Annotated in this window: 241 protein-coding genes, 2 tRNA genes, 1 other RNA gene and 1 pseudogene; 129 read left to right on the forward strand and 116 right to left on the reverse strand. The window is 63.9% G+C overall.

Annotation, left to right across the window (positions count from 1 at the left end; all coding sequences use genetic code 11):
* Together QZ650_RS09945 and QZ650_RS09950 are read right to left on the reverse strand one after the other, a co-directional pair.
* Nucleotides 1–566 (reverse strand): DUF1616 domain-containing protein (locus QZ650_RS09945; RefSeq protein WP_292522502.1); only part of this gene is annotated, 566 nt, incomplete at its 3' end.
* A gap of 11 nt (nt 567–577) precedes the next feature.
* On the reverse strand, nt 578–1,735 hold the full coding sequence (locus QZ650_RS09950) for a hypothetical protein (RefSeq protein WP_292521985.1): 1,158 nt from the start codon (nt 1,733–1,735) through the stop codon (nt 578–580).
* Nucleotides 1,736–1,821: 86 nt separating this feature from the next.
* Between QZ650_RS09950 and QZ650_RS09955 the strand changes: the two genes are divergently transcribed.
* Nucleotides 1,822–3,759, forward strand: a complete 1,938-nt coding sequence (locus tag QZ650_RS09955; protein ID WP_292521987.1) for a hypothetical protein — start codon at nt 1,822–1,824, stop codon at nt 3,757–3,759.
* A gap of 22 nt (nt 3,760–3,781) precedes the next feature.
* Here QZ650_RS09955 and QZ650_RS09960 read toward each other — a convergent pair whose 3' ends face one another.
* From QZ650_RS09960 to QZ650_RS09975, 4 genes are all read right to left on the reverse strand, one after another.
* On the reverse strand, nt 3,782–4,705 hold the full coding sequence (locus QZ650_RS09960) for a prenyltransferase (protein WP_292521989.1): 924 nt from the start codon (nt 4,703–4,705) through the stop codon (nt 3,782–3,784).
* Nucleotides 4,706–4,790: 85 nt separating this feature from the next.
* A complete protein-coding gene (locus QZ650_RS09965) occupies nt 4,791–5,423 on the reverse strand; it encodes a hypothetical protein (RefSeq protein ID WP_292521991.1) in 633 nt (210 codons plus the stop codon).
* Between the two features lie 77 nt (nt 5,424–5,500).
* Complete coding sequence (locus tag QZ650_RS09970; RefSeq protein WP_292521993.1) at nt 5,501–5,770, reverse strand: DUF1294 domain-containing protein; 270 nt, start codon at nt 5,768–5,770, stop codon at nt 5,501–5,503.
* A gap of 100 nt (nt 5,771–5,870) precedes the next feature.
* Nucleotides 5,871–6,329 carry a hypothetical protein gene (locus QZ650_RS09975; protein WP_292521995.1) on the reverse strand — a complete coding sequence of 153 codons (459 nt, stop codon included), beginning with the start codon at nt 6,327–6,329 and terminating at the stop codon, nt 5,871–5,873.
* Nucleotides 6,330–6,454: 125 nt separating this feature from the next.
* Here QZ650_RS09975 and QZ650_RS09980 point away from each other — a divergent pair, with 125 nt between their 5' ends.
* Entirely contained in the window at nt 6,455–7,396 is a 942-nt protein-coding gene (locus tag QZ650_RS09980; RefSeq protein WP_292521997.1) for a UbiA family prenyltransferase, read from the forward strand.
* A gap of 18 nt (nt 7,397–7,414) precedes the next feature.
* Here the strand turns inward: QZ650_RS09980 and QZ650_RS09985 are convergent, their stop codons facing one another.
* The 3 genes from QZ650_RS09985 to QZ650_RS09995 all read right to left on the reverse strand — a co-directional run bounded on the left by QZ650_RS09985 (nt 7,415) and on the right by QZ650_RS09995 (nt 11,898).
* The gene (locus tag QZ650_RS09985) at nt 7,415–7,738 is read right to left on the reverse strand and encodes a cupredoxin domain-containing protein (protein ID WP_292521999.1); all 324 of its coding nucleotides are present in this window, start codon (nt 7,736–7,738) and stop codon (nt 7,415–7,417) included.
* 149 nt (nt 7,739–7,887) lie between these two features.
* Nucleotides 7,888–9,816 carry a PQQ-dependent sugar dehydrogenase gene (locus tag QZ650_RS09990; protein ID WP_292522001.1) on the reverse strand — a complete coding sequence of 643 codons (1,929 nt, stop codon included), beginning with the start codon at nt 9,814–9,816 and terminating at the stop codon, nt 7,888–7,890.
* A 63-nt stretch (nt 9,817–9,879) separates the two neighbouring features.
* The gene (locus QZ650_RS09995; RefSeq protein WP_292522003.1) at nt 9,880–11,898 is read right to left on the reverse strand and encodes a DUF2298 domain-containing protein; all 2,019 of its coding nucleotides are present in this window, start codon (nt 11,896–11,898) and stop codon (nt 9,880–9,882) included.
* A gap of 92 nt (nt 11,899–11,990) precedes the next feature.
* On the opposite strand from QZ650_RS09995, the gene QZ650_RS10000 reads away from it, so the two are divergent.
* Nucleotides 11,991–12,842: a 4Fe-4S binding protein gene (locus tag QZ650_RS10000; protein WP_292522004.1), complete on the forward strand. Its 852-nt coding sequence runs from the start codon at nt 11,991–11,993 to the stop codon at nt 12,840–12,842.
* A gap of 10 nt (nt 12,843–12,852) precedes the next feature.
* Here the strand turns inward: QZ650_RS10000 and QZ650_RS10005 are convergent, their stop codons facing one another.
* Nucleotides 12,853–13,098 carry a hypothetical protein gene (locus tag QZ650_RS10005; RefSeq protein WP_292522006.1) on the reverse strand — a complete coding sequence of 82 codons (246 nt, stop codon included), beginning with the start codon at nt 13,096–13,098 and terminating at the stop codon, nt 12,853–12,855.
* Nucleotides 13,099–13,206: 108 nt separating this feature from the next.
* Between QZ650_RS10005 and QZ650_RS10010 the strand changes: the two genes are divergently transcribed.
* The gene (locus QZ650_RS10010; protein ID WP_292522008.1) at nt 13,207–13,533 is read left to right on the forward strand and encodes a nucleotidyltransferase family protein; all 327 of its coding nucleotides are present in this window, start codon (nt 13,207–13,209) and stop codon (nt 13,531–13,533) included.
* Between the two features lie 131 nt (nt 13,534–13,664).
* Complete coding sequence (locus tag QZ650_RS10015) at nt 13,665–13,859, forward strand: CxxC-x17-CxxC domain-containing protein (RefSeq protein ID WP_054847721.1); 195 nt, start codon at nt 13,665–13,667, stop codon at nt 13,857–13,859.
* An 89-nt stretch (nt 13,860–13,948) separates the two neighbouring features.
* On the opposite strand, the gene QZ650_RS10020 is transcribed toward QZ650_RS10015, so the two are convergent.
* Genes QZ650_RS10020 through QZ650_RS10035 form a run of 4 tightly spaced genes read right to left on the reverse strand, consistent with a single transcriptional unit; the run spans nt 13,949 to nt 16,447 of the window.
* Complete coding sequence (locus QZ650_RS10020; RefSeq protein WP_292522010.1) at nt 13,949–14,818, reverse strand: ATP-binding protein; 870 nt, start codon at nt 14,816–14,818, stop codon at nt 13,949–13,951.
* On the reverse strand, nt 14,815–15,666 hold the full coding sequence (locus QZ650_RS10025) for an ATP-binding protein (RefSeq protein ID WP_292522013.1): 852 nt from the start codon (nt 15,664–15,666) through the stop codon (nt 14,815–14,817). Before QZ650_RS10025 ends, QZ650_RS10020 begins: the two co-directional genes overlap by 4 nt.
* Entirely contained in the window at nt 15,663–15,995 is a 333-nt protein-coding gene (locus QZ650_RS10030) for a NifB/NifX family molybdenum-iron cluster-binding protein (protein ID WP_292522016.1), read from the reverse strand. Before QZ650_RS10030 ends, QZ650_RS10025 begins: the two co-directional genes overlap by 4 nt.
* A 56-nt stretch (nt 15,996–16,051) precedes the next feature.
* Nucleotides 16,052–16,447, reverse strand: coding sequence for a NifB/NifX family molybdenum-iron cluster-binding protein (locus QZ650_RS10035; protein WP_292522503.1), 396 nt, complete (start codon nt 16,445–16,447; stop codon nt 16,052–16,054).
* 136 nt (nt 16,448–16,583) lie between these two features.
* Between QZ650_RS10035 and QZ650_RS10040 the strand changes: the two genes are divergently transcribed.
* The 5 genes from QZ650_RS10040 (at nt 16,584) to QZ650_RS10060 (ending at nt 22,445) form a co-directional block, all read left to right on the forward strand.
* Nucleotides 16,584–18,983, forward strand: a complete 2,400-nt coding sequence (locus QZ650_RS10040; protein ID WP_292522020.1) for a Lon protease family protein — start codon at nt 16,584–16,586, stop codon at nt 18,981–18,983.
* Nucleotides 18,984–18,988: 5 nt separating this feature from the next.
* Nucleotides 18,989–20,161 (forward strand): cysteine desulfurase NifS, encoded by a 1,173-nt coding sequence (nifS, locus tag QZ650_RS10045; protein WP_292522022.1) that lies wholly within the window; start codon nt 18,989–18,991, stop codon nt 20,159–20,161.
* The gene (locus QZ650_RS10050) at nt 20,162–21,508 is read left to right on the forward strand and encodes a phosphomannomutase/phosphoglucomutase (RefSeq protein ID WP_292522024.1); all 1,347 of its coding nucleotides are present in this window, start codon (nt 20,162–20,164) and stop codon (nt 21,506–21,508) included. It abuts the gene before it with no gap.
* Between the two features lie 153 nt (nt 21,509–21,661).
* Nucleotides 21,662–21,736, forward strand: a tRNA-Ile gene (locus QZ650_RS10055).
* 388 nt (nt 21,737–22,124) lie between these two features.
* Nucleotides 22,125–22,445 carry a nucleotidyltransferase family protein gene (locus QZ650_RS10060; RefSeq protein ID WP_292522026.1) on the forward strand — a complete coding sequence of 107 codons (321 nt, stop codon included), beginning with the start codon at nt 22,125–22,127 and terminating at the stop codon, nt 22,443–22,445.
* A gap of 135 nt (nt 22,446–22,580) precedes the next feature.
* Here the strand turns inward: QZ650_RS10060 and QZ650_RS10065 are convergent, their stop codons facing one another.
* From QZ650_RS10065 to QZ650_RS10085, 5 genes and pseudogenes are all read right to left on the reverse strand, one after another.
* Nucleotides 22,581–22,955: a DUF134 domain-containing protein gene (locus QZ650_RS10065; protein ID WP_292522028.1), complete on the reverse strand. Its 375-nt coding sequence runs from the start codon at nt 22,953–22,955 to the stop codon at nt 22,581–22,583.
* Between the two features lie 63 nt (nt 22,956–23,018).
* The gene (locus QZ650_RS10070; RefSeq protein WP_292522031.1) at nt 23,019–23,210 is read right to left on the reverse strand and encodes a DUF5320 domain-containing protein; all 192 of its coding nucleotides are present in this window, start codon (nt 23,208–23,210) and stop codon (nt 23,019–23,021) included.
* A 72-nt stretch (nt 23,211–23,282) separates the two neighbouring features.
* Nucleotides 23,283–23,426, reverse strand: a complete 144-nt coding sequence (locus QZ650_RS10075; protein ID WP_292522033.1) for a hypothetical protein — start codon at nt 23,424–23,426, stop codon at nt 23,283–23,285.
* Between the two features lie 77 nt (nt 23,427–23,503).
* A pseudogene (locus tag QZ650_RS10080) lies at nt 23,504–23,844 on the reverse strand (HepT-like ribonuclease domain-containing protein).
* Nucleotides 23,804–24,124, reverse strand: coding sequence for a nucleotidyltransferase family protein (locus QZ650_RS10085; RefSeq protein ID WP_292522037.1), 321 nt, complete (start codon nt 24,122–24,124; stop codon nt 23,804–23,806). The pseudogene QZ650_RS10080 and the gene QZ650_RS10085 overlap by 41 nt, the downstream one beginning before the upstream one ends.
* Before the next feature lie 588 nt (nt 24,125–24,712).
* Here QZ650_RS10085 and QZ650_RS10090 point away from each other — a divergent pair.
* The 6 genes from QZ650_RS10090 (at nt 24,713) to QZ650_RS10115 (ending at nt 30,381) form a co-directional block, all read left to right on the forward strand.
* Nucleotides 24,713–26,359 (forward strand): SulP family inorganic anion transporter, encoded by a 1,647-nt coding sequence (locus QZ650_RS10090; RefSeq protein WP_292522039.1) that lies wholly within the window; start codon nt 24,713–24,715, stop codon nt 26,357–26,359.
* Nucleotides 26,360–26,414: 55 nt separating this feature from the next.
* The gene (locus QZ650_RS10095) at nt 26,415–27,437 is read left to right on the forward strand and encodes an AI-2E family transporter (protein ID WP_292522242.1); all 1,023 of its coding nucleotides are present in this window, start codon (nt 26,415–26,417) and stop codon (nt 27,435–27,437) included.
* A gap of 70 nt (nt 27,438–27,507) precedes the next feature.
* Nucleotides 27,508–28,029, forward strand: a complete 522-nt coding sequence (locus QZ650_RS10100; protein ID WP_292522041.1) for a DUF1269 domain-containing protein — start codon at nt 27,508–27,510, stop codon at nt 28,027–28,029.
* A gap of 138 nt (nt 28,030–28,167) precedes the next feature.
* A complete protein-coding gene (locus QZ650_RS10105) occupies nt 28,168–28,767 on the forward strand; it encodes a hypothetical protein (RefSeq protein WP_292522043.1) in 600 nt (199 codons plus the stop codon).
* 261 nt (nt 28,768–29,028) lie between these two features.
* A complete protein-coding gene (locus tag QZ650_RS10110) occupies nt 29,029–29,427 on the forward strand; it encodes an STAS/SEC14 domain-containing protein (RefSeq protein ID WP_292522045.1) in 399 nt (132 codons plus the stop codon).
* Nucleotides 29,428–29,514: 87 nt separating this feature from the next.
* Nucleotides 29,515–30,381, forward strand: a complete 867-nt coding sequence (locus tag QZ650_RS10115; RefSeq protein WP_292522047.1) for a PHP-associated domain-containing protein — start codon at nt 29,515–29,517, stop codon at nt 30,379–30,381.
* 7 nt (nt 30,382–30,388) lie between these two features.
* On the opposite strand, the gene cls is transcribed toward QZ650_RS10115, so the two are convergent.
* On the reverse strand, nt 30,389–31,819 hold the full coding sequence (gene cls, locus QZ650_RS10120; RefSeq protein WP_292522050.1) for a cardiolipin synthase: 1,431 nt from the start codon (nt 31,817–31,819) through the stop codon (nt 30,389–30,391).
* A 148-nt stretch (nt 31,820–31,967) separates the two neighbouring features.
* Here cls and QZ650_RS10125 point away from each other — a divergent pair, with 148 nt between their 5' ends.
* The 4 genes from QZ650_RS10125 to QZ650_RS10140 all read left to right on the forward strand — a co-directional run bounded on the left by QZ650_RS10125 (nt 31,968) and on the right by QZ650_RS10140 (nt 34,701).
* Nucleotides 31,968–32,360, forward strand: coding sequence for an STAS/SEC14 domain-containing protein (locus QZ650_RS10125; protein WP_292522052.1), 393 nt, complete (start codon nt 31,968–31,970; stop codon nt 32,358–32,360).
* A 36-nt stretch (nt 32,361–32,396) separates the two neighbouring features.
* Nucleotides 32,397–33,413, forward strand: coding sequence for a hypothetical protein (locus QZ650_RS10130; RefSeq protein ID WP_292522054.1), 1,017 nt, complete (start codon nt 32,397–32,399; stop codon nt 33,411–33,413).
* Between the two features lie 12 nt (nt 33,414–33,425).
* An RNA gene (gene ffs / locus QZ650_RS10135) (signal recognition particle sRNA) lies at nt 33,426–33,736 on the forward strand.
* An 11-nt stretch (nt 33,737–33,747) separates the two neighbouring features.
* Nucleotides 33,748–34,701 (forward strand): malate dehydrogenase, encoded by a 954-nt coding sequence (locus QZ650_RS10140; RefSeq protein ID WP_292522056.1) that lies wholly within the window; start codon nt 33,748–33,750, stop codon nt 34,699–34,701.
* Between the two features lie 25 nt (nt 34,702–34,726).
* Here QZ650_RS10140 and QZ650_RS10145 read toward each other — a convergent pair whose 3' ends face one another.
* From QZ650_RS10145 to QZ650_RS10155, 3 genes are read right to left on the reverse strand one after another with little or no spacing between them, the layout of a single operon-like run.
* The gene (locus tag QZ650_RS10145; protein WP_292522058.1) at nt 34,727–34,981 is read right to left on the reverse strand and encodes an elongation factor 1-beta; all 255 of its coding nucleotides are present in this window, start codon (nt 34,979–34,981) and stop codon (nt 34,727–34,729) included.
* 3 nt (nt 34,982–34,984) lie between these two features.
* The gene (locus QZ650_RS10150) at nt 34,985–35,149 is read right to left on the reverse strand and encodes a zinc finger domain-containing protein (protein WP_292522060.1); all 165 of its coding nucleotides are present in this window, start codon (nt 35,147–35,149) and stop codon (nt 34,985–34,987) included.
* 45 nt (nt 35,150–35,194) lie between these two features.
* The gene (locus tag QZ650_RS10155) at nt 35,195–35,797 is read right to left on the reverse strand and encodes a uridylate kinase (protein ID WP_292522063.1); all 603 of its coding nucleotides are present in this window, start codon (nt 35,795–35,797) and stop codon (nt 35,195–35,197) included.
* 40 nt (nt 35,798–35,837) lie between these two features.
* Here QZ650_RS10155 and QZ650_RS10160 point away from each other — a divergent pair, with 40 nt between their 5' ends.
* Nucleotides 35,838–37,514 carry a phospholipase D-like domain-containing protein gene (locus tag QZ650_RS10160; RefSeq protein ID WP_292522065.1) on the forward strand — a complete coding sequence of 559 codons (1,677 nt, stop codon included), beginning with the start codon at nt 35,838–35,840 and terminating at the stop codon, nt 37,512–37,514.
* A 4-nt stretch (nt 37,515–37,518) separates the two neighbouring features.
* Here QZ650_RS10160 and QZ650_RS10165 read toward each other — a convergent pair whose 3' ends face one another.
* Together QZ650_RS10165 and QZ650_RS10170 are read right to left on the reverse strand one after the other, a co-directional pair.
* Nucleotides 37,519–37,836, reverse strand: coding sequence for a helix-turn-helix domain-containing protein (locus QZ650_RS10165; protein ID WP_292522068.1), 318 nt, complete (start codon nt 37,834–37,836; stop codon nt 37,519–37,521).
* Complete coding sequence (locus QZ650_RS10170; protein ID WP_048112957.1) at nt 37,833–38,066, reverse strand: winged helix-turn-helix domain-containing protein; 234 nt, start codon at nt 38,064–38,066, stop codon at nt 37,833–37,835. Before QZ650_RS10170 ends, QZ650_RS10165 begins: the two co-directional genes overlap by 4 nt.
* 70 nt (nt 38,067–38,136) lie before the next feature.
* Here QZ650_RS10170 and QZ650_RS10175 point away from each other — a divergent pair, with 70 nt between their 5' ends.
* Nucleotides 38,137–38,502, forward strand: a complete 366-nt coding sequence (locus tag QZ650_RS10175; protein ID WP_292522075.1) for a hypothetical protein — start codon at nt 38,137–38,139, stop codon at nt 38,500–38,502.
* Nucleotide 38,503: 1 nt separating this feature from the next.
* Here the strand turns inward: QZ650_RS10175 and QZ650_RS10180 are convergent, their stop codons facing one another.
* On the reverse strand, nt 38,504–38,716 hold the full coding sequence (locus tag QZ650_RS10180) for a hypothetical protein (protein WP_292522078.1): 213 nt from the start codon (nt 38,714–38,716) through the stop codon (nt 38,504–38,506).
* Nucleotides 38,717–38,869: 153 nt separating this feature from the next.
* On the opposite strand from QZ650_RS10180, the gene codB reads away from it, so the two are divergent.
* On the forward strand, nt 38,870–40,126 hold the full coding sequence (gene codB / locus QZ650_RS10185; protein WP_292522244.1) for a cytosine permease: 1,257 nt from the start codon (nt 38,870–38,872) through the stop codon (nt 40,124–40,126).
* Here the strand turns inward: codB and QZ650_RS10190 are convergent.
* Genes QZ650_RS10190 through QZ650_RS10200 form a run of 3 tightly spaced genes read right to left on the reverse strand, consistent with a single transcriptional unit; the run spans nt 40,119 to nt 42,585 of the window.
* Nucleotides 40,119–40,613, reverse strand: coding sequence for a ferredoxin-thioredoxin reductase catalytic domain-containing protein (locus QZ650_RS10190; RefSeq protein WP_366829997.1), 495 nt, complete (start codon nt 40,611–40,613; stop codon nt 40,119–40,121). The genes codB and QZ650_RS10190 overlap by 8 nt on opposite strands.
* Nucleotides 40,606–40,881, reverse strand: a complete 276-nt coding sequence (locus tag QZ650_RS10195; protein WP_292522248.1) for a glutaredoxin family protein — start codon at nt 40,879–40,881, stop codon at nt 40,606–40,608. Before QZ650_RS10195 ends, QZ650_RS10190 begins: the two co-directional genes overlap by 8 nt.
* A gap of 60 nt (nt 40,882–40,941) precedes the next feature.
* Nucleotides 40,942–42,585 carry an MBL fold metallo-hydrolase gene (locus tag QZ650_RS10200; protein WP_292522081.1) on the reverse strand — a complete coding sequence of 548 codons (1,644 nt, stop codon included), beginning with the start codon at nt 42,583–42,585 and terminating at the stop codon, nt 40,942–40,944.
* Nucleotides 42,586–42,732: 147 nt separating this feature from the next.
* On the opposite strand from QZ650_RS10200, the gene QZ650_RS10205 reads away from it, so the two are divergent.
* Entirely contained in the window at nt 42,733–43,278 is a 546-nt protein-coding gene (locus QZ650_RS10205) for a hypothetical protein (RefSeq protein WP_292522084.1), read from the forward strand.
* A gap of 4 nt (nt 43,279–43,282) precedes the next feature.
* Here the strand turns inward: QZ650_RS10205 and QZ650_RS10210 are convergent, their stop codons facing one another.
* A complete protein-coding gene (locus tag QZ650_RS10210) occupies nt 43,283–44,791 on the reverse strand; it encodes an SLC13 family permease (RefSeq protein WP_292522504.1) in 1,509 nt (502 codons plus the stop codon).
* Between the two features lie 245 nt (nt 44,792–45,036).
* Here QZ650_RS10210 and QZ650_RS10215 point away from each other — a divergent pair, with 245 nt between their 5' ends.
* Entirely contained in the window at nt 45,037–46,056 is a 1,020-nt protein-coding gene (locus QZ650_RS10215; RefSeq protein WP_292522090.1) for a DUF3821 domain-containing protein, read from the forward strand.
* Between the two features lie 6 nt (nt 46,057–46,062).
* On the opposite strand, the gene QZ650_RS10220 is transcribed toward QZ650_RS10215, so the two are convergent.
* From QZ650_RS10220 to QZ650_RS10245, 6 genes are all read right to left on the reverse strand, one after another.
* Nucleotides 46,063–46,368, reverse strand: coding sequence for a HEAT repeat domain-containing protein (locus QZ650_RS10220; RefSeq protein WP_292522093.1), 306 nt, complete (start codon nt 46,366–46,368; stop codon nt 46,063–46,065).
* Nucleotides 46,365–46,727 carry an STAS domain-containing protein gene (locus QZ650_RS10225; RefSeq protein ID WP_292522096.1) on the reverse strand — a complete coding sequence of 121 codons (363 nt, stop codon included), beginning with the start codon at nt 46,725–46,727 and terminating at the stop codon, nt 46,365–46,367. Before QZ650_RS10225 ends, QZ650_RS10220 begins: the two co-directional genes overlap by 4 nt.
* Nucleotides 46,728–46,802: 75 nt before the next feature.
* Complete coding sequence (locus QZ650_RS10230; protein ID WP_292522099.1) at nt 46,803–47,753, reverse strand: DUF333 domain-containing protein; 951 nt, start codon at nt 47,751–47,753, stop codon at nt 46,803–46,805.
* 186 nt (nt 47,754–47,939) lie between these two features.
* Nucleotides 47,940–49,757: a DUF2207 domain-containing protein gene (locus QZ650_RS10235; protein WP_292522102.1), complete on the reverse strand. Its 1,818-nt coding sequence runs from the start codon at nt 49,755–49,757 to the stop codon at nt 47,940–47,942.
* Between the two features lie 12 nt (nt 49,758–49,769).
* Nucleotides 49,770–50,345: a LemA family protein gene (locus QZ650_RS10240; RefSeq protein ID WP_292522105.1), complete on the reverse strand. Its 576-nt coding sequence runs from the start codon at nt 50,343–50,345 to the stop codon at nt 49,770–49,772.
* A gap of 288 nt (nt 50,346–50,633) precedes the next feature.
* On the reverse strand, nt 50,634–52,310 hold the full coding sequence (locus tag QZ650_RS10245) for a PAS domain S-box protein (protein ID WP_292522108.1): 1,677 nt from the start codon (nt 52,308–52,310) through the stop codon (nt 50,634–50,636).
* Nucleotides 52,311–52,795: 485 nt separating this feature from the next.
* On the opposite strand from QZ650_RS10245, the gene QZ650_RS10250 reads away from it, so the two are divergent.
* The 3 genes from QZ650_RS10250 to QZ650_RS10260 are packed head-to-tail and all read left to right on the forward strand — an operon-like array spanning nt 52,796 to nt 54,943.
* Complete coding sequence (locus QZ650_RS10250) at nt 52,796–53,152, forward strand: STAS domain-containing protein (RefSeq protein ID WP_292522111.1); 357 nt, start codon at nt 52,796–52,798, stop codon at nt 53,150–53,152.
* Between the two features lie 13 nt (nt 53,153–53,165).
* Nucleotides 53,166–54,533 (forward strand): SpoIIE family protein phosphatase, encoded by a 1,368-nt coding sequence (locus QZ650_RS10255; RefSeq protein WP_292522113.1) that lies wholly within the window; start codon nt 53,166–53,168, stop codon nt 54,531–54,533.
* A complete protein-coding gene (locus QZ650_RS10260; protein ID WP_292522116.1) occupies nt 54,533–54,943 on the forward strand; it encodes an ATP-binding protein in 411 nt (136 codons plus the stop codon). The genes QZ650_RS10255 and QZ650_RS10260 overlap by 1 nt, the downstream gene beginning before the upstream one ends.
* Here the strand turns inward: QZ650_RS10260 and QZ650_RS10265 are convergent.
* Nucleotides 54,935–55,774: a nucleoside 2-deoxyribosyltransferase gene (locus QZ650_RS10265; RefSeq protein ID WP_292522120.1), complete on the reverse strand. Its 840-nt coding sequence runs from the start codon at nt 55,772–55,774 to the stop codon at nt 54,935–54,937. The genes QZ650_RS10260 and QZ650_RS10265 overlap by 9 nt on opposite strands.
* Before the next feature lie 35 nt (nt 55,775–55,809).
* Between QZ650_RS10265 and QZ650_RS10270 the strand changes: the two genes are divergently transcribed.
* From QZ650_RS10270 to QZ650_RS10280, 3 genes are all read left to right on the forward strand, one after another.
* Nucleotides 55,810–56,301, forward strand: coding sequence for a DUF367 family protein (locus tag QZ650_RS10270; RefSeq protein WP_292522123.1), 492 nt, complete (start codon nt 55,810–55,812; stop codon nt 56,299–56,301).
* A gap of 84 nt (nt 56,302–56,385) precedes the next feature.
* A complete protein-coding gene (locus tag QZ650_RS10275) occupies nt 56,386–58,242 on the forward strand; it encodes a hypothetical protein (protein ID WP_292522126.1) in 1,857 nt (618 codons plus the stop codon).
* Nucleotides 58,239–59,483: a LarC family nickel insertion protein gene (locus tag QZ650_RS10280; RefSeq protein ID WP_292522128.1), complete on the forward strand. Its 1,245-nt coding sequence runs from the start codon at nt 58,239–58,241 to the stop codon at nt 59,481–59,483. Before QZ650_RS10275 ends, QZ650_RS10280 begins: the two co-directional genes overlap by 4 nt.
* 283 nt (nt 59,484–59,766) lie before the next feature.
* Here QZ650_RS10280 and QZ650_RS10285 read toward each other — a convergent pair whose 3' ends face one another.
* Nucleotides 59,767–60,444, reverse strand: a complete 678-nt coding sequence (locus QZ650_RS10285) for a DUF72 domain-containing protein (protein WP_292522131.1) — start codon at nt 60,442–60,444, stop codon at nt 59,767–59,769.
* A gap of 152 nt (nt 60,445–60,596) precedes the next feature.
* On the opposite strand from QZ650_RS10285, the gene QZ650_RS10290 reads away from it, so the two are divergent.
* Nucleotides 60,597–62,255, forward strand: a complete 1,659-nt coding sequence (locus QZ650_RS10290; protein ID WP_292522134.1) for a cache domain-containing protein — start codon at nt 60,597–60,599, stop codon at nt 62,253–62,255.
* Between the two features lie 170 nt (nt 62,256–62,425).
* On the opposite strand, the gene QZ650_RS10295 is transcribed toward QZ650_RS10290, so the two are convergent.
* A complete protein-coding gene (locus tag QZ650_RS10295) occupies nt 62,426–63,163 on the reverse strand; it encodes a methyltransferase domain-containing protein (RefSeq protein ID WP_292522137.1) in 738 nt (245 codons plus the stop codon).
* A gap of 154 nt (nt 63,164–63,317) precedes the next feature.
* On the opposite strand from QZ650_RS10295, the gene QZ650_RS10300 reads away from it, so the two are divergent.
* Nucleotides 63,318–63,968: a hypothetical protein gene (locus tag QZ650_RS10300; RefSeq protein WP_292522140.1), complete on the forward strand. Its 651-nt coding sequence runs from the start codon at nt 63,318–63,320 to the stop codon at nt 63,966–63,968.
* Here the strand turns inward: QZ650_RS10300 and QZ650_RS10305 are convergent.
* The 5 genes from QZ650_RS10305 to QZ650_RS10325 all read right to left on the reverse strand — a co-directional run bounded on the left by QZ650_RS10305 (nt 63,965) and on the right by QZ650_RS10325 (nt 68,836).
* Entirely contained in the window at nt 63,965–64,600 is a 636-nt protein-coding gene (locus QZ650_RS10305; RefSeq protein ID WP_292522142.1) for a hypothetical protein, read from the reverse strand. The two genes, QZ650_RS10300 and QZ650_RS10305, sit on opposite strands and share 4 nt — an antisense overlap.
* 5 nt (nt 64,601–64,605) lie before the next feature.
* Nucleotides 64,606–65,565 (reverse strand): hypothetical protein, encoded by a 960-nt coding sequence (locus QZ650_RS10310; RefSeq protein ID WP_292522146.1) that lies wholly within the window; start codon nt 65,563–65,565, stop codon nt 64,606–64,608.
* A gap of 157 nt (nt 65,566–65,722) precedes the next feature.
* Nucleotides 65,723–66,247 (reverse strand): GNAT family N-acetyltransferase, encoded by a 525-nt coding sequence (locus QZ650_RS10315; protein WP_292522149.1) that lies wholly within the window; start codon nt 66,245–66,247, stop codon nt 65,723–65,725.
* A gap of 44 nt (nt 66,248–66,291) precedes the next feature.
* Nucleotides 66,292–68,487, reverse strand: a complete 2,196-nt coding sequence (glgP, locus tag QZ650_RS10320; RefSeq protein ID WP_292522152.1) for an alpha-glucan family phosphorylase — start codon at nt 68,485–68,487, stop codon at nt 66,292–66,294.
* Nucleotides 68,488–68,557: 70 nt separating this feature from the next.
* Complete coding sequence (locus QZ650_RS10325; protein WP_292522155.1) at nt 68,558–68,836, reverse strand: 2TM domain-containing protein; 279 nt, start codon at nt 68,834–68,836, stop codon at nt 68,558–68,560.
* Between the two features lie 255 nt (nt 68,837–69,091).
* Between QZ650_RS10325 and QZ650_RS10330 the strand changes: the two genes are divergently transcribed.
* From QZ650_RS10330 to QZ650_RS10340, 3 genes are read left to right on the forward strand one after another with little or no spacing between them, the layout of a single operon-like run.
* Complete coding sequence (locus QZ650_RS10330) at nt 69,092–69,817, forward strand: ABC transporter ATP-binding protein (RefSeq protein WP_066957997.1); 726 nt, start codon at nt 69,092–69,094, stop codon at nt 69,815–69,817.
* The gene (locus QZ650_RS10335) at nt 69,804–71,207 is read left to right on the forward strand and encodes a hypothetical protein (protein ID WP_292522158.1); all 1,404 of its coding nucleotides are present in this window, start codon (nt 69,804–69,806) and stop codon (nt 71,205–71,207) included. The genes QZ650_RS10330 and QZ650_RS10335 overlap by 14 nt, the downstream gene beginning before the upstream one ends.
* Before the next feature lie 55 nt (nt 71,208–71,262).
* Nucleotides 71,263–71,640: a hypothetical protein gene (locus tag QZ650_RS10340; RefSeq protein ID WP_066957994.1), complete on the forward strand. Its 378-nt coding sequence runs from the start codon at nt 71,263–71,265 to the stop codon at nt 71,638–71,640.
* On the opposite strand, the gene QZ650_RS10345 is transcribed toward QZ650_RS10340, so the two are convergent.
* The 3 genes from QZ650_RS10345 to QZ650_RS10355 are packed head-to-tail and all read right to left on the reverse strand — an operon-like array spanning nt 71,630 to nt 73,447.
* Nucleotides 71,630–71,998, reverse strand: a complete 369-nt coding sequence (locus QZ650_RS10345; protein ID WP_292522165.1) for a YigZ family protein — start codon at nt 71,996–71,998, stop codon at nt 71,630–71,632. The two genes, QZ650_RS10340 and QZ650_RS10345, sit on opposite strands and share 11 nt — an antisense overlap.
* Nucleotides 71,995–72,504, reverse strand: a complete 510-nt coding sequence (locus QZ650_RS10350; RefSeq protein ID WP_292522168.1) for a dual specificity protein phosphatase — start codon at nt 72,502–72,504, stop codon at nt 71,995–71,997. Before QZ650_RS10350 ends, QZ650_RS10345 begins: the two co-directional genes overlap by 4 nt.
* Nucleotides 72,505–72,520: 16 nt before the next feature.
* Nucleotides 72,521–73,447: an ROK family protein gene (locus tag QZ650_RS10355; protein WP_292522171.1), complete on the reverse strand. Its 927-nt coding sequence runs from the start codon at nt 73,445–73,447 to the stop codon at nt 72,521–72,523.
* Nucleotides 73,448–73,574: 127 nt separating this feature from the next.
* Between QZ650_RS10355 and QZ650_RS10360 the strand changes: the two genes are divergently transcribed.
* Genes QZ650_RS10360 through QZ650_RS10370 form a run of 3 tightly spaced genes read left to right on the forward strand, consistent with a single transcriptional unit; the run spans nt 73,575 to nt 75,965 of the window.
* The gene (locus QZ650_RS10360; protein WP_292522174.1) at nt 73,575–73,817 is read left to right on the forward strand and encodes a FeoA family protein; all 243 of its coding nucleotides are present in this window, start codon (nt 73,575–73,577) and stop codon (nt 73,815–73,817) included.
* Complete coding sequence (locus tag QZ650_RS10365) at nt 73,814–75,529, forward strand: ferrous iron transporter B (RefSeq protein ID WP_292522177.1); 1,716 nt, start codon at nt 73,814–73,816, stop codon at nt 75,527–75,529. The genes QZ650_RS10360 and QZ650_RS10365 overlap by 4 nt, the downstream gene beginning before the upstream one ends.
* A gap of 10 nt (nt 75,530–75,539) precedes the next feature.
* On the forward strand, nt 75,540–75,965 hold the full coding sequence (locus QZ650_RS10370; RefSeq protein WP_292522181.1) for a metal-dependent transcriptional regulator: 426 nt from the start codon (nt 75,540–75,542) through the stop codon (nt 75,963–75,965).
* 7 nt (nt 75,966–75,972) lie between these two features.
* On the opposite strand, the gene QZ650_RS10375 is transcribed toward QZ650_RS10370, so the two are convergent.
* Nucleotides 75,973–76,203 carry a KTSC domain-containing protein gene (locus QZ650_RS10375; RefSeq protein WP_292522185.1) on the reverse strand — a complete coding sequence of 77 codons (231 nt, stop codon included), beginning with the start codon at nt 76,201–76,203 and terminating at the stop codon, nt 75,973–75,975.
* A gap of 68 nt (nt 76,204–76,271) precedes the next feature.
* Nucleotides 76,272–76,484, reverse strand: coding sequence for a KTSC domain-containing protein (locus QZ650_RS10380; RefSeq protein WP_292522188.1), 213 nt, complete (start codon nt 76,482–76,484; stop codon nt 76,272–76,274).
* Nucleotides 76,485–76,637: 153 nt separating this feature from the next.
* On the opposite strand from QZ650_RS10380, the gene QZ650_RS10385 reads away from it, so the two are divergent.
* Nucleotides 76,638–76,925: a DUF5661 family protein gene (locus QZ650_RS10385; protein ID WP_292522191.1), complete on the forward strand. Its 288-nt coding sequence runs from the start codon at nt 76,638–76,640 to the stop codon at nt 76,923–76,925.
* A gap of 5 nt (nt 76,926–76,930) precedes the next feature.
* Here QZ650_RS10385 and QZ650_RS10390 read toward each other — a convergent pair whose 3' ends face one another.
* Nucleotides 76,931–77,278 (reverse strand): hypothetical protein, encoded by a 348-nt coding sequence (locus QZ650_RS10390; RefSeq protein ID WP_292522194.1) that lies wholly within the window; start codon nt 77,276–77,278, stop codon nt 76,931–76,933.
* Between the two features lie 131 nt (nt 77,279–77,409).
* On the opposite strand from QZ650_RS10390, the gene QZ650_RS10395 reads away from it, so the two are divergent.
* Nucleotides 77,410–77,619: a hypothetical protein gene (locus tag QZ650_RS10395; RefSeq protein WP_292522196.1), complete on the forward strand. Its 210-nt coding sequence runs from the start codon at nt 77,410–77,412 to the stop codon at nt 77,617–77,619.
* A gap of 192 nt (nt 77,620–77,811) precedes the next feature.
* On the opposite strand, the gene QZ650_RS10400 is transcribed toward QZ650_RS10395, so the two are convergent.
* Both QZ650_RS10400 and QZ650_RS10405 read right to left on the reverse strand, forming a co-directional pair.
* The gene (locus tag QZ650_RS10400; RefSeq protein ID WP_292522199.1) at nt 77,812–78,399 is read right to left on the reverse strand and encodes a GNAT family N-acetyltransferase; all 588 of its coding nucleotides are present in this window, start codon (nt 78,397–78,399) and stop codon (nt 77,812–77,814) included.
* The gene (locus QZ650_RS10405; RefSeq protein ID WP_292522202.1) at nt 78,396–78,950 is read right to left on the reverse strand and encodes a GNAT family N-acetyltransferase; all 555 of its coding nucleotides are present in this window, start codon (nt 78,948–78,950) and stop codon (nt 78,396–78,398) included. The genes QZ650_RS10400 and QZ650_RS10405 overlap by 4 nt, the downstream gene beginning before the upstream one ends.
* 271 nt (nt 78,951–79,221) lie before the next feature.
* Between QZ650_RS10405 and QZ650_RS10410 the strand changes: the two genes are divergently transcribed.
* Nucleotides 79,222–80,247, forward strand: a complete 1,026-nt coding sequence (locus tag QZ650_RS10410) for a type II glyceraldehyde-3-phosphate dehydrogenase (protein WP_292522205.1) — start codon at nt 79,222–79,224, stop codon at nt 80,245–80,247.
* Between the two features lie 385 nt (nt 80,248–80,632).
* On the opposite strand, the gene QZ650_RS10415 is transcribed toward QZ650_RS10410, so the two are convergent.
* A complete protein-coding gene (locus tag QZ650_RS10415) occupies nt 80,633–81,280 on the reverse strand; it encodes a hypothetical protein (RefSeq protein WP_292522208.1) in 648 nt (215 codons plus the stop codon).
* A 599-nt stretch (nt 81,281–81,879) separates the two neighbouring features.
* On the opposite strand from QZ650_RS10415, the gene QZ650_RS10420 reads away from it, so the two are divergent.
* The 5 genes from QZ650_RS10420 to cgi121 all read left to right on the forward strand — a co-directional run bounded on the left by QZ650_RS10420 (nt 81,880) and on the right by cgi121 (nt 86,920).
* Nucleotides 81,880–82,827, forward strand: a complete 948-nt coding sequence (locus QZ650_RS10420; RefSeq protein WP_292522212.1) for a tyrosine--tRNA ligase — start codon at nt 81,880–81,882, stop codon at nt 82,825–82,827.
* A gap of 7 nt (nt 82,828–82,834) precedes the next feature.
* On the forward strand, nt 82,835–83,629 hold the full coding sequence (locus QZ650_RS10425) for a serine protein kinase RIO (protein WP_292522215.1): 795 nt from the start codon (nt 82,835–82,837) through the stop codon (nt 83,627–83,629).
* A 4-nt stretch (nt 83,630–83,633) separates the two neighbouring features.
* Nucleotides 83,634–84,176 carry a KH domain-containing protein gene (locus QZ650_RS10430; protein ID WP_292522218.1) on the forward strand — a complete coding sequence of 181 codons (543 nt, stop codon included), beginning with the start codon at nt 83,634–83,636 and terminating at the stop codon, nt 84,174–84,176.
* Between the two features lie 82 nt (nt 84,177–84,258).
* Nucleotides 84,259–86,397 (forward strand): ATP-dependent DNA helicase, encoded by a 2,139-nt coding sequence (locus QZ650_RS10435; RefSeq protein WP_292522220.1) that lies wholly within the window; start codon nt 84,259–84,261, stop codon nt 86,395–86,397.
* Nucleotides 86,398–86,404: 7 nt separating this feature from the next.
* Nucleotides 86,405–86,920, forward strand: a complete 516-nt coding sequence (cgi121, locus tag QZ650_RS10440) for a KEOPS complex subunit Cgi121 (RefSeq protein WP_292522222.1) — start codon at nt 86,405–86,407, stop codon at nt 86,918–86,920.
* Here the strand turns inward: cgi121 and QZ650_RS10445 are convergent.
* Nucleotides 86,911–87,408 (reverse strand): molybdenum cofactor biosynthesis protein B, encoded by a 498-nt coding sequence (locus QZ650_RS10445; RefSeq protein ID WP_292522224.1) that lies wholly within the window; start codon nt 87,406–87,408, stop codon nt 86,911–86,913. The two genes, cgi121 and QZ650_RS10445, sit on opposite strands and share 10 nt — an antisense overlap.
* A gap of 1,211 nt (nt 87,409–88,619) precedes the next feature.
* Here QZ650_RS10445 and QZ650_RS10450 point away from each other — a divergent pair.
* From QZ650_RS10450 to QZ650_RS10500, 11 genes are all read left to right on the forward strand, one after another.
* Nucleotides 88,620–89,903, forward strand: a complete 1,284-nt coding sequence (locus QZ650_RS10450) for an ORC1-type DNA replication protein (protein ID WP_292519336.1) — start codon at nt 88,620–88,622, stop codon at nt 89,901–89,903.
* Between the two features lie 4 nt (nt 89,904–89,907).
* The gene (locus QZ650_RS10455) at nt 89,908–90,399 is read left to right on the forward strand and encodes an Lrp/AsnC family transcriptional regulator (RefSeq protein WP_292519334.1); all 492 of its coding nucleotides are present in this window, start codon (nt 89,908–89,910) and stop codon (nt 90,397–90,399) included.
* 11 nt (nt 90,400–90,410) lie between these two features.
* Nucleotides 90,411–91,571, forward strand: coding sequence for an aminotransferase class I/II-fold pyridoxal phosphate-dependent enzyme (locus QZ650_RS10460; RefSeq protein ID WP_292519332.1), 1,161 nt, complete (start codon nt 90,411–90,413; stop codon nt 91,569–91,571).
* Nucleotides 91,572–92,248: 677 nt separating this feature from the next.
* Nucleotides 92,249–93,259: an adenylosuccinate synthetase gene (locus QZ650_RS10465; protein ID WP_292519330.1), complete on the forward strand. Its 1,011-nt coding sequence runs from the start codon at nt 92,249–92,251 to the stop codon at nt 93,257–93,259.
* Nucleotides 93,256–93,441, forward strand: a complete 186-nt coding sequence (locus tag QZ650_RS10470; protein ID WP_292519328.1) for a methytransferase partner Trm112 — start codon at nt 93,256–93,258, stop codon at nt 93,439–93,441. Before QZ650_RS10465 ends, QZ650_RS10470 begins: the two co-directional genes overlap by 4 nt.
* A gap of 8 nt (nt 93,442–93,449) precedes the next feature.
* A complete protein-coding gene (locus QZ650_RS10475; RefSeq protein ID WP_292519326.1) occupies nt 93,450–93,989 on the forward strand; it encodes a hypothetical protein in 540 nt (179 codons plus the stop codon).
* On the forward strand, nt 93,968–94,888 hold the full coding sequence (gene cbiB / locus QZ650_RS10480; protein ID WP_292519323.1) for an adenosylcobinamide-phosphate synthase CbiB: 921 nt from the start codon (nt 93,968–93,970) through the stop codon (nt 94,886–94,888). The genes QZ650_RS10475 and cbiB overlap by 22 nt, the downstream gene beginning before the upstream one ends.
* 5 nt (nt 94,889–94,893) lie before the next feature.
* Complete coding sequence (gene pdxS / locus QZ650_RS10485) at nt 94,894–95,790, forward strand: pyridoxal 5'-phosphate synthase lyase subunit PdxS (protein ID WP_292519321.1); 897 nt, start codon at nt 94,894–94,896, stop codon at nt 95,788–95,790.
* The gene (gene pdxT, locus QZ650_RS10490; protein ID WP_292519319.1) at nt 95,780–96,358 is read left to right on the forward strand and encodes a pyridoxal 5'-phosphate synthase glutaminase subunit PdxT; all 579 of its coding nucleotides are present in this window, start codon (nt 95,780–95,782) and stop codon (nt 96,356–96,358) included. The genes pdxS and pdxT overlap by 11 nt, the downstream gene beginning before the upstream one ends.
* A gap of 117 nt (nt 96,359–96,475) precedes the next feature.
* Nucleotides 96,476–96,610 carry a hypothetical protein gene (locus QZ650_RS10495; RefSeq protein WP_292519317.1) on the forward strand — a complete coding sequence of 45 codons (135 nt, stop codon included), beginning with the start codon at nt 96,476–96,478 and terminating at the stop codon, nt 96,608–96,610.
* Between the two features lie 133 nt (nt 96,611–96,743).
* On the forward strand, nt 96,744–97,163 hold the full coding sequence (locus QZ650_RS10500) for a DUF2703 domain-containing protein (protein WP_292519315.1): 420 nt from the start codon (nt 96,744–96,746) through the stop codon (nt 97,161–97,163).
* 7 nt (nt 97,164–97,170) lie between these two features.
* On the opposite strand, the gene QZ650_RS10505 is transcribed toward QZ650_RS10500, so the two are convergent.
* Nucleotides 97,171–97,863 (reverse strand): nucleoside-triphosphatase, encoded by a 693-nt coding sequence (locus QZ650_RS10505; protein WP_292519313.1) that lies wholly within the window; start codon nt 97,861–97,863, stop codon nt 97,171–97,173.
* Nucleotides 97,864–98,098: 235 nt separating this feature from the next.
* Here QZ650_RS10505 and QZ650_RS10510 point away from each other — a divergent pair, with 235 nt between their 5' ends.
* Nucleotides 98,099–98,584 carry a peptidylprolyl isomerase gene (locus QZ650_RS10510; RefSeq protein WP_292519311.1) on the forward strand — a complete coding sequence of 162 codons (486 nt, stop codon included), beginning with the start codon at nt 98,099–98,101 and terminating at the stop codon, nt 98,582–98,584.
* A gap of 11 nt (nt 98,585–98,595) precedes the next feature.
* Complete coding sequence (locus QZ650_RS10515; RefSeq protein ID WP_292519309.1) at nt 98,596–99,060, forward strand: ribonuclease III domain-containing protein; 465 nt, start codon at nt 98,596–98,598, stop codon at nt 99,058–99,060.
* On the opposite strand, the gene QZ650_RS10520 is transcribed toward QZ650_RS10515, so the two are convergent.
* The 5 genes from QZ650_RS10520 to QZ650_RS10540 all read right to left on the reverse strand — a co-directional run bounded on the left by QZ650_RS10520 (nt 99,044) and on the right by QZ650_RS10540 (nt 107,088).
* Complete coding sequence (locus QZ650_RS10520) at nt 99,044–100,342, reverse strand: OFA family MFS transporter (RefSeq protein WP_292519307.1); 1,299 nt, start codon at nt 100,340–100,342, stop codon at nt 99,044–99,046. The two genes, QZ650_RS10515 and QZ650_RS10520, sit on opposite strands and share 17 nt — an antisense overlap.
* Before the next feature lie 5 nt (nt 100,343–100,347).
* A complete protein-coding gene (gene acs, locus QZ650_RS10525; protein ID WP_292519305.1) occupies nt 100,348–102,237 on the reverse strand; it encodes an acetate--CoA ligase in 1,890 nt (629 codons plus the stop codon).
* Between the two features lie 302 nt (nt 102,238–102,539).
* Complete coding sequence (locus QZ650_RS10530; protein WP_292519303.1) at nt 102,540–103,481, reverse strand: magnesium transporter CorA family protein; 942 nt, start codon at nt 103,479–103,481, stop codon at nt 102,540–102,542.
* A 91-nt stretch (nt 103,482–103,572) separates the two neighbouring features.
* Nucleotides 103,573–105,597, reverse strand: a complete 2,025-nt coding sequence (locus QZ650_RS10535) for a sodium-translocating pyrophosphatase (RefSeq protein WP_292519301.1) — start codon at nt 105,595–105,597, stop codon at nt 103,573–103,575.
* A gap of 87 nt (nt 105,598–105,684) precedes the next feature.
* Nucleotides 105,685–107,088, reverse strand: coding sequence for a DNA-directed DNA polymerase II small subunit (locus QZ650_RS10540; protein WP_292519299.1), 1,404 nt, complete (start codon nt 107,086–107,088; stop codon nt 105,685–105,687).
* 103 nt (nt 107,089–107,191) lie between these two features.
* On the opposite strand from QZ650_RS10540, the gene QZ650_RS10545 reads away from it, so the two are divergent.
* Nucleotides 107,192–107,860, forward strand: a complete 669-nt coding sequence (locus QZ650_RS10545; protein WP_292519297.1) for a signal peptidase I — start codon at nt 107,192–107,194, stop codon at nt 107,858–107,860.
* Between the two features lie 23 nt (nt 107,861–107,883).
* Entirely contained in the window at nt 107,884–108,972 is a 1,089-nt protein-coding gene (gene cofH / locus QZ650_RS10550; RefSeq protein ID WP_292519295.1) for a 5-amino-6-(D-ribitylamino)uracil--L-tyrosine 4-hydroxyphenyl transferase CofH, read from the forward strand.
* 8 nt (nt 108,973–108,980) lie between these two features.
* Here the strand turns inward: cofH (QZ650_RS10550) and QZ650_RS10555 are convergent, their stop codons facing one another.
* Nucleotides 108,981–109,295, reverse strand: coding sequence for a DUF1805 domain-containing protein (locus QZ650_RS10555; RefSeq protein ID WP_292519293.1), 315 nt, complete (start codon nt 109,293–109,295; stop codon nt 108,981–108,983).
* 120 nt (nt 109,296–109,415) lie between these two features.
* Here QZ650_RS10555 and cofH (QZ650_RS10560) point away from each other — a divergent pair, with 120 nt between their 5' ends.
* Nucleotides 109,416–110,510: a 5-amino-6-(D-ribitylamino)uracil--L-tyrosine 4-hydroxyphenyl transferase CofH gene (gene cofH / locus QZ650_RS10560; protein ID WP_292519291.1), complete on the forward strand. Its 1,095-nt coding sequence runs from the start codon at nt 109,416–109,418 to the stop codon at nt 110,508–110,510.
* 126 nt (nt 110,511–110,636) lie between these two features.
* Nucleotides 110,637–110,795 carry a DUF1328 domain-containing protein gene (locus QZ650_RS10565; protein ID WP_248534945.1) on the forward strand — a complete coding sequence of 53 codons (159 nt, stop codon included), beginning with the start codon at nt 110,637–110,639 and terminating at the stop codon, nt 110,793–110,795.
* Between the two features lie 57 nt (nt 110,796–110,852).
* On the opposite strand, the gene QZ650_RS10570 is transcribed toward QZ650_RS10565, so the two are convergent.
* The 3 genes from QZ650_RS10570 to QZ650_RS10580 are packed head-to-tail and all read right to left on the reverse strand — an operon-like array spanning nt 110,853 to nt 112,451.
* Nucleotides 110,853–111,404, reverse strand: coding sequence for a flavodoxin family protein (locus tag QZ650_RS10570; protein ID WP_292519287.1), 552 nt, complete (start codon nt 111,402–111,404; stop codon nt 110,853–110,855).
* Nucleotides 111,401–111,856 carry a DUF123 domain-containing protein gene (locus QZ650_RS10575; RefSeq protein ID WP_292519285.1) on the reverse strand — a complete coding sequence of 152 codons (456 nt, stop codon included), beginning with the start codon at nt 111,854–111,856 and terminating at the stop codon, nt 111,401–111,403. The genes QZ650_RS10570 and QZ650_RS10575 overlap by 4 nt, the downstream gene beginning before the upstream one ends.
* Entirely contained in the window at nt 111,849–112,451 is a 603-nt protein-coding gene (locus QZ650_RS10580; RefSeq protein WP_292519283.1) for an MBL fold metallo-hydrolase, read from the reverse strand. Before QZ650_RS10580 ends, QZ650_RS10575 begins: the two co-directional genes overlap by 8 nt.
* A 25-nt stretch (nt 112,452–112,476) precedes the next feature.
* Between QZ650_RS10580 and thiC the strand changes: the two genes are divergently transcribed.
* A complete protein-coding gene (gene thiC / locus QZ650_RS10585) occupies nt 112,477–113,766 on the forward strand; it encodes a phosphomethylpyrimidine synthase ThiC (protein WP_292519281.1) in 1,290 nt (429 codons plus the stop codon).
* A gap of 23 nt (nt 113,767–113,789) precedes the next feature.
* Here thiC and QZ650_RS10590 read toward each other — a convergent pair whose 3' ends face one another.
* Nucleotides 113,790–114,197 carry an arsenate reductase ArsC gene (locus tag QZ650_RS10590; RefSeq protein WP_292519279.1) on the reverse strand — a complete coding sequence of 136 codons (408 nt, stop codon included), beginning with the start codon at nt 114,195–114,197 and terminating at the stop codon, nt 113,790–113,792.
* Between the two features lie 62 nt (nt 114,198–114,259).
* Nucleotides 114,260–114,652, reverse strand: coding sequence for a 5-(carboxyamino)imidazole ribonucleotide mutase (purE, locus tag QZ650_RS10595; protein WP_292519277.1), 393 nt, complete (start codon nt 114,650–114,652; stop codon nt 114,260–114,262).
* Nucleotides 114,653–114,784: 132 nt separating this feature from the next.
* On the opposite strand from purE, the gene QZ650_RS10600 reads away from it, so the two are divergent.
* Genes QZ650_RS10600 through QZ650_RS10615 form a run of 4 tightly spaced genes read left to right on the forward strand, consistent with a single transcriptional unit; the run spans nt 114,785 to nt 117,966 of the window.
* Nucleotides 114,785–115,915, forward strand: coding sequence for an alanine--glyoxylate aminotransferase family protein (locus QZ650_RS10600; RefSeq protein WP_292519275.1), 1,131 nt, complete (start codon nt 114,785–114,787; stop codon nt 115,913–115,915).
* Nucleotides 115,912–116,373 carry a riboflavin synthase gene (ribC, locus tag QZ650_RS10605; protein ID WP_292519273.1) on the forward strand — a complete coding sequence of 154 codons (462 nt, stop codon included), beginning with the start codon at nt 115,912–115,914 and terminating at the stop codon, nt 116,371–116,373. The genes QZ650_RS10600 and ribC overlap by 4 nt, the downstream gene beginning before the upstream one ends.
* A 58-nt stretch (nt 116,374–116,431) precedes the next feature.
* Entirely contained in the window at nt 116,432–116,839 is a 408-nt protein-coding gene (gene ribH, locus QZ650_RS10610) for a 6,7-dimethyl-8-ribityllumazine synthase (protein WP_292519271.1), read from the forward strand.
* The gene (locus tag QZ650_RS10615; RefSeq protein ID WP_292519268.1) at nt 116,836–117,966 is read left to right on the forward strand and encodes a pyridoxal phosphate-dependent aminotransferase; all 1,131 of its coding nucleotides are present in this window, start codon (nt 116,836–116,838) and stop codon (nt 117,964–117,966) included. The genes ribH and QZ650_RS10615 overlap by 4 nt, the downstream gene beginning before the upstream one ends.
* On the opposite strand, the gene QZ650_RS10620 is transcribed toward QZ650_RS10615, so the two are convergent.
* On the reverse strand, nt 117,963–119,633 hold the full coding sequence (locus tag QZ650_RS10620) for a tetratricopeptide repeat protein (RefSeq protein WP_292519266.1): 1,671 nt from the start codon (nt 119,631–119,633) through the stop codon (nt 117,963–117,965). The two genes, QZ650_RS10615 and QZ650_RS10620, sit on opposite strands and share 4 nt — an antisense overlap.
* Before the next feature lie 180 nt (nt 119,634–119,813).
* On the opposite strand from QZ650_RS10620, the gene radC reads away from it, so the two are divergent.
* The 5 genes from radC (at nt 119,814) to QZ650_RS10645 (ending at nt 124,262) form a co-directional block, all read left to right on the forward strand.
* A complete protein-coding gene (radC, locus tag QZ650_RS10625) occupies nt 119,814–120,482 on the forward strand; it encodes a DNA repair protein RadC (RefSeq protein ID WP_292519264.1) in 669 nt (222 codons plus the stop codon).
* Between the two features lie 170 nt (nt 120,483–120,652).
* Nucleotides 120,653–121,309, forward strand: coding sequence for a Yip1 family protein (locus tag QZ650_RS10630; protein ID WP_292519262.1), 657 nt, complete (start codon nt 120,653–120,655; stop codon nt 121,307–121,309).
* Nucleotides 121,310–122,443, forward strand: coding sequence for a CARDB domain-containing protein (locus tag QZ650_RS10635; protein ID WP_292519260.1), 1,134 nt, complete (start codon nt 121,310–121,312; stop codon nt 122,441–122,443).
* Between the two features lie 5 nt (nt 122,444–122,448).
* Nucleotides 122,449–123,120 (forward strand): ABC transporter ATP-binding protein, encoded by a 672-nt coding sequence (locus QZ650_RS10640; RefSeq protein WP_292519259.1) that lies wholly within the window; start codon nt 122,449–122,451, stop codon nt 123,118–123,120.
* The gene (locus QZ650_RS10645) at nt 123,117–124,262 is read left to right on the forward strand and encodes an ABC transporter permease (protein ID WP_292519257.1); all 1,146 of its coding nucleotides are present in this window, start codon (nt 123,117–123,119) and stop codon (nt 124,260–124,262) included. The genes QZ650_RS10640 and QZ650_RS10645 overlap by 4 nt, the downstream gene beginning before the upstream one ends.
* A gap of 5 nt (nt 124,263–124,267) precedes the next feature.
* Here QZ650_RS10645 and QZ650_RS10650 read toward each other — a convergent pair whose 3' ends face one another.
* The 4 genes from QZ650_RS10650 to QZ650_RS10665 all read right to left on the reverse strand — a co-directional run bounded on the left by QZ650_RS10650 (nt 124,268) and on the right by QZ650_RS10665 (nt 126,399).
* Nucleotides 124,268–124,522 carry a hypothetical protein gene (locus QZ650_RS10650; protein WP_292519255.1) on the reverse strand — a complete coding sequence of 85 codons (255 nt, stop codon included), beginning with the start codon at nt 124,520–124,522 and terminating at the stop codon, nt 124,268–124,270.
* Entirely contained in the window at nt 124,515–125,192 is a 678-nt protein-coding gene (locus QZ650_RS10655) for a DUF2953 domain-containing protein (protein WP_292519252.1), read from the reverse strand. The genes QZ650_RS10650 and QZ650_RS10655 overlap by 8 nt, the downstream gene beginning before the upstream one ends.
* 21 nt (nt 125,193–125,213) lie before the next feature.
* Entirely contained in the window at nt 125,214–125,681 is a 468-nt protein-coding gene (locus QZ650_RS10660) for a spore germination protein GerW family protein (protein WP_292519250.1), read from the reverse strand.
* A gap of 133 nt (nt 125,682–125,814) precedes the next feature.
* On the reverse strand, nt 125,815–126,399 hold the full coding sequence (locus QZ650_RS10665; RefSeq protein ID WP_292519248.1) for a metal-dependent hydrolase: 585 nt from the start codon (nt 126,397–126,399) through the stop codon (nt 125,815–125,817).
* 167 nt (nt 126,400–126,566) lie between these two features.
* Here QZ650_RS10665 and QZ650_RS10670 point away from each other — a divergent pair, with 167 nt between their 5' ends.
* The 3 genes from QZ650_RS10670 to QZ650_RS10680 are packed head-to-tail and all read left to right on the forward strand — an operon-like array spanning nt 126,567 to nt 129,722.
* Nucleotides 126,567–127,925 carry a TrpB-like pyridoxal phosphate-dependent enzyme gene (locus tag QZ650_RS10670; protein WP_292519246.1) on the forward strand — a complete coding sequence of 453 codons (1,359 nt, stop codon included), beginning with the start codon at nt 126,567–126,569 and terminating at the stop codon, nt 127,923–127,925.
* Nucleotides 127,922–129,016, forward strand: a complete 1,095-nt coding sequence (locus QZ650_RS10675; RefSeq protein ID WP_292519244.1) for an ATP-NAD kinase family protein — start codon at nt 127,922–127,924, stop codon at nt 129,014–129,016. The genes QZ650_RS10670 and QZ650_RS10675 overlap by 4 nt, the downstream gene beginning before the upstream one ends.
* 40 nt (nt 129,017–129,056) lie before the next feature.
* On the forward strand, nt 129,057–129,722 hold the full coding sequence (locus tag QZ650_RS10680; protein WP_292519242.1) for a cytochrome c biogenesis protein CcdA: 666 nt from the start codon (nt 129,057–129,059) through the stop codon (nt 129,720–129,722).
* Nucleotides 129,723–129,728: 6 nt separating this feature from the next.
* On the opposite strand, the gene QZ650_RS10685 is transcribed toward QZ650_RS10680, so the two are convergent.
* From QZ650_RS10685 to QZ650_RS10715, 7 genes are all read right to left on the reverse strand, one after another.
* Entirely contained in the window at nt 129,729–130,313 is a 585-nt protein-coding gene (locus QZ650_RS10685; RefSeq protein ID WP_292519240.1) for a hypothetical protein, read from the reverse strand.
* Nucleotide 130,314: 1 nt separating this feature from the next.
* Complete coding sequence (locus QZ650_RS10690; RefSeq protein ID WP_292519238.1) at nt 130,315–130,875, reverse strand: hypothetical protein; 561 nt, start codon at nt 130,873–130,875, stop codon at nt 130,315–130,317.
* A gap of 182 nt (nt 130,876–131,057) precedes the next feature.
* Nucleotides 131,058–131,258, reverse strand: a complete 201-nt coding sequence (locus tag QZ650_RS10695) for a hypothetical protein (RefSeq protein ID WP_066957846.1) — start codon at nt 131,256–131,258, stop codon at nt 131,058–131,060.
* A gap of 15 nt (nt 131,259–131,273) precedes the next feature.
* Nucleotides 131,274–131,819 (reverse strand): Yip1 family protein, encoded by a 546-nt coding sequence (locus QZ650_RS10700; RefSeq protein ID WP_066957845.1) that lies wholly within the window; start codon nt 131,817–131,819, stop codon nt 131,274–131,276.
* 273 nt (nt 131,820–132,092) lie between these two features.
* Complete coding sequence (locus QZ650_RS10705) at nt 132,093–132,584, reverse strand: hypothetical protein (protein WP_143706277.1); 492 nt, start codon at nt 132,582–132,584, stop codon at nt 132,093–132,095.
* Nucleotides 132,585–132,634: 50 nt separating this feature from the next.
* On the reverse strand, nt 132,635–133,231 hold the full coding sequence (locus tag QZ650_RS10710) for a hypothetical protein (RefSeq protein WP_048063700.1): 597 nt from the start codon (nt 133,229–133,231) through the stop codon (nt 132,635–132,637).
* Between the two features lie 257 nt (nt 133,232–133,488).
* Entirely contained in the window at nt 133,489–134,457 is a 969-nt protein-coding gene (locus QZ650_RS10715; RefSeq protein WP_292519230.1) for an ABC transporter permease subunit, read from the reverse strand.
* 371 nt (nt 134,458–134,828) lie between these two features.
* Here QZ650_RS10715 and QZ650_RS10720 point away from each other — a divergent pair, with 371 nt between their 5' ends.
* Entirely contained in the window at nt 134,829–135,521 is a 693-nt protein-coding gene (locus tag QZ650_RS10720; protein WP_292519228.1) for a hypothetical protein, read from the forward strand.
* Nucleotides 135,522–135,622: 101 nt separating this feature from the next.
* Here QZ650_RS10720 and QZ650_RS10725 read toward each other — a convergent pair whose 3' ends face one another.
* The gene (locus tag QZ650_RS10725) at nt 135,623–136,357 is read right to left on the reverse strand and encodes a winged helix-turn-helix transcriptional regulator (protein ID WP_292519226.1); all 735 of its coding nucleotides are present in this window, start codon (nt 136,355–136,357) and stop codon (nt 135,623–135,625) included.
* Nucleotides 136,358–136,397: 40 nt separating this feature from the next.
* Nucleotides 136,398–136,865 carry a hypothetical protein gene (locus QZ650_RS10730; protein ID WP_248534906.1) on the reverse strand — a complete coding sequence of 156 codons (468 nt, stop codon included), beginning with the start codon at nt 136,863–136,865 and terminating at the stop codon, nt 136,398–136,400.
* A 481-nt stretch (nt 136,866–137,346) separates the two neighbouring features.
* On the opposite strand from QZ650_RS10730, the gene QZ650_RS10735 reads away from it, so the two are divergent.
* The 14 genes from QZ650_RS10735 (at nt 137,347) to QZ650_RS10800 (ending at nt 151,747) form a co-directional block, all read left to right on the forward strand.
* Nucleotides 137,347–138,510, forward strand: a complete 1,164-nt coding sequence (locus tag QZ650_RS10735; RefSeq protein WP_292519223.1) for a hypothetical protein — start codon at nt 137,347–137,349, stop codon at nt 138,508–138,510.
* Nucleotides 138,511–138,576: 66 nt separating this feature from the next.
* Entirely contained in the window at nt 138,577–139,704 is a 1,128-nt protein-coding gene (locus tag QZ650_RS10740; protein ID WP_292519221.1) for a hypothetical protein, read from the forward strand.
* A gap of 458 nt (nt 139,705–140,162) precedes the next feature.
* Nucleotides 140,163–141,104: a hypothetical protein gene (locus QZ650_RS10745; protein WP_292519219.1), complete on the forward strand. Its 942-nt coding sequence runs from the start codon at nt 140,163–140,165 to the stop codon at nt 141,102–141,104.
* A gap of 23 nt (nt 141,105–141,127) precedes the next feature.
* A complete protein-coding gene (locus QZ650_RS10750; RefSeq protein ID WP_292519217.1) occupies nt 141,128–141,844 on the forward strand; it encodes a hypothetical protein in 717 nt (238 codons plus the stop codon).
* Nucleotides 141,845–141,859: 15 nt separating this feature from the next.
* Nucleotides 141,860–142,522 carry a hypothetical protein gene (locus QZ650_RS10755; RefSeq protein ID WP_292519215.1) on the forward strand — a complete coding sequence of 221 codons (663 nt, stop codon included), beginning with the start codon at nt 141,860–141,862 and terminating at the stop codon, nt 142,520–142,522.
* A 75-nt stretch (nt 142,523–142,597) separates the two neighbouring features.
* Nucleotides 142,598–143,290 carry a hypothetical protein gene (locus QZ650_RS10760; RefSeq protein WP_209727632.1) on the forward strand — a complete coding sequence of 231 codons (693 nt, stop codon included), beginning with the start codon at nt 142,598–142,600 and terminating at the stop codon, nt 143,288–143,290.
* Between the two features lie 74 nt (nt 143,291–143,364).
* Complete coding sequence (locus tag QZ650_RS10765) at nt 143,365–143,784, forward strand: MarR family transcriptional regulator (protein ID WP_209727633.1); 420 nt, start codon at nt 143,365–143,367, stop codon at nt 143,782–143,784.
* Nucleotides 143,785–143,838: 54 nt separating this feature from the next.
* Nucleotides 143,839–146,220 (forward strand): endopeptidase La, encoded by a 2,382-nt coding sequence (lon, locus tag QZ650_RS10770; protein ID WP_292519211.1) that lies wholly within the window; start codon nt 143,839–143,841, stop codon nt 146,218–146,220.
* A 207-nt stretch (nt 146,221–146,427) separates the two neighbouring features.
* The gene (locus QZ650_RS10775) at nt 146,428–146,829 is read left to right on the forward strand and encodes a hypothetical protein (RefSeq protein WP_066957826.1); all 402 of its coding nucleotides are present in this window, start codon (nt 146,428–146,430) and stop codon (nt 146,827–146,829) included.
* 117 nt (nt 146,830–146,946) lie between these two features.
* On the forward strand, nt 146,947–147,291 hold the full coding sequence (locus QZ650_RS10780; protein WP_292519205.1) for a hypothetical protein: 345 nt from the start codon (nt 146,947–146,949) through the stop codon (nt 147,289–147,291).
* Nucleotides 147,292–148,291: 1,000 nt separating this feature from the next.
* Complete coding sequence (locus QZ650_RS10785; protein WP_292519203.1) at nt 148,292–149,494, forward strand: peptidase S9; 1,203 nt, start codon at nt 148,292–148,294, stop codon at nt 149,492–149,494.
* 340 nt (nt 149,495–149,834) lie between these two features.
* Entirely contained in the window at nt 149,835–150,440 is a 606-nt protein-coding gene (locus QZ650_RS10790) for a hypothetical protein (protein ID WP_292519202.1), read from the forward strand.
* Nucleotides 150,437–151,309: a calcium-dependent protein kinase gene (locus tag QZ650_RS10795; RefSeq protein WP_292519200.1), complete on the forward strand. Its 873-nt coding sequence runs from the start codon at nt 150,437–150,439 to the stop codon at nt 151,307–151,309. Before QZ650_RS10790 ends, QZ650_RS10795 begins: the two co-directional genes overlap by 4 nt.
* A gap of 144 nt (nt 151,310–151,453) precedes the next feature.
* Nucleotides 151,454–151,747 carry a nucleotidyltransferase family protein gene (locus QZ650_RS10800; RefSeq protein WP_292519197.1) on the forward strand — a complete coding sequence of 98 codons (294 nt, stop codon included), beginning with the start codon at nt 151,454–151,456 and terminating at the stop codon, nt 151,745–151,747.
* 170 nt (nt 151,748–151,917) lie between these two features.
* On the opposite strand, the gene QZ650_RS10805 is transcribed toward QZ650_RS10800, so the two are convergent.
* Complete coding sequence (locus QZ650_RS10805) at nt 151,918–152,403, reverse strand: helix-turn-helix domain-containing protein (RefSeq protein WP_292519195.1); 486 nt, start codon at nt 152,401–152,403, stop codon at nt 151,918–151,920.
* Between the two features lie 101 nt (nt 152,404–152,504).
* On the opposite strand from QZ650_RS10805, the gene QZ650_RS10810 reads away from it, so the two are divergent.
* The 9 genes from QZ650_RS10810 to QZ650_RS10850 all read left to right on the forward strand — a co-directional run bounded on the left by QZ650_RS10810 (nt 152,505) and on the right by QZ650_RS10850 (nt 162,178).
* Nucleotides 152,505–153,284, forward strand: coding sequence for an ATP-binding cassette domain-containing protein (locus QZ650_RS10810; protein WP_292519193.1), 780 nt, complete (start codon nt 152,505–152,507; stop codon nt 153,282–153,284).
* A complete protein-coding gene (locus QZ650_RS10815; protein WP_292519190.1) occupies nt 153,281–153,988 on the forward strand; it encodes a GTP-binding protein in 708 nt (235 codons plus the stop codon). The genes QZ650_RS10810 and QZ650_RS10815 overlap by 4 nt, the downstream gene beginning before the upstream one ends.
* 3 nt (nt 153,989–153,991) lie before the next feature.
* Entirely contained in the window at nt 153,992–154,612 is a 621-nt protein-coding gene (locus QZ650_RS10820) for a (Fe-S)-binding protein (RefSeq protein ID WP_292519188.1), read from the forward strand.
* Complete coding sequence (locus tag QZ650_RS10825; protein ID WP_292519186.1) at nt 154,609–155,850, forward strand: methanogenesis marker 16 metalloprotein; 1,242 nt, start codon at nt 154,609–154,611, stop codon at nt 155,848–155,850. The genes QZ650_RS10820 and QZ650_RS10825 overlap by 4 nt, the downstream gene beginning before the upstream one ends.
* A complete protein-coding gene (locus QZ650_RS10830; RefSeq protein WP_292519184.1) occupies nt 155,847–157,136 on the forward strand; it encodes a cysteate synthase in 1,290 nt (429 codons plus the stop codon). Before QZ650_RS10825 ends, QZ650_RS10830 begins: the two co-directional genes overlap by 4 nt.
* Nucleotides 157,129–158,250 carry a sulfopyruvate decarboxylase subunit beta gene (gene comE / locus QZ650_RS10835; protein WP_292519182.1) on the forward strand — a complete coding sequence of 374 codons (1,122 nt, stop codon included), beginning with the start codon at nt 157,129–157,131 and terminating at the stop codon, nt 158,248–158,250. The genes QZ650_RS10830 and comE overlap by 8 nt, the downstream gene beginning before the upstream one ends.
* 1,442 nt (nt 158,251–159,692) lie before the next feature.
* Complete coding sequence (locus QZ650_RS10840; protein ID WP_292519180.1) at nt 159,693–160,472, forward strand: hypothetical protein; 780 nt, start codon at nt 159,693–159,695, stop codon at nt 160,470–160,472.
* Nucleotides 160,473–160,927: 455 nt separating this feature from the next.
* Nucleotides 160,928–161,356, forward strand: a complete 429-nt coding sequence (locus QZ650_RS10845; protein WP_292519178.1) for a hypothetical protein — start codon at nt 160,928–160,930, stop codon at nt 161,354–161,356.
* 39 nt (nt 161,357–161,395) lie between these two features.
* Entirely contained in the window at nt 161,396–162,178 is a 783-nt protein-coding gene (locus QZ650_RS10850) for a winged helix-turn-helix transcriptional regulator (protein ID WP_292519176.1), read from the forward strand.
* Between the two features lie 91 nt (nt 162,179–162,269).
* Here QZ650_RS10850 and QZ650_RS10855 read toward each other — a convergent pair whose 3' ends face one another.
* A complete protein-coding gene (locus QZ650_RS10855; protein ID WP_292519174.1) occupies nt 162,270–162,962 on the reverse strand; it encodes a hypothetical protein in 693 nt (230 codons plus the stop codon).
* Nucleotides 162,963–163,208: 246 nt separating this feature from the next.
* Between QZ650_RS10855 and QZ650_RS10860 the strand changes: the two genes are divergently transcribed.
* The 5 genes from QZ650_RS10860 (at nt 163,209) to QZ650_RS10880 (ending at nt 167,416) form a co-directional block, all read left to right on the forward strand.
* Entirely contained in the window at nt 163,209–163,361 is a 153-nt protein-coding gene (locus tag QZ650_RS10860; protein WP_292519172.1) for a hypothetical protein, read from the forward strand.
* A gap of 64 nt (nt 163,362–163,425) precedes the next feature.
* Nucleotides 163,426–164,178 (forward strand): carotenoid biosynthesis protein, encoded by a 753-nt coding sequence (locus tag QZ650_RS10865; RefSeq protein ID WP_292519170.1) that lies wholly within the window; start codon nt 163,426–163,428, stop codon nt 164,176–164,178.
* Nucleotides 164,179–164,252: 74 nt separating this feature from the next.
* Nucleotides 164,253–165,728, forward strand: coding sequence for an NAD(P)/FAD-dependent oxidoreductase (gene crtI, locus QZ650_RS10870; RefSeq protein ID WP_292519169.1), 1,476 nt, complete (start codon nt 164,253–164,255; stop codon nt 165,726–165,728).
* A 10-nt stretch (nt 165,729–165,738) separates the two neighbouring features.
* Nucleotides 165,739–166,563 (forward strand): phytoene/squalene synthase family protein, encoded by an 825-nt coding sequence (locus QZ650_RS10875; protein ID WP_292519167.1) that lies wholly within the window; start codon nt 165,739–165,741, stop codon nt 166,561–166,563.
* A 1-nt stretch (nt 166,564) separates the two neighbouring features.
* Entirely contained in the window at nt 166,565–167,416 is an 852-nt protein-coding gene (locus QZ650_RS10880) for a prenyltransferase (RefSeq protein ID WP_292519165.1), read from the forward strand.
* Between the two features lie 3 nt (nt 167,417–167,419).
* Here the strand turns inward: QZ650_RS10880 and QZ650_RS10885 are convergent, their stop codons facing one another.
* The 3 genes from QZ650_RS10885 to QZ650_RS10895 form a co-directional block, all read right to left on the reverse strand.
* The gene (locus QZ650_RS10885) at nt 167,420–168,352 is read right to left on the reverse strand and encodes an AEC family transporter (RefSeq protein ID WP_292519163.1); all 933 of its coding nucleotides are present in this window, start codon (nt 168,350–168,352) and stop codon (nt 167,420–167,422) included.
* Nucleotides 168,353–168,479: 127 nt separating this feature from the next.
* A complete protein-coding gene (locus QZ650_RS10890) occupies nt 168,480–168,953 on the reverse strand; it encodes a winged helix-turn-helix domain-containing protein (protein WP_292519161.1) in 474 nt (157 codons plus the stop codon).
* Nucleotides 168,954–169,072: 119 nt separating this feature from the next.
* Nucleotides 169,073–169,900: a hypothetical protein gene (locus QZ650_RS10895; RefSeq protein ID WP_292519159.1), complete on the reverse strand. Its 828-nt coding sequence runs from the start codon at nt 169,898–169,900 to the stop codon at nt 169,073–169,075.
* A 342-nt stretch (nt 169,901–170,242) separates the two neighbouring features.
* Here QZ650_RS10895 and QZ650_RS10900 point away from each other — a divergent pair, with 342 nt between their 5' ends.
* The 9 genes from QZ650_RS10900 (at nt 170,243) to argB (ending at nt 176,970) form a co-directional block, all read left to right on the forward strand.
* Complete coding sequence (locus tag QZ650_RS10900) at nt 170,243–170,674, forward strand: hypothetical protein (protein WP_292519157.1); 432 nt, start codon at nt 170,243–170,245, stop codon at nt 170,672–170,674.
* A 208-nt stretch (nt 170,675–170,882) separates the two neighbouring features.
* Nucleotides 170,883–171,191: a hypothetical protein gene (locus QZ650_RS10905; protein WP_292519155.1), complete on the forward strand. Its 309-nt coding sequence runs from the start codon at nt 170,883–170,885 to the stop codon at nt 171,189–171,191.
* Complete coding sequence (locus tag QZ650_RS10910; RefSeq protein ID WP_292519152.1) at nt 171,188–171,334, forward strand: hypothetical protein; 147 nt, start codon at nt 171,188–171,190, stop codon at nt 171,332–171,334. Before QZ650_RS10905 ends, QZ650_RS10910 begins: the two co-directional genes overlap by 4 nt.
* A 23-nt stretch (nt 171,335–171,357) precedes the next feature.
* A complete protein-coding gene (locus QZ650_RS10915) occupies nt 171,358–172,455 on the forward strand; it encodes a hypothetical protein (RefSeq protein WP_292519151.1) in 1,098 nt (365 codons plus the stop codon).
* Nucleotides 172,456–172,554: 99 nt separating this feature from the next.
* Entirely contained in the window at nt 172,555–173,457 is a 903-nt protein-coding gene (locus QZ650_RS10920) for an ADP-ribosylglycohydrolase family protein (RefSeq protein ID WP_292519149.1), read from the forward strand.
* A gap of 26 nt (nt 173,458–173,483) precedes the next feature.
* Nucleotides 173,484–174,470: an N-acetyl-gamma-glutamyl-phosphate reductase gene (argC, locus tag QZ650_RS10925; RefSeq protein ID WP_292519147.1), complete on the forward strand. Its 987-nt coding sequence runs from the start codon at nt 173,484–173,486 to the stop codon at nt 174,468–174,470.
* Nucleotides 174,471–174,485: 15 nt separating this feature from the next.
* Entirely contained in the window at nt 174,486–174,968 is a 483-nt protein-coding gene (locus QZ650_RS10930) for a CBS domain-containing protein (protein WP_292519358.1), read from the forward strand.
* Nucleotides 174,965–176,104: a bifunctional glutamate N-acetyltransferase/amino-acid acetyltransferase ArgJ gene (argJ, locus tag QZ650_RS10935; protein ID WP_292519146.1), complete on the forward strand. Its 1,140-nt coding sequence runs from the start codon at nt 174,965–174,967 to the stop codon at nt 176,102–176,104. The genes QZ650_RS10930 and argJ overlap by 4 nt, the downstream gene beginning before the upstream one ends.
* Nucleotides 176,101–176,970 carry an acetylglutamate kinase gene (gene argB / locus QZ650_RS10940; RefSeq protein ID WP_292519144.1) on the forward strand — a complete coding sequence of 290 codons (870 nt, stop codon included), beginning with the start codon at nt 176,101–176,103 and terminating at the stop codon, nt 176,968–176,970. Before argJ ends, argB begins: the two co-directional genes overlap by 4 nt.
* Before the next feature lie 8 nt (nt 176,971–176,978).
* Here the strand turns inward: argB and QZ650_RS10945 are convergent, their stop codons facing one another.
* The gene (locus tag QZ650_RS10945; protein ID WP_292519142.1) at nt 176,979–177,263 is read right to left on the reverse strand and encodes a chorismate mutase; all 285 of its coding nucleotides are present in this window, start codon (nt 177,261–177,263) and stop codon (nt 176,979–176,981) included.
* A gap of 97 nt (nt 177,264–177,360) precedes the next feature.
* Between QZ650_RS10945 and QZ650_RS10950 the strand changes: the two genes are divergently transcribed.
* Nucleotides 177,361–177,948 (forward strand): site-2 protease family protein, encoded by a 588-nt coding sequence (locus tag QZ650_RS10950; protein ID WP_292519140.1) that lies wholly within the window; start codon nt 177,361–177,363, stop codon nt 177,946–177,948.
* Between the two features lie 22 nt (nt 177,949–177,970).
* Here QZ650_RS10950 and QZ650_RS10955 read toward each other — a convergent pair whose 3' ends face one another.
* From QZ650_RS10955 to QZ650_RS10995, 9 genes are all read right to left on the reverse strand, one after another.
* Nucleotides 177,971–181,270 carry a PAS domain S-box protein gene (locus QZ650_RS10955; RefSeq protein WP_292519138.1) on the reverse strand — a complete coding sequence of 1,100 codons (3,300 nt, stop codon included), beginning with the start codon at nt 181,268–181,270 and terminating at the stop codon, nt 177,971–177,973.
* A gap of 153 nt (nt 181,271–181,423) precedes the next feature.
* The gene (locus QZ650_RS10960) at nt 181,424–182,050 is read right to left on the reverse strand and encodes a flavodoxin family protein (protein ID WP_292519136.1); all 627 of its coding nucleotides are present in this window, start codon (nt 182,048–182,050) and stop codon (nt 181,424–181,426) included.
* Nucleotides 182,047–182,658, reverse strand: coding sequence for an NAD(P)H-dependent oxidoreductase (locus tag QZ650_RS10965; protein ID WP_292519134.1), 612 nt, complete (start codon nt 182,656–182,658; stop codon nt 182,047–182,049). Before QZ650_RS10965 ends, QZ650_RS10960 begins: the two co-directional genes overlap by 4 nt.
* A gap of 50 nt (nt 182,659–182,708) precedes the next feature.
* Complete coding sequence (locus QZ650_RS10970; RefSeq protein ID WP_292519132.1) at nt 182,709–184,205, reverse strand: BCCT family transporter; 1,497 nt, start codon at nt 184,203–184,205, stop codon at nt 182,709–182,711.
* Nucleotides 184,195–185,025, reverse strand: coding sequence for a universal stress protein (locus QZ650_RS10975; RefSeq protein WP_292519130.1), 831 nt, complete (start codon nt 185,023–185,025; stop codon nt 184,195–184,197). Before QZ650_RS10975 ends, QZ650_RS10970 begins: the two co-directional genes overlap by 11 nt.
* A 200-nt stretch (nt 185,026–185,225) precedes the next feature.
* Nucleotides 185,226–185,870 carry a peroxiredoxin gene (locus tag QZ650_RS10980; protein ID WP_292519129.1) on the reverse strand — a complete coding sequence of 215 codons (645 nt, stop codon included), beginning with the start codon at nt 185,868–185,870 and terminating at the stop codon, nt 185,226–185,228.
* Nucleotides 185,871–185,873: 3 nt separating this feature from the next.
* A complete protein-coding gene (locus tag QZ650_RS10985) occupies nt 185,874–186,224 on the reverse strand; it encodes a carboxymuconolactone decarboxylase family protein (RefSeq protein ID WP_011843019.1) in 351 nt (116 codons plus the stop codon).
* A gap of 5 nt (nt 186,225–186,229) precedes the next feature.
* Nucleotides 186,230–186,355: a desulfoferrodoxin FeS4 iron-binding domain-containing protein gene (locus QZ650_RS10990; RefSeq protein WP_011843020.1), complete on the reverse strand. Its 126-nt coding sequence runs from the start codon at nt 186,353–186,355 to the stop codon at nt 186,230–186,232.
* Between the two features lie 10 nt (nt 186,356–186,365).
* Nucleotides 186,366–186,608: a hypothetical protein gene (locus QZ650_RS10995; RefSeq protein ID WP_067077929.1), complete on the reverse strand. Its 243-nt coding sequence runs from the start codon at nt 186,606–186,608 to the stop codon at nt 186,366–186,368.
* A 99-nt stretch (nt 186,609–186,707) separates the two neighbouring features.
* Between QZ650_RS10995 and QZ650_RS11000 the strand changes: the two genes are divergently transcribed.
* Nucleotides 186,708–187,316, forward strand: coding sequence for a flavodoxin family protein (locus QZ650_RS11000; RefSeq protein WP_292519124.1), 609 nt, complete (start codon nt 186,708–186,710; stop codon nt 187,314–187,316).
* Here QZ650_RS11000 and QZ650_RS11005 read toward each other — a convergent pair.
* On the reverse strand, nt 187,308–188,174 hold the full coding sequence (locus tag QZ650_RS11005; protein ID WP_292519122.1) for a cation diffusion facilitator family transporter: 867 nt from the start codon (nt 188,172–188,174) through the stop codon (nt 187,308–187,310). The two genes, QZ650_RS11000 and QZ650_RS11005, sit on opposite strands and share 9 nt — an antisense overlap.
* Before the next feature lie 86 nt (nt 188,175–188,260).
* On the opposite strand from QZ650_RS11005, the gene QZ650_RS11010 reads away from it, so the two are divergent.
* The 5 genes from QZ650_RS11010 to QZ650_RS11030 all read left to right on the forward strand — a co-directional run bounded on the left by QZ650_RS11010 (nt 188,261) and on the right by QZ650_RS11030 (nt 192,472).
* Nucleotides 188,261–188,761, forward strand: a complete 501-nt coding sequence (locus tag QZ650_RS11010; protein WP_292519120.1) for a rubrerythrin family protein — start codon at nt 188,261–188,263, stop codon at nt 188,759–188,761.
* Nucleotides 188,762–188,830: 69 nt separating this feature from the next.
* A complete protein-coding gene (locus tag QZ650_RS11015; protein WP_292519118.1) occupies nt 188,831–190,015 on the forward strand; it encodes an FAD-dependent oxidoreductase in 1,185 nt (394 codons plus the stop codon).
* Between the two features lie 365 nt (nt 190,016–190,380).
* Nucleotides 190,381–190,662 (forward strand): HgcAB-associated protein HgcC, encoded by a 282-nt coding sequence (gene hgcC / locus QZ650_RS11020; RefSeq protein ID WP_292519356.1) that lies wholly within the window; start codon nt 190,381–190,383, stop codon nt 190,660–190,662.
* Between the two features lie 15 nt (nt 190,663–190,677).
* Nucleotides 190,678–191,529, forward strand: a complete 852-nt coding sequence (locus QZ650_RS11025) for an arsenite methyltransferase (RefSeq protein ID WP_292519116.1) — start codon at nt 190,678–190,680, stop codon at nt 191,527–191,529.
* A gap of 340 nt (nt 191,530–191,869) precedes the next feature.
* Nucleotides 191,870–192,472: a CDP-alcohol phosphatidyltransferase family protein gene (locus QZ650_RS11030; RefSeq protein ID WP_292519114.1), complete on the forward strand. Its 603-nt coding sequence runs from the start codon at nt 191,870–191,872 to the stop codon at nt 192,470–192,472.
* A gap of 83 nt (nt 192,473–192,555) precedes the next feature.
* Here the strand turns inward: QZ650_RS11030 and tfrB are convergent, their stop codons facing one another.
* Both tfrB and tfrA read right to left on the reverse strand, forming a co-directional pair.
* On the reverse strand, nt 192,556–194,019 hold the full coding sequence (tfrB, locus tag QZ650_RS11035) for a fumarate reductase (CoM/CoB) subunit TfrB (RefSeq protein ID WP_292519112.1): 1,464 nt from the start codon (nt 194,017–194,019) through the stop codon (nt 192,556–192,558).
* Nucleotides 194,016–195,647 carry a fumarate reductase (CoM/CoB) subunit TfrA gene (tfrA, locus tag QZ650_RS11040; protein ID WP_292519110.1) on the reverse strand — a complete coding sequence of 544 codons (1,632 nt, stop codon included), beginning with the start codon at nt 195,645–195,647 and terminating at the stop codon, nt 194,016–194,018. Before tfrA ends, tfrB begins: the two co-directional genes overlap by 4 nt.
* A gap of 72 nt (nt 195,648–195,719) precedes the next feature.
* Between tfrA and QZ650_RS11045 the strand changes: the two genes are divergently transcribed.
* Nucleotides 195,720–197,108 carry an aspartate kinase gene (locus tag QZ650_RS11045; protein WP_292519108.1) on the forward strand — a complete coding sequence of 463 codons (1,389 nt, stop codon included), beginning with the start codon at nt 195,720–195,722 and terminating at the stop codon, nt 197,106–197,108.
* Entirely contained in the window at nt 197,101–198,093 is a 993-nt protein-coding gene (gene purM, locus QZ650_RS11050; protein ID WP_292519106.1) for a phosphoribosylformylglycinamidine cyclo-ligase, read from the forward strand. The genes QZ650_RS11045 and purM overlap by 8 nt, the downstream gene beginning before the upstream one ends.
* Nucleotides 198,094–198,390: 297 nt before the next feature.
* Here purM and QZ650_RS11055 read toward each other — a convergent pair whose 3' ends face one another.
* The 4 genes from QZ650_RS11055 to QZ650_RS11070 all read right to left on the reverse strand — a co-directional run bounded on the left by QZ650_RS11055 (nt 198,391) and on the right by QZ650_RS11070 (nt 200,161).
* On the reverse strand, nt 198,391–198,627 hold the full coding sequence (locus QZ650_RS11055; protein ID WP_292519104.1) for a hypothetical protein: 237 nt from the start codon (nt 198,625–198,627) through the stop codon (nt 198,391–198,393).
* A gap of 80 nt (nt 198,628–198,707) precedes the next feature.
* Nucleotides 198,708–199,235 carry a ZPR1 zinc finger domain-containing protein gene (locus QZ650_RS11060; RefSeq protein WP_292519102.1) on the reverse strand — a complete coding sequence of 176 codons (528 nt, stop codon included), beginning with the start codon at nt 199,233–199,235 and terminating at the stop codon, nt 198,708–198,710.
* Nucleotides 199,235–199,612, reverse strand: coding sequence for a cell division protein SepF (gene sepF / locus QZ650_RS11065; protein WP_292519100.1), 378 nt, complete (start codon nt 199,610–199,612; stop codon nt 199,235–199,237). Before sepF ends, QZ650_RS11060 begins: the two co-directional genes overlap by 1 nt.
* A gap of 51 nt (nt 199,613–199,663) precedes the next feature.
* A complete protein-coding gene (locus tag QZ650_RS11070; RefSeq protein WP_292519098.1) occupies nt 199,664–200,161 on the reverse strand; it encodes an RNA-binding protein in 498 nt (165 codons plus the stop codon).
* Between the two features lie 110 nt (nt 200,162–200,271).
* Between QZ650_RS11070 and QZ650_RS11075 the strand changes: the two genes are divergently transcribed.
* The 3 genes from QZ650_RS11075 to purF are packed head-to-tail and all read left to right on the forward strand — an operon-like array spanning nt 200,272 to nt 202,145.
* The gene (locus QZ650_RS11075) at nt 200,272–200,499 is read left to right on the forward strand and encodes an LSM domain-containing protein (RefSeq protein ID WP_292519096.1); all 228 of its coding nucleotides are present in this window, start codon (nt 200,272–200,274) and stop codon (nt 200,497–200,499) included.
* 14 nt (nt 200,500–200,513) lie between these two features.
* On the forward strand, nt 200,514–200,696 hold the full coding sequence (locus QZ650_RS11080) for a 50S ribosomal protein L37e (protein ID WP_292519094.1): 183 nt from the start codon (nt 200,514–200,516) through the stop codon (nt 200,694–200,696).
* Between the two features lie 9 nt (nt 200,697–200,705).
* The gene (gene purF / locus QZ650_RS11085; protein WP_292519092.1) at nt 200,706–202,145 is read left to right on the forward strand and encodes an amidophosphoribosyltransferase; all 1,440 of its coding nucleotides are present in this window, start codon (nt 200,706–200,708) and stop codon (nt 202,143–202,145) included.
* Between the two features lie 342 nt (nt 202,146–202,487).
* On the opposite strand, the gene QZ650_RS11090 is transcribed toward purF, so the two are convergent.
* Nucleotides 202,488–202,562: transfer RNA gene (locus QZ650_RS11090), tRNA-Met, on the reverse strand.
* A gap of 144 nt (nt 202,563–202,706) precedes the next feature.
* Between QZ650_RS11090 and trxA the strand changes: the two genes are divergently transcribed.
* Nucleotides 202,707–203,123, forward strand: coding sequence for a thioredoxin (gene trxA / locus QZ650_RS11095; protein WP_292519090.1), 417 nt, complete (start codon nt 202,707–202,709; stop codon nt 203,121–203,123).
* Here trxA and QZ650_RS11100 read toward each other — a convergent pair.
* The 12 genes from QZ650_RS11100 to QZ650_RS11155 all read right to left on the reverse strand — a co-directional run bounded on the left by QZ650_RS11100 (nt 203,120) and on the right by QZ650_RS11155 (nt 216,919).
* Nucleotides 203,120–203,467, reverse strand: a complete 348-nt coding sequence (locus QZ650_RS11100) for a 4a-hydroxytetrahydrobiopterin dehydratase (RefSeq protein WP_292519088.1) — start codon at nt 203,465–203,467, stop codon at nt 203,120–203,122. The genes trxA and QZ650_RS11100 overlap by 4 nt on opposite strands.
* A 52-nt stretch (nt 203,468–203,519) precedes the next feature.
* Nucleotides 203,520–204,089 (reverse strand): flavodoxin family protein, encoded by a 570-nt coding sequence (locus QZ650_RS11105; RefSeq protein WP_292519086.1) that lies wholly within the window; start codon nt 204,087–204,089, stop codon nt 203,520–203,522.
* Nucleotide 204,090: 1 nt separating this feature from the next.
* Entirely contained in the window at nt 204,091–205,194 is a 1,104-nt protein-coding gene (locus tag QZ650_RS11110) for a DUF362 domain-containing protein (protein WP_292519084.1), read from the reverse strand.
* Nucleotides 205,195–205,255: 61 nt separating this feature from the next.
* A complete protein-coding gene (locus tag QZ650_RS11115; protein ID WP_292519082.1) occupies nt 205,256–205,720 on the reverse strand; it encodes a GNAT family N-acetyltransferase in 465 nt (154 codons plus the stop codon).
* A 13-nt stretch (nt 205,721–205,733) separates the two neighbouring features.
* Entirely contained in the window at nt 205,734–207,143 is a 1,410-nt protein-coding gene (locus QZ650_RS11120; RefSeq protein WP_292519080.1) for a PAS domain S-box protein, read from the reverse strand.
* On the reverse strand, nt 207,133–208,437 hold the full coding sequence (locus QZ650_RS11125; RefSeq protein WP_292519078.1) for a hybrid sensor histidine kinase/response regulator: 1,305 nt from the start codon (nt 208,435–208,437) through the stop codon (nt 207,133–207,135). The genes QZ650_RS11120 and QZ650_RS11125 overlap by 11 nt, the downstream gene beginning before the upstream one ends.
* 21 nt (nt 208,438–208,458) lie before the next feature.
* Complete coding sequence (locus tag QZ650_RS11130) at nt 208,459–210,708, reverse strand: chemotaxis protein CheW (RefSeq protein WP_292519076.1); 2,250 nt, start codon at nt 210,706–210,708, stop codon at nt 208,459–208,461.
* Nucleotides 210,709–210,719: 11 nt separating this feature from the next.
* Nucleotides 210,720–213,080: a Cache 3/Cache 2 fusion domain-containing protein gene (locus QZ650_RS11135; protein ID WP_292522505.1), complete on the reverse strand. Its 2,361-nt coding sequence runs from the start codon at nt 213,078–213,080 to the stop codon at nt 210,720–210,722.
* A gap of 157 nt (nt 213,081–213,237) precedes the next feature.
* Nucleotides 213,238–214,191: a chemotaxis protein CheW gene (locus tag QZ650_RS11140; RefSeq protein WP_292519072.1), complete on the reverse strand. Its 954-nt coding sequence runs from the start codon at nt 214,189–214,191 to the stop codon at nt 213,238–213,240.
* Nucleotides 214,192–214,235: 44 nt separating this feature from the next.
* Nucleotides 214,236–215,123, reverse strand: a complete 888-nt coding sequence (locus QZ650_RS11145; protein ID WP_292519070.1) for a DUF4097 family beta strand repeat-containing protein — start codon at nt 215,121–215,123, stop codon at nt 214,236–214,238.
* Nucleotides 215,124–215,126: 3 nt separating this feature from the next.
* The gene (locus tag QZ650_RS11150) at nt 215,127–215,963 is read right to left on the reverse strand and encodes an ABC transporter permease (protein ID WP_292519068.1); all 837 of its coding nucleotides are present in this window, start codon (nt 215,961–215,963) and stop codon (nt 215,127–215,129) included.
* 5 nt (nt 215,964–215,968) lie between these two features.
* Entirely contained in the window at nt 215,969–216,919 is a 951-nt protein-coding gene (locus QZ650_RS11155) for an ATP-binding cassette domain-containing protein (protein WP_292519066.1), read from the reverse strand.
* Nucleotides 216,920–217,272: 353 nt separating this feature from the next.
* Here QZ650_RS11155 and QZ650_RS11160 point away from each other — a divergent pair, with 353 nt between their 5' ends.
* On the forward strand, nt 217,273–217,770 hold the full coding sequence (locus tag QZ650_RS11160; protein ID WP_292519064.1) for a hypothetical protein: 498 nt from the start codon (nt 217,273–217,275) through the stop codon (nt 217,768–217,770).
* A 74-nt stretch (nt 217,771–217,844) separates the two neighbouring features.
* Here QZ650_RS11160 and QZ650_RS11165 read toward each other — a convergent pair whose 3' ends face one another.
* Nucleotides 217,845–217,988 (reverse strand): hypothetical protein, encoded by a 144-nt coding sequence (locus tag QZ650_RS11165; protein WP_292519062.1) that lies wholly within the window; start codon nt 217,986–217,988, stop codon nt 217,845–217,847.
* Between the last annotated feature and the right edge of the window lie 9 nt (nt 217,989–217,997).

A 217,997-nucleotide genomic window follows, 5' to 3' on the forward strand; every position in this document is an offset into this window, starting at 1 on the left:
CCCTCTTTTGGCACAGCGATGACGTAGGCGGTCGTCGCGAGGGCCGCGACGATCGCGACGACAAGGAGGCTGGAGAGCCCGCGGTCGAGCCAGGACGCCCCGGGGTCGAAGAGCTCCAGGCGGGCCGCGTTGAAGATCTCCCGTGCCGGGACCATAAAGCGCTCGTCCGCCGGGAGGGTGAGGCGCCGGTACCAGGCAATCCCCGTCATCGCGAGGGTGAAGAGGGTGAGCGAGGCAAGGATCGGGTCGAGCCGGATCCCCCAGGGGGTGTAGTTCAGCCCGAGCCCGATGAGGGGGACGACCGCGATCGAGAGCCCGAAGGAGAGGGCAACCCGTTCGATCCCGTCAAGATCCCCCTTTGCAGGGAAGAGGGCAGCAATCAGGGCATAGCCCGGGATGAAGAGGACCATTGCCACGCCAAGAAGGATCCGGAGGGGGCTTGCGTTCAGTACCGGGACATAGACGGCAAGAAGGGTCGCGGCCGTGATGACGGCAATCGCGATGAGGTCGCCGGGACGGTACCCGGCGGCCTCGGCAATCAGGGATCTGGGATCTTCACTCTTCATGAGTTGGCCTGTCAGCCTCTTCTCTTCCAGCCAAACATTAAGATTCCGAATGCAATGACCGGGAGGAGGGGGGCGATCGGGGCCGCGGCCGGAGTCGTCGCCGCGGGCGCGGTCGTCGTTGTGGTCGTGGTCCCGGCGGGGATGGAGGTCGTCGCGGTCGCCGTCGACCCGGCGGCCGGTGCCGCGATGAGGAGCGCGTAGGAGCCCGGCAGGGTGACCGTGGTCGTGATCCGGTTGCCCTCGATCTTCGAGGGGACCGGCGTCCAGGCGCCGTTCTCGTAGCGGGCGAGGGTTGCCGTCGTATCGGCCGACGGGAGGCGGAAGGAGAGAACCGCAGCGGGGTCAAACGTCCGGTCCGCCGGAGTCACGGCGTAGGCGTTCCCGGAGAGGGACCAGCCGGCGGGGGCGGTGCCCTGGACGGTGATGGGAAGGAGCCCGGCGCCCTCAAGATCGGTTCCGGTGAGGGAGGCTTTCCCGTCGGTCGAGGCCGTCGTCGCGGGCCCGGTGGTGGGTTCGGTCGGGAAGAGGCCGCCGGTACCCCCACTGCCGCTGCCCTGGGTGGTGGTGGTCGGGGACGAGATCCCTCCCCCGATCGCGATCGTCCGCGAGAGTTCCTGCCGCCCGTCGACGTAGATGGTGACCGTCGCGGTGCCGTGGGTGATCCCGTCGATCGCGAAGGTGATCTGGCCGTTATCGGGCCCTGTCTTGGTGCCCATCATTGTCAGTTCGGCGGTGATGCTTCCGCTCGTGGGCGCGGCCCGCCCGTCAAGGGTGATCGTGTCATACGTCCCGCTGGAGATGTTGTAGTTCTGGGTTTCTCGGAACTCACCGTTCGCGTCGGCGTCGTTGCTCAGACTGATGGCTCTGCCTGGCATCTGCACGGACAGGCCGGTCCACGCTGTGCCCTTGCTGTAGGCGCTCACCTGGCCCGGGTCAAGGGAGAAGGGAAGGACGAGGTTTTGGGCCGTGAACGCGAACCGCTCGCCGGGAGTCACGTCGAACTCACCGCGGATCCCGAACGAGAACGCAGCGCCGTCAGGAAGGTTCTGCACATCGACGGTGACCGTATCACCGGGGTCGATCGAGGCGGGCGTGATGGTGATCGTCGCCGCTGTTGCGGTGGGAACCAGTAAAGCAAGCACAAGTAGAAGCGCACCGAGTTTGGACATAAGAAACCTCCGTTTTGGTTGAACTACGTATAGGTGACCGTTTCAAATAAAAAGGTTTATGACTCGCGAATAAAAATGCAGACCTCATGTATCAGCGACGGAGTTATCTCCTCCTGGCCCTCACCATCGCTCTCTTCCTCCTCCCGGTGGCAGCCGCTGCCGCCGGAGGCGGAGATACCTACATCACGGTGTCGGGGGACACGAAGGAGTATAAGAACCTGCGCATCGGCGTGGTCGATGCCCTCGACCCGCTTGAAACCAGTACGTCAAACGTGACTCTCAGGAGCACCGAGACGGGTGATCTCAGGTCTATCGAGTACCCGCTCTTCGGGGAGATCACCCGTACGTTCAACCCGGCAAGCGGCACCTACCACGGCGTGCAGGTGACCGTGACAGGGGCCAAGACCATCGCCGGGAGCACCCTCCCGTGCAACTATCAGGTCTACACCAAACCGACACTCCCGAGCTTCACCGTCAAGGTCCCCCCCGGCCGGTGCGGCAACGTCCTCCTGGTCAAAGCCCCGGAGAATCTCCCAGATAACGGGAGCTTCGATGATATCTTCAGGGCCGCGGCGAAAGAGGGATACTTCTTTGCCGAGGACGGGTTATGCTGGACATTAGAGGACGGAAGAGTTCAGGGCAAATTCGGCACGATCGTTGTTGATGAGAACAACCTGACCCGCACGCTGCTTGAGAACAAGTTCGATCTCAGCTGTTTTGAGTTCAACGCAGACAGTTACCTCGAAAGGGGAGCGCCGAAACCCTCCGCCGGGGAGTACCTCATCGCGGCGGTGCAGTACGACGGCGCCACGGACACGATGCACGTCCTTGCCGCCATGCCGGTCACCATCCTCAACGGGAACCAGGCCGTCACCTGGAACGGGGACAACCCCTACTACCAGAGCCAGAACAGGGACGTGAGCGTCTCCTTCACCGGCGCTGACAGGGTCACCTACGCCCTGATCAAGGAGGGCCCGAGGTACGGCCTCTCGATGACGGTCAACACGTCGAAACTTGCAGAAGAACCGATCCCCGTCTCGACTGCAGACCTTGTGGAGATACTGAAGACGATCGCCGGGGAAGCAACCCCGGTCACCTACGCCCTGACCGTGGATGATGTCCCGACCAACGTCGATCCGCACTCCGGCTTCGCCATCGCTGAAGGCTACGGGTGCTCCGGGTATGCAAATGCGTCCTCGGTGACCATTACGACAGCGACCCTCAGGACGCTCAACCCCGGCACATACTCCCTCTACGCCATGGCCCTGAACAACAATAAGGTCATCGCGATCGACCAGACGTCCATCACCATCGCCGCCACGGCACCGACACCGGCTCCCACCGGCGGCGGTGGCGGCGGCGGCGGCCCGAGCGGCCCCACCGAACCGAGCGGCCCGGTCGCCTACGAGGGCACCGGTAGCCTCACGACCGACAGCACCGGCATCGTCACCCAGTCCATCGCAGTCAGCGCCGTAGACGGCGTCGCAACCGTCGTCGTCCCGGCCGGAGTGCAGGCCCTCGACGCCAACGGCAACCCGATCACCGAGATCGGGGTAGAGCCTCTCGCAAGCGACGCAGTCCCGGCAGCCCCGGCCGGTGCCGTCTTCACGTTCGCTGGCTACGCCTACGAGGCAAGCCCCGCCGGCGCCACCTTCGACCCGGCGATCGCCCTGACCATGCAGATCCCCGAGGACGTCTGGAACAACCTCGACCTCACAAGCGAGCAGCCTGTGGTCAAGTGGTACAACGAGGAGACCGGACTCTGGGAGGACGTCCCGACGACCTTCGACGCCGCCACCCGGACCGTGCGGGCAACGGTGACCCACTTCAGCATCTTCGCGCTCTTCACCGAGCCGGTGCCGGAGACGACCACCCCGACCGAGACCCCGACCACCACAACCACGACGACAGCCCCCGGTGGAGAGACACCCACTGAAGGACTGCCGATGACGGTGATCCTCTCGATCTTCGCGGTCGTCGTCATCATCGTCGCAGCCGGATACTTCCTCATGATGCGGAAGTAATCCACCCCAACTTTTTTTTAAATCAGGCCGAAAGGGCCGCAAAGATGAAGTAGAGGGTCACCAGCCCCTGGAAGAGAAAATATCCTGCAATATTTGCCGTGGCGTAGCGAAGAGCGGGCGCCCGTTCGGGGGACCGGTGCAGAAACCCCAGAAGAGCAATCCCGAGCGGGATCAGCGATATCAGCGCCACCGGGCGGAAGTCCACGGGAAAGAACGCCCCCGTCAGGGCAGAGACGACAAGCGCCGCGGTCGCGAGGCTCGCCGCGACAGCAATCAACCCAAACCCGAAGACCCGCCCCTTCCGCACGACGAGGGTCGGTTTCCCCCCGGCGATATCCCCCTCCCGGTCGGGAATCTCGACGCTCACGATGAAGACGAGGCCGTAGAGGCAGAGCGGGACGGCAAACGCAAAGAACGCCATATCGAGCGTTCCCGCCGCGACAAAATAGCCCGCGCCCGGCATCAGGAGGCCGAAGGTGATCATGTTCGCGATCTCGCCGAGTTTATGGTAGGCAAGGGCGATCGGCGGGGCCGTGTAGAACCAGCCAAGCAGGTTCCCGGCGATCCCGAAGACAAGGAAGATGACCGGGTAGGCGTAGACGGTCACAAAGGCGCAGCCGATCAGGACCGAGACCGCCATCAGGGCGACGGCGGCCCCAAACGCGGCGGGTTTCAGGTCCGGGTGCGCCGGAAGGACGCCGCTGCCCCCGGATATCGCCGTCGTCTCGACGAACCGGTCGGCATCGGCATCGAAGTAGTCGTTGCTGTAGTGGACCGAGAGGTGGGCCGCCGCCATCGCCGCATACCCGAAGACGAACTGCGCCGGGGCGAACCGCGCCCCGAGGAGGAAGGCGAGGAGTGCCCCGGCGGTGAACGGGATGAACCCCGAGAGGAGGAAGGGAAGCCGGCCGAGCCGGATGAACTCGCGGATGGCGCGGGTATCCATGGGATTCTCCCGGGGCGGGTGGTATGTATACCTTTGCCCGGGCTGGCCGGGGAGCCCCTGCACCGGCTCTCACGCGGAAGGGGGCCTATATCACGGGATTTCTTACCGGCAGCGGCACCGCGGCCCGCAACGCGTCGGCACCCCCCTCGATGTAGATGAGGCCGAGGACGGCCCGGGCAAGGGTCGCCTTCTCCTCGTCGAGGGGGTGCTGGCCGACCGGAAGACCGATCCGGTCTTCGTAGAGCCCCCATTGGTCGCAGAGCGCGACAAGGTCTTGAGGCTCGAGGTGCGTGCCGGGAGGGGTCTTCACCTGCAGAGTGACGTCGCCGATGATGGCAAGGGCCTGTGCATCGGAGGCGCTCTCGAGCATGGCCAGGTCCCGTGCGGGAGCCGGGAGCGCACCGGCAGAAAGCCGCCCGAAAAACCGTCTCGCGGAATGAGACAGCATGAGGCGGACGAGCCCGTCCGGGTCCCGGAAGGCGTGGCCGGTCTCCTGCTCGATGCGGAGAAGGGTCTGCTGCGTCACCCTGTCGACCCGGGCGACCAGGCAGGAGAGGTCCCGGCTCCACGCTCGTATCCGCCGGAGCCTCCGGCTTCTCCGGGGCGACCGCCGGTGAGCCGGGAGATACTCCGCCCGGTACTCGCAGAGGAGGGCGTCACGGAGCAGGATGAGGGTCTCCCGGACCGGGGGGGAAGGAGGCCCGTAACTGCGTTCCATCTGTCCAGGATTGGCAATTGATTGTATTAACATTGCCGAAATGTAAATGGGAGTGTGTAACCCCATCCCCGGGCCGGCTACGCGAGAGCCAGGGCGAGTGCGGCGGCGAGGTGGAGGCAGAGGAAGAACGGGACGAGCCGGAACTTCCCCTTCTGAGTCTTGTGCCGGAAGAGGTGCATCGCCCCAAAGGCCCCGAACGGCCCGATCAGCGCGAGGGCGAGGAGCCGCCGCTCCGGGGTCCGCCATCCGCTCTTCTCCGCGGACCTCTTGTCGTACAGGTAAGCAACAAACGTAAGAGCGTTCGCCAGGATATAGGCGAACAGAATCGCGCCGGGTATTGTATCCATAGAGTCCTCCGGCCGCCCGGGATCCCCCGATCGGCCAGGTACTCTACGCTCTCCGGCCATTTATCCGGTAAGGGTCTGTGCCGGGGCCGGCCCCATCCCGTCAGGTGGCGTTCGAAGAGATCGCCGTCAGGTTCATCAGGGCGGCATCCTCCGCCGTGATGTTGAAGGGCACGATCACGATCTCACCCCCCGCCGTCTGCTCGACGTCGGGGACCGGGTACTCGAAGACGCCCTCCCTGCCGGCATCCTGGTGCAGGACCGCAAAGAGGGTGTCGGCGGCAACGAACGTGTGGATCGTGACGGTGACATTCGTGTTCACCCCCGACTCGACCGGTGCGTAACCGATGACCCCGCCGGGATGCCCGAAGAGGTTGTTGTGGATCACGAGCCACCCGGTGCCGTTGCTCACGGTCTCATTGACGGTGACGTTCCCGACGACCCCGTCGCTCTCGACAGCCTGGTCCGTCACCGTGATCGAGGCGTTGTCGGTCTGGGCAGAGACAAACCCGATGCAGCAGGCCAGAAGAACCCCTGCGATAGCCAGCCAGTGTATCTTCATGGTATCGACCTCCCCCGTGGGGGAGGGGGCAGGGGTTCCCGGGGCAGATAAAGAGCTGGGTGGGACCCGGCCGCCGGGTGTGCAACGCTTTTTGAACCCGGGCGTGCAACCCCTGACACACCATTATGAGAGAGACCCTTGCCGCGCTTGCCGACCTGACCCGCATCCACTTCTTCTTCGTCTGGCCATTGATCTTCTGTTCCGGGCTCGCCCTCGCGTTCCAGAACTACGGCGGGTTCTCGTGGGAACTGGTCGCCCGGGCGGCGCTCATCGGGCTCCTCGGCTTTCTGGCCGGCCTCGTCCTGAACGACTACGTCGACCGGGAACACGACCGGCGGGACGTCGACGGCGCGCTCACCCGCTACTGGCGGCCGTTCGGAGAGCGGCCGATCGCCGAAGGGAAGATCTCGCCCCGGGGAGCCCTGACCGTCTTCCTCGTCCTCGCCGGGTCGGCGGCCGCGCTTGCCGCGACGCTCCCCGCGCCGCACAATCTCTACGTCCTCGGGATCATGGGCTACTCCTACGCCGTCGAGTACTTCTACCAGACAAAGAAGCGGAACCAGACCCTCCCCATCGCCCAGGTGATCGGGAGGACGGACTTCGCCCTCTTCCCCGTCGCCGGCTACCTGGTGTACGGCAGCCCGGACGTGACCGCGCTCCTCTACTTCCTCTTCTTCTACCCCTGGACCCTCGCCCACCTCGCAGCGAACGATATCGCCGATATCGAGAACGACCGGGCGAGGGGGATGGCGACGATCCCACGTCTGACCTTCGGTCGGACCGGGTCGGCTCCGGAGGACCCGACTCCGATCCTCTACGGCATGAAGGGTGCGGTCATCTGGGTCCTCGGCTTCTCGGCTGCCCACGTCGCGATGGCGCTCGTCTTCGGCCTCACCCTCGGGCCGGTCGCCCTCGCCGGGTTCGGGGTGGGAGCCGTCCTCCTCGGGGCTGCAAACTACCTCATCATCCGGGAGAAAAGCCCGGCCGCCGCGATGCGGGCGCTCCCGCTCATCCACATAGCGGCAGCCGTCTACGCCATAGCGATCATCGCGGCGACCGTTCTCTAAAAGAGGGAGGGATCCTCCCTACTGAACGATGAAATCGCCGTTCATCGAGTGGTGCACATCGCACCGGAAGAAGTAGGTCCCCGGGGTCCCGGGGGCCGTGAAGGTGTAGGTGGCGCGTGCGGGGCCGACGATGATATCGCCGACAGAGATCGCCGTCGCCGCCGAAGCGTCCGTGTAGACCGCGACGTTGTGAGGGACGCCGGGGTCCCGGTTATCGAAGTTCATCGTCACCTGTGAGCCCGCCGGGACCGTGATCGTCTCCGTGTTGAAGGCCATGTTCTCGGCCGCGATATCGACGGTCACGCTCCGGAGAGCCTTTGACCCGGTCACCTCCGGGGTCACGCGCCCACCCCCACGACGGTGGTCGCCATGACTACGGGTATTCGTGCCATGAGCCTCACCGTGCGGCCGGGAATGATAAAGGTTGCCCCGGCCGGCACCGGAGCCGGAGCGTTCCTGCGCTCTCGAAAAGAAGGAGGGGTGGGTCCCCTCTACGTCACGACGAACTCGCCCTCCATCGAGGGATGGACGTCGCACCGGAAGTAGTAGGTCCCGGGCTCCGACGGCGCCGTGAAGGTGTAGGTCACCTCCGTCGGGCCAGTGACGATCTCGCCGATGTAGATCGGTGTTGAGGCCGAAGCGTCCGTGTAGACCGCGACGTTGTGGGGGACACCGGAATCCCGGTTATCGAAGTTCATCGTCACCTCTGCCCCCGCCGGGACCGTGATCGTCTCCGTGTCGAACTCCACGTCCACGGCAGCGATCGCCACGGTCACGCTCTCGCCTCCGGGAGCGGCGGCGGGCGGGGTCGGTGTTGCGGTCGGCGTCGGGGTCGCCGTCATGTTCCCCGGAACGAGTCTCCAGACCCTGCCGGTCATGTTGGATGCGTCCGGACCCCCGTCATCGGTCGTGAGGACGTAGATCTCCGACTCCGCATCCATACCGAACCCCAGGAGGAAGGCATCAATAGTTCCCGCAGGCGTCCCGGTCACGTTGAGTTTCTGCAGGCTCCACATCGCGACGTCCTCGGGGGTGAGGTCCTCCGCGGAGTCGGGGAAGGCCGACGGGTCCCGGCCCTCCGGGGGCGTCGCGGCGAAGAGGGTCGCGTTCCCGATGGCGAAGTTGTTGCTCCAGTGGCCGAGGATGTAGTGCCCCGCAAGGTCCGGAAGCGCCGTGCCGTTGTAGATCCCGCCGCCGACGAAGACGACGCCCAGGTCATGCCCGCCCTCGATGATGGGGCCGATCAGGGGGTCGCCGGAGGAACCGTTCGTCGGGCAGGTTGCCGGCGGGGTGCGGGGGTTCTCGGGGTCGAAGCAGTGGGTCCCCTCCCTGATGCGCCATCCGTAGTTGCCGCCCTTCGTGACGACATCCACCTCTTCAAAGAGGTCCTGGCCGGCATCGGCCACATAGAGGTTGCCTTCGGCGTCAAACGAGAGGAAGGCGGGGTTCCGCAGACCGTAGGCGTAGATCTCGGGCGGGATGCTCGCGTTCGAGACGAACGGGTTGTCCGCCGGGATACCATAGAGGGTGCCCGCCTGCGTCGTCCAGGTCGCGTTCTCCGGCGGCGCCGTCACGTTCCCGGTGACGTTGTCCACGTCGATCCGGAGCACTTTGCCGTAGATCTTCGTGAGATCCTGGGCGTTCCCGATGCCGGGGGTGTGACCGGTCCCGTTGTCGTCCGCCGCGCCGCCGTCCCCGAGCGGCACGTAGAGGTAGCCGTCACGCGGGCTGAAGACAATGCTCCCGCCGTTGTGGTTGAACTGCGGCTTGTCGATCTCCATCAGGATCTTCTCGGAGGTCATGTTGACCCGGTCGGGGTTCGCGGGATCGACCTCGAACTCCACAAGACGGTTCGTGCAGTTCCAGTCTCCGGGGGCTCCCTCACGCAGGGGTGCGCTGTAGAACGCAAAGACCCGCCCGTTCTCCTGGAACTCGGGGTGGAAGGCTATCGAGAGGAGCCCGCGTTCGTCAAACGACGGGTCGATCTCGACCAGACGGTCGCGGACGTCCAGGAACGGCTCCGGAACACGGGTGCCGTTCGCGTCGATGATCGAGACCGTCCCGACCTGGTCGACGACAAAGAGCCTGCCCGAGCCGTCATTGGCGGTCGTGAGCATCACCGGGGCGACGAAGCCTTCGGCCACGGGCTCAAGGCTCACGTCGAGCGTTACGTTCCCGGCAAGCCGGGTGACTGAGGTGTCGTTCTCGAAGATCGCCGCATGCGGTGACCCGGCGTTCGTCAGGTCTCCCGCAGGTGCTGTTGCGTTCGTCGCTCCCGGAGCCGTCAGGGTCTGCGGCATGGCGGGAGTGGCGTTCTCCATGACATCGGTTCCGTCACGTGGATACTCCTGGGCCCCGACGGAGACCGCCAGAGCGAGGAGCACAAGGACGGATACCATGACTACGGCTGCTCGCGTCATGCGCCCATCCTGTCGTCTTGAGTATATAAGGGTTGCCCGTTCCGGCCGGAACAATGGCCAATGCTATGGGCGCGATCCTGCCAACCGCTCATAAATCTGGACCCCACCCTCGTCGTAGATCAGTACGAGTCCCCAATCAGGCAGCCGGATATCGTAGCGTTCGCGCTCGGGCTCCCCGACGTAGAGGAGGGTCGCGTTGTACTTCTCCATGAGCGCGAGGGTCTCCTCCGGGTTCTCGTAGATCGCCCGGATATCCGCCGGGCGTTCGGCGTACCACGCGCCGTTCCCCCGCCAGGTCAGTTCGTGGCTGATCTGGCCGAGGATCGTAGGGATGCCGGAGAACGACGAGATCCTGGAGTAGTAGGTGTAATCGCCGTTCTCGGCCTCCACGACACGGTGGTCGCCGTCGAGCGTCCGGAGGAAATCGACCGCCGCGGCCTCCCCCGGGCGTGTGGCCTCAAGGTAGGCGAACCCGTCGAGGGTGTGGTAGCCCGCGGAGGGATACTCGATCCCGAGGAGGCCGCGACCGATATCGACGTCGAGGGCAACCGGGGCGGCGATGAGGGCGGCGGCCGCTCCGACGGCAAGCCACCGGGAGGCCGGCACCGGGCGGCGGCTCGCAAGCCAGCCGGCGGCGGTAAGGAGGGCGCCGGTCCCGAGCAGGATCCAGGCGTCGAAGTAGAACTTGAATATGGTGTTATACCGGCTATAGTCCCCGCCGAGCATCTCCTCAAGGTAGAAGACTTCGCAGAAGGCGAGGACCGCGAGCCCGGCGATAGAGAGGAGGTCGGCAAACGAGCGCTCCCGCCGGAGGAGGAGGTAGGCGAGCGGGACCAGGACGAGCGCGAGAGCGGCGTAGCCGGTCGCGAGGGCCGGAAGGGCGACGGCGGCGATGACCGGGAGCCGCCGGATATCCCGGGCGACGGCGAGATAGACGATTCCGAGAAACCCGCCCCAGACCCCGAGGAAGGCAAGCGGGTCGGTGGGAGGAAACCCCGTCCCGATCCCGCCGATACCCGCGGGTTCGAGGGCGGGGTAGTAGGGGAGGTAGAGAGCGAAGGCAATCGCGGGGACGGCGATGGCGGCGGCGAGGGTGGAGCGGTCTCGTTCGCGGAGGGTGAGCCCGAGGAGGAAGACCGCGACGGCCGGAGCGTAGACGAGGGCGTCCCAGGAGGAGAGGAGCGGCATCGAGCCGGTGGAGAGGGCGATGAGGAGCGTGAGCGTCCCTCGCCCGCGTGTATCGAGCCCGCCCCACCGCAACCACGCAAACCCGAGGAGGAAGATGAGGAGGAACTGGTTGAACGCGGCCATCTCGAAGGCGTGGACGTTCCCGAGGAAGAGGGAGAAGACCGGGAACTCGAACCGGGCGCCCGCGATGATCCAGTTGGTATCCTGAAACGCAGTATAGAGATCGGCGCCTGAGACGAGGGAGCGGGGAATCGACGGCGGGACAAGGAGGAGGACCGCGAGGGGGAGCCACCGCCAGCGGGGAAGGATGAGGTGTCCAAGAGCGTAGAGCGCAACAAACGACGTGCCGTAGACCGTGGCCGGGATGAGGTTGAAGACGACCTCCGACGGGGTGCCGGTGACGATGGCGAGAGAGCCCATCAGCCAGTGGCCGAGGTAGTAGTAGACGGTGAGGTGCCCGCCCGCGAACCAGGGGTCGAGCGGCGGGACGGTCGGCTCCCGGATCACGCTCGCGAGGAAGGCATGGTTCATGTACTGCTCGCTGAAGTAGCCGATGGGCGGGTTTGTGAACCGGACGGCGAGGGCAAAGAGGAACCCGACCAGGAAGACCGCGTCCCAGGCGGCGAGACTCTGGATCTCCTGGAGGCGGTAGTCGCCTCGCCGGATGCCCGGGATCCCGAGGGCCAGGAAGGCGAGGAGGGCGAGGGCGACCGGGATGCGGAGGAGGCCGCAGTACCAGGTCAGGAGGCCGAAGAGGAGGAGGGAGACCGGGTAGGCCGCCGGGTAGGCATAGGCACCGAGCGCCGGACGGAGGCGGGGCCAGAGGGCCATCTGGAGCCCTTTGAGGAGTCCGGCCCAGAGGAGGACGTCGTATGCCTGCACCAGGAGGTTCACACCCTGCTATCGTGGATGGGGATATATGCGTTTTGCGCTCATCCTCGCGGGGGCAGGGTATAACCGCGATCCCGACGATATCCAGCTGAGATATGATCGACGAGAAGAAGAGGAAACAGCCGGGGATCATCCCCCTCCGGGGGAAGGGGAGGGTCGCCGTCCGGGGGAAGATCCCGGCCGGCGTGATGACCGCGCCGCAGATGGCGGCGGTGGCCCGGATCGCGGAGGAGTTCGGGGACGGCACGGTCGGGCTGACCACCCGGCTCAACGTGGAGATCCCCGGTGTCGACCGGCGGGACGCCGGTGCGGTCGCAGAACGGCTCCGGGAGGCCGGGATCGAGGCCGGGAGTACCGGCGCTGCGCTCCGGTCCGTCGTCGCCTGCAAGGGCACGGTCTGCAGGCACGGGTGCTGCGACACGCAGGGGCTCGCCCGGGCGATCGAGGAGCGCTACGGCGGGTGCAGCCTCCCCTGGAAACTCAAGATCGCCGTCACGGGGTGCGCCAACAACTGCGGAAAGGTGCAGTTAAACGACATCGGGATCATGGGCCGGCGGCTCCCGGCGTTCGGCGCCGGGGAGTGCAACGGCTGCGGTGCGTGCGAGAAGGTCTGCCGGGAGGGGGCGGTCCGGGTCGTCGACGGCGAGGCCCGCCACGCGGAAGAGAACTGTGTCGGCTGCGGCGACTGCATAGCCGTCTGCCCCATGGGGGCGATCGGCGTCGCGGCAAAAGGAGTCCGCCTCTTCCTCGGCGGGAGGTCGGGCCGGGTCCTCCGGGCCGGCGTCGAGGCCGACGGGCTCGTCGGCGAGGACGAGGCTCTGGAGGTTGTCGGGAGGCTGCTCGACTGTTTCCGGGAGAACGGGCTTCCCGGGGAGCGATTCGGGGAGATGATGGAGCGGGTGGGAAGAGACGCGGTCTTTGCCGCCGCGGGGCTCCGGCCGCGGTGAACTCACCTCCTTACTGCGGCGGCAGCGCCTCCGCTCTCGGCCCGCCGTCCCAGTCACCGCACCCGGCGACGACCCGCCACGTCTCCCGAAACCCCTCCTCCTCCAGCCGCACGATCCGGGCGGTCCCGCCGAGGCTCTCCTCGACCTCAAAGAACTCCCGCGCCTTCTGCTCGTTGAACGGCCCGTAGCGCTCGATGCCGCCGCGGTCGCCGAGGACCTCGACCCGGTACTTCAGTCGGGATACGTCCATCATCATTCACCGGACGTGGAATCGCCTGCAGCTCCATAAACCCTGCGGGCACCCCGGCGGAGCAAAGATTTAACGCCCCCTTAGCCCTATTACCTCTCAAAGAAGGTTCTACCAATGCCACGGAGGCCGGAGGAGATACCCCCGCACTGGACCGTGCGATCGATCATCGACACGCTCAAAAGAGCGAAGCCGTACCTTCGGGAACGGTATCGCGTCCGGGAGATCGGGGTCTTTGGCTCGTATGTGCGCAATGAGCAGGGCACGGGGAGCGACCTTGACATCCTGGTCGAGCTCGATGAGCCGATCGGCTGGGACGTCGTAGACCTCAAAGAGGATCTGGAGAGGATCCTCGGTCTCCCTGTAGATCTCGTGTTGAAAGGCGGGATAACCCGGCGGCCGCGGCTCATGCGCGTCGTCGACGCGGAAGCGGTGTATGCCTGAACAGAGGCAAACGAGAGCCCGGGTGCTCCGCGAAATGCGGGGACCGTGTCACGGCAGTCAGGAAGAACCCGGGCCGATACCGTACATTATATACTATACACCCGTATCTCTACAGGCAGTGTTCTATCTGCATGAGCAATCCAATGGATTATAACAGAGGCAACAGAAATTTCGGTGGTCCGAGGAACTTCGGCGGCCCCCGTGAAATGACCAAGACCATTTGTTCCGACTGCGGTAAAGAGTGCGAAGTCCCGTTCAAGCCGACCGAAGGCAGACCCGTCTATTGCCAGGACTGCCTCCCCAAGCACAGAAAACCCCGGTTCTAAACAATAATTAACTCTCTTTTTTCGCGAATCGTTCCACCAGGCAACTGACGATATTTCCCGGGAGCGGAGCGGTTCAAAAATTGGCGGGCTCAGATGAGCCCGAGTTCGGCAAAAAGGTTGTCCCGGAGGGCATAAAGCGCCTCCGCCGCCGGGGAGTCGCCCCGGGTCACGGGCCGGCCGCTCCGGACCGCGGCGACGACCGCCGGGTCGAACGGGATCTTCCCCACCACCCGGATGCCCGCCTTTTCGCAGTAGTCCTCGATCCTGGCGCAGATATCCTCCGCAAGGTCGAACCGGTTGATCGCGACAAAGATCCGGACCTCAAAGCGGCGGGAGACCGTGACGAGCCGTGCGAGATCGTGGAGCGCCGAGACCCCCGGCTCCGTGACGACGAGGATCGCGTCCATCCCGCCGATTGTCGCGATCAGCGGGCAGCCTATCCCCGGCGGGCCGTCGGCGAGGAGGAGGTCGGCGCCGTTCGACCGGGCGAACGCCCGTTTCTTCACCCCGGTGACGAGCAGCCCCGAGTTCCCGGAGCCCGGGAAGAGACGGGCGTGGGCGAGATCGCCCTTCCCGGTGGACGAGACGTAGATCTCGCCGCAGACACGCGGCTCCATCCGGACCGCACCCACCGGGCAGACGTACGTGCAGACGCCGCAGCCCTCGCAGTGCTGGGCATCCACCCTCCAGGCATCGTCGCAGCGCACGATTGCCTCGAACCGGCAATGGTCGGTGCAGATCCCGCAGTCACGGCACCGTTCGGGATCAATCCGGGCCGCCGCAAGCCCCCGGAACTCTTCCGTGCTGATCCGGCAGGGGTCGAGGAGGAGTTCCAGGTTCGCGGCGTCCACGTCGCAGTCGGCGAGGACCTGCGGCACAGCGCTCACGTCCGCGAGCGCCGCCGTCACCATCGTCTTCCCTGTGCCGCCCTTGCCGCTCACGACCGCGAGCCGGATCACGGGCTCACCCCCGCAATCTGCACTATCCCCTCGTAAAGACCGGCGAATCGCTCCTCCCACCCCGAAAGGAGCGAAGCGATGAGCCCGCCCCGGTTCTGGACGGCGGCGATCTCCCGGGAGAACGGGATGGTCATCAGGACGGGAAGCCCGTGGTCGCGGCAGAACCCGGAGATCGCCGCATCCTCACCATCGCTCCGGTTGATGACGACACCGGCGGGGATGCCGAGCCTCTCCACCACCTCCACGGCGAGCCGGAGATCGTGCAGCCCGAACGGCGTCGACTCCGTGACCAGGACGCAGGCATCGCTCCCCTCAAGGGTCTCGATGACCGGGCAGGCGATCCCCGGCGAGGCGTCGTAGAGGGTGAGCGGGTGCCCTTCGCCGAGCATCTTTGCCACCCGGATGACCGCCGGGGCCTGCACCTCCCCCTCGTTCAAGACCCCGCTCACCAGGGTGAGGCGGGGGAGGGGGCGGGAGCACGCCACCCGGCCGACGGTGCGCCGGACCTCCCGGACGGCCCCCTGCGGGCAGACGAGGACGCAGCCCCCGCAGGAGTGGCAGAGGTCCGGGAAGACCAGAACACGGTCTTTGAGGACCGAAAGCGCTCCGAAGTTGCAGAACCTCCCGCACTCACCGCAGAAGGTGCATCGGGTGGGGTCGATCACCGGGACCGGCGTCGTCACCGGCACGTCCACGGCGCCGGCCGGGAAGAAGAGGTGGAGGTTCGGCTCCTCGACGTCGCAGTCGACGAGCACGACGTCGCGGGAGCGGGCGAGCGTGCAGGCGAGGTTCGCCGCCACCGTGCTCTTCCCGGTACCGCCCTTGCCGCTTGCAATCGCGATCTTCATAGCGGCTTCAGGTTCCCCGCGGCGTACTCCGCAAGGGCGTCGGCCACGGTGCCGCTCCCACGGTAGGCGTATGCCCTGATCCCCCCGGCTTCGAGCGCTTTGGCGGCGTTTCCACCGACCTGACCGGTGATGAGGATGGTCGCGCCGTGTTCCGCGAGCATCTGGACCGCCCGGGGACCGACCCCGCCGGCAGCGTCGATGAGGGGGTTTTCAACCGATTCCGACTTCCCCGTCTCCGTATCAACGAAGACGAAACAGGGTGCCCGGCCGAACCGCTGCTCGACCGGGGCATCCGTGCCCGTGGTGCGGGCTGTGATGCTGACAATCATACTGGTTCCTCGGGATAATTCTGACTCATGAGCATGATGCTGGGTTGCGCACCAGTTCAGTGGCTCCCGCCACACTCCCCGCCGTCCTCGTGATGGCAGGAACTCTCGCCCGGCGTGAGGCGGCCGGCGATGTAATCCTGTGCGATGTAGTCGACGTTTCCGCTGATCCCGAGGAGAACCTCGATGCCGTTTCCATGGAAGAGGTCGACGGCCCGCGGCCCCATCCCGCCGGCAATGATCAGGTTGACCCCCTGCTCCGCGAGGAAGACCGGGAGCCTCCCGGGTTCGTGACCAGGGTTCGGGAGGTCGTCTTTGCGGTAGATGATCGAATCCTCCACGTCGAATATCGCATACCCTTCACAGTGCCCGAAGTGCCCGGACACCTGGTTTTTGTCCTGTGCAATCGCAATCCTCATGATCTCACGTCTCCTATCGCTCACACGGAGCCGCATGCAGACATACTACACATATGCGCAAAAGAAAGTAAAACCATCTATCGTACCATTCGGGCGACGCAGTACCGGACCGGGGAACATTTTTTAAGGCGAGCGACATCCTGCGGTGTAGTTGTAAAACCTGGTGAGAGTGATGGTTCAGCCTTTGGATATTGGAGAGTACCGGAACGTCTACGAGCCGGGAAGAGTCGAGTGCGCCAGCACCGGGGAGATGCGGCCGCTCGAAGAGATCATCGGCCAGGAACGGGCGCTCAGGGCGCTGCGGTTCGGGCTTGAGATCCGGGAGCCCGGGTTCAACGTCTACACCGCGGGCGCCCAGGGCACCGGACGGATGACCGCCGTCCGGAGTTTCCTCGACCAGCTCGCGAAGGGCAAACCCCGGGCGAGCGACTGGGTCTACGTCCACAACTTCGAGAACCAGTACGAGCCCAATGCCATCGCCCTCCCGGCGGGGAGAGGGCCCCGGTTCCGGGAGGAGATGAAACGCTTCATCGAGGAGGCCCGGCAGGCGCTTCCCCGGTCGTTCGAGAGCGAGGAGTACGCCAAACGGCGGGACGAGACCCTCCAGTCGCTCCAGGAGAGGAGGACCGATCTCATCGCCCGGATCAACCAGCGCGCTCAGGAAGCGGGGTTCGTCATCCAGATGAGCCCGATCGGCCTGCTGACCATCCCGGTCGTCAACGGGCAGCCGGTCCCCGACGAGGAGTTCATCAACCTCCCCGACGAGGTGCGGACAGAGATCCTGCGGCGGCGGGATGCCCTCAACACCGAACTGCGCAGCGTACTCCGGCAGGTGCAGGACGTCGAACGGCAGGGGGCCGAGGCGGTCAAGAACTTAAACCACGATATCGCCCTCTACGCGATCGGCAACCTCGTCGCCGAACTCAAGGAGAAGTATGCCGACGTCCCGGAGGTCCCCGAGTACATCGATGCCGTCCAGAACGATATCCTCGATAACCTCCAGACCTTTCTCGGGGTCCCCGAACAGCCGGGCGCCCCGCCCCAGTTCCAGGCCTTCATCCGGGAACTCCCATTCCGGAAGTACGACGTGAACGTCGTCGTGGACAACGCCGACGCCGGGGGTGCCCCGGTGATCGTCGAGCAGAACCCCACGTTCCAGAATCTCCTCGGCAAGATCGAGAAGGAGGTCCAGTTCGGTATCTTCACGACCGACTTTACGATGATCCGGCCGGGCTCGCTGCACAAAGCCAACGGCGGCTATCTGGTCATCAACGTCGAAGACCTCCTGAGGGCGCCCCTATCCTGGGACGGGCTCAAGACGGCCTTAAAGACCGGAAAAGCCGTAATCGAGGAGCCGGGGGAGCGGATGGGTTTCATCACGGCAAAGACCATCAAGCCTGAAGCGATCCCCCTCGATATCAAGGTGGCCCTCATCGGGACCCCGATGCTCTACCACCTCCTCTACCAGTATGACCCCGACTTCAAGGAACTCTTCAAGGTCAAGGCCGACTTCGACACCGTGATGGAGCGAAACGACGAGAACGCCGGGAAATACGCCGACTTCATGTGCAACCTCGTCCGGGAGGAGAACCTCCGGCACCTGGACCGGGAGGCGATCGCCCGGGTGATCGAGTACGGGTCACGGCTCGCCGCGGATAAGGAGAAACTCTCGACCCAGTTTGCGGCGGTCGCGGACCTCATCCGGGAGGCGAACTTCTACGCCGCGAGCGACGGGGCGGAGATGATCGAAAAGCAGCATGTCATGAAGGCGATCGAGGAGAAGGTCTACCGCTCGAACCTGATCCAGAAGAAGATCGAGGAGTACATCCAGCGGGAGATCTTCCTCATCGATACCGAGGGCGAGAAGGTCGGCCAGGTGAACGGCCTCTCGGTCATCGGGCTCGGGGACTTCGCCTTCGGCCGGCCGTCGAAGGTGACCGCGAGCATCGGGGTCGGCCGCGAGGGGATCATGGATATTGAGCGGGAAGCGGCGCTCGGCGGACCGATCCACACCAAGGGTGTCCTGATCATCAACGGCTACCTCAACAACAACTACGCGCGGGACAAACCCCTCTCCCTCTCGGCCCGGCTCGTCTTCGAGCAGAGCTACGAGGGGATCGAGGGCGACTCGGCATCGAGCACCGAACTCTACGCCCTCCTCTCGGCGCTCTCGGGCCTCCCCTTGAAACAGTACCTCGCCGTCACGGGCTCCGTGAACCAGAAAGGGGAGGTCCAGGCGATCGGGGGCGTGAACGAGAAACTGGAAGGGTTCTACGAGGTTTGCAAAGCAAAAGGGCTCAACGGGAACCAGGGCGCCCTGATCCCGGCAAGCAACGTCCAGAACCTGATGCTCAAAGAGGAGATCGTCGAGGCGGCGAAGGCCGGGAAGTTCCGGATCTACCCGGTGCGGACGATCGACGAGGGGATCGAGGTCCTGACGGGTGTCCCGGCGGGCAGGCGGCGGGAGGACGGGACCTACGAGGAGGGGACGGTGAACTACCTGGTGGACCGGCAGCTCCGCGAGATGGCGGAGACGATGCGCGGGTTCCAGCCGACGATGGCAGCGAAGTGACCCTGATGGAGAGGCGACGAACGGTCTACATGGACCATGCGGCGACGACGCCGACGCGGCCGGAGGTCGCCCGGGCGATGCTCCCCTACTTCTCGGAGCGGTTCGGGAACCCCTCCTCGCTCTATTCCCTCGCCCGCGAGGCGAAGGAGGCGATCGAGGAGGCACGCCAAAGGGTGGCGGAGGCGATCGGCGCAAACCCCGAGGAGATCTACTTCACGTCCGGGGGGACGGAGGCCGATAACTGGGCGATCAAGGGAGTGGCGGCGGCGAACAAAAAGAAGGGCGACCACATCGTCACCTCCGCGATCGAGCACCACGCCGTCCTCCACCCCTGCCAGGCTCTCGAGAAGCAGGGCTACCGGGTCACCTATCTGCCCGTCGACGAGTTCGGCCGGGTGGACCCGGGCTCGGTCGAGGAGGCGATCGACGACAAGACCATCCTCGTCTCGGTGATGGCCGCAAACAACGAGATCGGGGCGATCCAGCCCGTGGCGGCGATCAGCAAGGTCGCCCGCGACCACAAGATCCCGTTCCATACCGACGCTGTCCAGGCGATCGGGGCCTTCCCGGTGGATGTGGGCGATATGGGAGCCGACCTCCTCGCCCTCTCGGCCCATAAGTTCGGCGGCCCGAAGGGGATCGGAGCGCTCTATATCCGGCGGGGGACCCGGATCGGGACGTTCATGGACGGGGGGGCGCAGGAGCGGGGCCGCCGGGCCGGGACCGAGAACGTTCCCGGCATCGTGGGGCTCGGGAAGGCGATCGAGCTTGCGGTCGCCGAGATGCCGGAGAAGGCCCCCCGGCTCGCCGCAATGCGCGATCGGCTGATCCGGGAGATCCTGGAGGCGATCCCCGATACCCGATTAAACGGCCACCCGACCGAGCGGCTCCCGAACAACGTCAACGTCGCGTTCCGCTACGTCGAGGGCGAGTCGATCCTCCTCATGCTCGACGCGTTCGGGATCGCCGCCTCGACCGGGAGCGCCTGTACTTCGGCGTCGCTTGAGCCCTCGCACGTCCTCACGGCCTGCGGCCTCCCCCCCGAACACGCCCACGGCTCGCTCCGGCTGACCCTCGGGTCGCGGAACACCGAGGAGGACGTGGACTATGTTCTTTCCGTCCTCCCCGGGGTGATCGAGCGCCTGCGGGCGATGTCGCCGCTCCGGGGGGAGGCGTGAATGGCCGGGATCTTCCGGGCCTACGACATCCGGGGGCGCTACCCGGACGAACTCGATGAGGCGACGGCAAAGCGGATCGGGAACGCCTTCGTCCGGCTCCTTGCGGCGGAGCAGGTCGTCGTCGGGCGGGACATGCGCCCCTCGTCGGCGTCGCTCGCCCGGGCGTTCGTCGAGGGCGCGGTCGGGGCCGGGGCGGAGGTTGCCGATATCGGGATGGTGAGCACCCCGCTCCTCAACTATGCCATCGCCGCCGGGGGGTTCGACGGCGGGGCGATGGTGACGGCTTCCCACCTCCCGGGAGAGATGAACGGGTTCAAACTCGCCCGCGAGAACGCCATCCCCCTCTCCGGCGACCGGGACCTGCCGCTCCTGGAGACACGGGTCGGGGAGGAGCCGGCAGCCCGTGCCGGCGGGTCCTGCCGCAGGATCGATATGCTCGAGCCCTATATCGGGAAGGTGGCCGGGTTTCTCCGGGCCCCAAAACCCCTCAAGATCGTCGTGGACGCAGGCAACGGGATGGTCGGGCCGGAGGTCCCCCGGCTCTTCGAGCGGGTGCCGGCATGGCGGCTCGTGCCGATGTACCTGGAGCCCGACGGGCGGTTCCCCCACCACCACGCGAACCCGCTCGACCCGGAGACGACCCGGGACCTCCAGGACCGGGTTGTGGCGGAGGGCGCGGACTTCGGGGTGGCGTTCGACGGCGACGGCGACCGGTGCGGGTTCATCGACGAGCGGGGCGAACGCGTCCGGGAGGACCTGGTGACGGCGCTGATTGCGGAGTTCCTGCTCCTGGAGGTTGCGGGGGCGACGATCCTCTACGACCTGCGGTCGAGCCGGGCGGTCGTCGAGACGATTGAGAAGGCCGGAGGCCGGGCCGTCCGCTCACGGGTGGGCCACGCCTTCATCAAGGCGCTGATGCGGGAAGAGAACGCGCTGTTTGCCGGGGAACTCTCCGGGCACTACTACTACCGGGATATGGGGTTCACCGACAACGGGCTTCTGACGCTGGTCTATATCGCGAACATCCTCGCGGCGAGCGGCCGGACCCTCTCCGAACTCATCCGGCCCCTCGACCGCTACCCCTCGACCGGGGAGATCAACCTCCGGGTGAGCGATACGGCGGCGGTGCTCGCGGTGCTTGCGGCGCGCTACCGGGACGCGGACCTCGACCACCTCGACGGGCTGACGGCGGGTTATTCCGACTGGTGGTTCAATATCCGCCCTTCCCAGACCGAGCCGGTGGTGCGGCTGAACCTGGAGGCGGAAAGAAAGGAGCTCCTGGACGAGAAGGCGCAGGAGGTGCTCGCGGTCATCCGGACGGCCGACCCGGCGGCGCGGGAGGTGTAGGGCGGAAGAATCGCAGGACGGGCGCGGATTGGTGCGCACAACGTATTTAACGTTCAAGGAAGATGTTTATGTGCACCGTGATCTGCACGGATCCCGGGAACGGCACGGGTTACTGTGATTCCGGGATCTCGGCGGGTCAGGACGCTTATTCAGGGGCCCGTAGCTTAGTCCGGTTAGAGCGCTCGGCTCATAACCGAGCGGTCGTGGGTTCGAATCCCTCCGGGCCCATGTTTTTCCAGAATATCATCGTGATGACCGGCCGGGCTCCATTTCTGGACCGCCATCAGATCGAGGCGTATTCGTGCCGCTTCACTGTCGAGCATGAACGCATACCCCTTCCGCCCAGGCTTACACTCTTGCCTGTTTTGACCGGGGGCCGCTCTTTGCTCGCATCTTGTCCGCTGTTATGACGGTTACGGGTCTGCGCTTGCGGAATATGGATTCGTCCGGCATCCACTCAGTCTTTCAAGGGCAGCAGGGTTGATCGGTCCTCCACCAGACCCGAATGAGCCTTCAGGATGTTACGCAGCATCGCCGGCAGAAGATATTTGGCGATGGAGAAGGAAGGAACTATCAGAGACATAAGGCCGCGAGCAGAAAAGAGTGAGGTGCCGCTATGACCACTGCCCCGAAACCGATGAAGAAGACGCCGTCCGTCGTCAGGCTTGAGGAAGTGCTGCCGGTACTCCGGGAGCGGTTCGGCGTGGAAAAGATCGGGGTCTTCGGGTCCACCGCCCGCGGCGAGGAGCGGTCCGACAGTGATGTGGACGTTCTGGTCGAACTCTCGCCGGGCCATCTCACGTTCCGAAACTTCATGGCGCTCGCCGACTTTCTGGAGGAGTTATACGGGCGAAGAGTTGATCTCGTCACCGTCGGAGGACTGGACCCGCTTATCCGGCAGGATGTGGAGAGTGAGGTGGTCTGGTGTGAAGCGTAACTCCGTCTATCTCGCCCACATCCTGCAGGAGATGGAGTTTATCGAGACCAACTTCTCCAACCGGCCCTTCGAGGGTTTGAATCCGGACGCATTCGGTTTTTGAGGAAAAACGCGGAGCCGACGCCCCCATCGCCATCAGGTCGCCGGGCCGGCGGGGGCATCCTCATCCTCGGGACACCCCGCTTCCTCCCGGCGGCCGCACCCGGCGATCCGGATCGTCTTCCCGTGGACCAGGGCGTCCGCGACCTTTGCCCGCGCCTCGTGGAGGTCGCGCCAGAGGGTCTTTCGGGAGACGCCGAGGGCGACGGCGGCCTCCTCCTGCTCGAGCCCCTGGAGGTCGACGAGCCGCAGGGCCTCCACCTCCTCGGGAAGGATGACGACGACCGCATCAGGCCTCCCGCAGAGGGGGCCGAAACAGCGGAACGCCTCCGGATCCCCGATCACCCGGCGGACCCGGGGCCGGCCCCGCCCGCGGCGGCAACGTCCCTCGCCGGGCTCGCTTGCATTCATGCTATCATCCTGGAGAGAGATCCGTCTCGCGTGCAGATAGTGCCTTCGCTCCGGCACCGGCCGTCACCACCGGCCGCGTGCCCGGCCAAAACCGCGGCCGCATCCCCACGGGATACCGCCCCGGCCGACGCCGCGAAGCACCGGTGCGGGGGATTCGCCTTCCGCTCCCGGAGTTAGGGGGGAGACGCACCGGCCACGGCGGCCGCCCGTCATCGGGCCGCGACCGGCCGGTCCGGTTCCATCAAATCCTGGCATGGTTGTATCACCTCAATTATTACACATATGAGTAAAAATATTTGAAAGGATCAGATGCGGCAGAATATTATGTTATCCTTTGTTCATCTGCGCATAGTATTGCCGCGCCTCATTGAGCGAGAGGGTCTCCTCTTTCTCGACTTCTTCCATGTACTGCGCAACCCCACAGTTTTCGAGGAGTTCCTCAATTCTCTCGAAAGTCTCAATGTCGAGCACGACCCTGATCTTTCTGCCATCGTCGGTTACGATGTACTGCCGTTTGATACCAGTCGCCGTGAACTACCCCACCCTGCTCATTCCACTTCCCGGATCATCGTTTTGACCGTATCTTCAAGGGGTCCGAGCCCCGTCTGGATGATATCCCAGAGGATTATCGGTTTCACCGAATAATAAGAGTGGACACCGATATCCCGGAGCCCGGCGAACTTTCGCCACTCAATCTCCGGGGATCTGCGGTGATATCGGCAGGGATCTGCTTCACCGCTTCCCCGATGGTGATAAACCTGAGCACGACGGCATCAAGGCACATGGGATCGCCCGCAAACTCCTCAAACGTCCGGCCCCCTGCATAGGAGCGGATGGAGGCGATGGCATCACGGATATCCTCCAGATAGAGGAGGAGATCCCCAGGCATAGACGACCTCACCCAGGACGGTCTCCCGGATCCGGGGCTTCAGGGTATCGGTGATGACGAGGTCCGTCCTTCGTCCCAGGAGGTCCTCAAGGTAGAGTTTGAGGCCCATAAAGTGATCAAAGGTCTCCTCCCCCTCCCGGAACTCCACCAGGATATCGATGTCGCTTGCCCCGGTGGCCTCGCCACGCACCACAGATCCGAAGATGCCGATACGGGCTACACCGTAGCGCTCCCGGATGGTGTGAAGGTTCTGCTGGATCTGGATGAGTGGATATACCATTATTCTGTGATGCTGCATTTATCCACTTATATCCTCCGGCGCCAGGCAGAAAACGCCCGGATGAACCTTCATACGACATCATGTATCAGAGTATGAACGTCAGTTTGATGCTGCCCGGGTCTGCTCGGGTCAACCCGGCGTCTGCCCAATGGTCTAGCGGTATGACGTCGCCTATTCTGGCGACGTTACAACCAGTTAGACCATGGCGCTCGCATACTAGAATTGCCACATACAAGGTCCAATAGCCTTTCCAGGCCGATCCGGCCGTGTTCCCGGTTTCATGTTAGGCTCGTGCACCCTCGCCTATCCATGGCGGCGTCATAACCAGCTAGACCATATAAACTCACGCCCGAAATTGGCCGTATAAGCGGTCCGATAGTCATTCCATCCAAGTTCTGGCCGGGCCCTCGATCCACGTGCCCACGTCATCTCTCCTCGCCTTACCAGGCGACGTCATAACCAGCTAGACCACGAGCCCATTACGCCCCACCGGGGGCACCAGCCCCACCCACTGAACTATTCGGAATCTCCGAACAGTTGCCCGGCCGGGGGACAACCTATATCCCGCACCCCACCCCCTCCCCGAGCATGCCCGCCGGTGGACTGCAGGTGAAAAGCCTCCCCGCCGACATCGTCGCCGGGACGACCACCGCCCTCGTCGGCATCCCCCAGGTGATGGGGTTCGCCCTCGTCGCCGGGATCAACCCCGTCTACGGCCTCTACACCGCCGCGTTCTCGACGGCGATCGCCGCGTTCCTCACCGGCTCCACCTACCTCAAGGTGATGCTCTCAAACGTCCTCGCGGTCTCGATCTACTCGGTCCTCGCCCCGGTCCCGGAGGCCGACGTCCCCGCCACCCTCTTTGTCCTGACACTCCTCGTCGGCATCTTCCAGCTCGGCTTCGGGCTCATCAAGGCGGGCAGCCTGACCCGGTTCATATCGAACGCCGTCCTCACGGGGTTCGTCACCGGAGCAGCGCTCCTCATCGTCCTCGGCCAGCTCGGCAACCTCACCGGCTACCAGCTCCCGCGGGAGGCGATCCAGATCCTTGCCGTGCCCGACCTCATCCTCCACGCGGGCGAGATCCGGCCCGGGGCGCTCGCGGTCGGCCTCCTCACCATCGCCCTTGCCCTCGTCTTCCGGCGGGTGGAGCGCCTCCGCCCCGTCGCCCTCCTCCTCCCGGTCATCATCGCCACCCTCCTCGTCCGGATCGCGTTCCCAAAGGTCGCGATCGTGGGCAGCATCGCCGCGATCCCCGCCGGCCTCCCGGCCCCCGTCATCCCCGACATCACCCTCGCACCCGGGCTCCTGGTTCCGGCGCTTGCGCTCGCCATCATCGGGCTCGTGATGGCCGTCGGGGTCACGGAGACGACCCCCGAGCCCGACGGGACCGTCGCCGACGTGAACCGGGACTTTGCCGGGCAGGGGGCGACGAACATCCTCGCAAGCTTCCTCCAGTCCGCCCCGGCGGCCGGCTCCCTCTCCGCGACGGCGTTGAACGTCGCCGCGGGGGCAAAGACCCGGGCAGCGAACCTCATATCGGGCGTCATCGTCGGGGCGGTCATCCTCGTCGCCGGGCCGCTCGCGGAACTGATCCCGCTCCCGGCGCTTGCCGGCATCCTGATCCTCATCGGGATAGAACTCATCTACCAGCCCCGCGAGATCACCTGCATCTGGAAGTACTCCCGCCCGGGACGCTGGGGGATGATCGCCACCTTCATCTCCACCCAGGTCCTCCCGCTCCAGTACAGCATCTACATCGGCGTCCTCCTCTCGCTCGCCATCTACCTCGTCACCTCAACCCGGGAGGCGACCGTCGTCCGCCTCGTCCCGGTCGGCGAGTGGATGTTCCGGGAAGAACCGGCGCCCGACCGGCTCCCCGCCGGCGAGATCACCATCCTCTCGATCTCCGGCAGCGTCTACTTCGCCACCCTCCGGGCGATCGAACGGTCGCTCCCGTCCCCGGAGGGGGCCAACGGCGCCGTCGTCATCCTCACCCTCCGGGGGAGGAGCGAGACCGGCATCGGGCTCTTCCGGATGCTGGAGCGCTACGCCCGGAGGGTCCGGGGCCACAACGGCCGGCTCATCCTCGCCGAGGTCGAACCCCGGCTTCTTGCGGGCCTCGAAGAGATCGGAGCAGCCGCGATCATCGGCCACAATAACATATTCCTCGCGACCCCGATCATCGGGGAGTCGCTCCAGGAGGCGATCCGGGCAGGAGAGGCCGGAGCGTGAGAACCCGGCCGGAAAAACTCTTTCTTTTTGGAGCGCCCATATCATTCCCGTGAATATGATCGGCGAGAGCCTCTCCCCTCCTGCCCGGATCGCGATCATAGGCGCCGCGGTCGTCATCGTGCTCGCGGGGGCGAGAGCGGCAACGCCGATCCTCGGCCCGCTCCTCGTTGCCGTCTTCTTTGCGATGATCACCGCGCCCGCCATGGCGTGGCTGACCCGGCGGGGGGTGCCCCCGGTCCTTGCCGCCGGAACCGTGGTCGCGGGGCTCATCGGGATCTTCGCCGGAGCCATCGCCTTCCTCGGCGTGGCCCTCACCGGGTTCGTCCGCTCCCTGCCGCGCTACCAGGCGGCCCTTGAAGCCCAGGCTGCCGTCCTCGCCGGCTACGGCATCGACCCCGGCACCTTCACGATATGGGACTACATCGACCAGGGGTTCGTCATCCAGCAGATCGCCGGGATTGCCCAGCAGGTCGGGGGTATCGCCGTCGACGCCTTCCTGGTCTTCGTCGGGATCGGGTTCCTCCTCCTTGAAGCCCCCCGGCTCACGGCCGGCATCGCCCGGCGCCTGGGGCCCGAGAGCTCCCCCTACCGGCACCTCTCGCAGTCGGGCCGGCTCCTCATCGACTATGTCATCGTCAGGACGAAGGTGAACCTGATCACCGGTGTGGGGACCGGGCTCTTCCTCGCCCTCATCGGGGTCGACTTTGCGCTGCTCTGGGGGTTCATCGCCTTCGTCCTGAGTTACGTCCCCTACATCGGCCTCGTTGCAGCCGCGATCCCGCCCCTCCTCCTCGCCTTCATCGAGTTCGGGCCTGCGGGAGCGATAGCCGTCATCGCCGCCGTCACCCTCATCGACGCCGCCGCCGAGAACCTCGTCCTTCCCCGGATGGCCGGACGGGATCTCGACCTCTCGCCGTTCGTCGTCCTCTTCTCCGTCGTATTCTGGGGGCTCATCCTCGGGGCGGTCGGTGTCTTCCTTGCCATACCCCTGACGATCGCGGTGAAGCTCTTCCTCGAGAGCTGGGAGGAGACCCGGTGGATCGGGGAGCTCCTGGGCAGCGGAGAGCGGCGGGAGTAAGGTCCGGCAGCGCAGGTCTTATATACATTCCACCATATTTCGGCTGCACCTCAATGCAGGGGAGGATGGTATGAGTGACCTGATAGCCATCGCCTACGAAGGCGAGGATACCGCGTTCCGTGTCAGAGACCGACTTGTCAACCTGACAAAGGAGCACATCATAGAACTGGAGGACCTGGTGGTCGTCGTCCACCACCGGGACGGCAAGACCGAGATCAAGCAGGCGACCAACCTGGCCGGCATGGGAGCGCTCTCGGGGGCTTTCTGGGGGCTGCTCATCGGCCTGATCTTCTTCGCCCCGATCTTCGGGCTTGCCATCGGTGCGATCGCCGGCGCACTCGCCGGACGCTTCTCCGACTACGGCATCGACGATAAATTCATCAAAGAAGTCGCCGAGAGCGTCGGGCCGGGCAACTCCGCGGTCTTCGTGCTCGTCAAGAAGATGACCCCGGATAGAGTGGTCGACGCCATCAGGGAGTATGGTGGGCGCGTCGTACGGACGTCGCTCTCGGAAGCGGAGGAGACGAACCTCCGCGACGCCTTCGGCGCCGGCACACCGGCAAAGGCGGAGGTCCCGCCACCCTCTCCGTAAGCGGGAGGGCGGCAACGCCTCATTTTTTGGATGTGCGGCCCGGTTCGAATCTCCCGGATATCCAGGATGCAGGCCTGATCCGCTCGAGGTCGGGAGCCGGGCGGACCGCAGAGGAAGATATGGTGCCCGGGGTGGAAGGTGCGGGAAGTCAGGGTTACCAGGATCGAGCGGGACGGGGGCGTAGAGATCGGGTTTCGGTTCAAATCGCCGGATCAGCTCCTTGACCCGGACGACCCGTCTCCCCTCCCCGCCCGGGAACTCACGGAGTTTGCCGAAGAGTTCATCGCCGGTTATCTGGACGGGTGCAACCTCAAGACGGTCGCCGCCATCACCATCGGGCTCCCGCGGGCATCGCTCTCCCCGGAGGAGGTCGCGCTTCTTCCTGAGACGATACGGCGGCACTTCTCGTTCCGGATAGCCGACCTCGACAACGACAGAAGGGTCTCCCGCCGGGAAGGAAAGATCAGCGCCATCCTCGCCGGTATCAACGCAGGCATCGCGGTTCTGTTCTTCCTGGCCTTCGCCGGGAGCCTCGGCGACCCCGTCGTGGTCCTGCTCACCGGCCTCGTCACGATCTTAAACTGGGTGACGATCTGGGACACCTACGAATACTTCGTCTACGACTACCGGCGCGAGATGCGGAAGCGCCGGATCTACGAAAAACTCGCGAAGATCGATATCCGGGTCGATGACGGCGCGGCAGAAGGTGTTTACGAATCGCCCCATACTCCTCCATGAAGAGACCGGCCGGTTGCTCACCGCCGTCCTCACGCGCCGGTGAAACATCACGCTCCCCTTCCGGGGGTTCTACGAGTGGACGTTCGAGACCATCCTCGATATGATCTTCGTCCTCGTCGGCTCGATCACCGTCGCTCTCACCGGGAACAGCTACCTCTCCCGGTTCCCGGAGGAGGAGAACACAAGATGGTGACCCCCGGAGAGGTCCGGGCCGGGTGACCGCCGGAACCTTTTTCTGATCTACCCCGGAGAGGGGGCGCCATGCTCGAGCGGATGGAGACAGGAGCAGACAGCGTCGTCGGATTCCGGTTTGACGGCGATATGACGGCACAGGACTACACCGGGACGCTCATCCCGGCGCTGGAGGCGGCGGAAGGGAACCAGCCAATCTTCCGGATCCTCTTTGAGATCGTGGACTTTCACGGCTGGAAGGCGCACGGCCACTGGGAGAGCCTCAAGGACTGGCCGGGGATGAGGAAGGTCGACCGGATCGCGATTGTCGGCGGCGAGAGGTGGGAGGAGTGGATGAGCCGTCTCCCGGGACTCTTTGTCGGGTTTACCGGGATCGACGTCCGCTACTTCACGAGCGACCACCTTGATTCCGCCCTCGACTGGCTGCGGGAGCCGATCGTCCTCGAGGGGGCCGCACCGGAGGCGTGATAGGCACCGGTGCCGCCCCTTCCCGGTGACCGGGCAACCCTTTTTCATCCCGGCCAACCTACCGGTGATCGGGCAGATAGCGATCCCATGCACTATTATAAAGACGTCATCTTCCAGAAACCCCTGCCGGAAGAGATCCGGCGGCTCGGGCTCCTCCCGGTGGACCTCCATTTCCACACCCGGCACTCCGACTCGGCCACCCGCGTGCGGGACGCGCTGAAACTCGCGGCCCGGCGGGGCGTCGGGCTTGCGATCACCGATCATAACCAGGCAAGCGGCGTCGCCGAGGCCAAAGGGCAGAAGATCCGCGTCCCCCTCGTCCCGGGGATCGAGGTCAGCGCGAACGACGGCCCGCACATCCTCCTCTACTTCTACTCGGTCTCCGATCTTTTGGACTTTCACCGGCGCCACATCGCGAAGAACCGGAGAGTCGGCCCGTTCACCGCGATACGCCTCGACACCTCCGATATCCTCGACCGCCGGGAAGGCTACTCCTGCATCGCGGTCGAGGCGCATCCCTGCGGTTACGCGTTCCTGAACCGGGGCGTCCAGCGCTGTGTCGCAGGCGCATGCATCGGGGAAGAGGTCTTCTCTCGCCTCGACGCCCTCGAGGTGATCTGCGGCGGGATGGCCCGGTCCCATAACCTGAAGGCCGCCGGGCTCGCCGTCACCCACGATCTCGGGCGAACCGGGGGCACCGACGGCCACCTCCTCCACGAGCTCGGCGGGGTCGTCACCTGCGCCGAGGTCGACACCGCAGAAGAACTCCTGGACGCCATCCGGATGAAAAAAACCGTCGTCATCGGCCGTGAGCGGCCCCTCGTCGAGAAGGCCGTGATGGGGACCGCGGTCCTCCCCCACCACCTCCCCTACGCCGTCCCCATCCTCCAGGCCCGCTGGGAGCAGGGCCTCCCCCGGATCCGGAAGTTCGTCGAGGGCCGGTTGAACCGGTGAGACAGCCTCACCCAAGGGGTGAGAAGAGCCGGGAGACCGACTCCTTCACCCGGACCCGGAGGGACCGCGCCCGGTAGCGCTCGGGGGTGATCTCGGTGGAGACGGCGAGGTCCTCGTTGAAGGCCCGGGCGAGGGCGAGGCCGACGGCCGCGTCGTAAAAGAAGGCGTTCGCCTCGAAGTTCAGCCGGAAACTCCGGATATCCCAGTTCGCGCTCCCGACCGAGCCTGCCTTTCCGTCAACGACGATCGTCTTCGCGTGGAGGAACCCGTCATCGTAGGTGTAGGCCCGGACCCCGGCGTCGAGGAGGTCGCCGATGAATGAGAGGGTCGCCCAGTAGACGAACGGGTGGTCGGGCTTGCAGGGGATCATGATCCGGACGTCGACCCCCGAGAGCGCCGCGAGCCGCAGGGCGTCGGTGACGCTCTCGTCGGGGATGAAGTAGGGCGTCTGGATATAGACCGATTCCCGGGCGGAGTTGATCAGTTTGATGTAACCCTCTTTGATCGGGTTCCACCGGCTGCCCGGGCCGCCGGAGACGATCTGGACGGGAGTCGTCCCGGGGCTGCCCGGGTCGGGGAGGTAGCGGGGCGCCGGCTCCAGGCGCTCGCCGGTCACGTAGTTCCAGTCGAGGAGGAACCGGAGCTGGAGCATCCGGACGGCGTCTCCCGTGATCCGGACAGCGGTGTCCCGCCAGCGGCCGAGCGGGCCTTCCCCGAGGTAGTCGTCTCCGATGTTGAACCCGCCGATGAACCCCACTGTCCCGTCGATGACGACGATCTTTCGGTGGTTGCGGAAGTTAATCCGGTAGATCGCCGGGAAAAAGACCCCGATCTTCCCGCCGGCATCGGTCAGTTCGGAGAACGCCGCCCGCGACCCGCCCCCGGCCCGGGTCCCCATCGCGTCGAAGAGAAGGCGGACCTCGACACCTTCCCGCGCCTTCTCTGCGAGGGCATGGATGACCGCCCGCCCGAGGTCGTCATTGTTGACGATGAAGTACTCCAGGTGGATGTGGTGGCGTGCCATCCGGATCGCGGCGAAAAGCGCATCGAACTTATCCTCGCCCCGTGTGTAGAGATCGACCCGGTTCTTCTCGGTCAGGCATGCCTGACCGCTCCGGAGGAGGAGAACGATCGTCTCGCGAAACTCCTCCGCCTCGGGGGTGGCGAAGCGGTGGCGGGGGTCGGCGAACTCGCGGTCCTGCTCCCCGAACGTCTCCCGCAGGAACCGGCGGTCCTCCTGCTCCATCATGGCGCAGATCCTCCGCCGGGTGTAGTTCTGCCCGAAGAGCAGGTAGAGGACAAACCCGACGGGCGGAAGGAGGAAGAGGACCATCAGCCAGGCCACCGCGGCCGTCGGGCTTCTCCGCTCGAAGAAGACGATCGTGACGGCGAAGATGACGTTCAAGACCAGGATGATGCCAAGCAGGAGCCGTTCCATTCTGCTCATCCCCTTGCCGGGAGAGGGCGGTGCCGTTCGTCTCGCGGGGAAGCATATTCGGGTATCCCCCCCGGAGTGGTGTTGCCGTCCGGCCCATGGGTACCCGGGCGGCATAGCCTTTTTCTCTTTAGAAGTAAAAGGGGCACCCATGCTTGACCGGATGAGAGAGAGTTCAGGACGCGTGATCGGGTTCCGGTTCGACGGAAAACTGAGCGAGAGCGATTATGCTACTCTCCTGATCCCTGAGCTTGAACGAGCGATGGAAGACCACCAGAACGTCCGGGTTCTCTTCAAGATCGAGGGTTTCCGGAGCTGGAGGCCGGGGGAGGGCTGGGATGCCTTCCGGGAGTGGCCCGGGCTCGCGATGGTCGACCGGATCGCCATCGTCGGCGGCGAGAGGTGGCGGGAGTGGATGAACCATCTCCCCGGTCTCTTCGTCGGGTTCTCCGGGATCGATGTCCGTTACTTCCCCGAGAGCCGTCTCAGGGACGCCTGGGGCTGGCTCCGGGAAGGGCTTGTGCTTCCGCCGCGGGCCGCCTGATACACCTATATACCGCGGACCCCAACCCAATCGTGTATGCACTGTCCCGTCTGCGGGCACGACTGCGTCACCGACGCCCCCGCGCTCCTCGCCGCCCTCCCCGGGCGGTTCGCTCCCTGCCCCGACTGCATGGGGCTCGTCTACGATAAAAGGAGCCCGCCGCCCGATATCGATCCGGCCGACCCCTGTCCAACCTGCGGGAAGCGGTTCATCGACGAGGTCTTTGCCGAGACCTACCGGATCATGGCCGAAGAGGGCGACCTTGCCGGGACCGAACCCCTCGCCGCCGTCGGGACGCCGCTCATTCATCCCGGGCATCCCATGCAAAGCCCGCCCTACCTCCCGCCCGGCTCCCTCGTCCTCCTCTCCCGGTCGGTCGGGGAGCGGGCGGCGGCACGCCTGGTCGCGAGCGTCCCGGAGATCCGGGGCGTCGTCCGGACAGACGGCAGGACACCGGGAATCACGGATACCGACGCCGGACCCCTGACGCATACCCTGCTTGCCGGCTGCGACGTTCGGGCCGATATCTTCTCCACCCGCGCGGGACCGGTCGTCGTCTACAAACAGCAGTCGGTCCTGCACATCGAGTTTCCCCGGGACCGCGACGAGAAGATCCTCTCCCTTGAACAAGAGATCGGGCGGCACCGGCCCCGGACCTTCGTCGACGCCTGCTGCGGCGCCGGGACCCTCGGGCTTGCCGCCGCCCGGGCGGGTGTCCCGCGCGTCATCTATAACGACGCCTGGTACGCGGCCGCCTACTGGACCGCCTCCAACCTCCGGGTGAACCGGGAGGCCCTCGGGATCGGGGAAGTCGCGATCCGCCGGACCTACGACGACCTGCGGCGCCGGCCGGTCGCGCGGGACCCCGTCCTCGTCGCCGAGACGGAGGGAGCCGCGGTCTACCAGGGCGATCTCCGGCTGCTCTCGGCCGTCCTCCCACCAAAAATTGACCTTACCGCCCTCGATATCTTCGAGAAGAGGGACGCCGGGAAGGTTGCACGGATCACCCGGGCCTGGGAGGCCTCGGTGGGCGGAGCTATTTTTATCCCATAGACCCTATGGTATACGGGGACTAGCCCGGGTGGCTCGGCGTCACCTGTCACCCGAAACCGCCGTTACGCGGGGGGCGAAGTCCAAGGAAGGCCGCAGCGGCATCCAGGATCCGTTGCGTCCCGACGGAGAAGCCTCGTCCCATGAGGTCGGCGGAAAGGTATCAAAGCCCCGGAGGGGGCGGCGACCTTTTGCCGCGGGTACCGGTTCAGGCCCGGAAGGGAGCAGACTTACCGTGGACGTTCGGCGCCCATGGGGTTGCGGGGTGGAGGAGGGATGCAGCGGTGAATGGTTGTGCGCACGGTCGACCGAGGACGCGTCCCCAACGGCGATCTCCATGGCAAAAGTAACGATTCTTGGGGCTACAGGGAACGTCGGCATGTTTGCGGCCCACACCATCTCCGAGATCCCGTACGTCAGCGATATGCTGCTCGTCGGGAGGCCCGGACGCGAAGATTTTCTCGCGGGCTGCTGCCGTGACCTTTCTGATTCGTTTGCTGCGCGAGGCACCGATATCCGGCTTTCGCACAGTACCAGTCTATCTGACGCAGAAGACTCGGACATCATCATATGTACGGCAGGAGTGCCCCGTCGGCCCGGCCAGGACCGGAACGACCTCGCCTTCGAGAACGCCAAGCTCACCGCAGAGACCGCCGAGACCATCGGTCAATCATCGCCCGATGCCCTCCTCTTCATCATAACAAACCCCGTCGACGTCATGACCGCCGTCGCCCTGAAGTATTCGGGGCTCAAGCCGCGGCAGGTCTTCGGCCTCGGGACGCACCTTGACTCGATGCGCTTAAAATCCCTCATCGCGCGCTACTTCCGGGTCCACGTCAGCGAGGTGCATACCCGTATCATCGGCGAGCACGGCGAGAGCATGGTCCCGCTCTGGTCGGCGACGACGATCGGCGGCATCCGGATCAGCAACCTGCCTACCTTCTCGGGCCTGCCCGTGCAGGAGATGATCGATACCGTCAGGACAAGCGGCCAGGCGATCATCAGGGATAAGGGTGCTACCGTCTACGGACCGGGGGAAGCGATTGGAACCCTTGTCAGGACGATTCTCGGGAACGAGAACAGGATCCTCACCGTCTCCAGTTACATCAAGAGCGAGGTCAACGGGATTGGCGACGTCTGCATCGGCGTGCCCGCCCGCATCAACCGTGACGGCGTCTTTCCGGTTCCGATCAGCCTTGAAGAGGACGAGATCATGGGGTTCGGGAGATCAGTCGCCAAGATCCAGAGGATCACCGCTGAAGTGATGGAGCGGCTGGAAGAGAGCCGGTAGAGCGAAAAAAGGTATGGGAATCCGCCTATACGAGGGTGGATTCGATGATCTCTGCGCTGCCGACGCCTTCAAGGCCCTGGAGCGCTGTCTCGACTTCATCGGGAGCCCCGGCTCTGTCGGGGACGACGATGACGGCTTTCAGTGCCACGAGACCAAAGCCGATCGGCTCTTCCCTGATATCGTCGACCGGGACGGCCGCCTTGATTGCCGCTTTGAGTGCTTCGCGGTCGACGTCGGGGGACTCGGGCATGATCTTCACGATGATGGCTACGTTACCCATGGTTTATGGCCCCTGGAACCCGCACTTCGGGCAGGTATATCCTATGCTCTGCTCCCTGCACCGGTAGCACCTGTTGATCTCGTGCGCGCAGACCGGGCACGGGAACCCGGTTGAGCCTTCCTCGGCCAGTGTGGCGTTGCAGGAGGTACATCGCTCTCTTGCTGTCATTATCAATTCCTCGAAAGTTAACCTATCATATCTCCCTCGCAGCAGTTAAAATCTCGGATCGACGAGAGTCCCGATGACCGGCTCATCCCGGAGGGCTGCACGGACACGGTCGTCGTGCCTGCCGTTCACCACCCGGGCCCGGAGACCGTGATCGAAGACAAACCGGACAAACGCGGGATCGACCTCGTCGGAGATGAGATCGGGGTCCGCGACGCGGGAGAGGAGTCTCCGATGGTGATGGATGCCGTCGACCGACTTTAAGAGGAGGAGATCGAGGGAGAGTTCCTTCGCGACCCAGGCGGCGATGGTGTCGGAGGTGACGTTCCAGGAGTGCGGGAGGGGGTCGGCCCGCCGGAGGGCGCAGTAGGGGAGGAGGACCGTCACTTCCGCCGGAAGCGCGGGTCCGCTGACCGACGGGACCCCGTGCGAGGCGATGTACCACCCAAACTGCTCCATGCCGGCGATCGCCATCCAGTGGCCGGCGGTATCGGAGACGTTGAGGCGCCGGACGAGGTCGGCGAACTTCCCGCCGCCGGGGACGATCAGGACCGGGCGGCCGACCTCCCGAAAGATGCCGAGCAGTGACGCCGTCCGGTCAAAGAGGCTTCCGCCCACCTTGACGACCAGCGGGGGTGCAGGTGAAGTCATATCGCTCTGCTATTAAACCGGGGGATACATAACCCTGCGTATGCGCCGGATCGCCGTGGCCGTCATCCTTCTCTGCCTCCTTGCCGGGACGACCGGCGGGATCCGGATCGTCGAGTTCTGTCCGGACCCCTACCTCCCCGGCGATCTTGACGAGTACCTGGTGATCGAGGGGACGGGGGTGCTCGACGGATACGCCTTCTCGGACGGAGAGGGCGGATTCCGGTTCCCATCGGGGACGCGGATCGACGGGCGGCTGGTGGTCGCGAGGAGCGGGCCGGCCTTCGAGCAGACCCACGGCTACCCGCCCGACTTCGAGATCGAGGGGCGGACCCCGGCCGTCCCGGACGTGATCCCGGGCGGAAACCTCCTGATGGCGAACCGGGCCGACGAACTCCTTATCTACCGGGGGACGACGCTCGTCCAGAAGGTCGCCTGGCCCGCCGACGTCCATCCGCGGGAAGGGCAGATCCACTACCTCGAGGACGGCGCCTGGGACCCGCGCCCGCTCGCCATCGGCCAGTCCCGTTTCGGTCCCGCGACCTACCAGGACGTCGCCGTGACCGCGTTCGTCGCGCCGGACTGCTCGCAGGAGGTCTTTCTTGCGGCCGTCGCGGGCGCAGAGCGCGAGATCCTCGCAAACGTCTACGAGTTCACCGACCCGGACCTCGCGGAGGCGCTCATCAGCGCCCGGGAACGGGGCGTTGCCGTGACCGTCCTCCTCGAGGGCGGTCCGGTCGGCGGCGTCCCGGCCGAAGAGCGGGCGATCGCGGGCGCGCTCAACCGGAGCGGGATCGCCGTCCTCTCGATGGAGACGACCGATGCCGCCCACGCAAAGTACCGCTACGACCACGCGAAGTACATCGTCATCGACGCCGAGACGGTCCTTCTCGGGAGCGAGAACTTCAAGCCCGGCGGCTACCCCGCGCCGGGGCTGCAGGGCAACCGCGGGTGGGGGCTCGTTCTTGAGGATACCGGGCTTGCGGCCTACTTCCGGGAGGTCTTCCTCTTCGATGCCGCAGGCGAAGATATCGTCCCGTTCGAAGGGACGGCGGCCGAACTCAGCACGCCCTGGGCTCCCGCCTACACTGTGGAGTTCGCCCCCTGCCGCGCGGAGGGTGCGCGGGTGACCCCGGTCCTCTCTCCCGACACGAGCGCGCTCATCCTCGAACTGATCGAGGGAGCGGAGGAGAGCATCGTTATCGAGCAGGCCTACATAACAAACGAGACCGGCGACCTCCTCAACCCCTACCTTGCGGCCGCAATCAACGCCTCCCGCCGGGGGGTCGCGGTCAGGGTCCTCCTTGACTCCGTCTGGTTCAACACCGAGGACGATGCCGACAACGACGAGATGGTCGCGGTTATCAACCGGATCGCCGCGGCCGAAGGGCTGCCGCTCGAGGCACGGCTCGCGGACCTTGAGGCGAACAACCTCGCTAAGATCCACAACAAGGGTGTCGTCGTCGACGGCCGCGCGGTCCTCGTCAGCAGCATCAACTGGAACGCCAACTCACCGGCGTTCAACCGGGAAGCGGGCGTGATCGTCGAGCACCCCGAGATCGCGGCCTACTATGCCCGGGTATTCTCGGACGACTGGGACGCTGCAGAAGAGAGGGAGGGGGAGGGTGCCCCGGGACCGGACCGGCTCAAGGCCGTCGCGGCGGCCTGTATCCTCGCCGGACTTCTCGGGCTCTACATCTACCGGCGGCGGCGCACGTAACGCCTCACCGGCGGTCGGGGAGATCGGCCGAGCGGCAGACGTCGCAGATGGTGATCGTCCCTTCGCCCGAGGCGACGGCGGAGACCCAGCGCTCGATGACCCGGTCAAGGTCGTCAGGAAGGTCCTGCCGGGTAAACCCGCGTTTCCGGCTCATGTACTGGGATATTGCGGCCCTGCTGATCCCGAGGCGTTTGGAGACCTCGCTCTGGGTGATCCCGCGCTCGTTCACCAGCCGGTAGACCATCTCGGCGCGCATCCGGGGGAGGAGGAGCCGGGCGAGGTTGTCGCACCGCATGATGTCGCAGGAGAACGGCTCGGTCATTGCGCAGACACCATCTGGGAGTCTTTGTACTCGTAGAGGATCTGCCGGGCATCCCTGAAGTTGAACTTCTCCACGATCATATCGTTATCTTTGAGCCTCTTTAAGGCGTAGCGGACGGTGCGGGGGGCCAGGCTGCTGAGACGGACGAGCTCCTTGTGGGTCAGGGCGCCCCCGTCCTCTAACAGCAGGAGGATCTTTCTCGACGACGGGGGAAGGTTCACATCATCCATGCAGCATAGTTAACGCTGTTAACATATCAAACTGACGGATGTTATAACCCCGTGAGCCCATAAGGTAACTATGCTGGAACGGGAGGAGAAAACAGCCCTTGCGATGCTTGTATGCGTCGTCGGGATCGTGCTTGCCGCGCACCTCCTCTTCGGCGCCGTCGGCCGGCCGCTCGTCGCGGAGCCCTACTCGATAGACGTCCCCGACGGAGCGCTGGTCCTCCTTGAGGGGAGGATCGAGGAGGTCAGAGCGACATCGACCGGCGGGCACCTTATCCTCGACGTCAACGGCACGACCGTCTTTCTGCCGCAGAACGTGGCGGGCGCACTCGAACTCCACGAGAACAGGAGCGTCTCGCTCTACGGGGTGGTGCAGACCTACCGCGGGACGCGGGAGGTGCTGGTCTCCTCCGCCGCGGATATCCAGGTGCACGAGTGAGTTACTTCGTCTTCGTGTAGAAGATATCGGCGCTGTCGCCGTCCCCAAACCGGGGCCGCCCCTGCCGGGGCTTGACGAGGTTCTTCTCTGTTGCGGTACCCGGTCCGGGCTCACGGGAGGCGGCTGCCGGGATATCGTCGGGTCGCTTCTTTCGTCCTCCCTCAACACCAGTCCCTGAAGAGAGGGCTCCGTCATTGATCCGCACGCTCGGCATACAGGAGAATCGTCCCCGGGGTATATGACACCTTGGATCCGTCCTGCCGGGCGATGGTGGCCGTTCCGGGAGAACGGCGTTCACCGGGGGAAGAGATCCGGAAAGGATTAGTCTTTCGCAGCAGAACTATAGTTCATCGCGAAAGCAGCAGTAATCCGGGGAGAGAAGGCCGGTGAGGCGGCGGACCGGAGCGGCACGGAGGACTACCCGCTCTCCGCCGTCCCGCAAGGAGCCCGGCAGGGGTTCTGGCCGATCGCCCTGGTGCTGCTCGGGTTCACGTTCTTCTCCGCAACGATCTGGGGCGGCGCGAGGATCGGGGTTGCGTTCCGGCTCTGGCCCGACCTGGTCCTGATCATCCTCTCCGGGAGTGCGATCCTCGCGCTCTACGTCGCCGGCCTCGGCTACGTCGGCTACAAGAGCGGTCTCTCCACCGTCCTCTCCGCCCGGTTCGCCTTCGGGGATATCGGGAGCCGGTGGTCCGACGCCATCCTCGGGCTCACCCAGATCGGGTGGTATGCCTGGGGGACCGCGACGATCGCGATCGTCCTCGACCGTCTCCTGGATCTCGATGCGGGGCTGCAGGCACCCCTGATGATCGTCTTCGGCCTCGGCTTCTGCCTGACGGCCTGCGTCGGCTGCCGGGGGCTCGCCGCCCTCTCCCGGGTCGCGGTCCCGGCGATGCTCCTCCTCATCACCGTAAGCGGTGCGGTCGCCCTGGAGGACGCAGGAAACGGCCTCCTCGCCCCGGCGGCGGCGGGCACACTCACGCTCCCCGAAGCCCTCACCATCGTCGTCGGGACGTTTGTCTCCGGCGGGACCCAGGTCGCCAACTGGACCCGGTTCTCCGGGTCGGCCCGGGCCGCCGTCGGCTCCACGCTCCTTGCGTTCTTCCTCGGGAACGGGTTGATGATCGCCGCCGGGGCCGTCGGCGCCGCTATCTACGGCCTCTCCGACATCGTCGAGGTCCTGGCGGTCCAGGGTCTCCTCTCCGCCGGCCTCCTGATGCTCTTCTTAAACATCTGGACGACCCAGGATAACACCATCTATAACTTCTCGGTCGCCGGGTGCCACTTCTGCAGGACCGAACGCCGGCGGCTGGTCACCTTCGCCGGCGCCGCCGCCGGGACGGTCCTTGCCCTCTGCGGGATGTACGACTGGCTGATCCCCTACATGACCCTCCTCGGGGTCTTCATCCCCCCGCTCGGCGGGGTGATCATGGCCGACTTCTTCGTCCGCCACCGGGGCCGTTACCCCGCGCTCGGGGAGACGGCCGTCCCCCGGTTCAACCGGCAGGGGCTCGCCGCCTACGCCGCAGGCTCCCTCGCCGCCCTCGTGGTCCCGGGGATCCCCCCGGTGAACGGGATCGTCGCCGCGTTCCTCGTCTACGCCTGCCTCGACCGGCTCACATAAACCGCTCGAACCGGTCGCGGGGGACCCGGCAGATCGGGCAGATCTCGGGCGGCTCGTTCCGGGCACAGAGGTAACCGCAGACCCGGCACCGCCAGACCGGGAACTTCAGGGACTCCGGGACCGCGGCGTATCCCGCCTTCTGCCGCTCGCGCTCCGCCGGCGGCGGCCGCCGTTCCGGGACGGGGTCGGGGATGCGGGCCCCGGCCTGCACGTCGGCGGTGACATAGAGGGCGCAGTAGCAGGCGCCGTAATCGGCGAGATCGGGGTCCCGGTAGTCGCAGGGACAGATGATATCGACATCGTCCTCCCGGTTCCCGGAGGCGAGCCGGCAGGGGCAGGAAATGTAGCCGTAACGCTCCCGGTTCGCGAGCAGACCCCGGACGAGACCGCGGGTGAATTCCGGGTCGGGGTTTAAGTGATAGCCGCCGGCCTCCGCCTCAAGATCGAGGTCGCGCATGAACCGGTCGACGTCCGCCGGTTCAGGCACCGACCGCCTCCCGGATCTCCTGCTCCCGGAACCCCACGACCACCTTTGCGTCGTCGACGACGACCGTGGGAAACGAGAGCCGCGGGTTCCAGCGTTCGACCTCCCGGACCACGCGGTCCCGCTCCTCACCCGTGAGCAGGTCCACGTAGACGTACGAGAACCCGACCCCGAGGTCGGTGAGGAGTTCTTTTGTCCGGGCGCACCAGCCGCAGGTGCTCAGGGCGTAGAGGATCACCCTGCCGCGGTCGACTCCGGGCACGTGCTGCATCGCCATCATGATCACCCTGACTCCGGGTGCCGGGGATAAGTAGTTTGTCCCGGAGCCGGGTCAGGAGGAGGCCGGCCGGAGGAGAAGGAGAAGCCCGGCGCCATCCTCCCGGACCGCGAGCGACGCCCCCGCGAGCCCGAACTTGCGCCGGTAGAACCGGAGCCTTCTCTCCGAGAGAGGGCCGGGGCGCGGGATCAGAAGCCCGACCGCATCCCCCTCCCGCCGGAGGGAGAGCCGGATCTCCCGGGCGCCGCCGGCCGCCATATCCTCAAGGGCCCCGACGACCTCGTCGGCGAACCGTTCCCGGTCGACCAGGACCGGCGGGAGGGAGCCTTCCGTCTCGACAAAGAGGTCGACGCCCTCAAAGAGCGGGAGGTAGGCGAGCCGGGAGGCGAGCTCCGCCTGGTATGCCGCCGGGTCATCGGCCGCCTCGATGAAGGCCGCATCAGAGAACGGCGGGTTCATGACTCCGGCGACCAGGTCGCAAAGCACCGAAGGGAGGTCGGCGGCAGAGAGGCAGGCCGTGTCCCGGTAGTCGAAGATCGTATTCATGAAGTCGGTGAGCAGGCGGTCGGCCCGGCGGAGAAGCGACGCATCGACGACGTGGTTGAGCCGGTCGCCCACGAAATGGGCCTCGACCCGCTGGATAACCTGGACCGCCTTGAGGACGAACTGGACCTCGAGTTTCTTCCCCGCCTGGAACTCATCGGCGAACCGGGAGAACTCTGCCAGGAACTCGTCGATCCGGTCGGACTCGAGGAGTTCCAGGTAGCGCCGGGCCTCGTCAGCCTCGCCGAGGTCTTCGAGGCGGTAGGCGAGGGCGTAGAGCCTTCCTGCGATCACCGCAAAGACCCGGTTGGCCTCCAGGAGGAGGTCGACGGCGTGTTCCAGGGAGTCATCGAGCCGCGCCAGGTTGAAGGTGCCGACACCCGCCATCCTCGCCGCCTCCCCCTCGAGCCGGTCGAGGAGCGCCGGCATCGCCGCGGCCGGGATGCACCGGCCGTGGCCGGGACAGCAGAGGCTCACGGGTTCGTGGGCGAGGATCCACCGGACCCTTCCTATGGACGCAAGCAGGGCCGCCTGGGACCAGCCAGATATCCCGGCAATCCCGGGGTTCGTCGAGAAGAGGAAGTCGCCGATGAAGAGGTACTCCCCGAGCCGGATGCAGATGCTGTCGGGCGAGTGCCCCGGGGTGTGGTAGACCGAGAGGCCGTCCCCGGACCGGAGAGTGACCTCCTGGCGGTAAAGGGCGGTGCCGTCGTCCATCTCCAGGGACTCGCGGTCGTGGGCGGTGAGGAGGGGGAGATTGACCGGGAGCGGCTCGACCTCCCACCCAAAGAGTTCGGCAATCGTCAGGACAGCGTCGCCGGCCTCGAGCGCCCGGGCGCCCTCCGTCTCCACGGCGACGGTGAGGTCCGGGAGGGACCGGAACCGCCGGTTTCGGGCAGCCTGGCAGCAATGGTCGATGTGGCAGTGGGTGAGAAAGAGGGTGACCGGGCGCGGGGCCTCCCGGAGGCTCTCCTCGATGATCGCCATGATCCGGTCCATCTGGCCGGGTTCGGCCCCGGTATCGATGAGCAGGATATCTCCGGGTGTCCGGATTATGTAGGCGTTCGAGCAGGTGACGTCCGGTTTTCGGAGGAAGGGGTAGATCTCGGCGCCGGCGGTCCCCGGAACCGGCTGCCACTGTTGGTCCTCAAGCATTCTCTGCACCAGGGAGCATTTGATAGACCAGTGTTGCATCAGGGAGAAGAAAAATGGTTTCTCCGGGAACGGGATCGTCCGGCCGGACGGCCGGGTTCGGATACCCTTATCTCACCGCGGGAGAAGGGGGGGTGCGGTGAGAAGAGGATGAACACCAGAAGGCTTGCCGGAATCACGATCGCTCTCGTGCTTGCGGCATGGATCTGCGGCACCGCCGCCGCGCAGGAGATGACCATCAACGAGATCAGCGACGTCTCCGCCGGGGAACTCCTCACGATCAGCGGGACGACGAACATCGCCGCGGGGGACCGTCTGCTTGTCACGGTGGCAGCGATCGGGTTTGAGCCGACGAACGCATCCGCGCCGGGCGGGGTTGAAGGCACGTCGGGAACGGTCATCATCCAGGAAGGGAACGCCACCGCGAACACCTGGTCGTTCGAGGTCGACACAACCGGGTTCGAACCCGGTGAGTACCTCGTGGCCGTCGAGTGGGTCGAGGGTGAGGCCACCACAAGCACCACGTTCAACGTCACAGAGGCGGGGCCCGCCGCCCCGACAGCGACCGTGACGACCCCGGCGGCAACTGCGACCACACCGCCGGCCGAGGAGCCGAGCCCGACCGCGGCAGGGCCGGCCATACCGCTCGCGGTAATCCTCGCGGCGATAGCGGGCGGTTACCTGAAGAAAAGGTAGGGGATCAGAGCGCCCAGGCAGGAAGATCGAGGGGAACGCCAATCGCCCAGAGGACGAGGGTGAAGAGGAAGACCGTCCAGAGCACGACCCCGATGATATCGAGCGCCCAGCCGGACCGCAGAAGGTCTTTTGCGCTGATGTAGCCGCTCCCGTAGGCGACGGCGTTCGGGGGGGTGGCGACCGGGAACATGAATGCCATCGAGGCGCAGACCGCAGCGGTCATCATCAGGATGGCGGGGTTGATCTCCACACTGATGGCCGTGACCGCCATGATCGGCATCATGATGGCGGCCATGGCGGTGTTCGAGGAGACTTCCGTCGCAAGTGAGACCCCCAGAGCCACCACGAGGACCAGGAGAACGATCGGGAGCCCGTGGATGAGGGTGAGGGACTCGACGATCGTCGCGGCAAGCCCGCTCTGGATGAATCCGTTCGAGAGGGCGATCCCGCCGCCGAAGAGGAGGAGGATACCCCAGGGGATCTTCACCGCCCACTCCCAGTCCATCGTAAAGATGCCTTCTTTGCGGTTGACCGGGAGGACGAAGAGGAGGAGCGCCCCGAAGATCGCGATGGTGGAGTCCTTGATCCCGGGGAAGATCATATCAAGGCCCGGGATGATGAACCCACCGATATCCTTCGTCTGGGCAAATATCCAGCCAAGAGCGGTCAGCGCGAAGACGATGAGTGTCCACCGTTCACCCGTCGAGATCGAACCGAGTTTCTCAAGTTCCTCGCGGATGAGCTCCTTTGCGCTCGGGAGAGTTGCCATCATCCGGCGGTAGGGGACCTGAGTGAGCCAGAGCCACGCAAGGAGGATGAATACGGCGGCGAACGGGACACCGAACTTCATCCAGGTGAAGAAGTCAACGGTGGGCGCATCAGGAAAGATGGTCGCGAGCTGGGAGACAAAGATCCCGTTCGGGGGCGTCCCGATGATCGTGGCGATCCCCCCGATGCTCGCCGCGTAGGGGATGGAGATGATCAGGCACCGGGCGAGAGCCTGCTCTTTTTCGTCGAGGTTCTCAAGCGCGTGATCGGTCCCGGGCAGGACCGTCAGGATGATCGCGACCGCGATCGGGATCATCATCATCGCTGTGGCGGTGTTCGAGATCCACATCGAGAGGAATGCGGTGGCAACCATGAACCCGAGCACCAGGCGGCGCGGGCTTGTCCCCACGATCCGGATGATGTGGAGCGCGATCCGCCGGTGCAGGCCCCAGCGCTGCATCGACATCGCAATGATAAATCCACCGAGGAAGAGGAAGATTACTTCGTTGCCGTAAGACTCCGCCACTTTCACCGGGGAGAGGATCCCGAGCGCAGGGAAGAGGACCAGCGGGAGCAGCGCGGTCGCCTCAAGGGGGATGACACCGGTGACCCAGAGGAGAACCATAAGGACGGTGACTGCAGCAACGGCCTTCGCCTCAGGCGCAAGGAGGCCGGGATCGACAGGGATCGCCAGGATCGCGAAGAAAACTAATATTGATACAACGATAAAGGCGACCTTATTCATCATCAGAAATTGGAGAATGGATTATTTAAGCATAAGGAAACGAATTGGAACGATTTGTAGGGAATGTATGATAAACCGCGCTGCCATCACCCCCGGGGAGATTGTTACTCAATCCCGGCAGCCCCAAGGGATCGGGGAGCCAGCCGCACCCGGTGCGCCCGGCCACGGAGGCGATCCCGGGCGCGGAATAGAGGCAGTACCCCATCGCGCCAACCTATATCAGTAAAATCAGCACACGGGATAGTATGACACCAGAGTGGATTCCCAGGCGAGGCCTCACCATCCTCCTCGCCGTCTGCCTGCTTGCCCTCTGTGTGGGGCAGGTCGGCGCCCGTGGTCCGACGATCAGCGATATCCAGCCCTACGACACGATCTTCGTCTACGAAGAGGGGCTGAACCTCTCGCAGCTCCGCGACCCGGCCACAGGGAGCCCCATCACGGCGCTCCAGAAGCACCAGGACGACAACCCCGACCGGGGGGTCACGAGGAGCATCCCGGTCCCTGACGACACCGACTTCGACCTGCAGGAGTTCCTGGTGCGGGGGGACTACGGCCCCTACTACGCCTTCAACCCAACAGACGGCGAGACGGCGCTCGTCTTCATCCGTGAGCCCGAGATCTTCCTGGATGTGGTGCTCGCAAACCCCAACCACAACGAACCCCTGACCGGGCTCACGGTCTCCCCGAACACCCGGGTAGCCTTCCGGGTAGTCTGCCCCGATGTCGGAGCCTTCTATCGGGCGGACAGCGTCTCACCGGCGACGATCGACCTCATCCTCACCACACCGGGCGGCGCGGAGACGACCCGGATCGGCGAGTTCAACTTCGCGGGGTTGAACGTCAGTTCGACCCGGTTCTACACCGACGACCCCGGCAGGCCCGGGGCAGTTCGGCTCGGCGATATCGGTGAGCCGGGAACCTACTCCGTCCGGGCCGTATGGCGAACACCGGCGGGGTTCGACGCAAACGCTCCTGACTCCGATCCGGTGACGTTCACCGTCGCCAACCGTGTCGGGGTCGATGCCACACCGACGCCGACACCGACGCCCACCGTGACCATGACGCCCGCCCCGACGACCGCGGTCCCGACGACCCCGCCCACGACCGCACCGACGCCGGCGGAGACGGCCACACCGGCCCCGACCGCGACCGAGACGACGGCCCCGGCAACCACCGCTCCCACGCCGACCGCAACGCCGCTCCCGGCTGCAGCGGCCGCCGCGGCGCTCGGCCTCGCCGTTCTCGTCATCGGCAGGCGCCGGTAAGAACCGTCAGCAGAACCGGCAGCCGCAGCCCCCGGCCCCATCCCGGATCCGGCGGAGGGCATCGGCCGCCCATTTCACCACACCGGGATCGGGGTCATCGAGCGCCCGCATAAGCGCCGGGACGGCTCCCGCGTCCCCGATCATCCCGAGGGTGTACGCCGCCCACATACGGAGGCGGGGGTCGGGGTCATCGAGCGCGGCTGAAAGCCCCGGAAGGGTGGCCGGCCCCCGGGCGGCGAGGGTCTTCGCGGCCGCCATCCGGTCGGCGCTCCCGCCGTCGCGGAGAACCCCGATCAACTCGTCTTCCGTCACGGCGACTCGTTCTCCTGCTTCTCCTGCTCAGACGCGGCCAGGATCTCGTCCAGGCCCACGTAGATCGGGAAGACCTCGTGGACGCCCGCGAGGAGGAAGACCTGGTAGATCTCGGGGGAGAGGGAGCAGAGCGCTATCTCGCCGTCTTTCTGCCGCAAGTCGCGGAACTTGCCGAGGAGCACCCGAAGACCGCTGCTGCTCATGTAGACCGCTTTCTCCAGGTTCACGAGCACCCGCCGCCCGCCCCGGGCCAGCACCCCGGAGAGCGCTGTATCCAGGCGTTCTGCCGATTCGGCATCAATTCTCCCGTCCACCGATACGATGGCCGTATCGTCCCGTTCGCTGACCGTAACGTCCATGATCCTTCTATGGCGCGGGAGGGAAAAAGCCGCTCGTTTTGCACCGTGGCAAAACGCCTTTTGAAAAAAGGATGATTAGTGGGTCTGCCGGTAGTAGTCCCAGGCATCGACTGCGGTGCCGTTTGCAAATATGCAGACACCGTACTCGCTGCCGTCGGGGTTCGTCCGGGTCTCGTAGGTGTGGCCCTGCTCGATGCACCAGACGGCGGCCGGGTCGGCGATCCCGACGCCTCCGCCGCACGAGGAGCAGGCCCACGGGACGGCGATGATCTCGACCGGCGTCCCCCACTGCTGGAAGGTTACGGTATCGCGGGCGATCTTGCCGGCGAAGGCAAGAAGCATCCCGTCGACCCGGTAGGTCTCGTTCAGGTTGAGCGGGAGGTACCGCTCACCGTCATCGGCGACGATCCCGTAAAATCCACCCTCGAGGTCGACGTAGGTGACCGTCCCGGTCTCTGCGACGTAGGTTGCGTTCCCCGCCCCATCGACGGCGAGGATCTCGACCGGGGTGCCCCACTGCTGGATGGTCAGGGTCTCCTCCTGCACCGCGGCAACGAACGTCACGTTCGCTCCGTCAACCTGCCAGGTCTCGTTCAGGTTCCCGGGGAGAAACTGCCGGCCGTCATCGGTGACGAGCCCATAAAACCCACCTTCAAGGTCGATGTAGGTGACCGTGGCGTTCGCCGCAACCGTGCGGCGGGTATCGCCCTTCTCGATATTGACGATCTCGACCGGTGTTCCCCACTGCTGGATGGTCACCGTCTCGCTGGCGATATCGGCGGTGAACGTCACCCGAAGACCGTCTTCCCGGTACTCCGCCGGGAGATCGGCGGGGAGGTAGCGCTCGCCGTCGTCGGCAACGATCCCATAAAACCCGCCCTCGAGATCGACGTACGTGACTGTCCCGTTCCCGGCGATGCGGTCGGTCGGCTCCTCCTCTCCCCCGGCAGCCATGCACCCGCAGGCGATGATGGCCCCGATGAGCGTGAGAAAGATGACCGGATAGCTCGGATGTGCTCGCGTCATAGGCATCAACAACAGACTATTCTCCCGCCGCAGGTAAGTAGGTTACCTTAACTACGAACGGATTCGGACCTATCCGCCCGGCGCGGCCGTATCCTGGCCGGGAAGATTGGGAGAGAGCACCATGCCGGCGGATGGAACGGCCGGGCTTGAGAGTAACGGAAAAAAGGGATGCGGGTGCAGGGAGCGTCAGCGTCCCCCGACGCCGCCGCCGCCAAAGCCGCCACCGCCGCCGAAGGATCCGCCGCCACCGAAACCGCCGCCACCACCCGAGGAGGGCGGTGAGTAGAGGACGATCGGGGCAAAGATCACCGGCATGTTCGAGTAGAGCGGCACCCCGACATCCGGGAGGCTGATGTTCAGGTTCTTCATCGCCTGCTCAACCTTATCACCGAGGCCGAGCGCCGTCCCGTAGACCAGCCACTCGCCCCACATCGAGAGGTCGGCGGGGGAGTACTGCCGGATCAGCGCGAGGTCCGAGAGGAAGTAGCCGAACGCATCCCACTCGAGTTTCTCCTTGTAGTGGTCGCCCTTCCAGAAGCCGAAGAGCGTCGAGGGGAAGAGGGCCGCAAGCCCGACCTGGACCGCGGCGATGAACGAGAGGATGCCGGCCGGGATGAGGAGGTAGGCCGCGCCCGGCGCGAGGATGAAGACGAGGATCGCAAGCCCGCAGGGGATCGCCCCGAGGAAGATGAGCGGGAGGACGGTCTCCCGGCCGTCCTTGATGTACCGCCGGGAGAGGGTGGTGTCCACGTCCCGCGTCAGGGCGGTGAGCGACTGCTGGTACTGCTGGATCCGGTGCTGGTAGCCCGGGCTCCGCCGGGCGGTCTCGGCGAGCGCCTCAAGTTCGCCGGTATCCACGACATGGTCGTCCGCGATGTTTGCAAGGAAGGTGAGCACCCGCTGCTCGTAGGGGTCCGCCGACTCCCCCGAGACGATCCGGACCGTGACCCCGCCACCCTCCGGCTTCTCCGTCACGACGATCTTCTTCTGCCGGTGGAGGTCGAGGATCGTCGCGTAGAACCCGTTGTCGTCGAACTCGGTAGCGTCGCCCTTGAAGAGGAGGTTCACCTGCCAGGGCTTGAGCGCGGTATTCGGGGTGAAACTCAGGTACTCCGGGACCGTGAACGGTTTCTCCCGCCCGTAGCGAAGGTAGATGCCGAGGAGGATGAACGGCATCAGAAGGACGAGGAGGGTTGCAAGGGTGTTGAGGACGGCTGCCGCCCCGTAGAAGACCGGGGGCCACCGGTGGGCGTCGGCCGTCTGCTGCTGCACGTCCGGGACGAAGACGGGGAAGCCGTCGATCGTTTCCATGAAGGCGGGATCGAGGACCATCTCGACGTTCAGCGCGTCGTTCTGGGCGGCGCTCCCCGTGATGACGACGGCGTCCGCCGTCCGCTCGATCTCAAGGGTCGGGGGATGGGTGTAGACCTCCTTTATGCTTCCGGCGAACGGGAGGGTGATCCGCAGATCCCGGTAGGGGACGTGCTCGTCGACGAGCAGGAGGTTTACGTGCGCCCATTCCTCGTCGTGCTCGATCGGCGGCCGGACCTGGTAGCGGTACTCCACCGTGTAGGTGCCCGGGCTGAAGTAGCCGGGGTTGTAGAGGCCTACCTCGTTCTCGAACGCAAGGTCGCGGATCGCCGCGAGGTCGGCGGGGCTCGGCGTCCCGGAAGCTGTCCGCACCTCGCCCGTCGAGTCCTTGATGTAGCCGATGGTCCCCGGGGGGGCGGTCATCCCGAGAAACTCGATGTGCGGCCGATCGATGGCCGCGAAGGTGAGCGGGGCGGCCCAGTAGCGAAAGAGCATCCGATACTCCCCCGCCGACCGGACGTCGTACGTGTAGCGCTCGGTGAGGGTCCCGTTCTCGTAGAAGACGGCGTCGTAGTGCTGGACATCCAGGTTCCCCTGAAAGAGGGCGGGGAGCGCGTTCGCTCCCGCAACCGCCAGCACCCCGACAAGGAGGGTGATGGCAACAAGGATGACGATCTGTTGCCGCTCAGTCATGCCCATGAGACATCAGAACGCTATCGTCGGGACCCGCTCGATCTCCTCGCCGAACTCAAGATACTCGAGTTTCTGAAAACCCATGACGCGGGCGACCAGGTTCGAGGGGACGGTATCGGTCATGGTGTTGTACTGCTGGGCGATGTTGTTGTAGGTGTAGCGGTGCCGGGCGATCTCGTCCTCGACACCCTGGACCGCGCCCATCAGGTTCTGCACCGTCTGGGAGGTCTTGAGGTCGGGGTAGTTCTCGGCGACCGCAAGCAGCCGCCCGAGGACCGACCGGGACTCGCGCTCGAGTTCGTTTAAGTCGCCGGGACCGGCGCTGCCGATACGGGCCCGCATCGCGGTCACGTCGGTCAGGGTCTCCTTCTCGAAGGCCGCGTAACTCTTCACCGCACCGAGGAGCTGCTCGATCATATCCAGCCGCTTCTTCATCGCGACCTTCACCTGCCCGACCGTTGCTTCGGCGGAGTTCTTGAGAGAGAAGAACCGGTTATATATACCTACCGCGGCCGCAACGATGCCGATGACGATCAGCACGACGACGACGATAAGGACAAGGGAGATGATGTCCACCAAGGTTATCACCACTATTCTATGTGCCGTGCGGCGTATTTAAGTTGCAGGGATGGGATAATCGGGCCATAAAAGGGCGTTTTCGGGGTTTGGGGCGATAGGCACCGACAGTTTCAGGCGTCCTCTCCGTAAGAGAGGCCGTATCCCCCGCGGGACCCTGAGGGATGCGGAACGGGCCCAATTCCCACGGTGGGTCGCGGGAATCAGGCCGCCGTCGTCCCCGATACCCGGTCGGAGTACCGGGAAAGAGGCGCCGGGCGGCACCGTGGAGCAGCGGTGGATGGCCGGTTGAGGGTCAGGCTACTCCGCGACCGCCTCGCCCGAGCTCACCATTGCCACGACGTTGCCGTCGGTGTCCCGGAGAAGGGCGTTGTGCCAGAGGACCGGACGTTCCCGGCCGTCCCGGGTGAGAATCGGGCTCTCTTCGAAGGGAGGCAACTCGATCTTGCCGGCAACGAGGCCGGCGAAGTTCTGGGCAAGCCGATGGCGCAGACGCTCGGGGACGACGGTTGCAAACCAGTTCTTCCCGGCGAGGTCTTCCTCGGCATACCCCAGGATCTCGCTCCCCCGCCGGTTGACGAGGTTGATGGTGCCGTCCGCCCCGATCACCGCGATCATCACGCCGGCAGCGTCCAGGTAGCCCTGCGCCCGGTCCCGCTCGGCGACTAGGAGGCTCTCGGCGGCGGCGCGGTCGGTGACGTCCTCGGCGATCCCGAGCATGTAGCGCAGCATGCCGCGGGAGTTGAAGATCGGGATCTTTTTCACCGAGAGGATCCGCCCCCCCGGGAGGGCGATCTTCTTCTCCCGGGCGGCCTCCCGCTCCAGGAGTTCCCGGTCGCCGTTGGCAAAGAAGGCCGCTATTTCCGGCGGGAAGAGGTCCGCGGCCTCTTTTCCCGCCATCTCCTCCTGGGTCATCCCGAGGAAGGCCTCGGCTGCCTGGTTTGCGAAGACAAACGTGTTCCCCTCCACCTCCCGGACGAAGACCATGCTCGGGATGTTGTTGACGACCGAGTAGAGGAACGACTTCCACTGGGCCACCCTCTTTGCGGCGCGCATCCGTTCGGTGACGTCACGGCAGACCATCCGGTAGCCGGTGAAGTCGCCGATGACGTCGTAGACAGGAGTGCCGCTCACCTCGAGGATGACCGTGCTCCCGTCCCGGTGGTGCATCGTCCACTCAAAGAGGACTTTCTGCGCAGGGTTGGCGAAGAGAGCCGCGATCTGCGCCCGGACCCGCTCCGCCTTCTCCGGGGGCATAAAATCGCAGGGCGTCTTGTGGAGCATCTCTTCAGGAGAGTAACCGAGGATATCCCGGCTTTTCGGGCTGACGTAGGTGAACGAGCAGGTCTCGTCGACGTTCAGGATCAGGTCGTTGATATTCTCCACGAGGCTTCGGAAGAGGAGTTCGCTCTCGCGGAGAGCCTCCTGCGCCCGGCGGCTCTCGGTGATGTCCTCAAGGATGATGGTGACGCCCGGCATACCGTCGTTGAAGACGGTGGGGAGGAACTTGATCCGGAAGAAGAGCTCCTCATCGTGCCGCAGGAACCGGAGTTCTTCCGTGACTTCATGGCCGTTCAGGGCATCGGTGATCCGGCTTCGTATCAGGGGGTGGTCGAACGCGGCGAGCGGGGACGCCTCGACGCTGTTCCCGATGATATCGTCCCGGTCTCTCCCGGCAAACGTGCAGACGGCATTGTTTGCCTGGACGATTCGGCGCTCGCGATCGAGCACCAGCACGAGATCCGACGAGAAGTTGAGCATGGCGGCGATGGGAACCCGCTGCGAGAGGTAAAAGACCTTGGCCTTCCCGTAGGTCTCCATCTCCACCTGCCCCGATACGAGGAGGACATCGAGGTACCGGGAGACGGTGTTCCGGTTGATTCCGACGGCGGCAGCAAGATCGGAGACCGACATGCCCCGCGGGTGCTCTTTTAATGCGCTGAGCAGAAGAGAGAGTGCGTCGGTAGTGGGATCCATGTGCAAACAGAGTTTCGCGCCGGGGGATATAGTGTTTTGCAGTGTCGCATGCTATGACGACACACACATTGCCACGCCTCAATGCAAGGCAATGACCGAAAAGAATATAAATTAATCAGATCAACACATGATCCCCAGAGTCGAGAGAAGGGGAATCTCTCCGACGACCCGGGCCACACAGGCACAGGTGGTCCGGACCGGCACAAGATCGGCTGGGATCGGTGAACGGAACATTCACCACGCTGATTGCACCAACGTCACGATGCGCCAGCACCGGGTGCATCCACAGGCACACCTCTCTAAACAATCAATACCGGCACGGTGGGACAGGGCGACCCGGGCGGGCGGCACAACCGCCCGGGAGCCCGCAGACACCGCATGGTTATCACACACCCTACAATACACCCTCATTTTTTGTTATCTCCCTGGAAACACCCTGATGCGGAAAGCAACATCTATCTCCCATCAGAAACAAAATTCGTTCAATGAGCGGGCATGTTGAGATCACCGAGAAGAGAGCAGGCGCCGTCGATATCATTACTGTGCGAGGAAGGCTCGACGCCGGTTCTTCGGAGAAGGCGGAAGAGCGTATCAACCGGGTCCTCGATGCCGGGGGGACGAACCTCCTCATCAACCTCTGCGACCTCGACTACATCAGCAGCTCCGGGCTCCGGGTGCTGCTTGCCGCGCTGAAGCGGCTGAAGAGGGACGGGGGGGCGCTGCGGATCGCCTGCAATAATCCCCAGATCCTCGAGGTCTTCACCATGGCCGGGTTTCACCGGATCTTCTCCCTCTCCTCCGACGAAGCGACAGCGCTTGCCGAGTTTGCAGCGGGGCCCTGACGGGTAGACCGGCATGGCACTCTCCGGCTTTGACGATATGTTCTTTGTGCTCCTCCAGATGATCTGCGTCGTCGTGGTGGTCGCCTACCTGATCACCCGGACGACGTCGTTTACCGAGGTGCTCGACGGTCTCGTCACCTGGAAGAACCAGGTGATCCTCGTTCTCCTCTTTGGGGCGCTCTCCATCTACGGCACCGAGAGCGGGATCACCATCCTCGGCGCCACGGCAAACGTCCGCGACCTCGGCCCCATGGTCGGGGGGCTCGCCTGCGGACCGGTGGTGGGGCTCGGCGCCGGCCTGATCGGCGCCGCGTACCGCTTCTCCCTCGGGGGGTTCACCGCCGTCCCGTGCGCGACGGCAACCATCCTCGCGGGCCTCCTCGGGGGGCTGATCTTCCTTGCCGCCGGCCGAAAGTTCATCGGGATGCACGGCGCGGTCCTCTTCGCCGTCGGCATGGAAGTCTTCCACATGGGCCTCACCCTCGCCCTCTGCCGGCCGTTTGAGCAGGCGCTCGGTGTCGTCGAGGGCGTGGCTCTGCCGATGATCGTCGCGAACGCCACAGGAGTCTTCATATTCGCGTTCATCATCGGGAACCTGGTCACCGAACGGCAGACGAAGGCGGAGCGGGACAGTTACCTCTCGGAACTCGAGCGCAAAAAGGCCGAACTCCGTATCGCCCACGATATCCAGATGAGTTTCCTCCCCGAACGGCTGCCGGAGGTCCCCGGCCTCAACCTCGCCGCCCTCTCGCTCCCGGCAAAAGAGGTCGGCGGGGACTTCTACGACGCGATCACGCTACCCGGGAATCGGACCGCCTTCGTCATCGCCGACGTCTCGGGGAAAGGTGTCCCTGCGGCGCTCTTCATGGCGCTCTCGCGGACGGTGCTCCGGGCGAACGCCCAGGTGCCGCGGAGCGCCCGCGAGGCCGTCAGCGAGGCCAACGTCCTGATCGCCGAGGACGCGAAGTCCGGGATGTTCGTCACCCTCTTTTACGCGGTCGTCGACCCGGAGGAGAAGACGCTCACCTACGTCAACGCGGGGCATAACCCACCGCTCCTCTTCCGGCCGGGCGGCGGCCGGCCGGTGCCGCTCAAGGGCACCGGGATCATCCTCGGGGTGATGCCGGAGGCCGAGTACAGAGAGGAGACCGTCAGCCTCGAGAGCGGGGACCTCCTCCTCCTCTACACCGACGGCGTCACCGAGGCGATCAACCCCGATGAAGTGCAGTTCGGGGAAGAGCGGCTGATCGAGACGGTGATGGGCTGGCGCGACCTCTCCCCCGCGGAGATCATCGACCGGGTCCGCGACGCGGTCACGGAGTTCTCCGGCGACGAGCCGCAGTTCGACGACATGACCCTCATGGTCATCCGGGTGATCTGATGGCGGAACTCACGCTCCGGGCGGATCTCGGCGCCCTCGCGGCGATCGCCGACTTCCTTGCCGGGGAACTCGCCGGGTGCGGCGACGACCTCGTCTTTGCGGTCCAGCTCGCCGTCGACGAGGCCTGCAGCAACACAATCCTCTACGGCTACCCCGGCGGGGAGGCGGGAACGATCACGGTCGCCTGCACCATCGACGGCGACACCGTCACCGTGACGATCACCGACGACGGGGTTGCCTTCGATCCCCTGACCGCCCCCCCGCCGCGCCTCGATATCCCCGCCGAAGAGCGGCCGATCGGGGGCCTCGGGGTCCACTTCATCCGGACGGTGATGGACAGCGTGGCCTATGCCAGGACCGGCGGAAAAAACGTCCTCACGATGGAGAAGAGGCGGGCCGGCTCACCCTGAGGCGATGAGGAGCGACCCGAGCGCCCGGGGGAGGTCCTCTTTTGCCGTGACGACCCTAGCCGACTCCTCGAGCATCAGGTTGACCCGCTCGTAACGCCCGGCAATCCGGAAGTCGGTCCGGAGGGCGACGACCTTCTTCCCGAGAGCATACGCGTACCCCATCTCCCAGGACGTCCCGGAATCGGCGTCAGCGCCGTCGATGACCGCGACGACGATATCAGCGTCGCGAATGGCCGGGAGATGCTGCGCAAAGATGGCCCCGTTCTCCTCCCGGCCCCGGGTATGGCTCGTATCCCCCACCTCCTGGGGCAGGTAGACGTCGAAGAGGTGGGCTTCAAGGATGTCGCGGAGGACGAGGTTGTAGGTTCTCTCAGCCTCAGAGAAGAGCGGGCCTGCGAGGTAGACCCGGTAGCGGGCGAACTCTTTGACGTCGACCGCCGGGATCTCCGGGAACCGGGCGAGGAACGCCCCCCGACCGGGCTGTTTTACGGGGGAGTAGTAGGTGGTGTTCACCCCGCAGGTCGGGGAGGAGTCCACACCGACGATCGCGAGCGGCGGCTCTCCGCGCTCCCGTATGATGGCGCGGACCTCTGATTCGAGCCGGTCGAGCAGTGCCGCAAACTCGTCGGTCGCGAGCCGCTCGGTGAATGAGCCCGGGGAGCGGTCGCGGCCGAGGTAGATCGTCTCCGGGCAGGGGAGCGGGACGGTATCGATCGAGAAGCGCCGGCAGCGCTTCATGGCCCGGTCAAAGTAACGGAGGTCCTCATCGGTCGTTATTCCGCGGGCGCGGCACGCGGGGTTCTCGATGCAGGGAGCGATGAGCACGTACATTGATAGTACCTGGGCGGCGTACCATAACAAGACAGATGATACCGCTCTACGCCTACCGGGACAACACCTGCGATCCGCGGAAGTGCACAATGAAGAAACTCGCACAGCGCGGGCTTGTCCGGATCGTCACGAGCATCGCAAAGATCCCCCGCTCGACCCTCCTCCTTGACCCGACGGCGGAAAGAGCGGTCTCCCCCGCCGACCGGCACCTCCCCTCGATAACCGCGCTCGACTGCTCCTGGGAGGTCCTCGATACCGGGGCCGTCGCCTCCTGGCGCAACCGCCGGGCGCTCCCCTACCTCGTGGCCGCAAACCCCGTGAACTTCGGCCGGCCGTTCCGGCTGACATCGGTCGAGGCGATCGCCGCAACCCTCTACATCCTCGGCGAGAAAGAGCAGGCACACGATATCCTCGCCCCGTTCGGGTGGGGGCTGCGGTTCCTCGAGGTGAACGCCGAGCCTCTCGAGGACTACTCGCGGGCAAAGGATAGCGCCGAGGTCGTCGCCCTCCAGGCGCTCTATATGTAACCAGAACCCCCGCCCCCTCCCCGGGCGGCACGTTTTTATGCCGGGAGCCTCCAGTCCGCGTCCGGGAATGGGAGGTTACCGGATATGGATACCGAACGAGAGAGGGTGCTCCTCGCCGCGGCCCACGCCGTGACGTTCAAGCCCGACTACATGACCGTCGACAAACTGGAGGCGGCGACCCGGGGACACGGGGCGCTCGTCATCCCTGCGTTTGCCGCGGCAAACTCGCTCGCCGAAGACATCTTCTGCAACATCGGCGCACCGGAGATGCATCTTATGAACATGACGGTCGTCGACGCCTCGGCCCCGCACCTGCCGCTTGACTCGGTCATCGGGAAGGCGGTGGGTGAGGCGAAGCGGGCGGGTGCCGAGCCGGCGAACGCGGCCCTGATCGTCGCGACGCTCGCCTACTTCTCGGGGAGCTGCGCCCGCGCCGGGGTCCCGCTCGGGAACCGGAAACTCGGCGCCATCGCCCGGATGCACGCCGGCGGCGACCGGACGAGCGCCATCGCGCTCACGACGAACAAGTTCACGCACCGCGTTCCGGCGTTTCCCGCATACCTCGCGATCTACGAGGGCCTGATGGAGAAGCGGCTGACCCGGCTCGACGGTGCGGTCCTGCCGCCGTTCGTCGCCGGCGGGGGCGTCATGGGCCACGCCGCACTCGGTGAGGACTACAACATCCCCGAACTCGCGAGAAACGCCGCGAAGGTCGGGACCGAGGCGATGATGCGGAGCATGGAGGGTGCCGGGACGACCCCGTACCCCCTCTGGCCGGCCCTGATCGCGGCGGCGGTGACGATGGAACTCGTCCACCCCGACGCCATGCTCGGTGAGGAGTTCGGGAAGTTCGGGGAGGTCGACTCCGCCTACCTCGCCGGGAAGGGGGCCGTCGAGGCGGCGAAGCTCCCCGAGAAACTCCACATGCGGGGGACCGGGGAGGAGTACGAGACCGCCCGGCTTGTCGGGGACTTCGGGCTGATCCTGAAGGATATCGGCGGGCCGTCGGTGATCGGGTCGATGGTCACAAACGAGCTCTTCGCCGGATTCCAGGAATCCGCCATCATCGGGGCCGGGTTCTCCGGCGGGCCGGTGAACGTCCCCCTCGGCCACCTTGCCGGGGACATCCTGCCGGCGCTCCGGCTGCTGCTTGCAAACGGCGGCGACGTGGAGCGGACCGCGGCGGCGATCCGGGACTACAAACTGGCGTCGTTCATCGACCCGGAACTCGCCCTCTGCGCCTTAAACACCATCGCCCGGAAGGCGGAGGTCGCGAACCGGGGCTCGGTGACGGAGGCCGCTATCCGGGCGAGCGAGACGGTCCGGGACCGGGCGATCTACCGGCGAGCGGCGAAGGCCTACGAGGCGCTCAAGGCGGGCAGATCGGTTGAGGAGGCGGCCGCAGCGCTCGATGAGGAGAAGAAGGCCGCCGTCGAGGAGCGGGGGTCCGCGGCCCTCTCGGGGTTCACCGGAAAAGAGATCCGGTTCCGGTTTACCGGGATCGCGCCGGGGGCACGGAGGACCGACCCGTTCACCGCGAAGTTCTGGGGGTTTGACGCAAAGATCTCATACGATGTCACGATCGGTGGGAAGGACTACCATATCGAGAACCTCACCGCCCGGGTGATACCGGAGTACGCCCTCGAGGGGAAGGGGCGGGACGACCCCGATATGGGGACCGCCATCTTCGTCGGGGCCGTCCTCACCCAGGAGCTGCAGTACTCCGGGCATACCATCCTCAACGTCACCGTGCCGGCTGCGGTCGCGGCCGCCCTCGGGACCGACCCAAAAGTTGCCGCAAAACTGGCCGCAAAGGGCGCACGCTTAACAAACGCCATCCCCGGCGCCCGGGAGGCAGCGGAACGGGTCGCGGAGATCGCCCGGGCGGTCTATGCAAACCTCAACGAGCCAGGAGAGGGAGAGGACGGGTCCCCGGCATGAAGGTCCTCGTCATCGACCCGAGATCCGCAGGAGTTACGGGGGAGACGCTCCTTGCCTCCCTCATCGACCTCACCGGAGAGGGGAAGGCGCTCGACCGGGTAGCCGACGCAATCCGGGGGCTCGAACTCTGCCGCAGGTTCGGCTACGGGGCAGAGAGCGTGGACGCGGGCGGGATTACGGCGACCCGGCTTACGATCGAGGTGGCGGGCGGAGAGCCCGGCGGTCTCCAGGATGCCGCGGCCGCCGCGGATGCGGCAGGGCTCCGTCCGGGCGCACGCTCCCGGGCGCTTTCCGTTCTCGACGACCTCGCCGCATTCGATGACCGGTCCGGGCTCATCGGGGCGGCGACCATCTTCTCCGTCCTCGGGACGATGCTCCTCCTCGACCGGGCGGGATTCTTCGAGGGATCGGTCGTCGCGACGCCGCCGGCGCTCGGGGGCGGCACCATCCGGACGGAGTACGGGGATATCCCCGGGCCTGCACCCGCAACGCTCGCCATCCTCGCCCGGCACCGGTTCCCGTTCGCCTCCGCACCCCTAAAGGTTGAGCTGACCACGCCGGCCGGGGCGGCCCTGCTCGCCAACCTCGCAGGACGTGCGGCAACCTCATACCCGACGATGGTCCCCGTCCGGATCGGCTACGGTATGCGGACCGCTCCAGACGGCCTTCTCCGGGTGGTGGAGGGGGAGAGCCTCCATCCGGGAGAGGAGAGGATGGTCATCCTCGAGACGAACCTCGACGACGTCTCCGGCGAGGTGATCGGCTACACAGTCGAGCGCCTCTTTGCGGAGGGAGCGGTGGACGTCTTCGTCACCCCGGCGTCCGGGAAGAAGAACCGGCCGGTCAGCGTCGTCTCGGCGATGGTGGCCGCAAAGGACGAGGACCGCCTGATCCGTGTCCTGATGGAGGAGACCGGGACACTCGGGGTGCGGGTGCACGAGTTCCGGAAGGTGGTGGCCGACCGGAGGAGGGGGACGGTGCCGATCCGGGTCGGTGAGAGGGTGTATCCTGTCCGGGTGAAGACCTCGACCGCCGACGGGCATCTGATCGCGGAGAAACCCGAGCACGACGACCTTGCGGCGATTGCACGGGACCAGGGCATCCCGCTCCGGTTCGTGGACGACGAGATCAGGCTGAGGTTATCGGAACGGAAAAGAGAGCGGAACTCTTCCAGAGGGGGTGCAGGGGGTGGATGCCCACCCGACCACCCGAATGCGGCGAACGCCGCACGCGACGAGTGAGTGCGAGCATATCCCACCGGGATGCGCTCCACTCGCGTCTACAGTTCTCTCATGTCACCGGGGTAATAGTTCCCCAAGCTATTAGATGATGCGTGCGATATTTATACGATTCTATTTAGTTTCGCCCATCAATCCCCTTTTCCGCCCCAAATCGCCGAAAGACTTTTGAACAGGCGGGTGTTTTACCGAATAGTTGCGACGTCATGGGCCCGGGATTGAAAAAAATACGAAATTACCGTTAAATACCCGGGTCGTTTCTTTCCCGGCGTCAGACAGGTACTTTTCATCTGAAGAGGCGCATCATCATCCTCGCATCATCGAGCATGGCATGGTCGTTGTTGAAGAAGATGTATGCCCGCTCCGGGCCGACAGCCAGAATCCTGTCCCGGATCTCCGCAAGTTCACCGTCCGCATAGTCGTGCCGGTACCAGACCTCCCGCCCGTGCATCCTGAGGTAGACGGTATCGCCGGGGAATATCCGCATCCGGAAGTCGGGAGAGTCGACCGAGACCAGGACGGCCGCATCCTGCAGCCGCCGGCATGCCTCGTCGCTGCCGAGCACCGCGGGGCTCCTCACCTCCACGGCACACTGCGTCTCAAGATCGATCGCCTCGATGAATGTGAGGATGCAGTCGACGTCCGTAAATGCCGGCGGGGCCTGGAAGAGGTAGAAGTCGACGAGATCGTCGAGAGGAAGGAACCGCTCGCGGAACCGCTCCCAGACAGGAACCGCCTTCTCGTTGAACCGGTGCCGGTGCGTCACCGACCGGTTCACCTTGACGCTCCACCGCAGCCCCGATCCCGTATCGGCCCAGGATAAAACGGCCTTCTCGGACGGAAAACCGTAAAAACTCGCGTTCAGTTCGATGGCGTCGAGACCGGAGTGCTCCACGAACCACGCGAGGCTGCCTCCCCGGTTCCATGCATACGCCCACCCGCTCGTGCCGACATGGATCTCCATGCCGGAACGTTCATGCAGGACAGGCAATACAACCTTCCCGGCCGCAGCCGGAGGTGCTCCGGGGACCGGGATGGGCGCTATTTAACCCCTTTTTCACAAACAATCCCGTGAAATTCCAGCATATTTAATAAAGCTCCAGCATAACTCCGATTATGCGAATAACAGCATTTATTACCGCCCTGTTCATCATCGTCGCGGTGCTCGGGACAGGCTGCACGGAAGAGAACCAACTTCCTCCGGGGGATACGGGGGAGTCGGTTCTTCAGGAAGCCGTCGCCGGGATAAACGGCGAACTGGAGGCGGTAAGCACCTCAGCAGGCGAGAGTGCCCGGGTGCTCGGCGAGGCCGGACTCACAAGCGCCGCAGGAAAGGAGGCAGTGCGGCAGGCGATGCTGAACCACCCCTATACGGAGTCGACCCTGGTGGTGACGAAAGACGGTATCGTGGCCATGACCGTGCCCGATAACTACGCTGACGCGGTGAACAGCAATATCTCGTCCCACCTGGAGACCGGGCGGGCGGTTCGGGAGCAGGTGCCGCTCGTAAGCGAGGTCTTCCCTCTGCGAGAGGGATACGCCGGGGTTGCCCAGAGTTATCCGGTCTTCGGGAAGGGTGGGGAGTACCTCGGGTTCGTGAGTTTCGCCTACCGCCCCGACGCCTTCATCGGCCGGGTGGTCGCGCCACTGACGAACGGCACCCCGTACGATATCTGGGTGACGCAGACCGACGGTATGGTGATCTACGACACGACTCCCGAAGAGATCGGGAAGAACCTCTTCTCGGACCCGGCCTACCAGTCTCCGGGGCTCCAGGAGGCGTTCTCCCGCATTGTGACCGAACCTTCCGGGTCCGTGGAGTATACGTTCTGGGACCGGAACTGGGAGCGGAACGTGACCAAAGAGGCGATCTGGGATACCGCCGGCATCGACGGCGCTGCATGGCGGGTCATCGTCACGCGGAATCTCGACGCCGGGGAGCAACAGGTCGCACCGGCAGGCGGTCGGCCGCCGGCGGCGGACGCAGCCGAAGAGATGAAGGCCTTCGTCGCCAAAGCGGCCGCGTATGCCCGGGAGCACGGGCGCACTGACGCGCTCACCGCATTCAACGACCCGGACGGCGAGTTCGTCAGAGACGAACTCTACATATTCGCCTACGACATGAACGGCACCGTCCTCGCCCTTCCCTTCCAGCAGGCGTTCATCGGGACGGACCGGAGCGGCGTGCACGACTCAGGCGGCGTGGCCTACATCGCCGGCATGAGCAGGCTGGCAGCGGAAGGAGGCGGCAGCATCTACTATCTCTACCCGAACCCGGCAAGGGGGTATGCCGAGGAACTTAAACTCGGCTACGTCCTCCCCGTCGACGGGACCTGGTTCGTCGGTTCGGGTATCTACATCCCCGACGTTGCGACCACGTTCAATGTGAGCACCAGGGAGACGCTCGGGCAGCGGGTGAAGGCTGCGCGGGACTTTGCGCAGGAGCAAGGAAGGGAAGCGGCGTGCGCAGCATTCAACGACCTCTCCGGTGACTTTGCCAACGGCGGGGAGTATATCTTTGCCTACGGGAACGACGGGACGACGCTTGCCCTCCCCTACCAGCCAGAATATATCGGGAAAAACCGCTTCGACCTCGAAGACCGGTACGGTATCAGGGTGATCCTGCTCGAGATCGCCGCCGCAGAGAGAGGGGGCGGGTTCGTGTATATCACCTACTATAACCCGGACACCGGGCTTGACGAGCTCAAGCTTTGCTACGTCGCTCCGGTGGACGATGAGTGGTTCGTCGGCTCCGGCGTATATGCCGGAGCGTAACCCGGATCACCTTTTTTTTGCTCGAGAAGAACTCCCGTCGGGGATCGCACCCCGCCTGTTTCCACCATCTGACCCCGAACCGGCCAAAGGATCCGGGCCCGACCCGGTACCTCGCTATCGACCTCGGGCTCAACGGCGTTGTGACGATGGTTGAACCAGGGCGCGATAGTTCACCAGAACCCGGGCACCAGAACGAAGAACGCCCAGCCCATGTACTCGCGGCCGTAGCCGAAGTACTCGTCCTGGATGCGGTGGAGGTAGTCGATCACGAAGTCGCGGTCGGGGTGGTCAGGGTTCTCCCTGAGCCACGAGAGGACCGCCTGCCAGATCCCCGACTCGTAGCCGTCCCAGTCGTCCTGGTTCGACCGGATGACGGCGGCGATATCAAACCCGGCCTCCCGGGCGGTTTCAAGGATCTCGTACTCGGTCAGGACGTCGGGCCACTCCCGGGCGAACTCGGGCGGGGTGCGGTCGGACCGCCAGCAGCGGTCGCCGATGACGATCGTCCCCTCGTCATGGACAAGACTGAGGAGGGAATCAAGCGTCGCCGCAAACCCGCCCCGGATGTGGGACGCGCCGACCGATGCGGCGCAGTCGAACGGCTCGTCGGGGACGTAGTCACGGGCGTCCATGCACCGGACGGCGAGCCTGCCGGCAAGCCCCGCCGCCCGGAACGTCTCCTCCGCCCGGGTGCAGGCGTCCTCCCGGGCCTCGATACCGAGGCCGGATATCCCGTACTCGCGCCCCCAGAGTTCGAGGATCGTCCCGTTCCCGGACCCGACCTCGACGACACGATATCCCTCCCGGAGCCCGGCGGCCCTCCCCGCGGCGAGCACCTTCTCCGGTGTCGTGGGGTTCATGATCGCGAGCCCTCCCTGGGTTATGCTGACAAGTTCGTTCTGTTCCATGCTCCGTGGTCCTCCTGACGGTTGCGTACATGGTGCATCTTCAGCCCATATAATCCGTGTAGCATCGCCGGGCAGGGGAGTTCGTGGGCTCTGAAGCACCTGGAAGTGGGAGCGTATGGGAAACTACAAATAGCGCCGTAAAAGAAGGATCTGTATGCAAGGGCGCCATATCCTGCTCCTGATCTTCCTTGCGGCCGCCGTCGTCATCGCCGGCTGCACGGCGCCGGAGAATACTGCTCCAGACAGCCAGCCACCTTCCCCCACCCCATCCTCGGCGCCGGTCGAGGCGGTGGGAGCGGGCCAGCCGGCCCCCACACCGGCCGTGCCCGCCCGGGCCGGCGGGGCACCCCAGAGCGTGGAGTTCGTCGACCCGGCAACCTACCACATCCCGAGCCCGACGCCCACAATCGCGATGACGAAACAGCCAAACGACCTCCGCGTCCTCGAAGGTATGAGCACGTATGCGGTGGTGACCAGTGAGAAACTCTCTCCTGCGCCCCGGGATTTCGCCACCGAGGCCTACCACATCCCCTTCCCCTACTGGGCGGTCAACGTGAGCGCGGTGCCGATAGGCGATTTTCCTCTGATCACGGTGGAGATCCGCGATCCAAAGGACCCGAACCGGGTCATCGAGACGATCCGCTACTCAAGAAACGAGTTTCCGACATCGGACAGGAAATTCAACGAGAAAGACCAGCGGTTCCTCATCAAAGAGGGGTACAGGGACTACTGCTTTGTCGTCCATACAGAGTCGATACGATCGTTTAAGATCACCGTCTACGTCCCGACAAAGTACCTTGTCTAGGCGGGAGGGACCTCCCCCACTTCCTCTGCGACCCGGAGTCTCTGGTTGTAATCCCCTATCGCGGTGACGTACTCCCGCCACTCCTGATCCGCCCGGGCGAGGTTATCCTCTACCGCGGCGTATGCCTGCATATCGTAGGCGGCCGCGGCCGAGGACCAGAGGGAGAAGGCGCGGTTCAGGTGGTCGAGCGCCCGGACGTAGGCTGACTGCGCTTCGAGATACGCATCGGGGACCGCGTCGGCACTGATGACCTGCCGATGGTAGGCCGTAACAGCCCCTCCATATTCGGCGATGGCCGCAAACTCCCGCACGGGGGCGTCGGCCTCAGCAAGCGACGGGTTTGCCGGCCGGGATCTCATATGGGCCGAGACCTTCTCCGAGACCTGCGCAAGGTCGGCTTCCGCTGCCGCCACATGGCTCCCGAACGCCGTGACGTCCCGATCATAGGTGTAGTTCTCAAAAAGCGTCCACCCGATGAAGGCGGCGGCTATCACGGCAATCACCACTCCCGCGGCGGTGAGCGCCTTCCTCCAATCGATGGCGACCTTCGGGAGGCGGGGAATCTTCAGATCCGGGAGGCTCGGGATCTTCAGGTCCGGGAGGTCCGGGAGGCCCGGGATCGGTATCTCCACGGCCCTCACGCTCCTCCCGCCGCCGGCAGCCGGGCCGGGCTGATACGGTACTCGGCCGGCGCGGGGATGTAGCGGAGCGGGATGATCTCCGGGGTCTCCGACCTCACGCTCGGTATACCCGCACCGTTGACGTCGCCGATGGCGAGCGGTCTCCCCCAGCGTGCTGTGGTGGAGGACGAGACGTTCCCCCACTCAAAATCCGTCCCCTCGATGTAGTAGTAGTGCTTTCCTTCGTATGTGAAATACTTCGGCGTGTACTTCGCGTAATAGGGGTTGAACGCATCCATCCGGATCCCGATGGCCATGTGGTTCGAGTATTTGAGCAGCACCGTATCGTAGCCGAGAGCGTCAAGCAGCCCTGTCATCAGGATGGCCGCATCCTCGCAGTCCCCCCTCCCGTCGACGAGCATCTCGACGGGATACTTGGGGTACTCGATACCATCATCCAGGGACCGGACATGCCGCGGGAGGACCCCTTCGATGTAAGAGGTCGTGTTCTCGTCCTTATCGTAGGGGATCTGCTGGACAAAGAAGACGAGGTTCATCAGCCGGAAGTACTCCTTGTCCGGGTTGTCGACCGGGGGGGCGATCCGGCCGGCAAGGTCCTCAAGGATCGGCCGGTCGGCGGGGGCGAGGGCATACCTTCCCCAGGCGAGATGGTCGGCATACCGCGGGGTTTCCCGGGCGGCGGAGAAGAGCGCCTCCGGGACCCGGATCTCCGTCGTGTGGACGCCGCCGTCGATCGACATCCACCGGAACGCCCGGGTGTAGACCTCGCCGTCGTCCGGGAAGGGAGTCGCGGTCGGCAGGGGTGCCGGCGGCACATATTCAGGCGGGGCCAACACTCCCACTCCAGGGGACCCAAAGCCGATCGGCTCCCCGAGGAGGACCGGTTTCACTACGAGGGCGACGACCAGGATCACGATCCCGCCCGCGAGGACGGGGATAACATCCTTCCATTCCATAGTAGAACCCCGAGCAACGGCCTCCGGTAGAGATATTTGATATCTACCGTTAAAAAACGTTAACGGTTGTGCTCAGGTGTCTTATCATTCCGAAAAGGGTTAATATATGGATGAAACGCAAAAGGGGGGCAGAGTCTTCCTGCCGTCCGCCCGACCGTCACGTTTCCGGGTCCTCGTCGCAGACCTCAAACGCCGGAGAGTAGACGACGGTCCCCCCCGGGGTGCCGGGACGGAGTTCGAGCACCATGAACGCCTCGTCCGGTACCGGGTACGGCGCCGCAAAACCCTTCTCGTGCGCCGGGGAGAACCCGAACCGGGGGTAATAATCAGGGTGCCCGAGGACGATGACGGCGCCGTAGCCGAGCCGCCGGGCCTCTTCAAGCCCCCGGCGAATGAGCGCCGACCCGATCCCCTGCCGCTGGAAGAGAGGGTCCACCCCCACCGGGGCGAGCGCAAGGACCGTGCCGCCGCCGGTCGTCTCCGTGGGAGTGAAGAGGATATGACCGACGACACGGCCATCCATCTCTGCGACCAGGGAGAGAGCGGGAACGAACTCCGGCGACTCCCGGAGCATATCGACCAGCCGCGCCTCATTTTCACGGCACGCACGCCGAACCACGTCATGGACCGCCGGGTAGTCCTCACTCGTCTCAGGCCGGATCCGGACCGGGATGGATCTCATAACTACAGGTAGCCTCCGTTATCTCTTGAGCCTGCCGGAACCGGTCAGCGGGGGAGGCAGGGCTCCTCGAGGCCGGCCGTCTGCCTCCCCGGCCCGGCCGCATACATGCAGACCGAGGGATAGTAGTGCGTGACGTAGTCCTTGAGCATCCGGAGAGAGCAGAACTGCGGCGCGATGCTCTTGATCGACTCCTTCATCATCCGGACCCACCTGTGCGGGACGTCGACCATCGACCGCGAGTAGTAGAGCGGGGCTATCTCGTTCTCGATGAGGTCGTAGAGGGTGTTTGCATCCTCCCGTCGCTCCCCCGTGTAGGCGGCGCGGCCCTCGATGCCCCAACCGTTCCTGCCGTTGTAGCCCTCGATCCACCAGCCGTCGAGGACCGAGAGGTTCAGCACCCCGTTCATCCCCGCCTTCATCCCGCTCGTGCCGCTCGCCTCCATGAGCGGGATGGGGGTGTTCATCCAGACGTCGACCCCGTGGACCATGTAGCGCGCCAGCCGCTCGTCGTAATCCTCGACAAACGCAATCCGGCCCCCGAACCGGGGGTCCTGGGCATACTGGTAGATCTCCTGGAGGAGACGTTTGCCGTGCTCGTCGGCCGGGTGAGCCTTCCCGGCAAAGATGAACTGCACCGGCCTCCAGCGGTTGTTCACGATCCGGTCAAGCCGGTTCAGGTCCTCAAAGATGAGGTTCGCCCGCTTGTACTCGGCGAACCGACGGGCAAACCCTATCGTCAGCGCCGATGTATCGAGCATGAGCCCTTCGGCCGCGAGGTTCTCGGGCTCGTCCCGGTGTCTCGCCCATTTCTGGCGCTTCCGCTCCCGGATCCGGGAAAAGAGTTTCATCTTCAGCCACTGGTGCTCGCGCCAGAGGTCCTCATCCGGGATCTCGTCGACCACCTCCCAGATGGCCGGGTTGTCGTAGTCCTCCCGCCAGTTCGGGTGGACCGAGTCCATGTGCCGGTCAAAGAGCCCCTCGATCCGGTGGTTCAGCCACGTGGGCATGTGGACACCGTTCGTGATGGCGTCGATCGGCACCTCCTCGAGAGGGAGGTCGGGCCAGAGGGGCTGCCACATCTCCCGGGCGACCTCGCCGTGCTTCTTCGAGACACCGTTATGGAACCGGCTCATCCGGAGGGCAAAGGCCGTCATGTTGAACCCGGCGCCCGGATTATGCGGGTCCTCTCCGAGCGCCATGAACTCGTCCCACGAGAGATCGAGCGACGGGCAGTACCCGCGGAAGTACTTCGCCATCAGGTCTTCGGGGAAGACGTCGTGGGCGGCGGGGACGGGGGTATGAGTGGTGAAGACCGAGGTGCCCCGGACCTGTTCGCGCGCCTGGTCCGGCGGCATACCGGCGACCAGCCGCTCGCGGAGCCTCTCAAGGATGGCAAACGCGGAATGGCCTTCATTTAAATGCACCGCCGAGTAGTCGATACCCAGGGTATGGAGGACCTTCCGCCCGCCGATACCGAGCACCACCTCCTGCCGGAGCCGGCATTCGAGTTCTTTTAAGTAGAGACGGTGGGAGATGCTCCGGTTCTCGGGGAGGTTCTCGTCGATATGGGTGTCGAGGAGGTAGAGGGGGACCCTTCCCACCTGGACCTTCCAGACCGCGACGTAGATGGGGGGGTCGATCAGGGGGACCTGGACCACGAGCTGCCGGCCGTCGTCATCGAGGACCCGGAGGACCGGGGCGGCATCGCGGTCCAGGATCTCGGCAACGTTCTTCTGCCACCCGTCCGCCTCGATGTGCTGGTGGAGGTAGCCTTCGGCGTACATAAACCCGACGGCGACCGTCGGGACCCCGAGGTCGCTCGATGCCTTGATATGGTCGCCCGCGAGGATCCCGAGCCCCCCCGCGTAGAACGGGAGCGAGTGGTGCAGCCCGAACTCGCTTGAGAAGTAGGCGATCGTCAGCGGCACCCGGCCGGGGTAGTGCTGCGCGAACCAGCTCGTCCTCGGCTCCATGTACTGTCGGAACCGGTGCATGATGATGTCGTAACGGCGGAGAAACTCAGGGTTCGCTGCCGCCCGCTCAAAGAACCGCGGCGGGGTCTCAAGGAGCATCCTGACCGGGTTGTGGCGGCTCATCTTCCATTCCGCCCGGTTCAGCAGCTTGAAGAGGACGCTCGCCGAGGAGTGCCAGCTCCACCAGAGGTTGTACGCGAGGTCGACCACGCCGAATATACGCTCGGGGACGTGGGCGAACCGGTCATAGGGTATCTCCGTCTTCATCGCGACGGGGCATTACCTGTTGCACCTGATAAGTGCTTCTGTCACGAGGACCGGCCGGGGGAAAACCGGCTCATCGCCGCTTTTCACGCTCCATGACCTCGCGGATCTTCCGCTCCTCCCATTCCCTGCCAAAGACCCGGTCCCCGGCAAAGACGCCGATCGCGTGCAGCGCCAGGCCCACGCCCCAGAAGATGGTCACCCAGTAGAACCAGAGGCCCCCGGGATCGGTCAGGATGTTGAAGGCGAAGAGGAGGACGTTGACGATGATGTAGGCGGCAAGGTGCACATAGAAGCCCTGCAGCCCCTCGACATACTCCTTTGCACGCGCATACCGTTCCTGTTCGTCCATGAGGATGTGGTAAACAATCAGAGTAGATATTAATATCTGCTACCGGGCGGCCCGGGCCTGCAGGGAGCAGAACCTGCGCCTCTCTCCGTCGCCGGCAATATTCGGACAGTAGCGAGGTTCCTTCCGGGATAAAACCGGAAGCGTTCAGAAAGTTTTTGTTAAGTCACACGCAGTTCAGCCGAAATAGATCGAAAGGTATTATACTGGCCTTGTGCCGATGTTCATCCACCAAAGACCCGGAGGAGCATGACTACAATGCGGCAGATGATCGAGGCGGTCGACCTCACGAAGGACTACGGCAGCGTCACCGCGGTGAACAGGGTATCGTTCTCGGTCGCGGAAGGGGAACTCTTCGGCCTGCTCGGTCCGAACGGCTCGGGCAAGACGACGATGATCCGGATGCTGACCGGACAGGTCCGGCCGACCGCGGGATCGGCCCGGGTGATGGGGCTCGATGTGGCCGACGATCCCATCGCGGTCCGCAGACTCGTCGGGATCATCCCCGAGCAGGAGACCCCGCCGAGTTTCCTCACCGCCGAGGAGTACCTCCACTTCGTGGCCCGCATCCGCAACCTTGACGCCGTCGAGGAGCGGTGCGACCACTGGTTTGACCTGCTGGAGTTCGGAGAGAAGCGCAACGTCCTCTGCAAAGACCTCTCGCGGGGCACCCGGCAGAAACTGATGTTTGCGCAGGCCTTCCTCCACCGGCCCCGGCTCGCCCTCATCGACGAACCGCTGATCAACCTGGACCCGATCGTGCAGCGGACGGTCAAGGACTTCCTGGAGGACTACGTCCAGGACGGCGGGACCGTCTTCCTCTCCACCCACATCCTCGAGATCGCCGCCGAGATCTGCGACCGGATCGGGGTCATCCATAACGGCAGGCTCCTCTCCTGCGGCCGGACCGAGGACCTTGCCGGGTCCGGCCGCAGCCTTGAACGTTTCTTCCTCGACCTGGTGCGGGGCGATGCCGGTGCCTGACCTCTTCTTTACAATGATGAAGGAGGAGTGGCGGATGCACTCGACGGTCTTTGGGAGCCGGGGGTTTGCCCTCTTCCCGGTGGTGGTCGCCACGTTCGCCTTCCTCGGGTCGCTCACCCTCCCGGTCTTCTCGGACGTCCTCCCGCACCAAACGGCAGCCCTCCTGGCGCTGGTCCTCTTCCTCCTCATGGGCGTGATGGTCGGGTCGTTCGGGCTTATGGGCCGGGAGTTCATGAACCGCCGGTTCGGGCAGGCAAGCCTGATCGCCTACGCCTCCCGGAGCCTCCCGGTCTCGGAGCGGCGGATATTTGCCGCTTTTTTCGCAAAGGACACCGTCTACTACATCCTGCTCTACGTCCTCCCCTTCGCGGCTGGGTTTACCGCAGCAACGCCGTTCGTCTCCCTTGACCCGGCGTTGGGCCTCCTCGCGTTCGTCTCGCTCACGCTCGCCTTCCTCATGGGGCTCTCCGCCGTCTGCCTCCTCTCGACCCTCTACGCACGCTCCGTCCGGCTCCTCATAGGAGCGGCCGCAGTGCTCGCGGTATCCGGGATTGCGGTCTCACATTCCGGCATCCCCGTCTTCCCCCCATACGCCTTCCTCCTCGACCCGGCCCCCCGACCGCTCGTGCTCGCGCTCCTCCTCATCCTGGTCCCGGCCGCCGCCTCGGTCCTCCTCGTCACCGTCGACTACCCGGACCGGACGAAGCGGTTTAGAAACAGCCTCGACCCCATCGCCGGGAGGCTCCGCCGCCTCGGGAGCGCGCACTTCATCGCCAAAGACGCCCTCGACCTCCTCCGGAGCGAAGGCGGCGCCGGGAAGGTGATCTTCTCCTTCCTCCTCCCGCTCGGGTTGATCTGGGTCTGCCTCCGGATCCTGATCCGGTTCATCCCGGGGATCGACCCCCTGGTCGTCTTTGCGGTCCTCCTCGGTGTGATATCGGCCACCATCTACAACTGGCTGACGGAGTTCGACTCCTTCTCGGCCTACGCCTTCCTGCCGGTGGAGGTCGCCGGGGTGATCGACGCCAAACTGAAGAGTTACGCCCTCGCAAATCTCCTCCCGCTCGCGGTCCTCGTGCTTGCGGCGGCGACCTCCGCCGGCGGGGCGGGGTCGTTCCTCCCGGCCCTCGCGACCTTCCTCTCGGTCTCTGCCTACACCCTGGCAGTGACCGTCTACCTCACCGGCCTCTACCCGAACGTCATGCTCTACCATGCCGGGGTCTTCCTCCGCTACGTCCTCGCGACGAGCCCGGCGCTCCTTCTCCTGATCTTCGCGTCGCTCCTCAACCCCGCGTACGGGTTTTTAAGCCTCCTCCTCGTCCTGCCGGCGGCGCTCCTCATCGCCCGCGGGCGGACGAGGTGGCGGGCGTGGGAGATGCCGGGGTATTGACACTTTCACCCCGCGCACGGCGCGGGTTTTAGTCAGGTGCGGGAGACTCCCGGGTATGCTGAAAAGAGCAGGCTACCTCCAGAGGTGCAGGTGCGCCGCAGTCGATGAAGAGGGGAGAACCTGCCGGATCGTCGAGGTCGTGCTCCACGGCCGGCGGTTCGGGGTCAGGGTCGGGGAACTCCGGCAGGCGCTCGACGGCCGGCGCCCTGCCCGGGTCGGACCGCTCCGCGATGATTGGGGGATGGTCCTCGGGGGCACGGTCGGCCGCGCGGAGCGGTCTCGGTCGGGAGCGGCGATCGTCGTTGAACTCGTCACCGGGGAGCGCTACACTGTCCCGGCCGCGGCACTCCGGGCAGTCCTCGCCCGTGCCGCCGCCTTCGCGCCCATCGCCGCCGTCCTCCCTGCCGGCAGGCGGACTCCCGTCACCGGGTGACCCCGGCTTCCCGGATCGCGGCCTCCCCGGCATCGCGAAACGCCCTCCCGACGTTCCCCGGACCGAGGAGCACCCCGCCAAAGATCCTTGAGACGACCAGCGCATGGTTCCCGAGGGCGTGCTTCCGGAGGAGGTCGAGGAGCACCCGCCCCGGGCGGCCGACCTCGGCGTCGCTCCGGAACTCCTCAACGGAGCCGCATCGCCAGGCGGCGCAGTGGTGGGCCGCTTTCCGGTAGGCCTCCCGGTGGCCGGCAAGGACCTGCCCGATATCCCCGGGGTCTTCGATCCGGTAGAGGTGCGCGTAGAACCGGGACCGCCGGACCTCGATCACGGCGGTCCCGAGGGGCTCGGCCGTCACGCCGCCACCCGTCTCCTCGAGTACTCGTCCCAGTGCGCCTCAAGAAATCCCCGCATCCCCCGGCCGGGTTTGTATGGCGGGTATATCCGGCGGTAGGCCGCCTCGGCCCCGGCGAGGCTCTCCCCGGGCAGGGCATCGGTGTAGGCCACAAGATACAGGAGCCCGATCGCCGCCGATCGAGAGACCCCGAAGCCGCAGTGGACCAGCACCGGCCGCCCCGCCGAGAGGCACCGGTCGATGAACGCGAGAGCGGCATCGATCGCCTCTTTGGGGATATCGTCGGGGTCCCGTGAGTCGACCAGGTTGAGCATCAGCCGGTTCCCCCGCCGGGCGACAAGGTGTTCGGGGTGGTCCGGCGGCACCGTGCCGATCGGCGAGTAGGTGACCGCCAGGCAGTGGTAGGGACTGCGGCAGGCATGGACCACGCACCAGGTCTCGTGGGTCTCCACAGCGACCTCGTAATCCTCCTGCGTCCCGACATAGAGGTTCGGGTAGATCTCGATCACGGCGTTCGCCCTCCCGTCACCGCGCCTCGAGCGCCCAGGCCGCCGCCCCGAGGAGGGGTGCCTGTCCGGCAAGTTCAGAGACGGCGATCCGGGGGAGGGCAAGGAAGCGGTCGATGCAGGGCTCCATGTGCCGGATCACAACATCCCCGTGGTAGCGGGCGAGCGGTCCGTCGAGGACGAGCACCTCGGGGTTGTAGGCGACGATGACGCTCGAGACTCCCCGGGCGTTCACCCGGCCGAGCGCCTCCATGAAGGCGAGGGCGACCGGGTCCTCCTCGCGGGCCGCCGCAAAGATCGCCCGGGTCGAGGAGGCGTCAAACGCGACCGGGCCGGGATCCGCCTCCTCTCGCCATGCCGCAAAGAACCGGGGGATGTTCTTTGCCGAGGCGTAAGCCTCCCAGTGGCCCCTATACCCGCACCCGCAGACGAGGTTGTAGCGGGTATCGACCGTGATGTGCCCGACCTCCCCGGCGTTCCCGGTCATCCCGAGGAGGAGTCGGCCGTTCACCACGGCACCGCCGCCGATCCCGGTCGAGAGGGTGACGTAGACGACGTTGTCGGAGCCGCGGGCGGCGCCTGCCCACCGCTCGCCGAGGACGCCGGCCCGGGCGTCGTTGATGAGCGCGACCGGCAACCCGAACCGCTCCCGGAGCGGGCCGGTGATCTCCACGACCGGAAATGCCATGTTCGGGGAGTGTACGACCCACCCGCGGCCGAGGTCCAGGGGCCCGGCCGACGCGACCCCGATCGCCGTGACGTCGCGCCCTTCGGGCAGGGCAAGGAGCGCCTCCACCTCTGCCATGATCGCGGCGGTGACCACCTCCCCGCCGGACCCCGCGGTCGGGGTCGGAACGGCATCATGGGCGAGAACGGTCGCATCGGGACCCACCAGGGCGGCGCGGAGGTTGGTCGCGCCGAGGTCAACGGCAATCACGGTCGTCATATGAGTCACCTCTCGTTCTCCTCGAATTACGCGGAGCCCGGGCATAAACCTACGCTTCCGTGCCGGAGCAAGGTATATCAACCCCCTGTGCCAACATTTAGGCATACCTAAATTAGGGAAACCTAAAATGATCGCCATGGAAGAGATGCTGCTTGATTTAGAACCGGGCACGCAGGGGACCGTCACCCGGTTTGTCGGAACTCCGAGCTTTATCCGGAAACTCAGAACCATCGGTATCAGGGAAGGCAAGACCCTCACCGTCGTCGCCCGCCACCCCCTCGGCGGCCCGGTTGTGGTCGATGTGGACGGACGGCAGATAACACTCGGCCGCGGGATGGCCCGGCGGGTCGGCGTGGCGGTTACCCTATGAAGACGATCGTCCTGATGGGCAACCCGAACGTCGGAAAGAGCGGGATCTTCTCGCGGCTGACGGGCACCCGGGTCATCGCCTCGAACTACCCCGGGACCACCGTCGACGTCTCCCGCGGGGAGATGCAGACCCCGACCGGGCCTGCCGGGGTGATCGACGCGCCCGGCACCTACTCCCTCTCCCCCTCAAACCCCGCAGAAGAGGTCGCTGCCGTAGTCCTTGATCAGGCGGACCTCGTCGTCAACGTCATCGATGCAACCAACCTGGAGCGGAACCTCTACCTGACCCTTGAACTCCTGGAACGCGGGGTCTCCGCAGTCGTTGCGCTCAACCTCCAGGACGAGGCGAAGCACCGGGGGATCGCGATCGACGCCGCCGAACTTGAGCGGCTCCTCGGGGTGCCGGTCGGCCCGACCGTGGGCCTCTTCGGGGAGGGGATACGGGAACTCGTCGAGCGGTTCCGCGAGGCCCGCCCCTCGGGGACGGTCCGGCCCATGAGCGAGGAGGAGCGGTGGGCGACGGTCGGCCGGATCACCGGGGCGGTCCAGGTGGTCACCCACCGCCACCCCACCCTCGGCGACCGGATCGCGGAGGCGAGCATCAAGCCGGTGACCGGAGGCCTGATCGCCGCAGCCGTCATCGCCGCCGCGTTTCTGGCGGTCAGGTGGATCGGGGAAGGGCTGATATCGTTCGTCTTCGAGCCGCTCTTCGACCTCTACACCCCGATCGCCATGCAGGCGAGCGACCTCCTCGGTCCCGGCCTCCTGCACGATATCCTGATCGGACGGTTCATTGAGGGCGGGATCGACTACGAGCAGTCGATGGGGCTTCTGACGACGGGGCTGTATGTCCCGTTCGCCATGATCCTCCCCTACATCGTGGCCTTCTACATTGTCCTCTCGATCCTCGAGGATACCGGCTACCTCCCCAGGCTCGCGACGCTGGCCGACACCTTCTTCCACCGGCTCGGCCTGCACGGCTACGGGATCGTCCCGGTCATCCTGGGGCTCGGGTGCAACGTGCCCGGAGCGCTGGCCAGCCGGGTGCTGGAGACGAAGAAGCAGCGGTTCATCGCCATAACCCTCGTCTCGATCTCGGTCCCCTGCATGGCCCAGACCGCGATGGTCTTCGGGGTGCTCGGGTCGTTCGGAATGGGCTACGTGGCGATCGTCTTTGGAACCCTCGCGCTCGTCTACGTCACCGTAGGCCTGCTCCTCGACCGGATGGTGCCGGGGCAGTGCCCGGAGATCTTCTTAGAGATCCCGCCCTACCGGATGCCGGATCCCCGGGCCACCGGCATGAAGGCCTGGATGCGGGTGCGCGGGTTTATCAGGGAGGCGGTCCCGTACCTCTTCATCGGCATCCTGCTCGTCAACCTCCTCTACGCGGTCGGGTTCTTCGACCTGCTCGCGGCCGTCTTCGCCCCGGTGATGCAGACCTGGCTCGGGCTCCCTGCCGAGGCGACCGCCGCCCTCCTGGTCGGGTTCCTCAGAAAGGACCTCGCGGTGGGGATGCTCGTCCCCCTCGGGATGACCCCCGAGCAGCTCGTCATCGCGGTGACGATGCTCACGATCTACTTCCCGTGCGTCGCGGCGTTCGTCGTCCTCCTGCGGGAGATGGGGATGCGGGGGATGCTCACCGCCGCAGGCGTGATGCTGACGGCGGCGCTCCTCGTCGGGGGTGCGCTGCGGCTGGTGCTGATTGGGTTTTAAGGAGAGGAAGATGCGCCGAAAGACCAAGGAAGAGTACATCGAGATCATCTGCTCCCTTGTGAGGGAGGAGGGGCGTGCGCAGACCGGGCGGATCGCCGAGGCGATCGACGTCAAACCCCCCTCGGTCACCGAGATGCTCCGAAAACTGGAGCGGGAAGGCCTCATCGTCTACGAGTCGTATGCGGGCGCGACGCTGACCCCGGCAGGCGAGGGGATGGCCCGGGAACTCCAGGGACGGCACCGGACGTTCGCGGACCTCCTGGAGATCCTCGGGGTCGCCGGGGAGACCGCGGAGGTCGACGCCTGCCAGTTCGAGCACCACGTGAGCCCCGAGACCCTGGACCAGCTCCGGCTCTTCCTCAAGTTCCTCAGGGAAACCCCCGAAGGCCAGCGCAGCCTTTCGGCATTCAGGGAGTTCCGAACGGAGCAGGAGTGAGCAGGGGTCAGACGTCCTCCCCCACCGCCATGCAGGGATACTTCTCCCGGGGATACCGGCCCTCTATGGACTCGCGGATGAACTGTTCCTTTGATGCCGCCGTGCGAAGATCGTCATAGACCTCTTTCGGCACGCCGGCGTAGCGGTAAGAGTTCCCGTTCTCACAGTTGATGAGGAGCGCTTTCGTTGTCGGGTCGTAGCCGACGGACCGTACACCCATGGCTGACTGCTGAGGCATACGGCCGGGTGTGGCGGGCGAAGGTGATAGGGGTTGCGGCGGGGTACGCCGGAGGCCGGACCGGCCGGTCACCGGACCTTCTCGTAGGGGTAGCGCAGCCGGATGAAATCGCCGAAGTACCGGCCCTTCGACCGGGCACCGAGAAACCCTTCGTAGACGGCAGCCGGCACCCCGACGTAATGGTAGACCCCGCCGCTGTGGAACTCGACCTCCAGAATCTCGTCTTCCGGGTCGTAGCCGACCGATTTGATGTTGGTGGACTCGACGGCCTGGCGCTGCATGAACGGCGGTAGAGGGGGCGAGGGGGGATAAGGGTTGTGGGCGGTGAGGGGGCCGGGCATCGCAGAACATGAGTGATATCTCAGTTCACTTGCACCGCCGTTCCGACAGGCTCATAACCTCGCGGTGCCATCCCGCTCTTCGAGGCTACCGATATGGCACGAAGAGACGTAACCGCCGATGAAGCAAAGGCGATGGGCGAGCAGCTTGGGATCACCTGGAAGGAGTTCGACGTCGAAGAGTTCCGGCGCGGGATGGTCGTGGAACTTGAGCACGGTCTCCACGACCCGGTAACGAACGTCACCGACGACGACCTCTTCCTGACGGCAAAGATTGCGCTTGCGCACTTAAACGAGTTTCCGGACTACTACGACCGGCTTGAGAAGATGGAGGAAGAGGCGGAGGCTTACTGGGCGGAGCAGAAGGCGACGGCGGCGCGGTGAAGCCGTCACCACCACGACAGGTCCGCCGGGGCGGCGGGGAGGAGGAGAAGGCTTGCTATCCAGACCGCGGCGAAGAGGAAGACGGCAACAATACTGCTCTCGCGGTAGGGGATCGCTCCCTCGTTCATCCTCTGTGCCGTGACGTACGCGTCGTACGTGCCGTAGAGCCAGACGGCCACTCCGGCGGGGGCAAAACCAAGAACCCCGGCAAGTGTTCCGGCGAGGATGAAGAAGCCGCGTGAAAACTGCCCGTTATACGCCTGGCCAAGCCCGGCAAAGACGAGGGAGAGAAGGGCGGAGAACCCTGGATTCTTTGATTCATGGGTAACTGAAGGGGTAACACCGAAGGCCATAGCAGACACCGGCACCTGAAAGGGCGCCGCAAGGAGAAATGCTTTGTGGACGGTCGGGCCTGCACCGGGAGGGCCCGGTGCGGAACGGTCGGCCAGCAACACCTATTGCCGCTCCCCTCCAACCATGAGGCATGGAACGGCGCCAGAACACGGAATGGATCGGGATACGGCAACGCCGGGTCATCGATGAGAACGATTACTATGCCGACCGGCTCTATGAGAGCCAGCGGGCTGCAACCGCCCACGCCCGGCAGCTGGAGCGCCAGGGAAAGGACGTCCTCGTCCTTCCGGCTACCCGCGAAGGGGGGCACCGGGGCTACGCCGCCTTCTTCAGGAGATAGGATTCCGATACCACAAGGGCAGCCGCCCGGCTCGCTATCCGGTGGAGGTCAATCTGAGCGCGGGCGGAGGCCTTCGGGCGGGGTCAATAACAGAGTGGGGGGCGAACCCCATCCACATTCCCCATTCCTTTGTCGGCCCCGGGTCTGATATATTCCCCCTACGCCGGGGGTTTGAGGGTTGAACCGGCCGGTTCAACCCACCCGGCACTCCCGGAACGCCGGGACCGTGCACCGCTCCCGCCACTCGTCGCGGAGGACCCCCCAGACGTCGATATCCTCAAAGACGCCCCACTTCCGGCCGTGCTCCCGGAGGTGCGCCTCGTGCCGCATCCCGCACTTCGCCATCACCCGGCCCGATGCGGGGTTGCGGGAGAAGTGCATGGCGTAGACCCGGTGCAGCCCGAGGACGGAGAACCCGCACTCGATCACCGCCCGTGCGGCCTCGGTGGCATACCCCCGGCCCCAGTAAGGTCTCCCCACCCAGTAACCAAGTTCCCCCCGCCCGTGGCGGCGGTTGATCTCGACGAGCCCGGCCGCTCCCACGAGATCCCCTTTCCCGGCCCGGGTGACGGCGTAGACGGCGTGCAGCCCCTTCCGGAACCCGGCGGCGTGGGTGGCGATCCAGGCCTCCGCCGCCCCGTCGGGGTAGGGGTACGGGATCTCGAGCGTGCGGGACGCAACGGCGTAGTCGCCGGCGAGCCGCTGGACCACGGGGGCGTCCTTTGGGGTGAACGGCCGCAGCACGAGACGGTCGGTCACGAGGATGGGCTGGCCGGTCATACGGGCATCCTGTGCGCCCCGGGCGGGTTGACGATCCCCCAGACATCAACATCCTCGTAGACACCCCACTTCCGGACATGCTCCCGGAGCCGGCCCTCGTGCACCATCCCGCACTTCTCCATCACGCGCCCGGAGGCAGGGTTCCTGGAGAAGTGCATGGCATGGATCCGGTGCAGGCCAAGAGCGGAGAACCCGTAGCCGATCACCGCCCGGACCGCCTCGGTGGCATACCCCCGGCCCCAGCATGACCGCCCTATCCAGAACCCGAGTTCGCCACGGGCGTGGTCGGGATCGATCTGTATCCGGACGCCGCCGATCAGGCTCCCCTCCCGGGCGAGCGTGACGCCAAAGCCCATCCCCTCACCGCGCTCGACGCCCTCGCAGAGGGAGGTGATCCAGATCTCCGCGAGGCCGTCCGGGTAGGGGTAGGGGAGGAGGGTTGTCGCGGCAACGGCGTAGTCCCCGCAGAGCCGCTGGACCGTGCGGGCGTCCGCAAGGTTGAACGGCCGGAGGATGAGGCGGCCGGTCGCGAGGGTGGGCTGCTTCTCCATAGGCATATGCTCATGGCGCCGGCTGGATATAAGTCCTGCCGCACCCCCCGTCGACCGGCCGGAAACGGCAGCAGAAATGAGTTCCGGCAGGCGTCTCCTCCCCGCGCGATATCACTCCGACTTATACCTTGATCTCTCATTCTTCACGGTTACGAGGCGTAGTGGCGATAATGGGCGACGTGAACGAGGCAATTCAGATAAGAGCACAAGATATCACCGGTATTCGCAAACCAGCAACCTTTATTAATTTTTGTTCTGTATTCCAACATGCATGATCAAAGTCGCGATCAACGGGTTCGGCACCATCGGCAAACGGGTAGCCGATGCGGTCGCCGCTCAGCCCGATATGGAAGTTGTAGGGGTCTCAAAGACCAGCGTCTCTGCGGAAGCGTTCATCGCAAAAGAGCGCGGCTACCCCCTCTACATCTCGGATCTCTCAAAGAAGTCGGCATTCGAGAAGGTCGGGCTTGAGGTCGCCGGCGACGTCGAGACGATGCTCAAGGCCGCCGACGTCATCATCGACGCCACCCCCGGCGGCGTCGGGGAGAAGAACCGGCCGATCTACGAGCGCCTCGGCAAGAAGGCCGTCTTCCAGGGCGGCGAGGACCACGAGGTCGCCGGGTTCTCCTTCAATGCCCACGCAAACTACCGCGAGGCCGAAGGGCACCAGTTCGCCCGGGTCGTCTCCTGCAACTCCACCGGGCTCGTCCGGCTCATCCACGCGATGGACCAGGCATTCGGGGTCGCACGGGTCCGGGCGGTGATGGTCCGGCGGGCTGCGGACCCCGACGACGTCAAACGGGGGCCGGTGGACGCGATCGTCCTCAACCCGGCGACCATCCCGAGCCACCACGGCCCCGACGTCAAGACCGTCCTGCCGCAGATCGATATCGTCACCCTCGCGATGATCGTCCCGACGACGTTTATGCACATGCACAGCATCCAGATGGACTTAAAGAAAGAGACCACCCGCGAAGAGGTGCTGAAGGTCTTTGAGAACCACAGCCGGATCGGGCTCGTCCGTAAGGTTACCGGGATCAAGAGCAACGCCCAGCTCCGGGAGTACACCCAGGACCTCGGCAGGCCGAGGACGGATCTCTGGGAGAACGGGGTCTTTGAGGAGTCGGTCTCGGTCCTGAACGGCAAGGAGTTCTACTGCTTCCAGGCCATCCACCAGGAGGCCGACGTCGTCCCCGAGAACGTCGACTGCATCCGCGCCCTGATGGGAACCGTCAAGGATCCGGAAGAATCCATCCGGATGACCAACGAAGCGCTCAAGCTCGTCGCCATCGGGTGAACGGCCAGGACCGGGGGGGAGAGATAATACTCTCCCTCGCAAAACAGTTTTTCTGAGGGCGGCAACCCTCAAGCACCGGGAGGTCTGGGACTCCCCCACCGCCCGCGCTTCGCGCTCCTCCCGCCCCCTTGCGGGGGCGGGCAGTGCGTGGCGATATCCTCCATCAGGAATTAGTCGCTAGGCTCAAGATTTGGGGCATTTGTAGATAAAGGCCATTACAGCAAGGGCCGCTATGATCAGCCCGACCGTAATAGCAGATCCCATGTCTTGGGCGGTCTGAGTCTCTGACAACAGTGAGATTTTGGCCACCACAAAGAGAGTTACAAAGGCAAAGATTACCTTTACACCAGCTAAAGTTAGATTTCCAAAGGATGATGTTCCAATACTAGCGTCCGACCTGATGCACAGGAGGGTTAATTGAGAGATAGTATTCCCCGATGAGCGTGGTGAGGAATAATCCCATAACATAAAGAAAACCAAAGACCAGTATCGTAGTTGTTTCAATTTCCACTTGATAGCGATAATTCTGACTTACCGTGTACCCTGCTCCAAGGAGAGCGACGATAATTTGTGCAGTGATGAGTGAAAAGATAAACGAAAGTATTCTTTCACGATGTTGCTCGATAATGTTTCTCCACTCAGTCTGCGGGAAATATGATCGAAAACGAATAATACTGGTTTCCGAAGGATTACCATGAATGCGAATGACCAAGAGTGTGGCCATCGTTGTCGAGATAACAAGTAGGGAAGTGATGGAATCAAAAGTCACACTTAAGGTTAATAAAATCACGATATACGACACCATCAGAGGAATAGACAGTAGGAAATAAATTGTCGCAACAAATCTAACCTTCCGTTTCAAACTTTCGTAGTTCTGCCTATGATATATGCCCAATAGTGATATCTGCGCCGATAACCATGGCATAACAAAGTATAGCGTTAAGCCAAAGAAAATAATGACTAGACCAGCAATGGCAATTTCAGGGAGTTCGGGATCTGACGGAATCGGCACTTCTGATATATCTAAAGCCATTCTATCGCTCAGGATACCATTTTGGAATCCAATTTCATTTGCTTATCTTTCCGCCGATTTATGACTATATTAAATATTACAAACAAATACATAAGAGATAGGCCGATAATGATGTAACTCTGTAACACAGCCCAGACGCTGGCAGTCCCTAAAAGGAGAGAGCCTATAAACTGTATCACCGAAAAAACATTTTGAGGCATCCCTTCGCACCCACCTTCCCGCTCTTACCCTCTCAAAGATACAAACTATCTACAGATATATAAGATCGCCTATATTCAGTGATAAGGGTGCCTGTACCCCATGATTTTACAAGGCTATAACCTGAATCTGAAATTCAGACTTCTCTACATCTCTCACAATGCCTGAATTTCCTTTCATAGGCGACAGCGATAGGGGTATCATCTGCACATCCCCTTTCAATAAACTGACAGCGAGGTGATTCCGCTTGCGCGCTTCCAGCAGAAAGACAAAAAATTCAAAGAACCGACCATAACCGATTGGATAGAAAATGTACGTAAGCCCTACTTAAGGAAAATAGAATCGTGTGCATCGACGCTCCCAGAAGAAGCATTAACTCCCCGGCAAACCCACTTCTTTTCATGGATCCGTACGAACTGGTGACGAGGAATACCGTAGAGGTCGTCACCGACGAGGAACTGCGCGCGCTCATCGACCGTCCGGTCAAGCGGGTCTACACCGGCTACGAGCCGAGCGGAGAGATCCACCTCGGGCACATGGTGACGGTGAACAAGCTGATGGACCTACAGCAGGCAGGGTTCGAGGTGACCGTGCTCATCGCCGATCTCCACGCCTTCTTGAACCGCAAGGGCACCATGGAGGAGATCCGGGAGATCGCCGAGTACAACCGCCTCTGCTTTGAGGGGCTCGGCCTCCGGGGCGCAAAGTATGTCCTCGGGTCGGATGTGCAGCTCACGCCGGAGTACGAACTCTCGGTCCTGAAACTCTCCCAGGCAATCACCCTCAACCGGGCGAAGAGGAGCATGGACGAGGTCGGACGGCAGATGGAGAACCCGACGGTCTCGCAGATGGTCTATCCGATCATGCAGATGGTCGATATCGCGACACTCGAAGTGGACGCCGCCGTCGGCGGGATCGACCAGCGAAAGATTCACATGCTCGCACGGGAACACCTCCCCTCGATCGGGTATCCGGCGCCGGTCTGCATCCACACGCCGATCATCAACGGCCTCGACGGGAAGAAGATGTCGTCCTCGGCCGGAAACGTCATATCGGTCGCCGACTCCGAAGAGGATATCAAACAGAAGATGAAGAAGGCGTTCTGCCCGCCCGAGGTAGAAAACAACCCGGTGCTCGAGATCCTGCACTACCACGTCTTCCCCCGGACCGGGACGGTCACCATCCGCCGGCCCGCGAAGTTCGGCGGGGACCGGGAGTTTGCGACCTACGAGGACCTCGAGCGGGCTTACGCCGCCGGCGAGGTCCATCCCCTGGACCTGAAGACGGCCGCCGCCGCCCACCTCATCGATATCCTCGCCCCCGTACACGACTACGTCTGCAGCAGGTGATCCGGCCGTGAGCCGCGAAGAAGAGCACGAACGATTCGACCGCGAGATCGAGGCGATGGGCGTCAGGATAAAAGACGCCAATACGGTGAAGGTACGCGACGATGTCTTTGACGAGGTCACCCTGATGGCCCTCTACAAGCTCGTCCACAAGAAACTCCTCTCCGTCATCGGCGGCCCGATCAGCACGGGAAAAGAGGCGAACGTCTTCTACGGCGAGCGCGACGGGCAGGGGGTCGCGATCAAGATCTACCGTATCCAGACCGCGAACTTCAAGGCGATGACCGAGTATCTCGCGGGTGACCGCCGGTTCTCGAGTGTCCGCGGGACGCGCAAGGGCCTCATCTTCGCCTGGACAAAAAAGGAGTACAGCAACCTCGCCCGGGCGCACGATGCGGGGATCCCGGTCCCCGAACCCCTTGCGTTCGATCGAAACATCCTCTTAATGGGGTTCCTCGGGCGTGACGAGGTGCCGTATCCCCAGCTCCGGAACGCCGATATCGAGGATTACGGGGCGGTATACCGGGATATCCTCGGTTACATCCAGCGGCTCTACCAGGAGGCGCGTCTGGTCCATGCCGATCTCTCCGAATACAATATCCTCTATCACGAGAAACCCTACCTGATCGATATGGGACAGGCGGTCACCCTGGATCACCCGCGGGCGCCCGCGTTTCTGGTCCGGGATATAAAGAACCTCAATCGATATTTCTCCCGCTACTGTGATGTGCCGGACGAGCAGGAGATCATCAGCGCAATCACCGGCACCGAACGCCGGCAGCCCGCACAACCGGGAGAAGGGTGAGATCATGACCACACAGGAGATGAAAGTTTCAGCCGCAAGGATCGGTGTACTCATCGGCAAGAGCGGGTCGACAAAACGCGAGATCGAAGAGAAGACCGGGATAGCCCTCCAGATCGACAGCGAGGAGGGGATGGTGACGATCGAGGGGGAGGATCCCGTCAGCGTCATGACGGCGACGAACGTCGTCTCCGCGATCAACCGGGGATTCTCGCCGGAGCGTGCGTTCCGGCTCCTTGAAGACGAGGATATGATGCTCGATGTCCTCGACCTCGCGGAACTCTCAGGGACGACCCGGCAGCTCGAGCGGCTCCGCGGCCGGATCATCGGGAAGGCGGGGACGTCCCGCGCCCAGATCGAGGATATGACCAGCACGGAGATCTCGGTCCAGGGCAAGACCGTCGCGATCATCGGTCTTCCCGACCAGGCCGAGACCGCGAGGAAGGCGATCGAGATGCTGATCCAGGGCGTGCCCCACGAACACGTCTATGGGTTCCTCGACCGGAAGAAGAAGGAAGCAAAACAGGCGATGCTGGAGTACTATTCGTGATGCGGCCGGGGCCATGCGACCCCGCCCATGGCCATAACAATACGTGCAGTCTGCAGTCTGCAGTGGAAACGAAGGGGTATACATGGAGATAGCGGGTCTCCCCATCCCGGCGGATCTTGTCGCCGGCTACGCCCGGTGCGGGATCACCGAACTCTACCCGCCGCAGGCCGCCTGCGTCGAGGCGGGGCTTTTCTCGGGGAAGAACCTCCTCATCTCCATCCCGACGGCGAGCGGCAAGACCCTGGTCGCCGAGATGGCGATGCACCACCAGGTGGCGAGCGGGGGCAAGTGCCTCTACATCGTTCCTCTCCGGGCGCTCGCGAGCGAGAAGTTCGAGGAGTTCTCAGGAAAGGGGCTCCGGATCGGGATCGCCACCGGCGACTTCGACCGCAGGGACGACTATCTCGGGCGAAACGATATCATCGTCGCAACGAGCGAGAAGGTGGACTCGCTCCTGCGGAACCGGACGCCGTGGCTTACCGATATCAGCCTGCTCGTCGTGGACGAGGCCCACCTCATCGACGATCCCTCCCGGGGGGCGACGCTTGAGATGGTGATCGCGAAACTCCGGCACAGGAACCCGGGCATGCAGATCATCGCCCTCTCGGCGACGATCGGGAACCCTGCCGACCTTGCCGGGTGGCTGGACGCCGCGCTCGTCGAGAGCGACTGGCGGCCGGTCGACCTCCGGGAAGGCGTCTTCTTTGAGGACGCCATCCGGTTCGCCGAGAGCACCCGGGAGGTCGAGCGCAAAAGCAAGTACGAGGACCTGGACCTCGTCCTCGATACGGTCGCGGAGGGCGGGCAGTGCCTGGTCTTCGTGAGTTCAAGGAAGAACGCCGAAGCGTTCGCGAAACGCGCGGCTTCAGGCCTGAAACTCGGAAATCCCGTCCTCGCCGGCTACGCCGACAGAATCCGCTCGAACGCCGCGACTGATATGGGAAAGACCCTTGCCGCCTGCGTCGCGCAGGGCGCGGCCTTCCACCACGCGGGGCTCTCGCGGGAGGAGCGGCAGATCGTTGAGGCGGGGTTCCGGGAGGGAGAGATCAAGACGATCGCCTCGACCCCGACCCTCGCGGCCGGCTTGAACCTCCCCGCCCGGCGGGTGATCGTCCGCGACTACCTCCGGTTCAGCGCCGGGGAGGGGATGCTCCCGATCCCGGTCCGGGAGTACCGGCAGATGGCCGGCCGGGCCGGGCGGCCGCACCTCGACCCCTACGGCGAGGCGGTCCTGATCGCGAAGTCCGAGGAGATGGTCGAGGAGCTCTTCGCCTGCTACATCGAGGCGGACGCCGAGGATGTCCGGAGCCGGTGCGCCGACGAGGCGGTCCTCTGCACTCACATCCTCTCCCTCATCGCGACCGGTTTTGCCCGGGAGCGCGACGAGGTGCTCGGGTTCATGGACGGGACGTTCTATGCCCACCAGGGCGAGAGCCCGCGGGCGCTCTCGCGGGCGGTCCACCGGGCGCTTGAGTTCCTGCGCGAAGCGGAGATGATCACCGAGGTGGGGGAGTGGCTCGAGCCGACGGAGTACGGGTCGCTCGTCTCCCGGCTCTACATCGATCCGAGGAGCGCCGAGGTGATCGTGACGGCGATGACGGGCCAGAAGGACTACACCGATATCGGCCTGCTGCACCTCCTTTGCTCGACACCCGATATGCCGACGCTCTTTGTGCGGCGGGACGACATCTATCTCCTCGACCGGTTCCTGGCCGACCACCGCGACGACCTCTGGATGGAGATCCCCTGGGACGCGGGCGAGGGGTTCGACCGGAGCCTCAAGACCGCGCTCCTCCTGGCCGACTGGGCAAACGAGGTCGCTGAGGACGAGATCTGCCGGCGTTACAACGTCGGCCCCGGGGACGTCTACGGTATGGTGGAGAGCGTTGCCTGGCTGGTCCACGCGAGCCGCCACCTTGCCGGGCTCTTTGCCCCGCACCTCGCGGGCCCCATCGAAGAGATGGAGCTCCGGACCAAGCACGGTATCAAGAAGGAACTCCTGCCCCTCATCAGGCTCCGCGGGATCGGGCGCGTCCGGGCGCGCCGGCTCTTTGACAACAACCTTGGATCCATCGAGGCGCTCCGCGCGGCCGGACCGGAGAAGGTCGGGAGAGTCCTCGGGCAGGGGATTGCCGCCCGGATATTCGAGCAGCTCGAGGGGGCGCGGGAGGAGATCGGGGAGGTCTCTCTGGAGCAGTCGACCCTCTCCCGGTTCGGGTGAATAAGATATGACAAAACCAGCGTGCGATATCTACCCGGCGGTCTTCACCGTCGATGACAAGATGAGGTTCTTAAACGAGATCCGCACGATCGCCGATGCGTGCGATACCCATATCATCCTCTTTGACGCCGACCGCCTGGCCGGGCGCGATCACGTGGAGGCGGCGCTCCGGCACGCCTGGCGGTCGTGGACCGGCGGTGAGCCGATAGCAAACTCGTTCGAGATGGAGGCGCTCCTCTACGCCGCGGGAACCCGGCAGTGCCAGGTGGCCTCGGCCTTCGGGGTCCACCCGGGGGAGAACCACTCCTACATCGCCGTCTGCCCCCCGGCGCCGGGGGTCCGCGACCGGCTTGCCGGTCTTGTCCGGTTCGCCGACGGGGACTGGGATGGGATCGAGCCCGCAAAGCGGGCCCTTCTTGCGGACCTCTTTGATATCACGCCGGAAGAGGTCGCGGTCGTCGGCGAGGACAGGTTCCGCGATCTCGTCCTTGAACGGGTGGCGCTCCTCGACGTCTACCGCTGACCCGCGGAGGCGTGGGTGAGGATGTGCCGGATCTCGGGGATGATGATCTTTTTTGCGGCAAGCGTGACCGCCTTCGTCGAGCCCGGGGTGCAGAAGACCACCCGGCCGCCGGCGACCCCGGCGATCGCCCGGGAGAGGATCGCGGCGGTCCCGATCTCATCGTAACTCTTGAGCCGGAAGAGTTCTCCGAACCCGTCGATCGTCTTCTCAAGCAGCGGCGCGACCGCCTCGATCGTCACGTCGTCCGGCGTGAGCCCGGTCCCCCCGGTGACGATGACGCAGGTGGCGCGCGTAAGCGCCGTCCGGACCTCGGCGCGGATCCGCTCGATATCGTCCGGGACGATGGCGTAGTGGGTCACCTCGATACCCGCAGCGGTGAGGAGGTCGATGAGGGTCTTCCCGCTGGTATCGCTCTCCGGCTTCCGGCTCGAGGAGACGGTGATGACCGCACCCGTCACAGCGAGGGGCTTAAGATGATTGCTCTCCATAGGATCTTCCAGTACTCCTGTACCGCGTATTTTACTTCTTTCTATCTCCCGCGAAGCGGGGCGCCATCCCCAACCCCTTTGTTTCGACTGGAGAGTCAGGGGGGCCCCGGGGGTCGAGGGGGTGGTTGAGGGGGGAGGGGAGGGGAGAGATCCCGGGTTCTTCGGCGGTTAATAGGGTTTATCGTAGTTTTGCGTAGAGATTCCCGTAAACCGGAGGGGCCAGTCCGGCGGGGGAGGAGAGAGGGAGCCGCGGGTTGTTAGTGAGGATCCGGGATGGGAGAGAGGGAGCCGCGGGTTGTTAGTGAGGATCCGGGATGGGAGAGAGCCGGGATCCCGAGATGACGTTGTGGGTTGTTGATAAAGATCCGGGATGGGAGAGAGCCGGGATCCCGAGATGACGTTGTGGGTTGTTGATGAGGATCCGGGGTAGGAGAGAACCGTGACCGGGGAATGTCGATGAGGATCTGGGGGTGGGAAGATAAGCACTGGAGGCTACCGATGAGGAGCCGGGCGGGAAGAGGAGGAGCATTCGAGGTTGTCAGTGAGGAGCCAGGGAGGAGGGAGTTCAACCCGATAGCGGTTTGATCGTCCCCTGACTCTGATTGATCCAGGATCCTTTCGCACCGTTCCCGGGTTTCCTCTTTATTTCCAGCTTTGTATCTTCCTGTTCCTGGTTCTCGTCTCACTACTTTGGGTTTCTCTTGCCCCCTGCTTCCCGTTCTCCTCTCCTGACTTCCAGCTTCTCGTGCTCCCGGACCTTTTCTCTCTGTCCCTGGTTCTCCTCTTACTGTTTCAGGTTTTCTCTTTCTGCGCTATTCCTTTTTGTTGTTCCAGTCCTTTTTCCCTGTATTTTTTTTCTTCTCTTCATTTTTTGCTCTTCTTCTTGTACTCTGTACTGTACCGGTAAAACTTTATATCTTGAGTTTCAGAGGTACACATGACTATCATCATCACTTTTGATTGTATGATACAACCTGGTGTATCATCATCACGTTCCAGTCGAAACAAAGGGGTCGGGGCGATCCCGGGATCCCTCCTCCCGGACATCTCCCGGTATCATCCTCCTCACCCGGAGTTCGCCGGGATTCTCCTGCCAGCCCCTCCCTTTCGAGTTCCACTGGAAACGAAGGGGTTATCAGTCACGAAAACGATCATATTAAGGGTCCCTGACACGAAAATCTCCTGTCCGGGTAACCCCCTCCGGTGACACCATGTCGGACGATAAGACTAATCCAATGGGACTATTCAAAAAATACCTGACCAATAGACGTATATTTAAGAACAGGGAGGTTCTGCGCCACAGCTATCGTCCTCACATTCTTCCTCACCGGAAACCGCAGATCGACGAGCTCGCCTCTATCCTTGCCCCTGCCCTCACGAACGAGACCCCGTCAAACATCCTCATCTACGGCAAGACCGGGACCGGGAAGACGGCAACGGTCCGGTACGTGGGGACCGAGCTTGAGAACGCAAGCGCCCTTGCCGGGACGAAGTGCAAGATCGTCCACCTCAACTGCGAGGTGATCGATACCCAGTACCGTGTCCTCGCCCAGATCGCAAACTGCCTCGACGACGCCGACGAGCACCCGAGCGACAGTACCCGAAGCCACATCCCGATGACCGGGTGGCCGACCGACCAGGTCTACATGGAGCTCAAGAACCAGCTCGAGAGCAACGGCGGGGTGATGGTCATCATCCTCGACGAGATCGACAAACTCGTCAAGAAGAGCGGCGACGACACCCTCTATAACCTCACCCGGATCAACTCCGACCTCAAGTTCGCGAAGGTCAGCATCATCGGGATCTCAAACGACCTCCGGTTCACCGACTTCCTGGACCCCCGGGTCCTCTCCTCCCTCTCCGAGGAGGAGATCGTCTTTCCCCCCTACAACGCCCCGCAGCTCTGCGACATTCTCCAGCAGCGCGCCGAGATGGCCTTCGTCGAGGGGGCGCTCGACGAGACGGTCATCCCGCTCTGTGCGGCGCTCGCGGCCCAGGAGCACGGCGACGCCCGGCGGGCGCTCGACCTCCTCCGGGTCTCGGGGGAACTTGCGGACCGCGAGAACGCCGCCGGCGTGAGGGAGAAGCATGTCCGGATGGCCCAGGAGAAGATCGAGACCGACAGCATGGTGGAGTGCGTCTCCACCCTCCCGACCCAGAGCAAGGCGGTCCTCTACGCCATGCTGATCCTCGAGCAGATGGGCAAACGGATCTTCACGAGCGGGGAGGTCACGGTGGTCTACCGGGAGATCGCGCGGATCATCGATCTCGACGTCCTGACGCACCGCCGGATCACGGACCTCATCTCCGAACTCAACATGCTCGGGGTCATCAACACCCGGGTCGTCTCCCGCGGCCGCTACGGCCGGACGAAGGAGATGTGGTTCGATGCAACGACAAGCAAGATCGAGGAGGTCGTCACGCGCGACCCGAGGCTGGATGACCAGAGGCTCAAAGACCTCGATATCAACCGTTTAAGAGCAATGTTCAGGTGAGACTATGGACGAGAAGGACCGTATCCTCCTCCACCTCCTGGAGGAGAACTGCCGCACTCCGACAAAAGAACTCGCGGTGCTGGCCGAGATGAGTGAAGAGGATGTAAAGAGCCGGATCGGCCGGCTCGAGGCCGCCGGTGCCATCCGCCGCTACGGAGCGGTCGTCGACTGGGAGCGGGCCGGGGACGGGAACGTCGCCGCGGTGCTCGAGCTCAAAGTCTCGCCCGAGCGGGACTTCGGCTACGACCGGATCGCCGAGCGGATCGCCCGGTTCCCGCAGGTCCGGTCGCTCCGGCTGATGACCGGCGCCTACGACCTCCAGATCCTGGTGACCGGGCCGAGCATGCACGAGATCGCCCGGTTCGTCTCCGAGCAGATCGCTCCCATGGACCGGATCCGCGAGACGGCGACGCATATCATCATGAAGACCTACAAGGAGAACGGCACCACCTTCGCCGAGCGCGAAGAGGTCGAGCGTCTCCCCTACTCGTTCTGAGGTGAGACGCGATGAGGGATTTCATCTCGGCACGAGCCCGGGCCATACCCCCGTCGGGGATCCGGCGGTTCTTCGACATCGCCCAGACGATGGAAGACGTCATCTCCCTGGGTGTCGGGGAGCCGGACTTCGTGACCCCCTGGTGCGTCTGCGAGGCCTCGATCTACTCGATCGAGCAGGGGTCGACCGCCTACACATCAAACAAGGGGACCCCCCAGCTCCGGGCCGCCATCAGCCGCTACCTCGACACCCACTTCGGGACCCGGTATGACCCCGAGGAGGAGATCATCGTCACCTGCGGGGTCTCGGAGGCGGCCGATATCGCTATTAGGGCCGTGACGGACCCGGGCGACGAGGTGCTGGTCGCGGAGCCCTGTTACGTCTCCTACACCCCCTGCGTCTCCCTCGCCGGCGGCGTCCCGGTCACCGTTCCCTGCCGGGCGGAGGACGAGTTCCGGCTGACGCCCGAGGCGCTTGCGGAGAGCATCACGCCAAAGACGAAGGCGCTCATCGCGAACTTCCCGAACAACCCCACCGGCGGGGTGATGCAGGAGGCGGACTGGCGCGGTATCGCCGACCTCCTCGTCGACCACGACCTCCTCCTCATCAGCGACGAGGTGTATGGGGAGCTCACCTACGACGGCAACCACTTCTCGCCGGCGAGGCTCCCGGAGCTCTATGAGCGGACGATCACCTTAAACGGGTTCTCGAAGGCCTTCGCCATGACCGGGTGGCGGATCGGCTACCTCTGCGCTCCGCCGGCGATCACCGCGGCGGCCTTGAAGATCCACCAGTACGTCGCGCTCTGCGCTCCCGTAATGGGCCAGATTGCGGCGTATGAGGCGCTCCGGATCGGGGAGGCCGAGAAGGACGCCATGGTCCGGGAGTACCGCCTCCGGCGCAACCTCTTTGTCGACGGGTTAAACAAACTCGGTCTTACGTGCCACGTCCCGAAGGGTGCGTTCTACGCCTTCCCCTCGGTGGCGAGCACCGGCATGACCGATGTCGAGTTCGCCGAGTCGCTCCTGCGCGAACAGCATGTGGCGGTCGTGCCAGGGAGCGTCCTCGGCCCCTCGGGCGCCGGGCACGTGCGGTGCGCCTACGCGGTCTCGCGCGACGATCTCAAGGAGGCACTCGCGCGCATGGCAACCTTTCTGGAGTCAATAAAATAAATTAATCTCCATAATTCTCCGGGAGAGAAAATCATAACTCTTTTATATGAAACTCATGTCCGGATAACGGTTAATTTGCTGTCCGACAGGTGAACGACGGGTGGAGAACCCCTTTATTTCCACTGGAGATGTGGATTTATTCGGGGATCCGGAGAGCCGGGATCGCATCATCCCCATTTCCCGGGTATGCATCCGGTCCAGGAAAATGCCGCCAGATCATCGGGTTCGCATCCGCGCTCCGATGAGCCGAATTCGATCACAGATCAGCCTGTCAATCCGGAGAAAACTCCACGCAGCAGCCCTGGATGTATAGAAGATGATTTTTCCAGTGGAAATGAAGGGGTTCAGATCCGGTGCCGGCCGGGCGTGGGCGATCGCTCATCCCCGGAAGGTAGATATACCAAGGCCGTTCGCCCTCCCGGACGGCCGGATCTTCGTCACCTGCGGACTTACGATCCCGCCGGGTGCCCGGCCGGGTCCCAGTGGTCCTGGTGCCGTGCCGTAGCGGGAGTGGCGGTCGCTCTGGAGCGATCTCTGCTCTGCGGGGGCGGAGCGCGGGCCCGGGGAACAAATATGGGCTGAGATGCCCCGGCTGCTTTTAAACCGGGTGGCCGTTTTCCCGGTATCGGATTGTAACGTTTATCACCCAGTATCGCTCCATCCTACATGATAGAACAATGAGTTGTACTATTATCGTCGGCGGGTTCTTTGGTGACGAAGGGAAGGGCAAGATTGTAGCCCACATCGCTCACCAGGACAGACCATCCATCATCTCCCGGGGCGGCGTCGGTCCGAACGCAGGGCATACGGTTCGCATTGGGGAGAAAGAGTACGGTGTCAGGATGGTTCCCTCCGGGTTCGTCTACCCGGAAGCAGCCCTCATGATCGGGAGCGGCGTGCTCGTCGACCCCCGGGTCTTCCTCCATGAGGTCGACCTGCTCGGTGTCCGGGACAGGACCTTTATCGACGGGCGGTGCGGCGTCATCGAAGAGGAGCATATCGCCCGGGACAGGGGAAGCGAGCATCTCAGCAAGAAGATCGGGAGCACCGGGACCGGATGCGGCCCGGCGAACTCGGATCGCGTTCTCCGGACATCCCGGCAGGCAAAAGACGTCCCGGAACTCGCGGACTTCATCACCGACGTGGCCCAGGACGTCAACAGCGCTCTCGATAACGGTGAGACGGTCCTTCTTGAGGGGACCCAGGGCTTCGGGATCTCCCTCTACTTCGGGACCTACCCGTTCGTGACGAGCAAGGATACCTCCGCCTCGCAGATCGCCGCCGACAACGGCGTCGGCCCGACCCGGATCGACGACGTCATCGTCGTCTTCAAGGCCTACCCGACCCGTGTCGGGGAAGGCCCCTTCTCGACCGAGTTGTCGGTTGAGCGGTCGCACGAACTCGGTATCGAGGAGTTCGGGACCGTCACCCACCGGCAGCGCCGGATCGGCACCTGGGACGGGAAGATGGCGCGCTACTCGGCGATGATCAACGGCTGCACCCAGGCGGCGATCACCGGGATCGACCGGATCGACCCGGCCTGTTTCGGCGCGACGGAGTACGACCGGCTGAGCCAGAAGGCAAAGGACTTCATCGCTCAGGCCGAGAAAGACATCGGCAAGCCCGTCACCCTGATCTCGACGGGCCCCGAGATGTCCCAGATCATCGATCTCCGGAGTGAGTTATGAGAAAGGACCTCATAAAGATCCTCTGCTGCCCGGTCTGCAAGGGCGACCTCGTCCTCTCGGTGACCGACGAGCGCGGCGAGGAGGTACTGGAGGGCACCCTCCGGTGCGCGGTGTGCCGTGTTGATTACCCCATCAACGAAGGCATCCCGAACCTCCTCCCGGAGACCGCCTCCGAGGACTGATCCCGTCGATGTCGGAGATACATCTCAACCAGCGGGGCATAAACGCCATCGTGGTCCCTGACGAGGTCGAGGCGACGCCGGGAAGCGACCTCGCCCTCCATATCATCAACCACGGTCCCCCACTCCACATCACCCTCGCCTCCTCGGACTCTGCGGCCTTCACCGATTTCTTCCACGAGAACCTCTACGTGAACAAGACCGAGGAGTTCCGTATCCCCGTCCGGGAGAACGCCTACCCCGGGGTCTTCTCGATCGAGGTCATCGCCGGCTACGGCGCGAAGAGGGCGAAGTTCCGGGTCGCCGTCAGGGAGCGGCCGGAACCAGACCCGGAACCCGTCCCGGAACCGGCCGTCCCGGCCGCCCCGGCCGCGGCTGTCCCGGCAATAACCCTTCCGGCGCTCCCTCCCCTCCCGGTCCTTGCCCCCGTTGCCGTGGCCCTGGTCCTCTATGGGCTCTGGTTCGTCTACCGGGTTGATCTCCTGAACGCCGCTTCGTTTGCGGCGCTGCTTATCGGGGTCATCCTCACATGGTCGCGGCAGCGGTCGTAGTCGCCGCGTCGCTGCTGGTGGACCGGCTGATCGGGGACCCGCAGTCGCGCTACCACCCGGTGGCGCTGCTCGGCCGGTTCATCGGGTGGTGGGGGGTCCCGGGCCGCTACCCGGTCAGCATCCAGCGCCTGGTCGGGGTCGCGGGAACCCTTCTGACGGTGGCGCTCTTCACCATCCCCTTCGCGCTCGTAGACCTCGCGGCCCCCTGGTTCCTCTACCTTCTCCTCGCACCCTTCCTCCTCAAGGCCTGTCTCGCCTGGCGGGCGCTCGAGGAGCATGCCGCCGCCGTGGTGCGGGCGCTTGAGGGGGCCGGGATCGATGCGGGGCGCTCAACGGTCGGGATGATGGTCAGCCGGGATACGGCGCGCCTCGACTCCGAGCACGTCCTCTCGGCGGCGTATGAGTCGATGACCGAGAACCTGGTCGACAGCATCATCTCCCCGCTCTTCTACTTCGGGCTCTTCGGGCTTGCCGGGGCCGCCGCCTTCCGGGCGATCAACACCCTGGACGCGATGCTCGGCTACCGGGACGAGCGGGTTTGGATCGGGTGGTTTGCGGCCCGCACCGACGACGTCGTAAACTTCGTCCCGGCCCGGCTGACCGGTCTCGTCCTCCTCGCCTACTTTGCGGCAAAAGGCCGGTTCCGACCGGCGTATGCAGCCCTCCGCCGCGATGCGAAGAAGCGGCCGGGGTTCAACGGCGGGATCCCGATGGCGATCATCGCCGGCGGTGTCGGGATCCGGCTCGAGAAGCCGGGCGTCTACACCATCGGCGATCCGGAGCGCTCCCTTGCCGAGGGAGGGGCCGGGATCGTCGCCGCGGTCCGGGCGGCGACGGTCATCTTTGCTATCCTCGAGATCGCCGCACTATTTTTATTGGGGTCCATGAGCTATACATAGAGGTAATGAAACTCGAGGAACTGAGATTTGGCACCGAGCTGATCAAGCGCGGCTTTGCGTCGATGCAGAAGGGCGGCGTCATCATGGACGTGGTCAACGCAGAGCAGGCCGAGCTCGCCGAAGAGGCCGGTGCCGTCGCCGTCATGGCGCTTGAGAGAGTCCCCGCCGATATCAGAGCGGCCGGGGGCGTGGCCCGTATGGCCGACCCGCAGAAGATCGCCGAGATCATCGATGCGGTCTCCATCCCGGTGATGGGGAAGGCCCGGATCGGCCACTTCGTCGAGGCGCAGATCCTGGAAGCGCTTGGCGTGGACATGGTCGACGAGAGCGAGGTGCTGACCCCGGCGGACGAGCAGTTCCATATCGACAAGACCCGGTTCTCCGTGCCGTTCGTCTGCGGCGCCCGGAACCTCGGGGAGGCGCTGCGCCGTATCAACGAGGGGGCGGCGATGATCCGGACGAAGGGCGAGGCCGGGACCGGGAACGTCGTCGAGGCGGTCCGGCACATGCGGGCGATCATGGGCGAGATCCGGAGCCTGCAGGGCCTCTCGAACCAGGAACTCATCGACCGGGCCCGCGATATCGAGGCGCCGGCGGAACTCGTCATCGAGTGCGCAGAGCGCGGCCGGCTCCCCGTCGTGAACTTCTCCGCCGGCGGGATCGCGACGCCTGCCGACGCGGCGCTGATGATGCAGCTCGGGGCCGACGGTGTCTTTGTCGGGTCGGGCATCTTCAAGTCCACGAACCCCGAGGCGACCGCCCGGGCGATCGTCGAGGCCGTGAACCACTACGACGACGCGAAGGTGATCGCGGAGGTGAGCCGGGGGCTCGGCGACGCGATGAAGGGCCTCGACATCCACATGCTCCGCGCAGAAGAGGTGTTGCAGACCCGTGGGCGTTAAGGTCGGTGTTCTCGCCCTCCAGGGCGACGTCGCCGAGCATATCACGGCGTTCCGCGAGGCGCTCGCAGACCGGCCGGGTTCAATGGTCGTCTCGGTCCGGCATGCGGAGGATCTCGCGGACCTCGACGCCCTCGCGATACCGGGCGGGGAGTCGACGACGATCTCCCGGCTGATGGGAAAGAACGGGCTCTATGAGCCGATCGCGGAGTTCGAGGGCGGGATCTTCGCCACCTGCGCGGGAATGGTCCTTATCGCCGACCGGGTGGACGACCCCCGGGTCCGGCCCCTCTCCCTCATCCCGATGCATGTGGCACGCAACGCCTTCGGCCGGCAGGTCGACTCCCGCGAGGCGATGCTCGAGGTTGCCGGGCTCACGGAGCCGTTCCGGGCAGTCTTCATCCGGGCGCCGGTGGCGACGGACGTTGACCCTCAGGTCCAGGTGCTCGCCCGGATACCGGAGGGGATCGTCGCCGTCCGGCACGGGCCGCACATGGCGTTCGCCTTCCACCCCGAACTCGGCGGGGATCTCCGGCTGCACCGGATATTTCTCGCGGGGCTCGGGGTATAGGCCCCGGTCCCGCTCATCCTGCGGTCCTCCGACGCGAGCCTTCATACACCGGCACCGCCAACCTCTTTTACTGGATTGAAGCGCCCCGGAGGTTTCCGTCGGGGCGGATGTGTGACCATGACAGGCAACGACAGAGACGACGAAGGATGTTGTATCGGTTCACGGATGAAGAAGGGTTCCTGCGGCTGCGGTTGCGGCACGCGGAGCGCGCTGAAGGAAAAAAAGGGAGAGGACGGGCCGGCAGAGGAGTGATCCTCTTCCAGAGCCCTGGAGCAGTCCGGGCCTCGATCTTGATCAGGGCGTCCCGGTTCCACCCCACTCCCGGCAAAACGGCTGGAGAGCGCGTCTTTTTGGGAGGCGACAGGAAGATGTTCTGTCGGCATCAATGGAGAAGTATACCATGAAGAAGGAACTCGTCATAGAATGGAACCATATCGGAGAGGAGATCGAGAAGACCGCCGAAGAGTTTGAGGAGACCGGGATGGCGCTCTCGGCCGTTCTCGCCGAGATCCGGATGCTCCTCGAGATGGAGGGGGTCAGGGTCCGGATGAATGAGACCGTTCTCCCCGATGATGCCCCCCCGGGATCAGAGAGCCTCCTCTTCAACGGGGTCCCGGTCGAGGACCTTCTCGAAGGGGTCGAGGTGACCGCCGCAGCCTGCTCCTGCGCAGGGTGCGAGACCTGCGGGGAGGGCTGCGAGGAAGACGCGGAGTGCCGGACGCTCCGCTACAACGGTGAGGCGTACGAGGCGATCCCGCCGGAACTGCTCGGGCGGGCCGCCGCAAAAGCGCTTGAGCTGGAGTGAGGGTGTCTCAGTCCTCCGGCCCGTAGCGCCGCCGGAGGATTGCCGGGACCCCTGCCGGGGCTCCGGCAGCTGCATCCGCGAAGGCCGGAGGATCGCCGGCGATGCGGTTCTGGGGGAAGAGCGCCGCCGGGGCCACGGGGGTTGCCTGCGCCTCCCGCCACTCCCAGACGGCGTCCATCACAGCGTCCGCCGTCGCCATGACGCTCGCGGTCCCGACGTCCACCACGACGGGGTTCCTGATGTTCCATCGCTCGACGACCGTGTCGAGGAGCCGGCGCCGGACCGTCCAGACCATCGGCGGGTGCGGGTGCGCAAGCAGGTGGTCGAGTTGCTCCGCCCAGACCGCGCCCTGGAGCTCGAACCTTCCCACCTCGTCGATCGCCACAAGATCGGTCTCGTGCGGGTCCGGCGGTGCGAGCGCCCTGCGGCCGAACGCGAGCCCCTCGGGCCGGAAGTAGAACCGGCCATGGGCCTCGCACCCGGGATCGGGGTCGACCGAGCAGAGCTCCTCCTGCTTGCCGGTGGCGAGGTCGACCAGGGTGAACCCCGATCTGCGCCCGTCCCGCATGTGGCCGGGGGCGATGACCCCGTGGACACGCACGTTCAGCCCGACGATGAGCCCGAGGACCAGGTGCAGGAACGTCGTCTTGCACTGCCCCTGCCCGCCGGTGATGATGAAGACCGGCGCCCGGCGGCTCATCGGAGGAGCCCTCCGCTGCCGAAGATCGGACGGAGAATGGTGGATATGTCCCGGCCGGGGAGAATGTTCGCTCCGGAGTACATGCATATACTTCCGGGCTGCTCATATAAATTATTTTTACTTATACGGTTTGTTTATGCTATGTAGTTGACACGGTGAACCGCGGTCCCGGTTGCCGGATCTTCCATCAGTATAAGTAGAAAAGCGGGACAATACCATAACGGAGTGAATGATTATGGCTGAAAAGAGTGTTGTGCTCCATACGACGATGGGCGATATCACGATCCGGCTCTACGACGATATGCCGGTGACCGCGGGGAACTTTGCAAAACTCGCGAAATCCGGGTTCTACGACGGGACGATCTTTCATAGGGTCATCGCGAACTTCATGATCCAGGGCGGCGATCCCACCGGGACCGGTACCGGCGGGCCGGGCTACACCATCACCGACGAGTTCGTGAAGGGCCGCTCGAACCGCCGGGGCACGATCGCGATGGCGAACACCGGCCGCCCGAACACCGGCGGGAGCCAGTTCTTCATCAACCTGGTCGACAACACCTACCTCGACTGGGACGACCCCCGGACGCCGAGCGCCCACCCGGTCTTTGGCGAGGTGGTGGAAGGGCTCGACGTCGTCGACAAGATCGGGAAGGTCCGGACGGACTCATCTGACAGGCCCAGGACCCCCGTCCGGATCGAGAAGGCCGAAGTCCTGGAGTAACCCTTTTTTTTATGAACGCGAGTGATACCGACGGGATGCGCCGGCTCGAGGAGCGGATCGGCTACGTCTTCACCGACCGCACCCTGCTTCTCCGGGCGCTCACCCGCCTCGCCTACACCCTGGAGACGGGCCTTCCTCCCGCCGCCCACATGGACGCCCTCGCGACCCTCGGCGACGCGGTCATCAACGTCGTCGTCGTGGAGGCGGTGATCGCGGACGGTGCGCACGATAAGGGCGCGATCACCAACCGCAAGATGAACCTGGTGAACATGTCCCGGCTCCGGGCTCTCGCAGAGGATCTCGACCTCGCGGACCACGTCCGCTGGGGAAAGGGCGAGGCCGCCCAGAGGGTCTGGACATCCGGCCGGGTCCTCGCCGAGTGCCTGGAGGCGCTCATCGGCGCCGTCTACCTGGACGGCGGGATGGAGGCAGCCGCGGGAGTTCTCCGGCGGCTCGGGCTCACGGAGAGGGTGTAACCCCCTCCTCGCCTGTCTCCCCCGGCGCCGGAACCGCGGCCGGCGGGCGCACGAGAAGCCAGGCGGTGGCGAACCCGACCGCGGCAAGGGCCGCGACGAGCGGGAAGACACCGAGGTAGGTCCCGGTCGCCTCCCGGACGAAGCCTGCAAGCTGCGGGCCGGCGATCGCCCCCGCACCGTAGGCGAGGAAGACGACCCCGTAGCAGCGCGGGTAGTCGCACGTCCCGAAGTAGGAGGCCGTCGCCGCCGGCGCGATCGCAAGCCAGCCTCCAAGGCAGCCCCAGAGGACGGCGAAGGCGACGATGTAGGCCGGCACCCCCGGCACGAGCCAGATCAGGAGCGATGCTCCCGCGATCAGCGCGAACGTCAGCATCGCGGCCTTCTGCGGGGTTATCCGGTCGGCGAGGCTCCCGAACCCGGGCCTCCCTAACCCGTTGAAGACGGCGAAGAACCCGACGAGGAGCGTCGCGAGCCCCGCATCCACCCCGGCGACCTCGGTCCCGACCGGTTTTGCGATCGAGATCGCGGCAAGCCCCGCAAGGCAGCCGACGAAGTAGCAGGCAAAGAGCCCGTAGAACGTCCCTGTCTTGAGCATCGCCCGCCGGTCGCACTCGCAGACCGGGACGGTTCCGACCCCGGGCGCGGGAGGGGTCCAGCCCGCCGGCCGCCAGCCTCCCGGCGGGAACCGGAGCGGCAGGGCGGCGAGGAGGAGGACGGCGATGAGCACCGCCCCGAAGATCCGGAACGTCGGCATCACGCCGTAGGCGGCGATCAGGGCTCCTGCTGCGTTTGCGGTGACAAACGCCGAGAACCCGAACCCGAGCAGGGCAAGCCCCACCGCGAGTCCTCGCCGGTCAGGGAACCACCGGGCCGCGACGGCGACTGGCGCCCCGTAGGCGATCCCGACGCCGAGCCCGCCGATGACGCCGTAGACGACGTAGAGCGCCTCGACCGACGTCGCCGTCGAGGCAAGCAGCCAGCCGAGCCCGGTGAGGAGCCCGCCGACGGCCGTCACCCTCCTCGGGCCGTAGCGCTCGATGTACTTCCCGGCAAGCGGCATCGCTATCGCAAAGAAGGCGAGGAAGACCGAGAACGGGAGGAGAACCTCCCCGGCCGTCACCTCCCGGCCGAGCGCCGCGGTGAAGTGCGTGGCAAGCGGCGCCACAAAGACGCTCCAGGAGTAGATGCTCCCGAGACAGAGGTTGATGAGGAGGCCGAGGGCGACAAGCCCCCACCGTCCCCTCTCTGCAGGGAGGCCGAAGATCGTCGGTGCATCCGGCATAAGGTCTACTCCTCCAGCGTCGATATGTCGCCCGGGTCCATGCCGAGCTCGCGGGCTTTTAAGACCCGGCGCATGATCTTGCCGCTCCGGGTCTTTGGGAGCCGGTCCATGTACTCGATCTCGGCCGGGACCGCGACGGGGCCGAGGTTTTTCTTCACGTGCCGGGCGAGTTCCTCGGCAAGATCGTCGCCGGGATTCGCGCCCACGCGGAGGGTGACGAAGGCCTTGATGACGTTCCCCTTCAGGGCGTCGGGCTTCCCGATGACCGCCGCCTCCGCCACGGCCTCGTGGGAGACGAGGGCGCTCTCGACCTCCGCGGTCCCGATGTTGTGCCCGGCAACGACGATCAGGTCGTCGGCCCGGCCGATGACCATGATGTAGCCCTCCTCGTCCTTCACCGCAAGGTCGCCTGCGGTGTAGCAGCCAGGAATGGTCTCCCAGTAGGTGCGGTAGCGCTCGTCGTTCCCGTGGACCGTCCGGAGCATCGCGGGCCAGGGCTCCCGGATGACCAGGAACCCGCCCGTCCCCGGCGGGACGGGGTTGCCCATTCGATCGACGACATCGACGACGGCGCCCGGGATGGGTTTGCCGGCAAACCCGGGCTTCATCGCTTCGCCGACCATCGTCGTCACCATGTGCATCCCGGTCTCGGTCTGCCACCAGGTGTCCACGACCGGGCACCGCCCGCCGCCGATCCGGTGGTAGTACCACTCGAACGCCTCGGGGTTGAGCGGTTCCCCGACGGAGCCGAGGACCCGGAGCGTCGAGAGGTTGTACTTCGCCGGCCACTCATCGCCGTAGCGCATGAACATCCGGATCGCCGTCGGGGCGGTGTAGAAGATCGTCACCCCGAGGTCCTGGACCAGCCGCCAGTAGGCGCCCGGGTCCGGGTAATCGGGCGTCCCTTCGGCGATGACGACGGTCGTCCCGACGGCGAGCGGGCCGTAGACGATGTAGCTGTGGCCGGTGATCCAGCCGGGGTCGGCGGTGCACCAGAAGACGTCGCTCTCCCTGACGTCGAAGACGCACTTTGTGGTGTAATAGGTCCCGACCATGTAGCCGGCGCAGGTGTGGACGATCCCCTTCGGCGCCCCGGTCGAGCCGCTCGTATACAGGATGAAGAGCGGGTCCTCGGCATCCATCACCTCCGCCGGGCAGTCCGGCGCGGCTTCTGCTGTGAGGGCCATGTAGTCGACCTCCCGGGCCGGGTCGAGGTCAGGCCCCCGGCTCTCCCGCCGGAGGACGACGACGCGCTTGACGGAGGGTGCACTCGCGAGCGCTTCCGTTGCTATCTCCCGGAGCGGGACGGTCTTTCCCCGCCGGTAGCCGACGTCCGCGGTGACGAGGATCTTTGCCCCCGCGTCGTTGATCCGCATCGCGAGCGCACCCGCCCCGAACCCGCCGAAGACGACCGAGTGGACGGCCCCGATCCGGGCGCAGGCGAGCATCGCGACGACCTGTTCGGGGACGAGCGGCATGTAGATGCAGACCCGGTCGCCCTTCCCGACACCGAGGGCCTTCAAACCGTTTGCAAACCGCATCACCTCGCGGTAGAGGTCTTCGTAGGTGAAGGTCCGCTCAGCCCCATCCTCACCGCGCCAGACGATCGCCGGCTTATCCTTCCGCTCCCCGGCGGCGTGGCGATCCAGGCAGTTGTAGGTTATGTTCAACTTCGCGTCGACAAACCACCGGGCATACGGGTAGTTCCACTCCCTGACCCGGTCCCATGGTCTGAACCAGGCGAGCTCACGGGCTATCCGGTCCCAGAACCCCTCCGGATCGCGCATGAACTCGCTGTAAGCCTGCGCGTAATCCGGCACCCGGGCAGCCGCCCTGCACCGGGGATCGGGGGTGTAGCGCTTCTCCTCCAGTTTCACGGCGAACGTCTGTTCCATTGTACCACTTTTAACATGATTAATCATGCCGAATTGCCCCGGTCAGGACCCCTATGGGTCCGATGCCGTGCAAAAGCGGAATGATCTCCCGGGTCCGCCGGCCGTTATGGCCGATCGGTCCGTGGTCGTGCTGCCGTGCATGGGGCCGCGGGCAAACCCGTGCCGGCCCCGCCGGGCGCCTCCTCCCGTGCGGCGCCCCTATCTTACATGATCTATCATGTGAAATTTGTCACGATCAATAATGTAGAATATGGAGATAAATCTTGCGGTGGGGTGACGGGGTCGGCACTCCGCCTGATATCCTACAGCCAGCCCTTCCGGTTGATGGCCACCGCGATGAGCGAGGAGACGATCAGGGAGAGGACGAGGATGATGAGGAACCCGTTCGGGTTGTCCTCTAAGGGGACCGGGACGTTCATACCGAGGAAACTCGCGATCATCGTCGGGATCGCGAGGATGATCGTGATCGACGTGAGGAGTTTCAGGATGTTGTTGAAGTTGTTTGATATGATCGAGGCGAAGGCGTCCATCGTCTCGGTCAGGATCGTCGAGTAGGTGTTCGCCATCTCGATCGCCTGCTTGTTCTCGATGATGACGTCCTCAAGAAGGTCGGTATCGTCCTCGTACATCCGGAGCGGCTGGAACGTCAGGGTCTTGTCGAGGACGATCTGGTTGCTCCGAAGCGACGTCGAGAAGTAGACGAGACTCTTCTTTAGGTTCATCAACTGGATCAGCTCCCTGTTCCGCATCGACTGGTTCAGTTCGGCCCCGATCCGGTCGGAGACCCGCTCGATCTGGCGCAGGTACTGGAGGAAGTAGGATGCGTTCAAAAAGAGGATCTGCAGGACGAACCGGGTCTTCTTGAAGGTATAAAACGACTTCACCCGGCCGTTCGCGAAGTCCTGGACGATCGGGTTCTCGCGGAGACAGACCGTGACGATGGTATCGGGCGTAACGATGATTCCAAGCGGCATCGTTGTGTAGAGGATCGTCTGCTCGGGGTAGGGGATCGGGATGTCGATGACGATCAGGGTGATGCCGCTCTCGGTCTCGGTCCGCGGGCGCTCCTCCTCGTCGAGCGCCGCCCGGAGGTAATCCCCCGGGACGGAGAGGTTTGCCGCGACCTCCTCGATCTCCTCGATCGAGGGGTTGATCAGGGAGACCCAGGAACCGGGCTCGAACCGGCCGGTCTCCTCCGTTTGGGGCACCGGAGTTGTCTCAACCGTCCGATAGATGCGGAGCATGCGGTTTGTCACCTCCTGATCCGTTCACAGGATAGGATTGTCCGCGTGGCGGGAAGAAGGTATGGACTTGTGTGTCGGGTAAAAAAAAGGGTTAGATGACCAGGAGCAGCGGCGCAAAGACCAGCGAGACCATGGACATCAGCTTCAGGAGAATGTTGATGGCGGGGCCCGACGTGTCCTTGAAGGGGTCGCCCACGGTATCGCCGACGACTGCTGCCTTGTGGGCCGGGGAGCCCTTGCCCCCGAGGTGGCCCATCTCGATGTACTTCTTTGCGTTGTCCCAGGCTCCGCCGGAGTTCGCCATCGTGACGGCGAGGAGGAACCCGGCCGCAAGCGAACCGACGAGGAGACCGCCGAGGGCTTCCGTGCCGAGGACGAACCCGACGAGGAGCGGCGCGGCGACGGCGAGGACGCCGGGCAGGATCATCTCACGGAGAGCCGAGTGGGTGGAGATGGCGATGCAGGAGGCGTAGTCCGGGTCGGCCTTCCCCTCCATGAGGCCGGTGATCTCCTTGAACTGGCGGCGGACCTCGTGGACGATGCTGTATGCGGCCTTCCCGACAGCCATCATCGTGATGGCGCAGAAGAGGAAGGGGAGCATCGCACCGATCAGGACGCCGATGAAGACGTTCGGGACCGCGACGTCGATGGTCGTGAGGCCGACCGCCTGGGTGTAGGCGGCGAAGAGGGCGAGCGCCGTCAGGGCCGCAGAGCCGATGGCGAACCCCTTGCCGATGGCGGCGGTGGTGTTCCCGACGGAGTCGAGGGTATCGGTGATCTCGCGGACCTCGGGCTTCTGGTGGGACATCTCGGCGATACCGCCGGCGTTGTCGGCGACAGGGCCGTAGGCGTCGACGGAGAGGGAGATCCCGAGCGTCGCGAGCATGCCGACGGCGGCGATCGCGATACCGTAGAGACCGGCGACCTGGTAGGCGATGTAGATCGCGATGGCGACGATCAGGACCGGCCAGATGGTGCTCTCCATACCCTTGGCAAACCCGGTGATGATGGTGGTCGCGGGCCCGGTCTCGCTTGACTTGACGATGGCAAGCGTCGGCTTCCGGTCAAACGAGGTGTAGTACTCGGTGATCAGGCCGATGGCGAACCCGGCGACGAGACCGGCGACGGAGGCATAAAAGACCCCGATGTACTCCGCCCCGAGGAGCAGGGTCACGAGGAAGTAGGTGGCGGCGACCGTCACGGCCATCGCGGCGAGGAGGCCCTTGTTGAAGGCCATGTGGATGGCGCTGCTCTCGGTCTTGTTCGTCCGGACAAAGAACGACCCGATGATGGACGCGATGATACCGACCGCGGCGATGAGCAGCGGGAGGAGGATCACGTTCATGACGTCGGCGTTCGCGAACTGGGTCGCCGCAACGGCGACACCGAGAACCATCGCGGAGATGATCGCGCCGACGTAGGACTCGTAGAGGTCCGCACCCATCCCGGCGACGTCGCCGACGTTGTCACCGACGTTGTCGGCGATGACGGCCGGGTTCCTGGGGTCGTCCTCGGGGATGCCGGCCTCAACCTTGCCGACGAGGTCGGCCCCGACGTCTGCGGCCTTGGTGAAGATACCGCCGCCGACACGGGCGAAGAGAGCGATCGAGCTTGCACCGAGACCGAACCCGGTCACGGCGGTGAGGACGTCAGCTTGCGGAAGCGCTGTTACGGTGCTGATGACCATGTACGCGATCGAGAGCCCGAGAAGCCCGAGCCCGACGACCGCCATGCCCATGACCGAGCCGCTCGAGAACGAGACCCGGAATGCATCCGCGATCCCTCTCCGTGCGGCGTTCGTCGTCCGGACGTTTGCGGCGGTGGCGGTGAACATGCCGATGTAGCCGGCGGTCGCCGAGAGCACCGCGCCGAGCACGAAACAGGCAGCGGTGAGGGGGTCGATCCCGATTGCAAGGACGACGGCAAGCACGATAACGAATATTGCAATAGCGCGGTACTGTCTGTTCAGGTAGACCATTGCCCCCTCATGGATGGCGGCAGCAATCTTCTGCATCAGTTCGGTACCCGTGCTCTCCCGCTTGATACTCATATACGAGTATCCTGCAAACAGGAGAGCAAGGACGGCACACAGAGGTGCCAGGTATACCAGATCCATCTCTTTCTATTCCTCCGATTGAGTAATATACAAAGGGATTTCACCCACTTAAATATGCGGAAAAGTCCCGGAGAGATCCGGTGATGGTTAACTGAAATCCATCACTTCGGGCTGGAGCGTCTGGAGATCGATCACGAACGCGCGCGCGGGCGTAGGATTGATATTCATCTGTTTCTGAAACGATGTCTGCGATTGCCACGTGCCCGTGTTCACCCCGAGGACCCCCCGGTAGCGGGTGATGCCGCAGATGTGGACGTGGCCCGTGAGGAGGATCTCGGGAAGGGGATCGATGACGAGCCGGTCGGTCTTCATCGCGGCGATGGGGGTCCGCATCCCGTAGGGAGAGGCGAGCAGCCGGCGTTTCAGCATCTCATCCATGATCTCGCCGGGCCGCTCGTAACTCGCCCCCGGGATGAGCCCGATCATGTCGTCGATCGACCGGCCGTGGTACATCAGGACCCGGACGCCCTGGAGGTTCAACAGGCAGGGGTTCTCCACGAGGGTGCAGTTTGCCGGGAACCTTGTGGTGAACTCCGGCGGGATCGCCGGCTGGGGTTCGGCCATCCTGACGACGTCGTGGTTCCCTGGAGCGGCAACGATCCGGATCCGTGAGGGGAGGTCGCGGAGCATCTCGCCGAAGACGTCATACTGCTCGTAGATGTTCTTGATCGTCAGTTCCTGGTCCTGGCCGGGGTAGATCCCGATACCGTCGACGAGGTCGCCGGCGATCAGGAGGTAGCCGGCATCCGAGTCCTGGAGCCAGTCGGCGAACCGGTTCCACCCGTCCTCGAGGAAGGTGTCGCTTCCCACATGGACGTCGGAGATGAGGACCGCTTTCCCCGGCCGATCGCTCTTGAACGGGGCGTTGTTGATCGGGACGTCGGGCCGGAAGAGCTGTTCGGCGAAGAAGAGCCCGCCGTCGCTTGAGAGTTTCCCCTTGACCCCGAGCACCTCGTCGGGGAGGATCCGTTCGGCCTCGGCAAACGAGTCGTCCCTCCCTTTGTTGAAGAGCACCCGGATGGCCCCGGTGGGGTCCTCCACCTCGACGAGCCGGTGCCCCTTCGCGGTCGTCCGGACGTCGGCCACCATCCCGATGACGCTGCACTCTTCGTCGCGGTAGCGGTGGGGGGACTTCTGGAGCGCCTCGATCGGCATCACGGTCATCCGGCTGCGGAGCATCCCGGCCAGGTTGTTGTAGCGGTCCCGGAAGTAGTGGACGGCGTCCTCGTGGCCGCTGACGCTTCCCGTGGTCCCGGCGCTCCCCATGATCACCTCGAGTTCCGGATCGACGAGGAACCGGGTTCCGTCCCGGACCTTCCGGAGCCCCGGGATATGCTCGGGGGAGACGACCGGGGTGCCGTCGGGGACCCCTGCCGCAATCCGGTCGATGAGCGTAGGATCGTTTTGCTCGCGGATGTAATCTACGACGTCGGGGTGGACCTGATGCTTCAGCGCAAGGAACCGGCGTACGATCTCGGCGTTGGCGAGCATGGACTCATGATATTCTCCCCCGGGCAATATGGGTTTATCTTTTTTCGCACTTCGCCTCCGGACAACCTATGTATATGAAGGGATAGCATTTTCTTTAGAGCAAATGTCGGATACCACCTGGCTGCAACGTGTAGCATTGGCCTTTGCGGCGTTCCGGGAGAGCGATCACCCGGTTGTCTCTCTCGCCCGGGACGTCCTCTGGGTCGTCGCGGTTGTGGGGGGTATCGCCCTTCTCCTCTACCTCTTCGCCGGCACCTGGCCGGCGGTGGTCACGATCGAGTCCGAGAGCATGGTCCCGAACATGAACGTCGGCGACCTGGTGCTCGTCGTCGACGAGGACCGGTTCGGGAGTCTCGTGACATGGGCCGAGGGGCAACAGACCGGGCATACATCCTTCGGGAACTACGGCGACGTGATCATCTACCGGCCGAACGGCGTCGACTCCGTTCACCCGATCATCCACCGGGCGATGACCTACGTCGATACCCCGGCGGTAGTTGAGTCGGGGCTCGGGGCTTACTACGCCGACCCGCACGGCGGCTACATCACCAAGGGGGACAACAACCCCTATATCGACCAGGGGAACCTCCGGCTCCCGGGCGTCGGGGTTGTCGAACCGGTCAGGAAGGAGTGGATTGTCGGCAAAGCCCTCGTCGCGGTGCCGCTCATCGGCTACCTCCCCCTGCACCTCGCCGAGTTCGCCGTCGTCGTCATCATCCTCATCCTCATCCACGACTTCGTCATTGCGCGCCGGAAAGGGAAAGACGAATAAATTGAGTTACGAGAGTTAGTACGATGCCGTATCCACTGCACGACCTGCTCGACGATGTGCTTGCCGGCCACCGGCTCACGGAAGAGGAGGCCGTCCGCCTCCTTTCGACCCGCGATCGGGACGTCTGGACGATCGCCGCCGCCGCGGACGAACTCCGCGAGGCGAAGGTCGGCGACCGCGTCACCTACGTCCGGAACCAGAACATCCACGTCACCAACGTCTGCAAGAACCTCTGCGGGTTCTGCGGGTTCGGGCGGCGGGCGGACGATCCGGAAGCGTTCTGCGACGACATTGCGACCGTGCGGGAGAAGGCCCGGACGGCGATGGCGCGGAGGGTCACCGAGATCTGCCTCCTCTCGGGGGTGCACCCCGACTACACGCTCGACTCCTACGTCGACCTCATATCCTGCGTCCGGGAGGCCGCGCCCGGCGTGGATATCCACACGGCAAGCCCCGACGAGATCGCCTGGGCGGCGGAGCGGAGCGGGGTCTCGACCGTCGCGGTCATCGAGCGGCTCCGCGAGGCGGGGCTCGGGACCCTCCAGGGGACGGCGGCCGAGATCCTGGTGGACGAGGTCCGGCGGGTGATCTGCCCGAGGAAGTGCGACACGGCGACATGGGCCCGGGTCATCCGCGAGGCGCACGGCATGGGCATCCGGTCGACAGCGACGATCATGTACGGCTCCTATGAGGGCGAGGCGGACCGCGCCCGACACCTCGCGATCCTCCGCGATATCCAGGACGAGACCGGGGGGTTCACCGAGCTCGTCCCGCTCTCCTTCATCCATCAAAAGACCCCCCTCTACCGGGCGGGGCAAGCCCCGCCCGGGGCGACCGGCCGGGAGGATATCCTGATGGTCGCGGTCGCCCGGCTCTTCCTCGACAACTTCGACCACATCCAGGTCTCGTGGGGGAAGGTGGGGACGAAGCTGACCGAGATGGCGCTTCTTGCCGGGGCGGACGACCTCGGAGGGACGATGTTCTGCGACGACGTCTCGGTCGATGCCGGCGGCGAGGGCGCCGACTACCTGGACCCGGCCGAGATGCAGCGGATCGCCGCGGACCTCGGCCGGACCCTCCGGCAGCGGACGACGACCTACGAGATGGTGTGAACCCGGGTTCACATCCTGTTTAAGGCCTCTCTCCCCGACATCCCGATCTCGACCCGGCGCTGGACCGCCGGAAGGTTCGCCGCCTTCACCTCGGCATCCATCAGGCCGTCGAGGTTGTCGAGGGTCGACTCCTCCGAGACGCCGACGATCGCCGCAGGAACCCCGACGTTCGCCAGCGCCTCGATATCGAACCCGGCAGTCCCGATCATCCCCTCGTCGGTCACCCAGACCATCAGGCTGGTGCCCCCGACCGGGATGACGTAGCCGTATGCGTCCTTGTAGCTGAGCCTTGTGCGCTGGTGGCACAGGATCTGTTGAGCCATGGCCGGCGGGATGCCCCCGATGAATGATAAGTGTTGCGCTCCTCCCGGGTGCGCACCCGAAAGTTCATCTCCTGACCGCGCCCAGAGAGATCATTCCGTCGCGCGAGACGGTTGAGGTGTATGACCCCGCCACTGCGACAGGTCCTCGAAGACGCGCTCGCCGGCCACCGGCTCACCGAGGAGGAGGCCGTCCGCCTCCTCTCGACCTGCGATCGGGACGTCTGGACGATCGCCGCCGCCGCGGACGACCTTCGCGAGGCGAAGGTCGGCGATACCGTCACCTACATCCGGAACCAGAACATCAACGTCACCAACCTCTGCGTGAACGCCTGCGGGTTCTGCGGGTTCTCCCGCAAACCGGGCGACCGGGATCTCTTCTGCTACGACGAAGCCGCCGTCCGCGCAAAGGCCCGGATGGCGGTAAGCCGCAATGTCACCGAGATCTGCACGGTGAGCGGCCTCCACCCGGAGTTCGACGCCCAATCCTACGTCGATATCATATCCTGGATACACGATGAGGCCCCCGCGGTCCACATCCACGCGAGCAACCCGATGGAGATGGCGTATGCCGCGAGAAAGAGCGGCCTCTCCACCCGGGAAGTGCTCATCGGGATGAAGCACGCGGGCCTCTCCACCCTCTGCGGGACGGCGGCCGAGATCCTGGTGGACGAGATCCGGCGGGTGATCTGCCCGGAGAAGATCGACACGGCGACCTGGGTCCGGGTCATCAAAGAGGCGCACAATCTCGGGATCCGGTCGACGGCGACGATCATGTACGGTCACTGCGAGAGCGAGGCGGACCGCGCCCGGCACCTTGCTATCCTCCGCGATATCCAGGACGAGACCGGGGGGTTCACCGAGTTCGTCCCGCTCTCCTTTGTCCACCACAAGACCCCCCTCTACCGGGCGGGACGCGCCCGGCCCGGGGCGACCGGGAGGGAGGACGTTCTCATGGTTGCCGTCTCGCGCCTTTTCCTGGATAACTTCGACCACATCCAGGCCTCCTGGGTGAAAGTGGGGACGAAGATGGCCGGGATGGCGCTTCTTGCCGGGGCGGACGACCTCGGCGGAACGCTCTTTGAGGAGAGCATCTCCCGGGAGGCGGGTGCGCGCGATACCGATTACCTGGACCCGGAGACGATGCGGCAGATGGTCGCGGACCTCGGGCGGACCTTCCGGCAACGGACGACGACCTACGGTCTCGTACCGGGTTGATCTCCGGGGACGGCCGGGATGCTTCGCCCCGGCTCTCCAATTCATGCCCGAAAAATTATAAATATCGTCAAATCCAGTACGCCTCCTCGTTACCGGCCGAATCCCGGTGATTGGGAGGTGAAAGAGATGGTAAATGGTCTCATTGGTCTTGCAATCCTCTTCTTTGTACTGGCACTTGTCTTTGCCTTATTGGGAGCACGGGGGGTTGCGGGGATGTCGATGTCGATCGCGAAGTGGCTGGTCATCATCTTCATCGTCCTCGCGATCATATCGCTGCTGCTCTGACCGCCGGCCGGGCTCGTGAGCCGTTTTATGGGGTTACGGGGCCCGGTGTCCCGGTCCTCAGTCCTCCGGCCGGAGGTACCTGACGATCGTATCCGCAACCGCTATGGCCTTCTGCATCGCCTGCTCGTCGTTGCGGATATCCCCCGGGTTATACCCCCTGCCGCAGACGTAGCCGAGGTACGAGAACTCGTGGGCGTTCAGGAACCCCTCCAGCGTCTCAAGCGACCGCTCGCCCCCCCGGTCGGCGCAGACAGCGACGGCTACGGCTCCCCTCCCCGAAAGCCTTCTGTCGTGGAAGAGGGAGTAGGTCCGGTCGATCAGGTTCTTCGTCTGGCCGTTGATGTCGTAGTAGTAGGTCGGGGCGCCGAGGACCAGCACCTCGCAGTCGATCATCTTCTGCGCGACGTCGGCCCAGTCGTCGTCCTCTATTGCGCACCATTTCGCCTCCCGGCAGGCCTCGCAGCCGGTGCAGGGCCGGATATCCATATCGGCAAGCGTCAGGTACTCGGTCTTTATACCCGCCTCCCGCACCCGGTCGAGGATGGTGGTGACGAGCGTCGCGGTGTTGCCGTTCCTCCGCATACTTCCGGAGATCCCGAGAACGTTCATACCCTACCCTCGCCCCCCTCGTTCTTGATGCTTGTGATCCGGGCATCGAGGTCGAGACTGCGGAATGCCGCGAGGATCTCGGGGACCGGGTCGCCGGGGCGGTAGAAGAGGTGCGAGGAACAGGCACAGTCGCTGCACCCGAAGTCGGGGACGGAGGCCCTGCCGAGGGCCCGGGCAAGATCGCACTCGCAGTCCCGTTCCGTCGCGGCGGTGACGGCGGCGGCGAGGGTGAAGCGCGGGGAAAGAAGGAGGTGGTCGATGTGCCACCGGGGAGAACGGTCGCGCTTTTGGGCGAGCCGGATATGCCGCATTACCCGGATAAGCCCGCCGCTCCCCCGGGCGGAACCCACGTAGATGTGCCGGCCGCGGGCAAACTCCCGCGCCCCGAGGGCCCCGATACGGACCTGGCAATCCGGGTTCTCGAGGATGAGGGCGTAGACCCCCTTATCCATAGAACCGGAGCGCCTCCCGCGCGGCCGCGATATGCCTCCCGCCGCCGCGGGCGACGGGCTCGCCGTGCCCGGGGTAGAGTCCCTCGACATCAAGCGCCGCGAGGCGTTCGATGGATGCCGCAAGTGCGGTCCGGTCCCCGCCCGGGAAGTCGTAGCGCCCGAAGGACCCGCCCGTAAAGACGGTGTCCCCCGAGAAGAGGACCTTCGCCGCTTCGTCATAGAGGCAGATCCCGCCCGGGGTGTGACCCGGGGTGTGGATTACCCGGAGATCGCCGACCCGGTCGCCGTCGGCAAGGACGGTCCGGGGGGCGATCCCGGGCGACCGTGCGCCGAAATGCATCGCGAGGCTCCGGGTGTCGTCGACGAGGCCTGGCGCGTCCGCAGCGTGGATGCAGACGGCGGCGTCGTTGCAGAGCCGCGCGATCTCTTTGACATGGGCGATGTGGTCGTAGTGGCCGTGGGTGATGATGATCGTCTCGATCCCTCCCGCATACGGCTCTACCGCCATCGGGAGAACGCCCGCGTCGATGAGGATGTTTCCGTAAACAAACGAGTTAGCGTAGGTCGTGCCGCTCGCGATCCACCGGACTGGCATGCAGACTAATATGGCTTCCAGACAAATGGTTCTTATGCACACCCTTGTTCATGCGTGCCTGCGCGGGGTCCCCCCGGAGGTGGAGACGATCGCCCGGGAGGAGGATCTCGTCCCCCACCGTGCCGCCCGGGCTGTCGCCCGCGGACGGATCGTCATCCCGGCAAACCCCGTGCGGCCGCACCGGCTCTGCGCCATCGGTGAAGGCTGCAGGGTCCGGGTCAACGTGAACGTCGGGACGTCGGGCACCCGGTGCGACGAGGATCTTGAGATCGAGAAGGCGCAGGCAGCCCTCCGGGAGGGGGCGGACGCGCTGATGGACCTCTCGACCGGGGGCGATCTCGTCCGGATCCGGCAGAGGATCCTGAAACTCGATGCGCCGGTCGGGACGGTCCCGGTCTACGAAGCGGTCCGGCGGGCGGGGAGTGCCGCGGACGTCGACGCCGACCTGCTCTTCTCCGTCATCCGGGAGCACTGCCGGCAGGGCGTGGACTTCCTGACCCTGCACTGCGGGGTGAACCGCCAGGCGCTCGCGTCGCTCCAGGCCGACCCCCGGACGATGGGCGTCGTCAGCCGCGGCGGGGCCTTCCACGTCGCGATGATGGCCGCGACCGGCGAAGAGAACCCCCTCTACGCCGAGTACGACTACCTCCTCGAGATCCTCGCCGAGCACGACGTCGTCGTGAGCCTCGGCGACGGGATGCGCCCGGGTGCGCTCGTGGATGCCGGCCGCCTCGCGAAGACGACCGAGTACCTGACGCTCGGCCACCTCGCAAAACGGGCGCTCGCCGCCGGAGTGCAGCGGATGATCGAGGGGCCGGGGCATATCCCGGCCGACCAGATCGGCTACAACGTCCGGATGCTCAAGGAGGTGACCGACGGCGCCCCGCTCTACCTGCTCGGCCCGCTTGTGACCGACGTGGCGCCGGGTTACGACCATGTCGTGGGGGCGATCGGCGGGGTGATCGCCTGCATGAACGGCGCCGACTTCCTCTGCATGGTCTCACCGGCCGAACACCTGGCGCTCCCGGACGTCCGCGACATCGTGGAGGGGACGCGGGTGGCGCGGATCGCGGCGCATGTCGGGAGCCTCTCCCGCGCCGCGGGGAAGACGAAGAACCGTGAGATCCGGATGGCGGAGGCCCGCCGGGCGCTCGACTGGGAGAAGCAGTTCGAGGCGGCGCTCACCCCCGAGGAGGCCAGGCGCATCCACGAGCGGGACGGGGAACTTGAGACCTGCTCGATGTGCGGCGACCTCTGCGCCGTCAAGATGGTGCGCGAGATCCTTCCGGGCCCGCAAGAGCGAACAGAGCCGTGAGAAGGGCCGCTCGCACCCTCTTCTCACTTCATCCCGGACTGCCCATCGATCCAGGCGATGATCGCGTCCCGGCTCCGCCGGTAGGCCGCAAGCACCTTCTCCTCGGTCCCGGCGGCCCGGGCAGGGTCGGGGAAGTCGACGTGGATCGTCTCTTTTGTCCAGGGGAACATCGGGCAGACACCCCCGGCGCAGAGCGCGATGGCGTAGTCCATCTCTTTGCCGTCGAAGAGGGTGAGGTCCTTCGCCCGCTGGCCCGAGATGTCTATCCCGATCTCGTCCATCACCCGGACGGCGAGGGGATCGAGGGCGGTCGGGGCAATCCCGGCGGAGCAGACCTCGTAGCGGTCGCCGTAGCGGGCGCGGAGGTAGCCTTCCGCCATCTGGGTCCGGGCGGCGTTGTTCGTGCCGATGAAGAGCACTCTCTGCTTCATGCCCCTCCCCTCTGCGGCAGGGTGAAAAAAGGTTACGTGACCGGCCTTCCCGGCCCGGTGTATCAGGCCTGCCCCGCGCCGAGGATCCGGACCGCGAGCAGGCCGGCGTTCTCGCCGTTATCGACCCCGACGCAGGCCACCGGGACGCCTTTTGGCATCTGGACGATCGAGAGGAGGGCATCGATGCCCATCAGTTTCCCGCTCACGGGGACGCCGATCACCGGCCGCCGTGTCTTCGAGGCCACGACGCCGGGAAGGGCCGCCGAGAGCCCGGCGATCGCGATGAAGACCCGGGCGTCGCTCCCTTTCACGTAATCGTCGAGCCTCTCCGGGTCCCGGTGCGCCGAGATCACCCGGTAGTCGTAGGAGACACGGTGCTCTTTTAAGACTGTAAACACCTTCTCTGCGATGGGGCCGTCGGAGGCCGAACCGCAGATCACCGCGACATCAACCATCCTCCTTCGGTATGCCCCTGCCCCCTCATCTCTCTGCCGGTATCGCACCGTGGAGAGGTTGATAAGAATCCGCATCCAAGTTCCTTGCAGGAACTGCGTCCCGACGTGACGCGACGATATGGACTGATCCACATGGAACACGAACCACTCCTTATGATCCCCGGCCCCGTGCCCATCCCGCAGCGGGTGCGGGCCGCAATGACGCGGCAGGCCATCAACCACCGCGGCCCCGAGTTCGGCGCCGCCTACGCGGACTGCGTCCGGACCTTAAAGACCCTCTTTGGCACCGAGAACGAACTCTACATCATCAGCGGCTCCGGGAGCGCCGGGATGGAGGCTGCCGTCGCGAACTTTGCCCGTGATAAGTCGATCGTCTCGCTCGTCAACGGCAAGTTCGGCGACCGGTTCGCGAAGATCGGCGGGCGGTACGGCACCGTCACCACTCTTGCGTCCGAGTGGGGCACCCCGCTCGACCTCGCGGCCCTCGAGCGGGAACTCGAGGCCGGGGCCGAGATCGTCACGATGGTCCACAACGAGACGAGCGCCGGGATCAAGAACCCCGCGCCCGAGGTCGCAAAACTCGCCCGGAAGCACGACGCCCTCTTCATCATGGACGGGGTCACGTCCATCGGCGGCGACGACGTCCGGATGGACGAATGGGGCGTGGATATCGCCGTCGTCGGGTCGCAGAAGTGTCTCGCGGCCCCCGCGGGGCTTGCGGCCATCGCCGTCAGCGACCGCGCCTGGGATCGGATCGCGGAGAAGCGCCCCTTCTACCTTGATATGGCCGCTTACCGTAAGAGCGGGAAGGGCACCCCGATGGAGACCCCCTACACCCCGGCGGTCCCGCTCTTCCTCGCGCTCCACGAGGCCTGCAAGATGATCGATGAAGAGGGTGTCCCCGCCCGGATCGCCCGGCACCGCCGGATGGCCGACGCCGTCCGCGCCGCGGCGAAGGGCTGGGGTGTCGACCTCTTCCCGACGCTCGACGAACATCACGCCTACTCGAACACCGCGACCGCGATGCGGATCCCCGACGGCCTTACCGACAAGGACCTCCGGGGGACCGTCAAGAAGTTCGGTATCGAGATCGCCGGCGGCCAGGACCACCTCAAGGGCAAGATCTTCCGGATCGGCACCATGGGCGGTGTCGGGGCGCAGGAGATCCTCGCGACCCTTGCGGCCGTCCAGTTCACCCTGAAGAAGTTCGGGGTTGCGGCCGACGACGGTGTCGAGGCAGCCGCTGAGGTGCTCCTCGGATGAAGATCGGGATCGCCGACACGACGTTTGCCCGGGTGGATATGGGCAGGATCGCCGCCGACGAGATCCGGCGGCACGCGAGTGTCGGGCTCGAGCGCTACGTCGTCCCCGGCATCAAGGACCTCCCGGTGGCCTGCAAGAAGCTGATCGAGGAGCGGGGATGCGACCTTGTGATGGCGCTCGGTATGCCCGGCGGGGCAGAGAAGGACAAGGTCTGCGCCCACGAGGCCTCCCAGGGCCTCATCCTCTGCCAGCTCATGACGAACAAACACGTCATCGAGGTCTTCGTCCACGAGGACGAGGCGAAGGACGCAAAAGAACTCGCCTGGCTGATGGAGCAGCGGACCCGCGAACACGCCGTGAACGCCGTCCGGCTCGCCCTCCACCCGAAGGACCTTGAGAAGCTCGCCGGGACCGGCCAGCGGCAGGGGTTCGAGGATGTCGGGCCCGCGCGCCTCTGACGCAAAAAGTGATGATTATCAGTATCCGGTGCGACTACTACCACAGGAAGGAATTGGAATGACGATAAAACTTGGATTCGTCGTCGCGGAGTTCAACCGCGACATCACCTATATGATGGAGATCGAGGCACGGGAGCACGCCGGCTTCCTCGGGGCGGAGGTGGCCGAGACGATCTATGTCCCCGGCGCCTACGACATGCCGCTCGCGATCAAGAAACTCCTGACCGACGGGACTGTCGACGCCGTCGTCACGATCGGGTGCGTCATCGAGGGCGCGACCCAGCACGACGAGATCGTCGTCCAGCACGCGGCCCGTAAGATAATCGACCTCTCCCTTGAGTTCGGAAAACCCGTCTCTCTCGGCATCTCCGGGCCGGGGATGACCCGGATGGAAGCGACCGAGCGTATCGACTACGCGAAGCGTGCCGTTGAGTCGGCCGTCAAAATGGTCCAGCGATTGGGATGAAGGGCCTCTCGGATAAGGTTGCGGCGATCGCCCCCTCGGCGACGATCGAGATCTCGAACGCCGCAAAGAGGATGGCCGCGGAGGGTGTCGACGTCATCAGCCTCTCGATCGGGGAGCCGGACTTCGATACCCCAGAGCACATCAAAGACGCCTGCATCGAGGCGCTCTCGCGCGGGGAGACCCATTACGCCCCGAGTGCCGGTATCCCGGCCCTGACGGCCGCGATCGCGGAGAAACTCACCCGCGAGAACGGCGTCCCGGTAAAGCCCGACGAGGTAATCGTCACCTGCGGGGCGAAAGACGCCATCTACGAGGCGATGGAGGCCGTCCTGAACCCGGGAGATGAGGTGCTCATCCTCGACCCCTCCTGGGTCTCCTACGAGCCCTGCGCCCGGCTCGCGGGTGCCACAGCCAGGCACCACCCGCTCTCCCCCGAGACCTTCCAGGTCGACGATACGCTGCTAGACGCCGTCGGCCCCCGGACGAAGCTGATCGTCGTCAACTCCCCCTCGAATCCCTCCGGCGCAGTGCTGAACACGGACTCGCTCCGGCTCATCGCCGATATCTGCCGGGACCACGACCTCTACGCGCTCTCGGACGAGATCTACGAGAAACTGGTCTACGGAAAAGAGCACGTCTCCCTCGCCTCCCTCCCTGATATGGCGGAGCGGACGATCACCATCAACGGGTTCTCGAAGGCCTACGCGATGACCGGGTGGCGGATCGGCTACGCGGCCGCTCCCCGTCCGATCGTCCGGCAGATGGAGAAGGTGCAGCAGCACACCATCTCCCACCCGACGACGTTTGCGATGTTCGGCGCCGTCGCGGCGCTCGAGGGTCTGCAGGACTGTGTTGAATCGATGCGCCGCGAGTTCGAGCGCCGGCGCGACTACCTCGTCCCGGCGCTCCGCGATCTCGGCTACACGACCGCTCCCGCAGACGGGGCTTTCTACGCCTACGTCAACGTCGACGGCGACGATATGGCGATCGCCCGCTCCTGGCTCCGGGACGCCCACGTGGCCGTCACCCCGGGAACTGCGTTCGGCACACCCGGCTGGCTCCGGCTCTCCTACGCGACATCGATGAAGAACCTCAAAGAGGCCGTCGAGCGGATTGCGCGGGTCTAGGACCCCGCCCTCTTTTCCCCGGATAACCGCTGGGCCCGCTCGTAGTACGGGACCGCCTCGGCTGAGCGGTCGAGATAGATGAGGGCCATCGCCTTCCCCTTGAGCGCCTCGACGTCATCGGGGCAGATGGCGAGCGCCCGGTCATAGCACTCGAGCGCCTCCTCGGAGCGCTCCAGGATCACGAGGGCGTTTCCTTTCGTGCTCCAGACCCCGGCATTCCCCGGATCGATCTTGAGCGCCTGCCCGTAACAGGCGAGGGCTTCGCTGTAGCGCCCGAGGATGAAGAGGGCAAGGCCCTTGTTGTACCAGGCGTCCGCGTTCTCCGGGTGGGCCCGGACCTCCTGGTCGTAGCAGGCGAGGGCTTTGTCGTAGTCCGAGAGGATCGAGAGGATGCTTGCTTTGTTCTTGCGGATCCGGCGGTTCTCGGGATCGATATCGAGCGCCCGCTCGTAGCAGGCGAGCGCCTCCTCGTACCGCCCGAGCCCGTAGAGCGCGTTCCCGTAGTTGTTCCAGACGACGGTGTTCCCGGTCTCTGTCCGGAGCACCGTCTGGTAGCAGGCGGCCGCCATCCCGTAATCCCCGAGGGCGTAGTAACTCTCGCCCCGGTGGTAGGACGCCCTCGCATGACCGCTATCGAGCCGGAGCGTCTGGTCGAAGCACTCGATCGCCTCCTCGTAGCGTTTCTGGGCAAAGAGGACGAGGCCTTTCTGGTACCAGATCTCCGGGTCGGCCGTGCTCTCCCTGAGCGCCCGGTCGAGCGAGGCGAGTGCGAGGTCGTAGCGTTTCAGCCTCCTCAGCGCCGTGCCTTTATGGTACCATATCCCCGTAAGGTCGGGGTTGATCCGGAACGCCCGGTCGTAACAATTGATCGCCTCACCGTAGCGTTCCAGGTGGTGCTGCGCCCGGCCCCGGTTGTACCAGGTCTCGGCGTCGTCGGGCCGGAGGGCGAGGGCCCGGTCGAACGACGCGATCGCCTCGTCGTAGCGCTCCAGGGCCGCGAGCGTGCAGCCCCGGGTCTGCCAGGCCTCGACGTGGCCGGGGTCGATCTCGAGCGCCCGCTCGTAACAGTCGAGCGCGTCGTCGTACCGGTTGAGGAGGAGGTGGACCGTCCCCCGGGCATACCAGGCGACCCTGTTCCCGGGGTCGGCGGCGACGACCCGGTCGTAGCACTCGAGGGCCGCATCGTACCGCCGTTCGGCGGCGAGCGCCGCACCCCGGGCCGTCCAGGCCTCGATCCGGTCCGGGTCGATCGCAACGACCCGGTCGTAGCAGGCGATCGCGTCGGACGTCCGCCCGAGCTTCCTGAAAGCGTGCCCCCGGATGAGCCAGGCGCCTGCCGTCCCGGGGGCGAGTTCCACCGCCCGGCCGCAGTACTCGGCCGCCTCCCGGTAGTGCCGGAGGTTGTAGAGCGCCTCCCCGCCGGCGCACCAGAGGCGGGCGGAGGTCGGGTCGGCCCGGATGGCCTGTTCGAGACACTCGGCTGCCTCCCGGTAGCGCCTGGCGGTCGTGAGGGCGCGTCCCTTGTAGTAGCGGGCGGCGGTGGTGCCGGCATCCAGGGTGAGCGCCCGGTCGTAGCAGGCGATGGCCCGGTCGTACTGCCCTTGCTCACAGTAGGCCCGTCCCTCTCTGCACCACGCCCCGGCGCTCTTCTTCCAGGGAAGCTCCATCTGGTGATGGATAGCGGTCCTCAGACAAAAGGGTTTCGATAGCAGCCGTGGGTTATCGCCTCTCCGGGAGAGAAACTTCCCTCTGCCGTCACCCTGTCCCGGGGCTGCATTCCCCCGGTGTGCGGGATCGATTTGGCAACGCATACATGCTCCAGGATCAAAACCCGGAGTGGGGCAACCATGAAGAGGATGCGTGATATACCGGACCGCGACCGTCCGCGCGAGAAACTGGCAACACGGGGGCCGGAGGCGCTCACCAACGCCGAGCTGATCGCTCTCCTCCTTGGCCGGGGCACGAAAGGGCGGGATGTCCGGGAGGTTGCGGGCGAGGTCGAACGCTACCTGAAGGATGCCAGAGGCGGTCCGTCCTACGACGCCCTCCTCGCGATCGACGGTATCGGTTCCGCAAAAGCCTGCGAGATCATGGCCTGTTTCGAGCTCGGGCGGCGGTATCTCGGGGACGATGGGCTCCACGGGACCCGGATCACCAGCCCCGAGGACATTCTCCCGCTGGTCGCCGAGTTGCGGGACAGGAAGCAGGAGCACTTCCTCTGCATCACCCTCAACGGCGCCGGGGAGGTGATCGAGCGCCGGACCGTCACCGTCGGTATCCTGAACCAGAGTCTCGTCCACCCGCGGGAGGTCTTTGCCGAGGCGATCACCGACCGGGCCGCCTCGGTCATCCTGGTCCACAACCACCCCTCCGGCACGCTCGACCCTTCCACCCAGGATATCGGGATCACCCGGCAACTCGTCGAGGCCGGATCGATCCTCGGCATCCGGGTGCTCGACCATATCATCGTCACGAAGCGGGGGTATGTCAGCCTCAAAGAACTCGGGCACCTCTAGTGCGGGAACGGCGCCCTCATACCCGCCCGCAAAAGCGGACGGTTCTCTCCCGGTTTTCTTCGGAATTCCGGGAATTCGCGAGATTTCTGCAGATAATCTTCCCGCTCCACTCCCGATCCCAAAAAAGTTTATCACCCCTCGTCTGCCAAGAGTATACGAGGCAGACTTACATGAATACTGGATTTCTCCGGGTGCTGCTCGATCCCGGACGTTTCTTTGAAGCACGTATGCAGGGGGAGCCGAGCCTGAAGGTGCCGGCGCTGATCGCGCTCGTCATCGGGATCATCGGCGCCGTATCGGCCGCACTCTCGGCGAACGTGACTATCGCAGCCTTCCCCGCCGACATGCAGGCCTTCGGGTCGATCGGGGTGGCGATCGCCGTGGTCGGCGGCATCATCGGGGGATTCTTCACCTGGGTTGCCTTCGGCATCGTCTTCTACATCGTCTCGATGCTCTTTGTGGGGGATGGCGACCTCAAGCGGACGCTGGAGTTCACGGGCTACGGGCTCCTCCCCCAGGTCTTTGGGGGCATCATCGGGGCGGTCTTCTCCTACCAGCTCATCTCAAACCTCACGATCCCGACCGCATCGAGACCCGAGGATATCGCGGTGGTGGTGGAGGCCCTCACCAACGCCATGCTGGCCGATCCCCTCACGCAGATCATCGGGATCATCTCGATCCTCTTCCTGATCTGGAGCGCAAACATCTGGATCTTCGGCATGAAGTATGCACGCAACCTCTCCACGCGGAACGCCGCCCTCACCGTCGGGATACCCGTGGGGCTGTACATCCTGATTAACCTCGTCACACTCATCGGGTTGATGTAAATGAGACCTCGTTACCTTATCCTACTCTCAATCTTCTGCGTCATCGCAGCACTCACCGGACCGGCCAGCGCCGGCCCGGCCGACATCACCGTGACCTCCTCCACGCTCGACCCGCAGGTCCTGATGAAGGGGGATACCGGGACGCTCACGATCGTGATCCAGAACACCGGTGCCGAGACCGTCGCCATCAAGAGCGCCCGGCTCTACGGCAGCGGGGTCGTTCCCTTAAGCGAACCCTACCCCTCGGTCGGGGAGCTCGGCGCCGGGAACACGAAGACATTCACCTTCACCGTCCGGGCGGATGGGGGCGAAGGGACGTTCTACCCGCAGTTCGTGCTTGACTTCCGTAACGACGGCAGCCTCCGCCACCCGGTCCCCGTCCAGGTCGAGGATACCCCGCTCAGCGCCTCGGTGATCAACAAGCCGGACGCCTTTGCCGAGGGCCGGACGGCCGACATCACCGTCCGGGTCGGCAACCCCCGCCCGAACGCCGCTTCCGGCGTCCAGGTGATCCCGATAGGAACGGGCTTCACCGCCACCCCGACCGGCGGGTTCGTCGGCGCCCTCGCGCCTGACGCGGCCGGGACGGTCACGTTCAACCTGACCCCGACCGCCGAGACGGACGTCACGTTCCAGGTCGTCTGGAGGAACGGCATCAACACCCACACCGCGGATCTCGTGCTGCCGGTCACGTTCGGCGAAGACAAACGGCAGGCGGACCCGGTCATCACGAACGTCGAGGTCACCCCCGAGGCCGGGAGGTACCGGGTCGTCGGCGATATATCGAACGCGGGCCTCGAGTCCGCCCGGTCGGTGGTGATCGCCCCCGGCGCCCCGGCAGCCCCCACCGATCCCTTCCGGATCTATGTCGTCGGAACCCTCGATCCCGACGACATCTCCTCGTTTGAGGTGACGTTTAAGGCCGAGAGAAACGTGACCGAGGTCCCGATCGTCGTCGAGTACCGTGACGGCGACGGCAACCGGTATACCGCGACGACGATGGTCGGGCTCGGCGGTGCAACCCTGCCCGCCGAGGGATCGGGCGGCGATCTCCCGGTCGTTGCCATCATCGTCGTCGTCCTCGTCGCGCTCGGGATCGCCGGTGCCATCTACTACTCCTGGAGACGGACGTAACGACGATGCCGGTCATCAGTTTTGATGCGGTCAGGAAGGTCTATCCCCTCCCGGCGGGCGACGTCGTGGCGCTGGACGGCGTCGATCTCGCCATCGAGGAGGGCGAGTTCGTCCTGATCATGGGGCCGTCGGGGTCGGGGAAGTCGACGCTCCTAAACATCATGGGCTCGCTCGACGTCCCGACCTCGGGCGAGGTCACCATCGCCGAAAAGAGGATCAGCAGGATGGACGACGACGAACTGACGCTTCTGCGGCGGGACCACATCGGGTTCATCTTCCAGCAGTTCAACCTCATCCCGCTCCTCTCGGTGGTCGAGAACGTCGAGTATCCCCTGATCCTGCGTGGCCAGCAGAACGGGTCCCGCGAGAGGGCACAGGAGGTCCTCGCCGCCGTGGAGATTGCAGAGACGCACTTCTCCCACAAGCCAAACGAGCTCTCGGGCGGGCAGCAGCAGCGGGTGGCGATCGCGAGAGCACTCGTCAACGACCCCGACTTCCTCCTCTGCGACGAACCGACCGGGAACCTGGACTCAAAGACCGGGACCGCGATCATGACCCTCCTCGACCGGATGAACCGCGAGGAGGGCAAGACCATCGTCATGGTCACCCACGACCCGCGGATGACCGACTACGCCGACCGGACGATCCGGCTCGTCGACGGGAGGGTGGCCGAGTGACCTTCTTTGACCTCGCCCGCCGGAACGTCACCCGCCACTGGCTCCGGTCGGTCCTCGCGGTCGTCGGGATCGTCATCGGTGTCGTCGCGATCGCGTCCCTCGGGATCATGGGCAACAGCATCGGCCTGATGTTCGACGACATGGTCAGCGACGTCGGGGATACCCTCATCGTCTCCCCGGCGATGGGGTCGGGGAGCGACAGACTCACCGACCGGCAGGTCGACGATATCAAGCGGGCGGTTGGCTCAAACCAGGTCATACCCTTTGCGACGACCGTCGACAAGATCACCGTCGGCGGGGCATCGAGCGGCGCGATGATCTACGCGATCCCCGCCTCCGATATCCCGTCTCTCCTGGAGACGGAGTCGGGGGGCTACCCGAGGGATACGGGCGCCGGTTGCCTGATCGGGAGCCAGCTTGCCGCGAACAGCCAGGAGAACGGCCTGAAACTCGGTGCCCGGGTCCGGATCGGCGACGAGACCCTCCGGGTGGTTGGCGTCCTCAAAGAGCGGGGGATGGGGTTTGACATCAACCCCGACTACGCCATCGTCGTGCCCTACGCCTGGTACTCGAACCACTACAATGAGAAGGAGTACGACCAGGCGATCGTGAAGGTCCGGGACGTCAACGACATCGATGCGGTCAAGGAGTCGATCGATCAGCGGATGAATCGCCGGGAGGACACCGTCAACGTCATGGATACCCGGGGGATCCTCGAGAGCGTCTTCTCTGCCGCCGACTCGATCACGGTCTTTCTGATGGGGATCGGCGCGGTCTCGCTCCTTGTCGCCGGGGTCTCGATCTTAAACGTCATGCTGATGTCGGTGACCGAGCGGATCAAGGAGATCGGGGTTCTGCGGAGTATCGGCACCCGCCGGAGCGAAGTGATGCGGATGTTCATCTACGAGGCCCTCTTCCTCGGGGTTGCGGGCGCCCTCATCGGGGGGGTGCTCAGTTTCGGTGTCGGCTACGTGATGACGGCGGTCCTCGTCGGGAACCCGGACTTCCTCTTCAACCCGGCAAGCCTCCTCTACATCGTCTTCGGGATGGGGTTCGGCGTCTTCACGAGCGTGGCCTCCGGGCTCTACCCGGCGTGGAAGGCGGCACAGTTGAACCCGATCCAGGCGCTCCGCCACGAGTGAGGGCCTTACCCCATACACTTCTCTTTCTGGCGCTCGATATCCGCGTGGAGCGTCTTGACGGCTTTTCCGGTCCCGGGAGGCGCGCCCGGGAGGAGGGTGAGCCGCTCGTCCTCCCCCTCGGCGATGAGGAGGGCAACCGGGGTCAGGCTGATGACGGCGGTCCCCCCGCCGTCGATGACGAACGTCCGGATGACGGGGATGATGCACCGGTCGCCGACCCTCCGCCCGCCGCCGACGACGAACTCGGTCCCGTCAGGCACCCGCAGCACCTCTTCCCGAGACCCGGCGGAGCCGGTCCCTGACCGGTCTCTGCAGGAGAGCCTGCACGACCGGGACGAGGATCAGGAGCGGGCGGCGGACCTGCAGTTTGAGCACGAACGTCCCCTCAAAGATCCTCCGGTCAAAGACGGGGGTCATCACGAAGTCGATCGCCTCCACCGGCCAGAGGGCGTAGCGGGCGGCGGTGCAGTAGCCGTAGACGATCCCGGTATCGGCGGGGCTCCCGAGGCCGAGGGTGATATCCCCCCGGAGCGTCTCAAGGTAAAGGGACCGCAGGACGGCGTCGAGGATCCTCTCGATCTGGGGCCAGAGGTCGACCGCGGTGGCGAGGAGTTCCTGCGGCGAAGGGGCCGGCCCTCTCTCCTCGACCCTCTCCTCCTCTACTTCCGGCTTTTCGGCCGCCATCCTGGCTATGTCCCGGGTCACGACCGGGCGGCCGGCGATGAGGACCTCGAGGACCTGGACCCCGTCGGCGACCCGGACCCGCGCCCCCACGATGCCCCAGGCTACGACGGCCGTCCCCCGGGCGCTCTCCCGTCTGCAGTCAGCGACCGTCGAGAGGGTCACCGGAACCAGGTAGAGGGCAAGCAGGACGAGGATGAGGATGACGGCGACAACGAACAGGATCCAAAAGAGAAGCGTCGCTGCCATGGAGAGGAAGGGAAGAGACCTTTACGCCTCTTCTTCCCCGCTGACCGGGATCTCCCTTCCTTCTTCCGATACCCAGGGCATCTTACCCTTGCGCTGCTGCATCATCTCCGAGCCTTTCTCGAGCACCTTCTCGACGTGCGGGCCGACGGTCTCGCCGATAGCCGTGACGACCTCGGCGATCTCGCTCTTCTTCTTCAAGGAGATCACCTGGATGCCCTCGGGGCCGGGAACACCTTTGGTGATGATGATCAGGGCAACGGCCGATATGCCGCCACCGCCACCGGTTCCGGCTCCGCCGTGCTGGCTGCCCTCCCTGAGTCCTCCTGACCCTTCGCCGGCGCCGAACCCCAACCCGAACTCGGCGACCGGTATGATCACCCGCTCACCGGCATCGACCGGGGCACCGAGGATTGCGCTCGCGCAGAGTGTTCTTGCCAGCTGATCGACGGTTATCTGGAGCATTGATTCGCCAGTCACACTATTCACCACAGGTATTCCACTCTCCGGCCTCGTATATAAGGCTTGGGGTTTCCCGGCGCTCTGGAACGGATGGATGCCCGGCTACGCCCCCCGTGCGGCCGGCTGGCCGATAGGGGGTCGGTATCGTCCCGGATCGCCCGCCTCATAGCAGGATCCGCCCGCCCACGGCGAGTGCGCTGATGATGGCAAGACCAAGGATGGCCACAAGCAGCCGCCGGATCATGGGGTGGGGAACCCGGCCGAAGACGGCCCTGATCTCCCCCCGGTAGAGGTAGGCAAACAGCCCGGCGATCAGGAAGAAGAATAGCCATTCGCTCGGCTGGGCGAGCTCCTGCAGGAAGGCGTCCCAGAAGAAGTCTTCTGTGGGGTCGTGCCGGGGAAGCGATCCGAGGAATGGCCAGAGCCATCCGACGGGGTGAAGCCACATCCCGTCGAGGATCTGGTGGCTCAGCATACCGGCGGCCAGTGCCAGGAGCCCGATGGTGCGGCGGTGGTGGTAGACGAGGAGGCCGGCGATGGCGATGAGAGTGACGAGGGTGAGGCCGTGGAAGTAGATCCTGCCGTAGCCCACGGTCTCGGCGAGGATGATGTGCCCGAGCGGCTTGTCGATCAGGTCGGGGAGGACGCCGCCGAGTGCGCCGAGCGCGACAACCCTCCGGTCGTGGGCGATTGCCGCAAGGATGATCCCTACGAGTATGCCGGCCATGGCATGGGCGAGGAGGTACATCGCTCCCCAGTGGCAGGGTGACCATATACCCTTTTTCCCCGGAGAAGTCTCCGGCCTTCTTCCCGCCGGGGGGGGCAGGGAACCCGCGGCCCCCTGTCCGGAGATACTCTTCGTTGGATAATGATGATACACAATGTATATATTTGTTCAGTGTACACCAGGATGGTATGCAGACGAAGATCCTCCTTGACGAGGGAGAGATGCCGAAGCGGTGGTACAACATCCAGGCGGACCTCCCGGCACCCATGGACCCGCCTCTTCACCCGGCGACCGGGAAGCCGGCGGGCCCGGACGACCTGCGCCACATCTTCCCGATGGAACTGATCCGGCAGGAGATGAGCACGAAGCGCTACATCGATATCCCGACCGAGGTCCGCGACATCCTCACCCTCTGGAGGCCGAGCCCCCTCTACCGGGCACGCCGGCTCGAGGCAGCCTTAAAGACCCCGGCAAAGATCTACTACAAGTGGGAGGGTGTGAGCCCGCCGGGCTCCCATAAGCCGAACTCCGCCATCCCGCAGGCCTACTACAACCGCGAGGCGGGGATCGAGCGGCTGGCGACCGAGACCGGGGCGGGGCAGTGGGGGTCGTCGCTTGCGTTTGCAACGGGCCTCTTTGATATGGAGTGCACCGTCTACATGGTCCGGGCCTCCTACGAGCAGAAGCCCTACCGCAAAAGCATGATGCAGGTCTACGGGGCCGAATGCATCCCGAGCCCCTCGCCGCTGACCCGGTCCGGCCAGGCGGTCCTCGCCCACGACCCGGAGACCTCGGGCTCCCTCGGGATCGCGATCTCTGAGGCGGTCGAGGACGCCGCGAGCCACGATAACACCAACTACGCCCTCGGTTCCGTCCTGAACCACGTCTGCCTCCACCAGACGATCATCGGCCAGGAGGCGCGGGAGCAGCTCGCGACTGTGGAGACCTACCCCGACGTCGTGATCGGCTGCGTCGGCGGCGGCACCAACTTCGCCGGGCTCTCGTTCCCGTTCGCCGGCGATAAACTGACCGGGAAGCACCCCGATACAGATATCATCGCGGTGGAGCCGGCCGCCTGCCCGACCCTGACGAAGGGGCTCTATGCCTACGACTTTGGCGACGTCGCGGGGCTGACCCCGATGCTGCGGATGTTCACCCTCGGCCACGACTTCGTCCCGCCGTCGATCCACGCCGGGGGCTTGCGCTACCACGGTATGTCGCCGCTCGTCTCCCGGCTCGCCCGGGACGGCGTCGTCCGGCCCGTCGCCTACCACCAGAACGAGGTCTTTGCCGCCGCGGTGCAGTTTGCCCGGACGGAGGGGATCGTCGTCGCCCCCGAGGCGGCCCACGCGGTGAAGGCCGCGATCGACGAGGCCCTCAGGTGCCGGGAGACCGGCGAAGCAAAGACGATCCTCTTCAACAACTCCGGGCACGGCAACTTCGACTTCTCGTCCTACGAGGCCTACTTTGCCGGGGGCCTCGCCGACTACGAGTACCCGGCGGAGCTGATCAAGGAGTCGCTCTCCCGTCTGCCGGTGACGGAGTGAGATCGGCCGTCGGCTTCCTCGTCAACCCCATCGCCGGGATGGGCGGGTCCGTGGGGCTCGCGGGGACGGACGGGCAGGTCGAGGAGGCTCTCCGCCGCGGGGCGGTCCCGCGTGCGCTCGACCGGGCGGTCCAGGCCCTCTCCCCCCTCCGCGGCGAGGATATCGCGTGGTACACCTGTTCTGCGCCGATGGGCGAGGACGTCCTCGAGCGTGCGGGGATCGAGCGCTCCGCGATCGTCCACCGCCCCGCGGTCCCGACGACTTCCATCGACACCAGGACCGCGTGCCGGGCGTTCGTTGACGCCGGGGTCGATCTCATCCTCTTCTGCGGGGGGGACGGGACGGCCCGGGACGTCTTCGACGTTGTGGGGCGGGAGATCCCGGTTCTCGGCATCCCGGCCGGGGTGAAGATGTACTCAGCGGTCTTTGCGGTCAACCCGGCAGCGGCGGCCGACCTCATCCGCCGGGCGGGTGATATCCCCTGCCGGGACTCCGAGGTGATGGACGTCGACGAGGAGGCCTACCGCTCGGGCCGTCTTGCCGCCCACCTCTATGGGTATGCCTGCGTCCCTTTCATCCCCGAGCGGACGCAAGGCGGGAAGCAGGTCTTCGAGCAGCAGGACGAGGAGCGGGCGAAAGACGGCATCGCCGCGTTCATGGCGGAGATCATCCTCCCCGACACCCTCTATATCGTCGGCGCCGGGAGCACGACGGCACGGATCATGGAGCGGCTCGGGCTCGCCCCGACGCTCCTCGGGGTCGACGTCGTCCGAAACGGCGAGGTCCTCGCCCGGAACGCCGACGAGAAGACGCTGCTCGCCCTTCTTGAACAATACCCGCGGGCGAAGATCGTCGTGAGCCCCATCGGCGCCCAGGGGTTCGTCCTCGGCCGCGGGAACCAGCAGGTAAGCCCCGCGGTCCTCCGGCGGGCGGGGTTATCGAACCTGATCGTGGTCGCGACCCCGGGAAAACTCAGAGCCACACCCCTCCTCTACGTCGACTCCGGGGATCCGGCCCTCGACCGCGAGGTCGGGGAGACGCTCCTGGTTGTCTCGGGCTACCGGATGGCGCAGAGGAAGCGGGTGGCGTGACCCGGAGGTATATTGCCAGCTGCAGCCCAACCATTTCCTGATGGCGGCCTTCGACCCCTCGGTCCTCGGGATCTTCGTCTTCGGCCTCGTCGCCGGAATCTGCCCATGCAACAGCGTCCTGTGCCTGGGCCTCATCGGGTATCTGACGAGCGGAAAGACAGATCTGTCGCTGGCGAGCATCCTCAAACTGACCATAGCGTTCTCGCTTGGCACCGTCCTCGTCCTCCTGCCGCTCGGGGTGGTCGCGGGTTACGTCGGCGAATACCTCCTGTTCCTGAGCGATACCGTCGCGTGGGTCATCGGCGGGGTTCTGATGATCCTGATGGGGCTGCAGCTCCTCCACGTCTACAAGCCGCCGATACGGAGCATCTTCAACCGCTTCCGGGCCCCCATCTCCTACTCGGTCTCGGGGGCGTTCCTCCTCGGCCTCTCGTTCGGGGCGATCACCGTGGGGCGCGGGGCGCCGATGCTTCTCATCGTCCTGACCTACATCGCGCTCTACCAGACGGCCCTCGAAGGGCTCTTCACGATCTTCGTGTATGCCGTGGGGCTCGCGATCCCCCTCATCGTGATCAGCTCGGTCGGCGGCGCGGTCGGGAAGAAGGTCAAGGAGAAGGCGAGGATGAGCGGGGAGGTCTTCGACCGGATCGTCGGCGTCGCGATCGTCCTGATCGGGGTCTACTTCCTGTATCTTGCGTTCATCTAATCCGTCTCATAGCGCTCGGGGGCTGCAACGCCAGGCGAGGACGAGGAGCAGGATGCCGAGGAATGGGAGATCGGCGTAGACGTAAGCCGCTCCGGCGAACTCGTAGAGCGACGGCGAGTCGATTATGATATTCTCCGGGAGCGGTGGGGCGAGGAAGAGGCCGTATGCCCAGACCATGCCGAAGAGACTGATGAACCCCGCCTCGATCGCCCCGAACCATGCCGTCGATCCCCTCTCAAGCGGGAGCGCTCCGAGCAGGATCAGGATCCCGGGAGCGAGGAGCACGGTCGCGAGCAGGCTCGCCCCGGAGGACTGGTGCGTCGGTCCGAAGACGGCGAGCGCAAGGAGGAGTGCTGCGAGGGGTATCGCGGCCCACCATCTGCCCCCTTCCTCCTGCACGGCGATGGCGAAGAGCACCGCTCCTGCGAGTGAGACGATGCAGAAGAGGAGGAGCACCGGCGAGAGTCTTAAAGCCAGGTACGCGGACTGGCCGGGCGGGGCGGCGAACCGGGCGTACAGCCCGACCACGGCGACGGCGATGAAGTACGCCGCGGTGAGAGCGAGGGCGAGCGGGGTTCTCTCCGGGATCATCCTACCCCTCCTCCTCGGCGTGCCCCTCTTCCCGGAACCCCGGTGCGGCGGTCAGGCGGAGAACGGCGTAGAGTATGGTTGCGACCAGCACGCACTCGAGGTAGAACCCGAAGACCTCAAAGGCGGAGAAGAGCAGGTTATACACGGGCGTATCCACGGCAAACGGGAGTGCGCCCATGATCCCGTCGAAGAGCCACCCGAAGACCGGTACCCTGTCCGCGATGAGCGGGAGGGCGTCGCCTCGTTCCCATTGGGCCGGGTTTATCACCAGGGCGGCGACGAACGGGACGGTGGCTGCGACGGCAACGAGCATTGCCTGCCGCTCTCTCCGGACCGGGACGGTGCCCGAGATGAGCGGGAGCGGTGTCGCGGCTCCCGTGACGGCAAGGGTGACCATCACGAGAACGAAGACGGGGAGGACGGGCTGCAGCGCCGACCCTGGTGTCCCGGAGACGGTCAAGGCGATGCCTGCCCAAGCTGCGCATGCCGCGATCGCGACGAGCAGGGGGATGGCCGGCGAGAACCGGCTCCGGGGGAGAGAGGCGACGACCTTACCTGACATACTGCACCGTTCTCGACACGGTTCGGCTCCCGTGTTCTGTAACTCTGCGGGAGAGGTCAACGTTCTTGTATAAACGATTTCTGTCACAATCGTCTACACGTCGGGGCGCGTCAATCCGTTTCGTTCCCGGAGGAGCAGTAGAAGGGATATCTCGATGCGGATCTTCCTCCACGGCAGAACGGTCAGTCTGGCTGCTTTTTCTGGCACCGTTTGCTCACGATCTGCACGATGAGGCTGCTAAACAGCAACACGGGAAACAGCCACCGGGTAAAGGCGTCAGGCCGGTCGTGCAGGATGATGTCCTGGTAGAAGTTGACCGCGAGGACGACTACGGCAAGGGTGAGGAGCAGTTTCCACAGGAACGAGAGGTGGTTGCAGTTCATGACCGTCACCGGTTATCAGATTCCCACCGCGCGATGGAGATAGTACGCGAGGACCAAACTGGTTGCAAGAGCGACGAAGACGGCCCGGTCCTTCGACTTCTCGTGGAATATCCATACGCCGAAGTAGGTCGAGAGGCAGAACCAGGCGAGGAGGAGCAGGCCGGCGAAGGGGACTTGCAGGAGGACCGCCCAGGAGAAGAGGATGAGCGGCGCGAGAGCGTAGACCGCCGACTTCATCGTCTGCTCGAACTCGCGGTGGACGTCGACGAAGAGCAGGAAGAAGTGCTCGACGAGGCTGACGGCGAGGAGGGTGACGGCCCCGGCTATCAGGCCCTGCACGAAGGTGATAAGGGTGCCTGCCGCGATGAACCAGAGCCGGTGCAGCCCGTCAATCTCCGGCTCCTTTCCCGTAAGGAGGGGTAACGCCATGAAGAGAACCGATGCGACTGCGACGATCGCGAAATAGAATACGAGATCGTCGCGTAACGACTTTTCATTGAGGCGCTGAAAGACCCGGCGGGGGCCGGTGAAGGTGGTTTCTGAGGGCGTCTCTGTCGACATGTTCTCTTCTCCCGGACGACGGTACTCACCCGCCCCGCCGTTTGCCGGGCCTGGGTTCCGGTATTAATCGATGAGTGGTCAACGTCACCCTATAAATGTTCTCTGTCATGATTGTCTACACGTCGGGTCTCAGTCGGTTGAAGAGGAGCAGCCAGTGCCCGTTATCGCTCTGACACTATGTGGGGGCCGGGACACATAGTCCCACGGCCATCCGATTCGTCCCGACGGGCAAAGTTCGCTGTTTATCAATGGGTGGCCTGGAAGTCGCGGGTATCAGCGGCCGAAGACCGCCGGGAGGTTCAGCTGCCTCTCGCGGATGGTCGTTGTGACCTCGAACCGCCCCTCTCCGGGTTCAAACGGAGTGCAATCTACGCTCAGCGTTTCGGAGCAGATCCCCCGGAATTCCCGGGTGGTGCTGTGGGGCACCCCTGCAGGGTTCCAGACCGTCAGGGTGAAGACGGCCGTCCGGGTCCTGCTGAGTTCATTTCCTCGGGCGTTGTCGCATGTGACAAGAAAGACGCTTCTTCCCGTCCCCGTCTCGATCGAAGGGGTCACGTTTGAGAACGTTGCGTTGCTTCCGAAATCAGCCCAGGCCCTGCCGAGGAGATAGACGCCGTGGGAGTCGTTATCCTGAAAGAGGATCTTGCCGCCGGAGGTGGTGGCGTTCACGACGATGTCCTCCGCGGCATACGATACGAGCCCGTACCCGAGGAGGATGGCAAGGCCCAGCGTCAGGATGATGCTGCACATTACTTTTTCGCTCAATCGGATCACCGTTTCAAAAAATAGGTGCATTCCTAGGGGATGCACCCCCTTCAGACATAGTCGAGGTCCCCGGTGCCTATGTCCGTTGCTTTCGTTGTGTCGAGCCAATCGTGCGTCTCGCACCAGAGTTCGTAGTAGGCATCACCAGTGCCCCGCGAATCAAAACTCACTTCGATTGTCCCGCTGGTCGCCCAGTCCACCTTTATTTGTTTAGTGTGCGCCATACCCTGAGCATCGTAGACCGTCAGACGGTAGAGTGCTCCCTGCCCGTCGTTGTCTTCGTCATTGGAGTTGTAGTACTTCGCTTTGAAGGTGTTGTACCCGGGCGGAACGGTTATGGGTCCGTACGTCGTCACGCTTGCCGTATCGGCGTCGCCGTCTGTATACATGACTCCCAGTTCTTCTACGGCCAGAATTCCGATGTCGCCGGTATCCTCGGTTCCGACTTCAATGCTCTCCTGACTTTGAGCCTGGGCTGCGGAAACCGCACCGACGGAAGCCAGTACAACCAGTGCCAGTACCGCCCAGGCCGTGATAGATCCGTTTCTTGTTTTCATCTTCTGCTTCCTCCTTGTTACGGTGCCGGAGGGGGAAAGGACGTACCTATAAGTAGAGGTAATAATAACCTTCTTTTCGCCTCCGGGCATGCGGGGTGCATCATCCTGTCGTGAACCGCGGATGTGTGGCCCCGCGACTTATGCGAATGCCTGATGCCGGCATCCGCACTGCTACCTCTACGTTGGAATATTTACCTTTTCTCTCACTTCTCTCTACATGTTCGCTGTCTTCTTCGGAAAGCGGAAGGCTGGATACATCCTGCACGGCCCACGGAACCGGAGAGGGTCCCGGCTGGCACCGGGAGTGCCGGGGCTCCATACTCGGTCCCGCTCCCTCCCGGGCGTGGTCACCGGATGTCCATCCGCATGAACCGCGTGTACGCGACGGCGAAGAAGACGGTGGGGTAGAGGATCAGCGCCACCACGCTCGACCATATCTCGCCGAGCGTATCCTCAAGGGTCGCCCCCGATGACGGGGCGTTGCTGATCCCCTGGATGAGGGCGTTGGTCGCCATCTGCGGTGATGCGAGGTTTCCGATGCTCTGGATCAGGTCGAACTGACCGTAATACGCCGTGATCGCTGCCTGGAATTCTTCTGACGAGATATCCCCGCCGTATGCCGCCGGATCGGGCTCTTCCGTCATGAATGCCATCCCGATATGCGTGGTGGCGTAGGGGGCCAGGAAGACGAGGAGGATGAAGACGACCACCGAGAGGAGCAGGGCGCTGCCGCTCTCCCGGCAGAGGGTGGAGAGGGCGAGCGCGATGGAGAAGAACGTGACGAGGAAGAGGAGGATGACGCCCGCATAGGTCAGGATCATCCAGAGATCGCCGGGGGCGGGCACGATCGAGAAGACGAGGAGGAGCGCGGTGGATATGGCGAGGACGCTCCCGACGACGAGGACCAGCAGCGCGACGCCCCCGAGCGCCTTGCCGTTGATGACCTCGTCGCGGTAGACCGGGTGGGAGAGCAGGCTTTTGAGCGACCGTGACTCCTTCTCCCCGGAGACCAGGCCGGACCCGACGGCGATGGCAAGGAGCCCCCCGTAGGAGATCAGCGTGAGGAACATTGAGGAGTAAACGCCCTCAACTGGCGGTTTTGCGGGCATCATCCCGGCCGGTCCGTCATTCTGGTTATCCATCGCGGCCAATTGCTCCGAGTATCTATCCAGTTCTCTCTCGTAGCTCACGACCCCGCTGTACGTCCCCACCAGGGCGATGGCGAGGAAGAGGGCGAGGATCACCAGAAACCGCCAGCCCGTTATCTGGTCAGTGAACTCTTTTTGGGCCACGGTGAAGACCCGTTCCGCCGTCATGTGTTATCACCGGTCAGTGTATATGCTTCTATCTCCATGCTCGTTCTCCGTCCGTGGTCGCAAGAGTACCGCAGGCCCGCGATTATACACGGTATCGCCCCTTAAGTGACAACCGAGGTTTTTCCGCCGCCCGGAACAGGCAAGGGTTACTCAGATGCACTTCCACGGGTGTTGCCGTCTTGAGACTGGATCGTTACTCCATATACCTTTTCTCTCACATTCCTCTACACGTCGGGGCGTGAGAGGAGTGAATTCGACCAGTGGCCGTGGTAAACCAACGATACTCCGGACCGGTCACTTTTCGGAAACTTCAAGCCCGGCCGGTCCCATACTGACTTTAACCACGCCGGTTCCATCGGCCCGGAACTACCATGAGACGACCGATCCTTGCCGTTATCGTCGGAGTAATAGCTGTCTACGCCTGCATGCACTTCTTCATCTTACCGGAGGCCCCGGACGTCACCCGCATCGAGAATATCACCCATCTTGAGTCCCCGGCATACCATCCGGCCATCCTGGACCTCTGGGAGATCACCGTCGAAAGCACCGGCGTTGAGAACGAGTCGGCTGTGCTGCGGAAGCTGGAGGTCGATCTCGCCGGGGATGGCGCGGCTCGGGTGATATGGCTCTACTTCTACGGCGATAAGGACGGCGAGCAGCACGCGTACGAGGCGTATGCGGGGCCGGGCGGAATCGTATCCGCCAAATCGCAGAAACTTGCCTACTCCGTGCAGGGGGTGCACCCCCTCGCCCTCTTACGGGAGGTCGACGCCATCGCTCTGGAGGATATCCCCTTCCGGGAGCAGGGTATGACACTTCTTTTGAGCCCGAACGCGTACGGGGATCACTACAATGAGACCCGGGGGAGGCTCTATGAGGTCTCGGATGGGGTATTCCGCCCGGTGAAAGAAGTGACGTTCGGCCCGGATGCACGTTGGTACACCATCACGATCACTCCCCACCGGGACACGGAGTCCCCGGCGTCCGGGGCAGAACTTCCCGACTGCATGATTGTATTCACGCGGCAGGATATCGCGGCGGCTGAGTCTGTGGTCTATGGGTAGGCAGGTCAGCTGGCGTCCAGAGTCGGCAAAGCTGGGACCCGCTCATCGTCTCCGGCAAAAACGTCCCCGGATCATTCACCCCGCCCTGGGGTGACGAAGACCTAGCCGGTTGCGCTCACGTCCCTATCCGCCAGGTATTGGAGAGTATCCTGCTGGGGGAAGTACCGCACTATCCTTCCGTCTTTCTCACTCCGTACAGCTCCTTCCCGGATGAGCAGGGCCATATGCCATGTCACCGATGCACCGGCGATACCGAGCGCGGATGCGACATCTTTTCGCGCTATCCCTGGATTCCGCGTGATGAGATCGAGGATCTCTCTCCGCGTCCCACTGAGAGAATAACTCTCTCCCTCATGCCCCCTCTTGCCGTTCGCATAATACCGCACCTGCCCGTGGTCGTGCTCCGCGAGAATCTTTCCCGTCTCGCAGAGGGTTGCGAGGTGGTACCGGAGGGTTCCTGCGTTAACGCCCAGCCTGCGGGAGAGGAAGGCGTAGTTGATCCCGGGGTTCTCCCGGATGCAGAGGTACGCCGCACGGCGGGTGTCGTGTTCGAGAACGTTCTTTCTGGAGATCCTCCTCTGGCCGAGAATGAGCCATACGGTTACCGATATGAGGAATTGGACCGGGAGGAAGAGCAGGGGGGCGGTCATGAAGACGAAGTCGAGCAGGATCAGTTTGAGCGGCACGTTCCAGATGTACTCAGGGACCGGATCGTCAGGTGCCAGTTCGGGAAACTCTCCCTCGCCGAGACCGGCGCCGACGGTGCTCCCCGGGATGATTAAGAACAGGAGGACTAAGAGCAGCGCGGTCCTTGCGCAAGAGAGTTGATTTGACATTAAGGAAATCAGGCACCCGGAGGTATAAAAATTATGTGATTTATCCCGCCGTAGCTTCAACGGTATAATCCTGCGTGCCCCGTACAATTTCTCCGTAGACCTGGAACTGCCACGTTCCGGCCTCTGGTGAGGGGATCCACGTGCGGATCTGTGCGTCTTTATCACCACCCAGATCGGTATCGTGATAGTAGGCGTACGTGCTTCCGTCCGGCGAGATGATCTTCAGCGTCAACGACTGCTGGGGGATAAACCAGTCCAGATTTACAAACAGCGTTGAGCTCCCGGGAGGTACGTACGTGTTGTGGTAGTGTGTCTCTTCCTGCTGTATGAGATAAATGGCACAGATCCCAGTGTCGCTTAGGGGTGTATCTTCTCCTGGAGTGGTGTTCACAGCACATTCGTTGCCGCCGGCAAAAGCCGGCGGCACCACCAGGACCAGTGCAAGCACCAGTGCGAAGATGCGGTTGTATGTCATCATATTACAGGAGAACTTCTCAAATACCTTCACTTAAGTTTTCTGTCGATCCTCTCTACACGTTCTCCGGTTGGGGCAGGCTGGCCGCCCGGGAAATCGGTGTCGAGCAATGGCGGAGGGGGCCTGTTGCTCGGGGTGGGCGCTGGTACCGGGCCCTTCTGCAAAATGGGTGGCTGTGACGGGGACACGATATCCGATATCGATTTTTCCTTTGCCGCGTGGGTTTATTGTCGGTCGACGCAGTGTGAGTTACCGGTCGACTGTGGGATGTTTTCGGAAGCAAAATGGATCGAACAGCCTCAACGTGTAGAGAGGTTCGACAGAAATCGTTTATAGAGGAGCGTTGATTTCTCACATGTGGGTACCGGAACCCCGAAGCGCAGGGAGGTCCACCCGGCCAAGAGCGAATCGGATGGGTGAACATCCCGCATGCCCGGAGGCAAGAAGTTGTTTGTGCTTTACCTTTGTAAAGATGTGCTTCTTTTACCTTCGGAAAAGAGTCGAGGTAAGAGACATGAAACTAAACATGGTCCTACCGATTGCGGTAATCATAATTGCAATCGTGGTTGGTGCAATTATCGCACCTGTATCAGCAACGGAATTAACAGAGACCGTTGAGATCTTAGATCCCGAGAGTGATATCGTTGGGTTTCAAACTGAAGACCTGATCTCAATTGATGGGTCGATAAAGAATGCAACGCCATACTACGTGATGCTCGTCGGTACCGAAGATCAGAAGCAATCTCTCTGCGAGCTGATCGATGAGTCATCTGCGAAAGAAAAAGAGAAGCAACTCATGAAAGAGTATCTGCAGGAAATCTGGGAAAAATATCCTGTAGTGTTTAGTAAAGAAGAGACGGCGTATGGGACAATTACGTACATTTCGTTCGCTAATAGCATGGAGAATATCTCCCTAACGGAAGACGAAAATCATTCTTTGGGTGAGATAGATGCAACACTTGCGGATGCATCCAGCCGGCTCTACGGAAGCATCGGGCTGAGATGGTCTGGAACGGTTCATCAAGATATCATCAGTGTTGCCTGCCAGCGATGTGCGTTCCCTGATGCACAGTATGCCGTAAGCGCGGCAGACGATCCTGACGGTTGGCCGGCCAGCATACCCTGGTTTGTGCCCCAGGAACTGCATACACCGATAAATGCAGTCTTCCATTCATGGCACCACTATTACAGCCCCTGGTATGGGTGGGGGGGCGCACCCGGCAACACGAAGAGCTATGTCGATGAAGCAAAAACCTATCATACTAATGGACAAACCGCTCTCGCAGCCCAATCTCTTGGCTGGTCCAGCCACTTCTTGACAGACGTGGGTAACCCGATGCATACAGGTAAAGAAATTGAGCAATATGCAGAATACCTGCTGGGCAACGATATCCATGGCGCATACGAAGCATATGTCACACGCAACTGGCCCTCTAAATTTAAACCCACAGTAACGTCTAATTATAACTATTATACGTATGCAGATTGGGACTCCGGCTGTAAAAACCTCGCAATTTCATCTCATGCCGATCTTGATACCGTATACACTATAATGTATCACAACCGCGATCCCTCCGTTCAGGACAGCCACTCGCAACTGGAGACGGTTACACGTAACAATATCCTCCAAACAGCGAAATATACGAACGGACTTGCCAGATATGCGAAAGGGCTCTAAAATTCAAACTTTTTTTGAGCCTTGGAAGAGGTGATTATGTCTAGAATCATGCATATGGCCCGGAATATGACGATCCCTCTTACTCTTCTATCCCTTCTCATCCTTACTTCTGCGTCGGGATGCTTGTCAGGCGACTTCGTCAACGATCGCCACGACATCTCCGTCACCCGAATCGATGCTGGCGGTATCGAGATCTGGCACACCGTCTTTGATGAAGGAGGCGACGAATACGGCACCATTCTTTTGCTGGTTTCGGACAGTGGCCTGCTTGTCGGAGGATCGATCAAACACTCTCCGGGAAGCGATGAGCAGGCCCTGCTGCTCAAGATCGCGGAGGGTGGTCGCATTGAGTGGAACCGGTCCTACCCGACACAGCGCGCGGTTCAGGCAGTCGTCTCCCACTCCGACGGTAGTTTCACCGCCGGGACGGGTGACGGGTTTTTATTCCGGGTTGCCGGCGATGGGACGCCAATCTGGAGCATTCGTGTTTCTGAGTCCGTGCTTGGAGTTTCCGGTCTTCCGGACGGAGGCGCCGTGGCTGCAGGGAGCAAGCACGGTGGTGATGCTTGGGTGGCGGTCGTGAACGATACTGGGTCGCTACTCTGGGAACAGACCTACCCGGCTCTCGGCCGGGGACGTGCTCTGGGGGTCACTTCAGCATCAGACGGTGGATACATCGTTGCAGGGACGACGGATATGCATCCGCTCTGGGTGGTGCGGCTCGATGGGGAGTGTGAGGTTATCTGGAACCGCACCTTCGAGGAAGAACCTGAGTTCACCGAAGTCACGCTATACCGGGTATATTCGCTACGGGAGAGATCGGATGGGGGTGTGGAGCTGCTCTATAAGGTCGGCAGAATCCTGGAAGGGGAGGTCGTCGGAAGATCGGTCACGGTCGATCGAATCCTTGGTCGGGATGGGACAGATATGAGCGTAACGGAACTGGATATACCCTGCCCCGTTGTCCGGACTTTCGACGGGGGTTATGCCAGTGCCTGCCTTGAGAGCCCCCAGAGCGGCGGTTACACCTTCGGGAACTACCTCGGATCGCCGATCCATATCGTGAAATTCGATGATCGTGGCGAGATTGCCCGGAACCAAACCGGCACGGGGGCGGAGGTGAATATCGTTGCGGATATCATGCAGACCTCAGATGGAGGATTTGCGGTGCTGGGCGTGTATACGAAGACCTGAATCCGCAAAAATTCAGAGAGATATCATTTCTTCACCAGCCCGTATCGACCGGTATTGATACGGGGCGCTTGCCCGGTGGGGTCCTCGTGCGCCAGGTGAGCCGGTTTTACGGATACTCTATCGGGACGAATGGATGCTCCATTCCTCTCTTGTTGGGAGGGCTCATCATTCAACGGCACAACGTGAGTCCTTGGTTAACTGCGGCATGCTTTCGGGAGCAAAACGGATCGAACGGCCTCAACGTGTAGAGAGGATCGACAGAAATCATTTATAACAAAACGTTGATTTCTCATCCGTGGGTACCTGGGCCGGTATCCCGAAGCGCGGGGGTCCACCCGGCCAAGAGCGAATCGGATGGGTGAACGTCCCGCATGCCCGGAGGCAATGGGAGTGTGTGTTCTTTCTCTACTTGAAAGTATGCCCCTCCGGCCTCCGGGGAAAGAAATCGGAGGAAGAACATGAATGGGAAAATTGGAATGCGGGCGTCACCCCTACTTCTGGCAGTAATGCTAGTGAGTGTAGCTGTGGTGCCGGCGGTGAGTGCAAGTGAATTGATGATTCTCCCTGAGCCGGAGAACGCGCTGACGCAACAGGCGATCGACTGTATTTATGCTACTCTGATGGACGACGTCGAAGCAAGCGATATTGATGCAGATGTGAAAAAAGATCTTTTGCAGTCCTTAAAAGAGGTCAGGGACAATACCCTTCCCGATGCAGAAAAGTCAGCCATCCTTACCGAAGTTGGAAAAATACTCCTCACCCAGGGTTCGGGTGGGGTTAGCCCCCAATGGTCGGGGTATATCGGAGGTGGGCCTGCCCCTCACAACGATATGGCAAGAATAGCCGGACAGAAAATGGGACTGAGTTCTGCAGCATGCACCATCCTTAATGAAACAGCAGCCGATCCTGATGATTGGGGAGATCTATCCTGGAATCATTATTTCATAACTGGCGCCCCTGATCAGGCTGAACAGTATGCAAACATTGCCAGAGATTATCTTCATGATGATGACCCGTCAAATGACGATCTTGGCTATACAAATTTGGCTTACTCTCTGCATTTTATGACGGATATGTCACAGCCTTTCCATTATGCCCCCGTGTATCTTGCAAATCATCAGGCATATGAATCCTCCTATGTCCATAACAATTGGACAAGCGGTAAAGATTATCGTAGCGATGTCGAACTGAACTGGTATTATTACTATGTAACCGATGTCAGCGACAGCGCCGGTAATCTCGCCTCGGCATCGAATCAGTATATGGATTATATCCGTAGAACCATGGATCAGTACAGTAACTGGGGTGACAACCCAACTCTCATCCAGTATACACGGAATTGCTTTGTTGACGGTGCAAAGTACAACATGGGCCTTGTGGATTATGTTACCCGCTCATAATTGCAGAGAGGAGCACAGGCGCGATGGCATCCTTAACTAAACTCAAAATCCTATTTTTGGCGGCAGCAGTTACCGGCATTCTTATGATATCCCTTACTCTGTTCGGGGTCGCCTGGATCAACTCAAACCCGGGCTATTATAGATATACAGTCACAATAGACGGCCTTTCCAACTATACTGGTGAGCCTGCGACCGATATTATCGTGCCGATGCCTATGAGGGGCGGCAATCTGGTTTTTTCGGAAGAAGAGCTCCAGTACAAGCAATTCGGCAACTGGAAATCGGTGATTGTTGTAACCCCCCATGGCAAAATGCTTGCGTTTCAATCGGTCGGTGCGAACCTTACCGATATCCACGCAGAGTTCTTCAAAGGCTTTGATCCGGGTGAATTAAGGCTGACAGACCTTCAGAATGAGTCTCTCTCCCCGCTCATGAGTGGGGGTCAGGATACCCCTGTAAGATGGAATTCCAGCACGCAGGTAGGATCCAACTGCACATCAGTGCTCTTCTTTCCAGAGGACCTCGTACCTTTGAATGTGAATGCAACAGATATTGGCGTTGACCTGGAACTAACTGTATCTGAAGGTATCCATCATTCCATATCGGGAGATACATTCCGGATGAGTATTCTGGAGTATATTCCTCCTGACATTCGCGGAGCGATCCCGGTAAACGTTCATGTTGCGAGATACCAGAGTGGTGGAAATTGGGTTCCAGTGAACGAGGTTGATATCCGATAATGCTCCGGTGAGAAGATGGACGAAAAACATACCAATACCAAAAAAACCCTGCTGATAGTGGTCGCCATCCTCGCCGCGGTGATCTTCCTGCTCCTTCTTCTTCCCGCGTTCGTCGAGACGACCATGCCGAACGACTCCTACATGATCAAGATCACCGGTCTGTCCGATCTCGCCGTGAACGGCACCGCCACGGTCATGATCCCGGTTCCGGCGAATGCGGAGGGCGATCTGGTGATGTTCGAGTCGTCCAGCGTTCTCCAGCCCGCCGGGTGGCGGACGGCGATCCGGGAGACGCCGTACGGGAAGATGATCGCGTTCACGACGACGGAAGACTACGCGCAGGATATCTTCAGACCGACCGGCGAGTTCGAGACGAAAGAAGAGCCGCGGCTGCTCGTGCCGGTCCTCGGGACCCCCGAGAACGCGAGCGTCGCCGAGTTCACCCGGGGATCGGGCGGCACCTACACCACCGTCGTCTTCCTCGACGGCTTTGTCCCGCCGGAGAACGCCACATCGATCTCGTTTGACCTCGAGTACCGGGGCGGCGGGGGCATGAAATACCTGATAGAGGAGGATACCTGGACGGCGACGGTGAATACGGCCGTTTCGAGCACAGAGTCCGGCTTCGTCCCGGTCCCGGCCGAATACCACGTCATTCCCGGGGGTATCCACCTTTGATGGACGGTCCCGTGCGGAGAATCTCATGGTGGATCGTGAGCGCCGCAGTCCTGCGGATCAGGAAGTGAATGGAAGATGGCTCCCTCGATAATTTCCTTTCTCGCCAAAGTCGTTGTTGTCTCGCTTCTCGCCATCGCGATTGTCGCCATCGGCGGAAACATTCTCGTCCACTATCATCAGACCCGGATGATGTCGGAGCATTCCTGGGATTACTCATACGCCGTCTCCGTTACCGGGCTGTCCGGCTACCGGGGAGATCCGATCACGGAGTTTGTCGTTCCCCTCCCTGCAGTCGGCGGTTCACCGGTCTTTTCCGGAGAGGACCTCCGGTGGATGACCTCTGACAACTGTACGACTCTCCCGGTTAGGACAGAGAATGGGGAGATGCTTGGACTGCGTCTCCCCGGTGCGGATCTCACGGATGTCTCCGCCGCTCACTCAGGGGGTTTCTTAAGAGAGGTCTCGCGTGAGGAGATAGCGGCGAGCGGGTTTGTGCCGGGACTCTCACGCCTCTCGAAAGCGGGGAATGCCTCTCCATACATCATCGTCCCGGATTCGCTCCGCCCCGTATCGGACGATCCTGAGCCCATCCTGGTCAGCATCAACTTCACCATATCCGGCGAGGGGAGGCCCGACTACCACATCTCGATCATGGAGCGGATCCCGCCGGGAAAGACCGGGATCATCCCCGTAGAACCAAGGATCTATCACCGAGACAGTTCTCGCGAACCCTTCCGCCCCCTGGAGGAGAAGAACTCCATCAACTGAGACGTATACTCTGGAGTGCCCCCGCCCATCACAACCTTTATCGTTAGGTCAAGCCAAACTAATCTGCATCAACTATGACGGCGAGAGTTGAGCATCTGTTCGAGGTCATTGATCGCCTGGTTGCCATCAAAAACGAATGCTCCCGCGAGATCGCCGCCGAATGCGGGCTCAACAATCTGACGGCAAAACAGATCGCCTACCTGAAAGTCATCGACGAGCACCACGACCTGACGTTCAGCAGACTCGCCGAGATCACCAGCAACTCGAAACCTACCGTCACGGAGATGATCGACAGGTTCGTCCGGATGGAGTGCGCCTACCGGCAGAAGTGCCCCGGTGACGGGAGGATGGCCTACATCCGCCTGACCGAGAAGGGGCGGATGATGGCAAACGCCGAACGAGACGCGCTCTACCGGATGATCGAGAGGATGGTGCGGACGCTCGATGAGAGAGACGTGGATCTCCTGATTGAGATCCTCAGGAAGGTCAGGTAATTTTTTGGCCGGCCATAAAGTTAGGTAAATGCGAACTAAATGATTGGAGTCACCATGCACTCACCACACGCTGACAGCAACGAGACGATTGTCATACCGCTCTTCGAGACCGTGGTCTACCCGGAGACGCGGACGAAGTTCCAGGTCGATACGGCCCTGGGCGAGCTGCTGATCGCCGCCATGAAGAGCGACGGATCGGCCTCCGCCGTCGGCCTGACCGTCAAGGGCGGCACCCCGCCTGCAGAGATCCCGGCCGAGGGGCTGTACACGACCGGCAACCTCCTCATGGTCACGCACGCCCAGCCTGCGGACGACGGCTACCTGGTCTTTGCCCGGGCGGTCCGCCGGGTGAAGGCCGTGGCCGTCTCGGAGAGGGACGGGCAGTTCTACGCCGCCTTCGAACCCCTCCCGGACATCATGGATATCGACGAGGAGACCCGAGAAAAGATGCTCGCAGAGATCAAAGCAGCCGTCCACGACATCAGCGCCAACTTCCAGGGCTCCGAGCAGTTCACCCGGCCCGTCGACAGGATGGGGTCCGTCGACCAGATCATGGCGTTCGTCGTGCCCTTCATGCCGGTGGAGGTTGCCGCGAAGCAGTCGCTCCTTGAGACCGTCTCCGTCCGGGAGCGCTACGCCGCGTTCCTCGCCCTCCTCGTGAACCTCAACGAGAGCATCAGCCTCCGGATCGAGGTGGCCAAGAAGGCCAACGAGAAGGTCGGGAAGGCGAACCGCGAAGCGATGCTCCGCGAGCAGCTCCGGGTGATCCAGGAGGAGCTCAACGGATGCGACGGCTCGTCCGGCGAGGAAGGCTACCGGGAGCGGATCGAGCGCTCGACGATGCCCGAGGAGGTCCGCAAGAAGGCTCTTGCCGAACTGAGGAAACTCGAGTCGGGCGGGAGCCAGCACCACGAGAGCCAGGGGATCCGGAACTACCTCGACCTCCTGCTCGATCTCCCCTGGACGGTCGAGAAGAAGAGCATCGATATCGATGAGGCCCGCCGGGCGCTGGAGAGCCACCACAACGGCCTTGAGAAGGTCAAGGAGCGGATCATCCAGCACCTCGCGGTCATGAAGCTCAAGGAGGAGAAGCAGGGCTCGATCCTCCTCCTCGCGGGCCCGCCCGGCACGGGGAAGACGAGCCTCGGGCGGAGCATCGCGGACGCGCTGGGGAGAGAGTACGTCCGGATCAGCCTCGGCGGCGTCAAGGACGAGGCGGAGATCCGGGGGCACCGGCGGACCTACGTCGGGTCGCTCCCCGGCCGGATCATCCAGGGGATGAAGCGGGCCGGGACGATGAACCCGGTCTTCGTCCTGGACGAGGTCGACAAACTCGCCGTCTCCTACTCCGGCGATCCGGCGAGCGCGCTCCTCGAGGTCCTCGACCCCGAGCAGAACAGCACGTTCTCGGACCACTACCTGGAGGTCCCCTACGATCTCTCAGACGTGCTCTTCATCGCGACCGCAAACAGTCTCGCGACGATCCCGGCGCCGCTGCTCGACCGGATGGAGCTGATCGAGATCTCGGGCTACACGAAGAACGAGAAGTTCGCGATCGCAAAAGATCACCTCCTCCCGGAGACGCTCGAGGAGCACGGCCTGACCGCGGACCACCTCCAGGTCGAGGACGAGGCCGTCTCGGCGATCATCGACCGCTACACCCGGGAAGCGGGCGTCCGGGCGCTCAAGAAGCAGCTTGCCCGGATCGCCCGGTACGTCTCGGCGAAAGTGGTCTCGGGCGGCGTTGATCTCCCGGTCGTCGTGACGACAGCGATACTCCCCGAGATCCTCGGCCGCGAGACCGTCCGGCCGGACATGGCGCGGAAGGAGAACCCGCCCGGCGTCGTGACGGGGCTTGCCTGGACGCCGGTCGGCGGGGATATCCTCTTCATCGAGGGGACGTTCATGCCCGGCAAGGGGCGCCTCACCCTGACGGGACAACTCGGCGACGTGATGAAGGAGTCGGCCCAGATATCGCTCAGCCTGATCCGTTCACGGATGGCAGCTACCGTAACCGGGTTCGACTTCTTCGCAAGCGACATCCACATCCACGTGCCGGCGGGAGCGACCCCGAAGGACGGGCCGTCGGCGGGCGTGACCCTCTTTACGGCCCTTGCCTCCCTCGTCACCGGGAAAGCGGTCGACCCGACGGTCGCGATGACCGGGGAGGTGACGCTCTCCGGCGCCGTGCTGCCGGTCGGCGGGATCAAGGAGAAGGTCCTTGCGGCCCACCGGGCCGGGATCAGGACGGTCATCCTCCCGCGGGAGAACGAGCGGGATCTCGAGGATGTGCCCGAAGATGCGCGAAACGAGCTTACGTTCGTGCCCGTGGAGACGATCGAGGACGTCCTCCGGGAGGCGCTCGGGATTGAACTCCACGGCCTGGTCGTGCCGTATGCGGGGAAGAACCGGTGCGTCCCCGCGCACAACCTCTGAACACCCCTCTTTTATCATCCCTTCATACCCTCGTTTCGCCCGCCGCGCCTTGCGCCGGGAGCAAACAGGCTTGAGGCGGCCCGACGTGTAGATGATCGTGACAGAAATCGTTTATAGAGGGACGTCGAGCTCTCACCGATAGCTGCCGGAATCGGTGCCCCGATGTGCGGGATCTGTCCGGCCTGCGTCAATATGGGAGGAGATTGCATGGAACCTGACAAAAAGCGCCTGATCATCATAGGAATCGTTGCGTTCATCGGCGTCGTCCTCCTCGTCGCGGCGGTCATGTTCGGAGTTACGACCTTCGTCACCCTGATCACGGGAGTCGACGGTCCGCCGCAAATGTTGGTTGTGGAGGTGGTCGGGGAAGAGGGTCTGCAGAATGCATCCGTCATCCGTCTGACCGACCGGGACCTGCAGCAGCACCCGGTTCTTGCCACCGCGATCCGGGAGGCCGGCAGCAACCCCAACGTGCCGGCATCCACGCCGGTCCCGATGACGGGGGCCGAATGCCTCGCGCTCACCGAGTCGTTTGGTGTGTATACGGCGAATGCGCCGATCCTCGAGTACGACGGAGTATACTATGCTACCCGTGTTCTGATCCATTAGGATGCTTGAAGAGGTGCAGGAATTGAAGAAGGTCATAAACCCGGCAACCGGCTCAGAACGGCGGGGATAATCGTCACCTGCGGTCTTGCCGGCATCGTCGCGGTCGCGCTCGGCCTCATGCTCGCCGGCGCCCTCACCCTCTACGCTCACGAGAGTTCTGGGGAACAGCCGATGCTCTACGTCATGGAGCAGACGACACCAGGAGAGAACGTGGTCGTCCCCCTGACCGAGCAGGACTTCGAGCAGCATCCGGCGCTCGATGCGGTCATCCGTGGTAAGGAGCGCAACCCTTCGGCGTGGGAGTGGGGAGATCGGAGCCAGCGTGTCATCGGGGGAACCAACGTCTCCTACGCGGAGAGCAGGGCGCTCCAGGACGCCTACGGCCCCGGCCGGGAGACATGGGTCTACCCACACCTGGAGTACGAAGGGGCATACTACCTGGTTGTGACAGCGTGGCCGTGAAGGAGTTCTACCATGCGATGAGACCCCGGCGGCATGGCACTTGCCCCGGGTCACTCTGCGCGGCGTTGGTTCGCGGCTTGGTGTGGCGTTTTCCCAGTTAGATTCAATCCGGCAGGCCCGACGTGTAGATACGCGTCACAGAAATTGTTTATACAGGAGCGTTGACGTCTCCATCGTGGATACTGGAATTAGTATCCTGTGATGCGTGGGGTCCCCCCATCCACGGTTGACGCCCGGATGATAGAGCCCCACACGTCCGGATGATAGAGCCCCACACGCCCGGAGGCAAAGAGGATGTATGCTCCGTCTGCCTCCGGGTAATACGATGGAGGAAAGCAAATGCACCGAAACATCAAAACGAGAGCATTCCCTGGTGGCCCTGATGCAATTCTCGGGCATGTGAGCATGCGAACCCGGACGGCAGGGTGTGAAAGAATTGGCAAGAGCAGGGGGCCTGACGCAGTTGATCGAGATATTCTTCGCGGTCGGGTCTCGTCGAGACGGCCGGACCAAGATTTGCCGCAGTGTAGATGTAAGGGGATCGAAGACCCGGTTCTCCTGCGGAGGGACTGACTATGGCGGATCAACTCCTTGGTTCATGTGGTCCCGTCCAGACGTTCAAATATAACGCATCGGCAAAAATAATCTCCGCAAAATTGTATCAAAGGACGGACGGTGCGCGATACATTGCGGTGGAATGGTCTGCAAGCGGTTGCATCACGTTCCATGAGAGAGAGTGTTCCGGGCCGGGCTACAGTTGCGACCTGACGGTGATCGTGAAGGCCAGCTGGGACGGTCAGTTTAGACGACATGAGTATCGTTATCCCGGCACCTCAATACAGGCGGGCTCGGCAAACCTGATCGTTTCATCTCTGTCTCCTCCCCTCTCCTACACAGTCGAGGTTACGACCCAGGCCAAGTGCTACTGTGCCAGCGCTGTGCCGATACTGACCGAGGAGGCTACGTGTTCCTGTGTAACCACCCCCTGAAGGCATAGAGCATGAACTGCAAAAGGCTATGCATCATCCCGTTCACAATCTGCCTCCTCCTCTTCCCGGGAGCCGCAGCCGCGGCCGAGTTCCTCCGGCTCACCGATACCCCCGAGTTGGACGGATTTCCCTTCTGGTCTCCCGACGGAGAGCGGATCGCGTACATCTCGTTCGACCCCGGCACCGGGGATATGACCATCCGCGTGATGGCCGCCGACGGGACCGCCGGGACGGACCTGACTCCGGGCGGGTCGCGGGACTTCTTCGTCACGAACCCCTGGTCCCCCGACGGAAAGGAGATCTTATTTATATCCGACAGATCGGGCTCATACGACCTCTGGGTGATGAACGCCGATGGAACCGGTCCGGTGCAGGTGACCAACGGGACAAACGTCGTCCCCTGGCTGCATGGGCCGCGGGGCTACGAGGCGGAGTGGAGCCCGGACGGCAGGATGATCGCGTATACGTCGTGCCTCTTCGGAGGCGCGGATATCAGGGAGGCAACTGCCGATGAGCATGGCGGTCGCGCTTCGATGAATATCAATCTTTCAGAGATCCGTAGAGAGGCCGACATCTGGGTCGTGAACCCGGATGGCAGCGGAGGACGGGGGCTTACTTCCTCGGGCGATGCCCTGATGCCCCGATGGCATCCGGAGGGCGACAGGATCGCCTACCTCTCCCGGGCCTCCGGCACGGCCACGATCCGGGTGATGAACCTCGATGGGTCGGGCGGGTTGCAGATAACTTCCGATGAGGAGGATGTCCTGCAGTTCTCCTGGTCTCCCGACGGACGCGAGATCCTCTATGCCGCGCTGACTCACGGCCCCATCTCCGAGAACGTCTCGTTTGGGATCCGGGTCGTGAGCGCCGATGGAAGCAACATGCGCCGTCTGACCTCGGAAAACGTCGACAGCACACCGGTCTGGCACCCGGGCGGGGAGAAGATCGCGTTCTATTCGCAGTCCCGTCCCCCCTCTTCAGTCTGGGTGATGGACGACGAAGGCTCAGATCTGCAATCTCTTGCTCCGAGATACGACTTTCGGATGCACCAGTGGTCTCCCGACGGGCAGACGATTGCGGTGAGCGATGGAGATGATATTTATGTGGTGGTTCTGGACGACCCGGCCGTTGCTGCGCCGGGTTTCGGGATACTCTCTGTTGTCGCGGCGCTTTCTATCTGTGCGCTTGCACTGCGGGCCGGGAGGCAGTCGTGACTGTATCAGAACGCCCCAGAGAGGCGGTGCTGAGGTCCGGCACCGGCAGGATAGTCGCGGTGGCCTCAATCGCGAAGAACTACAAGCGCGATCCCATCATCTCTTCTCCCGCACAGTCCACATCGACTACGCCCGGAGGTGAAGCCTGGAGTTGTTCGGGATCGGCGACGTGGTGCGCCCCCGGTTCCCGGCCCGAGGCGGCTTTGTCCGGGCTCAGAATCGATCGGAGAGGTCTGATGTGTAGACGATCGTGACAGAAAGCCCTTATAGAAGAACGTCGACCTCTCCCGCGTGGGGACCGGGTTCGGCCGCCGGCGTCCCGCCACCGTGAGGAGACACCATGAATCATACCCATATCGGAGGCATCGCCCTCCTGGTCTCTGTGATCGCCGTAGCGGCAATCGTGCTGGGTTCAGGCCCCCAGGGATCCGGGTCTCCGGCCGGGGACGAGAGCGGCCCGCCCCTGGTCGTCGGCGACGCGATGACCGTTATCGTCGCGGACGTCGCATCGCTCTCCGACCTTGCGGCCGCCGGGATCCCGGCCCCGGAGGAGCTGGATATCCCGAGGGGCATCACCCGCTACGATATCGTGACGTTCGACCACGCCGCCGTCAACGGCCGGGTGCGGGAGGGGGCACTTTCGCTCCGGATCCGCGGTGAGGACTACCGGGCCGGACTGGAGAGGATGACCTTCGATCAGATCGACGACGGCATCGACTCCTACGAAGGGACGATTCCCGGCGCCGGGGGAAGCGACGTCCTCCTGACGACCTCGGAGAACACCCTCACCGGGAGCGTGACGCTCGGCGGGGAGACGTTCTGGATCAGGCCTGTCGAGCCGCGTATGCGTGCCGAAGGGTCGGCGTCCCCCCTGCACATGATATACAGTTCGCGGGATCTCGAGCAGCAGGTGCCTGTCCTGGTGGACCGGGGGCCGGGGCTATGACGAGGGGCCTTCTGATCGGCGCACTTGCTCTTGCGGTCGGCTGCATACTGGTTCTCAACCCGTTGAACGCGGGTGCGGGGAGATTCTCTCTCACCGCAGAGTTCCCGGAGGTCCCGGACTCCTGCACGCTCTACCGGGTCGTCCCCGCCACCCTCACGGCCGGGGAGGTTGCGAACCGGCTCGGGCTCTCCGGGGAGGTGAGCGAGCGATCCGGTGAGTTTTATCTCATCGACACCACAAAGGACCCGGAGGAGCGGCTCACGGTGTACGCAGACTCCGGCGCCGTGGCCTACCACATCCCCGACCGGGAACTGCCGGCCGAGATGACCCGGCAGCCGGACCTCCCGGCGGATGCGGAGGCGGAAGCAATCGCTCTTGCCTTCCTGGAGAAGACCGGCATGGCGTCGTCGGATGCCCGGGTCGTGGAGATCGCCGTCAACCAGAGGCACGAGGTCTGGAGTTCAGGCGGCGGTGAACCTGAGGTGTCGTATGATGTGACGCTCGCTGTCCGGTTCGGCCGGTCGCTCGATGGGCTGCCGGTCTACGGCGATGAGTTCGCGGTCATCCTGGGCGCCGGCGGCGATGTTGTCGGGCTCGTGAAGACCTGGCGGGAGGTGGAGCCGGCCGGAGACTTCGCTTTAAGGCCCCCGGAGGAGGCGTATGCGGACCTCCTTGCATCACGGACCATCGGCCCTGCGGCCTACGACCGCGTCACGATCGAGAGTATCACCCTCGGCTACTGGATGGAGCCTCGCGGTGTCGTGCAGGATACGGTCCGGCCGGTCTACGCGTTCACCGGGACCGCGGTCCGGGACGGCGCTTTGGAGCCGTATGTTGGGTACGTCTCCGCCGCGAGGGATGGGACATGACGCGGACGTTCCCTCTTCTCCTCGCGGCATCACGCAAAGGATAACACCCTTTTTGCAGGGATCAGATCTCGGGTGGGCTCCGGCCAGTCGGCGCCTCCCCCTGCAGCAATTCATTAATACCCCTCCGACAGAATACCAGTATCCATGCAGTCCCGGGAAGAAGTCTTCGCGACTCTGCAACGGCTCAAAGGTGAGCTCTTTACGCGGTTCTCGGTCAGCCGGATCGGTATCAACGGAGCGGTCGCACGCGGCGAGCAGACCGAGGCAAGCGATATCGACATCCTTGTTGAGTTCTCCCGGCCGGTCGGTTTCTTCACCTTAATCGAACTCGAAGAATACCTCTCGCTTTGCCTCGGCGCCCCTGTCGACCTGGTTACGCCCGATGCTCTGAAACCGCTTGTCCGTGAGCAGGTAGCCGCCGAGGTCGCCTATGCCTGAACGATCGGATATCCGCCTCCTCTGCAGCGACATAACCGAGGCCATCGAGCGCATCCTCCTCCCGGTGACCGCCGCGAGAACCTTGTTCCTGCCGAAACTCACACAGGCGGCGAAAGAGGACGCCACCTTTGCCGTGGGGCTGACGGCGAGATCCGTGCCCCCCGGCTCCCCTAAACCCTCTTCGCTATCGTCTCGATCGCCTCGATCAGCGTCTGCTGCTGCGGCTTGATGATAGCGACCGGGCAGTCGGCGATCTTCTCCACGATCGGGGCAAGGATGGGTGCGCAGATGATCCCGAGCGCCCCCTCCTTGTCGGCCCGGACCGCGGCGATGATGCACTCTTCGAGCGAGTCGGCCGCGTAGCCCCGGATATGGTACTCCTTCTCGCCGATGGGGAGGTTGCGGTTGTCGATCTCGTCGAGGAGGAACCGGGCCGCGATCACCGCGATGAAACTCTTCTCCCGGGGCTCGAGGACGTTCACGATCCGCCGGACGGTCGAGAGGCGCGGGTCCGCCCGGCCCGACGTGAGCTTGTAGAGGGTGGCGGCCGGGATCCCAGCCCGGTCCGCGAGGTCCCGGATACTCATATCCTGCCGGGTGAGTTCCTCCTGGAGCGCCCCGGCAAAGTCGGTCTCGAAGATTCTTCTGGAGAGCATTGCTTTACTATTGTAGAATATATGAGATAAAATCTTCCTTTTATGGTTAAAAATAAACTGTAAAGAACAACTCTTATCTTACAGTGCGGCAACTGTTCTCCATGGACCCTGCACCTATCCGCGAGATCACGATCCTCCCCGGCCGGAGCCGGCAGGGCGAACCGGAGCGGTTCGACGCGATCGTCATCCGACCCGGCGACACGATATCCATCGTCGGTCCCACCGGCTCGGGGAAGAGCGCTTTCATCAACGACATCGAGGTCTTCGCCCGGAACGACACCGCGACGGGCCGGACGGTCCTCGTCAACGGCGAATTCCCTCCCGAAGAGTTCGTCCGCGACCCGGCCCACAAACCCGTCGCCCTGATCACCCAGAACACCCGGTGCCTTGCGGACCTCACGGTCACGGAGTTCCTTTCGATGCACGTCCGGTCCCGGAGGATCGAGGACGACCGCATCATCGAGAGGACGATCGCCCTCGCAAACGAGTTCACAGGAGAGGCAATCCGGCCGGACGCCCGAATGACCGCGCTCTCCGGCGGGCAGACCCGGTCGCTCCTGGTGGCCGATGCGATCATGATCGCCGCGGCGCCGATCCTCCTCCTCGACGAGGTGGAGAACGCCGGGATCTTCAAGGAACGGGTGATCGAGGTTCTCCGGACCGGGGGGAAGGCAGTCGTCTTCGTCACGCACGACCCCCTGGTCTCCCTCCTCTCCGCCCGGCGGATCGTCATGCGGGACGGGGCCGTCGAGCGGGTTATCGAGCCCGGAAATCGCGAGGACGAGGCCCTCCGGGAGGCTCTCCGTCTCGACGGCATCCTCCACGGGATGCGGGAACGGATCCGGGCGGGCGACCTTATCACGGGGTCGGTCGGCTCATGAGGCTCGCCGTCATCGCCGGGCCGCCGTCCGCCGGAAAGACCGCCGTCGTGAGACAGACCGTCCGCACTCTCACGGACCGGCACCGGATCGCCTACCTCAAGATCGATGTCGTCAGGGCGTTCGAGGACGAGGAACTCGCGGCAGAGTTCGGGATACCGACACGAAAGGTCTGCTCCGGCGACCTCTGCCCGGACCACGCCGGGGTGATGGTGATGCGGGACGCCGTCGCCTGGGCCGAGGAGGAGGGCGCCGACCTCCTCCTGGTCGAGAGTGCCGGGCTCTGCCTCCGCTGTTCGCCCTACACGACGCAAGCGCTCGGGATCGTCGTCCTCTCCGCGGTCTCGGGCACGAACACGCCCCTGAAGATGGCCGCGATGCTCGCCCACGCCGACGTCGCGGTCGTGACCCGGATCGACCTCGTCTCCCAGGCCGAGAAGGAGGTCTTCCGGGAACGTATCCGGGAGGTGAACCCCAACCTCGATATCGTCGAGACGAACGCCGTCCAGGGGACCGGTATGCGCTACCTCCTCCGGGCTATCGAGGACCACCCGGCAATAGCCGACCCGGATACAGTCGTCCTCCGGGGTGCGCCGCCGCTTGGGGTCTGCACCGTCTGCATCGGGAAGACCGAGATCGGGTGGCAACACCACTTCGGGGTCGTCCGGAGACTCGAGGACGCCGACTACCTCTTCCGGGGGGACTGACCCGTGACGTGGAGGCCGCCCGGGAAGGACTGCGGGGCCTGTGGATCTCCAACCTGCGAGGCATTCATCGCCCTGGTCCGGCGGGGAGGAAAGAGCCTTCCCGACTGTGTCTTCTACCCCGCCGGGACCGCCGCCTCCACCGGGTCCGAAGGCGATGCCTGCTATACCGGCCGGGATGTCCTCGGCGGCGAGTACGACTTCATCCTCAACCCCCTCCCCGGCGAGGTCTCGGCCCGGAAGATCATCCTCCCCTTCCGGCCGGACCTCGTAGAGAAGTGGGAGATTGCTTCCGGGGATATCGTCGTCGGGAGGCCGGCCGGCGCGGGCTGCCCGGTCCAGCACGTCCTCGCTGTCCTCCAGGCAAATCCGGTGACCGGCCTTCTCACCTGCCTGGTCGTCGGGCCGCGTGCCTCCCGGGGCGGAGGGTTTAAGGAGATCGAGGCGTATCACATCGTTGGTTTCGAGGGGATTGCCCGGACGGTGCGGCGCGAACCTACCTTCGGGATGCGGCAACGGTTCCTGCCCGGCCACTGCATGATGAACCTCACGCATACGGGCGTCGTGAATATGATTCTCGCACAGTCCTCGGGTCTCCGCGTGCGGGTGGAGGATATCAGGTTATGAAGACGATGAGAGAGATCGACCAAAAGATCCGGAACGGTTCGGCGGTCGTCTACACCGCCGCGGAGTTCAAACAGCTCATCCGCGAGGGTGGGGAGGTCACGGCCGCAGACGTCGACGTGGTCACCACCGGGACGTGCGGGGTGATGTCGGGGACCGCAGCGATCCTCTCGGTTCCGGTCGCAGCGCCCGGGACATTCGAGCGTGCTGAACGGGCCTGGCTCAACGGGGTCCCCTGCATGCCCGGCCCCTGCCCGAACGAGCGCCTCGGGCTCGTCGACATGATCGTCTCCGGGACCGCCCACGCCGGCGCCGGCTACGGCGGCGGCCACCTCTTCCGCGATATCGTCGAGGGCCGGGAGATCGAGGTGGTGGTGGAGGCTGCCGATCGGTCGATCGAGGCGAAGGTGACCCTTGATGACTTCTCCTACGCCCGGCTCTTCACGACCCGGAGCGCTTACCGGAACTACACTGCCTACCTGAACACCCAGCCGACCCGGGTGACGACGATCTTCTCCGTCACCGGGCTCCAGGGGCCCTGCCGGGAGGCCTCGGTCAGCGGGTGCGGCGAGATCAACCCGCTCGAAAACGACCCGCTCGGGCTTGCGATCCGGGCCGGGACGCCGGTCCTCCTGAACGGCTCGGCGGGGCTCGTGACCGGGGAGGGGACCCGGAGCACGCCTTCGCGGCCGAACCTCACAGCCATCGGTGATATGGCCGGGATGCAGCCCCGCTACATGGGAGGATTCAGGACATCTGCCGGGCCGGAGTGCATCACGAGCCTCGGGATCGCGATCCCGGTCCTGGACGACCGGCAGGTGGCGGGACTCCGCGTCCTCGACGAGGAGATCGCCCTCCCGATCGCCGATATCAACACCCGGACTGTCCTCGACGAGGCGACCTACGCCGATGTCTGGCAGCGGCCTGAGAGGGAGGTGACTTACCGCCCGGAGTGGTGCGAGGAGTGCTCGACCTGCGCTGTTGCCGCGATCTGCCCGACGGGCGCGTTTACCCGCGGGACCGGGATCGACCGCGACCGCTGCCTCGCCTGCACCGCCTGCCTTGGTGCCTGCCAAAACGACGCCCTCGAGGCCGGCGAGGGGTCGCTCCGGGTCCGGGGGCGGAAGGTGCCGGTCACGCTCCGCCAGTCCGGCCGGACGCTCGCGGAAGACCTCTGCCGGGACTTGAAAGAGCGGGTCCTCGATTCCCGGTTCACCTTCACCGGGGGCGGGTGGCGGTGAGGGAGAAGTACCTCCTCCACTGCCCGGGATGCGGCCGGCCCTTCCCGGACCGCTACACCCTCGACTGCCCGTCGGGGTGCGACGCTCTCCTCCGGACGGTCTACGCGGAGCGCCGGCTCGTCCTTCGTGACCTCCCCGGGATCTTCCGTTACATCGAGTGGCTCCCGGTCGAGGGCCACCTCCGGATCGATGCCGGCCCGGTCTCCTACGGTAGCGTCGCCCTCGCCCGGGAACTCGGCCTCTCCCACCTCACTGTCACCTTCTCCGGCTACTGGCCCGAGCGGGGCGGGCGGATGGAGACCTGTTCGTTCAAGGAACTCGAGGCGCAACCGACGCTCCTCCGTCTCCGGGAGAAGGGGGCCGGGGTCATCCAGGTCTCGTCGGCGGGGAACACCGCCCGGGCGTTCTGCCAGGTCTCGGGCCTGACCGGGGCACCGGTCGTGGTGGTCGTCCCGGCCTCCGCCGCCGACCGGCTCTGGACGACGGTTCCGTCCCCGAACGTCTGCCTCATCACGGTGGACGGGGACTACTCGGACTCGATCGGCTTCGGGCGGGAGGTCTGCTCCATCCCTGGTGTCGTCCCGGAGGGCGGGGCAAAGAACGTCGCCCGCCGGGACGGGATGGGGACGGTGATGCTCGATGCGGCACTGTTTTCCGGCCGGCTCCCCGACTCCTACTTCCAGGCGGTCGGGAGCGGGACCGGGGCGATTGCCGCGTGGGAAGCGGCCGAGCGGCTCATCGCCGACGGCCGGTTCGGTTCCCGTCTCCCGGAACTCCACCTCTCCCAGAACCTCCCCTTCGTCCCGATGGTCCGGGCCTGGGAGGCGGGGAGGCGGGAGATCGTGGCCGAGGATATGCCCGACGCCGAGGTATCGATCGCCCGGGTTTCTGCCGGCGTCCTGACGAACCGCCACCCGCCCTGGGGGGTCCGGGACGGGGTCTACGATGCACTCGTGGCTTCCGGCGGCCGGATGTATGCGGTCTCTAACGACGACGCCCGATCCGCCGGGAGGCTCTTTGCCGATACCGAGGAGATCGACCTCGACCCGGCGGCGGCCGTCGCGGTCGCCTCGCTCGTCCGTGCGGCGGAGGAAGGGTTGGTCAGCCCGGAGGAGCACATCCTCCTGAACGTGACCGGCGGCGGCTACGAGCGTGCGGCCGAGGACCTCGACCGCTACCCGGTCGAGCCCTATCTCCGGGTCCGGGCCGATGAGGCCTTCGAGGGGGATCTCCGGGATGCCGTCAGAGCCTGGATCGCGGAGCAGGGGGTAGCTATCCGTGCGTGAAGGGTGTGTCCTCGACCGGCTCGCCGCCCTCGGGGTCGATACCGTGGCGTCGCTCCCCTGCGACCGGACGCAGGAGTTCTGCGCCCTGATTCCCGAACGATTTCGTGCGGTCAACCTCACCCGGGAGGAGGACGGCGTCGGGATCTCGGCAGGACTCGTTATGGCCGGGAGGCGGCCGGTCCTTCACATGCAGAGTTCGGGGCTCGGCAACTCCTTGAACGCTATCATGTCCCTCACCGTCACCTTCGGCCTCCCCCTCCCCGTCCTCGCGAGCTGGCGGGGCGTCTACCGGGAGGCGATCCCGGCCCAGGTGCCGTTCAACCAGGCGGTCCCGGACGTTCTCGCGGCGCTCAACATCCCGTATACGATCATCCGCGACCCTTCGGATGAGGGATTGATCGATGAGGTCGTCCAGGACGCCTACGATTCCATGCGGCCGCACGTGGGGCTGATCCTCCCCTCGTTCTGGGAGGGAACGGAGGAGGCCTGCCCGGCGGAGCAGCCGCCCCCGCCCCGGGCCCGCGAGTCGGCGCTCGAGTACCGGCGAACCTTCCGGGAACCGGTGATGGCCCGGAACGACGCAATCCGGGTGATTGCGGGGGGTCTTGACGACGAGGCGGCCGTCGCAAACATCGGGGTCCCCGCAAAAGAGCTCTACGCGGCAAACGATCGGGACTTAAACTTCTACATGCTCGGGAGTTACACCCAGGCGACGCCGATCGGGCTCGGGCTCGCCATCGGGACCGACCGGGACGTCGTCGTCCTCGACGGCGACGGGAGCCTCCTTGGGACCGCGGTCCTCCCGGTGGTGGCGGCGGAGGTCCCGGAGAACCTCACGATCGTCTGCCTGGACAACGGGGCCTTCGGGAGCACAGGAAACCAGCCCACCCCGGCATCCGGCCTCGTGGACATGGAACTCCTCGCCCGTGCTGCCGGGATCCGGCGGACGTGCAAGGTGCAGGACGAAGAAGAACTCGCGGAGGCATGGGAGAGCCGGGGCCGGGGGCCGAACTTTATTCATGTGGTGTTAAGACCCGGGAACGCGTCAGTCCCGAATATCCCGCTCGCCCCGGCCGAGATCCGGGAGCGGTTTGTGCGGGCGATTAGGGGGTGACCCCAACACCTTTTTCTCTCTCGTGTCGCGCGGCATCCGAGGCGTTCTCCGGATGGCTGGATCTTTCTCTGGATTACGGATATTCGGCGCTTTTTCCCCGATGACGCTTCTATTCCATTGGTTTTGGCAACCACTCTCAGACGTGTAAAGAGATGGGACAGAATGTATATATGAGCATACGTTTAGATGGTTGTGTTGAGAGGAGTCACTTATGGAAGAGAGCAGATCCTATCAACCCTTATGCTATCAACTCTTGAGAGCCCTGTCGGTACCAGTTATTGCCCTAGCGTTTTTCCCCCTATGGATGGTTGTGTCTTCATTGAAAATATGGATTGAGCCTGATCCGCGGCTTTTGATTGAAGCGATTTATGCTTCGGCGTTGACATTGTCATTTATTTATTTTGGTCTTAAACTGCGAAGCATATGTGAGTGATCTTACCCAAGGGAACCTTGAATGTCTCCTGAAAGGGGATGTCTGGATGGCAATGGAGAATTTAACTGTTCCGGGAACAAGATCGTCTTTCCCCGAGTTCTATCGAACGCCGGGGTTACTATAGGAATATCAAGTTCCAATAGGTGACCTCTAATAACACATTTTATGGCGGGCTGTAAGATTCGCTCATCCATGATGATACATTGGCGAGGTGTAAATGGAGGCCGACTATATATAGAGGATATATGGGGTTCAGTTGCAGTTCCCGGTGATTGTATTTTGTCGTAGGTTTTCTCTTTGCGAACAGATTGTTTGCCGTTACCCCATCTTCAATGATTTCCTAACCTTGATCCCGCTGTGGAGTATGGGTGAGAGGAGCCTCTGTTCTACTCCCCTCATGAACATTCTCGGCCTTGCTCCTTCTCGGGGAAGCATGGGGATGAGGATGCAAAGCAGAGAGTAGTCATCATCGAGAAAGCGATCGATACCGTTTTTGTCGTTGCGATCTGCCAGATCTCTTTACGTGTCCCTTGTGTCTTCCGTCGACCAGATCTTCTGTTCTCTGTCCTTGTTGTCGTCGGCTTCTTCTTGGGCACGTATCATCTCCATCGAGGGCAGCGAGCGCGCATCCGCTTTGGACACCTGATTGTCTTTTTAGCGCATCCCATAATCTGCTTGCTGGATAGAAGTCGGAGTCCCTTCTGTGAGAATGAGTTGTCTCCAGTGCCTTCCTTCCTCACGGAGGGATCAATTTCTTCATTTTCGTGAAAATTCCTTGGACGTGTAAATGAATGGGACAGAGTTTATAAATAAACTTACGCCCAGGTCACTGTGTGGATACCCAAAGCGGCGTCCGCAAAAGTTCGTGGGGTCCCTCCATCCACGGTTGACGCCCGGATGAAGAATCCCACAAGCCCGGAGGCTATTGGGATATGTGCTCTTTCAGTACTTGAAAGTATGCCTCTCCTGCCTCTGGGTAACGATAAAAGCAGAAAGAGAGTGAAGAAAGATGGATATGTTTAGTTTCAGAAGAGTTTGCAGCCTCCTTGTGATAATGCTTGTTGCAAGCGCTGTACTCGTTGCATCTGCTAGTGCAGAAGTTGATGTGACAAATGAGCAAATGACGATCGTAGAAAAAGAACAAACAGTCCATTTATCTGTCAATGAGGCCACACCGTGGAATTCAAAGGCGGCGGCAACCATTGAAGAGCAGATTGACAACATACTAGCGAATGCAATGGTTTTAACACGCAATGGCCTTTCGACATACAACGTTCAGTACGTTAGAGTTGATACACTTCAGACGCCAGGCGATGAATATTCATCGGCATCAGGGTCATACAGGCTTTACAAAGTAAATGAACAGGATCCAAATTATGACTATTACATCCTCTGGATGAAAGCAACGGGACTGAATAATGAAGATGGCTTGATACCTTCATATCTTCGGGAAGTAAAACCTGGTGTTTCGCTGAGCAGGTATAGCGATGTGATTACTGACTGGGAGCCTATAACAGACACTGCAACGAGTTCTGGAGTTACGATCACGGCAAGCCTTGATGTTAGTCACGGAGGTGTGACTGCGGGAATATCCGAGACTTTCGATCTCCAGCAGGGTCATGTTGGACCTGATGAGCTTAGTACATCGGGTGGCGGCTATTTCAAGCCCCACTGGAATGGGAACTATCAGGGATCTCAGGGACTGATCGGAGGAGCGGAGTTCAGAGTTCCTCAAGGAACAGGTTATGACTACGATCTCAGCCTGAGCGTCACTGGAGCCGGATATTAATCCGGTCCACCTTTTTGGAGGTGCCTACATACACGAAAATAAATCTTGAATATCAGTTTTTGAGAACCCTGTCACTACCGATTGTTATCATAACTTTTTCCTCTGTGGATAGAACATGTTCAACGGATTTTACTCAAGAGCAATTTCTGCATCTTCTGTTATATAATCCTTCAGACTTGGGACGACAAGGCACAATCATCGATGTGTTCGTTGTTAATGCTATTGGCCCCACGCAGATTCCCTAAATTCTTGCCGCGTTAATATGTAGTTTTCACTTTTTTCGGTGCAATCTCTGATAATGGGTGATTATCCGGAGATACATGTACCCTCGGAGTTGAGATCTGTGTATCATCTGCACCTGCTGGAATTGTCATGTTCTGAACATCCAAAATGCGTAAAGAAATGGGACAGAATCTTTATGCAGAGTTTCTTCGAAGTCTTATCGGTGGATTTTGATGAAGTTCAACCGCCTTATTGGGCTCCTGGCCATCTTTGTTCTTATCATACCGATGGTTTCGGCAGGCAGTACCGGAAGTGAAAGAAATGAGGCCGTGTTAGGCCTCTCGCAAGCAGATGAGTTTACAACCCGTGGAGGATATATAATCACACAGGGGGAGACTCATTCTCACACTTGCAGTGTATCAGCCGGTATATCTGTATTGCAGGTCGACTTGAATTGGTTTACTCCCGATTACTCCCTGAAACTAGATGTCTACAGGCCCGACGGGAGCCTGTACGGTTCTTACCACGATGACGATGACGGTTGTGAACCTGATGGGCAGATCCGTTTCGGGATATCCAATCCTGTGCCTGGGTTCTGGAACTTTAAGGTCTATGGAGAGCGTGTGACTGGGATTCAACTGTATGCATTAAACTATTTCTGAAACCAAACATTTTTATTGCCGTTAGTTTTATGCAATTCCATGGCCTCAGAGTCACGGATTGCCAGGATCGTTCTGGTCGTCTTCTGCATCCTGCTACTACCGTCTGCCGTGTACGCCACCCCTATTCAGCCTGTTTATGGCGCATATCCGGAGCAGCTCCCTTCGGATCTGACTCCTCTGTATGCCTGGAATGAACCCCTGAACATTCTTATCCTCGAACTCGTGTGCGTATCCGCTCCGGCGCTTTTCATCCCGGTGCAGTTACTTTTTTCATTGTTTGCGTGGCTGCACCTTGGTCATAAGAGGGTTTTGTGTCGGAATGTTCTGGAGAATGAGACTCGATACGCGGTGTATACGTGTATTCTAGAGAACCCGGGGGTTCGCATGCGGTCTCTCTCCCGAACGCTGGGGGTGAATATCGGGACCCTCCGGTATCATGTGGGGGTACTGTGCCGGATGGGAAAGGTCGTTGCCGAGCAGAACAACGGAGGAATGAGGCACTACGTCGATGTGGGCACCTGCTCCGATCTGGGGAAGATATTGGCCGGATACCTTAACGAGCATCCGAAGATCCGAATGATAAACCTTATTCTGCAGCATCCGGGAATTGTGAGAAAAGGTATCGCGTCCCGGCTCATCATGTCGGGCCCGAACATCACCTGGCATATGAGATCGTTAACCCGGGAAGGCATCGTCAGAAGCGAGAGGGACGGGCGGAATGTGCGATACTACCTCTGCCCGGATGTGGAGGAATATATAACGGCACACAGGCCATGGCATCTCGTGAATACCAGAAAAGGAGCTTCGGGTACCGGGACCTGATGCCGATCAAGACTCTGATTTCATCCTCCGGCCTTTTTTTCGGTTCGTCCTGTGAACCCTATGGCATCTGCAATCAGGCAGTATCTCCGCATCACGCATAGACGACAGTATCAGCCAGGGCAATATCCTGTTCGGTGAAGAGGATGAGGCGATCCGGTATGTTCCCTGTGACCGAACTCCCTTCCGGCCGCGGAACCTCCGGGGCGATCTCGATCGTGTACCAGCAGGTGCCGCCCGGGAACGCCGCCTCCCTCAGGGGACGGAGCGAGCCTTGTGAGAGGATGTAAAGGTCGCCGTGGGTTTCGTTATACTCCTTCTCAATCTCGTGTTTGAACGTTTTAAGCGTTATATTGCACTCTCCCCGGGTGAGGTCGGCGAAATCGATCAGGGTCGCTTCACGGAAGACGGCGAGGGGGTGCGCTCCCTCTAGGGGGAACTCGAGTATCTGGTCTTTGTAGAGCACGTTGCCGCTTGGGTAGGGGTATGTCTCGTAAAAGTGCTGCTCTCCGTCTACGCCCCCGGAATAACGCGCCAGGGTGCATTGTACCACCCCGTCCTTATCGACGAACTGGTTCAGCTGGATGAGTACGGCCGACTCGTTTGCGAACCCCTGTTCATGTACCAGGGCGTCCCAGAGGTGCATGAGATCGGGCTGACGCTCCCCTGGGTCGAGGTCGATCACCATCGCTCCCGTAGCAATCTCGGGCACGTCAGGCGTGTAGAAGTAATGCACGAGGACGAGGCAGATGAGGATTATCCAGACGATGAGCGGGATCTTTTTCATTCTTGGGTTCCCGGACCAGGATGCGCAGTCTCGATGGTTGATGGTACCGTCGTCACTGATGATAGGACTTACGTAACTGTTTTCGGGTTGATTTGGCCACAAAAATCCTCTGCTACGGAAAATCGGGGAGATCCGCACGGGTGTGACCATCGGAGTGCCGAACGACACGCTGTTTTTGGTACCAACCCCCGAACGCGTAAAGAGACATGACAGAAGACATATATCTCCGGCCGGCCACGTCGTTACATGGAACGCAAATACCTCGCCGTGTTGCTCGTCGGCATCGCGGCCGGCCTGTACGCAGCCCTCACCTACCAGTGGGTTCTGGGGTTCATCATCGTCGCAGTGGTGGCGCTGATCCTGGTCGCGAGTGACGTCGCGGGGCGGACCGGGGCGTAGCCGGCGGTGACCGGGGCACGGCGATCCGGTCAACCTTTATCCCCGCCGCCCCCCTCCCCCGCCCATGCGCATCACCCGGCCGGCTCTCCTCCTTACCGCCCTCGCCCTCTTCCTCGCCGCCTACCTGGTGGTCCGGTTCGACGACCCGGCGGTCCCGCCCGCCGTCCCGATAATCTTCCTGGTCGGCCTCGCCCTCCCTTCCTACATCGCCCTCGTCCGCTGGCTCGGTCCCCTCCGCGGCATCGCGCTCCTCCTCCTTTTGAGCCTCCTCCCGCTCGCCGTCGAGGCCTACGCCGTCGCGACCGGCGTCCCGTATGGCGGGTTTACCTACTCGGCCGACCTCGGCTACCGGGTCTTCGGCCTCGTCCCCTGGACGGTCGCCTTCGCCTACCTCCCGATGCTCCTTGGCGCCGTCACCCTCGCCGCAGCCGCCGCCGGGACCGCGTGGGGCCGGCTGGTCCCGGCCGGGGTCCTCGTCCTCCTCCTCGTCGACCTCGTCATCGACCCGGCGGTCGTCCACGCCGGGCTCTGGGTCTGGCCCGACGGCGGGGCCTACTACGGCGTCCCGGCCTCGAACTTCGTGGGCTGGGTCCTGACCGGCACGGTCTATGTCGCCCTCTTCCGGTTCATCGCGGGCGATCGAGCGATCCCGGGGACGGTGGCGGCAAGCCTCCTCCTCATCCTCGCGTTCTGGACCGGCTACCTCGCCCGGAACGATCTTGCCGTACCGGCACTCCTCGGGGCGGCGCTCGCCCTTGCAACCCTGCCGGTCGCCTTCGGTGGTGATAGCACAGCATCGCCGCCGGCTCTCCCGTGACGATCCCGGACGCCAAAATATATATGCCACCTGTGTCTTCCTGCACCCGTTTTCCATTCAGGAAGGGGGGAATTATGCGGGCTGTAATCGTTGGGGCCGGGTTCGGGGGGCTCTCCGTCGCGGCTCTTCTTGCGAAGGGCGGTTTCGACGTCACGGTGATCGAGAAGAACGAGCAGCCCGGGGGCCGGGCGAGCGTCCACCGCGATAGGGGGTTCACGTTCGACATGGGGCCGTCGTGGTACCTGATGCCCGACGTCTACGACCGGTTCTTCGCGGAGTTCGGGAAAAGCCCGACGGACTACTTCCCGCTCGTCCGGCTCGACCCGTCATACCGGGTCTTCTTCGGGAGCGAGCGGGTCGCGGACGTCTCGGCCGACCTCGGGAAGAACTACGATCTCTTCGAGTCGTTCGAACCCGGCGGGGCCGAAAAACTCCGGGGTTACCTCGCCGAGGCCGAGGAGACTTATGATATCACCATGAGCGACCTCCTCTACCGGGAATACCGGAGCATCTTCGACTTCTTCGACCGGCGTCTCCTTGCCGGGGGGAGGAAACTCAACCCGCTCGAGAACCTGGAGTCCTTCGTCAAGAAGCGATTCGCAAGCGACGAAGCCCGGAAGGTCGTGCAGTACTCCATCGGCTTCCTTGGCGGCTCGCCCCGGAACACCCCCTCGTTCTACCACATCATGACGCACATCGACATGAATATGGGCGTGTGGTATCCGGAGGGGGGGATGCGGGCGGTGGTCGAGGCCCTCGTCGCGCTCGGCCGGGAGTTCGGGGTCGAGTACCGTTACAACGAGCCGGCGACGGCGATCGGGGTCGAAGGCGGGACCGCCCGCCGGGTCGTCACCCCGCTCGGGGCGCACGAGACCGACCTCATCGTCGTCAACGCCGACTACCCGTTCGCTGAACTCTCCCTCCTCCCCGACGGTTCGCGGTCCTACCCCGCCTCCTACTGGAGAAAGAAGGTCATCGCCCCTTCTGCCTTCGTCGCCTACCTCGGCGTCGACCGGGTCGTCGAGGGGCTCGCCCACCATAACGTCTTCCTCGAGCCCGACTGGGAGGAGGGGTTCGAGACGATCTTTGACCCCTACAAGGCAGCCTGGCCGGAGAACCCCTCCTTCTACGTCAACGTCCCCTCACGGACCGATCCGACCGCCGCTCCGGAGAGCTGCGACACCCTCTTTGTTCTCGCACCCCTCGCCCCCGGGATCGAGGATACCCCGGCGCTCCGGGAGCGGTTCTACGACCGTCTCATGGGCCGGATGGAGGAGATCCTTGGCGAAAATATCCGCGACTCTGTCGTGACCCGGCGGGTCTTCGCGCTCTCGGACTTTACGAGCCGCTACAACGCCTACCGGGGGACAGCCCTCGGGCTCTCCCACACCCTCCGCCAGACGGCGCTCTGGCGCCCGGCGCACCGGAGCCGCCGGGTTCCGAACCTCTACTACACCGGCCAGTACACCCACCCCGGGATCGGGGTGCCGATGACCCTGATCTCCTCCCAGATCGTCGCCCGCGAGTTGATCGACCGTTACCGGCGGTGAGGTGCGCCCCGTGATAGACGAGACCATCTACAAAATCTTTCGGCGGGGGAGCAGGACCTACTTCTACTCGACCCTCTTCTTCCCACCTCGGGTCCGAAAGGACGTCTTCTCCCTCTACAGTTTCGTCCGCACCGCCGACGATTACGTGGACGCGGTCCCACAGCAGACCGATGAGTTCTACGCCTTCACCGACCGCTACGCCGCGGCCGTGTCCGGGGAGGCGACGGGGGACGTAGTGATCGAGTCGTTCGTCGAACTTTCCGGGCGGAAGGCCTTTGACCGGGCGTGGATAACGGCGTTCCTCTCCTCGATGGAGAGCGACATCACCGTCACCTCCTACCGGACGATCCGGGACCTCGAGGGCTACCTCTACGGCTCATCCGAGGTGGTCGGGCTGATGATGGCCCGGGTCCTCGATCTTGCGCCCGCATCCTACCCCGCGGCCCGGGGCCTCGGGCGGGCGATGCAGTACGTCAACTTCATCCGCGACATCGCCGAAGACCTCGCCCTCGGCCGGACCTACTTTCCGGCCGAAGAGATGGAGGCGTTCGGGCTCGACGACCTCTCGGCGGCCATTGCCTCGCGGCATCCCGACCGGTTCGCGGGGTTCGTCCGGTACCAGATCCGGCGCTACCAGGCGTGGCAGGAGGAGGCCGAGACCGGGTTTCGGTACATTCCCCGGCGCTACCGGATCCCGATCCGGACGGCGTCGGATATGTACCGCTGGACGGCCCGGACGATCGAGCGCGACCCGGCCGTCGTCCACCGGCGGAAGGTGAAGCCCTCGGTGCTCCGGATCGTCTCCGGCGCCACCGCAAACACCCTGAAGGCGTGACATGCCTCCCCGGCTCCTCACCCTCGCCTGGCGGGTCTCGCGGTTCCGGTTCTGGATCTACACCGGCGGGACCTACGTGGTGGGCTACGCCCTCGGGATGGACGCCTGGACGGCCTTCTTCGACCCCGGCTACATCCTCTTCCTCTGCTACTTCTTCTTCCCGGCAAACATCTTCATCTACGGGGTGAACGACTGGTGGGACCAGGATACCGACCGGTTCAACCCCAAGAAGGATGTGAAAGAGTATCGGGTCCGCGAGGCGGACGGCCGGGCCCTCCTCCTCCTCCTCGCTCTTTTGGGGGCGGCGAGTCTCGCGCTCCTCTTCTGGCTCGATGCCGTCGGGAAGGCGCTCTTACTCTCCTTTCTCTTCCTCTCCTACTTCTACAGCGCCCCGCCGCTCCGGTTCAAGGAGGTCCCGGTCCTCGACTTCTCCTCGAATATGCTCTACGTCGTCCCGGGGATCCTGGGGTATTACATCGCGAGCGGCGCCCTCCCGCCGGTTGCTCTCGTCGTCGCCGGCTACCTCCACATCGCCGCAATGCACCTCTTCTCCGCGATCCCGGATATCGGGTGGGACGCGGCCGCGGGGATGACGACGACGGCCGTCGTCCTCGGAAGGCGACGTTCGCTCCTCCTCTGCCTCGCCTTCTGGTCGGGGCTTGCCGCCCTTGTCATCTCTGCCGGCCTTACCCCCTTGAGCCTCCTCGTCCTGGTCTACCCGGCCGTCCCCCTCGTCCTCCTCCTCCGGGAAGGGATCTCGATCGACCGGGTCTACTGGTACCTGCCTTTCATCAACACCAGCCTCGGGGGGCTGGTCTTTCTTCTGGCGACCCTTCGGACGGTTGCGTGGTAGGGTCTAGAGCAGTAGCGTCGCGATCAGCGGGATGGTGACGAGCGACCCGATCGTCGAGACAAAGACGATCTGCGACGCGAGCCGGGAGTCGGCGCCGTACTGCTCGGCGAAGATGACGGTGTTCGCCGCGGCGGGCATCGCGGCCATCGTGATCATGATCCCGTTGATGTAGGGGTCGGCGAAGACCGGGGCGAGGAGGTAGCAGTAGGCCGCCGGGATCCCGAGGAGGAGGATTGCGCTCGCCGCCCAGATCCGCCAGTTCCCGACCATCTCCCGGGCCGGGAAGGTCGCGAGCATCGCCCCGACGATGATCATCGCAAGCGGCGTCGTCACCCCCCCGAGGAGTTCGATCGAGTCGATGAAGGGGCTCGGGATCTCGACTGAGCCGAGGAAGAGGGCAAGCCCGAGAATGGAGGCCGCGATCCCGGGGTTTAAGAGCAGTTTTGGATCGAACCCCTTCCCCCTCCCCCCGGTCAGCATCGCGATCCCGACCGAGAAGACGAGGATGTTAAAGAAGAGGTTGAAGATCGCGACGTAAAAGAGCGACTCCTCCCCAAAAAGTGTCAGGGCGACCGGGAACCCCATGAACCCGACGTTCCCGAAGACGATCGCGAACTGGAGGACCCCCTCCTCCGCGGCCGGGACCCGCATGGCCTTCGAGACCGCCCAGGCGAGGGCGAACGAGAAGACGTAGAGCACCGCGGTCGCGAGGATCAGGGTCTCTGCGCCGACGAGACGTTCGGGGGTGAAGGGGACCTGCATCGAGGCGACGATCAGCGCCGGGATGGTGATGTTGATGAGGAGCCCCGAGAGCCCCCGGGTGGCCCGGGGGTCGACGATCTTTGTCGCGACCGCGACGTAGCCGGCGGCGATCAGGAGGACCAGGATGAAGATCTGATCCGCAACTATCAGGAAATCCGTGACCGCACCGTTCATAAGGGCACCGCTCCGTCCGGTTCATCAAGGTGGGCGCCGGTACCCCTTTACGGTTCTGCTCGGGACGGGGCCGGTGGAGATGAGTCAGGAGGCGGTTTAGCGGGCTTGTGTGCGACCGGGGGAGAGACTACGCCGATATAGAGGGGATTCCCCGCCGGAACCGCACCGCAAGGTACCAGAGCACGAGCGTCACGCCGAGGAGCGCCTCGCCCGCGTAGAGGAGGAGGGGTTCCCGGACGACGCTCCCCCCCTGGATGGTGAAACCGCGGAAATACGATGTCACGCAGAGCAGTCCGGCTGTCATGGCAGCGAAGGACGCACCGAGGATGATGATGATCCGGTGATCCCTCCCAGGATGAAGGATCCGCCGCCCCTTCTCCGTCAGGGTGTAGTCCCGCCATTTCCGGACGTTCTCGTGCGTCACGAGCTCCGCATCGGCAAGAACACTGAGGTGCTCGTGAACGGTCGATCGGGCAAGACCAAGCCCGTCGGCGAGCTCGCTCATCGTCATGGGCCGGGAGTCAAGCGATTTGAGGATTGCGACCCGGACGTCGGAGGAGAGAGCGGCGATATCGTCCCGGTCGAGCATGACGTCTTCCATGATTTGAAATCTCTCCGATATGGGTCTGGTCCGAAACAATCAGGTACTCCCCTGCCGGGAGAGAAAAGCGTTCCGGAACTGTCCCGGTACTGCCGAAAAAGAGGATGCGCCGCTCTCCGTCATTCCGCCCGGAGGGTCGGGAAGGTCGGGGGCGGGACCGGTTCCGGTGCATCTCTCCCCATGACGATGAACGTCGCCGACGCCCGGGGGAGGCGGGCCCTGTTGTAGTCGGGGTCCGGGGTAGAGCCGGGGTCGGGTTCCTCTTTCCAGGAGGTGCCGGTACCCAATATGGTGACGGTCTCCCGCCGGAAGTCGAAAGTGACCGGCGTGCCGTTCGGAGTCGTGAGGGTGTATGGGGCGGCAAGATCGATCGTCAGGTAAAAGACCTCCTCCGGGCCGGGCCGCGGGAGGTCCGCCGTCACCCGCACCTCGCGCCATTCCCCGGCGGCGAGGTCGTCGATAGGCAGTGTGGTCACAGCGCCGGGGAGGATATCCCCTTCCGGGGATCCGGTGGTGGCGTTCAGGCGCTCAACCCCCGTCGTCACGGCAAGATCAGCCCGGGCACAGTCTTCGCCCGCGAGGTTCCGGGTGAAGAAATCGAGGCTGATCCTGTCGCTCTCGATTGCAATATCGGGAGCATACCGAATATCCTCCGGATGGGCTGGATCGAGGCTATAACGGTCACCGAGGAAAATGGTTCGGTCCCAGGCGGCTGCGTTTCGCAGGTGCCAGGTCTCGTCCACTCCGTCATAGACGATCACCGGGCTCTCATAGGGATCGCGGTACTCGAACCCCGGCCCGAACGGCAGTACCCAGTCCGCCCGCTTGAGCGGTTCCTGCACGTGCTGCTGTCCCGGGGGAAAGGCCGCAAGTATGGCAAGGTTTGCCGCAGCAAGGATGAGAACGGCGCCAAGGCCGACCCATATCCATATCTTTGGGTGCATCATGTCACGTCAGAGAGTTCGGAGCATCCGGAACCATATCAGGATCTGGGATGAAATCGTATAAAGCCCACTGCGGTCGTTCGGCCGCAACCGAATAAGACTTTAATATTGCGATTTGCTGTGTGGCGGCAGGGAGGTGGCAGTTTCCGGGACTGTCGACCAGATCCAAAGGTTTATGGTTAGTTCGGCTGGAATCGAACGATGGCTGCCGGATTTATATGATCTGGAGACTCAGAATCGTGTTGGGTGCCGTATGTGGAGCCTGGTACATGTTATCCACCCAGGCGGATGAACACCAGGAGGAGAGTAGATGGACGAAAATGCAACCTTTCTTGAGGAAAAGCGGTGACTCCGTTGCACCATGAGAGGAACATCCGGCTGAAGCGATACCTCATCACAGTCGAGGTCGCCGGGTTCGTCCTGCTCGGCTGTTACGCCGCTGTCGCCTCTTACCTCGCCGCGACCATCCCGCCTGACGCACTCCTGCTCTACGAAGTCACGGAGGAGAGGGCCCGGGAGGGCATCCTCATCCACCTCGACGAGGAGATGTTCCGGAATCTGCCGGTTCTGGACACGTTCCTCCGGGGTGAGGGACATCATGCCGGAGAAGAGCCGTATACTTCCGGGCACATCCGGTTGGTGGGGAGCATGGAATACCCGGAGAAGATCCGCCAGGAAACGATCGACGTCTACATCTTCGATAATGAGACCGGTGGGAGGAAGTATTTCGAGTACGAGGGCCGGTACTATCGGGTCGGGACGGTTTACCAGGACTGAACGGCTGGAGGAAGAACGAGGGGACCTGTATACGGTCTACCAGGAAATCCTTGTTTCCGAGCCGTTGGGTTTAATTTTCGACCTGAAACCCATTCCGAAGCCCCGACGTGCAGACGCGCAGCACAGAAAAGGTTTATAGGAGAGCGTCGATGTCTCCATCGTGAATATCGGGATCGGTGTCCCGGGACGCGCCGGCAGGTGAAGATCAATGAAAGAAAGAAAAGCCATGAGTAATACCGGCCGAAGAGGGCTGATCTGCATCGCCCTGCTACTCTTAATCCTGGCCGGCAGCGGTATAGCGTGCGCATCTCCGGGTGGAGAACCTCCGGCCGATGCGGGGGAGGGCCGGGAGGCTGTGCTTGCGGAACCCGCAGGTATGACGACGTATCAGGGACCCGATAGTGCGTTCAGCGTCTTCTACAACCCCGTGCTTCTCGGGTGTGGCCTGGGCGCCGTGATCGTGCTCGTGGTGGGCTATTACCTCATCCGGAGGTCCCGCGGGAAGGACGCACCGTGAGTCTCCTCTTCTTTCCGGCCGTCGCCTTCGTCCTCGCGTGGCCGTTCGCCCTCATAACCCTGATCGGGAAGCTGGAACGGGAAAAGCAGCGCCCGCTGCGATCGGTACGATTTGTGCAGGCTCCCTACCCCCCGCCAGGGTGAAGGTGGAACAGGGAGATGAAACGATGCCACAGACCAGAAGATTCTGGACCCTCGCGGCGGTTGCCACGCTCATCCTGCTGACCGTCGCCGCCGGGTGCCTCGACCGGCCGCTGACCCCGGGCCATCGCACGCTGGAGGGGGATGTCTGGGTGCTGAAACTGGACGATGTCGGGGACCGGGAGTGGTTCACCGTCATCGACAGCGGAAGGTTCGACGAAGCGTTCTCCATCACCGAGGCTCCCGGCGGCTACGCGATCGCTGGATCCGTCTCGGATACAGGCGAGTTCCACCCGACGCCACGGGTTATCCTCCTCGACCGGGCGGGGGTGGTGATGTGGGATATGACCTACCCGTCGTCGGACGATCGCCGCGGGACGGGAATTGCATCTGCAGGTCCGGGAGGGTTCGCCGTCGCGGCCTCCCACGGCCTCCTTATCCTGGCGGACACAGAAGGGAGCGAACGGCACCACACGGACCTTGCTGCGGAAGGGGAGTACTGGGCGATCGCACCCTCGGACACCGGGGGCTGGATTGTGGCCGGGGGCGACCGGATTGCAAGGATCGACGGTAACGGCACGGTCGCCTGGCAGGTACCGGCCGGGGGCGTGAGTCCGGGTTCACTCCCGATCATCGTCCCGGCACCGGCGGGAGGGTTCCTCGTCGCCGGAGAGGCTGCAGAGGCGCCCGGAGCCATCACAGCGGCGAAGTTCGACGACCGGGGCGCACCGGTCTGGAACATGACGGTCCAGGGCGATCCTGGAGAGCGGTACCTCCTCGCGGCGGCCCGGCAAGTTCCGGTTGGCGGTTACAGTCTGCTTGCCGGGGTCACGGGACCAGTGAGAGTCCTGGAGGTCTCGCTCGGCGAGGACGGGAGCATCCTCCGGCGGAGCACGATCAACGCCTCCGCTCCGGTGGCCTGGACCCCTGCCGGCGGGTACCTCGCGGCGACCCTTGTCGAGAATGACTACGGCGGTGCCCTGCTCCGGGTGGAGGGGCTCGATGAGGATGGTGCCACACGGTGGGCGTCGACGCAGCGGCTGGACGAGTACAGCAGCATCGTGGCCCTCATCCCGACGGCCGATGGCGGGTCGGCTGTGCTCGGGATGTACATGAAGTATTGATGCCGGGGGAAGAGGCCGGTTCCACCGGGTTCTGGGGGGAGCCGACCCGCGCGCAGAACAACAACCCTTAAGAGCAACCCTACGAGAGATACTACTCAAATGCTCGATCAGTTCAAAGGCTGCCTCCTCGGCGCCGCCATCGGCGACGCGCTCGGCATGGCGCGGGAGAGCACGCCGCCCGACTTCCAGCGCCTCCAGGAGGGCTACCGCCGGGCGTGGCGGGGGCACCCGAACGCCGGGCTGAAACCCGGGCAGTTCACCGACGACACCCAGACGATGCTCCTTGTTGCCGGGATGCTCGCCGACGGCACCTACTCGGAGAACGCCTACGCGGCCGCCCTTGCCCGGATGTACGCGGACGGGGAACTCCGGTTCCCCGACGGCGCCGTGGAGACCGCATGCCGCCACCTCCTCTCCGGCGGCAAATCGAGCGGCGTCCCCTCAAACACCGCCGGTTGCATCAGTATCGCGGTCCCGTTCGGTCTCCTCTACGGCGAACCGGTCGACGTCACCGAGCGGGTGGTCCAGGCCTGCAGCGTCACCCACACCCACCCGGCGGCCCACGCGGGGGCGATCACCGTCGCGATGCTCATCCACCACGCTGTCCGCGGCCACCCCGACGCTCTTGACCTCGCCGCGAAGCACGCCGCCCTCGAGGACGTCACCCTCGGCAGCAAGGTCCGCGCCGCCGTCCACCTCGCAAACGAGGGGATCAGCCTCGAGAGTGCCCTCTCGGTGATAGGAAACGACGTCACCGTCTACCAGACGGTCCCGCTCGCGTTCTTCCTGATGACCCGGATCCGCGACGTCACTGCCCTTCTCACGACCGCCGCACACGTCGGGGGGAACACCGATACCATCGCGCTCATATGCGGGGCCTACGCGGGCGCCCTCTACGGGAGATCCGCTCTCCCGCCGGACCTCCTCGACGGGCTCGAGGGAAGAGACGAGATCGAGTCCGTGGCCGCCCGGCTCTATGAGCGCTGCACCACAAAGCCTTAAGATTCTATAAACGACACCTCTCTTTTATGGAAATTGCGATTATCGGTGCATCCGGTTACACCGGTGGCGAGTTAATGCGGCTCCTGCTGCACCACTCATCCGCGGAAGTCGTCGCGGCGACATCCCGGCAGCTGGACGGCACCCCCGTCGCCTCGGTCCACCCCCACCTCCGGGGGCTGACCGATCTTGTCTTCCGGAACACCGAGGCCGGCGATATCGACGCCGACTTCGTCTTCCTCGCCGTCCCCCACACGGCGGCGATGAAGGTGGCCGGGACGCTTGCAGAGCGGGGGATCAGGACTGTCGACCTCTCTGCCGACTACCGGCTCGCGAAGGATGTCTACGAGGAGACCTACGGCGTGACCCATACAGCCTACTTCGAGGCGCCCTACGGCATCCCCGAGCTCCACCGCGACGAGATCCGGGGCGCCTCCTTCGTCGCGAACCCGGGCTGCTTCCCGACGGGGGCGACGCTTGCCGCGGCACCGCTCGCGAAATATGCTCATACCATCATCTACGACTCAAAGACCGGGGTCTCGGGAGCCGGGAACACCCCCTCCGCGACCACCCACTACGCGAACGTCGGCGACAACTTCAGCGCCTACAAGTGGACGACCCACCGTCACGTTGCCGAGATGAAGCAGGAGGTCGCCCGGCTCGGATCAGACGCCCGGTGCTACTTCACGCCGCACCTCCTCCCGGTGAACCGGGGCATCCTGACGACAGCCCACATCCTCCTCAACGAGCCGATGGGGCAGGACGAGGTCGAGGCGCTCTACAAGAAGTTCTACGCAAACGAGTTCTTCGTCCGCTACCAGAAGCCGAGCCTTGCCGCTGTCCGCGGAACGAACTTCTGCGACGTGGCCGTCGAGAGCGAAGGCGACCGTATCGTCGCGGTCTCGGCGATCGACAACCTGGTCAAGGGCGCGAGCGGCCAGGCGATCCAGAACATGAACCTGATGTGCGGGTTTGCGGAAGACGACGGTCTCCGCAACGCCGGGATGCTCCCCTGAGGTGATGAGATGGCGCTGAAGGTCAGGGAGATCATGACCCCGGACCCGGTGACCGTCCAGGTCGATTCGCCGGTGAGCGAGGCGGCAGGACTGCTCCGGAAGTACCATATCGGCGGGCTTCCCGTGATGGACGGGGAGCGCGTGGCGGGCATCGTCACCGAGACCGATATCCTCTCGCTCCTCGATACCGGCGACCTCTCCAACGACCTCTGGCTTCCGTCGCCGCTTGAGGTGATCGAGGTCCCGGTCCGGGAATTCATCAACTGGGAGAAGACGAAACGGGCGCTCGCTGATATCGGGGGTATGGAGGTGCGGCGGGTGATGAGCAGCCCGGTCGTCGCCATCGACGAGGACGCCGATATCACCGAGGCGGCAAGCCAGATGCTCCACGAGGGGATTGCACGTCTCCCGGTCCTCCGCGACGGACGGCTGGTCGGGATCGTCACCCGGGCCGACATCATCCGGGGCATCGGGGCATCTTCGGAGGAAGAGTTATGAAGAGTGTATGCGGGGTTGAAGGCGTCAGTGCCTGGGGTATCAAGGAAGGAAAGTTCGGGCTCGCCCTGATCCGGGCGAGCGGGACCGCGGCCGGGGTCTTTACGTCGAATAAGATGCGGGCGGCCCCGGTCGAGGTGATGATGGAGCGGATAGAGAGGGGTGCCCTTGACGCCGTCGTCGTCAACAGCGGGTGCGCGAACGCCTACACCGGCGAGCGGGGCTACCGCGACGCGGTGGAGATGTGCGGCGTCGCGGCGGGAGCCCTCGGCCTTGCACCAGAGTCGGTCGGCGTCGCGAGCACCGGGGTGATCGGGCGCTATCTTGACCTCCCCCTCATCCGGGACCAGTGCGGGCGGGTGGCGCCCCTCCTTGCCCGGAGTGCTGACGCCGAGGATGCGGCGGCACGGGCGATCATGACGACCGACACGTTCCCAAAACACGCCCTCGTCAAGACGGAGTCGTTTGCCGTCGGCGGGATCACGAAGGGCAGCGGCATGATCGCCCCGAACATGGGGACGATGCTCGCGTTCATCTACACCGATGCCGAGGTCGAGGCTCCCGTTCTGCAGGACATCCTCCGGCAGGCGACCCGGCGGTCGTTCAACCGGGTCGTCGTCGACGGGGACACGAGCACGAACGACGTTGCCTTCTGCACCGCGACCGGCGCCGCAGGCCGGGTTGACCGGGCCGAGCTCGCGAGGGCCGTCGAGACCGTCTGCCGGGACCTCGCCGTTCAGATCGCCCGCGACGGCGAAGGGGCGACGAAACTCCTCGAGGTCACCGTCCGCGGCGCCCCCGACGAGGACGCCGCCGCCGCCGTGGCGCGGACGGTCGTCGCCTCCCCGCTCGTCAAGACTGCCATCTACGGCGAGGACCCGAACTGGGGCCGCGTGGTTGCCGCCGCCGGCCGGGCCGGGGTGGAGTTCGACCCCTACGCCGTCTCGCTCCGGGTCGGGGAGATACCGCTCGTCCGCCGCGGCGAGATCGTCGCCGATCTCGGGGCGGCAAAGGCCGCGATGCGCGGTGCGACCGTCACGTTCGACCTCGACCTTGCGGCAGGCGAGGGGAAGGCGACCGCGTGGGGGTGCGACCTCACCGAGAAGTACGTAGAGATCAACGGGAAGTACACGACATGAAACGAGAAGACGTGCTGATGGAGGCACTCCCCTACATCCAGAAGTTTTACGGCAAGACGATCGTGATCAAACTCGGCGGCCACGCGATGGTCGACCAGAGCATCCTCGAGACGGTGATCCGGGACGCCGTCCTTCTCCGCTACGTCGGGATGAAGGTCGTCCTGGTCCATGGCGGGGGTCCCGAGATCACCGCGAAGATGCAGGCGATGGGCAAAGAGCCCAAGTTCGTCGGGGGGCTCCGGATCACCGATGCCGAGACGCTCGAGATCGCCCAGATGGTCCTCGTGGGCAAGATCAACGATGGCATAGTCTCCCTCATCGCGAACTGCGGCACCCGTGCGGTCGGGCTCTCCGGCAACGACGGCAACCTCCTCATCGCCCGGAAGATGGAGCCCCAGCGAGTGAAGGTGGGAGAGGTGATGCAGGAGGTGGACCTCGGCCAGGTCGGCGAGATCGAGGAGGTCGACCCCGAGGTGCTTCACTGTCTCCTCACCCAGAACTACATCCCGGTCGTGGCCCCGATCGCCATCGACCGGCAGGGCAGGAGCCTCAACATCAACGCCGATACGGCGGCCGCCGAGATCGCGATTGCTCTTCGGGCATTCAAACTGGTCAACCTGACAGACGTCGACGGGGTGATGGACGCCGACCGGACGATGGTCTACCACCGGCTCGCGCTCACCGAAGCGGAGGCGATGATCGGTGAGGGGATCATCGCCGGGGGGATGATCCCGAAACTCGAAGGCTGCATGAAGGCGGTCCGGAACGGAGTCGCGAGCGCCCATGTCGTGAACGGCAACAAAGAGCACAACCTGCTCCTTGAGCTCTTCACCGACCAGGGTGTCGGGACGATGCTCACCCAATAACCCTTTTTTTACGGCAGGTTGCCGTCCCCGCTGCACTCCCGCTGCCGCTCTTCGTTCATATCGATAAGGATCTCAAAGATCCCCCGTACGGCGACCGGGTCGATCCGGCTCTCGACGGCGTAGGTGAAGACCCGGTCGAGGACAGCCTTGCGTTGCGGTTCGTCGTGGATGGGGAGATCGTTCTCCTGCTTGATCCGGGCGATTCTCGCCGCAAGTCTCTGCCGCTCTGCAACCAGGTTGATGATCTTCTCGTCAATCTCCCGGATCTCGTTTCTGACGGCATCAAGGGACATACTTCATAGTTGCCCCGGCAACGATTAAACCCGACGGGTCGTCCCGCTCCGGGAAGAGGCGAAGGATATTATCGTGCCGGGACAAACCTGGTACCTGATGCTGCAACGTTTACCGCTGCGCGAGCGCCGGGACCTCCTGATCGCGTGGCTTGCCATATCGATCGCCTTCACCCTGATCTACATCCGCGGTGGAGTGGACTTCATCGGGCTCATCTTCTTCTTCGTGATGTCGCTCGTCACGGTGGGGGTTGCCTTCGTCCTGCACGAACTCGCGCACAAGTTCGCCGCCATGCGCTACGGTTACTGGGCGGAGTTCCAGAAGGACAACCAGATGCTCCTCGTCGCTGTCGTCATGGCGGCGCTCGTCGGTGTCGTCTTTGCGGCGCCGGGGGCAACCTACGTCTACGGGAACGCGACACGGAACGAGAACGGGTGGATATCGGCGGCGGGACCGATCACGAACCTCCTCCTCTGCATACCCTTCGCGGCCCTCATGTTCTTTGGCGGCGGGGGCCTCCTTGGTATCGTGGGCCTCGTCGGGCTCCGGGTCAACGCGATGATCGCGACGTTCAACATGCTCCCGATCAGCGTCCTCGACGGCCGCAAGGTCCTCGCCTGGAACCCGGTCATCTTTGTCGTGCTCATCGCCGCCTCCGCCGGGCTCCTCTTCTGGTCGCTCCTGTGAGGGATCGGCCCCCTCTGCTTTTTCAGGCCCGCTTCAGGGTGAACCGGAACGCGGCACCGCACTCCGGCCGGCCCGGTATGCGGTCGTCGACCCGGACCCTGCCGCCGTAGCGCTCGACAAGCATCCGCGTGATATAAAGGCCGAGGCCCTGACCGCTTTTGCGGCTCCGGCTCTGCCCGAACCGCATGAAGACGGCCTCTTTCATCACGTCGGGAACCCCCGGCCCGGTGTCCTCGACAGAGACCCGGACCTCATCGCCGTGCTCCTCCACCCGGATCGTGACCTCGACCGCCGGCCCCCCGAACTTGATGGCGTTCCCGATCAGGTTCGTGAAGACCTCGGAGAGGAGTGCATCGGCCGTGACCGTAAGATCCGTGCCGCCATAGCAGAAACGGATCTCCGGGAACATCCCGATCTCCTCACGGATCACTCTATCAAGGTCGACCGGCACGAGTACGGCCGACTCCTGGTGGATCCGCCGGATTGTCGAGACGTTTCTTAAGATCTCGATGCTCTTCCTGATGCTGGCCTGGAGTTTCCGGGCATATCCCTTCGCCTCCCCCTCGAGTGTCTCGAGGAGGAGGTCGGTGTAGAGGCCCGAGACGTTCTCGGCATTCCTGATGTCGTGGCCGAGGATATCGAGGTAGAGGTTCGCCTCACGCTCGGCCACCTCGAGCTGCCGGATCAGCATGGTGCGCTCGACGGATGTGCCGATCTCCCTCCCTATGGCAATAAGTAGGGAACGGTCGGGTTGGGTGAACCGGCTGCCGTTCCGGGGCACCACGTTCAGGGCGCCGACGACCTTCCCGTGCGCCATGATCGGGACGCTGGCATACGGGTGCGGCCTCCCGCCGCTCTCCCCCGGGTGGCGGAGATGCGGGTGATCGTCGAAGAACCGGGGCTTTCCTGCAACCAGCACGTCCGCGTAGGGTGGAGCGGTGATGTCCGGGATGCACGACTGCACGGGGAATCCTTCCGGCAGCCCGTCCGCACAGACGAGCCGCGCTCTCAGCCTTCCCGGTTCGATCAGGTAGATTCCGCCGCCCGCAAGGTCGAGGAGGGCGAGGGTCGCCGCAAGTACGCTCTCCAGCATCTCATCGATATCCGTCGTGGATGCCGATACCCCGATGATCTGGTTTAAGACGGAGAGCGCCCGGTTATGGGCCTGGATCTCTCTTTCGGCCCGCTTGATGGAGGTGATATCGGTGAGCGAAGCCGCCCGGCCAATGGGAGCCCCGGTATCGTCCGTGACGACGTTTCCTGAGAATATGGCACAGAACGTCGAACCGTCCCGCCTCTTCCCGATCCGCTCGCCGGTATACCTGCCAGAACTGGTGATGATCTGGCCGTCCTGCCAGAACTCCGTGATCGGCCTCCCGATCACCTCGGAGGGGGAGTCGTAACCCCAGAGAGAGAGGAACGCCTGGTTGACGTAGATATGCCGTCCATCGAGATCCGCGATGGTGAACGCGCTCGGCGAGGATGCTATCGCCATATCCTTGATCCGGAGATCCCGTTCGGCCTCCTTGCGCCTGGTGATATCGATCCCCGACCCCATCCTGCAGAGCGGTTTCCCCGTCTCATCGGTGACGGAGGAGAGGGCGAGCTGCATGGGGAAGGTCGATCCGTCCCGCCGTCGCCCTTCAACCTCCCCGAGCCAGGTCCCGTCCCGGTGAAACGCCTCTACGACCCGCTCTGCCTCCTCCGGGTCGGCCCAGAGCACCGTGGCGGGCTGACCGAGAATCTCCTCCTCCCGCTCCCACCCGTGCATGGAAAGGAAAGCACGGTTGGCGTAGATGATCCTTCCGTCGAGATCCGTGAGACAGATGGCGTCGAGCGACGACGCTATCGCCATATCCTTGATCCGGAGTTCCTGTTCGGCCCGTTTCTGTGCGGTCACATCGCGGAGGGAGCAGAGCGTCCCGGTTATCCGCCCGGAATCATCGTTCAAGGTGCTGAGGGTCTCATCGACGAGGATGGTCTCCCCATCCCATCTTCGGTGGCGGACAATCCCCTGCCAGGTCCCGGAGGACTGAAGGGCGCTTTGCATCTCCTCCTCGTCTTCCGGCCGAAGCCACTCGCGGGTGAAGAGTTCCGATCCTGGTCGGCCGGAATCGCCGTCCGGGGGGGCGCCGTAAAGCCTTTCAGCGGCCCGGTTCGTGTAGGTGATCCGTCCCTCCGCGTCGACCGCGATCACGGCATCCTCCACCTGCGCGAGCACCTGCGCCTGGAACCGGAGTTGCTCTTCCGCTTCCTTCCTCCCTGTGATGTCGGAGTGCGTTCCCGCGATCCGGATCGGGATGCCGCTCTCATCGCGGCCGACCACCCGGAGCCGGTCGAGCACGTAGACCCACGTCCCGGACGCGGAACGCATCCGAAACTCCATCTCGGCGTGATCACGCTCTCCGGTGGCGAGGTCGGCGAGCACCGCTTCCACGTGGCCACGGTCCTCCGGGTGGATGAGCGCGAGAATCGTGGGGATCGTGGGCACGAATGCACCCGGCTCGTAGCCGAGCATCGAGAAACTCCGCGGGCCGTAGACGATCGTGCCTGAACGGACGTCCCAGTCGACCAGTCCGTCGTTTGCCGCCGAGAGTGCGAGGTTCAGCCGCTCTTCGCTCTCCTGCAGCGCCTGCTCCGCACGCCTCCGTTCGGTCACGTCAAGGAGTGACATCACCGAGCGGGCCGTCCCCGGGATCAGGCCGATGGTGGTCTCGACGGTGTGGGTGGTGCCGGAACGGTCGATGAACGTGAAGGAGTAGTTCTGCGGCGCGGCCGCAGGATCCCTCCGGCGGAGGATGTGATATCCCATGATCCGTCGCCGGTCGTCCTCGGACGCGATGAAACTGCTAAGTTGCTTCTTCCCGATGATATCACTCCGAGCATACCCGGAGAGCCGTTCAAACTCCGTGTTCACCAACGAGATGGTGCCGTCGCCCTCGATCAGGATGGTCGCCGTCCCGGTGTACTCGACGATCGCCTCGTAATCCCTCTTCTCGTCCGCGACTTCCCGGAACCGGAACACCCAGTTCTCCCCGGGTGCGGGCCTCCGGCCCGAGCAGTGATACCGCCGCTCCCGTTCGTCCGGGCGGATAAACCGGCATTCGAACTCCTCGATCCTGTCTCCTGACGCCGAAGAAAGCCTCCCGTGAAGATCGGGAACGATCTCGGTTGCGTTTCCCGGTATCCGGCGGAAGGCCGGGTTCGCCCAGACAACGCTGGAATCCTCACCGACCACGAGAATCCCGTCATCCATACCCTCGAATATCCGGTATTCCGGCGGCGTGCCGTAGAGGTGTTCCGGGGGCTTGCTGGGGGTCACATCGGGTCCTTTGAGAGTTTAAGAGAAGTAACTGCTGGGTTGATACAGAGGAGGGATTTTATCAAAGGTTTATTAAGGATTTCGGTTATGGGCTGACGAAAAAATAGTGTTTATTTGTGCCGCAGGGGCTCAAATGGGATCATATTCAGATAATCAGGTTGTATCTTCTTCCGATTTCGGCATCTTCTGGATGAGGTCGACCACGCGCCGCCCCTTCTCCCGTGCCTCCGCGAGCGCGGTGGGGTGCCCTGCAATGCCCCCGTAACGGTCCATGTCGTTTGCTATAACATTGTCCCAGTACTCAAACCCGGTCGTATTGAAGAAGGCCGTCAGCGCCGGAAATGCCGCGTCAAAGACGTTATCCCAGCCGAGTCCCGCGGTCGATATGAATATCCCCTTGTGGCGGCGGATGTGCTCGTCGGTGAAGTAGAGGTTCTTTAAGATGAACTTGCGCGCCCAGAAGTACTGGGCGCGGTCGATCAGCCCCTTGAGTTCCGCCGTGATCCCCATCGAGTAGATGGGGGACGCGACGACGAGGACGTCGGCGGCGATTATCTTCTCGAATACGATCGTGAGATCGTCTTTGATGACGCAGACCCCTGTCCTGTGGCAGGCGTTGCACCCCCGGCACGAGCCGTAGTCAAGCTGCCGAAGGACGATCTTCTCCACATCGGCCCCCGCCTCGCGGGCGCCCTCGAGCACGGCGTCAAGGAGGGTCTCGGTGTTCCCGTGCCGCCGGGGGCTGCCGGAGATCCCGAGGACTTTTACGGTCTCGCTCATGCCGCGAGGACCTCCTTTAAGTGCGTGACGGCCTCCCGTGCCAGGGCTTCCGCGTCGGCCTTCGCGGTCGGGTGGCGGACGATCGCACCCTTCTCGTCGACATCGTTCACCATCAGGTACCTGATGTCTTTGTTCTGTATATCGACGACGTGAAAGAGGCATTTCACCGACGGGATCGCCGCATCAAAGACGTAATCCCAGTTTTGCCCCGCGGTCGATAGAAAGATGCCCATCCGCTTACCTTTACGCTCCGGCGGGACGACCGGGAGGCGGAGGACGTACTTCCGGGAGCGGAAGACCTGCGCCCGGTCGACCAGCGCCTTCGCCTGCGCGGCAAGCCCCATGCAGTAGATGGGCGAGGCGAGGATGATGCAGTCGGCAGCAATTATCCGGTCGTGGACGTAGTCCATGTAATCGTGCTGGACGCACCGGTTGAGCGTCTCACAGAGGTTGCACCCGCGGCAGGGCCTGATATCGACCTCGGAGACGACGATCTTCTCGACCGCGGCCCCTTCGGCCTCCATCGCGGCGAGCACCCAGTCGAGGAGGGTCTCGGAGTTGCCGTGGCGCCGGGGCGAGGCCGCGAACGCGAGGACGTCTATGGTCATATATGATGTGTTGTCCCGGCGAAGGCAAAAAACGTGCCGGGACTCCCCTCTCACTCCTGCACCTTCTCCTGCGACAGCCCGATTGCGAGCGTGCAGCAGAGGGCGATCATCACGAGCATGAACGGGAACGCCGCGGTGATCGCCATCACCTGGAGGGATGAGAGGCCCCCCGTGACGAGGAGGACGATCGCGACTGCGGAGATGGAGAATCCCCAGATGATCTTCTTGTAGTTCGGGACGACCAGACCCCCTCCCGATGTAAGCGAACTGAGGACGACGGTTGCAGAGTCCGCCGACGTGATGAAGAAGACGATCAGGAGAACGATCGCGACGAGCGAGAGGAGTCCGGCGAGGGGGTAGTGTTCGAGGAACGCGAAGAGGGCGAGCGAGACGTCCTCTCCTGCGACGGCGGCGAGGTTCGCTCCCTCTTCGAGTTCGAGGTGCAGCGCCGATCCTCCAAAGACCGCGAACCAGACGAACGTGAAGAGGGTCGGGACGGTGAGAACGGTCAGGACGAACTCGCGGATCGTCCGCCCCCGGGAGATCCGGGCGATGAAGAGCCCCACAAACGGCGACCACGATATCCACCACGCCCAGTAAAAGACCGTCCAGTCCCTGCTCCACTCGAACCCCGCAAACGGGTAGGACTGGAGGCTCAGATCGATGATGTTGTTGATGTAGCCGCCGAGGGTGGAGACGAAGACGTTGAGGACGTAAGGAGCCGATCCGAGGCCGAGGATGAGGAGGAGAAGCACCGCCGCGAGGACGATGTTGAGCTTGGAGAGGACCTGGACGCCTTTCTCCACCCCGAGGATCGCGGATGCCATGAAGAGCGCCGTTGCGATGAGGATGATCCCGATGGTGACCGGGATCGCGGAGGAGATTCCATAGAGGTGGGTGAGCCCGCTGTGGATCTGGAGGGCGCCGAACCCAAGCGATGTCGCGGTCCCGAAGACCGTTGCAAAGACCGCGAGCACATCCACCATCTTCCCGGCTGCGCCGTAGATCCGCTCGCCGAGAATGGGATAAAAGCAGGAACTGATGAGTGCGGGCATCCCGCGCCGGAAGGAGAAATACGCAATAGAAAGGCTGACGATCGTGTAGATCGCCCAGGGGTGGATCCCCCAGTGGAAGAACGCGTAGCGCATGGCGAACGCCGCGGCGTCGGGGGATGCGGCGTCGATGAAGGGGGGCGGCTGGAGGAGGTGGACGAGTGGTTCAGAGACTCCCCAGAAGAGGAGCCCGATCCCCATCCCGGCTGCAAAAAGCATCGCGACCCAGCCGAAGAAGCCGTATTGCGGGCGCTCTGCGTCGTAGCCGAGTTTGATCGTCCCGTAGCGGGAGAGCGCGATTGCGAGCGCGAAGACGAGGAAGAAGAAGACCGATATGAGGTAGAGCCAGCTGAAGTGGTCGAGGATCGCGGCGTGAGCCGCAGACGAGGCCGGACCAAGGAGGTCGGGCCTCGCGGCCCCGAACCCGATGAAGAAGAGGATGAGCCCGGCGGAGAGGAGGAAGACTGCCTCTCTCCTGATATACTCACGAAGCATTCCGCCTCCCCGGCTGCGGCACGAGGAAGATCGAGGCGCTCGACCCGGTCACGATCCGCTCCGCCGTCTCCCCCATCGGGGCGGAGAGAAACGCCGGGCTCTTTCTCCCGAGGACGACGACGTCGGCCTCGATCCGGTCGGAGACGTGGAGCACCTGCGCGGCGGGGTCCCCGATCCGCTCTTCAACGGTGACCCGCCCGAAGTACGGGCGGAGTTCTTCGGCCACCGTGTGGAGTTCTCTCTCGACGGCCTCCCGCCGGGTCCGTTCCGCCAGCGGGTCGGCCATCCTCCCCCTGACATGGAGGACGTGGCACCAGGCTCCCGCGAACTCCATCACGTAGGGGAGCGGGCGGGCGGACGCCTCGTCAAGATCGGTCGCATAGAGGATGTTGAGATCGCTCTGGTCGGGTTCCGTCCCGTCGTCAGGCAGGCGGGGCCGGACCTTGTGGACGAGTACGGGAACGTCGGCGAGCCGGAGGAGATCCCGCGAGACGCTTCCAAGGAGCATCGTCTCGATGTGCCACCGCCGCTTCGCCTTCATGTAGATGCCGTCGGCTCCCTCAAGGAGGGCCGCCTCCGCGATCGCCGAGGCGATGTGGCCTTCCCCGGTCTTTACCTCCACGATGAGTCCCGCCTCTTCGAGCGCCTCTGATAGAAGCGTGAGCCATGAGAGGTCGGCTCCCCTGAAGAACGAGCCGGGTTCGTTCACGTGGTAGAGGCAGACGGAGTTCGCCCCGAGAGTTTTGAGCATCCTTCCGACCTTCCTCAACTCTTCAGGCCTTTCTTTGTAGGCGACCGGAATCAGCGTCTTCTCTAACATCCACTGGACACCTCAAGAATACCGGGTCGCCGCCCGGCAAACCCTGAATACGGGTTATGTCGGGGTTTCGGCACCATTAATGCACCGAAGTCGATCCCGGCCCCGTCCGGCGGGGTCGGCTCACGACGTCTTCGGATATTCTGTATTTTGCCGCGTGCGAGAAGTTGGAGCGGTTGTTTTGCCGTCGGGAAAAAGAGGTTTTAGATCTTCTTGAAGCAGAGGTACCAGTCCTTGCACTCGTAGCCTTCCTGCATCCGTTTCTCGATCTCTTCGGGGGTCTTTGGCGCCGGGACGATCACCTTCTCCCCGGGCTGCCAGTTCGCCGGCGTCGCGATGCCGTGCGCGTCCGAGGCCTGGAGGGCCTTCGTCAGCCGGAGGATCTCGGGCATCGAGCGACCGTTGGACATCGGGTAGTAGAGCATGGCTCGCATGATCCCTTTGTCGTCGATGAAGAAGACCGTCCTGATCGTGGAGGTGCTGCTCTGCCCGGGATGGATCATCCCGTAGCGGCGGGCGACCTTCATGTCGAGGTCGGCGATGATGGGGAACGGGATCTCGACGCCCATCTTCTCCTTGATGTTCCGGACCCAGGCAAGGTGCGAGTGGACGCTGTCGATCGAGAGGCCGACGAGCTGGACGTTCAGTTCCTTGAGTTCGTCGGCGATCGCGGCGAAGGCCATGAACTCCGTGGTGCAGACCGGCGTGAAGTCGGCCGGGTGGGAGAAGAGGATGACCCACTTCCCCTTGAGATCCGAGAGTTTCAGGCGTCCGTGGGTTGTCAGCACGTCGAATTCCGGCGCTTTCTCGCCGATAACCGGCATCTGAAGCAGTTCTTCGGGTTCCATGATTCACTTCCTCGGGCGGTTGCCCAGGTACTCCTCGAGGGCGGTCTTGCCGTGGACGTAGGCCGGCATCCCCGCGAGCAGGAACGCGACCCTGAGCCCTTCCTCGATCTCCTCCTTCGATACGCCGATGCTCCCGGCACCGGCCATCTGCGCCCGGACGGCGTGCCCGTCCCGGAGCGCGGCCGCAATCGCGATCGCGATGACCTTCTTCGTCTGCTTCGAGAGAGCGCCGTCGGCCCAGATCATCTGGTCGAGCCCCATGACGCTCGCGTAGAGGTCGGGGTCGGTCTCTTTGAGTTCCTTGAAGATTACGGGAATTTTGCCGATCTTCTCTTCGAGTCTCTTCTCTTCCATACCGATCACTCCTCGAGCACCATCGCCTCGCCGCAGCAGACCAGTTCGCCGCCGCCGGCTTCCAGCACCTGGACAACGTTTCCGCAGATCTCGCAGTGGTAGACCTGCCCTTTTGCCGATACGTTCACCATTCTTCTCACCTCAACGGTTCTCCGGTTTCTTTCTCTCGGGAGGATTCAGGACGTCTTCGGGCGTCTTGATGTCCGGCCTGATGTGCGTCATCGGGAGGCAGTTGTACATCTCGCAGGCGCAGGTCGGGCATTTGACGAGATCTTCATCGCTGCTGTCGATCCGGACCTCCCGTCCACAGTCGATGCAGATGAACCGGCCCGGGCCCGGCTTCTCACCGGCTTTCGCTGTCTTGTTGGTCTCTGGTTCGGCCATAGAAATTCACCAGAGCGGTAATTGCCTCACAAGATATTTAGCCGTTCCCCTCCGGGCATACCCGTATCCTATTAATAGAGTCATGCGCAACCCAGCACCATGCAAAAGAAGGTTGTCGCGCTGCTCGGGAGCCCCGTTCTCGATGGGAACACCGCCCGTCTCCTCGACGAGGCTATCAGGGGTGCAGAGGAGGCCGGGTGCGAGGTCGAGAAGTTCGAGGTCGCACACATGGACGTTCTGCCCTGCATGGAGTTCTTCCAGTGCATGGAAAGCGATACCTGTCTTATCCAGGACGAGATGGAGGAGATCTTTAAGAAGTTCCGGGAACTGGACGGCCTGATCATCGCCACCCCGGTGATGACGATGGGCATCCCCGGACGGCTCAAATCGTTCATGGACCGGTTCCAGGTCTTTTACATGGCAAAATACCACCGGGGGCGCTCGTTCATCACTCCCGAGAGGCGGAAGAAGCGAAAGATGCTCTTCATCTCGATCGCCGGGATGAACATCCCGAACGTATTTCTCGGCGTGAAGATGACCGCCCGGGCGTTCGGGGAGATCATCGACTGCCCTTACTGGGACGAGGTGCTCCAAAACGACATGGACACGATCCGGGACATCCGGACGCGGCCGGAGGTGGTGGAGGCGGCCCACAAGAAGGGCTACGAACTCGGGCATCTCCTTGCCGGCGAGAATCCCTCACTGTGAGCTGTCGGGCTCGATGTGGACGACGACATCGGCGAGCCCCGGCACCGCTTCCTTGAGCCGGCGTTCCACCTCGTCGGAGATATCGTGCGCCCGGGCGACCGGGAGTGCCGGATCGACGGTGATGTGGATGTCGGCAAGGATCTCGTCCGGTTTTCCCCGGCACCGGAAGTCGTGGTACCCGGTCACCCCCGGAGTATCCATCACCACCGCTTCGATGAGCGCCGGGTCGCAGGGGAGTTTCATCGTGTCGGTGAGAACCCGGGCGGCGTCGTAGAGGACCCCGACCCCCATCCTCGCGATGAGGAGACCGATGGCGAACGCGATGACCGGGTCGGCCTCTGGGAACCCGAGCCCGACGGCGAGAAATCCCGCGAGGACGGCGATCGAGACGAAGACGTCGCTTTTTGTGTGCTGGGAGTCGGCGACCAGGATCTGGCTCCGGTACTCCTCGCCTTTTCGGCGTTCGTAGGTGGAGACGGCGAGATTGATGAGGACAGTTCCGACCATGACCCCGACGGTGACCGCGGTGATCTCGGGGGCGACGGCTTCGACGAGCCGCTGATAGCCCTCGTAGAGGATCCCGGCGGCGGTCAGGAGGAGCATCGCCCCGATGACCAGGGTCCCGAGGGTCTCGATCTTGCCGTGGCCGTAGGGGTGCTCGGGGTCGGGGGGTTTTCCGGCAAAGTAGAGGGCGACTATGCCGACGACGTTCGAGAGGGAGTCGAACCCCGAATGGAACGCGTCCGCCACCATGCTCACCGACCCGGCAAGGAGGCCGAAGACCACTTTGGCGAGTGCGACGAAGAGGTTCAGGGCAAGGACGATGAGAAAGATCCGGCGCACCCGTTTGCCATGCATCCGCCCGGGGTAGGTGCTCCGGCGACATAGGGTTTCCGGAGATGAAGGTGAAAGATTTAATACGAGCGTCCTGCAATGATCCATCCATGCCGACAGATGAGAACGCTCAGAATGCGTACGCCGGGGAGTCCCAGGCGAACAGGAAGTACTCAGTCTTTGCAGAGAAAGCGGTCGCCGAGGGTTATCCGGCGGTTGGGAAACTGTTCCGTGCGGCAAGCGAGGCGGAGGCCATCCATGCGAAGCGCCTCCTCTTCCTCCTGAACGCCGTCGGGAGCACCGAAGAGAACCTGAAGGGCGCGATGGAGGGTGAAAACTACGAGTTCATGGAGATGTATCCCCCCTTCGTCGCGGAGGCTAAGTCGGAGCGCAAAAACGAGGCTGCAATCGTCTTCACCCACGCGATGAAGGCCGAGGAGGTGCACGCGAACCTCTACCTCCAGGCGCTCGAGTCCGTCCGCGAAGGAAAGGATCTCGACGCAGAGAAGGTCTACCTCTGCCCGGTCTGCGGCAACATCGAGATCGGGAAGCCCCCCGAGAAATGCCCGATCTGCGGAGTCCCGGATCGGATGTTCCGCGAGATCCAGTAACATCTTTTTTCCGGGCCGGTGCCGCGGCACCCCTCTATGTTAAATACTGTCCCTGAGATATCCCCTTTCATGGCAGGCGTTAAGGTCTACACGACGGAGAACTGCCCCTACTGCCGGATGGTTCAGGCGTTTCTCAGGAAGAACGACGTCGAGTACGAACTCGTCGATGTCGGGAAGGACCGCGAGGCGGCCCGGGAGATGATCGAGATCTCGGGGCAGCGGGGTGTGCCGGTCACGGTCTTTGGGGATGAGGTGGTCGTCGGGTTCGATCCCAGGAAGCTCCGGGAGCTCTTCGGGACGCCGCCGGAGGAGACCGTCCACGATGTGGTCATCGTGGGCGCCGGACCGGCAGGCCTGACAGCGGCGGTCTACTGCGCCCGGAAACTCATGAAGACCGTCGTCATAGCGGAGAACATCGGCGGGCAGGCGGCCTGGAGCTGGGCTATCGAGAACTACATGGGGTTCTCGACGATATCGGGGGAGGAACTGGTCCGGAAATTCGAGGAGCAGGTCCGGGGGTTCGACGTTCATCTCGAGATCGAGAGCGTCGGTGAGATCCGCAAAGAGGACGACACCATCCTCGTCAAAACGGCCTCGGGGATCGTCTACCGTTCCCGCACCCTCATCCTCGCCTCCGGGAAGGAGCCCCGGCGGCTGGGGCTTCCCGATGAGGACCGGCTGATGGGGAAGGGTGTCTCGGTCTGCGCCATCTGCGACGCCCCGCTCTACCGCGATAAACCGGTTGCGGTCGTCGGCGGCGGAAACGCGGCGCTCCAGACCGCGATCGAGATGACGAAGTTCGCGAGTTCGGTGGCCCTGATTGCCCGGAGGTCGCTCCGGTGCGACGAGGTCTACCTCGAACGGGCAAAGGAGGCGGGGGTGCAGACCTTCTCCCACCACGAGGTGACGGCGCTCCACGGGGACGCGGGCCTGACCGGGATCACGGTCCGCGACCGCGAGACCGGGGAGGAGACGGCTCTCGGCGTGGAGGGGCTCTTCCTCGCGATCGGGCTTGCGCCGAATACGGGGTTCCTCCGGAACCTGGTGGCGTTGAACGAGCGGGGCGAGATCCTGATCGATGAGAACGGCCACACGAACGTTCCCGGGATCTTCGCGGCCGGGGACGCGACCTGCGTCAAGGCCAAGCAGATCATCGTCGCCGCCGGCGACGGGGCGAAGGCGGCGCTCGAGGCACATGAGTACTTCGAGCGGTTCACGGGCCGGCCGATCGAGGGGCGGGCCGTCTGCGTGTGAGGCCGGGGCTCTATCCGGAGACCCCGGCCGGCGCCTGGAGTATGAAGAGGTTGCCGCTTCCGACCGATCCGGTGAACTCCTCACCTGTGTAGCAGAGCGATTCGACCGGGAGTTCGAGGGTAATTGCTCGTTGTTGGTGCCTTCAGGGCCGTGGATCTCTCCCGATAAGCAGGCAGGGGATTGGCGATCCGTGCCCCCCTGGCAGGGACAGTCCGGATCCCCTGCGGCCGGAGGGCACGCTAAAACCCTGCCTCCCGGCCCCTCGCCGAAAGGCTGCGCACCTCCCATCCCGTTGAATCTTCGGAGTATTCTGAATATTCAGAATATTAATATACCTCCTCCGGCAACCCTGATCCGTGAGCTGTATGGAAGATGCCCCGGGGGACGAGCAGCGGCTCTCCTGTTCCGGGGCCTGCACGATTGAGGCGGTCGTGAGCACCGATGCGCGAGGACAGGTGGTCCTTCCGAAGGATATCCGCGAACGTGCCGGGATTGCTCCCGGTGACCGGCTTGCCGTCGTCTTCTGGGGGAACGAGGGCGACGTCTGCTGCATCACGCTGATCAAGGCGAGCTGTCTCAATGGTATGGTGACGGCGCTCCTCTCTCCCATGGCGGAGGAGCTCGCAGGCAGGGAAAGATCGGACTGATCAGGAGTTATCGCGATGAAGGAAGATATTCACAAACAGGTGCGGAGCACCTATGGAGAGATAGCCCGGCAGGGGGGATGCGGGTGCGGCATCGGGTGCTGCAACACCGGGAGGACTGTCGAGTCGGTCAGCCTCGACCTCGGCTACTCGGAGAGCGACCTCGAGCAGGTGCCGGAGGGCGCGAACCTGGGGCTCGGGTGCGGCAACCCCGTGGCCCTTGCCTCCCTCCGGGAAGGCGACGTCGTCCTCGACCTGGGTTCGGGGGCGGGGTTCGACGCCTTCCTTGCGGCGGAGCGGGTCGGCCCGGCGGGCCGCGTCATCGGCGTCGAGATGACGCCCGATATGCTTGATAAGGCCCGGGAGAACGCAAAGAAGGGCGGGCGCACAAACGTGGAGTTCCGTCTTGGCGAGATCGAGCACCTGCCGGTGGCGGACAACTCGGTCGACGTGGTCATATCAAACTGCGTCATCAACCTCTCCCCCGACAAACCGCAGGTCTTTCGCGAGGCGTTCCGGGTCCTCCGCCCGGGAGGGCGGCTCATGGTCTCCGACATCGTTCTCGCGGCGCCCCTTCCGGCACCCCTCCGCGATTCGGCGCTCCTCTACAACAGCTGCGTTGCGGGAGCACTGGCGAAGACCGAGTACCTCGGCCATATCGCCAGTGCAGGCTTTACGGGGGTCACGGTCCAGGGGGAGACGGTCTTCCCGCTCGAGCATATCGTGAGCGAGCCGGAGCTTGCCGGGCTCCTTAAGGGTGTCTACCTCGATGAGGAAGAGCGAAGATCGCTTCGCGAGAGTATTGTGAGCATCAGGGTCAGCGCCAGGAAACCGGCGGGTTGCACCTGCGGCTGCGGCGGGACGTGCTAGGCTCTTCCCTATTTTTGCGATCCGGGGAGTTACGCTCCCTTCCGCGGGCCTGCATGATCCGCTGCAGTATCCGGGAAGGGTTGGGCGGGTGGCGGGACCCATGCCTGTGCCGACCCGTTTCATATCGTGCAGGAGTACGGGTTCTTCGATGAAGACCCTGGAAAACACCTGCAAACAATGACCTGGTTTGGGAGGGTTCGGCGACATTGAGCGGTTCCTCGCCGAATGTATTAATCATCACCCGGCCCGGGAGAGACACCCTTATCTCCCGGGAGCGACGATCCCCTGCCATGCTACGGTCGGGGACGGTCGCGGGTACTCTCTTCGGGGTGACGGGCCGATGATCGAGGAGCACCTCCGGGGACGGGTGAACGGGACGCTCACGCGAGTCGCGGCCCTCATCGCCAGGACGGGGGCGACCCCGAACACCCTCACGCTGCTCGGGTTTCTCGGGATGGCAGGCGCCGGAGTCCTCTGCGCCGCCGGATCGTTCTTCTCTGCCGGGATCCTGGTTGCCGCATCCTGCGTCTTCGACGCCCTCGACGGGGCGCTTGCCCGGGTGACCGGCGCAGCCTCGATCTATGGAGCGTTCTTCGACTCGTTCCTGGACAGGTATGCCGAGGCGGCGGTCTATGGAGGACTGGTTGTCCACTACGCGGGGACGGGGGCGTCATGGGGTGTCGAGGCCGCTTTTTTCGCCGCAATCGGGTCGCTGATGGTCAGTTACGCCCGGGCCCGGGCCGAGGGGCTCGGTGTCGAGTGCCGGGCCGGCCTCTTCGCCCGGCCGGAGCGGATCGCGGTCATCATCGCCGGGCTGCTCACCGGGTTCATGCTCCCGGCGCTCGTCATCCTCGCGGTCGCGACGAACATCACGGCGGTGCGAAGGCTCCTCTCTGTCCGGGGGGCTACGATTTTTGCGTCACGGCCTCCTCGGTCACCGTGATTCAGTTGTACTGGCGGTCCGGTAGCCCCGGAGTACGCATCCCGGGAGTTGTGTTAAATGCTTTAAAAAGAGTAATTTGGGGTTTATGAAGAACCCTTCTGCTCCGCGTCCTTCTTCTTATACCCCTCAAGCAGGACCGTCACCAGGTTCTTGACGGGCACATCCGTACAATCCGCGATATGGAACTCGCAGAACGGGCAGACCGTCACCACCACGTCCGGGCCGGTCGCCTTCACGCACTCGTCGCGTTTCGCTCCGAGGGCTTTGGCCTCCTCCGGAACCCCCGACCGGACGCCGCCGCCGGCGCCGCAGCACTGCGAGGGCATCTCGACGAACTCCCGGACGGCCTCGCGAAGGAGTGCCCGCGGCTGCTCGCGGATCCCCTGGCCCCGGAGGAGGTGGCAGGGGTCGTGGTAGGTCGCCGTGAGATCGAGCTTTGCCGGGGGCTCGATCCCGTACCCGGTCAGGATCTCCGTGACGTCTTTGACCTCGAACGGCGTCTCGTAGTCGTTCTTCAGCGTCGCCCCGCACCCGGCGCAGATCGTCATCACGGTCGTGATCCCCCGGCGGGCGAAGGCCTCGATGTTCTTTCGCTTCAGGTCCTCGACATGCGACGTCTGCCCCGTCCGGATCAGCGGCGAGCCGCAGCAGACCTGGTCGTGGGGGACGATCACCCGGATCCCGTTGCGCTTCATGACCTCCATCGCATCGAGCGCCGTCTGCGGCACCCGGCCGTTGAACATGCACCCGACGAAGAACCCGACCTCCCCGCGGACGGGGCCGTCGGGCTCGATCACCTCCGGCACCTCTTCGAGGAAGGTCGTCTTTGTCCGCTCGACGCTCCGGCCCGTCTCCTGGACCAGCCGGGCCACCTCCTGGTGGCGGGGAAGGGTCAGCCCCCGGCGGTTCGCGACCTCACGGAGTTTCTCGATGGCTTTCCCCGGGACGTCGATCTCTTTCGGGCAGACCTCCACACAGCGCTTGCAGGTCGTGCAGTAGAAGAGCCCCTTCTCGATCGCGTCGGTGATTCGATCACCGGAGTCGCGGGGGTCGAGGGCGAGGCGCATCTCCTGCCGGAGCACCGTCGGCCCGGCGAACTCCGTCACCTGGAGCGCCGGGCAGGCCGAGACGCAGCAGAGGCACTCGATGCAGTCCCGGAGGGGCTTGATCGCCGCGATCTCCTCCCGGGCCGGGAGCGCCGCGTCCGGGGCCGGGCATATCCGGGCAATCTTTGCGATCACCGGCTCCATATCGACCGTCAGATCCTTCAGGATCGGGAGGTCGAGCGGCTCGATCATCATCCCATCCCGGGCCTCCGCCATGCAGGCGAGGACGGGCGTCCCGTCCACCCGGACGGCGCAGCTCCCGCACTGCCCGGACCCGCAGCAGTAGCGGTAGGCGAGCGTCGGGTCGTGCTCGTCGCGGACTGCGTGGAGGGCGTGGAGCACCCGGGCACCCTCGTTCACCCGGACCGTATACTCCTCGATGTGCGGCTCCGCGTCCGCGGCCGGGTCGAAGCGCGAGATCCTGAGCGTGATCGTCTTCATGCCGCGACCTCCCGCTGCTCGATCCCGGCGTGCGCAAGCGATATGTAGGTGTGGCCGAAGGGCGACGTTGCCGGCTCCGTCGTGACGCTGGCGTCCCGCCGGACGTGGGCCCCCCGGTTCTCGGGCCGGAGGAGGGCGCACCGGACGATCAGGGATGCCGTGGTGCACATGTTCCGGACCGTGCAGCAGTCAAGGAGGTTCGTGGCCGAGGCCGCGCAGAGCCGCCGGTCGGCGAGCTCGCGGATATCCCCGAGCGCCGCCGAGAGGTCGGGGGCGTTGCGGAAGATCCCGGCCCGGTTCCACATCGTGAGTTTCAGGTCTCTCCTGACATCTGCGGGGCTTGTATCGCCTTCAGAGAAACCGTCCAGCATCCGGAGCACCCCGTCGATCCTGGCGGGGTCCACCCGGCCGCTCCGGGCCGGCGCCTTCCCGGCGAACTCCCCGGCCCGTTTCCCGAAGACCTGCGTGTCGGCGAGCGCGTTCCCGCCGAGACGGTTTGCGCCGTGCACACCGCCGGCAACCTCACCGCAGGCAAAGAGGCCGGGGATGGTCGTCCGGCACTCAGGGGTGATCCGGAGCCCCCCCATAATGTGGTGGGCGGTGGGCGCCACCTCCATCGGCTCCCGCCGGATATCCACGCCGTAGGTGAGGAACTGCTCAAGCATCACCGGGAGCCGGGTCTCGATCTTCTCCGCCGGAAGGTGGGTCACGTCCAGGTAGACCCCGCCCCGGCTCGTCCCGCGCCCCTCCAGCACCTCGGTCGCGATCGCCCGGGCGACCACGTCCCGTGTTGAGAGTTCCATCCGGGCCGGGTCATAGCGCTCCATGAACCGCTCCCGCCGCGCGTTCAAGAGGATGCCTCCCTCGCCCCGGACCGCCTCCGTCACCAGCCGGCCGCGGGCGTCGTAGGGATAGACCGCCCCCGTCGGGTGGAACTGGATCATCTCCATATCGATCAGCTCCGCGCCCGCCCGGTAGCCCATCGCAAACCCGTCGCCGGTCCCGGCGGCGGAGTTCGTGGATATATCGTAGACCTGCGTCCCGCCCCCGGTCGCAAGCACCGTGGCGTCGGCCCGGAAGAGGATGGGGTTCCCGTCCCGGTCGAGAGCGATCGCGCCGGACACCGCACCGTCCTCGTCTTTCGCGAGATCGAGGACCGAGACCTCCTGGTAGAGCTGCGTATCCGTTGCGTCGAGACGGTCGAGGAGGGTCATGATGATCTCGTGGCCCGTCCGGTCACCGGCGTAGCAGGTCCGGGGGAACCGCTGCCCCCCGAACGGGCGCTGCGCGACCATTCGATCGTCCGTGACGTCGAAGACCGCACCCCACCGGACGAGGTCCGCCATCCGCTCGGGGGCCTCGCGGACAAGGGCGTCAACGAGTGCGGGGTCGTTCAAGTAGGCTCCGCCCGAGAGCGTGTCCTCGCGGTGGACCTGGATCGAGTCCTCGTCGCGCAGGACGGCGTTGAACCCGCCTTCCGCCATCGTCGTGCACCCGCCCTTGCCGGCGATGGTCTTGGAGACCAGGACCACGCCGCCGTACCGGGAGGCCTCGATGGCAGCCCGCACCCCGGCGCCGCCGCTTCCAATAACCAGCACGTGCGCGTCCACAATCTCGTCTACAAGCATCTTATTAGTCGGTGCGTTGTATAATACCATAAAGTAATTGCAGGGGACAAGTGAGCCAGAATGAGGCTTTTAATGAAATTCGGCGGCACCTCCGTTGGAGAGGCAGACTGTATCCGACGGGTCGCGGACATTGTGGAATCGCACCGTGCGGCAGGCGACGAGGTCGCGGTGGTCGTATCGGCATGCTCAGGGATAACCGACCAGATCATCGCAGTGGCTGACGAGGTCATAACGAGCAAGGAGCAACCCCCGATCGGGACGCTTCTTTCGGCGATGCGGACCCGGCACACCCGGCTCCTTATGGAGGTGGCTCCCGACTACGCCGACGAAGTGACGGCCGTCATCGACGACCGGCTCACCCGGCTGCAGAATATCCTCACTGCGGTGCATACCTTAAAAGAACTGACTCCCCGGTCCCGCGACTACATCATCTCCTTCGGGGAGCGGTTCTCCGCCCCGATCGTGAGCGCTGCCCTCCGGCAACGCGGCATCTCCTCGGTCGTCCTCGACGGCGCCGAGGCCGGGATCGTCACGACGGCAAACCACGGGGACGCTCGCGCCCTCCCGACGAGCGAGACCAGCATCCGGAGCCGGGTCGCCCCGCTCCTGGCCGATTCCGTCCCGGTGATCATGGGCTTCATGGGGGCGACCGAGCAGGGCATCGTCACCACTCTCGGCCGGAGCGGCTCCGACTACTCGGCCGCCGTCGTCGGTGCCGGGATCGATGCCGACGAGATCTGGATCTGGACCGACGTTGACGGGGTGATGACCTCCGATCCCCGGATCATCAAAGACGCCCGGGTCCTCGACGACATCTCCTACCTTGAGGTGATGGAGCTCTCCTTCTTCGGCGCGAAGGTCCTCCACCCGCGTTCGGTCGAACCCGCAATGCAGAAGGATATCCCGATCCGGGTCAAGAACTCATTTAAGCCCGACGTCCCCGGAACCCTCATCCTCCGCGATGAGCACCGGGAGTTGCGGGTGGTCAAGGCCATCGCCCTGATCGAGAAGGTGGCCCTGGTCAACGTCAACGGTGCGCAGATGATCGGCCGCCCGGGCGTCGCAAAGACGATCTTCTCCGCGCTCGCGGAGCGTGAGGTGAACGTCATGATGATCTCGCAGGGCTCAAGCGAGGCAAACATCTCCCTCATCATCGACGAGTCCCACCTGGAGGCCGCGATCTGCGCCCTCACCCCGCTCGTGAAGCAGGGGATCGTGCGGGAGGCCACCTACGACCGGGATGTTGCTGCGGTCGCCGTCGTGGGTGCGGGGATGGCCGGCACCCCGGGGACGGGCGGCCGGATCTTCTCCGCGCTCGGCCGGGCTTCTATCAACACGATGATGATCTCGCAGGGCTCAAGCGAGGTGAACGTCTCGTTCGTCGTGAAGGCCGGCGAGGGCAAACGGGCCCTGCAGATCCTGCACGACGAATTCCGTCTCTCGGAGAACTCAGATGACTGAACATACTTACCGTGAAGCAGGGGTCGATATCGACCTCGAGGCCCGGGCGGTGCGGGCGCTGATAGATTCACTCACCTACCGGAGAACCGGCGCGTTCTCGATGCTCGGGAATGTCGGGCACTTTGCCGGGCTGATCGACTGCGGGCCATACGTCCTTGCCCTCGCCGTCGACGGCGTCGGCACCAAGATGCTTGTTGCGGACGCGCTCCGCGACTGGCGCACCGTCGGGATCGACTGCATCGCGATGAACGTAAACGATCTTTACGTGATGAACCTCGAGCCGGTGGCGTTCGTCGACTACATCGCGACCGATGCCCTCTCCCCCGAGAAGATGGCCCAGATCGGCGAGGGTTTGAATGAAGGAGCACGGCTCGCGAACATGAACATCGTCGGCGGCGAGACCGCGACCCTCAAGGGGCTCGTGAACGGCCTCGACCTCGCGGGGACGTGCCTTGGGGTCCAGAAGAAGGAGAAGATCGTCAACGGGGAAGGGATCGTTCCCGGCGACCGGATCGTCGGGGTTCCATCAAGCGGCATCCACAGCAACGGCCTGACGCTTGCGCGGAGGGTCGTCGAGGAGTGCGCCTCCTACGACACACGCCTCTCGAACGGGAAGACTCTCGGCGAAGAACTCCTGACGCCCACCCGGATCTACCACGAGGTTCTCAGGGTGACGGAAGCCTGCACGATCCACGGCATGTGCCACGTCACCGGCGGCGGCCTCCTGAACTTCAAGAGGCTCACGGGATACGGGTTCTCCATCACCGATCCCCTCCCGGTCCCCGAGGTATTCCGCTGGCTGCAGGAGAACGGCAATATCGGGATCGTCGAGATGTACCGCACCTTCAACATGGGCATGGGCTACGCCTTCGTCGCCCCGGAGAAGAGCGTCGCCGCGATCCAGTCGGTCATCCCCGGCGCCCGGGTTGTCGGCGAGGTGACCGGGGAGCCCGGTGTGTGGTTGAAGGATACAGAGATGGAGTGAGCGTTCTCCCCTCGCCCTCGAGTTACCGTCAACGCCGGCTCATCGCCGGTCTTATTCTTTTTTCGCAGATCGCGAGCGCGATACCTCTCAATCGCCCGGCAGGTGCCTTCTCAAAATCGCCATGAGTGATACGAGCGTGTCCAATAGATACAGCCTCACTGATTCCAGGGATCGAGCGAAATCGGGCCTGGAATGGCCAGGAGATTGCTCGGCCATCGCAAGCCCGCCTTCGCACCCTGGTGCTCACGCTCACTACGCTCGCGTTCTACGCTCGCCGGCGCCTGGCCTCCCGGCCGTCTACGCCCCGCCGCCGTGCTCCTCGAAGTAGTGCAGCGCCTCGGGGACCTGTTCCCGGATCCGCTGCAGGAAGTGGTTCGCAAGGTCAGGGTCGGCTACCCGGAGCGAGTGCTGCATCGCCCGCTCCGTGTCCTTGTCAAGCCCGCCCTTCTGGTCCATCTCCGCTTTTATGTCGTGGACGGCATTCTCGACCTCCCCTTCGTTCTCCCATTTCAGCACCGATATGGTTCGTGCCATTTCACTTCACCTCAGGGCGTCCGCTATGGGAGGAAGTCCTATTTTAGGTTAACTTCGACGACGAAGGAAAAAAGAAAATCTCAGGTTTCGCTCTGGTCGAGGAGCATCTTTTCGGCTTTCTCACTGACGAGCGCGCTGTTTCCGGCCGGATCCTCGATGATGACCGTGAACGGGAAGGCCACCTCCCGTGCCTCGCCGATCTTCCCAAGCATCTTAAGTGCGGCCGTCCGTTCCTCGTCGCTCTCGGGGTTCGCGAGGACCGTTCCCACCGCCTGCTCGAAGCGGTTGAGGATTCCCTCGATGTTGGTGACGAACCCCTCGCAGGCGATCCCGGGCTCGACCGCGAGACCGAGTTCCGGGATCTCGATCGTCCCCGTCGTGCTCCGCACCACCCGGATCGCGAGGTCGTCGGGCTCTTCGATGCGCACCGTCCATCGGACCGGGTCGCCCTCCCCGAGGATGATGGTGTCGGTGTGCCGGTAGCCGCAGGCGTCGCAGGCGATCGCGACGAGCAGGAGGTCGGGGAAGTGAGGGATATCAAGGCGGTGATGGACGATCTCGATCTCACACCCGCATGCCGGGCAGGTCCCCGCGTACGAATCCCGCACTACACGCCACCGCCGATCTTCTCGCGCGAGACCTTGACGGACATCGGCGTGATGACGACGTACTTCTGCTCGCCGAGACCGACAATATCGCCGTTCACGTCCTTTGCCACATCACGGAGGTCCTTTAAGACCCGCTCGAACGTCACCTTGTCCATCTTCAGCCGCCCGATATCGACGATGACGATATTGCCGTTGTAGACCTCGTCTTTGACGCGGGGAGTATCCTTGAGGTCGGCGATGGCCGCGATCTTGATGTACATGGATGCCGGCTCTTCTTCGTTCGATCCCTCGTAGGAGGCGAGATCGAGCTCCATGTATTCCTCTTCATTTTTTACAGCGTTCTTACCGAGGATGCTGTCAAAGAGCTTTTTAACCATAGAAAAAATGAGGAATGATTTTTATTTAATAGTATCTTTTTATTTTCCCGGTTATATTTCAAGGTTCCAGATGTCGTCCCCGACATAATGGACGCTCTTGACCGATTTGCCCTTCTCCTGCTCCTCCATATCGGCGGCGTCATAGAGCGCAATCCCGATAGCGAGCGGTTTGCCGTAGCGTTCCTCGACGACCTGGACCGGGCGCCCCTCCCGGATATCGGGCGAGATCGAGACGATTCCGGGGCGCATGGCGTCCGCGCCGTTCGCGACGAACCTGACCGCGCCGGCATCGACCACCACCCGCCGCTCCGGGATCGGGTGTTCGATGAGGCCCCGGAGGGTGGGGAAGGCCCAGGTCTCGGTGGCCATCAGGAGCGGTTTCTTATCGATGAGGTAGAGTTCGACGGTGGCGTCCGTCTCCATCCGCTCGATACGGTCGGAACGGAAGAGGTCGGCGGACGCGCCGATCTCATCGGCGAGGCGGTCCAGGAGTTCGGTTATCTGTGACTTCCGGATAGCGTGGCGTCTTTTTACGGTGATCTTCGGCATGGGATAGGGACCTCGGGGATGTCTGCTCCGTCGGGCAACAACGCGGTTATATTTAAGTAGCTTCCTCACTCAAATATATTACTCCAGAAAGGACGGCAAAGGGTAATCATATGACGCCAAGACCGTTGGATATTTTAGATCAGGTACTGAATCGTCAGCCCGTCATCATCAGCCTTAAAGGTGGAAGGGAGATCCGGGGAATCCTCCAGGGATACGACGTTCACATGAATCTGGTATTGGATAAGGCAGAAGAAGAAGTGGACGGCACAGTGCAGAAACTCGGCACACTGATCGTCCGCGGTGACAACGTAATTTACATTACTCCTTCAGTCGAATAAGTAGGTGAGAGAGCATGTCAAAAGGCACACCCTCAATGGGCAAGCGACAGAAGCGTACCCACATCGCCTGCAGGCGTTGCGGCAAGATCTCGTTCCACGCGCAGCACAAGGTCTGCGCGTCCTGTGGCTTTGGAAAAAGCCGGAGGATTCGCAGTTACCGCTGGACGGAGAAGAAGGCAAAGGTACCGACGCATTAGAGCTGTATCATGTGTGGTATCGTTGGCGTCGTCGATGCTGGCGGTGTCTCTTTTCCGCTGTACTACGCCCTGTACGCTCTCCAGCACCGGGGGCAGGAGAGCGCAGGGATCTCTACTTTTGAAGGCACGACCCTGTACACGCATAAAGCCCAGGGACTTGTTGCTGAGGTCTTCAACAGCCAGACCCTGCAGAGGCTGCGGGGCAACACCGGAATTGGACACGTCCGCTACCCGACGACCGGGTCAAAAGTCCCGGAGAACGTTCAGCCGTTCAACTTCCGGTATCAGGGGCTTGATCTCTCGATCGCCCATAACGGCAACCTGGTGAACACGGCCGAACTCCGGGAGGAGTATGAGCGCCGGGGACAGATCTTCTCCACGACGACCGATACCGAGATCATCGGGAGTATCATCGCCGATGCGCTCCGGACCTCAAAAAGCATGGAGGATGCTGTCCGGCTCTGCATGCGGCGCCTGCGGGGCTCCTATGCAGTCGTTGCGCTGGTCAACGGCACCGTCTATGCGTTCCGCGACCCGCTCGGCATCAAGCCGCTCTGTATCGGGAGGATTGACCAGGGCTACATCGTTGCATCGGAGAGCGTGGCGATCGATGCGCTGGACGGCACGCTTCTTCGCGATGTCCGGCCGGGAGAACTTCTCTGCATCGATGAGGACGGGCTTTCCTCCGTCCAGATCGCAACGGCGGACCGGCGGGCTTACTGTATCTTCGAGTACATCTACTTCGCCCGCGCCGACTCGGTGATGGACGGAAAACTGGTCTACGACGTCCGGCGCCAGATCGGCCAGAAACTCTATGATGCAAGCCCGATAGAGGCCGATACGGTCTGTCCCGTCCCCGACTCCGGGATCGCGTACGCCGCAGGCTACGCTGAGCGGTCCTGCACCCCGTTCGTCGAGGGCCTGATGAAGAACCGCTACATGGGCCGGACATTCATCATGCCGACCCAGAAGCAGCGGGAGCGCGCGGTCAGGATCAAGCTCAACACCGTCCGGGGGAACCTCAAGGACAAACGGGTGATCCTGGTCGACGACAGCATTGTCCGGGGGACGACCTCCCGCCGGATCGTGAACATGATCCGGGACGCGGGGGCGGAGGAGATCCATCTCCGGGTCGGTTCTCCGCCGATCATCGCGCCCTGCTACCTCGGGGTGGATATGCCCACCCGCGCGGAGTTGATCGCGAGCGGCAGCGATGTCGAGGCAGTGCGGGAGAGCATCGGCGCGAACTCGCTCACCTACATCCCGCTCGATGACCTGGTGGAGGCGATCGGGTGTGGTGAGCGGAACCTCTGCACCGGGTGCCTGACCGGATGCTACCCGGTGGAGATCCACGGGGAGCGGAGTTGCCACTGCGTCGTGGACTACGTCGCCGGCACCCACCAGTCCGACCTCTCGGCCTTCAAGGCCGAGAAGAAACGGACGGCGTAAGTTCCCCCGGTGGGTTTCCTTTTTTTGTCCGGGTGTTCGGACTCTCCTGAATCTTGATCCGGCGCTTACCATGGGGCACGCACCCATGCACGAATTTCCTCGGGTATCGCGCCCGGGGTGGAGAAAAAGGGGGAGTGCGGGCGCTGTCCGCCACGGTCCGGTGCATCGGGCACTCTCTATCATAGCAATGCCGGGTCAGGGCCCACTTCTATGCGTGCTGCCGAGCCCGGGCGCTTGCGCGAGAGGCGGGCTCGCCGGGAAGAGATCTCAAGAGACGCAGGGGCTCGTTACAAAGGAACAATCGATACGAAAAATCGTGCAAAAACGCAGAAGAACCGAGCATAGCGAGGGATGGATTTGAACCATCGATCTACGGGTTATGAGCCCGCCGGGATTTCCTGACTACCCCACCTCGCTTCCTACCTGTGAGGTATATAATATTGTACGTGCCCGGATATATAGTTATCTGAATGCCCGGCCGCCGCTCTTATGCTCCCGGTGCTCGAATTCCGGACGTTCCCACGCAATCTTTTATAGGGGCGTGCGCCATACCTCCGTTGCATGGAAGAGAAAGGACCGGTGGACGACGATCTGCAGCGTCTCCGGGAAGAGCGCCTCCGGGATATGGAGGCCCGGTTCATCGGCAACCGGGAAGGCATCATCGAGGTCACGGACGATACATTTGAGGCAACCCTGCAGGATCACCCGTTCCTTGTCGTCGACGTCTGGGCGGAATGGTGCGGCCCCTGCCGGATGGTGGCGCCGGTGATCGAGGACCTTGCGCGTGACTTCGCCGGCAGGGTGACCTTCTCGAAGTGCAACGTCGACCAGAATCCCCGGGTGGCGATGAGTTTCAGCATATCGGCGATACCGACGCTCCTCTTCTTTGCGAACGGCGCGCTCGTCGACCGGGTGGTCGGTGCGCTCCCCAGGGATGCTATCCGGTCGAAGATCATGAGGGCCTTCGGCACCGGCTAGAGGGTCCCGCCCTGCCGGGACCGGAGCCGCTCGGAGAGGCGTGCAGCCATGATGAAGTCGTTTCTGGAGAGCCCGCCGATGGCGTAGGTATACCAGGCCACATCAACGATCCGGTTCTCGCGGATCCCGATATCCGGAAGATGCTTCTCCCGCGCGGCAAACGCGGCGATCTCGCCGAGAAAGTGGAGAGCTTCGGAGAACCCTTTGCAGGCAAACCGGGCAGAGAGCCGCCCGTCTTCAAGTGACCAGTCCGGGACTTCTAACAGGAGATCGGCGATCTCCCGCCGGGTCAGCGGTGCCGTATCCGCGACATCCGGCCTCGTCGCCTCAGACGAAAGATCCATGCTGATCCCTCTCCGGACAGGATGAAAAAGGTTCTTCTCCGGCGCCGGAGCCTCAGTGCAGTTTCTTGATCAGGAACGCCACGTTCTCGGCGAACCGCCGGATTGTCCGCATCCCTTCTTCGTCGTTCAGGGCCTCGCCCGGCGCCCACCCGAAGACCATGTTCCAGTAGGTCGAGCCCGGCACGATCATATCGTTGATCAGGAAGAACATCAGCAGTTCCTGGAGCGTTGCGGTATGCCCGCCCCGCCGTGCCACGACGATCGGGCCGCCCACCTTCCGCGAGAGGAAGGAGTCCGACGCCATCGAGACCATCCCGATCCTCTGCAGCGCTGCCGTGACGTCGCCCCGGGCGGTCCCGAAGTAGACCGGGGTCCCGACGATGAACCCGTCGGCCTCCCGGATCGTATCGATGATCTCGTTTAGGTCGTCGTCAAGAGCGCACTCCCCGCCGGTGCAGAGCCCGCAGGCCGTGCAGGAGAGGATGTGCTTTTCTGCAAGCAGCACGGTCTCGGCCTCGAGCCCCTCCCGTTCGATGACCTTTGCGCACTCGGCAAGCACCTGTGCGGTGTTTCCTTCGAGCCGGGGGCTCCCGCAGAGCAGCACCACCTTTCTGGTCTCCATATCACACCTCGATCAGCCGGTAATCGGCGTCCCCGAGCCCGATCCCGGCGGCATATTCGATCTGATATTTGCCGTCCGTGTAGTCCCAGACACCCTTAAACTTGTCCTCACCGGGAGCAAGATTCTTCGCGAGCGCCGTCCGGGGGACTCCGCGCTCGCTGTTGATGAGATCGAGGCTCGCGTGGTCGATGGCGACCGGGTCGGTCGAGGCGAGGATCCCGATATCCGGGACGATCGCCGCGTCGCTCCAGGGGACGCAGTCGCAGTCGGGGGTGATGCCGAGGAGGAAGTTGATGTAGCCGACCCGCCCGGGTTTATCGCGGACGGCCCCAAGGGCGTACTCGCAGAGCCGCTCGAGAAACGGCCGGATCTCCGTTGTCCAGTCGAACTCGATCGCGCCTGTCGGACAGGCGCGCATGCAGTCCCCGCACCCGACACAGTGCTCCGGGTTGAGGATCGCCCGCCCGTCTGCGAGGGTCATCGCCGCCTGCGGGCAGACCCGGGTGCACTTCCCGCACCCCCCGCACCGCTCGATCTCCACGAACGGCCGGCCGGCGTGCTGCTCCGCCTTCCCTGACGGCGGGGCGCAGCCCATCGCCAGGTTCTTGATCGCCCCCCCGAACCCGGCAAGGTCGTGGCCCTTGACGTGCGAGAGGACGAGCATGCTCTCGGCGTCGAGGATGCTCCCCGCGATCCGGACGCTCGCAAAGTGTCTCCCCTCGATCGGGACCTCCCGCCAGTAGCCGCCCCGGAGGCCGTCGGCGACGATCACCGGAGCGCCGGCGACCGCGTAGGCAAAACCGTGCTCGATGGCGGTGACGGTATGCCGGACGGCGTCCGCACGGCTCCCCGCGTACAGGGTGGCGGTGTCGGTGATGAACGGGTGGGCCCGGCGCTCCTTCACCTTATCGACCACCTGCCGGGCAAAGACCGGGTGGATGTAGGTGTCGCACCCCCGCTCCCCGACATGCAGTTTGACGGCCGTAAGGTCGTCGGGCCGGACCACAGCGTCAAAACCGGATGCATCAAAGAGCCGGCGGATCTTCTCGACTTTGCTCTCGTGGTGGCCCCGTGCCCTGAGACCGGCAAAATAGACGTCTGCCATTGTTTGGGCTCCTCGTTCGGGTACTCTCTTGCCGGAGAGGATAAGGGTTGCGCCGGACCGCTCACAACCCGGCTCTCCGGCGCATCGGCCGGACCTCCGCGCCCTCCATATTCCCCGCAGCCCAGGTATAGCGCTCCCGGATGGGGAAAGGGAGGTCGCGTTCCGGTATCGAGACGAACCCGAACTCCGCGTAGAGCCCCGTGAGGCTCTCGACCGCGTACATGAAGAGGTCGTCGTTGTGGCAGGCCGTGACGAGAGCGCCGACCGCCATGCGGGCATACCCCCTCCCCCGGCAGGCCTCGGGCGTGAAGACGCCGTCGACCTCCATGCTGCCGTCGGGGTGCCTCCTGCACCGGGCAAGCGAGACGATCCGCCCGTCGAGGAAGACCGCAAAGATCCTGTCCCGCGCCGGGTCGCCGGTCGCACCGTGGTAGTCACGCCAGACCTCGTCGGCGAGCGCGAACTCCGTGCGCGTGAGTTCGTGGACCTCCGGCCGGGGTGCGGGTCCAGAGTCGCCGGGAACCATTGTTCTCTTCTCCTCAGTCAATCCGGTAACCCTCCTGCGGCACAAGGATCTCGAACCTCGCCCCCTCCCCCGGGGTCCCGGTCTCGCGGATGGTGATCCCGGTGATGGCGAGGATCTCGTGGGCGAGGAAGAGCCCATGCCCGTAACTTTCCGCCCTCTGGACGAAGAGCCTCTCCTTCTCCGCATCGGGGATGCCGGTCCCGTCGTCCTCGACGATGATTGCACAGCCGTCCGGCCGCAGGTGGTAGGTGACGACGATCCGGGTCGCGCCCGTCGCCGGGGCGAGAGCGTTCTCGAAGAGATGGGTGAAGACCGTCCCGAGATGGGGGTCGGCGAAGACATCGAGCCGCTCGGTCCATGCTTCGAGGGAGACGGCCCCGAACGGAAGGTTCGCTGCCGCGTTCCTGACGGTCTCCTGCACGGGCATCCATCCCGGTGGGGATCGCCCGATGTCGCGGAACGCGCGGGAGATCTCGATCTGACGCCGGATGCCGTTTGCAGCATCGTGCAGGTCATCGATGAACGAGAGGACCGCGGGATCGTCGAACTTCATCACGCCCACCGAGAGGTAGCCGTAGAGGACGGCAAGCCGGTTCGCGAGGTCGGTGCGGAGGATCCCCGAGAGGGTGTTGAGCTGGCGGCCGGCGTTCCGGAGCGCGGCCTCCGTCATGACCTGATCGCTGACGTCCCGGATAGACTCGATGGCACCTGCGACGTTGCCGTTCGCGTCAAGGAGTGCGGTCGCCGTGAACCTGATATGCGCTCCCTTCCCGCCCCGGAGATGGGGGACGGAGGTCTCGGAGACGAGGGTGTGCGGATTCCCGGCCTCGACCTCGCCCCGGAGGAGCCGGTCTGCAAGGAGCGGTCGCCGTTCACCGCAGAAGGGTATGGCATGCTCGTAGTCTCCCTGGTTGAGCATGGCCTCCTTCTTCACCCCGGTCATCTCCTCGATCGCGCGGTTCCAGGCGATGACCTTCCCCTCGCGGTCGAGAGCGAACGTCGCGTCGGGCAGAAACTCGATGATCTCCTGCATCTGCTGCTCGGACTCCCGCAGCCTCGTTGCGAGGAGCGCGACCACCCCGCCGACGAGGACCAGGAAGACCGCGCGGGGGAGGATGGTGAACGGGAGCAGGGGATCCGGTGGGGAGAGGAGAAAGACCGTGACGGCGTAGACGGCTGCGAGGCAGATCGAGAAGGGGATGCCGCGTCGGGGATACCAGTAACTCGCGAGGATGATCGGGATGCTGAGCGGGAGAGCGGGAAGGGGGAGAAGGCCCGCCGGGGCGCCGAGGATAAGGCCGAGCAGGTTCCCCCCAAGGGCAAGCACCGCGAGGACGGCGATGGCCGCGATGCGGTTGCGCGTGCTGGCGAAAGGCTTTCCGATCTTCATGATGGGGCATGCAGGTGTATCCTTACCCTGCACGGATCACCTCCACCGGGCAGAGAAGTTCGAACCGCGCCCCTTTGCCGGGGGTCCCGGTCTCGCTGATGGTGATCCCGGTGATGGCGAGGATCTCCCGGGCCAGGAAGAGGCCGAGGCCGGTGTTCATGCCGTAGGCATAGGAGAAGATCTTCTCCTTCTCGTCGGAAGGGACCCCCACGCCATCGTCCTCGCAGAGGATGGTGTAGCCATCGCTTTCCCGCCTGAGGCTGAAGGTGATGGTGGTTGCCTTCTCCCCGTAGCGCATCGCGTTCTCGATCAGGTTTGAGAAGACCCTCTCGATGAGCGGGTCGGCGTAGACCTCCACCCCCGCGGGAACGGCGTTCACGATGCTCACCGCGCCCGTCGGGACATACTGCACCGACCGCTCCACAAGCATCCGGATCTCCTGCCAGACGGGGGAGGCAGCGCCCACCTTCTGGTAGTCGGCGGTGAACCGGAGGGTATTGCTGATCCGGGTGATCATCCCGTCGGCGCTCTCGACGTGCTGCCACGCGTTCGCCGGCTCCCGCTCGCGGAGGGAGAGGGCGAGGTCCAGGTAACCCTCGAGCGCTGCAAGCTGGTTTAAGAGGTCGTGGCGGGTGATGCTGGCCATGAGCTGGAGTTTCCGGTTGGCGTCCGCGAGTGCCGCCTCAACGCGCCTCCGTTCCTGGTTCTCCGCAGCAAGGCTCTCGTTGCTGCGGGAGAGGTCCCCCACGGCCGCCTGGAGTTGCTCGTTTAAGGAGTGCAGCTGCTCCTGGGCCTCCTGGAGCTCGGCGTTCTTCGCCACCGCGACGGAGTAAGTCGAGAGGAGCGTGTTTAAGATCCGGAGCCTCCCTGCGGCAATCGTGTAGGTGCTCCCGGCAAAGGGGATCTCCAGCGGGGCTGGGGAGCCGTCCGGGTCGGGCATCTCCGCCGTCCGCATGACGGCCTCGATCTGCGAGCAGACAAGTCCGGGCTCGACCGGTTTGACGATGAAACTATCAGCCCCGGCAGCGAGGCCCCGCATGACGTCGGCCGGGTCAAAGAGGTTGGTGACCAGGATGACCGGTATCCCCGGGGAGTCCTGCTTGATCCTGCGGCAGAGTTCATACCCGTCCATCCCCGGCATCAGGATGTCGGTCAGGACGATATCGGGCCGGCCGGCCTCGATCCGCCGGAGGGCTTCCTCACCGTCCGCCGCCAGGGTGACATCGTATCCTTCCTCTTCAAGCATGTGGCGGAGGAACTCAGCCTGTGTCCGGCTATCCTCTACGACCAGGATGCTCATCCTCGATCTCTTCTGTATCTCTTCCATCTCGCTTCTCCTCCTCGTTCGTCACCGGCGGCGCATCAGGCGGCGGACTGTCTCGACAAATCCTCCCGTCTCAAAACCGCTCTTGACGATATAGGCATCCGCCCCGACCGCCCTCCCCTGCTCCCGATCTTCGGGCGAGTCGAGCGAGGTGACCAGCACCACAGGAAGACCGGCGGGGTGCCGATCTTCGGCACGGATCTTCTCTGTGAGGGCAAAACCGTTCATCCGGGGCATATCCACGTCCGAGACGACCATATCAAACTCATGCTCCTTAAGTTTTGCGAGCGCATCGATGCCGTCGACTGCGGTCTCTACCTGATATCCGGCTCCTTCAAGGACATTCTGCAGCAGGACCCGCGATGTGACCGAATCCTCCACGACCAGGATCTGCCGGGGGGCCTCGTCCGGGAGTGGCGGGGGAGGGACCGGCCGCTCCGTCTGCGTCGCGTCCTGGATCAGTTCGAGGGGATCGAGGACAAGCGCCACCCTCCCGTCCCCGAGGATCACGGCCCCGTCGATCCTCCGGACGAAGCGCAGCTGGCTCCCGAGCGGCCGGACGACGATCTCCTGCACCCGGATCACCTCGTCGACCAGGCATGCGATCTTTCCTGCACCGTAGGCGATGATGACCAGGGATGCCGGGCGGTCCTCCCCGGACGGAGGGCCGGATGGGGGGATTCCCAGGACGTCGGTGAGCCGGACGATCTCGATCGTCTCCCCCGCAACCCGGGCTGTCGGGCGGCCGTCGTTCAGGCTCAGGTCCTTTGGGCGCACCCGGAGGACCTGCTTGACCTGCTGCATGGGCAGAACGTAGATCTGCTTCTCCGACCGGACAAGGAGCCCGCGGAGGGTGGCCATCCTGACCGGGACGACCAGGGTGATCGTGGTCCCCCGGCCTCTCGTCGAGGAGACCGTCACCTCCCCCCCGAGACGGGAGACGGTGTCTTCCACGATCGCAAGCCCAAGCCCCCTCCCCGAGAGGTCGGTGACGACCCGGCTTGTCGTCATCCCCGACCTGAATATGAGCCAGATCGCCTCGCTGTCCGTGAGGGCCGCATTCTCGCCGGCGGTCACCACCCCGTTCTCAACGGCCATCCGCCGGATCTCGTTGCCGTCGATGCCCGCGCCGTCATCGGCCACCTCGATCCCGACCCTGCTCCCCGAACGGGGAGAGACCCGGATCCGGACGGTGCCGCCGGCCGGTTTCTTCCGCGCAATCCGGGTCTCCGGGTCCTCAATGCCGTGATCGATGCTGTTGCGGACAAGATGCATGATCGGCTCCCGGAGCGCATCCAGGATCCGCCGGTCCACCTCGATATCCCCCCCCTCGATCATGAGGTCGACCGATTTGCCCGACGTCCGGGAGAACTCCCGGACAAACGCAGAGAACGGTGCAAGCATGCTTGCGGCCGGAAGCAGGGCGGCGTCGCGGATCAGGTCGGAGATCTCGGTGGTGCTCGCCTCGAGTGCCGACCGGTCGATCTCCATGGCACGCAGGTGCGTAGCGAGGTCGTGCTGCAGGTAGGTCACGAACTCACGGTTGTACTCCAGGAACTCGACCGCCCTCTGGAGCGGGAGGACCAGTTCGGGAGGGATCACCGCCTTCTCTTCACCGAACGCCTTTCTGCGGATAAGGTGCAGGTCGTTGAATGCCTGGGAGTGTTTCCACTGCCAGAGGGCGAAACGCCCCCCCATCTCCTCGAGTTCGCGTATCCGCTGCGTGATGAAGAGCCGCGTCGTGAGGAGGTCGTCCGCCCCGGCAGTAAGCAGGTCGAGTTTCTGGGCTGCAATCCGGACAGTGCCGCCGTTCTGACCATGCCCTGCCGCCTCCCCCCCGGGAGCGCGGCTCTCCCTGACGGCCGGGTCCGTCCTTTCCCGGGATCCCTTTCCCGAAGGAATGGCCCGGAGCGCTCCGATCACCTCCCCCGGGGTGTTCGGCGGCCGCTCGCCCCGGAGAAGCGCCTTCACCACCGCGAGCGTCCGGTGGAAGAGGTCGAAGTCGTCGACACCGGGGGTGTACTCGCCCCGTTTTACCAGGGCAAAGACGGTCTCGAGGGTCTGGCAGACCGACTCGATCTCCCGGAGGTTGACCGCACGTGCGGCCCCCTTCAGGCTGTGGATCCTCCGGTAGACCGACTCGACCAGCGCGGGCTCCGATCCCGATTTCTCGAGGTCGATGAGTCCTGCGGTGATCGACTCAAGATACTCCTCCGCCTCCTCGCGAAAGGTCTCGAGGAGATGAGCGCGGAATGCATCGTTCGATCCGGCCATGGCCAATTGCATCAGACCCGGTACTGCTGGGTGATCCTCTTCAGGCGGTCGCCGAGTTCGTGCAGGTCCTCGGCGGTCTTCTCCGCCTTGTGGGTGGTCTCAAGGTTCTTCTGGGCGGCGTCGCGGATATTCTCCATTGCCCGCGAGATCTGGTCGATTCCCGCTGCCTGTGTCTGGATCGAGGCCGCGATCTCGATGACCTCTTGCGAAGTGTCCGCGATCGACCGGGCGAGCACCTCGATCGCCTCCTGGGCGTTGCTCGTCAGCCGTGAGGCATCCGCGACGGACCGGATCCCCTGCTCGGTCGAGACCGCGGTCGAGGAGACACCCCGCTGGATATCGGTGAGGATGACCCGGATGTTCGCGGTCGCCTTCTTTGACTGCTCGGCAAGGTTATGGATCTCGTTTGCGACGACCGCAAACCCTTTCCCGAACTCCCCGGCCTTTGCGGCCTCGATCGAGGCGTTCACCGCGAGCAGGTTGGACTGCTCGGAGATATCGGTCACTGTTGCGATGATCTCGCCGACCGCCTGGCTCTGCTCGGAGAGACGGATGACGTTTGCCCGGATGATATCCATCTGCCGCTGGATCTGCTCCATCCCGTCAAGGATCTCCCGGACGGATCTCTGGCCGTCTTTGGAGACGTCGAGCGCCCGCATCGCTTTCTCAGAGACTCCTTTCGTCTTCTGGTTCACGAGTTCGGTCTTCTTCCTGACGCTCTCGACCGAGTCGGAGGTCTCGTTCACCGTCGCGGCGGTCTGGGAACTGGCCGCGGAGAGTTCGTTCGTGACCGCCAGGATCTCGTTAGATGCAAGGGAGAGGACCGAGACCCCTTCGTAGAGCTCCTCGCTGATCAGTTTCATCAGCCGCGAGAGTTCGATCCCGATGGTGTTGAGGGCGTCACGGTAGGCGACGAACTCCCCGGCAACCGGGATCTTCTCGTCGAACCGGGCGGTGAAGTCGCCGGAAGCGTAATATCCGGCAAGCCGCATCGCCTCGTTCACCGGTTCGGTTATCGATTCGAGGGTTTTGTTGAACCCGGCGATGATCATACGGTAACCGCCGCGAAACGCCTTCTCGTCGCCGCGGATCGAGAGGTCCCCCGCACGGGCGGCGTCCGTGAGTTTGATCGTCTCCTTGTGGAGGTGGTCGAGGGACTGGACCATCATCGCGAGCGCGGGACGGATCTCGTCGCCCTCGTCGGTGACCGGGAACTCCTGGACATACTCCCCGAGGGCGATCTTTTTGAGGTTCCCGACGACGTTCGTCTGGAGATCGCCGGCAAACTCATCCATCGTGGCGGCCATGACCCCTATCTCGTCCTGCCGCTTGATGTTGAGCCGGGCGGAGAGGTGGCCGTTGCGGAGTTCTTTGAGCATCAACACGACCTGCTGCAGGGGCTCGGAGATAGAACGGCCGAAGAGAATGGCTATCGCGACGCCGATGGCGATGGATGCCAGGACGACGACGATGATCGTGTTGCGGATGGTGTCGATCGGCCCGGTGAAATCGGAGAGATCGGCGCGCGAGACGATGTACCAGTCGAGCGGCTCGTAGTAGGTGTAGGCGTCGATCATATCGGTGCCGTCGATCTCGTGGCGGATGACCCCGACCTTGTTCTCGAACATCTCCTGGACGAAGCCCTCGCCGGCCCAGTTCTCACCCTCAAGGGAGGGGTGCACAAGGACCTGCCCGGTGCTGTCGATGACGAACATATAGCCGTTCCTGCCGATGACCGTGTCCTTGAGGCTCGCCTTGACGACGTCAAGGGTCTCCTGCTCCTCGGTCCCGACGAAGAGGACTCCGACGATCTTGCCGTTGCTGTCCTTTATCGGCTCGTACGCCGTGACGTAGCGCTTGCCGAAGAGGTCCCTGCTCCCGTAATAGGTCTCTCCCTGGTTGACGACGACGTCGTAGACGTTCTGGGTCAGCTCGGTCCCGACCGCCCGCGTGCCGTCGGTCCCGATGACGTTCGTGGAGACCCGGACAGCATGATCGTCGTTCACCTGAAAGACCGTCGCTGCGCCCCCGACCAGGGACTGGACCTGGTCGACGATCTCGAAGTTGTCGTTGATGATGTAGGGGTTGGCGTTCTCGTTGACCAGCGCCAGTTTTCCATCGATCACCTCGGGCGTGCCGCGAGCGTAGAAGTTCTCCCGGAGGACGTTGAGGTCGCTGTTCACCTTGTTGCGGGTGAGTTTGTAGACGTCGTTGGTCCATCCCCTTGCATCAAGCACCTGTGTCTCAAGCAGCGTCTCGATCTGGTCGTTGATCACACTGCTCGAACTGGTATACGCTACCACGCCGAGCATAAGCGCCGGGATGATCGCAAGAAAGAGGCAGATGACGAGGATCTTCGTCCCGACTTTCATGTCAGAGAAAAATGTGAGCATGCTGTATCCGTTCCCCTCCCCGGTATGACTAAATAGATTGATGCACACCGTGGGTTAAATAATGTTCTGTCGGTAAATCGGCGTATTTGGTGGCTATTTTACCTAACCGCACAAGAATCGGATGTTCTGCTCCAGATTACTGGACCGGCATCTTCGGATCGGCAAGGATCGCTCCCGCGTCCAGAACGACCCGCGAGCCTTCCGTGATACCGAGCAGATACCGTGGGTCGATAGGCGTCGTGCCGGGTTGTACGGGAGCGAGGTCGCCGGTCGGCGTGGTCCCGATGTCCGTGATATAATCCGCGAGGATCCCGAACGTCATCGTCCCGTCCGAGAGGACGATGACCCTGTTGAGGTCGGTCAGCCCCTGCTCCGGGATCGAGAAGAACCGGGCAAGGTCGACGACGGAGATGATCTCCCCTCGTACGGCACAGATCCCGGCGATGAAATCGGGCACCCCGGGGACGGGGGTGATCTCGCGGATGATGAAGACCTCCCGGATGTATCGTGTCTCGATGGCGTACTCGCGGGAAGCGAGCCGAAACGTGAGGATCTCTGACAGCCCGGTCTCATGCGCCCCTTCCTCCACCTGTGCAATCGCTCGCGCCCGTTCTGCGAGAACCGCGCCGGCCTTTCCTATCTCCGGGAGTCCCTCCTCGCCGGCCGAATGGAGGGGGAGCCGCTCGCGCTCTTGTGCTGCACAGAGTGCACCGGGGTCGTGGATAAGGACTGTCCCGTCCCCGGCCGGGAATACCCCGGGAGGCGTGGCCGTGCCGCCGTCAGCGACGGGCGGGAGCGTACCTTCCCGCACCCCCTGCACCCCGTCCACCCGGAGGGCCATGCAGTCTGAGCCGGGACGGACGATGATGAGGACGTCGGTCGCGAGAGGCGGGCGGTCAGGGAGGCCGAGGAGTCCCCGGACCGGGTAGACCGGGACGGTCCTCCCGTGCAGGTTCATGGTGCCCTCCGCCCCCCCGTGCTCGGCCCCGGGGGAGAGCGCCACCATGCTGACGACCTGCCGGACGACGGCCAGGGGGAGGGCGCAGGTCACCCCCGCAACGGTGAAGAACAGGAGATGTGAGCGGTTCATCGGTGTTCGAAGGTTGGTCCCGGGCAGATAAAAGGTTGCGGGGATCAGAGCCCCGTAAGATCGATACCGCCGTTCGATGTGGTGATGGTGATCGTCGCCCCTCCCTCCCCGAGCGTGCCGGCAACCCGGGTTCCTGACGACTCCTCAACCTGGAGCGGGAGGTTGTTCACCGCTATTCTGCCGTTTGAGGTGGTGGCGACCAGGCGGGCATTCAGGCTCTCCGCGAGCCGGAGCGCTATCGCGCCGTTGCTGGTGGTGACCGCCACATCGCCCCGGATAGCGTGGATGCCGGCGGTGATCGGGCCGTTTGATGTCCGCAGTTCCGCGATCCCCGCGGACTCCTCCACGGTGATCCCTGCGTTGCTCGTCCGTGCGGTGACGTAGCCTTCGGCGCCCCGCACCTCGATCGGGCCGTTCGAGGACTCTGCCGCAAGAGCGCCGCCGGGAGCGCTGTCAACCCGCACGGGGCCGTTTGAGGTCCGGAGTTCCGTTGCGTTCACCCGCACCCCGGAGAGGTCGATGGGACCGTTTGAACTCACGGCCTGCTGCAGGACGACGGTCGGCGGCAGGTGTATCGTGTAGCCCACGCTCACCCGCGGGTTTGTCCCGGTATGGACCGTCTCTATCCGGAGGGGATCGCCCTCCGTCACCACAATCTGGACCTTATCGAGTTCGGCCTGACCGTAGACGGACCGTTTGACCGCACTGATTGCGATGGTCTCCCCCTCCCGGACGTCCACGGTCACGCCACCGTTTCGGTTGATCACGACGACTGCACTCCCGGGCTCTACCGTGACCGTCCGGTTGAACTCCTCCGTCGTCTCAAGGCCCGGCACCCCGGTGCACCCGGGGAGAGCGGCGAAAACGATGAGGGCAGTGAGGGCCAGCGCTGCATACCCGATTCCCTGCATGATTGCCTCTCTTGTGCTCACCCGTTATGTAACCACCGCCCGTTGAAACGTTCGGCGGGCGAGGAAGTACATCACCGTCGCAAACGCCACCAGGTAAGCGAACGATCCGAGGACGTCGGCCGTTGTGTAGGTGTAGCGGGCACCGACGGCGAAGAAGTCGCTGCCGAGAGCGAAGTAGCGGATGCCGCTGACCAGGTGGGTGAGCGGGTTGTAGATCGAGAGAGCCTGGAGGATCGGCGGGAATGCCTGGATGGGGTAGAGGGCGTTTGAGACGAAGAAGATCGGCAGCGTGAGGAGCGTGATGATCCCCTGCAGCCCTTCGGGTGTCTCAAGACGCATCGAGATTGTGGAGGAGAAGAGGAGGAACCCGAGCGAGAAGACGCCGACGAACGCGTATATCCCGATGACCGAGACGGCGATCTGGACGGGCGAGAACCCGGGGAAGAACCGGACCCCGAGGAGGAGCCCGAAGGCCATAATGATGGAGACCTGGATGAACGACTTCGTCATCCCCGAGAGGCTGACCCCCATCATGATGTGGGTCCGGGGCATGGGGCTCGCGAGCATCTCCCGCATCAGCCCCCAGTTTTTGTCGAAGAGGAGACTGATACCCCCAAAGAGGCTCGTAAAGAGGGTCGTCATCGCGATCACCCCGGCGGCCATGAAGGTGAGGTAGTCGACCGAGAAGACGCCCGGCGGGGGTGGGATGGCCGAGGTGAACCGGTTGAAGTTCGAGGACATCGCGACGCCGAAGAAAGCCATCCAGAGCGCCGGCTGCAGGAGCGATGCGAAGAGCTGCGTCCTGAAGCGGACGAACCGGATCATCTCCCGCCAGTAGACGGTGAGGAACTCCCATGCCATGCCGCTCACCCTGTGGTATCCCGCAGTTCTCTCCCCGTGTAGTGGACGAAGACATCGTCCATCGTCGGTTTCTTTAAGTTCACGCTCGATATCCCGATCCCGGCACCGCGTACCCGCTCGACGATTCTCGGGAGACAGTGGCTCCCGTCGGTTGAGATCGTGATCGAGAGCCCCCGGGGCGACTCCTTGATCGAGCGGACCTCCTCGACCCCCCGGAGGGTCTCCCGTGCTTTCCCGTCATCCTCGGTCTCCAGGTAGACGACATCCTCGCCGAGGGTGTTCTTCAGGGCATCCGGGGTGCCGGAGACGATGATCCTCCCGTCGTCGATGATGCTGATCCTGTCCGAGAGCATATCGGCCTCTTCCATGTAGTGTGTCGTCAAAAATATCGTCGTCCCGGTCTTGTTCACCTGCCGGATATACTCCCACATCCGCATCCGTGTCTGAGGGTCGAGCCCCTGTGTCGGTTCGTCGAGAAACAGGACTTTCGGCCGGGTCATCAGTCCCCGGGCGATCTGGAGCCGCCGTTTCATACCCCCGGAGAGGTTCTTTGTCCGCTCGTTCCGTTTCGGGTCAAGTTCCACGACCCGGAGCAGGTCGTCAATCCGCCGTCGACGCTCGTCGCGGGGAATACTGTAAAGCCGCCCGTGGAACTCCATCGTCTCCCAGACAGTGAGATCGCGATCGAGCACATCTTCCTGGAAGACGATGCCGATGGACTCCCGGACCCGTCCGGGTTCTTGTGCGACATCGTGGCCCGCCACCCGCACCGTGCCCTTCTGGAGCGGAAGGAGGGTTATCAGGATGTTGATGGTGGTGCTCTTTCCTGCTCCGTTCGGGCCGAGGAAGGAGAAGATCTCGCCTTTCCGGACGGTAAAACTGATGCCGCGTACCGCCGTAAAGCCGTCGAAGACATGCTCGAGGCCCCTGACCTCAATGATATCGTCTCCTCCCATCGGTCACCATCCCGCCCCGGTGCGGGAGCCGTATCCACATGCATGGTGCTGCCATATCTCCCTTTCCCTGCCGGGATGCGGCGGACCGGCCCGGAGGCCCGGGCGATCTCCGGCTCAGTCCCCCCGCCGCAACCCGGGCTGCGGGTCAGGTCGGTAAAACCGTTCCGGCATCTTGCCGGCAGCCGGTCCTGATAGATATTATGAAATACCAGAACCTCCCCATCCCATCTCAGAGACGGCATGTGCGGCTACCCCTCACCTATCGAGACCGGCAATCTCGGAGCCGGATCTCCAGATACCATCGTTCCAGGAGCCGGCGTGCCGAAAGGTAAGGAGCGGACGGGAGGACGGCGGTGACCCGGCCCTTTCGTCCGGCCATTCCCCTTCTCATCCTCGTAGCGCTGGCCCTTGTCGCACCGGCAGGCGGGCTCGTGATCGAGAACGCCGACCTGACCCCGGCTGAGGTGAACCTCCTCTTTGCGATGCGGGAGTATACCCTGACCTACAACGGTTACGCCGACCGGCTGCCGGGATGGGTGACCGGACCGTTCGCGGATGAGAAGGTCAACCTTTACATCAACTCCCCGGACGGCGTCCTGGTCATCGGGATCACCTTCCACGACCGCAAGATCCTCCAGTTCGATGCAAAAGGCCGCCCGGATCCGATCGTCACGGTGACCACCGATGCCGCGACGGTAGAGGAAGTCATGGTCTCCGATCAGCCGTTTGACATGTTCCGGGCAGCGATGAGAAACGGGACCGTCACGGTCGAGGGAAACACCCTCCTCGGGACGCTCCGAACGGGGATGGTCCTCTTCGGGCTCCGGGTGATGGACGTTCTCGGGCTGTAGCCGCGGGAAGAAGGGTTCGCCGGAGTACCTCTCGGGGAGGGACCTCTTGTGAGCCCGGGGTTCCGTGGAGAGCCTCAGAGCCCTGCGAGACGGATGCTGAATCCCAGGATTAGTCCCGACATGGCCGATGTTGCCGAAAGGGCCGCGAGCACGACGGCGTTCACCACCGGGCCGGTCATGAGCGGGATGAAGGTCGGGTTGCGCTGCAGCCGCTGCATTCTCCTAAA

This window comes from Methanoculleus sp. (genome assembly GCF_020696975.1).
In the GTDB taxonomy this organism is placed as follows: domain Archaea; phylum Halobacteriota; class Methanomicrobia; order Methanomicrobiales; family Methanoculleaceae; genus Methanoculleus.

Excerpts from the sequence above, each read along its gene's own strand:
- QZ650_RS09950 (WP_292521985.1), bottom strand. The coding sequence starts at position 1,735 with ATGTCCAAACTCGGTGCGCTTCTACTTGTGCTTGCTTTACTGGTTCCC.
- QZ650_RS09955 (WP_292521987.1), top strand. The coding sequence starts at position 1,822 with ATGTATCAGCGACGGAGTTATCTCCTCCTGGCCCTCACCATCGCTCTC.
- QZ650_RS09960 (WP_292521989.1), bottom strand. The coding sequence starts at position 4,705 with ATGGATACCCGCGCCATCCGCGAGTTCATCCGGCTCGGCCGGCTTCCC.
- QZ650_RS09965 (WP_292521991.1), bottom strand. The coding sequence starts at position 5,423 with ATGGAACGCAGTTACGGGCCTCCTTCCCCCCCGGTCCGGGAGACCCTC.
- QZ650_RS09970 (WP_292521993.1), bottom strand. The coding sequence starts at position 5,770 with ATGGATACAATACCCGGCGCGATTCTGTTCGCCTATATCCTGGCGAAC.
- QZ650_RS09975 (WP_292521995.1), bottom strand. The coding sequence starts at position 6,329 with ATGAAGATACACTGGCTGGCTATCGCAGGGGTTCTTCTGGCCTGCTGC.
- QZ650_RS09980 (WP_292521997.1), top strand. The coding sequence starts at position 6,455 with ATGAGAGAGACCCTTGCCGCGCTTGCCGACCTGACCCGCATCCACTTC.
- QZ650_RS09990 (WP_292522001.1), bottom strand. The coding sequence starts at position 9,816 with ATGACGCGAGCAGCCGTAGTCATGGTATCCGTCCTTGTGCTCCTCGCT.
- QZ650_RS10000 (WP_292522004.1), top strand. The coding sequence starts at position 11,991 with ATGATCGACGAGAAGAAGAGGAAACAGCCGGGGATCATCCCCCTCCGG.
- QZ650_RS10005 (WP_292522006.1), bottom strand. The coding sequence starts at position 13,098 with ATGATGATGGACGTATCCCGACTGAAGTACCGGGTCGAGGTCCTCGGC.
- QZ650_RS10010 (WP_292522008.1), top strand. The coding sequence starts at position 13,207 with ATGCCACGGAGGCCGGAGGAGATACCCCCGCACTGGACCGTGCGATCG.
- QZ650_RS10015 (WP_054847721.1), top strand. The coding sequence starts at position 13,665 with ATGAGCAATCCAATGGATTATAACAGAGGCAACAGAAATTTCGGTGGT.
- QZ650_RS10025 (WP_292522013.1), bottom strand. The coding sequence starts at position 15,666 with ATGAAGATCGCGATTGCAAGCGGCAAGGGCGGTACCGGGAAGAGCACG.
- QZ650_RS10030 (WP_292522016.1), bottom strand. The coding sequence starts at position 15,995 with ATGATTGTCAGCATCACAGCCCGCACCACGGGCACGGATGCCCCGGTC.
- QZ650_RS10035 (WP_292522503.1), bottom strand. The coding sequence starts at position 16,447 with ATGCGGCTCCGTGTGAGCGATAGGAGACGTGAGATCATGAGGATTGCG.
- QZ650_RS10040 (WP_292522020.1), top strand. The coding sequence starts at position 16,584 with ATGGTTCAGCCTTTGGATATTGGAGAGTACCGGAACGTCTACGAGCCG.
- nifS (WP_292522022.1), top strand. The coding sequence starts at position 18,989 with ATGGAGAGGCGACGAACGGTCTACATGGACCATGCGGCGACGACGCCG.
- QZ650_RS10050 (WP_292522024.1), top strand. The coding sequence starts at position 20,162 with ATGGCCGGGATCTTCCGGGCCTACGACATCCGGGGGCGCTACCCGGAC.
- QZ650_RS10060 (WP_292522026.1), top strand. The coding sequence starts at position 22,125 with ATGACCACTGCCCCGAAACCGATGAAGAAGACGCCGTCCGTCGTCAGG.
- QZ650_RS10065 (WP_292522028.1), bottom strand. The coding sequence starts at position 22,955 with ATGAATGCAAGCGAGCCCGGCGAGGGACGTTGCCGCCGCGGGCGGGGC.
- QZ650_RS10070 (WP_292522031.1), bottom strand. The coding sequence starts at position 23,210 with ATGCCAGGATTTGATGGAACCGGACCGGCCGGTCGCGGCCCGATGACG.
- QZ650_RS10085 (WP_292522037.1), bottom strand. The coding sequence starts at position 24,124 with ATGGTATATCCACTCATCCAGATCCAGCAGAACCTTCACACCATCCGG.
- QZ650_RS10090 (WP_292522039.1), top strand. The coding sequence starts at position 24,713 with ATGCCCGCCGGTGGACTGCAGGTGAAAAGCCTCCCCGCCGACATCGTC.
- QZ650_RS10095 (WP_292522242.1), top strand. The coding sequence starts at position 26,415 with ATGATCGGCGAGAGCCTCTCCCCTCCTGCCCGGATCGCGATCATAGGC.
- QZ650_RS10100 (WP_292522041.1), top strand. The coding sequence starts at position 27,508 with ATGAGTGACCTGATAGCCATCGCCTACGAAGGCGAGGATACCGCGTTC.
- QZ650_RS10110 (WP_292522045.1), top strand. The coding sequence starts at position 29,029 with ATGCTCGAGCGGATGGAGACAGGAGCAGACAGCGTCGTCGGATTCCGG.
- QZ650_RS10115 (WP_292522047.1), top strand. The coding sequence starts at position 29,515 with ATGCACTATTATAAAGACGTCATCTTCCAGAAACCCCTGCCGGAAGAG.
- cls (WP_292522050.1), bottom strand. The coding sequence starts at position 31,819 with ATGGAACGGCTCCTGCTTGGCATCATCCTGGTCTTGAACGTCATCTTC.
- QZ650_RS10125 (WP_292522052.1), top strand. The coding sequence starts at position 31,968 with ATGCTTGACCGGATGAGAGAGAGTTCAGGACGCGTGATCGGGTTCCGG.
- QZ650_RS10130 (WP_292522054.1), top strand. The coding sequence starts at position 32,397 with ATGCACTGTCCCGTCTGCGGGCACGACTGCGTCACCGACGCCCCCGCG.
- QZ650_RS10140 (WP_292522056.1), top strand. The coding sequence starts at position 33,748 with ATGGCAAAAGTAACGATTCTTGGGGCTACAGGGAACGTCGGCATGTTT.
- QZ650_RS10145 (WP_292522058.1), bottom strand. The coding sequence starts at position 34,981 with ATGGGTAACGTAGCCATCATCGTGAAGATCATGCCCGAGTCCCCCGAC.
- QZ650_RS10150 (WP_292522060.1), bottom strand. The coding sequence starts at position 35,149 with ATGACAGCAAGAGAGCGATGTACCTCCTGCAACGCCACACTGGCCGAG.
- QZ650_RS10155 (WP_292522063.1), bottom strand. The coding sequence starts at position 35,797 with ATGACTTCACCTGCACCCCCGCTGGTCGTCAAGGTGGGCGGAAGCCTC.
- QZ650_RS10160 (WP_292522065.1), top strand. The coding sequence starts at position 35,838 with ATGCGCCGGATCGCCGTGGCCGTCATCCTTCTCTGCCTCCTTGCCGGG.
- QZ650_RS10165 (WP_292522068.1), bottom strand. The coding sequence starts at position 37,836 with ATGACCGAGCCGTTCTCCTGCGACATCATGCGGTGCGACAACCTCGCC.
- QZ650_RS10170 (WP_048112957.1), bottom strand. The coding sequence starts at position 38,066 with ATGGATGATGTGAACCTTCCCCCGTCGTCGAGAAAGATCCTCCTGCTG.
- QZ650_RS10175 (WP_292522075.1), top strand. The coding sequence starts at position 38,137 with ATGCTGGAACGGGAGGAGAAAACAGCCCTTGCGATGCTTGTATGCGTC.
- QZ650_RS10180 (WP_292522078.1), bottom strand. The coding sequence starts at position 38,716 with ATGCCGAGCGTGCGGATCAATGACGGAGCCCTCTCTTCAGGGACTGGT.
- QZ650_RS10195 (WP_292522248.1), bottom strand. The coding sequence starts at position 40,881 with ATGCAGCACGTGCCCGGAGTCGACCGCGGCAGGGTGATCCTCTACGCC.
- QZ650_RS10200 (WP_292522081.1), bottom strand. The coding sequence starts at position 42,585 with ATGCTTGAGGACCAACAGTGGCAGCCGGTTCCGGGGACCGCCGGCGCC.
- QZ650_RS10205 (WP_292522084.1), top strand. The coding sequence starts at position 42,733 with ATGAACACCAGAAGGCTTGCCGGAATCACGATCGCTCTCGTGCTTGCG.
- QZ650_RS10210 (WP_292522504.1), bottom strand. The coding sequence starts at position 44,791 with ATGAATAAGGTCGCCTTTATCGTTGTATCAATATTAGTTTTCTTCGCG.
- QZ650_RS10215 (WP_292522090.1), top strand. The coding sequence starts at position 45,037 with ATGACACCAGAGTGGATTCCCAGGCGAGGCCTCACCATCCTCCTCGCC.
- QZ650_RS10225 (WP_292522096.1), bottom strand. The coding sequence starts at position 46,727 with ATGGACGTTACGGTCAGCGAACGGGACGATACGGCCATCGTATCGGTG.
- QZ650_RS10230 (WP_292522099.1), bottom strand. The coding sequence starts at position 47,753 with ATGACGCGAGCACATCCGAGCTATCCGGTCATCTTTCTCACGCTCATC.
- QZ650_RS10235 (WP_292522102.1), bottom strand. The coding sequence starts at position 49,757 with ATGACTGAGCGGCAACAGATCGTCATCCTTGTTGCCATCACCCTCCTT.
- QZ650_RS10245 (WP_292522108.1), bottom strand. The coding sequence starts at position 52,310 with ATGGATCCCACTACCGACGCACTCTCTCTTCTGCTCAGCGCATTAAAA.
- QZ650_RS10250 (WP_292522111.1), top strand. The coding sequence starts at position 52,796 with ATGAGCGGGCATGTTGAGATCACCGAGAAGAGAGCAGGCGCCGTCGAT.
- QZ650_RS10255 (WP_292522113.1), top strand. The coding sequence starts at position 53,166 with ATGGCACTCTCCGGCTTTGACGATATGTTCTTTGTGCTCCTCCAGATG.
- QZ650_RS10260 (WP_292522116.1), top strand. The coding sequence starts at position 54,533 with ATGGCGGAACTCACGCTCCGGGCGGATCTCGGCGCCCTCGCGGCGATC.
- QZ650_RS10265 (WP_292522120.1), bottom strand. The coding sequence starts at position 55,774 with ATGTACGTGCTCATCGCTCCCTGCATCGAGAACCCCGCGTGCCGCGCC.
- QZ650_RS10270 (WP_292522123.1), top strand. The coding sequence starts at position 55,810 with ATGATACCGCTCTACGCCTACCGGGACAACACCTGCGATCCGCGGAAG.
- QZ650_RS10275 (WP_292522126.1), top strand. The coding sequence starts at position 56,386 with ATGGATACCGAACGAGAGAGGGTGCTCCTCGCCGCGGCCCACGCCGTG.
- QZ650_RS10280 (WP_292522128.1), top strand. The coding sequence starts at position 58,239 with ATGAAGGTCCTCGTCATCGACCCGAGATCCGCAGGAGTTACGGGGGAG.
- QZ650_RS10285 (WP_292522131.1), bottom strand. The coding sequence starts at position 60,444 with ATGGAGATCCATGTCGGCACGAGCGGGTGGGCGTATGCATGGAACCGG.
- QZ650_RS10290 (WP_292522134.1), top strand. The coding sequence starts at position 60,597 with ATGCGAATAACAGCATTTATTACCGCCCTGTTCATCATCGTCGCGGTG.
- QZ650_RS10295 (WP_292522137.1), bottom strand. The coding sequence starts at position 63,163 with ATGGAACAGAACGAACTTGTCAGCATAACCCAGGGAGGGCTCGCGATC.
- QZ650_RS10300 (WP_292522140.1), top strand. The coding sequence starts at position 63,318 with ATGCAAGGGCGCCATATCCTGCTCCTGATCTTCCTTGCGGCCGCCGTC.
- QZ650_RS10310 (WP_292522146.1), bottom strand. The coding sequence starts at position 65,565 with ATGGAATGGAAGGATGTTATCCCCGTCCTCGCGGGCGGGATCGTGATC.
- QZ650_RS10315 (WP_292522149.1), bottom strand. The coding sequence starts at position 66,247 with ATGAGATCCATCCCGGTCCGGATCCGGCCTGAGACGAGTGAGGACTAC.
- glgP (WP_292522152.1), bottom strand. The coding sequence starts at position 68,487 with ATGAAGACGGAGATACCCTATGACCGGTTCGCCCACGTCCCCGAGCGT.
- QZ650_RS10325 (WP_292522155.1), bottom strand. The coding sequence starts at position 68,836 with ATGGACGAACAGGAACGGTATGCGCGTGCAAAGGAGTATGTCGAGGGG.
- QZ650_RS10330 (WP_066957997.1), top strand. The coding sequence starts at position 69,092 with ATGCGGCAGATGATCGAGGCGGTCGACCTCACGAAGGACTACGGCAGC.
- QZ650_RS10335 (WP_292522158.1), top strand. The coding sequence starts at position 69,804 with ATGCCGGTGCCTGACCTCTTCTTTACAATGATGAAGGAGGAGTGGCGG.
- QZ650_RS10340 (WP_066957994.1), top strand. The coding sequence starts at position 71,263 with ATGCTGAAAAGAGCAGGCTACCTCCAGAGGTGCAGGTGCGCCGCAGTC.
- QZ650_RS10355 (WP_292522171.1), bottom strand. The coding sequence starts at position 73,447 with ATGACGACCGTGATTGCCGTTGACCTCGGCGCGACCAACCTCCGCGCC.
- QZ650_RS10360 (WP_292522174.1), top strand. The coding sequence starts at position 73,575 with ATGATCGCCATGGAAGAGATGCTGCTTGATTTAGAACCGGGCACGCAG.
- QZ650_RS10365 (WP_292522177.1), top strand. The coding sequence starts at position 73,814 with ATGAAGACGATCGTCCTGATGGGCAACCCGAACGTCGGAAAGAGCGGG.
- QZ650_RS10370 (WP_292522181.1), top strand. The coding sequence starts at position 75,540 with ATGCGCCGAAAGACCAAGGAAGAGTACATCGAGATCATCTGCTCCCTT.
- QZ650_RS10375 (WP_292522185.1), bottom strand. The coding sequence starts at position 76,203 with ATGCCTCAGCAGTCAGCCATGGGTGTACGGTCCGTCGGCTACGACCCG.
- QZ650_RS10380 (WP_292522188.1), bottom strand. The coding sequence starts at position 76,484 with ATGCAGCGCCAGGCCGTCGAGTCCACCAACATCAAATCGGTCGGCTAC.
- QZ650_RS10385 (WP_292522191.1), top strand. The coding sequence starts at position 76,638 with ATGGCACGAAGAGACGTAACCGCCGATGAAGCAAAGGCGATGGGCGAG.
- QZ650_RS10390 (WP_292522194.1), bottom strand. The coding sequence starts at position 77,278 with ATGGCCTTCGGTGTTACCCCTTCAGTTACCCATGAATCAAAGAATCCA.
- QZ650_RS10395 (WP_292522196.1), top strand. The coding sequence starts at position 77,410 with ATGGAACGGCGCCAGAACACGGAATGGATCGGGATACGGCAACGCCGG.
- QZ650_RS10400 (WP_292522199.1), bottom strand. The coding sequence starts at position 78,399 with ATGACCGGCCAGCCCATCCTCGTGACCGACCGTCTCGTGCTGCGGCCG.
- QZ650_RS10405 (WP_292522202.1), bottom strand. The coding sequence starts at position 78,950 with ATGGAGAAGCAGCCCACCCTCGCGACCGGCCGCCTCATCCTCCGGCCG.
- QZ650_RS10410 (WP_292522205.1), top strand. The coding sequence starts at position 79,222 with ATGATCAAAGTCGCGATCAACGGGTTCGGCACCATCGGCAAACGGGTA.
- QZ650_RS10415 (WP_292522208.1), bottom strand. The coding sequence starts at position 81,280 with ATGGCTTTAGATATATCAGAAGTGCCGATTCCGTCAGATCCCGAACTC.
- QZ650_RS10420 (WP_292522212.1), top strand. The coding sequence starts at position 81,880 with ATGGATCCGTACGAACTGGTGACGAGGAATACCGTAGAGGTCGTCACC.
- QZ650_RS10430 (WP_292522218.1), top strand. The coding sequence starts at position 83,634 with ATGACCACACAGGAGATGAAAGTTTCAGCCGCAAGGATCGGTGTACTC.
- QZ650_RS10435 (WP_292522220.1), top strand. The coding sequence starts at position 84,259 with ATGGAGATAGCGGGTCTCCCCATCCCGGCGGATCTTGTCGCCGGCTAC.
- cgi121 (WP_292522222.1), top strand. The coding sequence starts at position 86,405 with ATGACAAAACCAGCGTGCGATATCTACCCGGCGGTCTTCACCGTCGAT.
- QZ650_RS10445 (WP_292522224.1), bottom strand. The coding sequence starts at position 87,408 with ATGGAGAGCAATCATCTTAAGCCCCTCGCTGTGACGGGTGCGGTCATC.
- QZ650_RS10450 (WP_292519336.1), top strand. The coding sequence starts at position 88,620 with ATGTCGGACGATAAGACTAATCCAATGGGACTATTCAAAAAATACCTG.
- QZ650_RS10455 (WP_292519334.1), top strand. The coding sequence starts at position 89,908 with ATGGACGAGAAGGACCGTATCCTCCTCCACCTCCTGGAGGAGAACTGC.
- QZ650_RS10460 (WP_292519332.1), top strand. The coding sequence starts at position 90,411 with ATGAGGGATTTCATCTCGGCACGAGCCCGGGCCATACCCCCGTCGGGG.
- QZ650_RS10465 (WP_292519330.1), top strand. The coding sequence starts at position 92,249 with ATGAGTTGTACTATTATCGTCGGCGGGTTCTTTGGTGACGAAGGGAAG.
- QZ650_RS10470 (WP_292519328.1), top strand. The coding sequence starts at position 93,256 with ATGAGAAAGGACCTCATAAAGATCCTCTGCTGCCCGGTCTGCAAGGGC.
- QZ650_RS10475 (WP_292519326.1), top strand. The coding sequence starts at position 93,450 with ATGTCGGAGATACATCTCAACCAGCGGGGCATAAACGCCATCGTGGTC.
- cbiB (WP_292519323.1), top strand. The coding sequence starts at position 93,968 with ATGGTCGCGGCAGCGGTCGTAGTCGCCGCGTCGCTGCTGGTGGACCGG.
- pdxS (WP_292519321.1), top strand. The coding sequence starts at position 94,894 with ATGAAACTCGAGGAACTGAGATTTGGCACCGAGCTGATCAAGCGCGGC.
- QZ650_RS10495 (WP_292519317.1), top strand. The coding sequence starts at position 96,476 with ATGACAGGCAACGACAGAGACGACGAAGGATGTTGTATCGGTTCACGG.
- QZ650_RS10500 (WP_292519315.1), top strand. The coding sequence starts at position 96,744 with ATGGAGAAGTATACCATGAAGAAGGAACTCGTCATAGAATGGAACCAT.
- QZ650_RS10505 (WP_292519313.1), bottom strand. The coding sequence starts at position 97,863 with ATGAGCCGCCGGGCGCCGGTCTTCATCATCACCGGCGGGCAGGGGCAG.
- QZ650_RS10510 (WP_292519311.1), top strand. The coding sequence starts at position 98,099 with ATGGCTGAAAAGAGTGTTGTGCTCCATACGACGATGGGCGATATCACG.
- QZ650_RS10515 (WP_292519309.1), top strand. The coding sequence starts at position 98,596 with ATGAACGCGAGTGATACCGACGGGATGCGCCGGCTCGAGGAGCGGATC.
- QZ650_RS10520 (WP_292519307.1), bottom strand. The coding sequence starts at position 100,342 with ATGCCGGATGCACCGACGATCTTCGGCCTCCCTGCAGAGAGGGGACGG.
- acs (WP_292519305.1), bottom strand. The coding sequence starts at position 102,237 with ATGGAACAGACGTTCGCCGTGAAACTGGAGGAGAAGCGCTACACCCCC.
- QZ650_RS10530 (WP_292519303.1), bottom strand. The coding sequence starts at position 103,481 with ATGCTCCGCATCTATCGGACGGTTGAGACAACTCCGGTGCCCCAAACG.
- QZ650_RS10535 (WP_292519301.1), bottom strand. The coding sequence starts at position 105,597 with ATGGATCTGGTATACCTGGCACCTCTGTGTGCCGTCCTTGCTCTCCTG.
- QZ650_RS10540 (WP_292519299.1), bottom strand. The coding sequence starts at position 107,088 with ATGCTCGCCAACGCCGAGATCGTACGCCGGTTCCTTGCGCTGAAGCAT.
- QZ650_RS10545 (WP_292519297.1), top strand. The coding sequence starts at position 107,192 with ATGTCGGATACCACCTGGCTGCAACGTGTAGCATTGGCCTTTGCGGCG.
- cofH (WP_292519295.1), top strand. The coding sequence starts at position 107,884 with ATGCCGTATCCACTGCACGACCTGCTCGACGATGTGCTTGCCGGCCAC.
- QZ650_RS10555 (WP_292519293.1), bottom strand. The coding sequence starts at position 109,295 with ATGGCTCAACAGATCCTGTGCCACCAGCGCACAAGGCTCAGCTACAAG.
- cofH (WP_292519291.1), top strand. The coding sequence starts at position 109,416 with ATGACCCCGCCACTGCGACAGGTCCTCGAAGACGCGCTCGCCGGCCAC.
- QZ650_RS10565 (WP_248534945.1), top strand. The coding sequence starts at position 110,637 with ATGGTAAATGGTCTCATTGGTCTTGCAATCCTCTTCTTTGTACTGGCA.
- QZ650_RS10570 (WP_292519287.1), bottom strand. The coding sequence starts at position 111,404 with ATGAACGTTCTCGGGATCTCCGGAAGTATGCGGAGGAACGGCAACACC.
- QZ650_RS10575 (WP_292519285.1), bottom strand. The coding sequence starts at position 111,856 with ATGGATAAGGGGGTCTACGCCCTCATCCTCGAGAACCCGGATTGCCAG.
- QZ650_RS10580 (WP_292519283.1), bottom strand. The coding sequence starts at position 112,451 with ATGCCAGTCCGGTGGATCGCGAGCGGCACGACCTACGCTAACTCGTTT.
- thiC (WP_292519281.1), top strand. The coding sequence starts at position 112,477 with ATGGTTCTTATGCACACCCTTGTTCATGCGTGCCTGCGCGGGGTCCCC.
- QZ650_RS10590 (WP_292519279.1), bottom strand. The coding sequence starts at position 114,197 with ATGAAGCAGAGAGTGCTCTTCATCGGCACGAACAACGCCGCCCGGACC.
- purE (WP_292519277.1), bottom strand. The coding sequence starts at position 114,652 with ATGGTTGATGTCGCGGTGATCTGCGGTTCGGCCTCCGACGGCCCCATC.
- QZ650_RS10600 (WP_292519275.1), top strand. The coding sequence starts at position 114,785 with ATGGAACACGAACCACTCCTTATGATCCCCGGCCCCGTGCCCATCCCG.
- ribC (WP_292519273.1), top strand. The coding sequence starts at position 115,912 with ATGAAGATCGGGATCGCCGACACGACGTTTGCCCGGGTGGATATGGGC.
- ribH (WP_292519271.1), top strand. The coding sequence starts at position 116,432 with ATGACGATAAAACTTGGATTCGTCGTCGCGGAGTTCAACCGCGACATC.
- QZ650_RS10615 (WP_292519268.1), top strand. The coding sequence starts at position 116,836 with ATGAAGGGCCTCTCGGATAAGGTTGCGGCGATCGCCCCCTCGGCGACG.
- QZ650_RS10620 (WP_292519266.1), bottom strand. The coding sequence starts at position 119,633 with ATGGAGCTTCCCTGGAAGAAGAGCGCCGGGGCGTGGTGCAGAGAGGGA.
- radC (WP_292519264.1), top strand. The coding sequence starts at position 119,814 with ATGAAGAGGATGCGTGATATACCGGACCGCGACCGTCCGCGCGAGAAA.
- QZ650_RS10630 (WP_292519262.1), top strand. The coding sequence starts at position 120,653 with ATGAATACTGGATTTCTCCGGGTGCTGCTCGATCCCGGACGTTTCTTT.
- QZ650_RS10635 (WP_292519260.1), top strand. The coding sequence starts at position 121,310 with ATGAGACCTCGTTACCTTATCCTACTCTCAATCTTCTGCGTCATCGCA.
- QZ650_RS10640 (WP_292519259.1), top strand. The coding sequence starts at position 122,449 with ATGCCGGTCATCAGTTTTGATGCGGTCAGGAAGGTCTATCCCCTCCCG.
- QZ650_RS10655 (WP_292519252.1), bottom strand. The coding sequence starts at position 125,192 with ATGGCAGCGACGCTTCTCTTTTGGATCCTGTTCGTTGTCGCCGTCATC.
- QZ650_RS10665 (WP_292519248.1), bottom strand. The coding sequence starts at position 126,399 with ATGTACCTCCTCGCCCATGCCATGGCCGGCATACTCGTAGGGATCATC.
- QZ650_RS10670 (WP_292519246.1), top strand. The coding sequence starts at position 126,567 with ATGCAGACGAAGATCCTCCTTGACGAGGGAGAGATGCCGAAGCGGTGG.
- QZ650_RS10680 (WP_292519242.1), top strand. The coding sequence starts at position 129,057 with ATGGCGGCCTTCGACCCCTCGGTCCTCGGGATCTTCGTCTTCGGCCTC.
- QZ650_RS10685 (WP_292519240.1), bottom strand. The coding sequence starts at position 130,313 with ATGATCCCGGAGAGAACCCCGCTCGCCCTCGCTCTCACCGCGGCGTAC.
- QZ650_RS10690 (WP_292519238.1), bottom strand. The coding sequence starts at position 130,875 with ATGTCAGGTAAGGTCGTCGCCTCTCTCCCCCGGAGCCGGTTCTCGCCG.
- QZ650_RS10695 (WP_066957846.1), bottom strand. The coding sequence starts at position 131,258 with ATGAACTGCAACCACCTCTCGTTCCTGTGGAAACTGCTCCTCACCCTT.
- QZ650_RS10700 (WP_066957845.1), bottom strand. The coding sequence starts at position 131,819 with ATGTCGACAGAGACGCCCTCAGAAACCACCTTCACCGGCCCCCGCCGG.
- QZ650_RS10710 (WP_048063700.1), bottom strand. The coding sequence starts at position 133,231 with ATGCCCGGAGGCGAAAAGAAGGTTATTATTACCTCTACTTATAGGTAC.
- QZ650_RS10715 (WP_292519230.1), bottom strand. The coding sequence starts at position 134,457 with ATGACGGCGGAACGGGTCTTCACCGTGGCCCAAAAAGAGTTCACTGAC.
- QZ650_RS10720 (WP_292519228.1), top strand. The coding sequence starts at position 134,829 with ATGAGACGACCGATCCTTGCCGTTATCGTCGGAGTAATAGCTGTCTAC.
- QZ650_RS10725 (WP_292519226.1), bottom strand. The coding sequence starts at position 136,357 with ATGTCAAATCAACTCTCTTGCGCAAGGACCGCGCTGCTCTTAGTCCTC.
- QZ650_RS10735 (WP_292519223.1), top strand. The coding sequence starts at position 137,347 with ATGAAACTAAACATGGTCCTACCGATTGCGGTAATCATAATTGCAATC.
- QZ650_RS10740 (WP_292519221.1), top strand. The coding sequence starts at position 138,577 with ATGACGATCCCTCTTACTCTTCTATCCCTTCTCATCCTTACTTCTGCG.
- QZ650_RS10745 (WP_292519219.1), top strand. The coding sequence starts at position 140,163 with ATGAATGGGAAAATTGGAATGCGGGCGTCACCCCTACTTCTGGCAGTA.
- QZ650_RS10750 (WP_292519217.1), top strand. The coding sequence starts at position 141,128 with ATGGCATCCTTAACTAAACTCAAAATCCTATTTTTGGCGGCAGCAGTT.
- QZ650_RS10755 (WP_292519215.1), top strand. The coding sequence starts at position 141,860 with ATGGACGAAAAACATACCAATACCAAAAAAACCCTGCTGATAGTGGTC.
- QZ650_RS10760 (WP_209727632.1), top strand. The coding sequence starts at position 142,598 with ATGGCTCCCTCGATAATTTCCTTTCTCGCCAAAGTCGTTGTTGTCTCG.
- QZ650_RS10765 (WP_209727633.1), top strand. The coding sequence starts at position 143,365 with ATGACGGCGAGAGTTGAGCATCTGTTCGAGGTCATTGATCGCCTGGTT.
- lon (WP_292519211.1), top strand. The coding sequence starts at position 143,839 with ATGCACTCACCACACGCTGACAGCAACGAGACGATTGTCATACCGCTC.
- QZ650_RS10775 (WP_066957826.1), top strand. The coding sequence starts at position 146,428 with ATGGAACCTGACAAAAAGCGCCTGATCATCATAGGAATCGTTGCGTTC.
- QZ650_RS10780 (WP_292519205.1), top strand. The coding sequence starts at position 146,947 with ATGCTCGCCGGCGCCCTCACCCTCTACGCTCACGAGAGTTCTGGGGAA.
- QZ650_RS10785 (WP_292519203.1), top strand. The coding sequence starts at position 148,292 with ATGAACTGCAAAAGGCTATGCATCATCCCGTTCACAATCTGCCTCCTC.
- QZ650_RS10790 (WP_292519202.1), top strand. The coding sequence starts at position 149,835 with ATGAATCATACCCATATCGGAGGCATCGCCCTCCTGGTCTCTGTGATC.
- QZ650_RS10795 (WP_292519200.1), top strand. The coding sequence starts at position 150,437 with ATGACGAGGGGCCTTCTGATCGGCGCACTTGCTCTTGCGGTCGGCTGC.
- QZ650_RS10800 (WP_292519197.1), top strand. The coding sequence starts at position 151,454 with ATGCAGTCCCGGGAAGAAGTCTTCGCGACTCTGCAACGGCTCAAAGGT.
- QZ650_RS10805 (WP_292519195.1), bottom strand. The coding sequence starts at position 152,403 with ATGCTCTCCAGAAGAATCTTCGAGACCGACTTTGCCGGGGCGCTCCAG.
- QZ650_RS10810 (WP_292519193.1), top strand. The coding sequence starts at position 152,505 with ATGGACCCTGCACCTATCCGCGAGATCACGATCCTCCCCGGCCGGAGC.
- QZ650_RS10815 (WP_292519190.1), top strand. The coding sequence starts at position 153,281 with ATGAGGCTCGCCGTCATCGCCGGGCCGCCGTCCGCCGGAAAGACCGCC.
- QZ650_RS10825 (WP_292519186.1), top strand. The coding sequence starts at position 154,609 with ATGAAGACGATGAGAGAGATCGACCAAAAGATCCGGAACGGTTCGGCG.
- QZ650_RS10840 (WP_292519180.1), top strand. The coding sequence starts at position 159,693 with ATGGATATGTTTAGTTTCAGAAGAGTTTGCAGCCTCCTTGTGATAATG.
- QZ650_RS10845 (WP_292519178.1), top strand. The coding sequence starts at position 160,928 with ATGAAGTTCAACCGCCTTATTGGGCTCCTGGCCATCTTTGTTCTTATC.
- QZ650_RS10850 (WP_292519176.1), top strand. The coding sequence starts at position 161,396 with ATGGCCTCAGAGTCACGGATTGCCAGGATCGTTCTGGTCGTCTTCTGC.
- QZ650_RS10855 (WP_292519174.1), bottom strand. The coding sequence starts at position 162,962 with ATGAAAAAGATCCCGCTCATCGTCTGGATAATCCTCATCTGCCTCGTC.
- QZ650_RS10860 (WP_292519172.1), top strand. The coding sequence starts at position 163,209 with ATGGAACGCAAATACCTCGCCGTGTTGCTCGTCGGCATCGCGGCCGGC.
- QZ650_RS10865 (WP_292519170.1), top strand. The coding sequence starts at position 163,426 with ATGCGCATCACCCGGCCGGCTCTCCTCCTTACCGCCCTCGCCCTCTTC.
- crtI (WP_292519169.1), top strand. The coding sequence starts at position 164,253 with ATGCGGGCTGTAATCGTTGGGGCCGGGTTCGGGGGGCTCTCCGTCGCG.
- QZ650_RS10880 (WP_292519165.1), top strand. The coding sequence starts at position 166,565 with ATGCCTCCCCGGCTCCTCACCCTCGCCTGGCGGGTCTCGCGGTTCCGG.
- QZ650_RS10885 (WP_292519163.1), bottom strand. The coding sequence starts at position 168,352 with ATGAACGGTGCGGTCACGGATTTCCTGATAGTTGCGGATCAGATCTTC.
- QZ650_RS10890 (WP_292519161.1), bottom strand. The coding sequence starts at position 168,953 with ATGGAAGACGTCATGCTCGACCGGGACGATATCGCCGCTCTCTCCTCC.
- QZ650_RS10895 (WP_292519159.1), bottom strand. The coding sequence starts at position 169,900 with ATGATGCACCCAAAGATATGGATATGGGTCGGCCTTGGCGCCGTTCTC.
- QZ650_RS10905 (WP_292519155.1), top strand. The coding sequence starts at position 170,883 with ATGAAAGAAAGAAAAGCCATGAGTAATACCGGCCGAAGAGGGCTGATC.
- QZ650_RS10915 (WP_292519151.1), top strand. The coding sequence starts at position 171,358 with ATGCCACAGACCAGAAGATTCTGGACCCTCGCGGCGGTTGCCACGCTC.
- QZ650_RS10920 (WP_292519149.1), top strand. The coding sequence starts at position 172,555 with ATGCTCGATCAGTTCAAAGGCTGCCTCCTCGGCGCCGCCATCGGCGAC.
- argC (WP_292519147.1), top strand. The coding sequence starts at position 173,484 with ATGGAAATTGCGATTATCGGTGCATCCGGTTACACCGGTGGCGAGTTA.
- argJ (WP_292519146.1), top strand. The coding sequence starts at position 174,965 with ATGAAGAGTGTATGCGGGGTTGAAGGCGTCAGTGCCTGGGGTATCAAG.
- argB (WP_292519144.1), top strand. The coding sequence starts at position 176,101 with ATGAAACGAGAAGACGTGCTGATGGAGGCACTCCCCTACATCCAGAAG.
- QZ650_RS10945 (WP_292519142.1), bottom strand. The coding sequence starts at position 177,263 with ATGTCCCTTGATGCCGTCAGAAACGAGATCCGGGAGATTGACGAGAAG.
- QZ650_RS10950 (WP_292519140.1), top strand. The coding sequence starts at position 177,361 with ATGCTGCAACGTTTACCGCTGCGCGAGCGCCGGGACCTCCTGATCGCG.
- QZ650_RS10960 (WP_292519136.1), bottom strand. The coding sequence starts at position 182,050 with ATGAGCGAGACCGTAAAAGTCCTCGGGATCTCCGGCAGCCCCCGGCGG.
- QZ650_RS10965 (WP_292519134.1), bottom strand. The coding sequence starts at position 182,658 with ATGACCATAGACGTCCTCGCGTTCGCGGCCTCGCCCCGGCGCCACGGC.
- QZ650_RS10970 (WP_292519132.1), bottom strand. The coding sequence starts at position 184,205 with ATGCTTCGTGAGTATATCAGGAGAGAGGCAGTCTTCCTCCTCTCCGCC.
- QZ650_RS10975 (WP_292519130.1), bottom strand. The coding sequence starts at position 185,025 with ATGTTAGAGAAGACGCTGATTCCGGTCGCCTACAAAGAAAGGCCTGAA.
- QZ650_RS10980 (WP_292519129.1), bottom strand. The coding sequence starts at position 185,870 with ATGGAACCCGAAGAACTGCTTCAGATGCCGGTTATCGGCGAGAAAGCG.
- QZ650_RS10985 (WP_011843019.1), bottom strand. The coding sequence starts at position 186,224 with ATGGAAGAGAAGAGACTCGAAGAGAAGATCGGCAAAATTCCCGTAATC.
- QZ650_RS10990 (WP_011843020.1), bottom strand. The coding sequence starts at position 186,355 with ATGGTGAACGTATCGGCAAAAGGGCAGGTCTACCACTGCGAGATCTGC.
- QZ650_RS10995 (WP_067077929.1), bottom strand. The coding sequence starts at position 186,608 with ATGGCCGAACCAGAGACCAACAAGACAGCGAAAGCCGGTGAGAAGCCG.
- QZ650_RS11000 (WP_292519124.1), top strand. The coding sequence starts at position 186,708 with ATGCAAAAGAAGGTTGTCGCGCTGCTCGGGAGCCCCGTTCTCGATGGG.
- QZ650_RS11005 (WP_292519122.1), bottom strand. The coding sequence starts at position 188,174 with ATGCATGGCAAACGGGTGCGCCGGATCTTTCTCATCGTCCTTGCCCTG.
- QZ650_RS11010 (WP_292519120.1), top strand. The coding sequence starts at position 188,261 with ATGCCGACAGATGAGAACGCTCAGAATGCGTACGCCGGGGAGTCCCAG.
- QZ650_RS11015 (WP_292519118.1), top strand. The coding sequence starts at position 188,831 with ATGGCAGGCGTTAAGGTCTACACGACGGAGAACTGCCCCTACTGCCGG.
- hgcC (WP_292519356.1), top strand. The coding sequence starts at position 190,381 with ATGGAAGATGCCCCGGGGGACGAGCAGCGGCTCTCCTGTTCCGGGGCC.
- QZ650_RS11025 (WP_292519116.1), top strand. The coding sequence starts at position 190,678 with ATGAAGGAAGATATTCACAAACAGGTGCGGAGCACCTATGGAGAGATA.
- QZ650_RS11030 (WP_292519114.1), top strand. The coding sequence starts at position 191,870 with ATGATCGAGGAGCACCTCCGGGGACGGGTGAACGGGACGCTCACGCGA.
- tfrB (WP_292519112.1), bottom strand. The coding sequence starts at position 194,019 with ATGAAGACGATCACGCTCAGGATCTCGCGCTTCGACCCGGCCGCGGAC.
- tfrA (WP_292519110.1), bottom strand. The coding sequence starts at position 195,647 with ATGCTTGTAGACGAGATTGTGGACGCGCACGTGCTGGTTATTGGAAGC.
- QZ650_RS11045 (WP_292519108.1), top strand. The coding sequence starts at position 195,720 with ATGAAATTCGGCGGCACCTCCGTTGGAGAGGCAGACTGTATCCGACGG.
- purM (WP_292519106.1), top strand. The coding sequence starts at position 197,101 with ATGACTGAACATACTTACCGTGAAGCAGGGGTCGATATCGACCTCGAG.
- QZ650_RS11055 (WP_292519104.1), bottom strand. The coding sequence starts at position 198,627 with ATGGCACGAACCATATCGGTGCTGAAATGGGAGAACGAAGGGGAGGTC.
- sepF (WP_292519100.1), bottom strand. The coding sequence starts at position 199,612 with ATGGTTAAAAAGCTCTTTGACAGCATCCTCGGTAAGAACGCTGTAAAA.
- QZ650_RS11070 (WP_292519098.1), bottom strand. The coding sequence starts at position 200,161 with ATGCCGAAGATCACCGTAAAAAGACGCCACGCTATCCGGAAGTCACAG.
- QZ650_RS11075 (WP_292519096.1), top strand. The coding sequence starts at position 200,272 with ATGACGCCAAGACCGTTGGATATTTTAGATCAGGTACTGAATCGTCAG.
- QZ650_RS11080 (WP_292519094.1), top strand. The coding sequence starts at position 200,514 with ATGTCAAAAGGCACACCCTCAATGGGCAAGCGACAGAAGCGTACCCAC.
- purF (WP_292519092.1), top strand. The coding sequence starts at position 200,706 with ATGTGTGGTATCGTTGGCGTCGTCGATGCTGGCGGTGTCTCTTTTCCG.
- trxA (WP_292519090.1), top strand. The coding sequence starts at position 202,707 with ATGGAAGAGAAAGGACCGGTGGACGACGATCTGCAGCGTCTCCGGGAA.
- QZ650_RS11100 (WP_292519088.1), bottom strand. The coding sequence starts at position 203,467 with ATGGATCTTTCGTCTGAGGCGACGAGGCCGGATGTCGCGGATACGGCA.
- QZ650_RS11105 (WP_292519086.1), bottom strand. The coding sequence starts at position 204,089 with ATGGAGACCAGAAAGGTGGTGCTGCTCTGCGGGAGCCCCCGGCTCGAA.
- QZ650_RS11110 (WP_292519084.1), bottom strand. The coding sequence starts at position 205,194 with ATGGCAGACGTCTATTTTGCCGGTCTCAGGGCACGGGGCCACCACGAG.
- QZ650_RS11115 (WP_292519082.1), bottom strand. The coding sequence starts at position 205,720 with ATGGTTCCCGGCGACTCTGGACCCGCACCCCGGCCGGAGGTCCACGAA.
- QZ650_RS11125 (WP_292519078.1), bottom strand. The coding sequence starts at position 208,437 with ATGGAAGAGATACAGAAGAGATCGAGGATGAGCATCCTGGTCGTAGAG.
- QZ650_RS11130 (WP_292519076.1), bottom strand. The coding sequence starts at position 210,708 with ATGGCCGGATCGAACGATGCATTCCGCGCTCATCTCCTCGAGACCTTT.
- QZ650_RS11135 (WP_292522505.1), bottom strand. The coding sequence starts at position 213,080 with ATGAAAGTCGGGACGAAGATCCTCGTCATCTGCCTCTTTCTTGCGATC.
- QZ650_RS11140 (WP_292519072.1), bottom strand. The coding sequence starts at position 214,191 with ATGAACCGCTCACATCTCCTGTTCTTCACCGTTGCGGGGGTGACCTGC.
- QZ650_RS11150 (WP_292519068.1), bottom strand. The coding sequence starts at position 215,963 with ATGGCATGGGAGTTCCTCACCGTCTACTGGCGGGAGATGATCCGGTTC.
- QZ650_RS11155 (WP_292519066.1), bottom strand. The coding sequence starts at position 216,919 with ATGGGAGGAGACGATATCATTGAGGTCAGGGGCCTCGAGCATGTCTTC.
- QZ650_RS11165 (WP_292519062.1), bottom strand. The coding sequence starts at position 217,988 with ATGCAGCGGCTGCAGCGCAACCCGACCTTCATCCCGCTCATGACCGGC.